This window comes from Curtobacterium sp. PhB78, assembly GCF_003751685.1.
GTDB lineage: Bacteria > Actinomycetota > Actinomycetes > Actinomycetales > Microbacteriaceae > Curtobacterium.
Map to the genome: position 1 here is coordinate 173,015 of NZ_RKIA01000006.1, position 164,751 is coordinate 337,765.

At 69.9% G+C, this 164,751-nt stretch carries 150 protein-coding genes, 2 tRNA genes and 1 pseudogene (1 of these 153 running past the window's edge); 104 read left to right on the plus strand and 49 right to left on the minus strand.

Going from position 1 to position 164,751, the window contains the following annotated elements; genetic code table 11:
* The 5 genes from lgt to EDF53_RS15145 all read left to right on the plus strand — a co-directional run.
* A protein-coding gene (gene lgt, locus EDF53_RS15125) for a prolipoprotein diacylglyceryl transferase (protein WP_123294331.1) crosses the window boundary here: on the plus strand, positions 1 to 172 show its 3' end. Its footprint begins 827 nt before the window's first position; only the last 172 of its 999 coding nucleotides appear in the window; its start codon lies beyond the left edge, outside the window; its stop codon occupies positions 170 to 172.
* Positions 173 to 374: 202 nt separating this feature from the next.
* Positions 375 to 4,892, plus strand: a complete 4,518-nt coding sequence (gltB, locus tag EDF53_RS15130; RefSeq protein WP_123294447.1) for a glutamate synthase large subunit — start codon at positions 375 to 377, stop codon at positions 4,890 to 4,892.
* Positions 4,893 to 4,945: 53 nt separating this feature from the next.
* On the plus strand, positions 4,946 to 6,403 hold the full coding sequence (locus EDF53_RS15135; protein WP_123294332.1) for a glutamate synthase subunit beta: 1,458 nt from the start codon (positions 4,946 to 4,948) through the stop codon (positions 6,401 to 6,403).
* Positions 6,404 to 6,560: 157 nt separating this feature from the next.
* Positions 6,561 to 8,006: a pyruvate kinase gene (gene pyk, locus EDF53_RS15140; protein ID WP_123294333.1), complete on the plus strand. Its 1,446-nt coding sequence runs from the start codon at positions 6,561 to 6,563 to the stop codon at positions 8,004 to 8,006.
* Between the two features lie 468 nt (positions 8,007 to 8,474).
* On the plus strand, positions 8,475 to 9,569 hold the full coding sequence (locus tag EDF53_RS15145; protein WP_123294334.1) for a VIT1/CCC1 transporter family protein: 1,095 nt from the start codon (positions 8,475 to 8,477) through the stop codon (positions 9,567 to 9,569).
* Positions 9,570 to 9,587: 18 nt separating this feature from the next.
* On the opposite strand, the gene EDF53_RS15150 is transcribed toward EDF53_RS15145, so the two are convergent.
* Positions 9,588 to 10,127 carry an HdeD family acid-resistance protein gene (locus EDF53_RS15150; RefSeq protein WP_185021071.1) on the minus strand — a complete coding sequence of 180 codons (540 nt, stop codon included), beginning with the start codon at positions 10,125 to 10,127 and terminating at the stop codon, positions 9,588 to 9,590.
* A 182-nt stretch (positions 10,128 to 10,309) separates the two neighbouring features.
* Between EDF53_RS15150 and EDF53_RS15155 the strand changes: the two genes are divergently transcribed.
* Complete coding sequence (locus EDF53_RS15155) at positions 10,310 to 11,851, plus strand: aldehyde dehydrogenase family protein (RefSeq protein WP_123294335.1); 1,542 nt, start codon at positions 10,310 to 10,312, stop codon at positions 11,849 to 11,851.
* The gene (locus tag EDF53_RS15160; RefSeq protein ID WP_123294336.1) at positions 11,851 to 12,243 is read left to right on the plus strand and encodes a DUF779 domain-containing protein; all 393 of its coding nucleotides are present in this window, start codon (positions 11,851 to 11,853) and stop codon (positions 12,241 to 12,243) included. The genes EDF53_RS15155 and EDF53_RS15160 overlap by 1 nt, the downstream gene beginning before the upstream one ends.
* Here the strand turns inward: EDF53_RS15160 and EDF53_RS15165 are convergent.
* The gene (locus EDF53_RS15165) at positions 12,224 to 13,315 is read right to left on the minus strand and encodes a site-specific integrase (protein WP_185021072.1); all 1,092 of its coding nucleotides are present in this window, start codon (positions 13,313 to 13,315) and stop codon (positions 12,224 to 12,226) included. The genes EDF53_RS15160 and EDF53_RS15165 overlap by 20 nt on opposite strands.
* Complete coding sequence (locus EDF53_RS15170; protein WP_123294338.1) at positions 13,302 to 13,889, minus strand: helix-turn-helix transcriptional regulator; 588 nt, start codon at positions 13,887 to 13,889, stop codon at positions 13,302 to 13,304. Before EDF53_RS15170 ends, EDF53_RS15165 begins: the two co-directional genes overlap by 14 nt.
* A gap of 90 nt (positions 13,890 to 13,979) precedes the next feature.
* Here EDF53_RS15170 and EDF53_RS15175 point away from each other — a divergent pair, with 90 nt between their 5' ends.
* The 17 genes from EDF53_RS15175 to EDF53_RS15245 all read left to right on the plus strand — a co-directional run bounded on the left by EDF53_RS15175 (position 13,980) and on the right by EDF53_RS15245 (position 28,013).
* Positions 13,980 to 14,171: an AlpA family transcriptional regulator gene (locus EDF53_RS15175; RefSeq protein ID WP_123294339.1), complete on the plus strand. Its 192-nt coding sequence runs from the start codon at positions 13,980 to 13,982 to the stop codon at positions 14,169 to 14,171.
* 408 nt (positions 14,172 to 14,579) lie between these two features.
* Positions 14,580 to 14,942, plus strand: coding sequence for a hypothetical protein (locus tag EDF53_RS15180; protein WP_123294340.1), 363 nt, complete (start codon positions 14,580 to 14,582; stop codon positions 14,940 to 14,942).
* Positions 14,942 to 15,166: a hypothetical protein gene (locus tag EDF53_RS15185; RefSeq protein WP_123294341.1), complete on the plus strand. Its 225-nt coding sequence runs from the start codon at positions 14,942 to 14,944 to the stop codon at positions 15,164 to 15,166. Before EDF53_RS15180 ends, EDF53_RS15185 begins: the two co-directional genes overlap by 1 nt.
* Before the next feature lie 280 nt (positions 15,167 to 15,446).
* Positions 15,447 to 15,749 (plus strand): hypothetical protein, encoded by a 303-nt coding sequence (locus EDF53_RS15195; protein WP_148058362.1) that lies wholly within the window; start codon positions 15,447 to 15,449, stop codon positions 15,747 to 15,749.
* Positions 15,746 to 16,801 (plus strand): AAA family ATPase, encoded by a 1,056-nt coding sequence (locus EDF53_RS15200; protein WP_123294344.1) that lies wholly within the window; start codon positions 15,746 to 15,748, stop codon positions 16,799 to 16,801. The genes EDF53_RS15195 and EDF53_RS15200 overlap by 4 nt, the downstream gene beginning before the upstream one ends.
* On the plus strand, positions 16,798 to 16,947 hold the full coding sequence (locus EDF53_RS19440; protein WP_166673230.1) for a hypothetical protein: 150 nt from the start codon (positions 16,798 to 16,800) through the stop codon (positions 16,945 to 16,947). The genes EDF53_RS15200 and EDF53_RS19440 overlap by 4 nt, the downstream gene beginning before the upstream one ends.
* Positions 16,948 to 16,954: 7 nt before the next feature.
* Positions 16,955 to 17,374, plus strand: a complete 420-nt coding sequence (locus tag EDF53_RS15205) for a hypothetical protein (protein WP_123294345.1) — start codon at positions 16,955 to 16,957, stop codon at positions 17,372 to 17,374.
* The gene (locus EDF53_RS19445) at positions 17,371 to 17,508 is read left to right on the plus strand and encodes a hypothetical protein (protein WP_185021073.1); all 138 of its coding nucleotides are present in this window, start codon (positions 17,371 to 17,373) and stop codon (positions 17,506 to 17,508) included. Before EDF53_RS15205 ends, EDF53_RS19445 begins: the two co-directional genes overlap by 4 nt.
* Before the next feature lie 16 nt (positions 17,509 to 17,524).
* On the plus strand, positions 17,525 to 18,349 hold the full coding sequence (locus EDF53_RS15210) for a hypothetical protein (RefSeq protein ID WP_123294346.1): 825 nt from the start codon (positions 17,525 to 17,527) through the stop codon (positions 18,347 to 18,349).
* A 165-nt stretch (positions 18,350 to 18,514) separates the two neighbouring features.
* Positions 18,515 to 19,012 (plus strand): hypothetical protein, encoded by a 498-nt coding sequence (locus EDF53_RS19025; RefSeq protein WP_148058363.1) that lies wholly within the window; start codon positions 18,515 to 18,517, stop codon positions 19,010 to 19,012.
* A gap of 45 nt (positions 19,013 to 19,057) precedes the next feature.
* Complete coding sequence (locus EDF53_RS19030) at positions 19,058 to 19,507, plus strand: hypothetical protein (RefSeq protein WP_148058364.1); 450 nt, start codon at positions 19,058 to 19,060, stop codon at positions 19,505 to 19,507.
* Between the two features lie 439 nt (positions 19,508 to 19,946).
* On the plus strand, positions 19,947 to 23,819 hold the full coding sequence (locus tag EDF53_RS15215) for a phage tail tape measure protein (protein ID WP_185021074.1): 3,873 nt from the start codon (positions 19,947 to 19,949) through the stop codon (positions 23,817 to 23,819).
* 121 nt (positions 23,820 to 23,940) lie between these two features.
* Complete coding sequence (locus EDF53_RS15220) at positions 23,941 to 25,386, plus strand: right-handed parallel beta-helix repeat-containing protein (protein WP_123294348.1); 1,446 nt, start codon at positions 23,941 to 23,943, stop codon at positions 25,384 to 25,386.
* 96 nt (positions 25,387 to 25,482) lie between these two features.
* Positions 25,483 to 25,665, plus strand: coding sequence for a hypothetical protein (locus EDF53_RS15225; RefSeq protein WP_123294349.1), 183 nt, complete (start codon positions 25,483 to 25,485; stop codon positions 25,663 to 25,665).
* A 100-nt stretch (positions 25,666 to 25,765) separates the two neighbouring features.
* On the plus strand, positions 25,766 to 26,176 hold the full coding sequence (locus EDF53_RS15230) for a hypothetical protein (protein ID WP_123294350.1): 411 nt from the start codon (positions 25,766 to 25,768) through the stop codon (positions 26,174 to 26,176).
* A gap of 356 nt (positions 26,177 to 26,532) precedes the next feature.
* Complete coding sequence (locus tag EDF53_RS19035) at positions 26,533 to 26,970, plus strand: DUF6941 family protein (RefSeq protein WP_148058365.1); 438 nt, start codon at positions 26,533 to 26,535, stop codon at positions 26,968 to 26,970.
* Positions 26,971 to 27,596: 626 nt separating this feature from the next.
* Positions 27,597 to 28,013, plus strand: coding sequence for a hypothetical protein (locus EDF53_RS15245; RefSeq protein WP_123294353.1), 417 nt, complete (start codon positions 27,597 to 27,599; stop codon positions 28,011 to 28,013).
* A 21-nt stretch (positions 28,014 to 28,034) separates the two neighbouring features.
* Here EDF53_RS15245 and EDF53_RS19040 read toward each other — a convergent pair whose 3' ends face one another.
* Positions 28,035 to 28,268: a hypothetical protein gene (locus EDF53_RS19040; protein ID WP_148058366.1), complete on the minus strand. Its 234-nt coding sequence runs from the start codon at positions 28,266 to 28,268 to the stop codon at positions 28,035 to 28,037.
* A gap of 164 nt (positions 28,269 to 28,432) precedes the next feature.
* On the opposite strand from EDF53_RS19040, the gene EDF53_RS19045 reads away from it, so the two are divergent.
* The 3 genes and pseudogenes from EDF53_RS19045 (at position 28,433) to EDF53_RS15255 (ending at position 30,212) form a co-directional block, all read left to right on the plus strand.
* Complete coding sequence (locus EDF53_RS19045; protein ID WP_148058367.1) at positions 28,433 to 28,696, plus strand: AlpA family transcriptional regulator; 264 nt, start codon at positions 28,433 to 28,435, stop codon at positions 28,694 to 28,696.
* A gap of 120 nt (positions 28,697 to 28,816) precedes the next feature.
* A pseudogene (locus EDF53_RS15250) lies at positions 28,817 to 28,981 on the plus strand (DUF779 domain-containing protein); the annotation flags it as partial.
* Between the two features lie 52 nt (positions 28,982 to 29,033).
* The gene (locus EDF53_RS15255) at positions 29,034 to 30,212 is read left to right on the plus strand and encodes a GAF domain-containing protein (RefSeq protein WP_123294354.1); all 1,179 of its coding nucleotides are present in this window, start codon (positions 29,034 to 29,036) and stop codon (positions 30,210 to 30,212) included.
* A 79-nt stretch (positions 30,213 to 30,291) separates the two neighbouring features.
* Here EDF53_RS15255 and EDF53_RS15260 read toward each other — a convergent pair whose 3' ends face one another.
* On the minus strand, positions 30,292 to 30,774 hold the full coding sequence (locus EDF53_RS15260; RefSeq protein ID WP_123294355.1) for a hypothetical protein: 483 nt from the start codon (positions 30,772 to 30,774) through the stop codon (positions 30,292 to 30,294).
* 147 nt (positions 30,775 to 30,921) lie between these two features.
* Between EDF53_RS15260 and EDF53_RS15265 the strand changes: the two genes are divergently transcribed.
* The 5 genes from EDF53_RS15265 to EDF53_RS15285 all read left to right on the plus strand — a co-directional run bounded on the left by EDF53_RS15265 (position 30,922) and on the right by EDF53_RS15285 (position 34,592).
* Positions 30,922 to 31,605: a response regulator gene (locus EDF53_RS15265; protein WP_243692451.1), complete on the plus strand. Its 684-nt coding sequence runs from the start codon at positions 30,922 to 30,924 to the stop codon at positions 31,603 to 31,605.
* Positions 31,602 to 33,110, plus strand: a complete 1,509-nt coding sequence (locus EDF53_RS15270) for a HAMP domain-containing sensor histidine kinase (RefSeq protein ID WP_123294357.1) — start codon at positions 31,602 to 31,604, stop codon at positions 33,108 to 33,110. Before EDF53_RS15265 ends, EDF53_RS15270 begins: the two co-directional genes overlap by 4 nt.
* Positions 33,111 to 33,122: 12 nt before the next feature.
* Positions 33,123 to 33,204: transfer RNA gene (locus tag EDF53_RS15275), tRNA-Leu, on the plus strand.
* A 35-nt stretch (positions 33,205 to 33,239) separates the two neighbouring features.
* Positions 33,240 to 33,845: an ANTAR domain-containing response regulator gene (locus EDF53_RS15280; RefSeq protein ID WP_071291723.1), complete on the plus strand. Its 606-nt coding sequence runs from the start codon at positions 33,240 to 33,242 to the stop codon at positions 33,843 to 33,845.
* Between the two features lie 276 nt (positions 33,846 to 34,121).
* Positions 34,122 to 34,592 carry a GNAT family N-acetyltransferase gene (locus EDF53_RS15285; RefSeq protein ID WP_185021075.1) on the plus strand — a complete coding sequence of 157 codons (471 nt, stop codon included), beginning with the start codon at positions 34,122 to 34,124 and terminating at the stop codon, positions 34,590 to 34,592.
* A 12-nt stretch (positions 34,593 to 34,604) separates the two neighbouring features.
* Here the strand turns inward: EDF53_RS15285 and EDF53_RS15290 are convergent, their stop codons facing one another.
* Positions 34,605 to 34,979 (minus strand): VOC family protein, encoded by a 375-nt coding sequence (locus EDF53_RS15290; protein ID WP_123294359.1) that lies wholly within the window; start codon positions 34,977 to 34,979, stop codon positions 34,605 to 34,607.
* A 46-nt stretch (positions 34,980 to 35,025) separates the two neighbouring features.
* Positions 35,026 to 35,394, minus strand: a complete 369-nt coding sequence (locus tag EDF53_RS15295) for a PaaI family thioesterase (protein ID WP_123294450.1) — start codon at positions 35,392 to 35,394, stop codon at positions 35,026 to 35,028.
* 100 nt (positions 35,395 to 35,494) lie between these two features.
* On the opposite strand from EDF53_RS15295, the gene polA reads away from it, so the two are divergent.
* Positions 35,495 to 38,164 (plus strand): DNA polymerase I, encoded by a 2,670-nt coding sequence (polA, locus tag EDF53_RS15300; RefSeq protein ID WP_123294360.1) that lies wholly within the window; start codon positions 35,495 to 35,497, stop codon positions 38,162 to 38,164.
* A gap of 85 nt (positions 38,165 to 38,249) precedes the next feature.
* Here the strand turns inward: polA and EDF53_RS15305 are convergent, their stop codons facing one another.
* Positions 38,250 to 39,035: a VOC family protein gene (locus tag EDF53_RS15305; RefSeq protein ID WP_123294361.1), complete on the minus strand. Its 786-nt coding sequence runs from the start codon at positions 39,033 to 39,035 to the stop codon at positions 38,250 to 38,252.
* An 89-nt stretch (positions 39,036 to 39,124) separates the two neighbouring features.
* Here EDF53_RS15305 and EDF53_RS15310 point away from each other — a divergent pair, with 89 nt between their 5' ends.
* The 6 genes from EDF53_RS15310 to EDF53_RS15335 all read left to right on the plus strand — a co-directional run bounded on the left by EDF53_RS15310 (position 39,125) and on the right by EDF53_RS15335 (position 46,932).
* Entirely contained in the window at positions 39,125 to 40,804 is a 1,680-nt protein-coding gene (locus EDF53_RS15310; protein WP_123294362.1) for a DUF885 domain-containing protein, read from the plus strand.
* Between the two features lie 161 nt (positions 40,805 to 40,965).
* Positions 40,966 to 42,444, plus strand: a complete 1,479-nt coding sequence (gene rpsA / locus EDF53_RS15315; RefSeq protein ID WP_111083948.1) for a 30S ribosomal protein S1 — start codon at positions 40,966 to 40,968, stop codon at positions 42,442 to 42,444.
* A gap of 91 nt (positions 42,445 to 42,535) precedes the next feature.
* Positions 42,536 to 43,138, plus strand: coding sequence for a dephospho-CoA kinase (gene coaE / locus EDF53_RS15320; protein ID WP_123294363.1), 603 nt, complete (start codon positions 42,536 to 42,538; stop codon positions 43,136 to 43,138).
* A complete protein-coding gene (locus tag EDF53_RS15325) occupies positions 43,135 to 44,178 on the plus strand; it encodes a BPSS1187 family protein (RefSeq protein ID WP_148058368.1) in 1,044 nt (347 codons plus the stop codon). The genes coaE and EDF53_RS15325 overlap by 4 nt, the downstream gene beginning before the upstream one ends.
* Before the next feature lie 22 nt (positions 44,179 to 44,200).
* Entirely contained in the window at positions 44,201 to 45,712 is a 1,512-nt protein-coding gene (locus tag EDF53_RS15330) for a class I adenylate-forming enzyme family protein (protein WP_123294365.1), read from the plus strand.
* The gene (locus EDF53_RS15335; protein WP_123294366.1) at positions 45,709 to 46,932 is read left to right on the plus strand and encodes an acyltransferase; all 1,224 of its coding nucleotides are present in this window, start codon (positions 45,709 to 45,711) and stop codon (positions 46,930 to 46,932) included. Before EDF53_RS15330 ends, EDF53_RS15335 begins: the two co-directional genes overlap by 4 nt.
* Before the next feature lie 289 nt (positions 46,933 to 47,221).
* Here the strand turns inward: EDF53_RS15335 and EDF53_RS15340 are convergent, their stop codons facing one another.
* On the minus strand, positions 47,222 to 48,550 hold the full coding sequence (locus EDF53_RS15340; protein WP_123294367.1) for an MFS transporter: 1,329 nt from the start codon (positions 48,548 to 48,550) through the stop codon (positions 47,222 to 47,224).
* A gap of 193 nt (positions 48,551 to 48,743) precedes the next feature.
* On the opposite strand from EDF53_RS15340, the gene uvrB reads away from it, so the two are divergent.
* From uvrB to EDF53_RS15395, 11 genes are all read left to right on the plus strand, one after another.
* Complete coding sequence (gene uvrB / locus EDF53_RS15345; protein ID WP_111084166.1) at positions 48,744 to 50,816, plus strand: excinuclease ABC subunit UvrB; 2,073 nt, start codon at positions 48,744 to 48,746, stop codon at positions 50,814 to 50,816.
* Entirely contained in the window at positions 50,806 to 51,723 is a 918-nt protein-coding gene (locus EDF53_RS15350; RefSeq protein WP_123294368.1) for an SDR family NAD(P)-dependent oxidoreductase, read from the plus strand. The genes uvrB and EDF53_RS15350 overlap by 11 nt, the downstream gene beginning before the upstream one ends.
* A 49-nt stretch (positions 51,724 to 51,772) precedes the next feature.
* Positions 51,773 to 54,799, plus strand: a complete 3,027-nt coding sequence (uvrA, locus tag EDF53_RS15355; protein WP_243698094.1) for an excinuclease ABC subunit UvrA — start codon at positions 51,773 to 51,775, stop codon at positions 54,797 to 54,799.
* Positions 54,800 to 56,893 carry an excinuclease ABC subunit UvrC gene (gene uvrC, locus EDF53_RS15360; protein WP_123294369.1) on the plus strand — a complete coding sequence of 698 codons (2,094 nt, stop codon included), beginning with the start codon at positions 54,800 to 54,802 and terminating at the stop codon, positions 56,891 to 56,893.
* A 103-nt stretch (positions 56,894 to 56,996) separates the two neighbouring features.
* Positions 56,997 to 57,896, plus strand: a complete 900-nt coding sequence (gene rapZ, locus EDF53_RS15365; protein ID WP_123294370.1) for an RNase adapter RapZ — start codon at positions 56,997 to 56,999, stop codon at positions 57,894 to 57,896.
* 75 nt (positions 57,897 to 57,971) lie between these two features.
* On the plus strand, positions 57,972 to 58,952 hold the full coding sequence (gene whiA, locus EDF53_RS15370; protein WP_111083957.1) for a DNA-binding protein WhiA: 981 nt from the start codon (positions 57,972 to 57,974) through the stop codon (positions 58,950 to 58,952).
* A gap of 280 nt (positions 58,953 to 59,232) precedes the next feature.
* Positions 59,233 to 60,237, plus strand: coding sequence for a type I glyceraldehyde-3-phosphate dehydrogenase (gap, locus tag EDF53_RS15375; RefSeq protein ID WP_111083958.1), 1,005 nt, complete (start codon positions 59,233 to 59,235; stop codon positions 60,235 to 60,237).
* 3 nt (positions 60,238 to 60,240) lie between these two features.
* Positions 60,241 to 61,458 carry a phosphoglycerate kinase gene (locus EDF53_RS15380; protein ID WP_123294371.1) on the plus strand — a complete coding sequence of 406 codons (1,218 nt, stop codon included), beginning with the start codon at positions 60,241 to 60,243 and terminating at the stop codon, positions 61,456 to 61,458.
* Complete coding sequence (tpiA, locus tag EDF53_RS15385; RefSeq protein WP_123294452.1) at positions 61,455 to 62,234, plus strand: triose-phosphate isomerase; 780 nt, start codon at positions 61,455 to 61,457, stop codon at positions 62,232 to 62,234. Before EDF53_RS15380 ends, tpiA begins: the two co-directional genes overlap by 4 nt.
* Positions 62,235 to 62,342: 108 nt before the next feature.
* Entirely contained in the window at positions 62,343 to 62,594 is a 252-nt protein-coding gene (gene secG, locus EDF53_RS15390; protein WP_017887256.1) for a preprotein translocase subunit SecG, read from the plus strand.
* Positions 62,595 to 62,597: 3 nt separating this feature from the next.
* The gene (locus tag EDF53_RS15395) at positions 62,598 to 62,966 is read left to right on the plus strand and encodes an RNA polymerase-binding protein RbpA (RefSeq protein ID WP_027465686.1); all 369 of its coding nucleotides are present in this window, start codon (positions 62,598 to 62,600) and stop codon (positions 62,964 to 62,966) included.
* A gap of 453 nt (positions 62,967 to 63,419) precedes the next feature.
* On the opposite strand, the gene pgl is transcribed toward EDF53_RS15395, so the two are convergent.
* The 6 genes from pgl to tkt all read right to left on the minus strand — a co-directional run bounded on the left by pgl (position 63,420) and on the right by tkt (position 71,722).
* Positions 63,420 to 64,190 (minus strand): 6-phosphogluconolactonase, encoded by a 771-nt coding sequence (gene pgl / locus EDF53_RS15400; protein ID WP_123294372.1) that lies wholly within the window; start codon positions 64,188 to 64,190, stop codon positions 63,420 to 63,422.
* Positions 64,191 to 64,288: 98 nt separating this feature from the next.
* Positions 64,289 to 65,233, minus strand: coding sequence for a glucose-6-phosphate dehydrogenase assembly protein OpcA (locus EDF53_RS15405; protein WP_111083961.1), 945 nt, complete (start codon positions 65,231 to 65,233; stop codon positions 64,289 to 64,291).
* On the minus strand, positions 65,230 to 66,768 hold the full coding sequence (gene zwf, locus EDF53_RS15410) for a glucose-6-phosphate dehydrogenase (RefSeq protein WP_111083962.1): 1,539 nt from the start codon (positions 66,766 to 66,768) through the stop codon (positions 65,230 to 65,232). The genes EDF53_RS15405 and zwf overlap by 4 nt, the downstream gene beginning before the upstream one ends.
* A 22-nt stretch (positions 66,769 to 66,790) precedes the next feature.
* On the minus strand, positions 66,791 to 68,389 hold the full coding sequence (locus EDF53_RS15415) for a glucose-6-phosphate isomerase (protein ID WP_123294373.1): 1,599 nt from the start codon (positions 68,387 to 68,389) through the stop codon (positions 66,791 to 66,793).
* A complete protein-coding gene (gene tal / locus EDF53_RS15420) occupies positions 68,389 to 69,501 on the minus strand; it encodes a transaldolase (protein ID WP_123294374.1) in 1,113 nt (370 codons plus the stop codon). Before tal ends, EDF53_RS15415 begins: the two co-directional genes overlap by 1 nt.
* Positions 69,502 to 69,628: 127 nt before the next feature.
* The gene (gene tkt / locus EDF53_RS15425) at positions 69,629 to 71,722 is read right to left on the minus strand and encodes a transketolase (RefSeq protein WP_123294375.1); all 2,094 of its coding nucleotides are present in this window, start codon (positions 71,720 to 71,722) and stop codon (positions 69,629 to 69,631) included.
* A 445-nt stretch (positions 71,723 to 72,167) separates the two neighbouring features.
* Between tkt and EDF53_RS15430 the strand changes: the two genes are divergently transcribed.
* Positions 72,168 to 73,094, plus strand: a complete 927-nt coding sequence (locus tag EDF53_RS15430; protein ID WP_111083966.1) for a heme o synthase — start codon at positions 72,168 to 72,170, stop codon at positions 73,092 to 73,094.
* A gap of 359 nt (positions 73,095 to 73,453) precedes the next feature.
* On the opposite strand, the gene EDF53_RS15435 is transcribed toward EDF53_RS15430, so the two are convergent.
* Positions 73,454 to 74,431: a heme A synthase gene (locus EDF53_RS15435; protein ID WP_111083967.1), complete on the minus strand. Its 978-nt coding sequence runs from the start codon at positions 74,429 to 74,431 to the stop codon at positions 73,454 to 73,456.
* Positions 74,432 to 74,683: 252 nt separating this feature from the next.
* Here EDF53_RS15435 and sufB point away from each other — a divergent pair, with 252 nt between their 5' ends.
* The 5 genes from sufB (at position 74,684) to EDF53_RS15460 (ending at position 78,876) form a co-directional block, all read left to right on the plus strand.
* Positions 74,684 to 76,102, plus strand: a complete 1,419-nt coding sequence (gene sufB, locus EDF53_RS15440) for a Fe-S cluster assembly protein SufB (protein WP_111083968.1) — start codon at positions 74,684 to 74,686, stop codon at positions 76,100 to 76,102.
* Positions 76,103 to 77,368 carry a Fe-S cluster assembly protein SufD gene (sufD, locus tag EDF53_RS15445; protein WP_221181222.1) on the plus strand — a complete coding sequence of 422 codons (1,266 nt, stop codon included), beginning with the start codon at positions 76,103 to 76,105 and terminating at the stop codon, positions 77,366 to 77,368.
* Positions 77,368 to 77,694, plus strand: a complete 327-nt coding sequence (locus EDF53_RS15450) for a non-heme iron oxygenase ferredoxin subunit (protein WP_111083970.1) — start codon at positions 77,368 to 77,370, stop codon at positions 77,692 to 77,694. Before sufD ends, EDF53_RS15450 begins: the two co-directional genes overlap by 1 nt.
* A 70-nt stretch (positions 77,695 to 77,764) precedes the next feature.
* Entirely contained in the window at positions 77,765 to 78,547 is a 783-nt protein-coding gene (gene sufC / locus EDF53_RS15455) for a Fe-S cluster assembly ATPase SufC (protein ID WP_123294376.1), read from the plus strand.
* The gene (locus tag EDF53_RS15460; protein WP_111083972.1) at positions 78,547 to 78,876 is read left to right on the plus strand and encodes a metal-sulfur cluster assembly factor; all 330 of its coding nucleotides are present in this window, start codon (positions 78,547 to 78,549) and stop codon (positions 78,874 to 78,876) included. The genes sufC and EDF53_RS15460 overlap by 1 nt, the downstream gene beginning before the upstream one ends.
* Positions 78,877 to 79,139: 263 nt before the next feature.
* On the opposite strand, the gene EDF53_RS15465 is transcribed toward EDF53_RS15460, so the two are convergent.
* Positions 79,140 to 79,739 carry a biotin transporter BioY gene (locus EDF53_RS15465; protein WP_123294377.1) on the minus strand — a complete coding sequence of 200 codons (600 nt, stop codon included), beginning with the start codon at positions 79,737 to 79,739 and terminating at the stop codon, positions 79,140 to 79,142.
* A 115-nt stretch (positions 79,740 to 79,854) separates the two neighbouring features.
* On the opposite strand from EDF53_RS15465, the gene EDF53_RS15470 reads away from it, so the two are divergent.
* On the plus strand, positions 79,855 to 81,453 hold the full coding sequence (locus tag EDF53_RS15470; protein WP_123294378.1) for an ABC-F family ATP-binding cassette domain-containing protein: 1,599 nt from the start codon (positions 79,855 to 79,857) through the stop codon (positions 81,451 to 81,453).
* A gap of 329 nt (positions 81,454 to 81,782) precedes the next feature.
* Here the strand turns inward: EDF53_RS15470 and EDF53_RS15475 are convergent, their stop codons facing one another.
* Genes EDF53_RS15475 through EDF53_RS15485 form a run of 3 tightly spaced genes read right to left on the minus strand, consistent with a single transcriptional unit; the run spans position 81,783 to position 83,490 of the window.
* The gene (locus EDF53_RS15475; protein WP_123294379.1) at positions 81,783 to 82,763 is read right to left on the minus strand and encodes an SURF1 family protein; all 981 of its coding nucleotides are present in this window, start codon (positions 82,761 to 82,763) and stop codon (positions 81,783 to 81,785) included.
* The gene (locus EDF53_RS15480; protein WP_374114431.1) at positions 82,760 to 83,068 is read right to left on the minus strand and encodes a hypothetical protein; all 309 of its coding nucleotides are present in this window, start codon (positions 83,066 to 83,068) and stop codon (positions 82,760 to 82,762) included. The genes EDF53_RS15475 and EDF53_RS15480 overlap by 4 nt, the downstream gene beginning before the upstream one ends.
* Complete coding sequence (locus EDF53_RS15485) at positions 83,068 to 83,490, minus strand: DUF3099 domain-containing protein (RefSeq protein WP_123294380.1); 423 nt, start codon at positions 83,488 to 83,490, stop codon at positions 83,068 to 83,070. Before EDF53_RS15485 ends, EDF53_RS15480 begins: the two co-directional genes overlap by 1 nt.
* A gap of 165 nt (positions 83,491 to 83,655) precedes the next feature.
* Here EDF53_RS15485 and fabG point away from each other — a divergent pair, with 165 nt between their 5' ends.
* On the plus strand, positions 83,656 to 84,369 hold the full coding sequence (fabG, locus tag EDF53_RS15490) for a 3-oxoacyl-ACP reductase FabG (RefSeq protein ID WP_027465673.1): 714 nt from the start codon (positions 83,656 to 83,658) through the stop codon (positions 84,367 to 84,369).
* Between the two features lie 92 nt (positions 84,370 to 84,461).
* Here the strand turns inward: fabG and serB are convergent, their stop codons facing one another.
* Together serB and glgC are read right to left on the minus strand one after the other, a co-directional pair.
* Positions 84,462 to 85,100 carry a phosphoserine phosphatase SerB gene (gene serB / locus EDF53_RS15495; protein WP_395873742.1) on the minus strand — a complete coding sequence of 213 codons (639 nt, stop codon included), beginning with the start codon at positions 85,098 to 85,100 and terminating at the stop codon, positions 84,462 to 84,464.
* A gap of 99 nt (positions 85,101 to 85,199) precedes the next feature.
* Positions 85,200 to 86,441, minus strand: coding sequence for a glucose-1-phosphate adenylyltransferase (glgC, locus tag EDF53_RS15500; RefSeq protein ID WP_123294454.1), 1,242 nt, complete (start codon positions 86,439 to 86,441; stop codon positions 85,200 to 85,202).
* A 47-nt stretch (positions 86,442 to 86,488) separates the two neighbouring features.
* On the opposite strand from glgC, the gene glgA reads away from it, so the two are divergent.
* The 3 genes from glgA to EDF53_RS15515 all read left to right on the plus strand — a co-directional run bounded on the left by glgA (position 86,489) and on the right by EDF53_RS15515 (position 88,837).
* Entirely contained in the window at positions 86,489 to 87,688 is a 1,200-nt protein-coding gene (gene glgA / locus EDF53_RS15505) for a glycogen synthase (RefSeq protein ID WP_123294382.1), read from the plus strand.
* Positions 87,689 to 87,697: 9 nt separating this feature from the next.
* On the plus strand, positions 87,698 to 88,480 hold the full coding sequence (locus tag EDF53_RS15510; protein ID WP_111083979.1) for an ABC transporter ATP-binding protein: 783 nt from the start codon (positions 87,698 to 87,700) through the stop codon (positions 88,478 to 88,480).
* A gap of 108 nt (positions 88,481 to 88,588) precedes the next feature.
* Positions 88,589 to 88,837 (plus strand): type B 50S ribosomal protein L31, encoded by a 249-nt coding sequence (locus EDF53_RS15515; RefSeq protein ID WP_017887280.1) that lies wholly within the window; start codon positions 88,589 to 88,591, stop codon positions 88,835 to 88,837.
* Positions 88,838 to 88,916: 79 nt separating this feature from the next.
* On the opposite strand, the gene EDF53_RS15520 is transcribed toward EDF53_RS15515, so the two are convergent.
* Together EDF53_RS15520 and treS are read right to left on the minus strand one after the other, a co-directional pair.
* Positions 88,917 to 89,660, minus strand: coding sequence for a 3'-5' exonuclease (locus EDF53_RS15520; RefSeq protein WP_123294455.1), 744 nt, complete (start codon positions 89,658 to 89,660; stop codon positions 88,917 to 88,919).
* Positions 89,661 to 89,718: 58 nt separating this feature from the next.
* Positions 89,719 to 91,428, minus strand: coding sequence for a maltose alpha-D-glucosyltransferase (gene treS, locus EDF53_RS15525; RefSeq protein WP_111084171.1), 1,710 nt, complete (start codon positions 91,426 to 91,428; stop codon positions 89,719 to 89,721).
* A 113-nt stretch (positions 91,429 to 91,541) separates the two neighbouring features.
* Here treS and EDF53_RS15530 point away from each other — a divergent pair, with 113 nt between their 5' ends.
* Both EDF53_RS15530 and EDF53_RS15535 read left to right on the plus strand, forming a co-directional pair.
* Positions 91,542 to 92,549, plus strand: a complete 1,008-nt coding sequence (locus tag EDF53_RS15530; RefSeq protein ID WP_260215872.1) for an alpha/beta fold hydrolase — start codon at positions 91,542 to 91,544, stop codon at positions 92,547 to 92,549.
* A gap of 5 nt (positions 92,550 to 92,554) precedes the next feature.
* Entirely contained in the window at positions 92,555 to 93,628 is a 1,074-nt protein-coding gene (locus tag EDF53_RS15535) for a glycosyltransferase (RefSeq protein ID WP_123294456.1), read from the plus strand.
* Between the two features lie 91 nt (positions 93,629 to 93,719).
* Here the strand turns inward: EDF53_RS15535 and EDF53_RS15540 are convergent, their stop codons facing one another.
* The 3 genes from EDF53_RS15540 to EDF53_RS15550 form a co-directional block, all read right to left on the minus strand.
* Positions 93,720 to 94,460, minus strand: coding sequence for a hypothetical protein (locus EDF53_RS15540; protein WP_123294383.1), 741 nt, complete (start codon positions 94,458 to 94,460; stop codon positions 93,720 to 93,722).
* Positions 94,461 to 94,529: 69 nt separating this feature from the next.
* Complete coding sequence (locus EDF53_RS15545) at positions 94,530 to 95,168, minus strand: histidine phosphatase family protein (protein ID WP_123294384.1); 639 nt, start codon at positions 95,166 to 95,168, stop codon at positions 94,530 to 94,532.
* Entirely contained in the window at positions 95,165 to 96,112 is a 948-nt protein-coding gene (locus EDF53_RS15550) for a Sir2 family NAD-dependent protein deacetylase (RefSeq protein ID WP_123294385.1), read from the minus strand. The genes EDF53_RS15545 and EDF53_RS15550 overlap by 4 nt, the downstream gene beginning before the upstream one ends.
* A gap of 154 nt (positions 96,113 to 96,266) precedes the next feature.
* Between EDF53_RS15550 and EDF53_RS15555 the strand changes: the two genes are divergently transcribed.
* Positions 96,267 to 97,085 carry an RNA methyltransferase gene (locus EDF53_RS15555; RefSeq protein WP_123294386.1) on the plus strand — a complete coding sequence of 273 codons (819 nt, stop codon included), beginning with the start codon at positions 96,267 to 96,269 and terminating at the stop codon, positions 97,083 to 97,085.
* Positions 97,086 to 97,120: 35 nt separating this feature from the next.
* On the opposite strand, the gene EDF53_RS15560 is transcribed toward EDF53_RS15555, so the two are convergent.
* From EDF53_RS15560 to EDF53_RS15570, 3 genes are read right to left on the minus strand one after another with little or no spacing between them, the layout of a single operon-like run.
* Positions 97,121 to 98,719, minus strand: coding sequence for an AtzH-like domain-containing protein (locus EDF53_RS15560; RefSeq protein ID WP_123294387.1), 1,599 nt, complete (start codon positions 98,717 to 98,719; stop codon positions 97,121 to 97,123).
* On the minus strand, positions 98,716 to 99,816 hold the full coding sequence (locus tag EDF53_RS15565; protein ID WP_123294388.1) for an acetamidase/formamidase family protein: 1,101 nt from the start codon (positions 99,814 to 99,816) through the stop codon (positions 98,716 to 98,718). Before EDF53_RS15565 ends, EDF53_RS15560 begins: the two co-directional genes overlap by 4 nt.
* Positions 99,816 to 100,508, minus strand: a complete 693-nt coding sequence (locus tag EDF53_RS15570; protein WP_123294389.1) for a FadR/GntR family transcriptional regulator — start codon at positions 100,506 to 100,508, stop codon at positions 99,816 to 99,818. The genes EDF53_RS15565 and EDF53_RS15570 overlap by 1 nt, the downstream gene beginning before the upstream one ends.
* A 146-nt stretch (positions 100,509 to 100,654) precedes the next feature.
* On the opposite strand from EDF53_RS15570, the gene EDF53_RS15575 reads away from it, so the two are divergent.
* The 4 genes from EDF53_RS15575 to EDF53_RS15590 are packed head-to-tail and all read left to right on the plus strand — an operon-like array spanning position 100,655 to position 105,209.
* Entirely contained in the window at positions 100,655 to 101,986 is a 1,332-nt protein-coding gene (locus EDF53_RS15575) for an amidohydrolase family protein (RefSeq protein WP_123294390.1), read from the plus strand.
* Positions 101,979 to 102,557, plus strand: a complete 579-nt coding sequence (locus EDF53_RS15580; protein WP_243648776.1) for a DUF1097 domain-containing protein — start codon at positions 101,979 to 101,981, stop codon at positions 102,555 to 102,557. The genes EDF53_RS15575 and EDF53_RS15580 overlap by 8 nt, the downstream gene beginning before the upstream one ends.
* Positions 102,558 to 102,582: 25 nt before the next feature.
* Positions 102,583 to 103,812, plus strand: a complete 1,230-nt coding sequence (locus tag EDF53_RS15585) for a D-alanyl-D-alanine carboxypeptidase family protein (protein ID WP_123294391.1) — start codon at positions 102,583 to 102,585, stop codon at positions 103,810 to 103,812.
* Positions 103,813 to 103,862: 50 nt separating this feature from the next.
* Positions 103,863 to 105,209, plus strand: a complete 1,347-nt coding sequence (locus EDF53_RS15590) for a serine hydrolase (protein ID WP_123294392.1) — start codon at positions 103,863 to 103,865, stop codon at positions 105,207 to 105,209.
* A gap of 3 nt (positions 105,210 to 105,212) precedes the next feature.
* Here EDF53_RS15590 and EDF53_RS15595 read toward each other — a convergent pair whose 3' ends face one another.
* Entirely contained in the window at positions 105,213 to 106,007 is a 795-nt protein-coding gene (locus tag EDF53_RS15595; RefSeq protein WP_123294457.1) for an SGNH/GDSL hydrolase family protein, read from the minus strand.
* Between the two features lie 23 nt (positions 106,008 to 106,030).
* On the opposite strand from EDF53_RS15595, the gene EDF53_RS15600 reads away from it, so the two are divergent.
* The 6 genes from EDF53_RS15600 (at position 106,031) to EDF53_RS15625 (ending at position 114,769) form a co-directional block, all read left to right on the plus strand.
* Positions 106,031 to 107,224 carry an acyl-CoA dehydrogenase family protein gene (locus tag EDF53_RS15600; RefSeq protein ID WP_260215878.1) on the plus strand — a complete coding sequence of 398 codons (1,194 nt, stop codon included), beginning with the start codon at positions 106,031 to 106,033 and terminating at the stop codon, positions 107,222 to 107,224.
* 354 nt (positions 107,225 to 107,578) lie between these two features.
* Positions 107,579 to 109,906: an FUSC family protein gene (locus EDF53_RS15605; protein ID WP_123294393.1), complete on the plus strand. Its 2,328-nt coding sequence runs from the start codon at positions 107,579 to 107,581 to the stop codon at positions 109,904 to 109,906.
* Between the two features lie 37 nt (positions 109,907 to 109,943).
* Positions 109,944 to 111,188, plus strand: a complete 1,245-nt coding sequence (gene dinB, locus EDF53_RS15610) for a DNA polymerase IV (protein ID WP_111083991.1) — start codon at positions 109,944 to 109,946, stop codon at positions 111,186 to 111,188.
* A gap of 176 nt (positions 111,189 to 111,364) precedes the next feature.
* Complete coding sequence (locus tag EDF53_RS15615; RefSeq protein ID WP_123294459.1) at positions 111,365 to 113,158, plus strand: DEAD/DEAH box helicase; 1,794 nt, start codon at positions 111,365 to 111,367, stop codon at positions 113,156 to 113,158.
* Between the two features lie 25 nt (positions 113,159 to 113,183).
* Positions 113,184 to 113,381: a hypothetical protein gene (locus tag EDF53_RS15620; protein ID WP_123294394.1), complete on the plus strand. Its 198-nt coding sequence runs from the start codon at positions 113,184 to 113,186 to the stop codon at positions 113,379 to 113,381.
* Positions 113,382 to 113,440: 59 nt separating this feature from the next.
* Positions 113,441 to 114,769 (plus strand): NAD(P)/FAD-dependent oxidoreductase, encoded by a 1,329-nt coding sequence (locus EDF53_RS15625; protein WP_111083993.1) that lies wholly within the window; start codon positions 113,441 to 113,443, stop codon positions 114,767 to 114,769.
* A 421-nt stretch (positions 114,770 to 115,190) separates the two neighbouring features.
* On the opposite strand, the gene EDF53_RS15630 is transcribed toward EDF53_RS15625, so the two are convergent.
* A tRNA-Leu gene (locus EDF53_RS15630) sits at positions 115,191 to 115,276 on the minus strand.
* A 183-nt stretch (positions 115,277 to 115,459) separates the two neighbouring features.
* Here EDF53_RS15630 and EDF53_RS15635 point away from each other — a divergent pair.
* Genes EDF53_RS15635 through mshC form a run of 3 tightly spaced genes read left to right on the plus strand, consistent with a single transcriptional unit; the run spans position 115,460 to position 118,908 of the window.
* Positions 115,460 to 116,776: a M20/M25/M40 family metallo-hydrolase gene (locus EDF53_RS15635; RefSeq protein ID WP_123294395.1), complete on the plus strand. Its 1,317-nt coding sequence runs from the start codon at positions 115,460 to 115,462 to the stop codon at positions 116,774 to 116,776.
* A 60-nt stretch (positions 116,777 to 116,836) separates the two neighbouring features.
* Positions 116,837 to 117,667: an undecaprenyl-diphosphate phosphatase gene (locus EDF53_RS15640; protein ID WP_111083996.1), complete on the plus strand. Its 831-nt coding sequence runs from the start codon at positions 116,837 to 116,839 to the stop codon at positions 117,665 to 117,667.
* On the plus strand, positions 117,664 to 118,908 hold the full coding sequence (gene mshC, locus EDF53_RS15645) for a cysteine--1-D-myo-inosityl 2-amino-2-deoxy-alpha-D-glucopyranoside ligase (RefSeq protein WP_123294396.1): 1,245 nt from the start codon (positions 117,664 to 117,666) through the stop codon (positions 118,906 to 118,908). The genes EDF53_RS15640 and mshC overlap by 4 nt, the downstream gene beginning before the upstream one ends.
* Before the next feature lie 320 nt (positions 118,909 to 119,228).
* Here mshC and EDF53_RS15650 read toward each other — a convergent pair whose 3' ends face one another.
* On the minus strand, positions 119,229 to 120,155 hold the full coding sequence (locus tag EDF53_RS15650; RefSeq protein ID WP_123294397.1) for a proteasome assembly chaperone family protein: 927 nt from the start codon (positions 120,153 to 120,155) through the stop codon (positions 119,229 to 119,231).
* Positions 120,156 to 120,305: 150 nt separating this feature from the next.
* Between EDF53_RS15650 and EDF53_RS15655 the strand changes: the two genes are divergently transcribed.
* The 9 genes from EDF53_RS15655 (at position 120,306) to EDF53_RS15695 (ending at position 130,651) form a co-directional block, all read left to right on the plus strand.
* On the plus strand, positions 120,306 to 121,064 hold the full coding sequence (locus tag EDF53_RS15655) for an HAD family phosphatase (protein WP_235035824.1): 759 nt from the start codon (positions 120,306 to 120,308) through the stop codon (positions 121,062 to 121,064).
* Positions 121,061 to 122,164, plus strand: a complete 1,104-nt coding sequence (locus EDF53_RS15660) for a tRNA (adenine-N1)-methyltransferase (RefSeq protein ID WP_260215883.1) — start codon at positions 121,061 to 121,063, stop codon at positions 122,162 to 122,164. Before EDF53_RS15655 ends, EDF53_RS15660 begins: the two co-directional genes overlap by 4 nt.
* Before the next feature lie 43 nt (positions 122,165 to 122,207).
* Positions 122,208 to 123,134 (plus strand): hypothetical protein, encoded by a 927-nt coding sequence (locus tag EDF53_RS15665; RefSeq protein WP_123294399.1) that lies wholly within the window; start codon positions 122,208 to 122,210, stop codon positions 123,132 to 123,134.
* Between the two features lie 71 nt (positions 123,135 to 123,205).
* Positions 123,206 to 124,237 (plus strand): YafY family protein, encoded by a 1,032-nt coding sequence (locus EDF53_RS15670; protein WP_123294400.1) that lies wholly within the window; start codon positions 123,206 to 123,208, stop codon positions 124,235 to 124,237.
* Positions 124,230 to 125,201 carry a YafY family protein gene (locus EDF53_RS15675; protein WP_111084002.1) on the plus strand — a complete coding sequence of 324 codons (972 nt, stop codon included), beginning with the start codon at positions 124,230 to 124,232 and terminating at the stop codon, positions 125,199 to 125,201. The genes EDF53_RS15670 and EDF53_RS15675 overlap by 8 nt, the downstream gene beginning before the upstream one ends.
* Positions 125,202 to 125,357: 156 nt before the next feature.
* A complete protein-coding gene (gene tatC / locus EDF53_RS15680; protein ID WP_111084003.1) occupies positions 125,358 to 126,110 on the plus strand; it encodes a twin-arginine translocase subunit TatC in 753 nt (250 codons plus the stop codon).
* The gene (locus EDF53_RS15685) at positions 126,107 to 128,551 is read left to right on the plus strand and encodes an RNA helicase (protein ID WP_123294401.1); all 2,445 of its coding nucleotides are present in this window, start codon (positions 126,107 to 126,109) and stop codon (positions 128,549 to 128,551) included. The genes tatC and EDF53_RS15685 overlap by 4 nt, the downstream gene beginning before the upstream one ends.
* Positions 128,552 to 128,562: 11 nt before the next feature.
* Positions 128,563 to 130,155, plus strand: coding sequence for an apolipoprotein N-acyltransferase (gene lnt / locus EDF53_RS15690; protein ID WP_260215887.1), 1,593 nt, complete (start codon positions 128,563 to 128,565; stop codon positions 130,153 to 130,155).
* A gap of 145 nt (positions 130,156 to 130,300) precedes the next feature.
* A complete protein-coding gene (locus EDF53_RS15695) occupies positions 130,301 to 130,651 on the plus strand; it encodes an RNA polymerase-binding protein RbpA (RefSeq protein ID WP_111084006.1) in 351 nt (116 codons plus the stop codon).
* Between the two features lie 73 nt (positions 130,652 to 130,724).
* Here the strand turns inward: EDF53_RS15695 and EDF53_RS15700 are convergent, their stop codons facing one another.
* On the minus strand, positions 130,725 to 131,951 hold the full coding sequence (locus tag EDF53_RS15700; RefSeq protein WP_123294403.1) for an SPFH domain-containing protein: 1,227 nt from the start codon (positions 131,949 to 131,951) through the stop codon (positions 130,725 to 130,727).
* A complete protein-coding gene (locus tag EDF53_RS15705; protein ID WP_235035827.1) occupies positions 131,948 to 132,421 on the minus strand; it encodes an NfeD family protein in 474 nt (157 codons plus the stop codon). Before EDF53_RS15705 ends, EDF53_RS15700 begins: the two co-directional genes overlap by 4 nt.
* A 154-nt stretch (positions 132,422 to 132,575) precedes the next feature.
* On the opposite strand from EDF53_RS15705, the gene EDF53_RS15710 reads away from it, so the two are divergent.
* From EDF53_RS15710 to EDF53_RS15725, 4 genes are all read left to right on the plus strand, one after another.
* Positions 132,576 to 133,337, plus strand: coding sequence for an SDR family oxidoreductase (locus EDF53_RS15710; protein WP_111084008.1), 762 nt, complete (start codon positions 132,576 to 132,578; stop codon positions 133,335 to 133,337).
* A gap of 10 nt (positions 133,338 to 133,347) precedes the next feature.
* Positions 133,348 to 133,803 (plus strand): NUDIX hydrolase, encoded by a 456-nt coding sequence (locus EDF53_RS15715; RefSeq protein WP_123294404.1) that lies wholly within the window; start codon positions 133,348 to 133,350, stop codon positions 133,801 to 133,803.
* A gap of 424 nt (positions 133,804 to 134,227) precedes the next feature.
* Positions 134,228 to 136,621: an excinuclease ABC subunit UvrA gene (locus EDF53_RS15720; protein ID WP_123294461.1), complete on the plus strand. Its 2,394-nt coding sequence runs from the start codon at positions 134,228 to 134,230 to the stop codon at positions 136,619 to 136,621.
* A gap of 119 nt (positions 136,622 to 136,740) precedes the next feature.
* Positions 136,741 to 137,007: a hypothetical protein gene (locus tag EDF53_RS15725; protein WP_123294405.1), complete on the plus strand. Its 267-nt coding sequence runs from the start codon at positions 136,741 to 136,743 to the stop codon at positions 137,005 to 137,007.
* Positions 137,008 to 137,100: 93 nt separating this feature from the next.
* On the opposite strand, the gene EDF53_RS15730 is transcribed toward EDF53_RS15725, so the two are convergent.
* Positions 137,101 to 138,000, minus strand: a complete 900-nt coding sequence (locus tag EDF53_RS15730) for a shikimate dehydrogenase (RefSeq protein ID WP_123294406.1) — start codon at positions 137,998 to 138,000, stop codon at positions 137,101 to 137,103.
* A 94-nt stretch (positions 138,001 to 138,094) separates the two neighbouring features.
* Here EDF53_RS15730 and EDF53_RS19450 point away from each other — a divergent pair, with 94 nt between their 5' ends.
* Together EDF53_RS19450 and EDF53_RS15735 are read left to right on the plus strand one after the other, a co-directional pair.
* The gene (locus EDF53_RS19450; RefSeq protein ID WP_159571359.1) at positions 138,095 to 138,250 is read left to right on the plus strand and encodes a hypothetical protein; all 156 of its coding nucleotides are present in this window, start codon (positions 138,095 to 138,097) and stop codon (positions 138,248 to 138,250) included.
* Positions 138,251 to 138,402: 152 nt separating this feature from the next.
* The gene (locus tag EDF53_RS15735) at positions 138,403 to 138,996 is read left to right on the plus strand and encodes a dihydrofolate reductase family protein (RefSeq protein WP_123294407.1); all 594 of its coding nucleotides are present in this window, start codon (positions 138,403 to 138,405) and stop codon (positions 138,994 to 138,996) included.
* A gap of 49 nt (positions 138,997 to 139,045) precedes the next feature.
* Here the strand turns inward: EDF53_RS15735 and EDF53_RS15740 are convergent, their stop codons facing one another.
* A complete protein-coding gene (locus EDF53_RS15740; protein ID WP_123294408.1) occupies positions 139,046 to 140,077 on the minus strand; it encodes an alcohol dehydrogenase catalytic domain-containing protein in 1,032 nt (343 codons plus the stop codon).
* A 91-nt stretch (positions 140,078 to 140,168) separates the two neighbouring features.
* On the opposite strand from EDF53_RS15740, the gene EDF53_RS15745 reads away from it, so the two are divergent.
* A complete protein-coding gene (locus EDF53_RS15745) occupies positions 140,169 to 140,618 on the plus strand; it encodes a GNAT family N-acetyltransferase (protein ID WP_123294409.1) in 450 nt (149 codons plus the stop codon).
* A 16-nt stretch (positions 140,619 to 140,634) separates the two neighbouring features.
* On the opposite strand, the gene EDF53_RS15750 is transcribed toward EDF53_RS15745, so the two are convergent.
* The gene (locus tag EDF53_RS15750; protein WP_123294410.1) at positions 140,635 to 141,315 is read right to left on the minus strand and encodes an SDR family NAD(P)-dependent oxidoreductase; all 681 of its coding nucleotides are present in this window, start codon (positions 141,313 to 141,315) and stop codon (positions 140,635 to 140,637) included.
* A 102-nt stretch (positions 141,316 to 141,417) separates the two neighbouring features.
* Here EDF53_RS15750 and EDF53_RS15755 point away from each other — a divergent pair, with 102 nt between their 5' ends.
* Entirely contained in the window at positions 141,418 to 142,254 is an 837-nt protein-coding gene (locus EDF53_RS15755) for a helix-turn-helix domain-containing protein (RefSeq protein WP_123294411.1), read from the plus strand.
* A 9-nt stretch (positions 142,255 to 142,263) separates the two neighbouring features.
* Here the strand turns inward: EDF53_RS15755 and EDF53_RS15760 are convergent, their stop codons facing one another.
* Positions 142,264 to 144,165: an ABC transporter ATP-binding protein gene (locus EDF53_RS15760; RefSeq protein ID WP_123294412.1), complete on the minus strand. Its 1,902-nt coding sequence runs from the start codon at positions 144,163 to 144,165 to the stop codon at positions 142,264 to 142,266.
* Positions 144,166 to 144,196: 31 nt separating this feature from the next.
* On the minus strand, positions 144,197 to 145,417 hold the full coding sequence (locus tag EDF53_RS15765; protein WP_123294413.1) for a beta-ketoacyl synthase: 1,221 nt from the start codon (positions 145,415 to 145,417) through the stop codon (positions 144,197 to 144,199).
* Between the two features lie 55 nt (positions 145,418 to 145,472).
* Between EDF53_RS15765 and EDF53_RS15770 the strand changes: the two genes are divergently transcribed.
* Complete coding sequence (locus EDF53_RS15770; protein ID WP_123294414.1) at positions 145,473 to 146,114, plus strand: TetR/AcrR family transcriptional regulator C-terminal domain-containing protein; 642 nt, start codon at positions 145,473 to 145,475, stop codon at positions 146,112 to 146,114.
* Positions 146,115 to 146,138: 24 nt separating this feature from the next.
* Here EDF53_RS15770 and dhaM read toward each other — a convergent pair whose 3' ends face one another.
* The 3 genes from dhaM to dhaK form a co-directional block, all read right to left on the minus strand.
* On the minus strand, positions 146,139 to 146,861 hold the full coding sequence (gene dhaM, locus EDF53_RS15775) for a dihydroxyacetone kinase phosphoryl donor subunit DhaM (protein WP_123294415.1): 723 nt from the start codon (positions 146,859 to 146,861) through the stop codon (positions 146,139 to 146,141).
* Positions 146,858 to 147,499: a dihydroxyacetone kinase subunit DhaL gene (dhaL, locus tag EDF53_RS15780; protein ID WP_123294416.1), complete on the minus strand. Its 642-nt coding sequence runs from the start codon at positions 147,497 to 147,499 to the stop codon at positions 146,858 to 146,860. The genes dhaM and dhaL overlap by 4 nt, the downstream gene beginning before the upstream one ends.
* A gap of 74 nt (positions 147,500 to 147,573) precedes the next feature.
* Positions 147,574 to 148,575 (minus strand): dihydroxyacetone kinase subunit DhaK, encoded by a 1,002-nt coding sequence (gene dhaK, locus EDF53_RS15785; RefSeq protein ID WP_123294417.1) that lies wholly within the window; start codon positions 148,573 to 148,575, stop codon positions 147,574 to 147,576.
* 318 nt (positions 148,576 to 148,893) lie between these two features.
* Here dhaK and EDF53_RS15790 point away from each other — a divergent pair, with 318 nt between their 5' ends.
* Both EDF53_RS15790 and glpK read left to right on the plus strand, forming a co-directional pair.
* Positions 148,894 to 149,619 carry an MIP/aquaporin family protein gene (locus EDF53_RS15790; RefSeq protein ID WP_123294418.1) on the plus strand — a complete coding sequence of 242 codons (726 nt, stop codon included), beginning with the start codon at positions 148,894 to 148,896 and terminating at the stop codon, positions 149,617 to 149,619.
* A 74-nt stretch (positions 149,620 to 149,693) separates the two neighbouring features.
* Positions 149,694 to 151,205, plus strand: a complete 1,512-nt coding sequence (gene glpK / locus EDF53_RS15795; protein WP_111084025.1) for a glycerol kinase GlpK — start codon at positions 149,694 to 149,696, stop codon at positions 151,203 to 151,205.
* Between the two features lie 96 nt (positions 151,206 to 151,301).
* Here the strand turns inward: glpK and trpD are convergent, their stop codons facing one another.
* Positions 151,302 to 152,366 (minus strand): anthranilate phosphoribosyltransferase, encoded by a 1,065-nt coding sequence (trpD, locus tag EDF53_RS15800; protein ID WP_123294419.1) that lies wholly within the window; start codon positions 152,364 to 152,366, stop codon positions 151,302 to 151,304.
* 70 nt (positions 152,367 to 152,436) lie between these two features.
* Here trpD and EDF53_RS15805 point away from each other — a divergent pair, with 70 nt between their 5' ends.
* From EDF53_RS15805 to EDF53_RS15825, 5 genes are all read left to right on the plus strand, one after another.
* The gene (locus tag EDF53_RS15805; RefSeq protein WP_111084027.1) at positions 152,437 to 153,075 is read left to right on the plus strand and encodes a heme-copper oxidase subunit III; all 639 of its coding nucleotides are present in this window, start codon (positions 152,437 to 152,439) and stop codon (positions 153,073 to 153,075) included.
* 21 nt (positions 153,076 to 153,096) lie between these two features.
* Positions 153,097 to 153,906, plus strand: coding sequence for a cytochrome c (locus EDF53_RS15810; protein ID WP_123294420.1), 810 nt, complete (start codon positions 153,097 to 153,099; stop codon positions 153,904 to 153,906).
* 33 nt (positions 153,907 to 153,939) lie between these two features.
* Positions 153,940 to 155,004, plus strand: a complete 1,065-nt coding sequence (locus EDF53_RS15815; RefSeq protein WP_111084029.1) for a ubiquinol-cytochrome c reductase iron-sulfur subunit — start codon at positions 153,940 to 153,942, stop codon at positions 155,002 to 155,004.
* Positions 155,004 to 156,692: a ubiquinol-cytochrome c reductase cytochrome b subunit gene (locus EDF53_RS15820; RefSeq protein ID WP_123294421.1), complete on the plus strand. Its 1,689-nt coding sequence runs from the start codon at positions 155,004 to 155,006 to the stop codon at positions 156,690 to 156,692. The genes EDF53_RS15815 and EDF53_RS15820 overlap by 1 nt, the downstream gene beginning before the upstream one ends.
* A gap of 163 nt (positions 156,693 to 156,855) precedes the next feature.
* Complete coding sequence (locus EDF53_RS15825) at positions 156,856 to 157,815, plus strand: phosphodiesterase (protein WP_123294422.1); 960 nt, start codon at positions 156,856 to 156,858, stop codon at positions 157,813 to 157,815.
* A gap of 438 nt (positions 157,816 to 158,253) precedes the next feature.
* On the opposite strand, the gene EDF53_RS15830 is transcribed toward EDF53_RS15825, so the two are convergent.
* The 4 genes from EDF53_RS15830 to EDF53_RS15845 form a co-directional block, all read right to left on the minus strand.
* Positions 158,254 to 159,807: a stealth conserved region 3 domain-containing protein gene (locus EDF53_RS15830; RefSeq protein ID WP_123294423.1), complete on the minus strand. Its 1,554-nt coding sequence runs from the start codon at positions 159,805 to 159,807 to the stop codon at positions 158,254 to 158,256.
* Positions 159,808 to 159,904: 97 nt separating this feature from the next.
* Positions 159,905 to 160,339: a DUF6804 family protein gene (locus EDF53_RS15835; RefSeq protein WP_173168577.1), complete on the minus strand. Its 435-nt coding sequence runs from the start codon at positions 160,337 to 160,339 to the stop codon at positions 159,905 to 159,907.
* The gene (locus EDF53_RS15840; protein WP_123294424.1) at positions 160,339 to 160,923 is read right to left on the minus strand and encodes a GDSL-type esterase/lipase family protein; all 585 of its coding nucleotides are present in this window, start codon (positions 160,921 to 160,923) and stop codon (positions 160,339 to 160,341) included. The genes EDF53_RS15835 and EDF53_RS15840 overlap by 1 nt, the downstream gene beginning before the upstream one ends.
* Positions 160,920 to 162,452 (minus strand): SDR family oxidoreductase, encoded by a 1,533-nt coding sequence (locus tag EDF53_RS15845; protein WP_123294425.1) that lies wholly within the window; start codon positions 162,450 to 162,452, stop codon positions 160,920 to 160,922. Before EDF53_RS15845 ends, EDF53_RS15840 begins: the two co-directional genes overlap by 4 nt.
* 43 nt (positions 162,453 to 162,495) lie before the next feature.
* On the opposite strand from EDF53_RS15845, the gene deoC reads away from it, so the two are divergent.
* Together deoC and EDF53_RS15855 are read left to right on the plus strand one after the other, a co-directional pair.
* Entirely contained in the window at positions 162,496 to 163,227 is a 732-nt protein-coding gene (gene deoC / locus EDF53_RS15850; RefSeq protein ID WP_123294426.1) for a deoxyribose-phosphate aldolase, read from the plus strand.
* Between the two features lie 137 nt (positions 163,228 to 163,364).
* Entirely contained in the window at positions 163,365 to 164,318 is a 954-nt protein-coding gene (locus EDF53_RS15855; RefSeq protein ID WP_123294427.1) for an ROK family protein, read from the plus strand.
* Positions 164,319 to 164,409: 91 nt separating this feature from the next.
* Here the strand turns inward: EDF53_RS15855 and EDF53_RS15860 are convergent.
* On the minus strand, positions 164,410 to 164,751 hold a 342-nt coding region (locus EDF53_RS15860), incomplete at its 5' end, for an IS3 family transposase (RefSeq protein WP_148058369.1).

The window sequence follows — 164,751 nt, forward strand, 5'->3', positions numbered from 1 at the left end:
GCAGACCCGTCGGCACACCGGCAAGGAGCCGAGCCCGTACCTGCCCGGTCGCGAGCCGCGTCCGAAGTCCGATGTAGACTCCGACGACACCTTCTCGGAGCACGAGGACGACGACGAACGCCTCGTCGCCCAGGGCTCCGGAGCGGTCACGACTCCCACTGATCGCGCCTAGGAGCACTCCTCCCCGCCACAAGCGGGGCACGGGCACCAGTCCCGCCCGTCTGGGCGGAACGCACCACCGGGCCACCGCTGTCCCTGTTCCACTTCCTCGTGAGGACGGTTCCCCCATGGCGCTCCAGCCACTCCAGCCCTCGGCACCGAAGTCCCTCGTGCCGCCGCACCGTCGGTTCTCGGCGGTCCCCGACGCCACCGGCATGTACGACCCGGCGAACGAGAAGGACGCCTGCGGTCTCGCGATGGTCGCGACGCTGCGCGGGACGCCCGGCCACGACATCGTCGACGCTGCACTCGGCGCCCTCCGCAACCTCGAGCACCGCGGTGCCGTCGGTTCGGACGCCGGTACGGGCGACGGCGCGGGCATCCTGTGCCAGGTGCCGGACGAGTTCCTGCGCGCCGTGGTGCCGTTCGACCTGCCGGCGGCGGGGGAGTTCGCGGTCGGCACGGCCTACCTGCCGACCGACGAGGGCGACCGGCACGCCGTCAAGGGCGCCGTCGAACGACTGGCGCGCGAAGAGGGCCTCAAGGTCCTCGGCTGGCGCGAGGTCCCGGTGCGCCCCGAGGTGCTCGGCACCCTGGCACGTGCGGCCATGCCGGCGTTCGAGCAGCTGTTCGTCGCCTCGGTGCGCCACGACGTGCACGGCGCCTCGTGGAGCGGCATCGCGCTGGACCGCCAGACCTACCGGCTGCGCAAGCGCGCCGAGCACGCGAACGACCTGTACTTCATGTCGCTGTCGAGTCGCACCATGGTCTACAAGGGCATGGTCACGACGCTGCAGCTCGAGCCGTTCTACCCGGACCTCAGCGACGAGCGCTTCGCGTCGAAGCTCGCGATCGTGCACTCGCGCTACTCGACCAACACGTTCCCGTCGTGGCCGCTCGCGCAGCCCTTCCGGACGATCGCGCACAACGGTGAGATCAACACGGTGCGCGGCAACCGCAACTGGATGCGCGCACGCCAGTCGCAGCTCGAGAGCGAACTGCTTGGCGACGTCGCGCCGCTGCTGCCGATCGTCAGCCCCGGTGCGAGCGACTCGGCGTCGTTCGACGAGGTCCTCGAGCTCCTGACCCTGACCGGCCGGACGCTGCCGCACGCGGTGTCGATGATGGTGCCGGAGGCCTGGGAGAACCAGGTCGGGATGGACCCGGAGCTGCGGGCGTTCTACGAGTACCACTCGATGCTCATGGAGCCGTGGGACGGTCCAGCCGCCATCACCTTCACCGACGGCTCGCTCGTCGGCGCGACCCTCGACCGCAACGGGCTGCGTCCCGGGCGCTTCCTCGTCACCGACGACGGGCTCATCGTCATGGGGTCGGAGACCGGTGTCATCGACGTGCCCGCCGCGAAGGTCGTCCGCAAGGGCCGTCTGCGCCCCGGCCGGATGTTCCTGGTCGACACCGAGGCCGGCCGCATCATCGAGGACGACGAGGTCAAGCGGGGCCTGGCGTCCTCCGGTCCCTGGGGCGAATGGCTCGACGAGGGCCGCATCAACCTGAACGACCTGCCCGACCGCGAGCACATCGTGCACACCCCGGCATCGGTCACCCGTCGGCAGCGTGCGTTCGGGTACACCGAAGAAGAGGTCCGCATCCTGCTCCGCCCGATGGCGCAGGTGGGCGCGGAGCCGCTCGGTGCGATGGGGTCGGACACCCCGATCGCGGTGCTCTCGCAGCGCCCCCGGCTGCTGTTCGACTACTTCACCCAGCAGTTCGCCCAGGTGACGAACCCGCCGCTCGACTCGATCCGCGAGCAGGTCATCACCTCGATGGGCATGGGCCTCGGTCCGGAGCGCAACCTGCTGTCGGCCGGTCCCGAGCACGCGAAGCAGATCACGCTCGACTTCCCGGTGATCGACAACGACCAGCTCGCCAAGGTGCAGCACTTCGAGACGGAGTCGGGTCGGCACCTGACGGTCACGATCAAGGGCCTGTACCGCGTCGACGCCGGCAAGAAGGCGATGCAGAAGCGCATCGCCGCCGTGTGCGACGAGGTCGACGCCGCGATCGAGTCGGGCAAGCAGTTCATCGTGCTGTCGGACCGCGACGGCAACGCCGAGCAGGCGCCCGTGCCGAGCCTGTTGCTGCTCGCCGCCGTGCACCACCACCTGATCCGCACCGAGCAGCGCATGAAGGTCGGCCTGATCGTCGAGGCCGGCGACGTGCGCGAGGTCCACCACGTGGCGTCCCTCATCGGGTACGGCGCGTCGGCGATCAACCCGTACCTCGCGATGGAGACCTGCGAGAACCTGGTCCGTGCCGGCATGATCACCGGGATCACCCCGGAGCAGGCCGTCAAGAACGTGATCAAGGCGCTCGGCAAGGGCGTCCTGAAGATCATGTCGAAGATGGGCATCTCGACGGTCTCGAGCTACGCCGGTGCCCAGGCGTTCGAAGCCGTGGGGCTCAGCCAGGAGTTCGTCGACAAGTACTTCACCGGCACGTCGTCGATCCTCGGCGGGGTCGACATCGACGTCATCGCGAAGGAGAACGCCGAGCGGCACGCCCAGGCGTACCCGCAGGACGGCGCGGTCCTGTCCCACGAGCGACTGCAGACCGGCGGCGAGTACCAGTGGCGTCGCGAAGGCCCCCCGCACCTGTTCAACCCGGACACCGTCTTCCGGCTGCAGCACGCCACCCGTGCCCGCCGGTACGACATCTTCCGTGAGTACTCGAGCGCCGTGGACGACCAGTCCGAGGAGCTCATGACATTGCGCGGGCTGTTCCGTTTCAAGCACGGGGCGCGGAAGCCCGTCGCGCTCGACGAGGTCGAGTCGATCGAGTCGATCGTCAAGCGCTTCAACACCGGCGCGATGTCGTACGGCTCCATCTCGAAGGAAGCCCACGAGACGCTCGCGATCGCGATGAACCGCCTCGGTGGCCGCTCGAACACGGGTGAGGGCGGCGAGGACGTCGACCGGTTGCTCGACCCCGAGCGCCGCAGTGCGATCAAGCAGGTCGCCTCCGGGCGGTTCGGCGTGACGAGCATGTACCTCACCCACGCCACCGACATCCAGCTGAAGATGGCGCAGGGTGCGAAGCCCGGCGAGGGCGGCCAGCTGCCCCCGCAGAAGGTGTACCCGTGGGTCGCCCGCACCCGGCACGCCACCGCCGGCGTCGGCCTCATCTCGCCGCCGCCGCACCACGACATCTACTCGATCGAGGACCTCAAGCAGCTGATCTTCGACGTGAAGCGCGCCAACCCGGCCGCACGCGTCCACGTGAAGCTCGTGAGCCAGTCCGGTATCGGCGCGGTCGCGGCCGGTGTGACGAAGGCCCTGGCCGACGTCGTGCTCGTGTCCGGACACGACGGTGGCACGGGTGCGTCCCCGCTCAACTCGCTCAAGCACGCCGGCACCCCGTGGGAGATCGGCCTCGCCGAGACGCAGCAGACGCTCATGCTGAACGGCATGCGCGACCGCGTCGTCGTCCAGGTCGACGGTCAGATGAAGACCGGGCGCGACGTCGTCGTGGCAGCCCTGCTCGGCGCCGAGGAGTACGGCTTCGCCACCGCTCCGCTCGTCGTCGAGGGCTGCATCCTGATGCGCGTGTGCCACCTGGACACGTGTCCGGTGGGGGTCGCGACGCAGAACCCCGAGCTCCGCAAGCGCTTCTCCGGCAAGCCCGAGTTCGTCGTGAACTTCTTCGAGTTCATCGCGCAGGAAGTGCGCGAGCTCCTCGCCGAGCTCGGCTTCCGCACCCTCGACGAGGCGATCGGCCGGTCCGACGCCCTCGACGTCGACCGTGCCCTCGAGCACTGGAAGGCGTCAGGGCTCGACCTCGCACCGGTCCTCGCGGGTCCGCACTTCGAGGACGCCGAGCCCCGTCGCCACCAGCGCGAGCAGGACCACGAGCTCGAGCAGCACTTCGACGTGGGGCTGATCCAGCAGACCGCCGACGTGCTCGACCACGGTGGCTCGATCGCGCTCGACCTGCCCATCCGCAACACCGAACGCGCGGTCGGCACGATGCTCGGCCACGAGGTCACCAAGCGGCACGGCGAGCACGGGTTGCCGAGCGGCTCGATCGACGTCACGCTGCGCGGTTCCGCCGGACAGTCGCTCGGCGCGTTCATGCCCGCCGGCATCACCCTGCGCCTCATCGGCGACAGCAACGACTACGTCGGCAAGGGCCTGTCCGGTGGCGAGATCATCGTGCGGCCGGACGCCGGCTCGGGCTTCGACCCGGCGGAGAACGTCATCGCCGGCAACGTGATCGGCTACGGCGCGACCCAGGGCAGCATGTTCATCCGCGGCATCGTGGGCGAGCGCTTCCTGGTGCGCAACTCGGGGGCGACCGCGGTGGTCGAGGGCGTGGGGGACCACGCGCTCGAGTACATGACGGGCGGGCTCGCGCTCATCCTGGGCGAGACCGGTCGGAACCTCGGCGCCGGCATGTCCGGCGGCACCGCGTACGTCCGTGGTCTGCGCGAGGAGCACGTCAACACCGACGCCCTCGCGACCGGTGAACTCCGACTCGAGGCGCTCGACAGCGCCGACGTCGAGATCGTCACCGACCTGCTCATCCGGCACGCCGAGGAGACCGGTTCGACGCTCGCGTCCGACCTGCTCGAGTCCGGCGACCTGAGCGACTTCGTCAAGGTGCTGCCGCGTGACTACGCGGCGGTGCTCGAGACCCGTCAGCGCGCCGTCGACGAGGGGCTCGACCCCGACGGCGACGTCGTCTGGAACAGAATCATGGAGGTGACCGGTGGCTGAGCGTCACGCACGTCTGGAACCGGCAGCGCCCGACACGACCACGGAGGTGACCGGTGGCTGACCCCAAGGGATTCCTCAAGGTCCAGGAACGCGAACTGCCGGCACGGCGCCCCGTGCCCGTCCGGCTCATGGACTGGAAAGAGGTCTACGAGCAGCAGGAGTCCGGTGCCCTCAAGCGCCAGGCCGGCCGCTGCATGGACTGCGGCGTGCCGTTCTGCCACCAGGGCTGCCCTCTCGGCAACCTGATCCCGGAGTGGAACGACCTGACCTGGCGCGGTGAGGGCCGTCAGGCGATCGAGCGGCTGCACGCGACGAACAACTTCCCGGAGTTCACGGGCCGGCTGTGCCCCGCTCCGTGCGAGTCCTCGTGCGTGCTCGGCATCAACCAGCCGCCCGTGACGATCAAGCAGGTCGAGGTCTCGATCATCGACGAGGCGTTCCAGAACGGCTGGGTCACCCCGCACCCGCCGGAGCGCCTGACGGGCAAGACCGTCGCCGTCGTGGGTTCCGGCCCCGCCGGGCTGGCCGCCGCGCAGCAGCTCACGCGTGCCGGGCACACCGTCGCCGTCTACGAGCGCGACGACCGCATCGGCGGGCTGCTCCGCTACGGGATCCCGGACTTCAAGATGGAGAAGCGCCAGATCGACGCGCGCCTGTCCCAGATGCAGGCCGAGGGCACCCGCTTCCGTGCGGGCGTCGAGATCGGCCGCGACATCACCTGGGACGACCTGAAGTCGCGCTACGACGCGGTCGTCGTCGCCACCGGCGCCACGGTGCCGCGCGACCTGCCGATCCCGGGGCGCGACCTCGAGGGCGTGCACTTCGCGATGGACTACCTGGTCCAGCAGAACAAGGCGAACGCCGGCACCCGGGTCGACAACCAGCTGACCGCCGAGGGCAAGCACGTCGTCGTGATCGGCGGCGGTGACACCGGTGCGGACTGCATCGGTACCGCGCACCGGCAGGGCGCCCTAAGCGTGACGAACCTGGCGATCGGCAAGCAGCCGCCGCTGGAGCGTCCGTCCGAGCAGCCGTGGCCGATGTTCCCGACCGTCTTCGAGGTCACGAGCGCCCACGAAGAGGGCGGCGAGCGGCACTTCCTCGCCTCGACCGTCGAGTTCCTGGCGAACGAGGCCGGCGAGGTCCGTGCGCTCCGGGTCGCCGAGACCGAGTACCTCGACGGCCGTCGCGTGCCGAAGGCCGGCTCCGAGCGTGAGATCCCCGCAGACCTCGTCCTCGTCGCGATGGGCTTCACGGGTCCGGAATCCGACACGATCGAGCCGCAGCTCGGTCTGCCGACGACGGTGTCCGGTGCGCTCGACCGCCGCGCCGACTACACGACGAACGAGGCGGGCGTGTTCGTCGCCGGTGACGCCGGCCGCGGGCAGTCCCTGATCGTCTGGGCGATCGCCGAGGGCCGCGCTGCGGCGGCGAAGGTCGACGAGTACCTCGAGGGCTCGACGATCCTGCCGGTGCCGGTGAAGGCGACCGACCGCGCGATGTCGGTCTGAGATGACGGATCGCCGCATGACCAACCACCACCAGATGCTCACCACCCGGTGAGCGAGGGGCCACCAGCACTCGATAAGGTGCTGGTGGCCTCGCTTCGTTCCGCGCGGCCCCACAGCGCGGAAACCAGAGCATCACCCACCACCACGAAGGAATCCATTGAGACGCGCAAAGATCGTTTCGACGCTCGGACCGGCAACGTCGGACTACGAGACCGTCAAGGAGATCATCGAAGCGGGCGTCGACGTCGCCCGACTCAACCTCAGCCACGGTGACTACAGCGTCCACGAGGCCAACTACGTGAACGTCCGTCGCGCTGCCGAGGAGCTCGGCAAGCCGGTCGCGATCCTCGTCGACCTGCAGGGTCCGAAGATCCGTCTGGCCAAGTTCGCCGACGGCCCGCACGACCTGGCGGTCGGCGACGTGTTCACGATCACGACCGAGGACGTCCCCGGCTCCAAGGAGATCTGCGGCACGACGTTCAAGGGCCTGCCCCAGGACGTCAAGCCCGGCGACCCGCTGCTCATCGACGACGGTCGGGTCCGCCTGCGCGTGCTCGACACCGACGGCGTCCGTGTCCGCACCGAGGTCGTCGTCGGCGGCACGGTGTCGAACAACAAGGGCATCAACCTGCCCGGCGTCGCCGTCAACGTCCCGGCGCTGAGCGAGAAGGACGAGGCCGACCTCCGCTGGGGCATCCGCCAGGGCGCCGACCTCATCGCGCTCTCGTTCGTCCGCAACGCCTCGGACGTCGTCCGCGCGCACGAGATCATGGACGAAGAGGGCAAGCGGCTCCCCGTCATCGCGAAGATCGAGAAGCCGCAGGCCGTCGACGCGCTCGAGGAGATCATCGACGCCTTCGACAGCATCATGGTCGCCCGCGGTGACCTCGGCGTCGAGCTCCCGCTCGAGGCCGTCCCGATCGTGCAGAAGCGGGCCGTCGAGCTCGCGCGCCGCATGGCGAAGCCGGTCATCGTCGCGACCCAGATGCTCGAGTCGATGATCTCGTCGCCGATCCCGACCCGCGCCGAGACCTCCGACGTCGCGAACGCCGTCCTCGACGGTGCGGACGCGGTCATGCTCTCGGGCGAGACCAGCGTCGGCGAGTACCCGGTGCAGACCGTCCGCACGATGGCCCGCATCGTCGAGTCGACCGAGGACCACGGCCTCGAGCGCATCGCGCCGCTCGGCACGAAGCCGCGCACCCTCGGTGGTGCGATCACGCTCGCCGCGGTCGAGATCGCGGAGTTCACCGAGGCGTCGTACCTCTGCGTGTTCACCGAGTCCGGCGACTCGGCGCGCCGCATGTCGCGTCTGCGCCACGGCCTGCCGATCATCGCCTTCACCCCGAACGAGGCCACGCGTCGCCGCATGGCGCTCACCTGGGGCGTCCGGTCCTTCCTGGTCGAGCGCAAGACCCACACCGACGAGCTCTTCTCGCAGGTGGACGACGTCCTCCTCGAGAACGGCCTGGCCGCCCCCGGCGACCGCGTCATCGTGACGGCCGGTTCGCCTCCCGGGATCGAGGGCTCGACGAACGACCTGCGCGTGCACCGGGTGGGCGACGCCCACGCCGAGGCCGCTCCGGCCTACGTGCGGGACTGATCCGCAGGATCCCGACGCCGACAGGGCGCGGACAGGAGGCCCGGCGCACGAACACGCGTCGCCTCCGGTCCGCGCCCTGCCGCGTCTCGCCCGGACGCCGGACGCTGGACGCGCCGCGGCTGCGCCCCGCCGTGGTCGTCGCGCCCCCGCACACCGGGGCGCGACGGCGTCTGCGGGGCGCGACAGCCCGGCCCGACACCGACGCCCGTCGCGTCCCATCCGGGCGCGGACGGAAGGCACGGGGCACGTGGTGCGCGCAGCCTCCGGTCCGCGCCCTGTCGCGTCCCGCCGCCAACGTACCCGTGGTGCGCCCCGCCGTGGTCGTCGCGCCCCCACACACCGGGGCGCGACGGCGTCCGCGGGGCGCGGACAGGAGGAACGGCGCACGAACACGCGTCGCCTCCGGTCCGCGCCCTGCCGCGTCTCCACGGCCCTGGTGGTGACCACCGATCGGCCGCAGGCGGCAGGATGGCTGCTGTGAGCCTCCAGACCGAACACCCGACGCCGCGCGCCGACGCCCGCCGCTGGCGCCGCTACCTGGCCGACGAACGCGCCGAGGGCGCGGTCTACCGGAACCTGGCCGCGCGGCGGTCCGGCGAGGAACGCGAGATCCTCGCCGCGCTGGCCGAGGCCGAGGGACGGCACGAGCAGCACTGGCTCGACCTGCTCGGTGACGACGTCGGACGTCCGCAGCGGGGCAGTCTGCGCACCCGGGTCCTCGCGACACTTGCGAAGCGCTTCGGGTCGGTGTTCGTCCTCGCGTTGATGCAGCGCGCCGAGGACCGCTCGCCGTACGCCGACGACGACGACGCGACCGCGAGCATGGCTGCCGACGAGCGCATCCACGGCGAAGTGGTGCGCGGGCTCGCGAACCGCGGACGGATGCGGTTGTCGGGCACCTTCCGTGCGGCGGTCTTCGGCGCCAACGACGGACTCGTGTCGAACCTGGCCCTCATCATCGGCATCAGCGCGTCGGGCGCCGACCGGCACTTCGTGCTGCTGAGCGGCATCGCGGGCCTGCTCGCCGGCGCCCTCTCGATGGGGGCGGGGGAGTACGTCTCGGTCCGGTCGCAGCGCGAGCTGCTCGAGGCGTCCGCACCGCACCCCGAGGCCGGGCGCGCCGTGGCGGACCTCGACGTCGACGCGAACGAGCTGGCCTTGGTGTACCGCGCCCGCGGGATGTCCGAGGCCGAGGCGACCGAGCACGCGGCGCAGGTGCTGTCCGGCATCGATGAGCGACACCCGTCGACCGGTCCGGTCGCCGTCACCGACGACCACGAGGCGGTGGGCAACGGCCTGAGTGCCGCGGTGTCGAGCTTCCTGTTCTTCGCGTCGGGCGCGATCATCCCGGTGCTGCCGTTCCTGTTCGGCATGCAGGGGTGGGCGGCCATCGCGGTCGCCGGCACGCTCGTCGGACTCGCCCTGCTCGGCACCGGTGCGGTCGTCGGCGTGCTGAGCGGTGCGTCGCCGGGAAAGCGGGCGTTCCGGCAGCTGGCGATCGGGTTCGGCGCCGCGGTCGTGACCTACGCGCTCGGGCTGCTGTTCGGGACGGGCACCGCGTAGCGGCGGACGGGGCACCGCCTACCGGCGGACGGCGGCTCGCGGCGGGAGCAGCAGCAGGGCCGCGGCACCGACGACGATGAGGGCGATGCCCGCGAAGACCATGAACACCGTGAGCGCGAGGCCGGGCGCGACGAGCACGACGACACCGCCGAGGATCGACAGCACGCCGCTCACCAGCGTCGGCACCCGGGACGACCCGGGGTGGCCGACGAAGCCGCCCACGATCGACACGATGCCCTCGACCACGAAGCCGACCCCGGCGAGCACGGCGTAGACGACCAGGGGGATCGCGGGGTCGAGCAGCGCGACGAGTCCGGCGACCGCGACGAGCGCACCGACGATCCCGGAGGTCCACCGCCACACCGTCGGCGTCCCGTGCCCGCGCGCCGCAGCCACGACCCGCAGGGCGCCGGCGACGACGAGGTACACGCCGAACAGCAGCGCCACGAGGACGAGCGACGGCCGGGGCCACACGATGGCGACGATCCCCAGGGCGATCGCGACGACCGCCGTGACGACGACGAACACCCGGAACGTGCGGACGGCACGAGAATCCACGGACACTCCTCCTGATCGGACCGCTGGAGTCCCGAACGCTACCCGGCCGACGGCGAGCCGGTGCGGTCCTCGGACTCGAGCGGGCGTGAGCCCGTGCAACCGGATGCAACCCCCGCGGTCGTACGGTGCGAGCAGCACGCGAACCGTGCGTGCCCCGACAGCGTCGTCGAAAGGCCACCACCATGACCATCGCACCATCGCCCACCAGCTACGCCGCACCCGGCGAACCGGGCTCCCTCGTGCAGTACCGATCGCGGTACGACCACTTCATCGGCGGCGAGTACGTCCCGTCGGCGAGCGGGCAGTACTTCGAGAACCCCACCCCCGTCACCGGCAAGGTCTTCACCGAGGTCGCGCGCGGTGACTCCACCGACGTCGACCGTGCGGTGGCGGCGGGCTGGAAGGCGTTCCCGACCTGGGGGCGGACGAGCGCCGCCGAGCGCGCGGTCATCCTCAACAAGATCGCCGACCGGATGGAGGAGCACCTCGAGATGCTCGCCGTCGCCGAGACGTGGGAGAACGGCAAGCCGATCCGCGAGACCCTCGGCGCCGACATCCCGCTCGCGATCGACCACTTCCGGTACTTCGCCGGAGCGATCCGCGCGCAGGAGGGCTCGGCCGGCGAGATCGACCACGACACCGTGGCGTACCACTTCCACGAACCGCTCGGCGTCGTCGGACAGATCATCCCGTGGAACTTCCCGATCCTGATGGCGGTGTGGAAGCTCGCACCGGCCCTGGCCGCGGGCAACTGCGTCGTGCTGAAGCCCGCCGAGCAGACCCCGGCGTCGATCCACGTGCTCGTCGAGCTCATCCGCGACCTCCTGCCCGCCGGCGTGCTCAACGTCGTCAACGGCTTCGGCATCGAGGTCGGCGCACCACTCGCCCAGCACCCGGACATCCGGAAGATCGCGTTCACCGGCGAGACCACCACCGGTCGGCTGATCATGCAGTACGCCTCGCAGAGCCTCATCCCGGTGACGCTCGAGCTCGGCGGCAAGAGCCCGAACGTGTTCTTCCCCGACGTCGCCGCCGAGAAGGACTCGTTCTACGACAAGGCACTCGAGGGCTTCACCTTCTTCAACCTCAACCAGGGCGAGGTCTGCACGTGTCCGTCCCGGGCGCTCGTGGCGAAGGAGATCTACGACGGGTTCGTCGCCGACGGCCTCGACCGGGTGCGCGCCGTCAAGCAGGGCCACCCGCTCGACCTGTCCACGATGATCGGCGCCCAGGCGTCGAACGACCAGCTCGAGAAGATCCTGAGCTACATCGACATCGGCAAGCAGGAGGGCGCGAAGCTGCTCACGGGCGGGGAGCGTGCGGATCTCGGCGGGGAGCTCTCCGGCGGGTACTACGTCACGCCGACGGTGTTCGAGGGCGTCAACTCGATGCGGATCTTCCAGGAGGAGATCTTCGGTCCGGTCCTCGCGCTGACGTCCTTCAGCGGCTACGACGACGCGATCGCCACGGCCAACGACACCCTCTACGGACTCGGTGCCGGGGTGTGGAGTCGCGAGGCCACCACGCTGTACCGCGCCGGCCGTGACATCCAGGCCGGACGGGTGTGGTCGAACACGTACCACCAGTACCCGGCCGGTGCGGCGTTCGGTGGGTACAAGCAGTCCGGCATCGGGCGCGAGAACCACAAGATGATGCTCGACCACTACCAGCAGACGAAGAACCTGCTCGTGTCCTACGCCGATGGTCCGATGGGCTTCTTCTGATGCCCGACACCGCACGCGTGGCGGTCACGCCGGCGGCGGGGGAGCTCCTGCGCACCCTCGCCGCCCGGCACGGCCCGCTGATGTTCCACCAGTCGGGCGGCTGCTGCGACGGATCGAGCCCGATGTGCTACCCCGTCGGCATGTTCCGGACCGGTTCCGGCGACGTGCTGCTCGGGGCGCTCGAGGTCGACGGCATCGACCCCGTCGAGGTGTACATGTCGGTGTCGCAGTTCGAGTACTGGAAGTACACGCACCTCACGATCGACGTCGTCGACGGTCGCGGCGGCGGGTTCTCGGTGGAAAGTCCTGATGGGAAACGCTTTTTGACACGTTCCCGGATGCTTGATGAGACCGAACTGGAGGCCCTTGGTCTCACCCCGCAGCATCGATAGTCCGCGAATCGTCCGCAGAAACCTCAGTTGAGCCGATCAAGTCCGCAGCCGCGGACCTAGTTCGGTCCGCGGCGTCCGGGAAGAGGTGCGCGTAGATGCTGAGGGTGATCGTCGGGGACGCGTGCCCCATCGCCCTCGCAACGGAGACGGGATCAAGCCCGCTACGGATCAAGCCGGACGCGTAGAAGTGCCGGTAATCGTGCGGGGTCAGCCCGCTGACCCCTGCTGACGCGCACGCTTTGTTGAACCATGCGCGAAGTGCTGCGGGGGATGGCGGGCTGCCCGGTAGTAGCCAGCCGCCCTCGTACGCCCCAACTTCGCTCAGGTGGCCGCTGAGGCGTGAAACGAGCGCCGATGGGACTGGCACCGTCCGTTCGCTCCCATGCTTCGGAGCGCAGACCTCACGCCGTCCAGTACGGTTCTGGATCTGCCGCGCGACGTGCACGTTTCGGCGCAGAAAGTCCACATCGCTGACCTGCACTGCAGACGCTTCCCCGATGCGCATCCCAGCGAAGGCCATCAGGTCAAGGAGCGGGCGCAGAAACGGCTCAGCGTGCTCTCGAATGCTCGAAACCTCGGCCGGCGTCGGAATCCGCATCGTGTGCTCGAGTTTGCGAACGGCCGGGAGCCGCAGTCCGAGCGTCGGATCTTTGCCGATATATCCGTCGAGTACGGCACCACGAAGAGCGCCACGGACGTACTTCACTCGTGTGCGGATCGTGGACGCAGCGAGATCCTGTTCGAGCGCCTTGATCCAAGACTCAGCATGGGAGCGCTTCAGCTTGCCGAACGGCACCTCTCGGAACGTGCACGAATCGATAGCGCGATCAGCGGCCCTGATAGTCCCCTCCGACCACACTTGGCGCGGTGCCCACTCCGCGTAGAACGAGGCGAGGGTTGATCGTGACGCCCTGGGATCGACGTAGGACCCGGTTCGAACTGCTGTTGTGACCTCATCGAGCCAGCTTTGGGCGTCCCGCTTGCGGGCGAAGTGCTTGGAGTGCTCCTTGCCCTCATCGTCGCGGTAGCGTGCGCGCCACGCGCCATCAGGGCGCTGCTTAATGCTGGCCATCGTCAACCTCGTCGAGTGCGTCGACCACACCATCGGTGACTGCCCGCAGCACGTCGCGAAGGTGGCCAGCTCCAAGTTTCGTGGTTACAACGAATTCGGGCCCCGACACCTCGGTGTTCGCCCGCCAACGATCCGCGATCCACTTGAGGTAGGAGCCCGCGTCAGTCGGATCATCGAAACGCCCGTCGTGGGCCGCGGTCAGCACGCTCGGGTTGTCGTCGATGAGCGTGCAGGCGTCCACTAGAGCTCGCACTGCGCCGAGGCCGGCTTCCTCCACTCGCTGGAGGTTGTAGTCGACGTAGCGCCGCTGCCGCGCGAAGGCCTTGACGGGCGTCTGAGTCTCTTGAACAAGGTCGCCCAGGTCGAGGTCGAGCACGTCCGCGATGGTCAACGCCTCCGTCAGACGTACGGATCGTGTGCCCTTCTCGATCCGAGACACCGCCGAAGCATCCACGGCCATGCCGGCCTCGGTCAGAAGCTCCGCGAAAGCGCGCTGCGAGATCTCCCTGGCCTGCCGGGCGTCCAGCACGGCGCGCCCGAAAAGCTGGTCGGCGGTGAGTTCTTCGTTGTTCATGTCGACAACGCTATTGCATCGAGGACAACATGCGCTAGTGTTGTTCACACAGCGACAACGTTGCACAGCCGCAACCGAAAGGATGTTCGAATGACCGCCCCAGCAGTGCTTCTCACCATCGACGAAGCAGCCAAGCGCATCCGCCGCTCACCAGCCGCGCTGCGATACATGGTCCACAAGGGAACCGCGCCTCGCTCAGCCCTCCTAGCCGGACGCCGGGTGTTCAAAGAGGCCGACATCGATGCCTGGGTTGAACAGGCGTTCGCTCAGGAGGCGTCCTGAACCTGCCAGACCGCGCGATCGACGAAAGTCTCGCGCCTCCCGCCTACGGCGACCCGACCGGCGAACAGGCCGTCAGGAACATCCTGACTGGTGCCGACTGGTCACCCCGCGCCGACTGGAAACTAGTCGGACCGTGGCGCGACGAGCAGCCCATCACAGTGCTACTCGACTCGCGCCTCGCCCTGGAGATCATGCAACTCATCGGTCGCCAAGCCGAGGTGAAGCAGAGCCGAAGCGGCAAGAGTACGCGCGCTCGTCTCAAGAAGAAGGCCCCAGGTGCGCCAACACCCGGGGCCACGTCCAACCAGTAACTAACACGAAACCGAAGGACAGAAGACATTGTCTCTCAACAACACGATCATCTCACGTCCCACTGACATCCACGCAAGCGCCCCTTCGGGGGACGCCGTGGCAGCTCGAGTCGGGACACCGACGCTCGAGCTGAAGGGCTGGCACCACAAGCAGTGGAAGCGGCCCGACCCCAACAACCTCTACAGGATCATCACCACCCACCGCATGTACGACGGTGGTCGCGAAGAGATCAGTGCGATGCCAGACGCCACGACCTGGGGTCACCTCACGCCTGTCGAGTACCAGCTGCACACAACCCCCGGATACCAGTGGGGAGATGACCCCGAAGACGAGCCGATCAGCCGCCCACGGGAGTTCGTCATGACGTACGTCGGGTTGTACAAGCTCGTCGGCTATTCCTTCGACTCGCAAGAAGGGGTCATGACCGGGCAGTTCAAGCGAGTCGAGGTGGGGTTCTGATGGACGACGTGATCAAGCTCGTCGAAGTCGAGACGACCGCCACTGGTCGCGCGGAAGTGATCATCGATGCTCAGCCGAGCCAGTTCAGCGATGGCTACTCGATCATCCTGACCCCTTCAGAAGCGCTGCGATTGGCTCACGCCATCGTCGCCCGCGTCTCCGATGTGCGGACACAGCCGCTCGCAGTGCCCATGCTGGTCCCAACCCTGCAGGTGGCTGCCTGATGCCCGCGGGCAAGACGACAGTCGACGGGTTCGCGGTGCTCGCCATCAACGGTGTCGTCGGATTCCGTGCGGAACGGCCCCTGACGGAGCTAGCGGGGGACCAGGCACGACGCCTGGCCATCTGCCTCCTTGAAGCTGCGCAAGACGCTGAACGCCCGGAGCCGCCTGAGTGGCCGTAGGCCAGTCCGGCACCAGGAAGCCCCCAGATCCTCACTACGAGGACGAGGGGGCTTTCTCGTACCCGGACGCCATCGCCCTTTCGCCGGCCGCAGAGCGATACATGCACCAGCTCGCGATCGACCTCACGGCCGGCGTCGTCGAGCTCAGGCAACTACCGCCCTCACTTCGGCAGTTCTACGTCTTCGCGTTCGAGCAAGGGAGCGCGTCACGGCAAGCCGAGATTGACCAGGCCAACGACGACGCAGACCGGCTCTACGCCGAAGTCTGCCGACGCCAGCCCTCACGAGAACACGAGACCACCAACGCCTTCCTCGAGGCGCAGAAGCACCGCGGCGCAGAAGCCGCAGCCAAACGAGCGGCCGACATCCGCGCCCAGATCTACTCCGGACAGGAGACTCCATGACCCGACCCCCAACCACCTTCGATGCCCGCTGGCTGATGGAGCAGAACTTCCCGCCCACCCAGTACGTCGTTCCCGGCATCATCCCCGAAGGGATGACTCTGCTCGTCGCTGCCCCGAAGATCGGAAAGAGCTGGCTGGTTCTGGGGCTGGCCCTCGACCTGCACATCGGCGTGAAGGCGCTCGGGGGCATCCCGACAGGTGCCCCTCGCCCAGTGCTGTACCTCGCGCTCGAAGACGGCCCCCGACGCCTGCAGCAGCGGATCCGGACACTCAACCCAGAGATGACGACACCCCGCCTCGAGTTCGAAACGACCCTCGAGAGCGGACAAGTCGTGCCGCGCATCGAAGAGTTCATGGCGCGCAACGTCAACCAGAACCCAGTCGTCATCCTCGACACCCTCGGGAAGGTGCTCCCCAGCACCGCCACCACTAAGTCGCAGTATGCCGCCGACTACGACTTCCTAGGCGCGCTCAAAGCGACCACGGACGCCGAACCGGGCTCATCCCTCATCATCGTCCACCACACCAGGAAGAGCGGCGGAGACGACTTTCTGGACGCCGTGAGCGGCACCCAGGGCATCGCGGGCGCAGCAGACACAGTGCTCGTGCTCAGACGAGACCGGCAAGAGCAGAACGCCACTCTGCACGTCACCTCCCGTGACGCGAAGGAAGGCGAGTACGCGATGCTGCTCTCCGACAACGGGGCCTGGACGCTCAACGGCGGAGGGCTTGAAGCGGCACGGGCAGCAGCAGAAGCGATCAAGGTGTCCGACGGCGTGGGTGACCGCATGGCCGACATCATCGCCGCGGTGTACCAGGCAAGTGAGTCCGTCTCTCGACAGGAGCTGCAGCATCTGCTCCCGGCGATCCCGGTCCAGCAGCTTGACGTGTACCTCAAGCGCGCGGTGGACAGCAACCGGCTGGCGAAGGTTGCAAGAGGCCTCTATGGCCCTGTTAGTTCCGTTAGATCTGTTAGTTCCGAAGAGGGTTCTAACACTTCTAACGCTTCTAACACCCCCTACGAGAGCGACGTGTTCGAGGGCGTGGCATGAATCCGATCACCGTCGCCTGCCCCGACTGCTCTGCCGCAGCAGTCATCGACATCTCAGGCACCGGCATCACCCACGCCGTCCTCGAGCACGACGAGACGTGCCCACGACTCAACCACCCAGCCTTCGGGCTGCACCACGATCGTTAGGACCCCGATGACCGACGCAAGCCGCGAATGGCTGAAGACCTACCTCGCCGAGCTCGAGACAGCCGGCAACAAGCTGCTCACCCAGATCTACGAAGACAAGAACGGCATCCCGAGCACGGTCGTGGGCGGCGGATCCATCGGGCTTGCCGGCTACGCCCTCGCCACCCAAATCTCTGTCACGACCGCCGACCCCCAAGAGCTCGTCAATCTCGTCGTCGAGCATCGCGCCCACGCCGAGAAGAAGCTCGGCCCGGACGCATGGCCCGACGTTGCCTTCGGCGCACTTCTCCACCTCGCATGCCTGTACCTCGAGCCGGCATACCGCGTCACCGACACCACAGACGTCGACCTGCGAGGTGCCGCACAGCAGTGGTGGCAGACCTTCGCAGATGCCATCGACGCCAACCCAGAAGAGAGCAACGCATGACCGACCATGACGACCTCATCAAGCGCGTCCTCGACGACATCAAGCACGACGAAGAGCAGCGACGAGACGGCTCCAAGCCTGACCCCACCGCAGACCTCGACGACTTCGCCCGCCGAGCATTCGGCACCCACTGATCCCGCTAGGAGAACCATGAGCATCGAACTGAACACTGAAGCCGCACAGCGAGCAGCTGAGCTGAAGGCCCGTCTGCAGGAACTTACCGACCGCAAGGAAGAGTACGAAGCCCTCGCACTCGACGGACACATGACCCCTGCGGCCGTCACCGAGCTCGAAGGGGAACGCCGCTTTGCTCAGATGCGAGCGGAAGCAGCCGAACGAGCTGCGCGGCAGGAGCGCGACGCCCTCGGGAGCAACGAGAAGCTGACGACGGCGCTCAACGACTTCCTGGCCGACAACCAGATCTCAGTGGAAGCACTGCACGAAGGGCTCGCCGCAATCACCGCTGCCGTCGACCACTTCATGGCGCGAGTGTCAGCACGCGACGAAGCAGTGAAGACGTGGACACGCACTCTGCGCAGCCTCGGGGTGCCGGACACGGGCCTCACAGTCGACGGTCTCGACGTCGCGATCACCCGCAACGGACAGGTGAGCATCGGCGACCGCACCGTCAACCTGACCGGAGGAGTAGACGCACTGATCCTCGGCGCGCTGCCTGCACGCATCGGTTCGACGCGGGTTGCCGCCGACTCTCTCGACGCTTTCGACCGACGACAGAGCAGCAACCACCTCGAGGTGAAGGTCACCAAGGCCATCGGAGGCAAGTCAGCCGGCGATGTGCTGAGCACTCGGAAGGGCTACGCGGCCAGCCAGCTCGCCCGCATGGTGCACAGCGGGCACGCTGATGTGACGAGTGGCGAGTTGCCTAAGCCCGACCTGACGGAGCAGCAGCTGATCGCCAGCCGCGACGCCGAGCAGGGGCGACAGGCGGAGATCGCAGCAACGCGCATCCCCTAAGTCACCTATCGGCAGTGCACGGCACTCGACCACCGCGTGCAGCCGGAGTACGGGAGGCACCAAGGGAAGTGCTCGATGGTGGACCGCAAGGCTTGGGTACGTGACCCCCGTTTGGGGGTCACGTACCCGAGTGATGTTCGGATCAAAGGTAGATAGTCTCAGGAAGTGGACACCGTGATGAAAGCTCCGAAGCGTGCCGCTTCGCGCTCGCACCGTGCGGACGGTCCCTCCGGCGCTCGCACCTCACGAACGTGGGAGCTCGTCCCTTCGTCCGAGGATGAGAGCCAATCTATCATTCGAATGCTCTCGGAATACAGCGCAAGTCGCCACTATCTAATGCGTCGCAAGAGCTACATTGAAGCGCAATATCGGAGAGCGGTAGTCAGCTTTATTGTCGCTGTAACGGTTTCTGGTGCGCTACTCATAACCGGCGCGGTCTTCACTCTGCTTACCGGGCTATCTTCTGCTTCAAGCTATACCGCCGTTGGGGTTGCTGCCTTTGCGCTTTGCGCGATTGTGCCGACCTATGTTCTCTTTCGACAAGTTACTCGTAGGCGCGAACTCATGCTCCGAAACGAATTGCTGCAGGCTCAAGTAGCGGTTGAACAGTACCGGCGGCTTCGCGCTAACCTGACCAATGTCGAAGACCGAAAGTCCGCTTAGCTTTTGACAGCTCCGAACCCCGCACCCGCAAGCAGCGCTGCTCCGGTGCCCGCATTAAATGATCAGCAACAGCGCCTCGTCGATGCATCGCTCATGGTCGATGCCTACACGAAGCGTCGTCGCAAGAAGGCCGTCACGATTCATAGTGCCGAAGCTGAATATCTTGCGGAATTGCCACACGATCTCACAATCGAAATCGGAAACTTGGCAGTGCTACGTGCTCAGATGCGTGGCGAAACCTATATGCAACGCACGGATATCGACTGGGCTGCCGAGCAAATGCTGAGTGGCCGTAAAGCCAACCCTTGGCCGAACTTCGCAACGGGTTTTGGCGGAGCGGTAGCGGGATTCGGAGCGCCCTACATTATCGATGCTTTGACGTCGAAGGTCACGGACATAAATACCTTCAGTTTGACCGTAGGCATCATCGCGTTCGTTGTCGGAGCAGCAGCAGCCTCTACCGGTGCAACGGCAATCATTCAGCGCCGAGCCTGAGCGTTCCTCGCGGGGGTGGGGGGCACTCCGATATGTAATATATCTTCACCGCCGGATAGCAATCCCCATCCAGCGACCGGTGATATCTGGTTTTTTCGGCCCATCATGCCCTGAGTGGGCGCATTTAGGCCTCTGGTAGCCAACGATTCCACCCCTGGGGGGCGTTGTGTGGTGGCTGCCAATCCCTGCGTTTGTGCGGTTCGTTCGTAGCGACCGCCTACGCGTAGTGGGTTCCCGATCGGAATCGCCCCGCCATGTCTTCTACTGATGTGGCGGGGCGATTTGGCGTTCAAAACGCCCGTTCTGGCCCCTTTTCGCGATAGAATTGACCTAGAAATACGCCCGCCGGAACACCCGGGCATGAACGAGATTCGAGATCTCGGCATGCCAGTTCCGGCGGGCTTTTGCGTGCCGATTTCTCCTGGCCGAAGGAGAGATGATGGCCGAGAGGGTTGTGCAAGTCACGATCCGTGCCGCGATTGACAACTACGTCAAAGGCATGGAGAAGGTCCGCAAGGCGACTGCTGACACGGCGAAGGAATCCGACAAGCTCGAGAAGGTCGGGCAGGCAGCGGAACGCGTTGGCGGCTCCCTGCTGACGATGGGCGCGGCGGCGACGGGCTCTGTTCTGATCGTCACGAAGATGGCTGCCGATTTCGACGCGCAGATGTCCAAGGTCCAGGCGGCAACGAACGCCTCGGCGTCTGAGATGGACAAGTTCCGCAACCAGGCCCTAACTGCTGGTGCTGCGTTCGGGTATACGGCGACGCAGGTCACTGAGGCGCAGGTGGAGCTTGGTAAGGCTGGTCTCGCGACGAAGGACATCCTCGGGGGTGGCCTGACTGGTGTTCTGGCTCTGGCGGCGTCGGACAATGTGGATCTCGGTAAGGCGACGCAGATCGCTGCGGTCGCGATGAAGCAGTTCAACCTTGCCGGTTCTGACGTTCCGCACATCGCTGACCTGCTTGCTGCTGGTGCCGGTAAGGCGCTGGGTGGCGTGCAGGAGCTTGGTGATGCGCTGAACCAGTCGGGTCTGGTGGCGTCGAACTTCGGCTTCTCGATCGAGGAAACGACGGGTGTGCTGTCGTCGTTCGCGGATGCTGGTCTGCTGGGTTCTGACGCTGGTACGTCGCTGAAGAGCATGTTGCAGATGCTGGCGAATCCGTCGAAGGAGTCGGCGCAGCTGATGAAGTCTCTCGGCATCAACGTTGAGGACGCAAACGGGTCGTTCCTGGGTGCTGCTGACATCGCTCAGGTGCTGCACGATCGCCTGTCGACCCTCAGTGATGCTCAGCGCCAGCAGGCCCTGTCGCAGATTTTCGGCGCGGACGCGGTGCGAGCGGCGACGGTGCTGTACAAGGAGGGTGCTGATGGCATCCAGCAGTACATCGACCAGAACAACGACGCCGGCTACGCGGTTGACCAGGCGGCGAAGAAGTCGAACAACCTCAACGGAGATCTGAGCAAGCTGAAGTCGGCGTTCCAGGCCGGCCTGATCGAGTCGGGGACCTCCGCGAGCAGCGCCCTGCGTCCTCTCGTGCAGGACATGACCTCGTTCATCCAGAAGGTGCGGGAGCTTCCGGAGCCGCTGAAGGCGACAGCCCTCGGCGCGACAGGCGTCGTCGGCGCAGCTGGGCTTCTTGGCGGCGGTCTGCTCCTGGCCGTCCCGAAGATCGTCGAGTTCCGGTCCGCGATGGCGACGCTCCGGGCGAGTGGCATCACGGGACGTGCGGCGCTGAGTTCCATGTCCGGCTTCCTCGGCGGTCCGTGGGTCGGAGGTGTTGCCCTCGGTGTCACCGCAGTCGCGCTGCTGAACACGGAGCTCGAGAAGCTGAAGGCTGACAGCTCCGAGATCACGCACACGCTCAAGTCGGCTTCATCTGCTGCTGAGATTTACAAGACGCTCGGCAAGGGTCAGCTCTCTGCCGGCATCGATGGCAGCGTGAAGGACCAGCTGAAGGACATGGACGCTGCTCTGCAGTCGTTCGCATCCCACAACAGCTCAAACGGCTTCCAAGCCATCCTGACGCGATTCACCAACACCGACTTCAACCAGGGCGTCAACGCGCTGCGTGACATCAACGCGGAGATGGGCCAGCTCGCACAGACTGACCCGTCGAAGGCGGTCCGGGCGTTCGAGCTGCTGGCTGAGCAGACGGACGGGTCGCAGAAGTCGCTGCACCGCCTGGTTGACGCGATCGGTGGCGACTACCGATCCGCACTCGTGCAGCAGGCGGACGCTCTTGGCATCACGGCGAACGACACGAACCTCGTGAAGCTCGCGATGGGTCAGTACGCGGATGCGGCGAAGGGCGCGAAGCAGCCGACCGAGGACAACGCGGATGCTCTGAACGCGCTGCAGGGTGCTGCTAGCGAGGCGGCTCCGACCATCGATGAGGTGGCAAACGCGCTGCGGGCGCTGACGTCGCCGACCCTCGATGCTCGTGAGGCTAAGCGTCAGTTCCAGGCGGCGGTGGATGGCGTTACGGACTCTCTCAAGGAGAACGGCACGTCGCTGGACATCTCGACGGAGAAGGGGCGCAACAACCAGTCGGCGCTCGACGGGATCGCGCAGGCGGCTCAGAACGCTGCTGGCTCCATCTACGAGCAGACTGGCAACCAGCAGTCCGCCACCGCCGCGATGGAGCAGGGGCGAAGCGCACTCGTTGCAGCGCTCGGGCAGTACGGCATCACCGGGCAGGCCGCTCAGGACTACGCGGACAAGATCATCGGCACGCCTACGGACTGGGCAACTACGTTCCAGAACAACGCGCCTGCTGCTGGCGCGGCTGCGGACACGTACAAGGACAAGCTCAACGCTTTGCCGGCGGAGAAGCGCACGCAGATCAACGCGGCGACTGCCGCAGCCCAGAGCGCCATCCAAAGTGTCCTGAACTCGCTCGGCCTGATCCCGTCGCAGAAGACGATCACCATTACGACGAACCGGGTGACTGTCGGCACGGCGGAGAATACGAAGGGCATCTTCAAGAACAACCTCCGCGGATCCATCACCGACTACTACGCCAACGGTGGTGTGCGTGAGAACCATGTGGCGCAGATTGCTCCGGCTGGTGCGATGCGGTTGTGGGCCGAGCCGGAGACTGGTGGCGAGGCGTACATCCCGCTCGCACCGTCGAAGCGGAAGCGGTCCATCGCTATCTGGCAGGAGACAGGTCGTCGCCTGGATATGTACGCAGACGGCGGTATCGCTGCTCAGAAGGCCGCACAGAAGGCCGCAGATGCTCGCGCGAAGCTGGCCAAGGAACGTGCTGATGCGCGTGAGAAGGCTGAGGCTGCACGGCTTGCACGGCAGACGGATATTTATCAGTTCCGGACGTCGATGCGTACTGGGTCGTTGACGGGTATGTCGGCGGTGCAGGGTGCGTTTGGTATTGCGACGGATTCGAAGTATCCGGAGCGGTATCGGAATAGTGTGGCGCGGATTTCCGATCGGTCTGAGAAGGCGATGATCAAGTTGGAGAAGCGGTCTGATGCTGCTTCGAAGGCGGTTGAGAAGGCGTCGGATAAGCTCGACGGACTCAAGTCGTCGGCGTCATCGATGTCGTCTTCGATTTCCGGGAAGCTGTCTGATTTCTCGTACGGCGATTACCGGTCGTCGACTTCTCTGCTGCGTGGGTTGACGTCTCGTGCGTCGAAGTTGAAGCAGTTCCAGACGCTGCTGGTGACGTTGCGGAAGAACGGTCTCGCGCCGGCTCTTCTGAACGAGGTTGCGTCGCTTGGTGTTGATGAGGGTCTGCCGTTGGCGAAGTCGTTGGCGGCGTCGTCGAAGTCGCAGATTGCTGCTATCAACAGTCAGTACGGGTCGATTGGTAAGACGTCGGCTCAGATCGGTAATCAGGTTGCGGATGCGAACTTCGGGAAGCTGATTACGGCTGCTGAGAAGCAGTTGCGTGCGGCGAACAAGAACGCGTCGTCGATTACGCGTGCGATTAGTACGGAGTCGCGTCGTCTGCAGCGTCTGATTGGTAAGGCGCTTGGTGTTCCGGGGTATCAGGTTGGCGGGTACACGGGCGACGGGGCAACAGGTCAGGTTGCTGGTCTGGTGCACGGTCGCGAGTTCGTGATGAACGCGTATGCGACTGCTGCGAACCGTCCGCTGTTGGAGGCGATGAACCAGGGCGGCAACGTCCGGTACATGGATCCGACACGGATCGTGCAGGCGGCTCCGGCAGCGGGTGCTTCCTACACGCAGCACATCGATGTCAAGCCGATCGAGGGTGCATCTCCGCAGACCGTAGTTAGGGTGCTGGGCCGCGAACTCAGCCGTCAATTCGCAGGGATGGTCCAGTAGGTCGCGTCGCTCTCAACAACAGAAAAAGCACCGCCCCCTTTCACCAAGGGGGGGCGGTGCTTTATGTCAGGCCACTCATTGCTCGACAATCTCATTGTATCTTGACGAAGGAAGAACCACTATGGGCAACCCGCTACTCGTTTCCGTTGACTCCGACACTAAGCTCCCCCCTGCAGCCGTGATGGTGGCGCTACAGTCGGGTATCGCCTCGACACTCGCCGTCACCACTTCAACCACGGATGCGCAGGTCGCGTCGTGGCTCAACAGCGCCCTCCCCGGCACCGTCTGTCGACTGGTCGGGTCCATGACCACGACAGCCGGATTCGACATCCCAAACAACGTCACGCTCGACGGGTACGGTGCCACGATCACCGCAGCTGCCGCCAGCAATGCCCACACCATCCGTCTCGGCAACGGCAGCGGACTCATCGGGCTCAAGATCATCTCGTCGGCCGTGACCGCCGCGACTTACAACGCCGTGGAGATCAGTTCAAAGACCGACGCGCTGGTGCGAGATGTTGCGATCACCGGTTCCAAGCGCTGCGGCATCGAGGTCGCCAACTCCACGCGCTACAACCTGGTCAACAACAAGATCCGCAACAGTGCTGCTCAGGCGATCAACATCGTCAATTCCGACGCGGGCGTGGTCACCGGCAACTACATTGACACTGCCCTCCACGGGATCCAGTTCTGGGGTGGCGACTCATCGACGTCGAGCACGATCGGCATCCGAAACGTCCTCATCGCCAACAACAACGTCTCCAACGTCACCGGAGGAATCTGGGGGTCGCTCGGTCAGGGAATCGCCATCACCGGCAACCATGTCGAGAACTGCGCAGACGTCGGAATCGACTTCGAGGGATGCCAGGACAGCACCGCCACCGGCAACACTGTCCGAAACGCCACCACCGCCGGCCTCTCAGTGTTTTACGGATCAGTCAGCTGCACCTTCACCGGCAACACTGTCATCAACGACACTGCTGCCGGATTCGGGTTCAAGGCCGCAACGAGCAAGACAAACAGCGGCATCCGAGTCGTCGGCAACACGTTCCGATGCACCAATAACGGGGTCATCACCGCCGACACGGGAGCAATCACCGACTCCGCGTTCGCGAACAACACGATGGTGACCACGAAGTCCGGACAGTCAGGGTTCGTCACCTTCAACTGCTCGAACCTGCAGGTCCGCGGCAACCGCATCACCGTCTACCAGGCGTCCGGCATCGTCAACGTGGGCGGACCCCTGTGGAACGTGGACGACAACGACATCAACACGACCTCCGACACGTCCGCTGCGGCAGACACGGTGGCGGGCGTACGGATGCTCTGGCAGGACGGCACAAACAACGCGCAGAACTCGCACATCCACGGCAACCGGATCTGGGGCTTCAACAAGGGCATCGTCGACGACTGTGGCGGGGACAACACCTCGCACGCGTGGATCAAGGACAACCAGGTCAACACGATCCGGTACCGCGGAACCTACGGCAACGGTTACTACGGGATCATCGAATCGAACCGGCAGTACACCGACCCCAACACGGTCACCACGTCAAGCGCACTCTGAAGCAACGCCCCGCCCCTCACTTCGAGGGGCGGGGCGTTTCGTCGTGCACCTGTTTGGGGTGCTGCGCATGTCCGTGGAGAGCGAGAAGATGCCCGTATGGAGCTTCTCGCGATCGTTCTCTTCATCACCGGCATCTTCATCGCCTACTGGGTGGTGCACGCGGCCGTCCTCGCCGCGCTCAACGACCACTACAAGACGCGCGCGCACTTCGAAGCAACGGGGGAGTGGAAGCCGGGTCACTGGAACAGCAAGACAGTGCCGAAGCGTGTTAGCCACTAGCCCCCAGGGATCTGGCCGCACGCGGCCCACAGTGGCGCAACTGCCGGCAGGAGGGGCCACGGATACCTGAGAGAACGTCCGTACCGGCTACAGTCGTCTGGTGGCGACTGCGCAGGACGGTTCGGAGGTAGTGCTCCGTTTCTCACCGTTCCTCCCCGATCGCTTGTTGGAGAACGCGGAGGACACGTTCGCGGACGAGACGGAGCGCAAGCTGCCTTCGCCGAGGTATGGCGTCTCCGTCCTCGCGATGGCCCCAGAAGACGGGGAAGCCCTTCTGGACACGGTGCGTAGGATCGTCGCAACGACGTCGCTCGGTGGCAAGAAGGTCGCCGTCCTGACCGGGAATGAGCTTCGCGCGCACGGGTTTGATCTGGTGGCTGACGCCACCAAGATCGAACCTCAACATCACCTTGTCGGGGGTAGACCGTTCACGGCACCCCCAAAGGTAGACGAGCTAGCATCACTGATGCAGGATCGGATCACGAATCCTGCTTGGAAGGACGCGAAATGAACCGGGTACGAGTCGAAGTTGACCTGAACTCTGTACGCGAAGACGGGACGACTCGAGTTCGCCTTGCACGCGCTGATGGGGAGCTCCACCAGGGGCAGCTCGTCACCGCCTTCGAGAGTGAAGACGGTGTAGCGGGACTCGCGTACGTCGATCGGGTCGATCCTGCTACGGGATATGCCTTCCTCTTGATCAACCGGGCTTCCCTCCGCGACGACGACCCCTCAGTTGGAGCCGTGGACCTCGCTCGTAACATGAACAGGGCGGTTGCATCCGTGGCGAACCAGCAAGCTGCGGGCGCGTCGACGGGCGCGAAGGTCCGCCGAGCAGCGTTGCGACGGACCCACTAGCCTGTAAGCGTGATTCATCTAGGGGCCGCACTTCTCTGCGATGCAGTAACGGTTCGAGAGAACCTGCTCCACGTGCTTGGCGGCGGGGTGACCCGCTTGCCTCGCCCCGGTTTCCCCGCTCCGCTGGCGGCCGAAGTTGCACTCCTTCTGTACGTCGACGGTGAACCCGGTGTCGAGGTCACGCACAGGGTGACAGGCGAGTGCCGTCTACGCGGTACTGACGATGCTCCGATCTTCGCGTTCGAATACACGCTGAGGACAGTGCTCGGGTCCGAAGAAGGAGCGCAATCCGTCTCTGCGGTGCTTCCCCTGGGCAACGTAGGTGTTCCGGCCGCCGGAGCCTACGAGATCACGATCTCCGTCGACGAGATGCCGGTCGGTAGGATCCCCTTCACGGCCATCCTGGATGAGACGCTTCTTCCGTCCTGGGACGATCCAGCGAACTAAGCGGCCCGAATCGCGTCTCGCCAAATCCAAGCGCACTGAGCCGCTTGCGAGAACCCCCACTCCACCAGCACTGCCCTTTCCGTGTAGGCGATGGCCCGTGCTTCGACCTCGAGGATGCGGTCAGGGAACTGCACCCACGCCAGTACCGGGTCGGGCGGTGTGACGTCGTAGTCCGGGCCACCACGCGCGATCTCGGGGAGGGAGTACGCTGCCCCCAACGCCCACCTGTCGCGACGCCTACGGGCCATCAGCGTGCCCGTGGGGCGAGAGCGCGGCGCGTGACCTGCTCTCGAGCAACAAGCACCTGCTGCAGCCGCCCCTGCCACGCGGTCTGTACGAGCACAGCAGACTCCGACTCAGCTGCTGCGAAGCACTTGAGGTGCAGCAGCCCAACGCTCACGAACTCGATGTCAGCCCACACTGGGGCGACAGGATCGAGTGTCCGGAGCTCGCCCGCGGTTGCAGCGTCCAGCGTTACGGGTTGATGCAGGGTGACATCGGGATGCTCCGGGGGAGCCCACTTGTGCTCGGGCATGTGTCAATGATGCGAAGAGCCACCGACACCTCCCGCTGGCCGCCCGAACTGGGGCATGCTGGTCAAAGTTGAGAAACCCTATGCTTCGACTATGAAGCGCGCCCTCACCACCCTGGCCATCGCAAGCATCGCCATCGTCGGCGTAGCGGGGTGTGCGAAGCAGGAACCGCCCACACCGCGCTTCAAGACCGCGGTATCGAAGTGCGAACTCAAGGGCAAAGACGGTGTGGAGTACGCCGACAAGGGCGTCTCCCTCATCCTCTCCACTGCGGCCGACGACGATGTGGACGTCGAGTCGGACGAGGCCAACATCCTCAACGTCATGTGTGTCCTGAAGCGCGTCAAGGCGAGCGCAGCACTGCAGGACCGGATGCTCAGCACCCGCGCCCTCGACGGGATGCAAGAGGCAACCTTCCGAGGCATCCATGCATCGTGGACGTACCACCCCGACAACGGCTTCAACCTGAGCCTCGAGGACGAGCGGCTCGCGAAGATCCTCGACGAGTAGCCCGTGCAACGGCCCTGACCTCTAGGTCCCTACTGATTCCCGATCCTTCAGCGGCAGGAACCATTCGATCGGGCGACCAGTCAGGTACGCGACAAGGACTACTTCATTCACGGTCCATCGCTGTCCGGTTCTGATCTTCCGGTCCAGCCCGCCCCGAGACAGGCCCATCTGGTCGGCGGCTGCCCGAAGGCTGATGCGCTTGTGTCCGAGTGCCACGCGAATGCGCCGGCTGACGTGCAGGTTGAGATCACTCATGAGCCCAGCTTCACCAGGGGCTTGCACCGTACGGATGCAGCCGTACGGCTGACGCTCAGGAAGGACTGGGGCAGCCCCGATCTGACGATCGCAGCGGTGTCGAAGACATGCCAAGGGTCTGCGACATACCAGGTCGTGTCGCGTTCCGGACTTACTGTGCCGACATGGACGACGAAGCGATGGACATTCATGACCTTGCACGGTGGCTCAAGATCTCTGAAGCCAAGGCGTATGAGCTCGCAACCGACCCGATGTTCCCTTCTTTCCGTGTGGGGAACCGCCACCGCTTCTGGCCCTCCGAGGTCAAAGCGCACCTTCAGCGTGAGCGTGAGCAGCGGGATCCATGGAAGCAGTCACCGCAGTCTCTAGGCCGTCGCCGTAAGAGGGATGGCGCAGCACCGTCACAGCTCAGGCAGATGCGCTCCTAGTCCGCAAGAAGTCCGCAGAAGCGGCTCGAACGTGCTCCGACGAACAACCCCCGACAACCAATAGATGCGCACCAGACCGGGGCTCGCAACCACTGCCCCCTTCAGGCAATTGCCACGACTGAGTACTGGAAGTACACGCACCTGACGATCGACGTCGTCGACGGTCGCGGCGGCGGGTTCTCGGTCGAGAGCCCCGAGGGCAAGCGGTTCCTGACCCGGTCGCGGATGTTCGACGACGCCGAGCTGGCGGATCTCGGCCTGGTCCCGGTCGCGCACCGGACGTAGGCTGGCCGTACTCGTCGCGACGGTGCGGCGGGTGGGGTCGATCGGAGGACGCATGCGCGCACCCGACCGGCTCCGCCCGCTCGTCGCCGCGTCCTGGCGACGGTCCGCGGCGGTCGACCCGGACGGCGTGCCATCGCTTGCACTCGGTGACGATGAGCTCGACGCCGCCCGCCGGGACGGCCCCCTCGCCACCCTGCTGCCCGTGGTCCGGCACCTGCTGCTCGACGACACCCGGTCCGCCGGCTGCGTCCTGGCCGTCGGCGACGCCTCCGGTCGGCTCGTGTGGGTCGACGGCGCGCGGACGGCCCGACGTGCGGCCGAGGACATGGGCTTCGTCCCCGGGGCCGACTGGGCCGAGGACCGCGTCGGCACGAGCGCGCCCGGTACCGCCCTGCGGCTCGACCGGCCGGTGCAGATCCGCTCCGACGAGCACTACGCCAACGCCGTCAAGCCGTGGTCGTGCACCGCAGTGCCCGTGCACGACGCTCACGGTGCCACCGTCGGCGTGCTCGACCTGACGGGCGACGACCGGGCCGTCGAACGGCACACCCTCTCGCTCCTCACCGCCACGGTCGCCGCCGCCGAGGCGCAGCTCGCCCTGGCCGCGAGCCGGTTCCCGAGGCCCGACGCGTCGACGCCGCGCGCACCCGGCGCGGAACTGTCGGTCCTCGGCACCGACACCGCCGTCCTGCGCGTCCACGACCGCCGGGTCCACCTGTCCGCGCGGCACTCCGAGCTCCTGGTCGTCCTCGCCGCCCACCCCGACGGGTTGGCGGCCGCCGACCTCGCGCACGCCGTGTACGGCGACGCCGGCGCCGTCGTGACGCTGCGCGCCGAGGTGGTGCGGCTCCGACGGGTCCTCGCGGAGCACGCGTCGGGCGTGACCGTGACGTCGCGACCGTACCGGGTGACCGGGATGGCGACCGACGTCGACACCGTGCTGTCCGCGCTCGACCGCGGGGCGCGCCTCCAGGCCGTCGACCGCTACACCGGGCCCGTCCTGCCGGGGTCGGCTGCGCCGGGGGTGGACGCCGTGCGCGACCTGGTGCGCGGTCGGTTCCGCGAGTCGGTCGTCGCGGACGGCAGCGTCGAAGCGCTGCTCGCGTGGGCGCGGACGCCGGACGGGGCGGCAGACGCGCGCGTGCTCCGCGCGCTGCTCGCGGTCCTGCCGCGGCGGTCGCCGCGACGAGCCGGTCTCGTGGCGGCGATCGAGGCGCTCGAGGGTCCCTGAACCGGTCGGGACGACCCGGCCTGGAGGCACGCCCCGCGCGGTCGGGACCGCCGACGGTGCGCGCCTCCCGGCCTGGTGATCAGGAGCCGGAGGTCGGCGTCGGCGTGGTGGTCGCGTCGGGCGTCGGCGGGGTGGGTGCCGTGGGCTTCGCACCGTCCTTCGGTGGGGCGGGTGCCGTGGGCTTCGCACCGTCCTTCGGCGGGGTGGGTGCCTTTCCCTCGTCGCCCTTCGGCGGCACGGGCACCGTCGCGGTGTCGCCGGCCTTCGGCAGCGACGTGCAGCCGGGGGCCGTCACGGGCCCGCCCTCGGGTGGTGCGGGCACCGTCGCGCTGTCGCCGTCCGACGGAACCGGGGCCGGTGTGGTCGCGCTGTCCGGTGCACCGCTCGGTGCACCGGTCGGGGCGCTCGGCGCCGGGGTGGTCGTCGCGGCGTTCGCCGTGGCGATGCCGAACCCGCCGAGCACCAGCACCGCGGCTGCGGCCGTGCCGATCCCGACCCGTCGCAGGAGTGCGCCGCGTCGCGGGGTGGCGGTGGTGGTCGAGTCGTCTCGTTCGTCGAGCATGGTGGTTCCGTTCCGTGACCGGGCGGATCCGGGTGATCCGCCGCTGGAGACGACGCTCGAGTCCGAATCTGAAGCATGCCTGAAGCACAGGGGTTCTCCAGCGTCCTCCATGCTCGGTGGCCGCCGGAGCGTCCTACGGTGTCCGCCGTGCCTGTTCCCGCTCGAATCCTGGTCGTCGACGACGACGACTCCATCCGGACCTCCGTCGCGACGACCTTGCGTGCGGAGGGCTTCTCGGTCGCCGAGGCATCCGACGGACGCGACCTCGTCGAGGACCTCCGACGCGCCGCACCCGACCTCGTCCTGTTGGACTGGATGCTGCCCGGGCCGAGCGGCATCGTGCTCGCCGGCCGGGTGCGCTCCACCTCGGACGCCGCCGTCGTCATGATGACCGCGCGGGACGAGCTCGACGAGCGCTTGCGCGGCTTCGCCGAGGGTGCCGACGACTACGTGGTGAAGCCGTTCGCGATGGCCGAGCTGGTGGCGCGGGTGACGGCGGTGCTCCGGCGGCGCGGGCGGATCCCGTCGGTCGTCGAGGTCGGCGACCTCGTCCTCGACCCGGACGCCGCCACCGCTCGGCGTGCCGGGGTCCTGCTCGACCTCACCGCGACGGAGTTCCGCCTGCTGCGGTTCCTCGCCGAGAGCCGGGGCCGCACCGTGTCGAAGGGGCAGATCACGACGCAGGTGTGGGGCTACGACGACGTCGCGGCGAACGTCGTCGAGGTCCACCTCAGCGCCCTCCGACGCAAGATGGAGGCGCACGGGCCGCGGCTCGTGCACACCGTCCGCGGCCTCGGGTACCGGCTGAGCGACGAGCGGACGGCGGCGTGAGGGTCCACGACGGTGCGCTCCGCACGACCTCGTTGCGGCTGCGCACGGTCGTCGCGATCGTGGTCCTGCTCGCGGTGCTGCTCGCCGGGCTGGCGGTCGCTGTCGAGGTGCTGCTCGGCATCCGACTGCGCGCCCAGGCCGAGGACCGGCTCCGTGACCGGGCGTCGGCCGCCGCGGCGCTCGTCGGGACCGTCGACGCCGAGGACCTCGCCGACCGGCTCTCCGCGCAGGGGCTGTCGGTGCGCATCGTCCGGCCGGACGGCGGGGCCGTCGAGGCCGGTCCGACGCCGGACCAGCTGCGGACGGGCCCGCCGGACCCCGGCAGCCTGCCGGCAACGGTTCCGCGCGGCAGCGCACTCGTCGGCGGGACCACACCCACGGCCGCGGCGACGCCGACGACCACCGAGGACGGCGCCACGGTCACGTCGTCGTCCGTGCGCGAGGACGACGGGGTGCTCACCCTCGTGAGCCGACTCGACGACGGCACCCGCATCACGCTGACCGTCGGCACCCGCGACGTGCAGGACACCCTGGTGCAGCTCGGCTGGGTCATGGGCGGTGCCTCCGCGGCGTTCCTCGGGGTCGCCGTGCTCGGTGTGGTGCTCGTCGTCCGCCGGTCCCTGCGGCCGCTCGACGAGATGGCGACCACCGCGCGGTCGATCGCGGGCGGCGACCGCGGACGGCGACTCCGGCCCTCGCGGCAGGACACCGAGATCGGTCGCGTCGCCGTCGCCCTGGACGAGATGCTCGACGCCGTCGAGGGCGCGGAGCGTGAGGCCGTCGCCGCGGAGGCACGGGTCCGCTCGTTCCTCTCCGACGCCGCGCACGAGCTGCGGACGCCGGTCGCCGGGGTCCGGGCAGCGGCTGACACACTCGTGCGCGACGGTGGCGGCGACGTCGCCACGCGCGAGGTGCTCGCCGTGCACGTCGTCCGCCAGGCCGACCGAGCCGCACGGCTCATCGAGGACATGCTCACGATGGCCCGGCTCGACCGGGGGATCGAACTCGACCGACGACCGGTGGACCTCGGCGCCTTCCTGGTGGCGGAGGGCGACCGGCTGCGGGTGCGGCTGCCGTCCGTCGCGCTCGAGGTCGTGGTTCCCGAGCGGCCCGTGTGCGCCGACGTCGACCCCGAGCGGCTCGCCCAGGTCGTCGGGAACCTCGTCGACAACGCCGCCCGCGCTGCCGGACCCGCCGGCCGGATCGTCGTCTCCCTCGACGACCGGGGAGCGGGCCCCGTGCTCCGGGTGGCGGACGACGGTCCGGGCATCCCGGCCCAGGACCGCGTGCGGGTGTTCGACCGACTCGTCCGCCTCGAAGCCGCTCGCGACACCCGTTCCGGCGGGGCCGGACTGGGCCTGCCGATCGCACGGGGCATCGCCGAGGCGCACGGCGGGTCCCTGCAGCACGGCGACGACCGCGAAGGCGGCGAGGGCGACGTGCTCGGCGGTGCGGTGTTCGAGCTGCGGCTACCGGCGGCGGTCGAGGGGCGGGGGCCCTGCTAGCCTGGAGGCCTCGCGAGTGTGGTGGAATCGGCAGACACGGGGCACTCAAAATGCTCTGCCTCACGGCGTGCGGGTTCAAGTCCCGCCACTCGTACAACGCAACATCCGGCGTCTAGTAGGCTTGCGGCTGTGAGTGACACAGAAGCAACTGCAACAGCACCGCGCCGCGTCGTCGTCGCCGAGGACGAGTCGCTCATCCGCCTCGACATCGTCGAGATCCTCCGCGACAACGGGTTCGACGTGGTGGGCGAGGCCGGCGACGGCGAGACCGCCGTGCAGCTCGCCACCGACCTCCGTCCCGACCTCGTCGTGATGGACGTCAAGATGCCCCAGCTCGACGGTATCTCCGCAGCCGAGAAGCTGTCCAAGAACCACATCGCTCCGGTGGTCCTCCTCACGGCGTTCAGCCAGAAGGACCTCGTCGAGCGTGCCACCGAGGCCGGCGCGCTGGCCTACGTGGTCAAGCCGTTCACCCCGAACGACCTGCTCCCCGCGATCGAGATCGCCCTCTCGCGGTACCAGCAGATCATCACGCTCGAGGCCGAGGTCGCCGACCTGGTCGAGCGCTTCGAGACCCGCAAGCTCGTCGACCGCGCCAAGGGCCTGCTCAACGAGAAGATGGGCCTCACCGAGCCCGAGGCGTTCCGCTGGATCCAGAAGGCCTCGATGGACCGCCGCCTGACGATGCACGACGTCGCCAAGGCGATCATCGAGCAGCTCAGCGCCAAGAAGTAGCACCACCCGTCGCTCACACCAGCGCCGTCGGACCCCGGTCCGGCGGCGCTGCTGCGTTCCCGGGCGCGTGGGGCGCTCGGTGCGTGTGCATGTTGCGACACGACACCGGTCGATCGACGCGCGTTCTGTCGCAGTGTGCGAACGCATCTTGTGCGTGTGCATGTTGCGACACGACACCGGTCGATCGACGCGTGTTCTGTCGGAGTGTGCGGACGCATGCACTCGCGGCCACGGGCGCGTGGGGCGGTGGAGGTGACCACCTGGCAGGCTGGAGCCATGGACGACGTGGTGATCCGGGCCTCCCGGCCTGACGACATGCCAGCGGTGGCCGACCTGCGGTGGCGGTGGAGTGTCGGCGAGGGCGGCGCCGAGCCGGCCGCGACGCCGGACGACTACCGCGCGGCCATGACAGCCTTCGCACTCGAAATCCCGGACACGCACCGGTGCGTGGTCGCGGAGCGCGACGGTGCGGTGCTCGGCATGGCGTGGCTCGGACTCGTCGCCCGGCCGCCGACCCCGGACCGGCCGGGGCGACGCCTGACCGCCGACGTGCAGACCGTCTACGTGCACCCCGACCTGCGCGGGCTCGGCGTCGCCGGACGACTCGTCACCGCGCTGCTCGACATCGCGGACGACCTCGGTGTCGAGCGGACCTCGGTGCACTCGAGCGTCGACGGGGAGCGGCTCTACCGGCGGCTCGGCTTCGGCGACGCACGGCTGCTGCTGCAGCGTCCGCCCGAGGACTGAGCGCTCGGCGCCTCAGCCGCGCGCGGGCAACTGCTGGAGTGTCCAAGCGTTGCCGTCCGGGTCGGTGAAGAAGACGAAGCGACCCCAGGCCAGTTCGTCGACACCGATCGCGTTCACGCCGAGCCCCTGCAGGTGGGCGAGGGCCTCGTCGGCGTCGGGGACCACCACCTGGACGGACTTCAGCGACCCGGGCTGGACGTCGGGGGACATGATGCCCTCGCCGAACGCGATCGAGCACGCCGACCCGGGCGGGGTGGCCTGCACGAACCGTACGTCGTCGGACACACGCTGGTCGTGGTCGATCGTGAAGCCGATGCGTTCGTAGAACTCGCGGGCCCGGTCGACGTCGCTGACGGGGACCATGACGAGTTCGATCTTCCAGTCCATGGCGGACTCCCTGCGTGCGTGCGAGGGGTTCAGCGCTGTTCGCAGTTCAGCGTGCCTCGCGGATGAGGTTGGTGATGCGGACGGTGGAGCAGCGGCGCCCCTGGTCGTCGGTGAGCACGATCTCGTGCGTGGTGAGCGTGTTGCCGAGGTGGATCGCGGTGCAGACACCGGTGACGGTGCCGGACGTGGCGCTCTGGGTGTGCGAGGCGTTCAGCTCGATGCCGACGGCGTAGCGGCCCTCGCCGGCGTGCACGTTGGCGGCCATCGAACCGAGGCTCTCGGCGAGGACGACGTAGGCGCCCCCGTGCAGCAGGCCGACCGGTTGACGGTTGCCCTCGACCGGGATGCTGCCGACAGCGCGGTCGGCCGACATCTCGGTGATGACCATGCCCATCTTGTCGGCGAGCTCGCCCATCCCGCGGGCAGCGAGCCGCTCGTCGACGTTCCCGGTGATGGTGGCTTCGTCGGTCACGCGCTCGAACTCCCGTGTCGGATGGCGTCGGTAGGCTGTCCGGGTGTCGGACTCCGCAAAGCCTACCCTCATGGTCATCGACGGCCACTCGCTCGCCTTCCGGGCCTTCTACGCCCTGCCGGTCGACAGTTTCGTGAACCGCGACGGGCAGCACACGAACGCCATCCACGGCTTCATCTCGATGCTGCTCATGCTCCTGCAGCGCGAGAAGCCGACGCACTTGGCGGTGGCGTTCGACATCTCCCGGTTCTCGTTCCGCACCCGTGAGTACGAGGCGTACAAGGGCACCCGCTCCGAGACCCCGGCCGAGTTCAAGGGGCAGATCCCGCTGCTGCAACAGGCGCTCGAGGCGATGGGCATCACGACGGTGACGAAGGAGGACTACGAGGCTGACGACATCCTCGCGACCCTGTCGTCCCAGGGTGCTGCGCAGGGTTACCAGGTGTACGTCGTCTCCGGCGACCGCGACGCCATCCAGCTCGTCAACGACGACGTGACACTCCTGTACCCGTCGGTCCGTGGCGTCTCCGAGCTCACCCGGTACGACCGCGACAAGGTGTACGAGCGCTACGGCATCGAGCCGCACCAGTACCCGGACATCGCCGCGCTCGTCGGCGAGACCAGCGACAACCTGATCGGCATCGACAAGGTCGGCGAGAAGACCGCGGTCAAGTGGGTCACGCAGTACGGCTCGCTCGAGGGGGTCCTCGAACACGCCGACGAGATCAAGGGCGTCGTCGGCAACAACCTGCGCGAGCAGCAGGACCGTGCCGTCCGCAACCGCCGACTGAACCGCCTGGTCACCGACGTCGAACTGCCCGTCGGTCCGGCCGACGTCGCGCTGCGGCCCCTCGACGAGACCGCCGTGCGCGAGCTGTTCGCCAAGCTGCAGTTCCGCACGCTGCTCGACCGCGTCTTCAAGGTCGCCGGCTCCGGCGAACCGTCCGAGCAGCCGGCCGAGGGCGGGGTGACCGACGGCGCCGCGACCCCGCCGTCGGTGAAGACCCTGATCGACGAGGAACTCGGGTACTGGCTCGAGCGCCGCAACGCGTCCGAGGCGGCGAACGGCTACGGCGTCGCGGTCGAGGTCATCGACGGCCGACTCAGCACCATCGGCATCGCCACCCACGACGACGCCGTCCAGGTGCCCGGTGGCAGCGGTGCGAAGGACTACGAGCAGCTGTCGGCCTGGTTCGCCTCCGACGCCCCGAAGCACTTCCACGACGCCAAGACCGCGATCAAGGTGCTCGCGACCGCGGGCTTCGTCGTGAACGGCATCGCCGGCGACGCCCGCATCACGGGGTGGCTCGCCCAGCCCGGCAAGCAGGGGCAGCCCCTGGCCGACCTCGTCTACCAGGAGCTCGGCGAAGAGCTCCCCACGGCCGACCCGAACCAGCTCGTGCCGGAGACCGACCCGGTGAACGTCGGCGTGCACGCCTGGTTCGTCCTGCGGGTCACCACGGCGCTCCGTGCCCGGATCGACGAGTCGTCGCTCAAGGTCCTCGACGACATCGAGCTCCCGCTGGTGTCGGTGCTCGCGAGCATGGAGACGATCGGTGTCGGCATCGACCGCCCGGTGCTCACGGGGCTGTCGAAGGAACTGGGGGAGCGTGCCGCCGACCTGGCGCAGCAGGCGTTCGCCGAGATCGGGCACGAGGTGAACCTCGGTTCCCCGAAGCAGCTGCAGGAAGTCCTGTTCACCGAGCTCGCGATGCCCAAGACCCGCAAGACGAAGACCGGGTTCTCGACCGACGCCGCGAGCCTGGCCGACCTGCAGGAGCAGCACCCGCACCCGTTCCTCGGCCTGCTGCTGCAGCACCGCGACGCCACGAAGCTCCGCCAGATCGTCGACACGCTCGACGCGGCGATCGTCGACGGGCGCATCCACACCCGGTACGAGCAGACCGGCAGCAGCACCGGCCGCATCTCGTCGACCGACCCGAACCTGCAGAACATCCCGGTGAAGACCGCGGTCGGACGCCGGGTCCGGTCGGCGTTCGCCGTCGCGGAGCCGTACACGACGCTCATCACGGCCGACTACTCGCAGATCGAGATGCGCATCATGGCGCACCTGTCCGGCGACCCCGGTCTCATCCAGGCCTTCAACGAGGGCGAGGACCTGCACCGCTTCGTCGGCGCCCGCGTGTTCGGCGTCGAGCCGGCCGAGGTCTCCGCCGAGATGCGCACCAAGGTCAAGGCGATGTCGTACGGCCTGGCCTACGGGCTGAGCGCGTTCGGGCTGTCGAAGCAGCTCCGCATCGAGCAGTCCGAGGCCCGGACGCTCATGACCGAGTACTTCGCCCGCTTCGGCGCCGTGCGCGACTACCTGCGCAACGTCGTCGAGCAGGCGCGCGAGGACGGCTACACCGAGACGATCTTCGGTCGTCGCCGGCCGTTCCCGGACCTGAAGAGCCCGAACCGCGTCCTGCGCGAGAACGCCGAGCGCGCCGCGTTGAACGCGCCGATCCAGGGCTCGGCGGCCGACATCATGAAGATCGCGATGCTCGGCGTCGACCAGGACCTGCGCGACGGCGGACTCGAGTCGCACCTGCTGCTCCAGGTGCACGACGAGCTCATCCTCGAGGTCGCGCCCGGCGAACAGGACCGCGTCGAGGAGATCCTCCGCACCCGGATGGGCAACGCCGCCGAACTCACCGTGCCGCTCGACGTCTCGGTCGGTCTCGGCGCGAACTGGGAGAGCGCGGCGCACTGACCGCGGGTCGCGACGCGACCACAGAACGGACGGGAGGCCCGGTGCCAGCTGGCACCGGGCCTCCCGTCCGTTCGTGGCCGGGACCTCAGGCCGGCATCGCGACGACGCCGAACACCTCGCCCTGGGGGCCGAGCACGATCGCCGAGCGCCCGAACGGGCTGTCGAACGGTTCCATCAGGGCGGTCCCGCCCCGCTGGACGGCCAAGTCGACGGTCCCGTCGGTGTCGTCCGAGCCGAACCACGTCAACCAGTACGCCGGGACGCCCTCCGGCAGGCCGCCTGGTGGCGCGAAGACGCCGGCGACCGGGTCGGCCTCGGCGGGCGCTCCGGGCAGCTTCGCCGAGGCGTAGGGCTCCGACGGATCGCCGAACACGTCGTACGACCAGCCGAACAGGGCCGTGTAGAAGGCCTTCGCCGCCTCGGCGTCGCGCGTGTGCACCTCGGCCCAGCACGGAGCACCGGGCTCGTTGACCCGACCGGAGCCGTCGTGCGCCCCTGCCTGCCAAAGTCCCACGACCGCACCCGTCGGGTCGGCGGCGATCGCCATCCGACCGGCATCGAGCACGTCGAACGCGGGTGTCAGGACGCTGCCGCCTGCGGTGATGACGCGAGCGGTGATGGCATAGACGTCGTCGGTGGCGAGGTACGCCGTCCAGCTCGGTGGCTGTCCCTCGCCCGTGAGCGGACCGATCCCGGCGACCGGGCGGCCACCGAGGAGCGCCGTGACGTACCCACCGGCCTCGGCGGGGCCGTCCTCGACGTGCCACCCGAACACGTCCGTGTAGAAGGTGCGGGCCGCGTCCACGTCGGGCACACCCAGGTCGGACCAGCAGGGCGTGCCCTCGGTCCAGCGACCATCGTGTTCGGACATGCAACATCCTTTCCTCTGACCGGACGGTCCCGGTGGCCACGATCCTAGGACCGCTGTCCGTCGTCCGAGCCGGTCGATAGGGTCGGAGCATGAGCGAAGAGCGTCCCGTCCGCCAGCAGACCGCCGTCGACCACGTGGCCGAGGGATGGGTCGCCACCCTCGTCGACCTCGACCCGACGACGGCCACGTACATCGGTGTGCCGGGTCGCACGGGGGAGTACGGCGACACCTCGCCCGCCGGCGCGGCCGCCCTGGCCGACGCGGCACGGGCCGCGAAGCGCACGCTCGACGCTGCGGTCGCGGTGGACCCCGTCGACGAGGTCACGAAGGCGGACCTCGGCGCCGAACTCGACCTGGTGCAGGAGTCGTACGCGCGGAAGCTGCACCTCCGCGACCTCAACGTGATCGCGAGCCCGGCCCAGTCGGTCCGCGAGATCATCGACCTGATGCCGACGGCGACCGAGTCGGACTGGCACGACGTCGCCAGCCGACTGCACGCGCTGCCGGACGCGCTCGAGGGCATCCGCGAGACCCTGCTCGAGGGCACGCGCGAGGACGTGACCCCGGCGAAGCGGCAGGTCGCCCTGGTCGCGGAACAGGCCGCCCGCAACGGTGCCGAGGACGGCTTCTTCCGCCGGCTCGCCGAGGGTGCGGCGTTCGACGACGGCTCTCCCGTGCCGGACTCGCTCCGTGCCGAGCTGACCCGTGGGGCCGAGGTCGCCTCGGCCGCGTACCGGAGCCTCGGGCAGTTCCTCGAGCACGAGCTGCTGCCGCTCGCCACCCCGGTCGACGCCGTCGGGCGCGAGGCCTACGAGCTGCACTCCCGCCGGTTCCTCGGTGCCGTCGTCGACCTCGACGAGACGTACGAGTGGGGCCTTGAGGAACTCGCCCGCATGCGCGACGAGCAGGAGCGGATCGCGGACCGGATCGAGCCGGGTGCGAGCGTGGCCCGGGCGATCGAGGTGCTGGACACCGACCCGTCGCGGATCCTGCACGGCACGGACGCCCTGCAGCGCTGGATGCAGGAGACGAGCGACGCCTCCGTCGCGGCGATGGCCGGCACGTACTTCGACATCCCGGACCCGATCCGCCGGCTGGAGTGCCGCATCGCCCCGACGCAGGAGGGCGGCATCTACTACAGCGGGCCGTCCGACGACTTCTCGCGCGCTGGCCGGATGTGGTGGTCGGTGCCCGAGGGCGTCACCGAGTTCGGCACCTGGCGCGAGAAGACGACCGTCTACCACGAGGGCGTCCCCGGCCACCACCTGCAGATCAGCCAGGGCGTCTACAACCGCGGTGAGCTGAACACGTGGCGTCGCCAGCTGTCCGGCTCGTCCGGGCACGTCGAGGGCTGGGCGCTCTACGCCGAGCGCCTGATGGAGCAGCTCGGGTTCCTCGACGACGACGGCGACCGGCTTGGCATGCTCGACGGCCAGCGCATGCGTGCCGCGCGCGTGGTGCTCGACATCGGCGTGCACCTGCAGAAGACCAACCCGGACGGCGGCGGCTGGACGTGGGAGTACGCCCTCGACTTCATGCGCGAGAACGTGAACATGGACGACGCGTTCGTGCAGTTCGAGGTCGCGCGGTACTTCGGGTGGCCAGGACAGGCGCCGTCGTACAAGGTGGGCCAGCGCGTGTGGGAGTCGATCCGCGACGAGGTTGCCGCCCGCGAAGGCGCCGACTTCGACCTGAAGTCGTTCCACCGTCGCGCGCTCGCCCTCGGCAGCATCGGTCTCGACACGCTGCGGAGCGCGCTGCTCGGCTGACGCGCGGGTGACACGCCCGGTTGTGGGGGCTCCGCCGGTGCGGTTAGACTTGTGCGGCGCAATCCGCGCCACTCAATCAATCGCCACGGCGGAGCACCACGGGGGTCTTCGACTCCCCGCACGCCACGGCCCGACTCATGTCCGTTCGGAGCAATCTCTACATGACAACCACTACGACCAAGGCTCCTAAGCAGGTCGCCATCAACGACATCGGTTCGGCTGATGACTTCCTGGCCGAGGTCGAGAAGACCCTGAAGTTCTTCAACGACGGTGATCTCATCTCCGGCACCGTCGTGAAGATCGACCGCGACGAGGTCCTCCTCGACGTCGGTTACAAGACCGAGGGCGTCATCCCCTCGCGCGAGCTCTCGATCAAGCACGACGTCGACCCCAACGAGGTCGTCAAGGTCGGCGACGAGGTCGAGGCCCTGGTCCTCCAGAAGGAGGACAAGGAAGGCCGCCTCATCCTGTCCAAGAAGCGTGCGCAGTACGAGCGCGCATGGGGCGACGTCGAGAAGATCAAGGAGTCCGACGGCGTCGTGACCGGCACGGTCATCGAGGTCGTCAAGGGTGGCCTGATCGTCGACATCGGTCTCCGCGGCTTCCTCCCCGCCTCGCTCATCGAGCTCCGTCGCGTCCGCGACCTCACGCCGTACCTCGGCCAGGAGATCGAGGCGAAGATCCTCGAGCTCGACAAGAACCGCAACAACGTGGTCCTGTCGCGCCGTGCGCTCCTCGAGCAGACGCAGTCCGAGTCCCGGACCACGTTCCTCAACAACCTGCACAAGGGCCAGGTCCGCAAGGGCATCGTGTCCTCGATCGTCAACTTCGGTGCGTTCGTGGACCTCGGCGGAGTCGACGGTCTCGTCCACGTCTCCGAGCTCAGCTGGAAGCACATCGAGCACGCCAGCGAGGTCGTCGAGGTCGGTCAGGAAGTCACCGTCGAGATCCTCGAGGTCGACCTGGACCGTGAGCGCGTGTCGCTCTCGCTCAAGGCGACGCAGGAGGACCCGTGGCAGGTCTTCGCCCGCACCCACGCGATCGGTCAGATCGCACCGGGCAAGGTCACGAAGCTCGTCCCGTTCGGTGCCTTCGTCCGCGTTGCCGACGGCATCGAGGGCCTGGTGCACATCTCCGAGCTCTCGAACAAGCACGTCGAGCTCGCCGAGCAGGTCGTCTCGGTCAACGACGAGGTCTTCGTCAAGATCATCGACATCGACCTCGACCGTCGCCGCATCTCGCTCAGCCTCAAGCAGGCGAACGAGGGCGTGGACCCCGAGGGCACCGAGTTCGACCCGGCGCTCTACGGCATGCCGACCGAGTACGACGACAAGGGTGACTACAAGTACCCGGACGGCTTCGACCCGGAGACGAACGAGTGGCTCGAGGGCTACGACACCCAGCGCACCGAGTGGGAGGGCCAGTACGCGGCCGCCCAGGGTCGTTGGGAAGCCCACAAGGCGCAGGTCGCGAAGACCATCGCCGACGAGGAAAAGGGTGGCTTCGACCTCCCGGCCGGCGCATCGACGTCGTCCGCTTCCTCTTCGTCGTCGTTCTCGAGCGAGACCGGTGGTGCAAGCCCCCTCGCCGACGACGCTTCGCTGGCGGCGCTCCGCGAGAAGCTCAGCTCGACCAACTGATCGAGCGAGTCGCACTGACCGGAAGCCCGGCATCCCCCAGGGGGTGCCGGGCTTCCGGCGTTTCCACGCTGCGGGTCGTTAGCCTGTCGCAGTGCGCATCATCGGTCTCACGGGCGGCATCGCCGCGGGCAAGTCGACGGTCTCCAAGCGGTGGGCGGAGCACGGCGGCATCGTCGTCGATGCCGACCGGCTGGCACGGGACGCCGTCGCACCCGGCAGCCCCGGGCTCGCGCAGGTCGCCGAGCGCTTCGGTCATTCGGTGATCGCGGCCGACGGCTCGCTCGACCGTCCCGCGCTCGGAGCGATCGTGTTCTCCGACCCGGCGGCACGCAAGGACCTCGAGGCGATCACCCACCCCGAGGTCTGGCGGCTCGCCCAGCGTGCCTTCGACGCGGCCGAGGCCGCCGACCCGGACGCGGTCGTCGTGTACGACGTACCCCTGCTCGCCGAGGCCCGCGGATCCCGCCCGCTCCGGTTCGATGCGGTCGTGGTCGTCGACGCCCCCGCTGCGCAGCGCATCGAGCGGCTGGTGGAGCACCGTGCCATGGAACGCGACGAGGCCGAGCGCCGGGTGGCCGCACAGGCGAGCGACGCCGACCGACTCGCCCTCGCCGACCACGTCGTCGACGCGACGGGCACCCTCGACCAGACGATCCGATCGGCCGACGAGGTGTGGTCGCGGATCACCTCGTGAAGCACCGTCTGCTGCTCGTCCTCGCCGCGATCGTGCTCGTCGCGATCGGCGGCGGTGCGCTGGTGGCAGCGAACCTGCTCGGTGCGCAGCGCATCGAGGACGAGGGCCGCGTCCCCACGATCGACCGCTCGCACGCCGACGAGCCACCGTCGGGCGATGAGCGCGGACCCGAGGGGGAGTTCCACCGCTTCCGGCTCGGCACCGTGGGCGGCGAGCGGCTCACCCCGAACCGCGACGACTTCGCCGCCCGCACCTCGGCCGACGGCCCTCTACTGCTGTTCCTGCCCGCGACGAGGTCCCGCCCGGCGGAGTACCAGCGGTTCCTCGGGCAGGCCCTGGCGGACGGGTACCACGTGCTCGGGCTGGACTACTGGAACCTCGGTCGCACCCTGTCCGGCACGTGCGAGGCCGACGCCCGCTGCTACGGCATGGTGCAGCGCAACCGGTTCGACGGCACCCGTCAGTCCGAGTTCAGTTCGGTGACGCCCGCCGGGTCGATCGTGTCGCGCTTCCGTGACGCGGTGGCCTACCTCGACGACCACGACCCCGACGGCGGGTGGGGCCGCTTCGTGCAGGGCGACGACGACATCGCCTGGCAGGACATCGTCGTGGCCGGGCACTCCCAGGGCGGCGGCGAGGCGGCGTACATCGCCCACATCCGGTCCGTCCGCGGGGCACTGATGTTCTCGTCGCCCGTCGAGTCACGGGGTCCGTCGCACGCGGCGTGGATGAACCGCCCCGGCAAGACCCCCGTCGCCCGGATGTACGCCGTCGACGACGTCCGCGACACCTTCGGCCCGCGGATCACCGGGTCGTGGCGGGTGCTCGGGATCGACGGCGTCGACGGCCCCTTCCGGACGGACACCGATCCTCCGCTCGCCGGCGCGGACCCGCACGCGATCCTGACCGACGTCCGGGGCCGGGGGAAGGCGCACTCGTTCATCATCAAGGACTCCACGCCGCTCGGACCGGACGGGGAACCCCGGATGACCGCGCTCTGGCAGTGGATGCTGCACCGGTTCCCCTCTGACGGCTCATAGGCTCGCGCAATAGCCTCTGCTGGTGCAGCCCGTCGACGGAGAACCCGACCTGCGCTCGCTCATCCGCGACCGCGCGGCGGAGAGCCCCGAGCGCCCCTACCTGGAGGACGCCCGTTCTGCGCGCGTCCTGACCTACCGAGCGCTCGAGGACGCCGTGACCACCTGGTCCGCGACGTTCGACGCCATCGGCGTGCCCGCCTCCGGAGCCGTCCTCGTCGACGTCGGCGACCCCCTCGCGTTCGCCGTGGTGCACCTGACCGCCGTGGCGACCGGGCGCCGCGCCGTCCCGGTGGACACCGGACAGCCGGCGACCGAGCCGGGCCGTCTCGCAGACCTGATCGGCGGGGCCTCGATCGTGGTGTCGGACCGCGCCGTGGACGGGACCGTCCCCGGAGTGCCCGCCAGCGGGATCGACGCGGCCACGTTCCTCCCGGCCGCCGTCCGTGACGGTGACGTGCCCACGCAGAGTCCGGACGCACCGGGCGAGGGGTCCGTGGTGCTCTTCACCTCCGGGTCGACCGGCGCTCCGAAGGGCGTCGAGCTGCCGGAGTCGCAGCTGCTGTTCGTCGCGCGGGCGGTCGCGCGGCACAACGGGTTGACCGGCCGCGACCGCGGGTTCAACTCGCTGCCGCTGTTCCACGTCAACGCCGAGGTCGTCGGCCTGTTGGCGACGCTCGTCGCCGGGGCAACGCTCGTGCTCGACGTGCGCTTCCGGCGGACCGGGTTCTGGGAACTGCTCGCCGAGCGGCGCATCACCTGGCTGAACGCGGTGCCGGCGATCCTCGCCGTGCTCGCGAAGACCGGGCCGTTGGACTTCCCGGAGGGCCTCCGGTTCGTCCGGAGTGCTTCGGCACCGCTGCCCGACCCGGTGCGCACGGCACTCGGGGACGTCCCGCTCGTCGTGAGCTGGGGGATGACCGAAGGTGCGTCGCAGATCACCGCGACACCGCTGGACGCGCCCGCTCGCCCCGGGACCGTCGGCGTGACCGTCGGGTCCGAGGTGCAGGCACGCGGCGAGGACGGCGCCGCCCTGCCCGCCGACGAGGTCGGTGCACTGTGGGTGCGCGGCCCGGGGATCGTCGGGCGCTACCTGTTCGGACGCGCGGCGGACCGCTTCGACTCCGACGGCTGGCTGAGCACGGGAGATGTGGGGTCCGTCGCTGCGGACGGCTGGGTCTCGCTCGCCGGACGCTCCGACGACGTCATCAACCGTGGCGGCGAGAAGGTCTACCCCTCCGAGGTCGAGGACGTCCTGCTCGGCGATCCCCGGGTGCTCGAAGCCGTGGTGGTCGGGCGGCCGGACGACGTGCTCGGGGCCGTCCCGGTGGCGTACGTGATCCTGCAGCAGGACGCAGCGGACGCAGCCGACGCAGCGGACGCCGCTGCGCTCGTCGCCGACCTGACCGCGCGCGCCGAGGCCCACCTGACCCGCTTCCGCCGCCCCGTCGAGATCATCGTGGTCCCCGACCTGCCGCGCGCGCCCACCGGCAAGGTGCAGCGGGCGAAGGTGCGGACGATGGCGCAGCCGTCGTGACCGGCGCTCAGCCGCAGCCACGGGCCCAGCCGCAGCCGCAGCCGCAGGCCCAGCCACAGCCACAGCCGCAGGTCCAGACCCCGACCCGCACCGCGGCGGGCAAGCCACGCCACCTGTACGAGGTCGACGTCCTCCGGATCCTGACCTTCGCCTGCGTCATCGGCGTGCACACCACCAGCCACACCGCCGCCTCCGACGACGTCGGCCTGAACGCGCTGCTCGCCCTGCTGCACTTCACCCGGCTCGTCTTCTTCTCGCTGACGGCGTTCGTGCTCGTCTACAGCTACACGCTGCGACCGCGGCCGATGGCGCAGTTCTGGCCGAAGCGGTTCCTGCTCGTCGGGGTGCCGTACCTGGCGTGGTCGTTCGTGTACGTCGGCTCGAGCTGGCTCCTCAGCAGCACCCGTCGGGGCGACGTGCCCGACCTGGTGCGCACCCTCGCCGAGGGCATCGTCACCGGCTCGTCCTGGTACCACCTGTACTTCCTGCTCGTGACCATGCAGGTGTACCTGCTGTTACCGGTCATCGTGTGGCTGGTCCGGAAGACCCGTGGGCACCACGTCACGACGCTCGTCGTGGCGCTGGTGGTGCAGCTCGTCGTGTTCGCCGGCTACAAGTACTTCCCGGCGAGCGACGCCTGGCTGCACGGCTACCAGAAGCAGTTCTTCTTCTCGTACGTGTTCTTCATCGTCTCCGGGGCGATCGCCGCCGACCACGCCGACGCGTTCCTCCGGTTCATCCGGGTGCACCGCCGGGCCGTGCTCTGGGCGTTCGCCGGCGTCGGCGCGCTGACGCTCGGCGTCTGGGCGCTCCAGGTCGCCGTCGGCCAGTCGCTCTACGCCGCCGGCACGCCACTGCAACCGATCGAGGCCGTGTGGAGCACCGCGGTGTTCGTGGGCTTCCTGGCGATCGGTGCGCGCTGGGCGGATCGTCGGCGCCCCGGCAGCTCGGTCGCGCGCTTCGTCGACTACGCCTCGGACCGGTCGTTCGGGATCTTCCTGAGCCACCCGTTCCTGATCTGGATCCTGCTCTACGGCGACAGCTGGCTCGAGGCCGTGGTGCCGCGGCCGTGGCTGACGCTCGTCACGTACCTGCTCGTGGTGGTGCTGTCCGTGGCGGTCACCGAGGCGTTCCGGTGGACCCCGCTGAGCGTGCCGCTCACCGGCCGGCCGTCGCTCGCGTCCCGCGCCCAGCGTCAGGCGCGCGCCACCCGGCGCTGACCTGTCCGTTCCGGGCGTCCCTGGTCGGTTCTTCCGATCAGGTACGCCCGTTCCTGCTCGCTGTGCGCGGTGTCGGATCCGCCTCGGGGCGGTGGACGCGCTGCGCGGCGGACGGGAGGCGCGGGTCGGCCTGGACCCGGGCCTCCCGTCCGCCTCGTGGGACCACCAGGGCCCCGCGCACGCCCGGTGCGTCCCGTTGCGGGCAGTGGAATCGGGCGTACCTGGTCGTTCCTCGCGACCAGGTACGCCCGATTCGGCACGGCGTGCCGCTGACAGCGCGCGTCGCGGGTCAGACGGTGCGCTGCTCGGCGGCGGGGGTGCCGATCTCGAGGACACCGTTCGTCGACGTGAGCCGCTGCGGCTTCATGAACCACGCGACGACCGCCGCGGCGCCGAGCAGCACGCACGACAGGGCGAACGGCAGCTGCCAGCCGGACGCGTCGATGAGCAGCCCGAAGACGATCGGGGAGACCACGCCGGCGATGCCGAAGCCGGTGTTCATGAAGCCGGACGCGGTGCCGGACCACTGCGGGGCGACGTCCATCGGGATCGCCCAGAGGTTCGCGTTGCAGAGCTCCAGGAAGAAGAACGACAGCGCGAGCGAGATCGTCGCGACGAGCAGGCCCTGCCCGATGACGAGCGGGATGAGGCAGACGAGCGACCCGCCGAGTCCGATCACCAGGACGGTCCGGCGGGCGTTCCGGGTGTTGCCGCCGCGGTGGATGATCCGGTCGCTGAGCATGCCGCCGACCGTGTCCCCGACGACGCCGGCGAGCAGGATGAGCGTGGTGAACAGCGCGAAGTCGCCGATCTCGAGCCCGTAGGTCGAGCTGAGGAACGTCGGCAGCCACGTGAGGAACACCCAGAGGGTCCAGCCGTAGCCGAAGTCGACGAAGGTCACCGGCAGGATCTGCCGCGCCATCTGCCGCCACGGCACCGGCGGACGGGTCGCACGCGTCTCGACGGGCGGGAGCTCGTCGATCTCGACCTGCGTGATGCCCTTCGTGGACTCGGGCTTGTCGCGGAACCAGACGAACCAGACGATGCCCCAGGCGAAAGACAGGACGGCCGTGGCGAAGAACGCCCACCGCCAGCTGCCCGTCGAACCGATCACCCAGGCGACGAGCAGCGGGGCCAGCGCGTTGCCGAGCCGGGCCGCGGAGTGCACGACGCCCTGCGCGAAGCCGTTGCGGTCGCGGGGGATCCAGCGGGTCATGGCCTGGGTCGCGGTCGGGAACGCCGCGGCCTCGCTGAGCCCGAGGAGCGCCCGGGCCGCGAACAGGGTCCAGAAGCCGACCGCGAAGCCGGTCCACAGTGTCGCGACGCCCCACACCACGGTGATGACGAAGAGGGCCTTGCGCGGTCCGAACTTCTCGCTGATCGTGCCGCCGAAGACCTGCAGCAGCGCGTAGGGCAGTGAGAACGCGGACACGATCAGGCCCGCGGTGGCCTCGTTGAAGCCGAACTCCTCGGTGATGTGCGGCAGCGCCGTCGAGATGTTCGTCCGGTCGATGTACGAGATCGCGTACATGAAGCAGAGCAGGAGGAGCACTCGTCCGCGGATGCGTCCGCGGAACGGGGTGCCCTTCGTCGGTGCGGCGGGGGTCGCCGTCGTCATGGGGCCTCTTCGGGTGTGGCTCGTGCTGGCTCGTCGGGGACGTGCGGAGCGATCGGGTTGCTGAACGGACCGGACGCTATGCCCGCTGGTTATCAGCGGACTTGGAGGCTGCTTGGCGAGGACGATACGCCCAGGGCGAGCAGGGGCGCCGGTGTCAGGGGTGCCGACTACCGTTGAGGCCATGGGTGTTGCGATCGAACCGACCCGAGCGGTACGTCCGTTCGAGGTCATCAGCGAGTACACGCCGAGTGGCGACCAGCCAGCGGCAATCGCCGAGCTCGCCGGGCGCATCAACGCCGGTGAGACCGACGTCGTGCTGCTCGGTGCGACCGGTACGGGCAAGTCGGCGACGACCGCCTGGCTCATCGAGCAGGTGCAGCGGCCGACGCTCGTGCTCGCGCACAACAAGACCCTCGCCGCGCAGTTGGCGAACGAGTTCCGCAGTCTGATGCCGAACAACGCGGTCGAGTACTTCGTGTCGTACTACGACTACTACCAGCCCGAGGCGTACGTCCCGCAGACGGACACCTTCATCGAGAAGGACTCCTCGGTCAACGCCGAGGTCGAGCGGCTCCGGCACTCGACGACCAACTCGCTGCTCAGCCGGCGCGACGTCGTCGTGGTGTCGACGGTGTCCTGCATCTACGGCCTCGGCACACCCGAGCAGTACATGAACGCCTCGGTGGCACTGCACGTCGGGCAGACGATCTCGCGCGACCAGCTCGTGCGCAAGTTCGTCTCGATGCAGTACCAGCGCAACGACGTCGACTTCGCCCGTGGCACCTTCCGCGTGCGCGGCGACACCATCGAGATCATCCCGATGTACGAAGAGCACGCCATCCGGATCGAGATGTTCGGCGACGAGGTCGAAGCGCTCTCGTCGCTGCACCCGCTGACGGGCAACGTGATCAACGACCTGCCCGCCGTGTCGATCTTCCCGGCGTCGCACTACGTCGCCGACACCGACGTCATGCACCGCGCCATCGTCGACATCAAGGCGGAGCTCGCCGAGCGCCTGGCCGAGCTCGAGGGACAGGGCAAGCTGCTCGAGGCCCAGCGGCTCCGCATGCGCACCACGTTCGACATCGAGATGATGGAGCAGATCGGCTTCTGCTCGGGCATCGAGAACTACTCGCGGCACATGGACGGCCGCGTCGCGGGCGAGGCACCGCACTGCCTCATCGACTACTTCCCCGACGACTTCCTCATCGTCATCGACGAGTCGCACGTCACCGTGCCGCAGATCGGCGCGATGTACGAAGGCGACGCCTCGCGCAAGCGCACCCTGGTCGACCACGGGTTCCGGCTGCCGAGCGCCCTCGACAACCGTCCGCTGCGGTTCGAGGAGTTCCTCGACCGCGTCGGGCAGAAGGTCTTCCTGTCGGCGACGCCCGGTCGGTACGAGCTCGGCATCACTGACAGCGTCGTCGAGCAGATCATCCGTCCGACCGGCCTGGTCGACCCCGAGATCGTGGTGAAGCCGAGCGACGGCCAGATCGACGACCTGCTCGAGGAGATCAAGCAGCGCGTCGACAAGGACGAGCGCGTGCTCGTCACGACCCTGACGAAGCGCATGGCGGAAGAGTTGACCGACTTCCTCGGCAACGCCGGTGTGCGGGTGCGGTACCTGCACTCCGACGTCGACACGCTCAAGCGCGTCGAGCTCCTGACCGAACTGCGACAGGGCGTCTACGACGTGCTCGTCGGCATCAACCTGCTGCGAGAAGGCCTCGACCTACCCGAGGTGTCCCTGGTGGCCATCCTCGACGCCGACAAGGAAGGCTTCCTGCGGTCGTCCACGTCGCTCATCCAGACGATCGGTCGCGCGGCCCGCAACGTGTCGGGCCAGGTGCTCATGTACGCCGACAAGATGACCGACTCGATGAAGACCGCGATCGAGGAGACCGATCGTCGTCGCGAGAAGCAGGTCGCGTACAACCTGGAGCGCGGCATCGACCCGCAGCCGCTCCGCAAGAAGATCGCCGACATCACCGAGGTGCTGCAGCGCGAGAACGACGACACCAAGGCGCTGCTGCAGGGTCGTCCCGGTGCCGACGGTCGCCGCTCGCCCACGCCCAACCTGAAGCGCGGCGGCATCGCGGGCGAGGGCGCGACCCAGCTCGAGGCGACGATCGGCGACCTCAACGACCAGATGCTGCAGGCCGCGGCCGAGCTGAAGTTCGAGCTCGCCGCGCGACTCCGCGACGAGGTGCAGGACCTGAAGAAGGCGCTGCGGCAGATGGAGTCGGCCGGGCATGTCAGCTGACGGTCGTCGCACGGTCGTCGTAACCGGGGCGAGCGCGGGCCTCGGGTACCACGCGGCAGAGCAGCTGGCCGCGTCGGGGCACCGGGTCGTGCTCGCCACCCGCGACCGGGGTCGGGCCGCAGCGGCGGAGCAGAGCATCCGGCGGCACGTGGACGGGGCGTCGTTGGCGCACGTCCACCTCGATCTCGCCGACCTCGACTCCGTCCGTGTCGCCGCCGACGAGCTCGCGGCCCTCGAACCGGACGGCGTCGACGCGATCGTGAACAACGCCGGCGTCGTCGGGGCCTCGACCCCGAGCGCCACCGCACAGGACACCGAGCTGCAGATCGGCACGAACCACCTGGGGCACTTCGCCTGGACGGCGCTGACGATGCCGCTGCTCGAACAGCGTGGCGGTCGCGTCGTGCACCTCGGGTCGATCGCACACCGGTGGGCCAGCCTCGACACGGGCGACCCGTTCCGCGTCGGCCACTACTCCAGCTACCGGCAGTACGGCCGCAGCAAGCTCGCGGTGATGCTGTTCGGCTTCGAACTCGCCCAGCGGTTGGCGGATGCGGGTTCGTCCGTCGCCAGCGTGGTCGCGCACCCCGGGCTGTCGCTCGACGCGCTCTCGCCGGAGCGCCCGGACGTCGCACCGTCGCGCCCGGAACCCGCGTGGACTCGTCCGGCGCAGCGGCTGTACGCCCAGGGCAAGGACGCCGGTGCCGAGCCCCTCGTGCACGCTGCGGTCGCCGCGGACGTGCGCTCGGGGGAGTACTGGGGACCGGCCGGGTGGATGCAGCTGCGCGGACCCGCAGCCGTGGTCCGTGCCGAGCCGCGCGCCCACGACCGGACCGCCGCTGCGCGTCTCTGGACGGCCAGCGAGCGTCGTTCCGGGGCCGCGTTCGCTCTCGACGCACTCGTCTGACCACCGACTCGCGGGCGGATGTCGGACCCCTTTCGTAGAATCGACGGCGATGACAATCACCTCTGACCGCGGCACCGCGACCTCGGGCCGGAACGCCTTCGGCGAGCCGACCGACCCCCACCTCCCCGGCGTGACCGTCCCGACCGGCTCCTCGACGCTCAGCGTCCGCGGGGCCCGGGTGCACAACCTCCGGAACGTCGACCTCGAGATCCCCCGTGACTCCCTCGTGGTGTTCACCGGCCTGTCCGGATCCGGCAAGTCGTCGCTGGCCTTCGACACGATCTTCGCCGAGGGCCAGCGACGCTACGTCGAGTCCCTGTCCGCGTACGCCAGGCAGTTCCTCGGCCAGGTCGACCGGCCCGACGTCGACTTCATCGAAGGGCTGTCGCCCGCGGTGTCGATCGACCAGAAGTCGACGAACCGCAACCCGCGGTCGACGGTGGGCACGATCACCGAGGTCTACGACTACATGCGTCTGCTCTGGGCGCGCATCGGGGTGCCGCACTGCCCGACGTGCGGCGAGGTCATCAGCAAGCAGACCGTGCAGCAGATCGCCGACCAGCTCATGGAGTTCGAGTCCGGCACGCGCTTCCAGGTGCTCGCCCCGGTCATCTCCAAGAAGAAGGGCGAGTTCGTCGACCTCTTCCAGGAACTCGCGGCGTCCGGCTACGCCCGCGCGATCGTCGACGGTGAGCGCATCCAGCTCAGCGAACCGCCGAAGCTCAAGAAGCAGGTCAAGCACGACATCTCGGTGATCGTCGACCGTCTGGTGTCGAACGAGGACATCCTCGGTCGGCTCACCGACTCGCTCGAGACGGCACTGCGCCTGACCGGTGGCACCGTCGGCATCGACCTGGTCGACCACGACGGACCCGGCGCCGTGCGCACCTACTCCGAGAACCTGTCCTGCCCGAACAACCACCCGCTCGCGCTGACCGAGATCGAGCCCCGCACGTTCTCGTTCAACGCGCCGTTCGGCGCCTGCCCGGAGTGCTCCGGGCTCGGCACGCGCATGTCGGTGGACCCGGACCTGGTGCTCGGCGACCCCGATGCCTCGCTGCGCGACGGCGTCCTGCTGCCCTGGACCGGAGCGAGCGGGCTGTACTCGTACTTCGAGAAGCTCCTCGCCGGCCTCGGCAAGGACCTCGGGTTCACGCTCGACACCCCGTGGAGCCAGCTCGACGCCTCGGTGCAGGCCGCGATCCTGACGGGCAAGGACTTCCAGGTGTCGGTCTCCTGGCGCAACCGCTTCGGCCGCGAGATGCGCTACACCAGCGGGTTCGAGGGCGTCATGCCCTACATCGAGCGCAAGTTCGCCGAGGCCGAGTCGGACTCGCAGCGCCAGCGCTTCCAGGGCTACCTGCGCGAGGTCCCGTGCCCGGTGTGCGAGGGCACACGCCTCAAGCCCGAGGTCCTGGCGGTCACGGTCGACGGCCGCAGCATCGCCGACGTCACCGACATGTCCCTCGACAACGCGTACGCGTTCATGGACACCCTGACGCTCACCGACCGCGAAGCGCACATCGCCGCGGCGGTCCTGCGCGAGATCCGGGCGCGCCTCGAGTTCCTGCTCGAGGTCGGCCTGAACTACCTGACCCTGGCGCGCGGCGCCGGCGGGCTCTCCGGTGGCGAAGCACAGCGCATCCGTCTCGCGACGCAGATCGGGTCCGGCCTGACCGGCGTGCTGTACGTGCTCGACGAGCCGAGCATCGGGCTGCACCAGCGGGACAACCGCCGCCTCATCGACACCCTGGTCAAGCTCAAGGACCTCGGCAACACGTTGATCGTCGTCGAGCACGACGAGGACACCATCCGCACGGCCGACTGGGTCGTCGACATCGGCCCCGGGGCCGGTGTCAACGGCGGCAACGTCGTGCACTCGGGCTCGTACGAGGGCATCATCGCGAACCGCGAGTCGGTGACGGGGGACTACCTCGCCGGCCGTCGTGCGATCGAGGTCCCCGCCGAGCGTCGCAAGGTCAACCTGAAGCGCACCATCAGCGTGCAGGGCGCACGGGCGAACAACCTCAAGACGATCGACGCCGACTTCCCGCTCGGGGTGTTCACCGCGGTGACCGGCGTGAGCGGGTCGGGCAAGTCCACCCTGGTCAACGACATCCTGTACAAGGTGCTCGCGAACCAGCTCAACGGCGCCCGGCACATCGCCGGCAAGCACACCCGCGTCAAGGGCCTCGACCAGCTGGACAAGGTCGTGCACGTCGACCAGGCCCCGATCGGCCGCACACCGCGGTCGAACCCGGCGACCTACACGGGCGTGTTCGACCGGATCCGTCAGCTGTTCGCCGAGACACCCGAGGCGAAGACCCGTGGCTACCAGCCCGGTCGGTTCAGCTTCAACGTCAAGGGCGGCCGGTGCGAGAACTGCTCCGGCGACGGCACGATCAAGATCGAGATGAACTTCCTGCCCGACGTCTACGTCGCGTGCGAGGTCTGCGGCGGCGCGCGCTACAACCGCGAGACGCTCCAGGTCCACTACAAGGGCAAGAGCATCTCCGAGGTCCTGGACATGCCGATCAGCGAGGCGGCCGAGTTCTTCGAACCGATCTCCGCGATCCACCGGTACATGGCGACGCTCGTCGACGTGGGCCTCGGGTACGTCCGTCTGGGTCAGAGCGCGACCACGCTCTCCGGCGGCGAGGCGCAGCGCGTCAAGCTCGCCACCGAGCTGCAGCGCCGCTCGAACGGCCGCACCGTGTACGTGCTCGACGAGCCGACGACGGGTCTGCACTTCGAGGACGTCCGCAAGCTGCTCATCGTGCTGCAGAGCCTGGTCGACAAGGGCAACACCGTCATCACGATCGAGCACAACCTCGACGTGATCAAGTCGGCCGACTGGGTCATCGACATGGGCCCAGAGGGTGGCGCCGGCGGCGGTACGGTGCTCGCGACCGGCACCCCGGAGCACGTGGCGGACGTGCCGGAGAGCTTCACGGGCGTCTTCCTGCGGGAGATCTTCGACGCACAGGACGCCCGGGTCGGCAAGCAGCAGGCGGTGGAGGCCCGCACGGCGAGCCGACCGGGCAAGTCGACCAAGCAGAAGGCGGGTGCACGGTAGGTGGCGGACACCGTTCCGTGGCGCCCGAAGGCGGGGGAGATCCCGACCGACCCGGGCGTCTACCGATGGCGTGACGAGGCAGGCCGGGTGCTCTACGTCGGCAAGGCGAAGAACCTCCGCGCCCGGCTGAGCAACTACTTCGCACCGCTGCCGACGCTGCACGAACGCACCCGGCGGATGGTGCTGACGGCCCGCAGCGTCGAGTGGACGACGGTCGGCTCCGAGATCGAGGCACTGCAGCTCGAGTACACCTGGATCAAGGAGTTCGACCCGCCGTTCAACGTCAAGTTCCGTGACGACAAGTCGTACCCGTACATGGCGATCACCATGGCGGACGAGGCCCCACGGGTGATGGTCACGCGGAACCGGAAGATCAAGGGCGCGAAGTACTTCGGGCCGTACCCGAAGATCTGGGCGGTGCACGACACCATCGACCTGATGATCAAGGTGTTCCCGATCCGCACCTGCTCGGACTCCTCGTACAAGCGCGCGATGCAGACGGGCAAGCCCTGCTTCCCCGGGCAGATCGGCAAGTGCGGCGGTCCGTGCTCGCAGCGCGTCACCATCGAGGAGCACCGTGCGCTCGTCGAGGAGTTCGTGCGGTTCATGAACAGCTACGACCGCCGGGTGATCACCGAGCTGCGCCAGCGTATGGGCGCATCGGCCGACGCCATGCAGTACGAACAGGCCGCGAAGTTCCGCGACCAGGTCGAGGCGCTCGAGGCCGTGCTCGAGAAGTCCGCCGTGGTGCTCCGCGACTCGGTGGACCTCGACCTGTTCGGCATCGCCGAGGACGAACTCGCCGCTGCCGTCCAGCTGTTCTCGGTCCGTGGCGGGCGCATCCGCGGTGTCCGCGGGTGGGTCGTCGACAAGGAGCTCGACATCTCGACCGGTGACCTGGTCGAGCAGATCGTGCAGGGCGTCTACGCCGACAACGAGCTCACGCCGGCCGCCGTCGCCGAGGAACCCCCGCGCGAGGTCGTGGTGCCGACCCTGCCCGAGGACGCCGACGCACTGCAGCAGTGGCTCAGCGAACGACGGGGCGGCCGCGGCACGAAGCTCAGCACGGCGCAACGCGGTGACCGTGCCGGCCTGGCCCGCACTGCCGCGCAGAACGCCGCCCAGGCGCTGATGCTCTACAAGACGAAGCGGTCCGCCGACTACACGACGCGCTCCGCGGCCCTCGCCGACATCCAGGACGCCCTCGGCATGACCGAGGCCCCGCTCCGCATGGAGTGCTACGACATCTCGCACCTGCAGGGCACGAACGTCGTGGCGTCGATGGTGGTGTTCGAGGACGGCCTGCCCCGCAAGGACCAGTACCGCCGCTACACGATCGCCGAGACCACCGACGACACCGACAGCATGTACCAGGTGCTCACGCGGCGTCTGGCGCGCCTCGACGAGGACGCGGACCTGCCGGACGTCCCCGACGTGACGAGCGCCGAGGTGGTCGAGGGCTCCAAGCCCTCGAAGCGGTTCGCCTACCGCCCGCAACTGCTCATCGTCGACGGCGGACAACCCCAGGTGCAGGCCGCCAAGCGCGCGCTGGACGAAGCCGGGGTGCAGGACATCGCGCTGGTCGGCATCGCGAAGCGTCTCGAGGAGCTCTGGCTGCCCGACGACGACTTCCCGGTGATCATGCCGCGCAACTCCGAGGCGCTCTTCCTCATCCAGCGCATCCGCGACGAGGCGCACCGGTTCGCGATCACGCACCAGCGCACCCGCCGCAAGCGCGACGTGCGGTCCCGGCTGTCGGAGATCCCCGGGCTCGGGCCGTCGCGGGTGAACGCGCTGCTCAAGCACTTCGGGTCCGTGGCACGGCTGCGCGAGGCCACGGCCGACGAGATCAGCGAGGTCAACGGTGTCGGTCCGGCGACCGCCGCGGCGGTCGTCACGAAGCTGCAGCAGACCCCGACGAGCGCGCCGGCCACCAGCACGGCGAGCCCGACGAGCGCGCCGGACGCCGAGACGGTCCCGACAGAAACCGCGGACCCGGCGGACCCAGCGGACCCCGCGGACGCTGCGCCGCTCCCAGGAGGCCCGGTGCGGGTCCCCGACGTGACCCACGACGGTCCGCAGCTGCCCACGTGACGCATCCCGTGCCTCCCGACACCTGTCGGGCGATACCCTGGTCCCGCAGCCGAGACCTCCCCGGGCGACGCGCCCGGGCCGCCACGACGGAGCCCACTCCCAGATGACCGACAGCGCCACAGCGACCGCGCACGCGTCGCAGCACGACATCCTCATCGTCACCGGCATGTCCGGGGCCGGGCGTTCGACGGTCGGCAAGGCCCTCGAAGACCTCGGCTGGTACGTCGTCGACAACCTGCCGACGCAGATGCTGGCACCGCTCACCGAACTGGCCGACCGCGCCGGCGAGAAGATCCCGAAGATCGCGACGGTCGTCGACGTCCGCGGCGGACGGTTATTCACGGACCCGGAGCACGCGGTCGAACAGGTGCGGTCGACCACGTCCGCACGGGTCCGGGTGCTGTTCCTGGAAGCCACCGAAGCCGTCCTGGTGCGGCGCTTCGAGCAGGTCCGACGACCCCACCCGCTCCAGGGCGAGGACACCCTGCTCGACGGCATCGCGCGCGAGCGGACCCGGTTGGCCGGACTGCGCGAGGCGTCCGACATGGTGATCGACACCTCGGACCTCAACATCCACCAGCTCGCGAACACCGTCACCGAGCAGTTCGCCGACGATCACTTCGTGGGTGTTCAGGTGACGCTCATGAGCTTCGGGTTCAAGTACGGACTGCCCGCCGACGCCGACATGGTGGCCGACGTCCGGTTCCTGCCGAACCCCTACTGGGTCCCGGAACTCCGGGCCCACACGGGCCTCGACCAGCCCGTCTCGGACTACGTCCTGGCCCAGGCCGGAGCCCGTCCGTTCGTCGATCGGTACGTCTCCGTGCTCGAGCCGGTGCTCGAGGGGTACCAGCGCGAGAACAAAAGACACGCTACGATCGCCATCGGCTGTACCGGCGGGAAGCACCGCTCGGTCGCCATCGTCGCCGAGTTGGCGAACCTCCTCCGCGGGATGCCTGGCGTCGCCGTGCGTGTGAAGAACCGAGATCTCGGCCGGGAGTGACCGTCCCTCCGGCCGCTCCCCACGCACGTGCCGCCGGAATCGCGGGACCACCAGATGAACGTTAGGAATGATGCTGTGCCGTTGACTGCCGAGGTCAAGGACGAACTGGCCAGGGTCGCCGTGAACCGCAACACGGTCCGCGCCGCCGAACTGGCCACGATCCTCCGGTTCGCGGGTGGCCTGCACGTCATCTCGGGCCGCATCGCGGTCGAGGTGGAGCTCGACACCCGGATCATCGTGCACCGGGTCCGCAAGGACCTCGCCGAGCTGTACGGCGTCCGCAGCGAGGCGTCGGTGGGTTCGTCCGCGTCGTCCCGTCGTGGCACCCGCTACCTGGTCCGCGTGCTCGAGGCGGGGGAGACCCTCGCACGCCAGACCGGTCTGATGGACGCCCGTCGTCGCCCCGTCCGCGGGCTGCCGAACCGGCTCACCACTGGCAACCGCGAGGACCTCGCCGCGATCTGGCGCGGTGCGTTCCTCGCCTCCGGCACCCTGACCGACCCGGGCCGGGCTGCAGCGCTCGAGGTCACGTGCCCCGGCAACGAGGCCGCCATGGCCCTCGTCGGTGCCGCGTCGCGTCTCGGTGTCGCCGCGAAGGGCCGCGAGGTCCGTGGCGTCCACCGCGTCGTCATCCGCGACGGCGAGGCCATCGGCCAGATGCTCACGGTGATGGGTGCGGCCCGCACCACCGCCGACTGGGAGGAGATGCGGCAGCGTCGCGAGGTCCGTGCGACCGCGAACCGCCTCGTCAACTTCGACGACGCCAACCTCCGCCGCTCGGCGCAGGCCGCCGTCGCCGCCTGCGCGCGCGTCGAGCGCGCGCTCGAGATCCTCGGCGACGAGGTCCCCGACCACCTGCAGTACGCCGGCGCGCTGCGCCTGCAGCACCGCGACGCGTCGCTCGACGAGCTCGGCCAGCACGCCGATCCGCCCATGACGAAGGACGCCATCGCCGGTCGCATCCGCCGACTCCTCGCCATGGCCGACAAGCGCGCGTCCGACCTCGGCATCCCCGGGACGGAAGCGAGCGTCCCCGAGGAGCTCGAGGGCGTCTGAGACGGGTCGTCCGACCTGCGTGACGGGAGGCGCGGTGCCAGCTGGCACCGCGCCTCCCGTCCGTTCTGTGGGGGCGCCCACGGGCCGCACCGACGTCGTTCCGGACGTTGCGGACGACCGTCCGGACGGACCGTCACACCGCACTGCCTGGCAGGGTCCGACTGCTAGGGTCGTTACGGCGACGTTACGGGGCGTATCGTCCACCACACGCGGGCCCGACAGGGCCAGCGCCCTCCGAAAGCAGCGCCCCTCGGGCGCTCCACACCCACCAGGAGATCCATTGACCGTCAAGATCGGTATCAACGGCTTCGGCCGTATCGGCCGCAACTTCTTCCGGGCCGCCCTCGCGAAGGGCTCCGACCTCGAGATCGTGGCGGTGAACGACCTCACCGACAACGCCGCGCTGGCGAACCTGCTGAAGTTCGACTCCATCACGGGTCGTCTCGGCGTCTCCGTCGAGCTCGACGGCGACAACATCGTCGTCGACGGCAAGGCCATCAAGGTCCTCGCGGAGCGCGACCCCGCCAACCTCCCCTGGGGCGAGCTGGGCGTCGACATCGTCATCGAGTCGACCGGCTTCTTCACCAAGGCCGCCGATGCGCAGAAGCACATCGACGCGGGCGCCAAGAAGGTCATCATCTCCGCCCCGGCCACCGGTGACGACGTCACCATCGTCCTCGGCGTGAACGAGGACCAGTACGACCCGGCGAACCACAACATCATCTCGAACGCGTCCTGCACCACGAACAGCCTCGCGCCGCTCGCCAAGGTGTTCAACGACAAGTTCGGGATCGAGCGTGGCCTCATGACCACGATCCACGCCTACACCGCCGACCAGAACCTGCAGGACGGCCCGCACAAGGACCCCCGTCGTGCCCGTGCGGCCGCGCTGAACATCGTCCCGACCTCGACCGGTGCCGCCAAGGCCATCGGCCAGGTCATGCCGGAGCTCGCCGGCAAGCTCGACGGCTTCGCGCTCCGCGTCCCGGTGCCGACCGGCTCGATCACCGACCTCACCCTCGAGACCAAGTCCGAGGTCACCGTCGACGAGATCAACGCCGCGTACAAGGAGGCCGCAGAGGGCCCGCTCAAGGGCATCCTGCTCTACAGCGAGGACCCGCTGGTGTCGACCGACATCACGACGGACCCGCACTCGTCGATCTACGACTCCGGCCTGACCAAGGTCATCGGCGGTCTCGTGAAGATCACCTCGTGGTACGACAACGAGTGGGGCTACTCGAACCGTCTCGTCGACCTGACCGAGTACGTCGGCGAGCGTCTGTAACACATGGCCCTCCGCACCCTCGAGGACCTCGGCGACCTCGCCGGCAAGCGCGTCGTCGTCCGTTGTGACCTGAACGTCCCGCTCAAGGACGGCACGATCACGGACGACGGCCGCGTGCGGGCGTCCCTGACGACCCTCAACACCCTCATCACCGCCGGCGCGCGCGTCATCGTGATCTCCCACCTGGGCCGCCCCGACGGGGAACCCAAGCCGGAGTTCTCGCTCGCGCCGGTCGGCCAGCGGCTCTCCGAGCTGCTCGGCAAAGAGGTCACGTTCGTCGGCGAGACCGTCGGCGACGAGGCGACCGCAGCCGCCGAGGCCCTCGAGGACGGTGACGTCCTGCTGCTCGAGAACCTCCGGTTCAACCCGGAGGAGACCTCGAAGGACGCTGCCGCGCGGTCCGCCTTCGCGGACCGCATCGCGGCTCTCGGTGACGCCTTCGTCTCCGACGGCTTCGGTGTCGTGCACCGCAAGCAGGCCTCGGTCTACGAACTCGCGTCCGCGCTGCCCAGCGCAGCCGGTTCGCTCATCGAGACCGAACTGCGGGTGCTCGAGCGCCTGACCTCCTCGCCGGAACGGCCGTACACGGTCGTGCTCGGTGGCTCGAAGGTCAGCGACAAGCTCGGCGTCATCGACCACATCCTGCCCAAGGTCGACACGCTGTGCATCGGCGGCGGCATGCTCTTCACCTTCCTCGCGGCCCAGGGCCACGGGGTGGCGAAGTCGCTGCTCGAAGCCGACCAGCTCGACGTCGTCCGCGAGTACCTCTCGCGGGCGAAGGAGCTCGGCGTGACGATCGACCTGCCGACCGACGTCGTGGTGGCCTCCGGGTTCTCCGCCGACGCGGCGCACGAGACGGTGGCGGCCGACGCGATCGAGTCGTCGTCGTTCGGCACCGACGGCATCGGCCTCGACATCGGTCCGGAGACGGCGGCGCGGTTCGCGTCGGCGGTGTCCGGTTCGAAGACGGTGTTCTGGAACGGTCCGATGGGCGTGTTCGAGTTCCCGGCCTTCGCCGCCGGCACGAAGACCGTCGCCAAGGCCCTGACCGAGGTCGACGGCCTCGGTGTGGTCGGTGGTGGCGACTCCGCTGCTGCGGTCCGCTCGCTCGGCTTCTCGGACGACCAGTTCGGGCACATCTCGACCGGTGGCGGTGCGAGCCTCGAGTTCCTCGAGGGCAAGTCGCTTCCCGGACTTGAAGCATTGGGGTGGTCCGCATGACCCGCACGCCGCTCATTGCGGGTAACTGGAAGATGAACCTGGACCACCTCCAGGCCATCGCCACGGTCCAGAAGCTCGCCTGGACCCTGAAGGACGCCCGCCACGACTTCGAGGACGTCGAGGTCGCGGTGTTCCCGCCCTTCACCGACCTGCGGAGCGTGCAGACGCTCATCTCGGCCGACAAGCTGCCGATCCACTTCGGTGCGCAGGACCTGTCGCAGTACGACTCCGGTGCCTACACCGGCGACGTCTCCGGCGCGTTCCTGTCGGCGCTCGACGCGCAGTACGTCATCGTCGGACACTCCGAGCGGCGCACGCTGCACGGTGAGACCGACGAGGTCGTCGCGGCCAAGACCGCCGCGGCCGTCAAGCACGGCCTCGTGCCGGTCGTCTGCGTCGGCGAGACCGGTGAGCAGCGCGAACAGCGCGGCGCCGGCGTCGTGCCGGTCGAGCAGCTCCGCGTCGTGCTCGACGCCGTGCAGCCGTCCGACATCGTCGTCGCCTACGAGCCCGTCTGGGCGATCGGTTCCGGCCAGGCGGCCACCGCCGAGCAGGCGCAGGACGAGTGCGCCGCGATCCGTCGCGGCATCGCTGCTGCCTGGGGCGACCAGGCCGCTGCCGACACGCGCGTCCTGTACGGCGGTTCGGTCAAGTCCGGCAACATCGCCGGGTTCCTCCGTGAGCCCGACATCGACGGCGCCCTCGTCGGCGGCGCATCCCTCGACGTGCAGGAGTTCGCGGCGATCGCCCGGTTCCGCCAGCACGTCGGGCTGTAGCCACACCGGCTGGCGTCGGGCTGTAGTCCGCACCACTCCCGTCCGTGTACCGGCCGTGCCCCGCGCGGCCGGTACACTGGTACGGCTGACTGACACGAAAGGTACGTCGTGGCGATACTCTCCGTCGTGCTGCAGGTCCTGCTCGCAATCACGAGCCTCCTGCTCACGCTCCTCATCCTCCTGCACAAGGGCCGCGGTGGCGGCCTCTCCGACATGTTCGGTGGCGGCGTGACGAGCAACCTCGGGGCGTCCGGCGTCGCCGAGCGCAACCTCAACCGCATCACGGTGATCCTCGGTCTGGTCTGGATCGTCTCCATCATCGTGCTCGGTCTCATCAACAAGTTCACGGCGGGGGTCTGATCCATGGCTAGCGGAGGCAGTGCAATCCGAGGGTCCCGCGTCGGCGCCGGACCGATGGGCGAACAGGACCGTGGTGTCCAGGCCGAGCGTGTGGCGATCTCCTACTGGGACGCCCTCGGCAACGAGGTCGTGCGGTACTTCGCCGCGAACCTCCCGGACGAAGAGATCCCCGAGACGGTCGATTCGCCGTCGAGCGGGCTCCCCGCCGGGCGCGACAAGGAGAACCCTCCCGTGGTCTCCAAGACGGAGCCCTACAAGACGCACCTCGCGTACGTGAAGGAGCGTCGGACTGAGGAAGAGGCAGCGCAGCTCCTCGAGGACGCGCTCCAGCAGCTCCGCGAGCGTCGCGGTACCGCCGCCAAGAAGGCGTAGCGCCCACACACTGACGAAGGCCCCCGCACCGCGATGGTGTGGGGGCCTTCGTGCGCCGTGGGCGCGGTTGGCAGTGCTCACCGCGCGGGGGCTTACTCGCCGAGTGGTCACGACGCGCCGTGTGCGGCTCGCGGTGGTGGCACGTTCTGTCGCCTGCGACGCCCGCAGCCGACAGCTCTTGACCGCTCGGCGTCGTGTCGGCGGGGTGTCGCAATCGTTCAGTTGCCGGGTGCCGCGCGGAGAGCCGGCTCGCCGAGTGGTCACGACATGCCGCGTGCGGTTCGCTGCGGCGGCGGGTTCTGTCGCCCGGGCCCGCGTTCAGGCGACACTTCTTGACCGCTCGGCGCCGGCGAGCGGGTGTGGGGCGGCGGTGGGAGCGGTGGGAGCGACCACAGACGGACGGGAGGCCCGGTGCCAGCTGGCACCGGGCCTCCCGTCAGGCAGGACGCGCGTCTAGTACGTCGACGCGATGAGGTTCTCGGGGACGTCGCGCGCGGCGTCCTCGTCCACGAAGAACACGGTGCGCTTGCGACCCTGGACGCCGCCGACGGGGACGTCCTCGACGGAGGCGCCCGCCAGGGCGAGCCCGAGGACCGACGCCTTCTCGGCACCGGACAGGATGACCCACACGCGCTGCGAGGCGTTGATCACCGGGTAGGTGACCGTCAGGCGCTGCGGCGGCGGCTTGGGGGAGTCGTCGACCGACACGACGGCGCGGTCGGTGACCGTGAGCTGCGGGAACTCGGGGAAGAGCGACGCGGTGTGCCCGTCGGGGCCGACACCGAGCAGCGTGATGTCGAAGCGCGGAGCGACGGCACCCTCGTACGCGGCGTCCTGCAGCTCACGCTCGTACTGCAGCGCGGCCGCTTCGATGTCGATGCCGGCGTCGGACGCGGGCATCGGGTGGATGTTCGACTCCGGGATGTCGACGTGGTCGAAGAAGTCGGTCTGCGTCCCCGTGGTGTTGCGGTCGGCGTCACCGGCCGGCACCCAGCGCTCGTCGACCCACCAGACGTGGACCTTCGACCAGTCGACGCTCTCGCGCGCCGGCGACTGGCCGATGGCGGCGAGGACGAGGGACGACACCGAGCCACCGCTGATCGCGATGTCGGCGCGCTCCTGCTCGTCGAGCACGTCGATGATCTTGGTGATGAAGCGTGCGGCGACCGAAGCGCCGAGGGCCTGCTTGTCCGGGTGCACGAGCACCCGCCGTTCGTTGGTCACGTGACTCCCGTGTTCGTGGCGGCCGACCGGTCGTACGACCGCCTTCGGTCCGGTCGGGCCGCCTGCACCAGACAGACGACCCGACCGTTGTGGGGTGCTCAGCGGGCGATGGTCTCGCGCAGCTGGGGAACCCCGTGCTTGACGACGTCTCCGAAGAGGACGTCCGGGTCGAGTCTACGGAGTTCCTCGGCCAGGCAGTCACGCAGGTTGCGGCGTGGCAGCGACAGGTCGTGCGTGGGCTGACCGGGCATCGAGAGCGTCGCGACGTCCACCAGGGAACGCTCGAGGTCGATGGTGCCCGACTCGCGCACGAGCTTGACGCCGTGGATGCCGCTCGAGCCGGTCGCACGCGGCGACGTGGTGACCGTCACCGGCACCTCGAGCTGGAGCTGCAGCCACGCGGCGAGCAGGATCGTCGACGGGCTGTCCGACGCGCCCGTCACCTCGACGCCCGTGATGGGCTCGTACGGCGGCTGGTCGAGCGCCGCGGCGAGCTGGTTCCGCCACAGGGTCAGTCGGGTCCACGCGAAGTCGGTGTCGCCCGGAACGTACGAGGCACCGAGGGCCTCGATCGCGCCGTTCGGGTCCTTCTGCGCGGCGGCGTCGGTGATCCGGCGCTGGGCGATGCGGCCCAGTGCCGAGGCCGACGGCTGCGACGGCGCGGTCTGCGGCCACCAGGCCACGACCGGGGCGTCCGGCAGGAGCAGGCCCGTGACCAGGCTCTCCTCGTCGGTCGCGGTCTCGCCGTAGGCGCGGAGGACGATGACCTCGCTGGCACCCGCGTCGCTGCCCACGCGGATCTGCGCGTCGAGACGGCCGGGCGACTTCGTGTCGCCGTCGTTCTTCGACACGATGATCACGCGCATCGGGTGCTCGCGGGACGCCTCGTTCGCGGCCTCGATCGCTTCTTCCTCGTGGCCGAGGGCCGTCGAGATGATCAGCGTGAGGACACGACCGAGGGCGACTGCGCCGCCCTCTTCGCGGATGTGGACGAGCTTCTTCTGGATCTTCGAGACCGTGGTGTTCGGCAGGTCGATCTTCATGGACGCCTCCAGGTCCGGCCGTCGCGGGCGAGCAGGGCATCGGCGGACGCCGGACCCCACGTGCCGGGACGGTACTGCTCGGGCTGGCCCTGCGTGGCCCAGAACTCCTCGATCGGGTCGAGGATCTTCCAGGACAGCTCGACCTCCTGGTGCCGCGGGAACAGCGGCGGGTCACCGAGCAGCACGTCGAGGATGAGTCGCTCGTACGCCTCGGGGGATGCCTCGGTGAAGGCGTGGCCGTAGCCGAAGTCCATCGTCACGTCGCGCACCTGGGTGCCGACGCCGGGGACCTTCGAGCCGAACCGGAGCGTGACGCCCTCGTCCGGCTGGACGCGGATCACGAGCGCGTTCTGACCAAGGGGGGACTGCGAGTTGCCGTAGACGTCCTCGGGGACGCGCTTGAAGACGATCGCGATCTCGGTCACACGGCGCCCCAGCCGCTTGCCGGCGCGCAGGTAGAACGGGACGCCCTGCCAGCGACGGGTCGCGATGTCGAGCTTGATCGCGGCGTACGTCTCGGTGCCGGACTCGGGGTTCATCCCGGCCTCGTCGAGGAAGCCGAGCACCTTCTCGCCGCCCTGCCAGCCGCCCGCGTACTGTCCACGCGCCGTGGCGGTCGACAGGTCCTCGGGCAGCCGCACGGCGGACAGCACCTTCTCCTTCTCGGCGCGCAGGTCGGCGGCCTTGAACGAGACGGGCTCCTCCATCGCGGTGAGCGCGAGGAGCTGCAGCAGGTGGTTCTGGATGACGTCGCGCGCCGCGCCGATGCCGTCGTAGTACGCGGCACGTCCGGCGACGCCGATGTCCTCGGCCATCGTGATCTGCACGTGGTCGACGTAGTTCGAGTTCCAGATGGGTTCGTACATCTGGTTCGCGAACCGGAGCGTCAGCAGGTTCTGGACGGTCTCCTTGCCGAGGTAGTGGTCGATGCGGAACACGTCGTCGGGCGCGAAGACGCTCTCGACGATCGCGTTCAGCTCGCGCGCGGTGCGGAGGTCGGAGCCGAACGGCTTCTCGACGACCACGCGGCTCCACGAGCCCTCGCGCTTCGCGGTGAGGCCGGACAGCTTCAGCTGCTCGGTCACCACCGGGAACATCTTCGGCGGGATGGACAGGTAGAACGCGTGGTTGCCCAGCGTCCCGCGCTCGGCGTCCAGGTCGTCGACGGTCTGCTTGAGCTGCAGGAACGCCTCGGGGTCGTCGAACGAGCCCTGGACGAAGCGGATGCCCTGTTCGAGCTGACGCCAGACGTCCTCGTCGAACGGGGTGCGGGAGTGCTCCTTGACGGCGTCGTGCACGAGCTGGGAGAAGTCTTGGTCCTCCCAGTCGCGACGGGCGAAGCCGACGAGCGCGAACCCCGGGGGCAGCAGCCCCCGGTTGGCCAGGTCGTAGACCGCCGGCATCAGCTTCTTGCGTGACAGGTCGCCCGTCACGCCGAAGATGATGAGCGTGCTCGGTCCCGCGATCCGGTTCAGTCGACGATCCGTCGGCAGCCGGAGCGGGTTGTGCTCCGGGGTGATTGCCACCGGTGACATGAGTCGGTGAACTCCTTACGAGTCAGTGGGAGACGGCGGAGGCGATGGCCGCGGTGGCGGCGCGCACGTCCGACGTCGTGAGGGTGAGGACCGGGCGGCCGTGCTGCGCGAGGACACTCGCGTCACCCGCTGCCTGGGCCTGGAGGAGCTGGCCGAACGTGAACGGCCGGCCCGGGATCGCCAGGTCGTCCGGTTCGTCCGCCACGATCTGCAGGAACACTCCCGTGGCGGGTCCGCCCTTGTGGTACTGCCCGGTCGAGTGCAGGAACCGCGGGCCGTACCCGAAGGTGACCGGCCGACGCGTGCGCGCCGCCAGGGCGTCGCGGAGCGTCTCGAGGTCACGGTTCGTGGTGCGGTCGACGTACGCCTGCACCGCCACGTAGCCGGTGGCGTCCAGTTCGGACAGGAGGCCCGTCACGGCTTCTGCGAGCGTCGTCCCGACCGGCAGTCCCGGCGTCGCGGAGACGGCGATGCCGTCCTCGGTGAACGCGGGTTCCGCAGGCGCGGGACGGTCGTCGAGCAGCGCACGGGTCGCGACCTTGGCGGCCTCGACGTCGGGCTGGTCGAACGGGTCGATGCCGAGCAGCCGCCCGGCGACCGCGACGGCGTACTCCCAGACGAGGATCTGACCACCGAGCGTCCCGGTGATCTCGACCTCGCCCTCGGCGATGTGGCGCTCGTCCTCGCGCGAACCGACCAGGCGGATGACCTGGACGTCCGGCAGGGCTGCGGAGACCTCGGGGGAGTCGGCGTGCAGGACGACGGGCAGCAGACCACGTCCGCTCTTGCCGGTCGACTCCGCGATCAGCTGCTCCACCCAGTCGCCGAACCCGACGATGTGGGTGCCGTCCGGCACGATGGCGATCTTGTCGCGTAGCGGGTCGGTACCGGCGAGGACCGCACCGAGCACGAGCCCGGGGTTCTCGTCGAGGTCGACCGACAGCAGCGCGGAGATGGCGTCGGCCTCGTCCAGCAGCTCGGCGATGTCCGCTCCGGCGAGACCGGAGGGCACCAGACCGAACGCGGTGAGGGCCGAGTAGCGGCCGCCGACGGTCGGGTCGGCGGTGAAGACCCGGTAGCCGGCGTCGATGGCCGCGGCCTCGAGCGCGGAGCCCGGGTCGGTGACGACGACGATGCGGCCGGTGGGGTCGATGCCCGCGTCACGGAACGCCTGCTCGTAGACGCGGCGCTGCGAGTCGGTCTCGAGCGTGGAGCCGGACTTCGACGAGACGACGAGCACGGTGCGCTCGAGGTCCGTCGTGACGGCTGCGCGGACCTGCGCGGGATCGGTCGAGTCGAGCACCGTCAGCGGGACGCCGGCGGTGCGCGTGATGACCTCCGGCGCGAGCGACGAGCCGCCCATGCCGGCGAGGACGACGTGGTCGACCCCTTCGGCACGGAGCGACTCGCGCAGCGCAGTGATCTGAGCGACGAGCGGGCGGGAGACCGAGACGGCCTCCACCCAGCCGAGGCGCTTGGACGCCTCGGCCTCGGCGTCCGGTCCCCACAGCTCGGGGTCCTGGGCGGTGATGCCCGAGGCCACCAGGTCAGCGACGAGCCGCGGGACCACCGAGTCGATGGCCCGCGCGGCATCGCCGCTGGCAGCGATGGAAACCGTCACTACTTGGCGCCCTCGAGCGCGGTCTTCACGGTGTCGACGAGCTCGCCCCACGAGACGTTGAACTTGTCCACGCCCTCCTTCTCGAGCAGCGCCACGACGTCGTCGTAGTCGATGCCCTGCGCGGCGAGCTGGTCGAGGACCTGCTGCGCGGCGTCGAAGGTGCCGGCGATGGCGTCGCCGTGGATCTCACCGTGGTCGAACGTGGCGTCGAGCGTCTTGCCCGGCATCGTGTTCACGGTGTTCGGGGCGGCGAGCTCGGTCACGTAGAGCGTGTCGGGCAGCGACGGGTCCTTGACGCCGGTCGAGGCCCAGAGCGGACGCTGCGTGTTCGCACCGGCCTCGAGCAGGCCGAGGGCGCGCTCGGAGGCGAACGCCTCGGTCCAGACCTGGTAGGCGAGCTGCGCGTTGGCGATGCCGGCCTTCGACTTCAGGGCCTTGGCCTCGTCGGTGCCGACGGCGTCCAGGCGCTTGTCGATCTCGGAGTCGACGCGCGACACGAAGAACGAGGCGACCGAGTGGATCTTCGACAGGTCGTGACCGGCGGCCTTGGCCTTCTCGAGCCCACCGAGGTAGGCGTCGATGACGGCGCGGTAACGCTCGAGCGAGAAGATCAGGGTGACGTTGACGGAGATGCCGGCGCCGATGACCTCGGTGATGGCCTCGAGACCCTCGACCGTTGCGGGGATCTTGATGAGGACGTTCTCGCGGCCGACCTTCTCGAACAGGAACTTGGCCTGCTCGATGGTCTTGGCGGTCTCGTGGGCGAGGCCCGGCTCGACCTCGATCGAGACGCGGCCGTCGAAGCCCTTGGTCTCGTCGTAGATCGGCTTGAAGACGTCGGACGCGTTGGCGACGTCCTGCGTGGTGATCTCGAAGATCGCCTCGGTCACGTCGGTGCCGGCGGCGGCCAGCTCCTTGACCTGGGCGTCGTAGCGCTCGCCCTTGGCGAGGGCCGACGCGAAGATCGTCGGGTTGGTGGTCACGCCGACGACGTTCTTCTGCGCGATGAGGTCGGTGAGCTTGCCGGTCTCGAGGAGCTCGCGGGACAGGTCGTCGAGCCAGATGCTCACGCCGACCGCGGAGAGGGCGGCAGTGGGGGTGTTCTCAGCCATGTGTTTCTCTTCTTTCCTTCATCGGCCTGATGGCCGGGGTCTGGGGGACCGGGGGCGCGTGGCGGAGCCGAACCGCGCCTCCCGGCAGAAGGGCCGGATCCGGCGAACCGGACCCGGCCCCTGCGGGTCAGGAAGCCGCGATGGATTCCTTCGCGGCGGCCACGACGTGTTCCGTCGTGAAGCCGAACTCCTTGAAGAGCGTCTGGTAGTCGGCCGAGGCACCGAAGTGCTCGATCGAGACGCTGCGGCCCTTGTCGCCGACGATGTCGCGCCAGCTCATGGCGATGCCGGCCTCGACCGACACGCGAGCGGTGACGTCCTTCGGGAGCACCTGGTCCTGGTAGTTCTCGGACTGGGCATGGAACCACTCGATGGACGGTGCGCTCACGACGCGGGCGTTGATGCCCTCGCCCTTGAGCTGCTCACGGGCCTCGACGGCGATCTGGACCTCGGAACCGGTCGCGATGAGGATCACGTCCGGGGTGCCGTTCGGCGCCTCGGCCAGGATGTACGCACCCTTGGCGACGTTCTTCGCCGAAGCGAAGACCTCACCGGAGGCGTCGCCTTCGCCACGCTCGAACACCGGCAGGTTCTGACGGCTCAGCGCGATGCCGGCCGGGCGGTCGGTGTGCTTGAGCATCTCGAGCCAGGCGTACGCGACCTCGTTGGCGTCGGCGGGGCGGACCACGTCGAGACCCGGGATCGCACGGAGCGACGAGACCTGCTCGATCGGCTGGTGCGTCGGGCCGTCCTCGCCGAGGGCGACGGAGTCGTGGGTCCAGACGTAGATCGCCGGGGCGCCCATGAGCGCGGCGAGACGGACCGCCGGACGCATGTAGTCGCTGAAGATCAGGAACGTGCCGCCGAAGGGGCGGGTGTTCCCGTGCAGGACGATGCCGTTGAGGATCGAGCCCATGGCGTGCTCGCGGATGCCGAAGTGCAGCACGCGGCCGTACGGGTCGGTGCTCCACGTCGACGTCGAGGCCTCGGCTGGACCGAAGGACTTGGCGCCCTCGATCGTGGTGAGGTTCGACTCGGCGAGGTCGGCCGAGCCACCCCAGAACTCGGGCATCAGCGGCGCGATGGCGTTGATGACCTTGCCGGAGGCGGCACGGGTCGAGACGGCCTTGTCGGTCGGGAAGGCCGGCAGTGCTGCCTCGAGGTCCGCGGGGAGCTCCTTGGCGTTGACGCGGTCGAACAGCGCCTTCTTGTCGGCGTTGGCAGCAGCCCACGCGTCGAAGGTCTTCTGCCACTCGGCGTGCTGCGCCTGGCCCTTGGCGACGGCGCCGCGGGTGTACTCGAGGACCTCGGGGGCGACCTCGAAGGTCTTCGCGGTGTCGAAGCCGAGGACCTCCTTGAGGCCCTTGATCTCGTCGGCACCGAGCGCCGAACCGTGGATCTTGCCGGAGTTCTGCTTGGTCGGCGACGGCCAGCCGATGATCGTCTTGAGGACGATGAGCGACGGCTTGTCGGTGACCTGCTGGGCGGCCTCGATCGCGGCGTGGAGCTCCACGGCGTCCTCGGAGTACTCGCCGGTCTTCTTCCAGTCGACGATCTGGACGTGCCAGCCGAGCGCCTCGTAGCGCTCGGGGACGCTCTCCGAGAACGCGATGTCGGTGTTGTCCTCGATCGAGATCTGGTTCGAGTCGTAGAACGCGATCAGGTTGCCGAGCTGCTGACGGCCGGCGAGCGAACCCGCCTCGTTCGTCACGCCCTCCTGCATGTCGCCGTCACCGGCGATCACGTAGGTGAAGTGGTCGAACGGCGACTGGCCGGCCGGGGTCTCCGGGTCGAACAGGCCGCGCTCGAAGCGCTGGGCGTAGGCGAAGCCGACCGAGGACGCGAGGCCCTGGCCGAGCGGGCCGGTGGTGATCTCGACACCGTCGGTGTGGCCGTACTCCGGGTGACCCGGGGTCTTCGAGCCCCACTTGCGCAGGTGCTGCAGGTCGTCGAGCTCGAGGCCGTAGCCGTGCAGGTAGAACTGCACGTACTGCAGGATCGAGGCGTGACCGGCGGAGAGGATGAAGCGGTCGCGGCCGATCCAGGTGGAGTCGCTCGGGTCGCGACGCATCACCTTCTGGAAGAGCAGGTGTGCGAGCGGCGCGAGGCTCATCGCGGTGCCGGGGTGACCGTTGCCGGCGGCCTCGACCGAGTCGGCGGCGAGAACGCGGGCCGTGTCGACGGCCTTCCGGTCGATGGCGTCCCAGGTGAATTCAGCCACTTGGATGTTGACCCTTCTTGATGCGACATGTGCGAGGGCTCGTGCCATCGCACGGACATGTGGCCATCCCGGGGCCGAGTCGTGTCGCCGTCTAGCGGCGGCCGACCGGCTCATCGCGGCCGACGTCATCGGGGCGCGCACTGCGGGAGGGCAGGTCCAGCATAGTGACCAGCCACTCAGAAGGGGTTCAGGTGACGCCCGATGTTCACGAGTCGGGTCACCCGGGCCCTCGTCCGCCGGGCGTGTCGTGCTCCGCGATCCGTCGTTCTGCACGGGATGTCTGCACGGGATGGGGGAGCGGGGCATCATCGCGGCGCTTCCATCACGTAAACTGTCGACGACCCGTGGACATTCCGGGTCAGCGCATGCCCGGACGCCGCCGCAGTCGTCCACCGAGTGTGCGAGCTGATGCGAACAGACTGAGGTTCCCTTGCCGACTGCCACCGTGACCAGGCCCGACACCGATCGACCCCGATCGACGCTGTCCCGCAAGGTCCGTGCGTACGTCTCGTTGACCAAGCCGCGGGTCATGGAGCTGCTGCTCGTGACCACCGCGCCGACCATGTTCCTGGCCGAGCGTGGCGTGCCGGACCTCTGGCTCGTGTTCTGGACGATGCTCGGCGGGGCGATGTCCGCCGGCTCGGCGTCGGCCTTCAACTGCTACATCGACCGTGACATCGACCGCCTGATGAAGCGGACGAGCACCCGGCCGCTGGTGACCGGTGAGCTCTCGGACCGCGAAGCCCTCGTGTTCTCGTGGATCCTCGGCGTCCTGTCGACCGCGGTGCTCGGGTTCCTGGTGAACTGGCTCGCCGCGGCCCTGAGCGTCATCGCGATCCTCATCTACGTGTTCGTCTACACGCTGTGGCTCAAGCGCCGCACCCCGCAGAACATCGTGTGGGGCGGCTCGGCCGGCTGCATGCCCGTGCTCATCGGCTGGGCGGGTGTCACCGGCTCGCTCACCTGGGCCCCGGTCATCCTCTTCATGGTGATCTTCCTCTGGACGCCGCCGCACTACTGGCCGCTGTCGATGAAGTACCGCGACGACTACGACGCCGCCGACGTCCCGATGCTCGCCGTGGTCCGCGGTCGCACCGTCGTCGGCCTGCAGGTCGTGCTGTACGCCTGGGCGACGCTCGTCTGCTCGCTCCTGCTCATCCCCGTTGCGCACATGGGCCCGCTGTACACCGTGGTCGCGCTGGCCGGCGGCATCTGGTTCGTCGTCGAGTCGCACCGGCTGTACTCGCGGGCGATCCAGCACGTCGAGCACGTTCAGCCGATGCGCGTGTTCCACAGCTCGATCACGTACCTGACGCTGCTCTTCATCGCAGTGGGCATCGACCCGCTGCTGCCGCAGGTCTTCACCTTCTAGGCACTGCGCGTCGCCGCTGGCGACGTCGTACGACGAACTCGATGTCGTGCGACGTCGCCTTCGTCGTCGGTGCGCGTGCGCGACGGTTGCGGGCGCGGGGTTGCGACGTCCTCGACGTCGCACGACGTCGAGGACGTCGTTGCGGGTCAGTGCGCGATCTGGCGCGGCTGTGGACGTGCCCACCAGGCGGCCGGGAGGCGCGGGGCGGGGCCGCCACGGGCCTCCCGGCCGCCCTGTGCGTCCGTGGGCGCGGGGCGCACGCGTGGCCCGGGATGCGTGTGCAACGAACGACACCCCACGAGTCGATCGACTCGTGGGGTGTCGCAGAACGGGTGTGGCGCGTGCGACGCGCCCGGGCGTCAGGCGGCGTCGAGTGGTTCGCGCACGGCTTCGCGACCGGCGCTGGCGCGCGTGGCGAGGACGACCGCCGTGGTGGCCCCGACGAGCAGCCCGGCGAGCACCATGTGCGTGCCCACCAGCCCGACGGGCAGGCCGGTGCGGGCCTGGGTCAGGCCGACGGCGATCTGCAGGAACTCGACGACGAGCAGCAACAGCGCCCACTTGCTCGAGATCCGGAGCCGGACGGCGCCGACGACGAGCACGAGGGTCAGCGCGAACAGGGCGTACGCGGGCCAGGCGTGCACGTGTTCCATCACCGCGGGGTCGAAGCCCGTGCGGTGCAGCATCCCGCCGTCGACGGCCTCGTCGGCACCGGCGTGCGGGCCGCTGCCGGTCGTCAGGATGCCGACGAGCACGGTGACCACGACGGCGGCGACGGTGCCGCGGACGACGCCGGTGTACCAGCCGGGCACGAGGCGGTGGCTGGTGCGCGGGCCGTGCATCGTCCGGTAGACCAGGGCCGCGGTGACCGAGGTCAGGGCGGCGGACACGACGAAGTGCAGCCCGACGACGAACGGGTTGAGGTTCGTGAGCACGCTGAGCCCACCGATGACGGCCTGGACCGGGATCGCGACGCCCTGAGCGAACGCGAGCCAGAACAGTTCGGGGCGCGTGCGGAGCATCCGGACGACGGCCAGGAACATCGCGATCGCCACGATGACGAGCACGAAGGTGAGCAGTCGGTTGCCGAACTCGATGATCCCGTGGATGCCCATCTCGGGCGTGGAGACGAGCGAATCGGCCGTGCACTTGGGCCAGGTGGGGCATCCGAGGCCCGACGCGGTCAGGCGGACGAGGCCGCCGGTGCCGATCAACACGACCTCGACCACGAACGAGGCCCACGCCAGCGCGATGACCCGGCGGTCGACGACCCGGGGGAGCGACCACCACCGTGCGGTCCGGAGATCCTGGTCGACGGGGGGTCCGACGCGAGTCACGAGGGTGGTGCCTTCCTGTTGTTCCGTGCAGTGAACCTGTAGGATTCGAGGGTTCAGCAGCAGTCAAGTCTAGGCAGGCGCCGGCTCCGAATGGGCCGTGATCGCCGATCGATCCAGGGACTGCGTGGAACCATTGTCGTTGCGAGGGAGCAGCACCGTGTCCGCCTGTCGGCGGTCTGCGGTGGAATGGCGTCCAGACGCCACGGGTTCACACCTGAAGACGCTGCCCCGCGAGAAGGAAACGAGGAGACCATGTCCGACGTGCTCATCGACCGTCCCGAGCTCGAAGGGCTCGGGCAATACGAGTTCGGCTGGTCCGACTCCGACTCGGCCGGGGCCTCGGCCCGCCGTGGGGTCTCGGACGAGGTCGTCACCGACATCTCGAACCTCAAGCACGAGCCCGAGTGGATGCTCAAGAACCGGCTCAAGGGCCTGCAGCTCTTCGGCCGCAAGCCGATGCCGACGTGGGGTGCCGACCTGACGGGCATCGACTTCGACAACATCAAGTACTTCGTGCGCTCGACCGAGAAGCAGGCGCAGTCGTGGGAGGACCTCCCCGAGGACATCCGCGCGACCTACGAGAAGCTCGGCATCCCCGAGGCCGAGCGCCAGCGCCTCGTCGCCGGTGTCGCCGCGCAGTACGAGTCCGAGGTCGTGTACCACCAGATCCGCGAGGACCTGGAGCAGCAGGGTGTCATCTTCATGGACACCGACACCGCGCTCCGCGAGCACCCCGAGCTCTTCCAGGAGTACTTCGGCACCGTGATCCCGGCCGGCGACAACAAGTTCGCCGCCCTGAACACGGCCGTGTGGTCCGGCGGCTCGTTCGTCTACGTCCCCAAGGGCGTCCACGTCGAGATCCCGCTCCAGGCCTACTTCCGGATCAACACCGAGAACATGGGCCAGTTCGAGCGGACGCTGATCATCGCGGACGAGGATTCCTACGTCCACTACATCGAGGGCTGCACCGCCCCGATCTACAAGTCGGACTCGCTGCACTCGGCCGTCGTCGAGATCATCGTGAAGAAGAACGCCCGCGTTCGGTACACGACGATCCAGAACTGGTCGAACAACGTCTACAACCTCGTGACCAAGCGTGCGATCGCGCACGAGGGCGCCACGATGGAGTGGATCGACGGCAACATCGGCTCCAAGGTGACGATGAAGTACCCGTCGATCTACCTCGCCGGTGAGCACGCCAAGGGCGAGACCCTGTCCGTCGCGTTCGCTGGCCCCGGCCAGCACCAGGACGCCGGCGCGAAGATGATCCACATGGCGCCGTACACGACGTCGTCGATCGTCTCGAAGTCGATCGCCCGTGGCGGCGGTCGCGCGGGGTACCGCGGCGAGGTCCGGGTGGACCCGGCGGCGCACCACGCGGCGAACACCGTGCGGTGCGACGCGCTGCTCGTCGACACGATCAGCCGGAGCGACACGTACCCGGCGATCGACATCCGCGTCGACGACGTCCAGCTCGGGCACGAGGCCACGGTCTCGCGCGTGAGCGAGGAGCAGCTCTTCTACCTGATGTCCCGCGGCATGGCCGAGGACGAAGCGATGGCGATGATCGTCCGTGGCTTCATCGAGCCGATCGCCCGCGAGCTCCCGATGGAGTACGCGCTCGAACTCAACAAGCTCATCGAGATGAGCATGGAAGGATCCGTCGGCTAGATGTCCAGCACCACCCCTCCCCACATCGACCAGCCGATCGAGCCCGCGGCACCCGCCCAGGGTGCCGAACAGCACGGCGCCGGAGCCCCCTCCGACGGCGGCTGGGACGCCCCGGACAAGAAGATCCCGGTCCAGACCCGCTCCGAGCGGTTCCAGTCCGGCGACCTCGAGGCGTTCCCGACCGTCACCGGCCGCGAGGTGAACTGGAAGTTCGCGCCCCTGGCGAAGCTCCAGCCGCTCCTCGACGGTGGTCTCGACGGATCCGCCTACCGGTTCCTCGCCCGCCAGTCCGACGGTGCCGACGTCGAGTGGGGTCGCAGCGACGACCCCCGCGTCGGGACCGCCGGTCTGCCCGAGGACCGTGCAGCGGCCGCTGCGTGGACCGCGCGCGACGCCGTCCTCGCCGTCACCGTCAAGGCAACCGAGGCGCACGAGTTCATCACCATCACGCGTTCCGACTTCGGCACGCAGCCCCGAGCGGCGCACACGGTCATCACGGCCGAGCCGCACGCCCAGGGCATCGTCGTGCTCGACAACCGCGGCAGCGCACTGCTCAGCGAGAACATCGAGATCGTCGTGCAGGACGGCGCACGCCTGACCGTCGTCAGCCTGCAGGACTGGGACGACGACGCGGTGCACGTCTCGACGCACTTCGCCGAGGTCGGCCGAGACGCCTTCCTGAAGCACGTCGTGGTCTCGCTCGGCGGCGACGTCATCCGGGTCAACCCCTCGACGCACCTCGGTGCGCAGGGCGCCGACACCGAGATGTACGGCGTGTACTTCGCCGACGCCGGTCAGTACATCGAGCAGCAGGTCTACGTGAACCACGACGCGCCGAACACGCGCGGTCGGGTCAACTACAAGGGCGCGCTGCAGGGCAAGGGCGCGCACACCGTGTGGATCGGTGACGTGCTCATCGGTCGCGCCGGTGACGGCACCGACTCGTACGAGCAGAACCGCAACCTCGTGCTGACCGACGGCACCCGTGCCGACAGCATCCCGAACCTCGAGATCGAGACGGGCAACATCGAAGGTGCCGGCCACGCGAGTGCGACCGGTCGCTTCGACGACGAGCAGCTGTTCTACCTGCAGGCCCGCGGCATCCCCGAGGAAGAAGCGCGTCGTCTCGTCGTGCTCGGCTTCCTGGTCGAGGTCATCCAGAAGATCGGTGCGCCCGAGCTCGAGGAACGACTCATCGCCGCGGTCGAGCAGGAGCTCGCCGAGGGCCGCTCGGTGATCGTCGCGCCGGCGGAGGCCGACGCCTGATGCCCACGAAGGTCTGCGCGGAGTCCGAGATCGCGGTGGACAGCCCCATGCGCGCCGTCGTCGACGGCACCGCGGTGGCCATCGTGAAGGACTCGTCCGGCACCGTGCACGCCATCGGCGACACCTGCACCCACGGGGACATCTCGCTGGCCGAGGGGTTCATCGAGGGCGACACGCTCGAGTGCTGGGCCCACGGCTCCCGCTTCTCGCTCGCCACGGGGAAGCCGCAGAACTTCCCGGCGTACGAGCCCGTCCCGGTGTTCCGGGTCGAGGTGCGCGAGGGCGACGTCTACGTCGACGTGCACGATCCCGTGCCCGTCGACTGACACCGCCTCCCGGCCCCACACTTTCCGCGGCCCGTCCGCGACACGACAGAAAACCGAAGGAACCCACGCAATGTCCACTCTGGAAATCCGCGACCTCCAGGTCTCGATCGACACCGATCAGGGCACCAAGGAGATCCTCAAGGGTGTCGACCTCACGATCAACGAGGGCGAGATCCACGCGATCATGGGGCCGAACGGCTCCGGCAAGTCCACGCTGGCGTACACGATCGCCGGGCACCCCCGGTACAACGTCGTCGGTGGCTCGATCACCCTCGACGGCGAGGACGTCCTCGCGATGAGCGTCGACGAGCGCGCCCGTGCCGGCATGTTCCTGGCGATGCAGTACCCGGTCGAGATCCCCGGCGTGACGGTGTCGAACTTCCTCCGCACCGCCAAGACGGCGATCGACGGCGAGGCCCCGGCCCTGCGCGGCTGGATCAAGGAGCTCCGCCAGTCGATGGCCGACCTCAAGATGGACTCGTCGTTCGCCGAGCGCAACGTCAACGAGGGCTTCTCCGGTGGCGAGAAGAAGCGTCACGAGATCATGCAGCTCGAGCTCCTCAAGCCCCGCTTCGCCGTGCTCGACGAGACCGACTCCGGCCTCGACGTCGACGCGCTGAAGATCGTGTCCGAGGGCGTGAACCGCGCCAAGACCGCGACCGGCCTGGGCGTGCTGCTCATCACGCACTACACGCGCATCCTCCGCTACATCAAGCCGGACTTCGTGCACGTGTTCGTCGCGGGCAAGGTCGCCGAGCAGGGTGGCCCGGAGCTCGCCGACCGCCTCGAGAACGAGGGCTACGACCGCTACGTGCAGGCCGCGGCGGCGTCCGCCGCAGAGGCGCAGGCCTGATGATCGCGGCACTCGCCCCGGAGAAGTTCGACGAGGTCGTCGAGGGCCTGAAGGAGGTCCAGGACCCGGAGCTCGGCGTCAACATCGTCGACCTCGGCCTGATCTACGACCTGGCCTGGGACGACGAGGCCTCGGCGCTCGTGATCAGCATGACGCTGACGAGTGCCGGCTGCCCGCTCACCGACGTCATCGAGGGCGACACCGCGAACGCCCTCGACGGCATCGTGGACGCCTTCCGCATCAACTGGGTCTGGATGCCGCCGTGGGGTCCGGAACGGATCACCGACGACGGGCGCGAGATGATGCGCGCGCTCGGGTTCGCGATCTAGTCGCGACCACACCGCAGACGGGAGGCCCGGTGCCAGCTGGCACCGGGCCTCCCGTCTGTCCGTGGTCGCGCCACGCGCGGGGCGCGACACGCCGCTCACGTTCGTCGAGTGGTCACGTTCTGTCGGCCGACCGCGCTCCGGGCGACGGAAGGTGACCACTCGACGTCCGGCTGGCGGGGAGTCGTGACCGACCCACGACCGGCCGCCTGCGGACGCAGAACGGCCCCGCACCGATCGGTGCGGGGCCGTTGTCGTGCGCAGCGTCAGCGGCGGCCGAGCGCCTTCCACGCGAGCGGCACGATGCCCGCGGCGATGAGCGCCTTCGCGATCCCACCGACGATGAACGGGTACAGGCCGGCGGCGAGCACCGACTGCAGGTCGTTCGGTGCGCCGAGCTGCCCGAGCACGACCGCCAGGTACGGCAGGCCGGTCACGAACGGGATGGCACTCGCGAGCAGCATCGCGACGGCTGCGCGCCCGAAGTGCCGGTCCCAGTTGCGGCGCGCCAGCCAACCGACGACGCCTGCGGCAGGGATGAACCCGATGACGTAGCCGAAGCTCGGCACGGCCAGGGCCTGCAGGCCGCCGGTCATGTCGGCGAAGAACGGTGCGCCCGCGAGGCCGGCGACGGCGTAGACGAGCAGCGAGAGCATGCCGCGTCGGGCACCCAGGGTCGCGCCGACGAGCACGACGGCGAGCGTCTGCCCGGTGATCGGGACCGGCCACATCGGGACCTCGAGCTGTGCCATCGCAGCGGTGAACAGGGCTCCGCCGGCGACGAGGGCGGCGTTCGTGGCCAGCCCGTGCGTCCGCAGACGGTCGGCGAGGACTGCGCGGGGAGCGAACCCGGTGGCGTTCGTCATGGATTCTCCTAGAATGGACTGCTGGTCCCGTTCGGAACCATCGGTCCCGTCAGCGTAGCGGTGCACCTCACGCACACGTCGTTGTGCAAACCCACCAACTGATTGGACGTCCACTGTGCTTGCCGTGCACGAACTCGAGATCCGCGTCGGAGCTCGTCTCCTCATGGAAGACGTGTCCTTCCGTGTCGAGAAGGGCGAGAAGATCGGACTCGTCGGCCGCAACGGCGCGGGGAAGACGACGATGACCAAGGCCCTCGCGGGCGAGACGCAGCCGAACGGCGGCACGATCGACCGCGGTGGTGAGATCGGCTACCTGCCGCAGGACCCGCGCTCCGGCGACCCGGAGGAGACCGCGCGCAAGCGCATCCTCGACGCCCGCGGGCTCGGTGAGCTCGTGGAGGGCATCCGCCTCGCCACGCTCGACATGGCGAGCGAGGACACCGCCGTCGCCGAGAAGGCGATGCGCCGGTACAGCCGGCTCGACGACCAGTTCAACGCGCTCGGCGGCTACGCGGCCGAGGCCGAGGCGGCGTCGATCGCGTCGAACCTCAAGCTGCCGGACCGCATCCTCGACCAGCAGCTCAAGACCCTGTCCGGTGGTCAGCGTCGTCGCATCGAGCTCGCGCGGATCCTGTTCTCGGACGCCGAGACGATGATCCTCGACGAGCCCACGAACCACCTCGACGCCGACTCGGTCGTGTGGCTGCGCGAGCACCTGAAGACCTACCCCGGCGGCGTCATCATCATCTCCCACGACGTCGAACTCGTGGAAGAGGTCGTCAACCGCGTGTTCTACCTCGACGCCAACCGCCAGACGATCGACATCTACAACATGGGCTGGAAGCTCTACCAGCGGCAGCGCGTCGCCGACGAGGAGCGTCGTCGCAAGGAGCGCGCCGGCGCCGAGAAGAAGGCCGCGACCCTGAAGGACCAGGCCGCTCGGTTCGGTGCGAAGGCCTCGAAGGCCGCCGCTGCGCACCAGATGGTCGCGCGTGCCGACAAGCTGCTCGCTGGTCTCGAGGACGAGCGCGTCGCCGACCGGGTCGCCAAGATCCGCTTCCCCACGCCGGCCCCGTGCGGCCGCACGCCGCTCATGGCCGAGGGGCTGTCGAAGTCCTACGGGTCGCTCGAGATCTTCGCGGGCGTCGACCTGGCGATCGACCGCGGTTCGCGCGTCGTCATCCTCGGGTTCAACGGTGCCGGCAAGACGACGCTGCTCCGGATCCTCGCGGGTGCCGACCTGCCCGACACCGGTGAGATCCAGCCCGGCCACGGTCTGCGCATCGGGTACTACGCGCAGGAGCACGAGAACATCGACATCAACCGCACCGTGATCGAGAACATGGTGTCGGCGTCGACCGACCTCAACGAGACCGAGGCCCGTCGCGTGCTCGGTTCGTTCCTGTTCACCGGGGACGACGGCTACAAGAAGGCCGGGGTCCTGTCCGGTGGTGAGAAGACGCGTCTGTCGCTCGCGATGATCGTCGTCTCGGGCGCGAACGTGCTGCTGCTCGACGAACCGACGAACAACCTCGATCCAGCGTCGCGCGAGGAGATCCTCAACGCCCTCGCCGGGTTCGAGGGCGCCGTCGTCCTGGTGTCGCACGACGCCGGTGCCGTCGAGGCGCTCAACCCCGAGCGCGTGCTGCTCCTGCCGGACGGCACCGAGGACCACTGGAACAAGGACTACGCGGAGCTCATCGAGCTCGCCTAGCGGGCGGTCACGACACCCCGCTCAGGTTCGCCGAGTGGTCACCATGTGTCGTCGCCGTCGCCGGCGAGCGACGGTTCGTGACCGCTCGGCGGCACGCGTGCGAGCGCGTCGTGACCAGCGGCCGGGCGGCGTGCGGTGGTCGACGTGACCGTAGGACGGACGGGAGGCCCGTGGCGACGCCGCCACGGGCCTCCCGTCCGCTGTCCCGTCGGTCAGGGCAAGCCGCTCACGTCCGCCGAATGGTCACCACGTGGCGTCACCGGCGTCGACGGGCGACGGTTCGTGACCGCTCGGCGGCGCGCCCGCGGCGAGCGGCCCGGCGCAGTGCGTCAGCGGCGGGACGCGATCAGGTCGTCCTCGATCTCGGCGTCGGTCTTCGGCTTGGCGTCCTTGCGGCGCTGCCGCTCCTGGGCGCGCTCGCGTTCTTCCGGGTCGTCCTGGTTGAGGTTCCGGTACTCCTGCACCATCACGTACGCCAGGAACCCGAAGCCGCCGGCCGCGAACAGGAACCACTGGATGAAGTAGCTCAGGTGCAGCCCGGTGTCGGCGGTGGGACGCTCCCAGCCGAGCGGCCGCGCCTCGGCCGGGGCGGGGGACTCGGCGGCGAGCTCGCCGTACGCACCCGTCCAGATCGGGGTGTCGACCTTCTTCGCGACGTCGGCCAGGGTCACCGACTGCACCTGGTCCGTGTGCGCGGGGTCGGTACGGCCGGGGATCCGGGGCTCGGTCTGCTGCAGCCGGACGATCGCCGTGACGTCGCCCGACGGGGGAGCGGGTACGTGGTCGGGGGCGTCCTGCGCGTTGCCGGTGGGGACCCAGCCGCGGTCGACGATGAACGCCCGGCCGTCGTCGGTGACCAGGGGGGTGAGGACCTCGAAGCCGGGCTGGCCGTTGTGCACGCGGTTGCGGACGAGCAGCTGCGCGTCGATGTCGTAGCGGCCGGTCACGGAGACGCGGAGCCACTCCTGCTCGTCCTGCCAGCTCGACGCCGTCGGCAGCGCCTGGTCGAGGGGGACCGGGGTGTGGTCGTAGTTCTGGGCGACCTGCTCGTTCTGGCGCACCGCTTCGTTGCGGCGGTCCCACTGCCACATGCCGAACAGCGCGCACACGATCGCGAAGGCCACGGCGATCGCGAAGTACCCGAGCCAGCGGCGACTGCGGACGAAGTGCCAGCCGACGAAGGGCTCGTCCGGGTCCTGGGTGGGGCGTTCGTCGTCCGGCACGGAGCGACGGGCGTGGTCGGCGGCGCGCTGCAGCTTGGCAGCGTGCTTCCGGCCGTACCGGGAGTGCGGGTCGAAGTCGTCGGTCATCGACCGGTGCCGGTGGAGCGCACCCCGACGTCGTTCTTCGGCGACGAGGCGGGGTCGCGTTCGTCGTCGAGCCGGTCGACGTCCTCGTGCATGCCGGTGACGCGCACCGGGAAGGTGCGGGACCTCAGGTAGTCGGCGAGGAAGTCGCGGTGCTCCTCGCACGCGGCCCAGATCTTCACGCGGTCGGCGGAGTGGATCCGGGGGTTGCGCCAGTTCACCCGCCACGCTGCCGTGTTGGAGCAGCCGGCTCGGGAGCAGACGGGGGTCGAGCCCGGTTCGGTGTGCAGGTCGAAGGTCGCGCCCATCAGCGGGGTCCCCACATCTTCGAGCGGTCGCCGTTGCGCTGCCACTCGTCCTGCGCGTGCTGGGCCTGCTGCCGGAGGCGGTCCTGCTCGTCGCGGTAGGCCTGGGCCCGGTCCTCTTCCTGCTGCTCGCGGAGGCCCGGGTCGACCGCGTCGTAGAGCTGCATCGCACCGGCGGGCGAGATCATGTCGCTCTCGGTCCGGCTGCCGGCGTTCGCGACGATCACGGCGACCCAGGGGATCACGGCGGCGAGGACGATCGGCACGACGGCGATCCAGGAGTGCCAGATGGAGTAGACGAGCACGGCCACGACGAAGAGGACGACGCGGATGGCCATCTGCCACACGTAGCGGGACAGGCGGTGCGCCCGGTCCAGCTCCGGCGAATCCGGGAGCGTGGTGATGCTGGTGTGCGTGCTCTTCATACAGATGGTCTCCGTCTACCCGTGGTCCAGCCTAAGCCTCCGGGGCCGATCGTGGGTGCGCCGCGCGCGAACGGGCTGCGGTGCTGGCTCCGCTACGCTCGTCCGGGCGTGTCCGCCGACCCGTCGGCGCGACACGACCGCACACCACCACCGAACGGAGCGACCATGAGCACCCCCCGTACCGTCCTGATCACCGGCGGCAACCGCGGCATCGGCCACGCCCTCGCCGAGCGTTTCGTCGCCGCCGGGCACCGCGTCGCGGTCACGTCGCGCAGCGGACAGGGCGGACCCGAAGGGGCCCTCACCGTGCAGGCCGACATCACCGACACGGCCTCGGTGGACGCCGCCTTCACGCAGGTCGAAGCCGAACTGGGACCGATCGAGGTGCTCGTGGCCAACGCCGGTATCACGAACGACCAGCTGCTGCTCCGCATGTCCGAGGACGACTTCACGAGCGTCGTCGACACCAACCTGACCGGCACGTTCCGGGTCGTGAAGCGCGCCACCAAGGGCATGATGAAGGCCAAGTTCGGCCGCATCGTGCTCATGTCGAGCGTCGTCGGCGCCTACGGCCAGATCGGCCAGGTCAACTACGCGTCGTCGAAGGCCGCCCTGGTCGGCATGGCCCGGTCGATCACCCGTGAGCTCGGCTCGCGGGGCATCACCGCCAACGTCGTCGCGCCCGGGTTCATCCAGACCGACATGACGGCCGCGCTGTCCGACGAGCTGCAGGCCGAGTTCAAGAAGGCGATCCCGGCGGCCCGGTACGGCACGGTCGACGACGTCGCCGACGCCACGCTGTTCCTGGCGAGCGACGGGGCCGGCTACGTCTCCGGCGCGATCATCCCGGTCGACGGCGGCCTCGGCATGGGCCACTAGCCAGCGCCTGCGCGTCGTTTCGTGCTCAGCGACAGTTCACGGGTGCTCGCGCGCGCGACGTGTCGCTGAGCGCGAAGAACCGGACGGTCCGCTCAGCCGCGCAGGCCGAGCGTCGCGAGCACGGCGGACAGGTCGCGGTCCACGACGGCGACGTCAGCCTGCTCCCGCACGCGCGGCTTCGCGTCGAACGCCACCGACAGGGCGGCGACGCGCATCATCTCGAGGTCGTTCGCCCCGTCGCCGATCGCGACGGTGCGGACTGCGTCCACGCCGTCGGCCTCGGCCCACTCGCGCAGGGCGATGGCCTTCGCGTGAGCGTCCACGACGTCGCCGAGCACACGCCCCGTCAGCACGCCGTCGGACACCTCGAGTCGATTCGCCCGGCAGTGGTCGAGACCGAGCTGCTCGGCGAACGGGTCGAGGACCTCGTGGAACCCGCCGGACACGACGCCGACGGTCCCACCGGCGGCGTGCACGCCGCGGACGAGTTGGTCGGCACCCCGCGTCACGCGGACCGCCTGCTGTGCGCGTCGGAAGACGTCGACCGGGAGGCCCGCCAGGGTCGCGACACGCTCCCGGAGGCTCTCGGCGAAGTCGATCTCCCCGCGCATGGCGCGCTCCGTGATCGCCGCGACCTGTGGCCGGGTCCCGGCGGTGTCCGCGAGGAGTTCGATCACCTCGTCCTCGAGGAGGGTGGAATCGGCATCGAGGACGACGAGGAAGCGGGGCACGGACCAACGGTACCGACAGACGGAGGCACGGCCCGCGTCCATGACGCGAGCCGTGCCTCCTGTCCGTCCGTTCGTCGGTGTCGACGTGACCGGCCGACGCTACGCGTCGACGCGGACGCCCTTGCCGACCACGGTGATGCCCGACTCGGTCACGGTGAAGCCGCGGGCCTCGTCGGCCTCACGGTCGATGCCGACCTGCGCACCCGGCGCGATGACGACGTCCTTGTCCAGGATCGCCCGGTTCACGACCGAACCGGCGCCGATCGTCGCCCGCTCGAACACGATCGAGTCGAGGACCTTCGCGCCGGAGTCGATCCCGCACCACGGGCCGATCATGCTGCGTTCGACCTGTGCGCCCGACACCAGGCAGCCGAGCGACACGAGCGAGTCGACCGTCGAGCCGGTGTTGCCGTTGGCGTCCCGCACGAACTTCGCCGGCGGCAGGTTCGTCTGCTGGTTGAAGATCGGCCAGTCCTGGTTGTACAGGTTGAACACCGGCACCGGGGCGATGAGGTCCATGTGCGCGTCGAAGAACGAGTCGATCGTCCCCACGTCGCGCCAGTAGTACTTGTCACGGTCGGTGGACCCGGGGACCTCGTTGCGCTGCAGGTCGTAGACACCGGCGTCGCCGCGGTCCACGAAGTCGGGGACGATGTCGCCGCCCATGTCGTGCGCGGACGACTCGACCTGGCCGTCGCGGAGCACCGCGTCGACGAGGGCGTCCGCGTTGAACACGTAGTTGCCCATCGAGGCGAGGACCTCGCCGGGGGAGTCGGCGAGTCCGACCGGGTTCTTCGGCTTCTCGAGGAAGGCGTCGATCTTCGTCGGGTCGTCGGCGTCCACCTGGATGACGCCGAACTGGTCGGCGAGCTCGATGGGCTGACGGATCGCCGCGACGGTGGCGCTGCGACCCGAGGCGATGTGCGCCTCGACCATCTGGTGGAAGTCCATCCGGTACACGTGGTCGGCGCCGACCACGACGACGATGTCGGGACGCTCGTCGCGGAGCAGGTTGAGCGACTGCAGGATCGCGTCGGCCGAGCCGGCGAACCAGCGCTTGCCGAGTCGCTGCTGCGCGGGGACCGACGCCACGTAGGACCCGAGCAGGCCCTCCATGCGCCAGGTCTCGGCGACGTGCCGGTCGAGACTGTGCGACTTGTACTGGGTGAGGACGACGATCTTCTGCAGACCGGAGTTCACCAGGTTCGACAGTGCGAAGTCGATGAGACGGAAGTTCCCGCCGAACGGGACTGCGGGCTTCGCCCGGTCGGCCGTGAGCGGCATGAGCCGTTTCCCCTCGCCGCCAGCGAGCACGATGCCGAAGACCTTCTTTGGTGCCATGCCGCTCACAGTAGGCGTCAGCACTGGGAACCGGTTACCTTGAACCCGTGCGAGTCGATCTACTGACCAGGGAGTATCCGCCGGAGGTCTACGGCGGTGCGGGTGTCCACGTGTCCGAACTCACCGCTGCGCTGCGGTCGGGGACGGACACCGACGTCCGTGTCCGGGCGTTCGGGGCCTTCCGCGACGAAGCCGACGTCTGGGGGTACCGCACGCCGGCCGGCCTCGAGCAGGCGAACGGTGCACTGCAGGCGCTCGGCACCGACGTGGCCATCGCCGCCGACGTCGAGGGCGCCGATCTCGTGCACTCGCACACCTGGTACGCGAACTCGGCGGGCCGGATCGCGCAGTTGACCTACGGGATCCCCCACGTCGTCACGGCGCACAGCCTCGAGCCGCTCCGCCCGTGGAAGGCCGAGCAGCTCGGCGGCGGCTACCGCCTGTCGAGCTGGATGGAACGCGAGGCGTTCGAGAACGCCGACGGCGTCATCGCGGTGTCGAAGGCCATGCGCGCCGACATCCTGCGCTCGTACCCGTCGATCGACCCGTCGAAGGTGCACGTCGTCTACAACGGCATCGACATCGACGCCTGGAAGCCGCAGGTCGACGAGGACGCCGTCCGCGCCCTCGGCATCGACCCGTCGCGCCCCAGCGTCGTCTTCGTCGGTCGCATCACCCGGCAGAAGGGCCTGCCCTACCTGCTCCGCGCCGTGGCGTCGCTCCCCGAGGACGTCCAGATCGTGCTGTGCGCCGGTGCCCCGGACACCCCGGAGATCCTCGCCGAGGTCACCGGGCTGGTCGAGGGCCTGCGTGAGCAGCGCGAGGGCGTCGTCTGGATCGACCGGATGCTCGCGCACGAGGAGATCGTGAACGTGCTGTCCTCGGGCACGGTGTTCGTGTGCCCGTCGATCTACGAACCGCTCGGCATCGTGAACCTCGAGGCCATGGCGTGCGGCATCCCCGTCGTCGGCACCGGCACCGGGGGCATCCCCGAGGTCGTCGCGGACGGCTTCACCGGTCGCATCGTGCCGATCGACCAGGCGCAAGACGGCACGGGCACCCCGACCGACCCCGACAAGTACGTGGCGGACCTGGCCGCGACCCTCAACGAGGTGCTCGCCGACGAGGGGCTCGCGAAGCTCATGGGCCGCGCCGGACGCCTGCGCGTCGAGTCCGAGTTCACGTGGGACGCGATCGCCACGAGGACACGGCAGGTCTACGACGAGGTGCTCGGCCGGAACCCGTAGGCTGGTCGCATGCCCTCGGTCGTGCGCTTGTCAGACGTCTCCGTGGTCCGCAACGGGGCCACCATCCTCGACTCGATCTCGTGGGGGGTGCAGGACGACGAACGGTGGGTCGTGCTCGGCGCGAACGGCGCCGGCAAGACCACGCTGCTGCAGGTCGCCGGTGCCCAGACGTTCCCGACCTCGGGTGACGTCGAGGTGCTCGGTACCGAGCTGGGCGGCGCCGACCTGTTCGAGCTCCGCCCGCGCATCGGCTTCGCGTCGACCGCCCTGGCCCGGCGCATCCCGGTGACCGAGAAGGTCATCGACGTCGTGCTGACGGCCGCGTACTCGGTCACGGGTCGCTGGAACGAGGAGTACGAGGAGCTCGACGTCCGCCGTGCCCAGCGTGTGCTCGAGGAGTGGGGCCTGGGGTCGTTCACCGACCGCACCTTCGGCGAGCTGAGCGACGGCGAGCAGAAGCGCGTCCAGATCGCCCGTGCCGTCATGACCGACCCGGAGATCCTGTTCCTGGACGAACCGGCCGCCTCGCTCGACCTCGGCGCCCGTGAGAGCCTCGTCCGTACCCTCGGCGGCTACGCCCAGAGCGCCGACTCGCCGGCCATCGTGATCGTCACCCACCACGTCGAGGAGATCCCCGCCGGGTTCACCCACGCGCTGGTGCTCGCCGACGGCCACGTGCAGGCCGCCGGGCCCATCGACGAGGTCCTGACCGACCAGACCCTGACCGAGGCGTTCGGCATCGCGCTGTCCGTCACGAAGGACGCCGGCCGGTACACGGCGCGCGCGTCCTAGCGCTGCGATCGCGCCGTCCGTCTGGTAACGTTGACGGCTGGCGCAAGCCGATGACTTCCCGCGCATCTCGCGCAATCCCACCACCGCTACCGCTATCGAGGAAACTCCATGAAGACCGACACCCACCCCGAGTACCGCGCCATCGTCTTCCGTGACCTGGCCTCCGGTGAGACCTTCCTGACGCGTTCGACCGCGAACAGCGACAAGACGATCGAGCTCGACGGTGCCACCTACCCGGTGATCGACGTCGAGATCTCGTCCGCTTCGCACCCGTTCTACACGGGCAAGCAGCGCATCCTCGACTCGGCCGGTCGCGTCGAGAAGTTCAACCAGCGCTTCAAGGGCTTCTCCAAGTAAGCAGCCCCACAGCACGTCGGAACGGGCGGTCCTCCTTCGGGAGGACCGCCCGTTCTGCGTCGTGCGGCCGGTGCGCGGGTCAGGCGCCGTTGCGGTGCGGCCAGCGACCGTCGGCGGTGAAGGACGGGTCGCGCTTCTTGCGCATGTACTCCTGGAACGAGGTCGCCTGCTCGGCGCACCACCCGACCTGCTTGCGGTGGAGCTCTTCTGCCGAGATGCCGAGCTCGTCCTGGTACTTGCCGGCGATGGCCTGGGCGACGCGACCGGCCGCGATGGCGTCGGCACCGGCGTCGTGCGCGTCGTCGAGGGTGACGCCGTACAGCTCGGACGCCGCCTCGAGCGTCCGCTTGCCCTTGCGGAAGGTGTCGAGTGCCTTGTCGATCACGAGCGGGTCGACGACGTTGCCGATGACGGGGGAGGCGAACCCGTGCCGCTTTGCCTCGCGGTCGAGGACCGTCAGGTCGTACGGGGCGTTGTAGATCACCAGCGGGATGCCGCGGGCGAACACCGCCTCGATCGCGGCGATGATCTCGGCGACGACCTCGGCCGCGGGACGCCCCTCGGCCTGGGCGCGCTCGGTGGTGTAGCCGTGCACGGCCGCGGCGCCCTCGGGGATCGCGATGCCCGGGTCGGCGATCCACGCGCCCTCGGCGATGGAGGCACCCGTCATGTCGATGAGGCCGACGTGCGCCGTGACGATCCGCGCCGTCTCGATGTCGACACCGGTGGTCTCGAGGTCGAAGACGCCGAGGGCGTGCCACCAGGGGCGTCCGGAGAGGTCCTGCGCCGGGGCGGGCGTGTCGAGCTGTGCTGTCGGATCCAGCTGTGCTGTGGGGAACGTCACGCGGTCAGGCTAACGGGACGCACCGACACGACCGGTGCTACCCGACCGGCGCGCCGACGTGCAGCCAGTAGAACGACTGCGTCCCGAGGGTCAGCGTGACGGTGCCGTCCTCGTCGAACGCGGGGAACGAACCGCCGCCGAACAGGTCGTAGAGCGGCCGACCGGCGAACTCGGGAGCCGAGACCGTGACCGACGTTGGGTTCGTGGCGAACGAGAACACGCACAGCACGTCCTCCGCCGACGGCCCGAACTGCTGCCCGGAGCCCTCCCACGAGCGCACGAACGCGAGCACCGACTCGTTCGACGTCTCCTGCACGTGCAGGGTCCCGAGCCCGAACACCGGGTGGGCCTTCCGCACGTGGATGACGTTGCGCACCCAGTGCAGCAGGGAGCGGGACTGGGCGAGCTGCGCCTCGACGTTGACCTGCGCGTAGTTGTACACGAGCGACTGCACCACGGGCAGGTAGAGCTTGCCCGGGTCTGCCGTGGAGAACCCGGCGTTGCGGTCGGGGGTCCACTGCATCGGCGTGCGGGACGAGTCGCGGTCGGGCAGCCAAATGTTGTCGCCCATCCCGATCTCGTCGCCGTAGTACAGGAACGGCGAGCCCGGCAGCGAGAACAGCAGCGCGTGGATGAGCTCGAGTTCGGCCCGCGAGTTGTCGAGCAGGGGAGCGAGCCGGCGCCGGATGCCGATGTTCGAGCGCATCCGGGGGTCGTAGCCGTACCAGCCGTACATGGCCTGCCGGTACTCCTCGCTGACCATCTCGAGCGTGAGCTCGTCGTGGTTGCGGAGGAACACGCCCCAGGCTGCCGCGGACGGCACGTCGAGCGTCTCCGACAGGATCGCCGACAGCTCCTTGGCGTGCTGGGCACGGAGCGAGTAGAAGATGCGGGGCATCACCGGGAAGTCGAATGCCATGTGGCACTCGGGCTCCTCGTCGGTGCCGAAGAAGGCGGCGGTCTCGCGCGGCCACTGGTTCGCCTCGGCGAGCAGGACACGGCCGGGGTACTCGTCGTCCACCATCGCGCGCATCTTCTTGATGAACTCGTGGGTCTCCGGTTCGCCCTCGCCGTTGCCCTCTTCGGACTCGAACAGGTACGGGATCGCGTCGAGCCGCAGACCGTCGACACCGAGGTCGAGCCAGTGCCGCACGACGTCGTACACGGCCTCGACCACCGCGGGGTTCTCGAAGTTCAGGTCGGGCTGGTGCGAGAAGAACCGGTGGAAGAAGAACTGCCGCCGGACCGGGTCGAACGTCCAGTTCGACTCCTCGGTGTCGACGAAGATCACCCGGATGTTCGGGTACTCCTCGTCGGTGTCCCGCCAGACGTAGAAGTCACCGAAGGGGCCGTCGGGGTCCTCGCGGGACTGCTGGAACCACTCGTGCTGGTCGCTGGTGTGGTTGATCACCATGTCGATGACGATGCGCATGTTGCGCTCGTGCGACTTCGTGACGAGCTCGCGGAAGTCGTCGAGCGTGCCGAACTCCGGCAGGATCGCCTTGTAGTCGGCGATGTCGTACCCGCCGTCGCGCATCGGCGACTGGAAGAACGGCGGCAGCCACAGGGCGTCGACGCCGAGCCACTGCAGGTAGTCGAGCTTGCCGATCACGCCCTGCAGGTCACCGATCCCGTCGCCGTTCGAATCGACGAACGAGCGGATCATGCACTCGTAGAAGACCGAGCGCTTGTACCACTGCGGGTCGAGCGTCAGGCCGGGCAGCTGGATCGGGGCTGTGAAGGTCACCGTGCTCCTCGTCGTCATCGACGGGCCCGTCGACGGCCCGCCCCGGACACGATAGGCGCGCGATGCTGCGGGTGTCCGGGGTTTCGTGCGGTTGTCTTCGTAGACTGGCGCCGATGCAACCGCCCGTGCTCTCCCCGTACCAGTCGCTCATGGCCGCCACCCCGGTGGTCCACCGGTCCGTGCAGGTCGACGGCCGCACCACGCACTACTGGGAGTACGGGCCGTCCGACGCGACGCAGACCGTCCTGGCGGTGCACGGGTTCCGCGGCGACCACCACGGCCTCGAGACGATCGCCGCGCACCTGCAGGACGTCCGCGTGATCGTGCCCGACCTGCCCGGCTTCGGCGTGTCCGACCCGTTGCCGGTGTCGGACATCGAGTCGTACGTCGGCTGGCTGCGCGCGTTCCACGAGGCCCTCGGGCTCGGCCGCGACGCCGTCGTCCTCGGCCACTCGTTCGGGTCGATCGTGGTGTCCGCCACCGTGGCTGCCGGGCTCGACACCCGCCTGCTCGTCCTCGTCAACCCGATCGCGGCCCCGGCGTTGCAAGGACCGCGGGCGGTGGGCACCGGGATCGCGATCGGCTACTACAAGGCCGGCGCGGTGCTGCCGAAGCCGATCGGTCTCGGGATCCTGCGGAACGCCGCCATCGTGCGGGTGATGAGCATCGCGATGCTCAAGTCGCACGACCGCGGGGTGCGCCGCTGGGTGCACGACCAGCACGACCGGTACTTCTCGGCCTTCGCGAACCGCACGAGTGTGCTCGAGGCGTTCCGCACCTCGGTCACCCACGACGTGTCCGAGTACGCGGACCGCATCGACGTGCCGGTGCTGATGATCGCCGCGGAGCACGACGACATCACGGCCGTCCCCGAGCAGCGCGCCCTGGCCGCCCGCCTCCGCGATGCCGAACTCGTGGTCATCCCCGGGGTCGGGCACCTGGTGCACTACGAGACACCGGCACCGGCCGCTGCGGCGGTGCTGCGCCGGATGGCGGACACGGCCGCGCGCCCTGGACGGGGCCGCGGCACCAAGGCGGGCCGATCGTCGGGCGCGGGCCGGGCCTCCCGGACGACCGCGACGAAGACGACGGCGAGCGACGCGAAGGAGTCCGACGCGTGACGCGCCTGCGGATCGGCATCGACTGCCGCTACGTCCGGATCGGCCGGCACGACGGCATCAGCCGCTTCACCGCCGGAGTGGTCGCGAACCTGCCCGACCGGCACGACGCCGTGCTGCTCGTCCACGACGAGCGCCAGCTCGAGTCGCTGCCGCGCGACCTGCCGTGGGAGCTGCTGCCGGCACCCACCGACGCGGGGGAGCCGCTCGTCGCACGGCGGGTGAACCGGCTCGGCCTCGACGCGGTGTTCTCGCCGATGCAGACGATGGGCTCGCGGGGGCGCGACTACGCACTCGTGCTCACACTGCACGACCTGATCTACTACCGGAACCGGACGCCTCCGCGCGAGTTCTCGTGGCCGCTCCGGCTCGGGTGGCGCGCGTTCCACCTGTCGTGGGTGCCGCAGCGCGTCCTGCTGAACGGCGCCGACGGGGTGGTCACGGTGTCCGAGACCACCGCGGGGCTCATCGCCGAGCACCGGCTGACGAAGCGTCCCGTGACGGTGGCGTACAACGCTGCCGACCCGGCGGCTCCGCGTGCGGCGGGTGCGCCGCGGGAGCGCTCGCTCGTCTACATGGGGTCGTTCATGCCGTACAAGAACGTCGAGACGCTGGCGGCCGCGCTGCCGCTGCTCGGAGCGGACTGGACCCTGCACTGCATGTCGCGGGTGTCCGACGCCGACCGCGCACGGATCGAGGGGCTCGCGCCGACCGGCTCGATCGTGTTCCACGACGGTGCGACCGACGAGGAGTACCTGTCGGTGCTCCGATCCGCCACGGCCCTGGCGACGGCGTCGTACGACGAGGGCTTCGGCATCCCGCTGGTCGAGGCGATGGGCGTCGGGACCCCGGTCGTCGTGAGCGACATCCCGATCTTCCGCGAGATCGGGGGCGATGCGGCCGAGTACTTCGACCCGGCGTCGCCGTCGGCGGTGGCGGCTGCGGTGCGGCGGGTCGAGGAGCGGTGGGACGAGGCCTCGGCGCAGTCGGTCGAGCGGGCCGCGCGGTTCCGGTGGCAGGACTCGGCGGAGCAGGTCGTGCGGGCGGTCGAGCGGGCCGTGGCCGACCGGCGCGCGCGGTAGCGGGGCGCGGGGGCGGGGCGCGCGCACGCGGTTTGCGACAGACCACGCGTCGATCGACTTGTGGATTGACGCAAAACACGCGCGGGTCGTGCTACTTCGCCGCGACCACCTCGACGCTCGCCCCGGGGAACACCTTGTGCGTCTCCTCTGTCACCCGCGCCACGATCGGCGGGACGGCGGCCCCTCGCCCCGGGGTCTCGACGACGATCGACTGGTCGGCGGCGCGGTCCGACGGCGTGCCACCGCGTTCCCACGAGCAGCGGACGGCCGTGACCCCGCCGATGTGGTCGAGCGTGTCCGCCAGCACCAGGCGCTTCGCGGTCACCGTGCGCGAGTCGGAGACGCCCACCTCGAGGGCACCGAGGTCGGCGATCGCGACGACCCGGACGCCGTTGCCACCGGCCGAGTCGGTCGCGCGGCTCAGCGTCTCGACCAGGTCGGTGCGCGCGGCAGCGTCGAGCGACGGGTCGGCCGTGATCGTCGCGGTGGCGTCGTAGCTCGCGAAGCCGGTCTTCTCGGCGGGGTGGTGGCGGACCTCGGTCACGCCCGGCACGTCGGCGAGCCGGTCGTCGAGGCGGTCGAGTGCCAGGTCCGGCCGGGGGAACACGCCGCCGATGCCGGTCTGCACGCTGCCGATGATGGTGCCGAGCACGAGGGCGATCACCCCGGCGACCACGACGGTGCTGCCGCCGATGACGAGCCAGGTGCGTGCCCGTTGCCCCATCGTGCGGGTCTGCACGCTGGCGGTCTCGGGGCCGAAGGCACGGTCGAGGTCGTCGTCCTGCTGGTCAGTGGCTTGCCAGCCACCCGGGTCGGTTCCGTCGGTCACCATGTCGCCCCCTGGTTCGGGTGCGTCGGAGCCTAGTCGCAGGACGGCCGCCCCGTCCGCGCAGGGCGCTCCTCAGCCCCGGCGTTCCAGCGGGTTCTGGTAGTCGAACGCGTACCGCCCGGGCCCGTCCGAGACGTCGTCGATCGGGTCGTCGAACCGGACGAGCTCCGCGTGGAAGCGTTCGGGGTCCCAGCGGAACGAGTGGATCGAGCCGTTGCGGATCGGGGTGGCGTGCCGGTCGGCGGTGCCGGGCGCCGCCTCGTTCACCACGCTCCGGATCACCGCGCCGTGGGTGGCGACGACCACGACCCCGCCGTCGAAGCGCACCGCGATCTCACCGAGCGTCTCGGTGATGCGGGCGAGCAGCGCAGACCGGGACTCGCGGCCCGGGATGTCGTCGTGCGGGTACTCCGCCGTGACCTCGGTGTCAGTGAGCCCCTCGGCTTCGCCGTAGGCGCGTTCGGCCAGCCCGGCGTACGTCACGGGCGCCGCGAGGCCGAGCCGGTCGGCGATGATCGTCCCGGTCTCGGCGGCGCGGGACAGCGGCGAGGCGACGACGGCGTCGAACTGCCGGCGGGTGAGGAGTTCGGCGGCCTCGGCGGCCTGTCGCCGCCCGGTGTCGTTGAGCGGGATGTCGGTGGAACCCTGGATGCGGCGCTGCGCGTTCCAGTCGGTCTCACCGTGCCGGACCAGGTACAGGAGCGTCGTCACCCGTCGATCATCCCAGACGCCGCGGGACCGGCTGCCGCGGGACCGGGTGCCGGGGGACCCGACCCCAGCCGCTCGGCCAGGTGCACCAGTGTCTCGGTCGTCCCGCCGTCGAGCTTCACGGCGGCACGGCGGTCGCTGCGGGTCGCACCGCGGTTCACGATGACCACCGGGTTCTTGCGGCGGGCAGCGTGGTCGACGAGCCGCACGCCGGAGTTCACCGTGAGCGACGACCCCACCACGAGCAGCGCCTCGGCGTCGGCGACGATCGACACCGCCTCGTGGAACTTCTCGGTGGGCACGAACTCGCCGAAGAAGACGACGTCGGGCTTGAGCATCCCGCCGCACACCGAGCAGTCCGGCACCACGAAGCGCTCGACGTCGGTGATCTCGACGTCGCCGTCGGGCTGCAGCTGCACCGAGCCGGGCTCGTCGATCCACGGGTTGGCGCGGTCGATGGTCGTGGCGAGGTCGGCGCGGGAGAACACCTGCCCGCACGTCAGGCAGAGGGCGCGGTCCATCGACCCGTGGATCTCGACCACGCGGCGGGACCCGGCGCGCAGGTGCAGGCCGTCGACGTTCTGCGTGATGACGCCCGTGACGACACCGGCGTCCTCGAGGGCGGCGAGCGCCCGGTGCCCCTCGTTCGGTCGGGCCGCGGCGAAGCTCCGCCAGCCGAGGTGCGAGCCGGCCCAGTACCGCTGCCGTTTGGCGGCGTCGGCGCGGAACTCCTGGAAGGTCATCGGCTTGCGCACGATGCGCCCGGCGCCGCGGTAGTCGGGGATGCCGGAGTCGGTGCTCAGGCCGGCCCCGGAGAGCACGGCGACGCGCTTGCCGGCGAGCACCTCGAGCACGCGGTCGAGGTCCGCCGCGGTCGGCAGACCGGTCGGCTGACCGGTCGTCGCCCCGGTGGGCGGTCCGGTCGTCGACCCAGCATCATCCAGCACCCTGTTCACGGTACCCTCAACAGCCGACCGTCCCGGTCGCTTCCCGCTTCGGCGAGACGCGGCGAGACACTGGCCGGTACGCCAGCCGCGACACCGGCCAGCACGCCAGCCGCGACACCGACCGGCGCCCACGAACGACCCCGAAACGAGCCCCGTGCACCCCGTCCGCATCGACTCCCTCGACGACCCCCGCCTCGACGACTTCGCCCGTCTGACCGACGTGGCGCTCCGCCGGGTGAGCGAACCGGAGGGTGGCCTGTACATCGCCGAGTCGAACACGGTCATCGAGCGCGCGGTCCGTGCCGGGCACACCCCGCGGAGCATCCTGGTGCAGGAGAAGTGGCTGGACAGCGTGCTGCCCCTGGTCGCCGACCACGACGGTCCGGTCTTCGTCGGCCCCGACGCCCTGCTCGAGGAGCTCACCGGCTTCCGCATGCACCGTGGCGCGATCGCCGCCGTGCAGCGCCCCGAGCTGCCGACGGTCGCCGACGTGGTGCGGGACGCGAAGCTCGTCGTCGTGCTCGAGGACATCGTCGACCACACGAACGTCGGTGCCGTCTTCCGCAGCGTCGCCGGCCTGGGCGCGGACGCGGTCCTCGTCAGCCCGCGCTGCGCCGACCCGCTGTACCGCCGGAGCGTCCGGGTGAGCATGGGCACGGTCCTGCAGATCCCGTGGACCCGGATCGGTGACTGGCCGGCAGCGGGCGAGGAGCTCCGTGCGCAGGGCTTCCACCTCGCCGCGATGGCGCTGACCGACGAGTCGGTCGACCTCGCCGAGTTCGTCCGCGACGTCCCCGGCAAGGTCGCGCTCGTGATGGGCACCGAGGGGCAGGGACTGACGCCCGCCGCGATCGCGTCGGCCGACACCACGGTGCGGATCCCGATGGCGCACGGCGTCGACTCGCTCAACATCGCTGCGGCGAGCGCCGTGGGTCTGTGGGCGGTCACCCAGGCCCAGCGGCTCGCCTCCTAGCCACGCCACGGGCGGACCAGGAGGCGCGGCTCGCCTCAGCGCTGCAGCATCCGTCCGGCGCGGATCACCAGGGCACGGTCGGTGCCCGGTTCGCCGACCAGGCACACGCCGACGGGGGCTCCGTCGACGGTGAGCGCCGGTGCGCTGACTGCCGGGACGCCGCCGACGCTCGCGAGGCTCGTCATCGCCGTCGTCGCGGTCCGGGTGCGTTCGAGCGCCGCGGTGTCGGCGGCGATGAGCGGTGCGGGCCCGGAGACGGTCGGGAACAGCAGGGTCCGGCCGGCGAGGGCCGTGCGGATCGTGGCCCGGACGTCGTCGAGTCGTGCGGCGGCGTCGGCGGTGGCTGCGGGGTCGTTCGCCCGGGCGGCGGCGAACCGGTCGCCGACGACGGTGCTCAGGGCGCCGGGGTGGGCGTCGATCCAGGCACCGTGGGCGGCGACGGCCTCGGCGGCCTGCACGAGGCGCAGCAGTTCGCGCAGGTCGTCGAGGGGCGGGATCCCGAGGTCGGCGAGCTGCACGGTGCCGATCGGGTGGCCCTGTCCGGCGACGAACGCGGTGAAGGCCTCGGCGACGGCCGGCTCGACGAGGTCCAGGAGCTCGGCGGGCACGAGGAGCTCCGGCTCCGCAGGAGCGTCCGGATCCGCCGGCACCGTGGCGTCGAGCGCCGCGAGCAGGACGTCGGCGCTCCGGGTGAGCCACCCCACCGTGTCGAACGACGGTGCGAGGGGGAGCAGTCCCTGCCGGGAGACCACGCCGTGGGTCGTCCGGAGGCCCCAGAGCCCCTGGTACGAGGCGGGGACCCGCACCGATCCCGCGGTGTCCGTGCCGATCCCGATCTCGGCCGTGCCGAGACGGACGGCCGATGCGGATCCGCTGGACGAGCCTCCTGGCAGTCGGGTCGGGACCGCCCCGTTGGGCGGGGTGCCGTGGTGTTCGTTGCGTCCCGTCAGGTTGTAGGCGAACTCGTCGGTGCGCGCGATGCCGCGGATCGCGGCGCCGGCGTCGAGGAGCGCCGCGACGGCCGCTGCCGGCGTCGTCTGGACGGGGGACTCACGCAGGTAGGTCGGGTTGCCGGCGCCGACGGGCTGGCCGGGGACGGCGTAGAGGTCCTTCACCGCGACGGTGAGCCCGTCGAGCGGTCCGGACGCGGTGGGGGCGACGAGCGGGTCGCCGACGGCGCGCCAGACGGTGGTGTCGAAGGCCTTCGGGCGGCCGGTGACGTGGGCTGCCTCGATGCGCCAGCGCGGACCGGCGTCGTCGTAGTTGCTGTCGCTGTCGCTGTCGCTGTCGCTGTCGCGTCGCCACAGCTGCGTCTGGAGGCCCTGCCCGCCCGCCGCGAACTCGGACACCGACACGACGAGGGCGAGTCCCTCGGCCAGGGGGCGGACCTCGACGCGCGCCAGCGACCGGGCCTGGACCCCACCCCGTGCCCCGCGGAACGCGCTGATCGCGTCGTGCCCGACGAGCAGGCCGCGGTCGTCACCGCGCATCGTGCCGACTGCGTCGACGAATGCGGCGTCGAGCGCATCGAGGTCGTTCGCGGCGAGGGCGGCCTCGTACGCGTCGAGCGCGTCGAGCAAGCCCTCCGGTGCCGCGGTGCTCGTCTCGTGCGTGCTCGTCTCGTGCGGGCTCATCGTGCGGGCTCCTCGAAGTCGGCCTTGCGGATGCGGGCGTGCGCGCCGGTGACCAGGTCGACCACCTGCGAGATGTTGAAGTCCGTCGCCGCCGACAGGTAGGCGTACGCCAGGTGCGGCTCCATGCCCCAGCGGGCACCGAGGATCGCGACCGCGTGCCGGACACAGGCGCGGACGGCCTCGTCGAGGTCCGGGTCCATGCCCGTCGGCACGAGGAACTCGTGGGTCTCGACGAGCGGCCAGACCAGGTCGCCGAACTGCTGCGCGGCCTCGGCGGCGGGTGTCACGTCGAACCGGACGGTCGCGCGGAGCGACGCCTCCATCGCGGTGAGCGCGACCTCGCCGTCCCCCTGCGCGAAGTGCGGGTCACCGACGTACGCGAGCGCCCCGGGGACCAGGACCGGCAGGTGCAGCTGCGCGCCGACCTGCAGCAGGTTCACGTCGACGTTGCCGCCGTGCCGGCCCGGCGGCACCGAGTGCAGCCGCTCGCCGGGGGTGGCGACGCCCATGATCCCGAGGAAGGGGGCGAGCGGGAAGTGCGCGAAGCGGTCGCGGGCGCCGGTCAGGGGGATGCGACCCCGCCTGCCGTCGGCCGTCTCGACCACGTCGGCGAAGACGCTGACCGTGGTGCCGTCGACCGGGTACTCGCCGTGCAGGGCGCCGCGGCCGTGCCGGTTCGACACGACGCCGTAGTGCACCCGTGGCAGTGTCTCGAGCACCGTCATGGTCAGGACGTCGCCCGGCTCGGCGCCCGCGATCGCGATCGGACCGGAGACGACGTGCGGGCCGTCGGTGGCGGGGTCCCGGTGGCCGCTCCTGGCGATCGCGACGGCGTCGTCGAGGACGTGCTCGGCGGCGATGCCGTGCGACGCGAAGTACGCGCGGGGGTCACTGCCCTGGTCGGGCAGGATCCCCTCGTGGCTGACGGTGTCGATCGTGACGTCCTCGCCGGACGCGATCGTGATGACCGGGCGGTCGTCGGCGTTCGGCAGCCGACCCCACAGGACCGTGTCCGGGTCGACGGGCAGGTAGCGGCCGGACCGGATCGGGCCGGCGCCGGGCTGCAGGGTCGGGATCGCGGGGGTGTGTGTGGTCATCATCGGTCAGCCTTCCGTTCGACGAGGTGGGCGACGTCGGCGAGGTGGGCGGTCATCGCGTCACGGGCGCCGTCCTCGTCGTGCCGTCGGATGCAGTCGAGGATCCGTTCGTGCCAGACGAACGACGAGCGGCGACCTTCGCTGGTGCTGTGCGACCGGGCACGGACGTCCTGCACCCACCCGCTGCTGAGCTCGCACAGGGACACCAGCAGCGGGTTGCCGGAGGTGCGCGCGACCTGCACGTGGAAGGCGACGTCCTGTGCCAGCGACTCCTCGGGACTGAGTCCCGCGTGCGTGGCGGCGAGGATGCGTTCGAGGGCGAGCAGGTCCGCTTCGCCGGCACGGACGGCGGCGAGACCGGCGACCCGGGGTTCGACCACCGTGCGGAACTCGGCGACGTGCTCGGCCCGCCGTGCCAGGTCGTCGCCGTGCGCTGCGCCCGTCTGCTGCTCGAGCAGGGCGGTCGCCTCCTCGGAGCGCGGCAGCACGACGGTGCCACGGCCGGGTGTCCGGGAGACGAGTCTGCGGCGCTCGAGCTCCTGCATGGCCTCACGCACCGTGGTGCGGGACACGGCGAGGTCCTCGGCCAGGGTCCGTTCCGGCGGGAGCTTGTCGCCGGGTGCCAGGTCCTCGAGCACCAGGCGGGCCAGGTGCGCGGCGGTCGCGGCGCTCAGGGTGCGGCCTCTCTGCATGGACAGGAGCCTAGGGTCCGTTGGTCCGCTTGGTTCATTGGTACGACCAACTTTTACACGCTCGTCACACGTGGCGTCCGAGTCGGAAACACGGCGGGCGAAGGGTGGGTCACGTCCGATCCATCCGATCCGAGGAAGACCCCACCATGGACCTGATCCTGCGCACGGCCCGCCTGACCGACGGCCGCCTGGTCGACGTCCACGTCGCCGACGGCACGATCGTCCGGGTCGCCGAAGCGGGCACAGAGGTCGCCGAAGCGGGCACGGAGGTCGCCGAAGCGGGCACGGAGGTCGAGCCGACCGAGGCGGCGCGCGTCGTGGACTGTGCCGGTCGCGTCGTGATCCCGGGGCTCATCGAGTCCCACCTGCACGTCGACAAGGCACTGCTCGACCGCGAACGACCGAACCCCGACGGCACCCTCGCCGGCGCGATCGCGGTGACGGGGGAGCTCAAACGCGGCTTCACCCACGACTCCGTCCGCGACCGCGCCCGGACCCTGCTCGACCAGGCGATCGCCAACGGCACGACACTCGTCCGGGCGCACCCCGACGTCGACCCCGTCGTCGGACTGACCGGCGTCGAGGTGCTCCTCGCCCTGCGCGACGAGTACCGCGACGCCCTGGACCTGCAGATCGTCGCGTTCCCACAGGAGGGGATCGCGAAGGCGCCGGGCACGCTCGCCCTGCTCCGCCAGGCGCTCGCCGCCGGGGCCGACGTGATCGGTGGCTGCACCTACAACGAGGCGACCCTGGCTGCATGCCACGAGCACATCGAGACCGTCCTCGACCTCGCCGAGGAGTTCGACGTGCCGGCCGACCTGCACGCCGACTTCGCCGACGACACGTCCGACCCGCGGTTCGCCCTCGCCGGGCACATCGCCGACCGTGTCGCCGCTCGCGGGCTGCGGGACCGGGTCGCCCTCGGACACGTGACCTCGCTCGCCAGTCTGCCCCCGGTCTCGCGCAGCGCCGTGCTCGCGAAACTCGCAGCAGCGGGTGTCGCGGTGGTGCCGCTGCCCGCCACGGACCTGCACCTCGGCGGTCGCTCGGACGACCGAGACGTCCGCCGAGGGGTCGTCCCGGTGCGCGAGCTCTGGGACGCCGGCGTCACGAGCGCCTACTCGTCGAACAACGTCCGCAACGCGTTCACGCCGTTCGGCAACGCGGACCTGCTCGACATCGGGTTGCTGCTCGCGCAGGTGGGGCACCTGTCCGGCCCGGCCGACCTCGGGCGCGTGCTCGAGATGGCCACGTCGTCCGCGGCCCGCGTCGTCGGGGTCTCCGAGACCCACGGCATCCGGCCCGGAGCCGCCGCCGACCTCGTCGTCCTGTCGACAACCGACCCCGCGGGCGTCCTGCTCGACCGCCCCGACCGGAACCTCGTGGTCAAGCGCGGCCGCGTCGTCGCGGAGACCACCAGGACCACCCGACTCACCACCGGACCCGCAACTCGATCGAAGGAGCTCACCCATGCGTGAACGGATCCCGCACGAGATCGTCGCCTCGGTCCTCGCCGGCACGACGGCGTTCATCGGCGGCAACGCGCTGCACCTGCCCACCTGGGCGATCTTCATCAGCTGGGCGGGGATGTTCCTGCTCGGGGCGAAGCCCACGCTCCGGAACGCCACCCGGCTCTGGGCGGCGATGCCGATCGGGTCCGCCTTCGGCCTCGTGATCGTGCTGCTCGACCAGCGGTTCGGCACGGTGCTCGGCGAGGGGCAGGCCGCGCAGAACACCGTGCTCGCGCTGCTGATCCTGGTCGTCAACTGCGCGCTGATGTACACGGGTCGGACGCGGCTGTTCGGGCTCGTGCCCGGCATGTTCCTCGGGTTCGCGTCCTTCTTCGCCACGTGCTTCGGCGGCTTCGGGTTCGATCCGGGCAACGCGTGGGCGGCATGGGCGTCGGTCGTCGTGATGAACGCGCTCGGTCCGGCGTTCGCGTACCTGTCCCGGCGGCTGACGTTCGCGCGGCCGACCCAGCCCGGCGCGACGACGGACACGCCCACGACGACCCCCGCCGTCGAGCAGCCGGTCGCAGCCAGGGTCTAGGCACCGACCGGTACGCTCGGTTCCCGTGTCACGAGTCGTCCGTCGCCCCCGCTCCGCCGTCCGGAGGCCCGTGACGATCTCCGTCGTCGCGGTCCTGGTGCTCGTCGCCGGGTACCTCGTGGCCGCCGCCGTCGTGCCGTTCGGTCCGGCGAGCGCCGCGACCACCACGTACTCGGCCCCGACGTCGAGCGTGCCGGCGCTGAGCTTCCCCGGCTACGGCGCCACCGCGGTCGAGGCCACCGACTTCCCGGAGAGCCTGCGCACCAGCGGTGACACGAAGCCCCGGTCGATCGCGAGCATCACCAAGATCGTCACGGCGCTCGTGGTCCTCGACGAGAAGCCGATGGCGGCGGGGGAGTCCGGCCCGGCGATCACCTTCACGCCGAAGATGGAGTCGCTCTACGCCAAGTACGCGGCGATGAACGGCGAGGTCGCGCCGATGCCCGCCGGCCTGAAGCTCACCGAGCACCAGGCGTTCCAGGTGATGCTCATGAAGTCGGCGAACAACTACGCCGGCGCCCTCGCCATCTGGGCGTTCGGGTCGATCGCCGAGTACGAGCAGGCGGCGACGAAGTGGCTCGAGGAGCACGACCTCGACGACACCACGATCCACGAGCCGACCGGTCTCGACCCGCAGAACACCTCGACCGCGACCGACCTGGTCGACCTCGGGCAGCTCGCGCTCGCGAACCCGGTGGTCAAGGAGATCGTCGGCACCAAGGACGTCACGATCCCGACGGTCGGCGAGATCGAGAACTCGAACAAGCTGCTCGGCCTGGACGGCATCGAGGGCATCAAGACCGGCACCCTCGACGAGGCCGGCGCCTGCCTGCTGTTCGCGGCGACGTACGAGCGCGGCGGCCGTGACGTGACAGTCATCGGCGTGATGCTCGGCGGTGTCGACCACGACTCGCTCGACGTCGACGTGCAACGGCTGCTCCGGTCGGTCGCGGACAACTTCCAGGTCGTGCCCCTGACCCACGCCGGCCAGACCTTCGGCACGTTCTCCACCCCCTGGCAGGACGAGGCCGACGCGGTCACCGCGAAGGCGGCCGAGGTCCTGGTCTGGGGCAAGACGAAGGTCCGGGCGAAGGCGCACCTCGACGAGGTCACCCTCGGGACGAAGGGCGAGCGGGTCGGGAAGGTCCGCTTCACGGTCACGAACCACGACCCGGTGTCGGTGCCGCTCGTGCTCGAGCGGACGATCGACGACCCCGGCGTCTGGTGGCGCTGGACGAACCCGTTCCAGGGCTGACGGCGCTCGCGCGCTGACGCGCACCACCCGGAGTCCGTACTGTCGGACGGGTGACGACGACGAAGACGTTCCCCCGGACCACCCCCTCCGCCCTCGACATCGACGCCCGCGGTGTGCTCGCGTTCGTCGACGCCCTCGAGTCGACCCCCGGTGTCGAGCCGCACAGCCTGATGCTGCTCCGGCACGGCCAGGTCGTCGCCGAGGGGTGGTGGCAGCCGTACGCGGCCGACCGGGTGCACCTGCTCTACTCGCTCAGCAAGAGCTTCACCGCAGCGGCGGTCGGCATCGCGGTGCGCGAGGGACTGATCGACCTCGACGCGACCGCGCTGTCGTACTTCCCCGAACTCGACGACGAGATCACGGACGAACGCAGCCGCCGCATCCGGGTCCGGCACCTGCTCGCGATGGCGAGCGGGCACCGCGAGGACGCCATCGACCGGGCCCGTGAGGCCGACCGCATGGACGTCGTGCGTGGCTTCCTGCTCCTGCCGCCGGACGAGGAACCCGGCTCGCTCTTCACCTACAACCAGCCGTGCACGTACACGCTCGCCGCGATCGTCCGGCGGGTCAGCGGCGGTTCGCTGGTCGACTACCTGCGTCCCCGTCTGCTCGACCCGCTCGGCATCGACGACCTCGCCTGGCGCCGCGACGAGTCCGGCGGCGAGCTCGGCTTCAGTGGCTGCTACACCACGACGTCGGCGGTCGCCGCGCTCGGGCAGCTGTACCTGCAGCGCGGCGTCTGGGAGGGCGAGCGGATCCTCGACGAGGACTGGGTCGCGGCCGCCACGCGCAAGCAGATCGACAACCTCGACGAGGAGAACCCGGACTGGTCGCAGGGCTACGGCTTCCAGTTCTGGATGGCCCGCCACGGCTTCCGCGGCGACGGCGCCTACGGTCAGTTCTGCGTCGTCCTGCCGGAGCAGGACGTCGTCCTCGCGATCACCGGACAGAGCCTCGACATGCAGGCGGTCCTCGACGCGGCCTGGCAGCACCTGCTGCCCGCCGTCGACCGTCCGTCCGACACGGGTGCGGACGCCGCCCTGGAGGCCCGGCTCGCCTCCCTGGGACTGCCCGCGGTGAGTGGCGGCCCGCTTCAGGGCATCGCCGACGTCGGCCCGTTGGCCCACGACGACGCCGGGTGGCGCCTGACGCTCGACGTCGACGGCGGATCGCTGTCGGTGCCGGTCGGACAGGGGGAGTGGTCGGTCGAGGGACCGCTGGCGGCGAGCGGCGCCGTCGATGCCGACGGCCAGACGGTGCTCGTCGACGTGCGGTTCGTCGAGACCCCGCACCTGGCCCACGTCCGGATCGACCGGCAGTCCGGCGCCGTCACCACCGCGTGGGAGACCGAGCCGCTGCACGACCGCGCGCTCACGCTGCGGCGCCCGGCGGACTGACCGCTACGGGGTGTCGGACCTGTGCTCGACGACGTCCTGCAGCTCGGGGCGCTTGGCGGAGACACCGTCGCCCGACGAGGTGTGCTTGATGCGCCGGACGACCCACGGCACCAAGTACTCCTTCGCCCAGCCGAGGTCCTCGGCGCGGGCCTCACGCCACGGCCGCGCCTCGAGCGGTTCTGGGTTGAACGGCTCCAGGCCGTGCGGCACGCCGAGGGCGTCGAGCACCGCGGCGGCGATCGTGGCGTGCCCCGTGGGGGAGTGGTGCAGCCGGTCCGGTGCCCACATGCGCGGGTCGCGGAGCACCCGGAGGGCCCACATGTCCGCCACCAGGGCGCCGTGCTTCAGGGCGATCGCGTGCAGGTTCTCGTTGTAGATCGCCGTCTTGCCGCGCACCATGCCGAGCACCGGCGTCATGCCGACGTCGGGCCCGGTGAACAGCACCACGGTGGCGCCGTCGCTCCGCAGCCTGGACACCATGGCGTCCACCCGCTCGGCGAGTTCGTCGGGATCGGAGCCCGGCCGGATGATGTCGTTGCCCCCGGCGGACACCGTGACCAGGTCCGGACGGAGCGCGAGCGCCGGTTCCACTTGCTCGTCGATGATCTGCTGCAGCAGCCGCCCGCGGATCGCCAGGTTGGCGTACGCGAAGTCGTCGGACCCGTGGGCGAGCACCTCGGCCACTCGGTCCGCCCAACCCCGGTTTCCCCCGGGGACGGTGGGGTCGGGGTCGCCGATCCCCTCGGTGAACGAGTCACCGATCGCGACGTACCTGGACCACGGATGACGATCTGACACGCTCCGGACCATAGTCTCGTGCCATGACGAAGGCCAACACGGGCGCAGCCGCCGGCGCGGACGCCGGCACGGACGCAGCCGCCTGGACCGTGCCGGACGGCCTGCTCGACCGCATCGCCGAACGCGCCCCCGGGTACGACGCCGCGAACGCGTTCTGCGCCGAGGACCTCGAGGAACTCCGCGCCGCGGGCTACCTGCGCATCGGGGTGCCGGTGGCGCAGGGTGGCTCCGGTCTCGGCCTCCGCGCCACGGTCGGTGTCCAGCGGACCCTCGCCCAGGCCGCGCCGGCGACGGCACTCGGCCTCGGGATGCACCAGGTGTGGGTGCAGGCGGCGCGCGCCGTGACTGCGCGAGGTGCGTCGTTCCTCCAGGCCGTCACCGACCATGCGTCGGACGACCACCTGCTGGCGTTCGGGGTGAGCGAACCCGGCAACGACGCCGTCCTGTTCGACTCGTCGACGACGGCGGAGCCGGACGGCGACGGCGGGTACCGCTTCACCGGCACCAAGGTCTTCACCTCGCTCGCACCGGCGTGGGACGTCCTGAGCGTGTTCGGCAAGGACACCTCCGGCCCGGAACCGCGGCTGGTGCACGGCTTCGTGCTCCGGTCCGACGGCGACGTCGAGCACCTGGACGACTGGGACACCCTCGGCATGCGTGCCACGCAGAGCCGCACGACGAAGCTGCACGGCGTGCACGTCCCCGCCGACCGCATCGTCCGGTCGCTGCCGGTCGGGCCGAACCAGGACCCGCTCGTGTTCGGGGTCTTCGCGGCGTTCGAGCTGCTCATCGCCTCGGTGTACGTCGGGATCGCCGAACGTGCGATCACGCTGGCGGTGTCCGCCGTCGGACGTCGCGTCGCGGCCGACGGCTCGCTCCGGTCGCAGGACCCGGACGTCCGGCGTGCGATCGCGGACCTGCGCGGCGCCGTCGACGCGATCACCCTGCAGGTCGACGCGCTCGCCCGCTCGGTGGACGAACAGGACGACCTCGGTGCCCGGTGGTTCCCGCTGCTCGTCGGCACGAAGGCGCGGGCGGTGGACACCGCCCAGCACGTGGTAGACGAGGCCATGCGGGTGGTCGGGGGCTCGGCGTTCCGGTCCTCGAGCGAACTCGCCCGCCTGGCGCGCGACGTCCGGGCCGGCCAGTACCACCCGTCGTCGCGGGACTCGGCGGCGCGCACGCTCGCGGCGTCGGTGCTCGGCCCGCCCGCCTGACGCGGTCGCGCGCCCGGCCCGGTGCGGTGCGGTGCGACGGTCGCACGGTGCAGAGCGCGTGAGTCCATGCGAGGTTGCCCGCCTCGTGCAGCCCTGTAGCGCCGCACGGAGCGATCAACCCGGCACGGATCGGCGACGGTAGCACGGTGCTCCGGGGCCAGGGCGACGGTCGCACGGTGCGGGACTTGTGAGCCCGTGCGAGGTTGCTCGCCTCGTGCGGCCCTGTAGCGCCGCACCGAGCGATCAACCTCGCACCGAGCGCCGAAGGCCGCACCGTGCGGCCGCCGCCCGCACAGCCGGATAGTTAGCATCCGGTACGATTGGCCTCCCGAGCGCAGAGGAGGCGGCCGACTCGTGCCGAGGACCGACACCACGAACCGGACCGCTCCCCGTCGACGGACACGCTCCCGGCGGCTCGCCGACGCGGTCCTCGCGCTCGACCCCGGGCTCGTGAAGACCGACGGTGCCCTCCGCACCCTGGTCGCGGTGCCCGCCGGCATGGCCGTGGGGTACGCCGTCGCGACCGCGTTCGGCCTGCCCGCGATCCTGGGCGTGATGATCGGCGCGATGCCCGCGTTCATCACCTGCCTGGTCATCGTCGACCCGAGCACCGGCCGGACGGCTGCCCGCACCGGAGCCGTCCTCGTGCCGTTCGTCGTCGCCCTCGCCGGCAGCATCGCCCTGCAGCCGTTCCGGCTCCTCGAGCTCGTGCTCATCGTCGTGCTGCTGTTCCTGCAGTTCGCCGCGGCCGCGTGGGGCGCGTGGGCCGCCGACGCCGCGATCGTCGGGTTCGCCGGGTACCTGTGCGGGCTGCTCCTCCCGCTGCCCGAGACGAGTGTCGTGCCCCTCGGCCTCGTGGTGGCCGCCTCGCTCGCCGCGACGGTCCTGGTCCGCCTGGTGCTCCGACCGGACGCGCACCGTGCCCTGTTGCGTACCCGCCGTGGCTTCGTCGCCCGTGGTTCGGCCGTGCTCGAGGCCGCTGCCGCCGTCCTCGCCGCGGCGGACGACCCGGCCGCACGACGCCGCACCCTGCGCCGCCTCCGTCGCAGCCGCGACCGGTACCACGAGATCGCGTTGACGGTCGACGGGATGCTCGCCGCGAGCGGGGTGGACGCCGACACCACGGCCGAGGAACTCCACCGGCTCGTGTTCGACACGCACTTCGCCGTCGACGAGCTCGGGCGCGGTGCCGGTGCCCTCGTCGAGCACGGCGCGCCGTCGGACGTCCGGCACGCCGCGCTCCGTGCCGTCACGATCGTCCTGCGCCACGGCGGCGGGCACGGCGAGGACGCCGCGCAGACACTGCTCGCCCGCTACGGCATCACGGCGTCCGCCGGCGACCCCGACTCGCGCACGACGGCCGTCGTCCGTCGGATGGCCGCCGAGTTCACCGACCTCCAGGGCGCCGGGCTGCGGTGGCGCGAGCTCCGCGACGAACTGCCGCACCGCGGCGACGGCGTCGCGTTGGCGGCACCCTTCGTCACGCCCGTCGTCCTCGCCGGCGGCCGCCCGGCCGGAGCCGTGCCGGTGCTGGCCGACACCGTCGCCGACGGCCCCTGGCGCCGCTGGCGACTCTCCGTCTCGCTGCGCACCGCGGTGCACGCCGCGATCGCCGTCGCGATCGTCGAGCCCCTCGCGCTGCTGCTCGACGGCCCGCGGTTCTACTGGGGCGTGATCGGCGTGATGATCGTCCTCGCCGGCACGAACACCACGCACGAGCGGGTCCGCAAGGGCCTGCACCGTGCCGTCGGCACGGTCGGCGGCGGCGCCGTCGGCATCGTCCTCGTGCACGTCGTCGGCACGGCGCACCCCTGGTTCACGCTCGTGCTCGTCTGCGTCCTGCTCGCGGTCGGCACCTACGGCTTCGGCGGCGTCTACTCGGTCTGGGTCGCGTGCCTGGTCGTCGTCCTGTGCCAGGTGTACGCGTTCTCCGGCAGCTTCACCGACTCGCTCATCCCGATCCGCCTCGCCGAGAACCTGCTCGGCGCCGCGGTCGCCGTGCTCGTGAGCGCCGTCGTCTTCCCGATCGCCACCCGGGCCGTCATCCGACGGGCCGTGCGCCGGCAGCTGACCGCGGTCCGGGCGTTCGTGCTCGCGCTGGTCGGGGTCGACGCGGACGCCGAGGCGGACGCGACCGACGGTGCGGGCGCGATCCGCGCCTCCCGGTCGGCCGACACGGCCACCGACGCCGCCGCACCCGACCTGCGCGCACGATCGCGCGCCGTCGACGCGGCCACCTACCAACTGGACGCCGTCCTGCGCCCGATGGTGCGGTTCCCGACGGGCGGACCCGCCCGCGCGGACGCCAGGACCCGGACGTCCCTGCAGGCGGCGGCGACGTTCGCGCGCGAGGCGGCCGGGAGGCTCGGCTCGCCCCCGCAGGACCCGCCCGCCGCCCTGGTCGGTGCCGCCCACCGCCTCGCCGCGTCGATCGCGGACCTGGCCGACGGCATCGTGGCCGGGCCCCGGTCCGCCGCGCCGGCGCCGGTCTGGGCGCGGGTCGGCGACCAACTCGACACGGCGGTGGGCGCCGCGGCGGGTGGTCCGGACCAGCAGACCGTCGAGGTCGCCGCGCACGCGCTGGGCCGCATCGACGAGGCGCTCGCGCTGCTGGCCGACCGGCACCGGGCGACCGTGCTCGGCGAGACCGCGACGCGTTCGGCGGCCACCGGCGCACGCTGAGCCCGGCGATGTCGGTGGTCCCTGGCATCATCTCGGTGTGAGCAAGCAGGACGGAAGCAACCGGCTCGTCTCCGACGCACCGGTGGACGACGTCTCGGCGACCGTGCTGCACGTCGACATGGACGCCTTCTTCGCGTCCGTCGAACTGCTCGACCGACCCGACCTGGTGGGGTTGCCGGTCATCGTCGGCCACGACTCCGACCGCTCCGTGGTCACCGCTGCCACCTACGAAGCCCGTCGGTACGGCGTGAACTCCGCCATGCCGATGGCCATCGCGAAGCGCCGCTGCCCGAACGCGATCATCGTCGAGCCGCACTTCGAGAAGTACCGCGACCAGTCCGCCGCGGTGATGGCGGTCTTCGACCGGTTCACGCCGCGGGTCGAACGGCTCGGCATCGACGAAGCGTTCCTCGACGTCGCCGGCGCGCTCCGGCTGTACGGCACGCCGTGGGAGATCGGCCGGGCCATCCGGCGCACGGTCCACGCCGAGACGGGCCTGCACTGCTCGGTCGGTGCCGCGTCGACCAAGTTCGTGGCGAAGCTCGCATCGAGCCGGTCCAAGCCGGACGGGCTGCTCGTCGTGCCCGCGGCCGACACCATCGCGTTCCTGCACCCGCAGCCGGTCTCGGCGCTGTGGGGCGTCGGCGGCAAGACGCAGGAGACCCTCGAGCGCCGCGGCATCCGCACCGTCGGCGACCTGGCGAACACGCCCCTCGGGTCACTCGTGTCCGCGCTCGGGCCGGCCGGTGGCCAGCGCCTGCACGACCTGTCCTGGGGGCGCGACCCACGCGTCGTCGACACCGGTGTGGGCGAGAAGTCCATCGGGCACGAGGTCACCTTCGGTCACGACCTGACCGAGCGGGACGACGTCGCGCGCGAGCTCCTGCGCCTCGCCGACAAGGTCGCCGTCCGCCTGCGCCACGCCGACGTGCAGGCCCGCACCGTCGCGCTCAAGGTCCGCTACACCGACTTCACCACGCTCACCCGGTCGCGCACCCTCGCCGAGCCCACCGACGTCGCCAAGCGGCTGCACCGCGAAGCCGTCGAGCTGTACGACGTGCTGCACCGACCGGGCAACCGGATCCGGCTCATCGGGGTCCGCGGCGAGAACCTCGTGCCGGCCGCCGCGAGCAACGCGCTCTGGGACGACGACGCGCCGTGGCGCGAGACCGAGACCACGGTCGACGCGGTCGCCGCGCGCTTCGGCGCAGGCGTGCTGCGACCGGCATCCCTGGTCCGCCGGACCCCCGACGGCCACGTCCCGCACGCCAGGCAGGACTGACGGTGGCGGTAGAATCAGGTCCAGTGAGCGCAGCGGAGTACGAACAGCAGCAGCCCGCCACGCTGTGGGCCGAGTCGGGGGACGACCACACGTCGTCGACGTCTTCGTCGTCGGTGTCCGCGCAGTCATCGGCGCACGCCGACGCCGTCGCACGGGACGAAGCCGACGCAGCCGCACTGGCCGAGGCAGCCGGCAACTCGGCCGTCCAGCACCTGTCGCCGGCGTTCCCGGACCGAGCCGCGTGGGGCACCGCGTCGAAGCTCCGCGCGTGGCAGGTCGAAGCCCTCACGAAGTACTTCGAGTCCGAGCCGCGTGACTTCCTGACGGCCGCGACACCCGGCGCCGGCAAGACGACGTTCGCGCTCCGACTGGCCACCGAGCTGCTGGCGCGCGGGACCGTCGACCGCATCGTGGTCGTCGCCCCCACCGAGCACCTGAAGCGGCAGTGGGCGGACTCCGCCGACCGCGTGGGCATCCGCATCGACCCGATGTTCAAGAACGGCGACGGCATGTTCGGCCGGCACTACCAGGGCGTCGCGATCACGTACGCCCAGGTCGGCATGAACCCCGAGGTGCACAAGAAGATCACCGAGGGCGGGCGCACCCTGGTCGTCCTCGACGAGGTCCACCACGGCGGCGACGCACTCACCTGGGGCGACGGCATCAGGGAAGCCTTCTCCGGTGCCACCCGACGGCTCTCGCTGTCCGGTACGCCGTTCCGGTCCGACACCGCGCCGATCCCGTTCGTCCAGTACGCCCCCGACGAGCAGGGCATCCGCACCTCGATCTCCGACTACAACTACGGTTACGGCCGCGCGCTCAAGGACGGCGTCGTCCGGCCGGTGCTGTTCATGGCGTACGCCGGCCAGATGCGCTGGAAGACCCGGATGGGCGACGAGATGTCGGCCTCCCTCGGCGAACAGGTCACGAAGGACATCACCGCGCAGGCCTGGCGCACCGCGCTGTCGCCCGAGGGCGAGTGGATGCCGGCCGTGCTGTCCGCCGCCGACAAGCGCCTGACCGAGGTGCGCCGTGGCGTGCCCGACGCCGGCGGTCTGGTCATCGCGACGGACACCACCACGGCCCGCGCCTACGCCCGGATCCTGCAGCAGATCACGGGGGAGCGGCCGACGGTCGTCCTGTCCGACGAAGCCGCCGGGTCCAGCCGGATCAGCGCGTTCGCCGACGACACCTCGCGGTGGATGGTCGCCGTGCGCATGGTGTCCGAGGGCGTCGACGTCCCACGGCTCTGCGTCGGCGTGTACGCCACGAGCGCGAGCACCCCGCTGTTCTTCGCCCAGGTGATCGGCCGCTTCGTGCGTGCTCGGCGCCGTGGCGAGACCGCCTCGGTGTTCCTGCCGAGCGTGCCCGGACTGATGGCACTGGCGGCGACGCTCGAGCTCGAACGCGACCACGCCCTCGACCGTCCGAAGGACGCCGACGACGGCATGTACAACCCCGAAGACGCAATGGTGGCCGAGGCCAACAAGGAAGACCGCGCGTCCGAGAGCCTGCTCGAGGTCCAGCCGTTCGAGGCGCTCGACTCGCAGGCGTCGTTCGACCGCGTCCTCTACGACGGCGGCGAGTTCGGCACCGGCGGCGAGGTCGGGTCGCTCGAGGAACTCGACTTCATCGGCATCCCGGGGCTCCTCGAACCCGACCAGGTGCGCGACCTGCTCCGGGCGCGCCAGGCGACCCAGGCGAAGCGCTCCAAGGGCCGGGCGGTCAAGGACGGCCAGCCGAAGGCCGCCGAGCCCGAGAACCGCCCGATGTACATGACCATCAAGGAGCAGCGGACCGAGCTCGCGCGACTCGTGTCGATCTGGTCCCGGCACTCCAACGAGCCGCACGGCTCCATCCACGCCGAACTCCGGCGCATCAGCGGTGGGCCGGCCGTGGCACAGGCGAGCATCGAGCAGATCCAGAAGCGAATCGACGTCCTGCGCTCCCGCATCGGCGGGCGCCGGTGACGGGTCCGGTCCGGGCGGTCTGCCCGTGATCGAGTCCGTCGACGACCGCACCTGGTACGTCAAGCGTGACGCGGAGTCCTCCCCAGAGGCGATCATCGACCGGTTCGGCGGTGGGTACCGGTTGCGACGGTTCTCGCTGACCGAGTCCCGACGCACCGCGCACGGGGTCTACATGGGTCTCGACCTCGCTGAGACGGCCTGGTGGCGACTCCGAGAGCGCTGATTCGCTCAGGAAGTGCGGCGTTCATGACGTTGACGGCCCGTATCCGGTAGACCGGAGGAATGGCAGACTCGATCCCTCACGTCCTCGTCCTCGGCGGCGGCTCCGCTGGCTACAGCACCGTCAAGCAGCTGCAGAAGCACGCCGCGACCGTGCCCATGCGCATCACGCTCGTGGACCAGAACACCTACTACACGTACCTGCCGTTCCTGCCCGAGGTCGCCGGCGGCCACATCGCCCCGAAGGACGTGACCGTCGAGCTGCGCCGTGCGCTCCGCAAGACGCGCGTCATCCAGGGCAAGGTCACCGGCATCTCGTCGAAGGACAAGACCGTCTCGATCGCGACCGCCGGTGGCGACGACCGCACGCTCGGCTACGACCAGCTCGTCGTCGCGCTCGGCTCGGTCACCCGCACCTTCCCGACCCCCGGGCTCGAGGAGTACGGCGTCGGCTTCAAGAGCGTGGAAGAGGCCGCCTACGTGCGCGCCAAGCTCCTCGACAACATCGCCAAGGCCGCTGCCACCCGTGACGAGGACGAGCGTCGTCGTCTGCTGACCAGCGTCTTCGTCGGCGGTGGCTACACCGGCGTCGAGGCGATCGGCGAACTGTTCGACGTCTCGCAGGCCGCCATCAAGACCTACCCGTCGCTCGCGGGGGAGCAGCCCCGCTGGATCCTCATCGACGCGCTCGACCGTGTCGCGCCCGAGGTCGGCCCGGAGCTGTCCAAGTGGACGCTCGAGTCGCTCCGCGCCCGCGGCATCGACGTGCGCCTGAAGACCACCATGCCGAGCGCCGAGGGCGGCATCGTCAAGCTCTCCGACGGCGACGAGATCCCCACCGGGCTGCTCGTCTGGACCGCCGGCGTGAAGCCGAACCCGCTGCTCGACGCCTCCGACCTGCCCCGCGGACCGAAGGGGCACCTCGCCGCCAACGCGAAGCTCCAGGTCGAGGCCGAGGACACGCACGAGGTCGTCCCCGGTGTCTGGGGTCTCGGCGACGTCGCACAGGTGCCCGACCTGACCGCCGACAAGCAGCCGGCGTTCTACCCGCCGAACGCGCAGAACGCCGTCCGCCAGGCCGTCGTCGCTGCGGACAACGTCGTCGCGACGATCACCGGCAAGCCCCTCGAGGAGTACCGCCACCCCTCCATCGGCACGGTCGCCTCGTACGGCGTCGCCAAGGGTGCCGCGAACATCAAGGGCATCAAGATGACGAACCTGCTCGCCTGGCTCGCCCACCGCGCGTACCACGTGTACGCGATGCCGACGCTGAACCGCAAGGCGCGCATCGTCATCGGTTGGGTCACCGGTGCCGTCTCGGGCCGCGACGCGACCTCGCTCATCAAGGAGACGGACCCGCGCCGCAACTTCGTCGAGGCGTCGAAGAGCTAGACGCGACCACCTGACGGACGGGAGGCGCGGTGTCAGCTGGCACCGCGCCTCCCGTCCGTCCGTGCGTGCGCTGTCTTGCTCGCTGCCGGATGCGTGCGCATCTTCCGACGCTCCACTTGTCGATCGACGCGTGCTCCGTCGGAAGATGCGCACTCATCCAGTGCGTGTGCATGTTCCGACAGCACACGCGTCGTTCCCCTGGTGGTCTGTCGGAACTTGCTCACGCATCGGCCGTGAGCGCAGCGAGCTGGCGCGCGGTGGCCGTGAGCGCAGCGAACTGGCCGTGCCCCCACCCCTGGCCGTGAGCGCAGCGAACTGGTCGAGGCGGTGACGCCCTGAGCGCAGCGATGGCGGCACTCGCCGGGAGACGCAACAGAAAATGCCCCCGGACCGAAAGGTCAGGGGGCACTGCATCTTTCTGTGTCCGAAGGGGGACTTGAACCCCCACGCCCTAATACGGGCACTAGCACCTCAAGCTAGCGCGTCTACCAATTCCGCCATCCGGACTGGATGTGTGGCGATTTCCCCGGGTTTCCCCGGCGTCCCTGCCGAGAGAAAACACTAGCACGGGTCTGAACGCCCGATGAACACGGCCGCGCATCCCGGGCGCGTCCAGAGGGCTGGGTTCCCGGCGCGTCCCGCGGCGTCACCGGGCCGGGTCACGTCGGTGGGGACCGATACCGTGGTGGCATGACGAACCCGGAGCCGACCGCGACCGAGCTCGAGGCCACCGCGGCGATCGCGCGCGACCTCATCCGCATCGACACCACCAACTGGGGCGAGGGGAAGTCGCGCGGCGAGACCGAGGCGGCGCACTACGTCGAGGACAAGTTGCGCGGGCTGGGGCTCGAGCCGCAGTTGTTCGAGTCCGAGCCGGATCGCGTCAGTGTCGTCGCGCGGGTGCCCGGCCGCGATCGTGACAAGCCGGCCCTGGTGGTGCACGGGCACCTCGACGTCGTGCCGGCCGATCCGGCGAACTGGTCAGTCGACCCCTTCGGCGGTGTCGTCAAGGACGGCTCGCTGTGGGGGCGGGGCGCCGTCGACATGAAGAACATGGACGCGATGATGCTCACGTCGCTGTCGGACGTCATCGCGGCGCAGGGGGCTCCCGAGCGCGACTTGGTGATCGCGTACTTCGCCGACGAGGAAGCCGGGGGAGTCCTCGGCTCGCACCACGTCGTCGAGCACCACCCCGAGGTCTTCGCCGGGGCCAGCGCCGCCATCAGCGAGGTGGGCGGGTACTCGATCACCCTCGGCGACCGTCGTGCCTACCTGCTGCAGACGGGCGAGAAGGCGCTGATGTGGATCAAGCTCGTCGCCCGCGGTACGGCTGCGCACGGTTCGCACGTCATCCGCGACAACGCCGTGACGAAGCTCGCCGCGGCGGTCGCCCGGATCGGCAGCGAGGAGTGGCCGGTGCGTCTGTCGGCGACGACGGACGCGATGGTCGCCGAGGTCGCTCGGTTCCTGGGCGTCGACCCGACCGTGACGGGCCCGGACGAGGTCGCGCTCGCCACCGGTTCGGCCTCGCGGTTCATCCACGCCGCACTGCACACCACGACGAACCCGACGGTCCTGACCGCGGGCTACAAGCACAACGTGATCCCGGACACGGCCGAGGCGCTCGTCGACATCCGCTGCCTGCCGGGGGAGGAGGAGTCGGTGCTGGCGCGTGTGCGGGAGCTCGCCGGTGACGAGGTCGAGGTCGTGATGTCCTTCCGCGACATCGGTCTCGAGCAGGACTTCGGCGGACCGCTCGTCGACGCCGTCCGCGACGTCCTCGGCCGCCACGACCCGGGAGCCCCGGTGCTGCCGTACCTGCTGTCCGGCGGCACGGACAACAAGGCGCTGTCGACGCTCGGGATCGCCGGGTACGGCTTCGTGCCGCTGCAGCTGCCCGCCGGCGTGGACTTCCCGGCGATGTTCCACGGTGTCGACGAGCGGGTTCCGCTCGACTCGCTGGCCTTCGGTCGGCGTGTTCTCGGGGACCTCCTGGCCACGTACTGATATTGTTCATGGTCGCCTGCGTGGCGGTGTCCTGACCGACCTCCCCCGAAAGGCCCGTGCGTGCACATCCTCGAGGCGATCTTCCTCGGCTTCGTCCAGGGGCTCACCGAGTTCCTGCCGGTGTCCTCCAGCGCGCACCTGCGCATCGTCGGGCTGTTCCTGCCCGACGCGAAGGACCCGGGCGCGGCCTTCACCGCGGTGACGCAGCTCGGCACCGAGACCGCGGTGCTCATCTACTTCTGGAAGGACATCACCCGGATCATCGGGCGGTGGTTCCGCTCCGTGTTCCGGCGCGACGTCCCGAAGGGCGACCCCGACGTGCGCCTCGGGTGGCTCGTGATCCTCGGCACCATCCCGATCGGCATCGCGGGGCTCCTGCTGAAGGACTCCATCGAGACCACGTTCCGCTCGCTCTGGATCGTCGCGATCGTGCTCATCGTCTTCGGCATCGTGCTCGGGGTGCTCGACGTCGTCGGCCGCAAGGAGCGTCGGATCGAGCACATGACCTTCGGTGGCGGCATCCTGATCGGGCTCGCGCAGGTGCTCGCACTCGTCCCCGGGGTCTCCCGCTCCGGCGCGACCGTGTCGATGGGGCTCGCGCTCGGTTACACGCGGCCGGCCGCGGCGCGGTTCGCGTTCCTGCTGGCCGTCCCCGCGGTGTTCCTGTCCGGCCTGTACGAGGCCGCGACGAGCCTCGGCGACCACGGAGCGCCGTTCGGACTCGCCGACACGCTCATCGCGACGGTGGTGGCCTTCGTCGTCGGGTTCGTGGTGATCGCGGCGTTCATGAACTACATCAGCAAGCGCAGCTTCATGCCGTTCGTCGTGTACCGCATCGCACTCGGTATCGTTCTCATCGTGTTGTTGTCGCTCGGAGTGATCCAGCCGTGAGGGCCTGGCAGGCCCCGTCCGTCCCCGACGTCCCCGGCGCAGCGCCGCGGCCCGTCGTGCACGACACCGCCACCGGCAAGCCGGTCGACCCGACGCAGGGCGAGGAGCGCGCTGCGCTGTACGTCTGCGGGATCACCCCGTACGACGCCACCCACCTCGGGCACGCGGCGACCTACCTGGCGTTCGACACGCTCGGCCGCGCGTGGCGCGACGCCGGCCTCGACGTCGAGTACGCGCAGAACGTCACCGACGTCGACGACCCGCTGCTCGAGCGCGCCACCCGCGACGGCGTCGACTGGCGCGAGCTCGCCGCGTCGCAGATCGACCTGTTCCGTCGCGACATGGAGTCGCTGCGGATCCTGCCGCCCGACGACTTCGTGGCCGTCACCGACGAGGTCGACCGCGTCGCCGAGGCCGTTGCGTTCCTGCAGGAGACCGGCTCCGCCTACGAGGTCCCCACCCCGGACGCCGAGGGCGATGACCTGTACTTCGACGTGAACCACCCCACCGACGCGTGGTCGCTCGGCGACGAGAGCGGCCTGGACCGCGAGACCATGCTCACGCTCGCTGCCGAGCGCGGCGGCGACCCGGAGCGACCCGGCAAGCGCGACCCGCTCGACCCGCTGCTCTGGCGTGCGGCCCGCGACGGTGAGCCGAGCTGGGACTCCGAGATCGGCCCCGGCCGGCCCGGCTGGCACATCGAGTGCAGCGTCATCGCCGGCGACCGCCTCGGCCTGCCGATCAGCGTGCAGGGCGGCGGCAGTGACCTCGTCTTCCCGCACCACGAGATGAGCGCGGGACACGCAGCGGCCCTGGCGCACCAGCCCCTGGCACACGCGTTCGTGCACACCGGGATGATCGCCTACCAGGGCACGAAGATCTCGAAGTCGCTCGGCAACCTCGTCACCGTGCGGGGGCTGCTCGACGACGGTGCGGACCCCCGCGCGATCCGGCTCGCGCTGCTGTCGCACAAGTACTCCGACGACTGGGAGTGGTTCGACGCCGAGCTCACGAGTGCCACGACGCGCCTCGCGACCTGGGACGCCTGGGCATCGGGTGCGTCTGCGGGGCACGCCGACGACGCGGCCGACGTGGCGTCCCGGATCCGGGCGCGGGTCTCCGACGACCTCGACACGCCGGGTGCGGTCGCCGCGGTCGACACTGCGATCGCCGGGGGCACTGCGTGCACGCCGGAGCTCGCCGACCTGATCGACGCGCTGCTCGGCATCCGTCTGGCCTGACCCCGGGAGGGGCTGGCGAGCCGGCTGTCGGCCCGCCTCGACAGGTCACGACACGTCGTGTGCGGGCCGCCGGTCGGTCAGGAACTGTCGCCGTGGCGGGCGGCAACCGACAGTTCGCGACCACCCTGCGGAGGTGAGCGGGGTGCCGTGGCCGTTCGCGACCCCCGGACTGGAGGCCCGTGGCGGACCCCCTCGTGCCTCCCGTTCGCCGTGCGGTCGCAACGCGTCACGTGCGTGCCGGCGACAGGTCACGAACTGTCGCCGAGGCTGGCGGCAGCCGACAGTCCGCGACCTCTCGGCGGAAGTGAGCGGGGTGTCGGCTATTGCTGCGGGGGCCGCCAGGGCCCCTCGCCACCAGCGGTACCGCCGTCCTTGCCGTCCTTGTGCTCGCGGCGCCGCAGGTACTGCTCGAACTCCTGCGCGATCGCGTCGCCCGAGGCCTCGGGAGAGTCGACGGTGTCGCGGGCCTGCTCGAGCTGCCCGATGTACGAGGCCATGTCCTCGTCGTCGGCGGCGAGGGCGTCGATGCCGTCCTCCCACTCGGTGGCGTCGTCGAGCAGGGTGCCACGGGGCACGGTGACGTCGGTGAGCTCCTCGATCTTGTCGAGCAGAGAGAGGGTGGCCTTGGGTGACGGCGAGTTGTGCACGTAGTGCGGGACCGAGGCCCAGAGCGACAGCGTGGTCAGCCCGGCCTTGTCCATCGCGTCGGCCAGGACGCCGAGGATGCCGGTCGGACCCTCGTACGAGGACTTGTCGACGTCGAACGCGGTGCGGACGCCGGCGTTCTCGCTCGAGACGAAGACCGAGATCGGTCGGGTGTGCGGCACGTCGGCCAGCATCGCGCCGACGAAGACGACGGCGTCGATCGAGTACACGTCGGCGAGGTCGATGATCTCGGCGCAGAAGCCGCGCCAGGTGCGCGAGGGCTCCGGACCGACGAGCACGAACACGTCGCGGTCGGTCGGGGAGCCGGTGGCGCCGATGACCGGACGGCCCTCGGCCCCGGGGCCGTGCAGCACGATGCGGGGCCACTGCACCCCTCGGGCTCCGGTCTCGTCGGACCCCATGGTCGGACGGTTGAACTGGTAGTCGACGTACCGCTCCCCGTCGAGCTCGCGCAGCTCGTCGAGCCCGAGGGACTCGACGATGCGTCGGGCGAGTCCGCTCGCGGCTTCGCCGGCGTCGTTCCAGCCCTCGAAGGCGACGACGAGCAACCGGCCGTCGCTGAAGGGGGAGTGCTGTGGCACGGAGCGGACCTCCTGGTGGTGGAGCGGAGCGGGGCGGGCACGACGAGGCACCCGGCCGGACACGATGCAGGCATCCACTGTAGGCCCCGGCGACGCCCGCGGGCATGCCCGTCCGCGCCCAGCGGAACGGCCCCGGTAGACTCGTCGCCCGTGACCGCGCATCCTCCTGCCCTCGTCCCGCCCGCAGCCGTGCTGTGGGACATGGACGGCACGATCATCGACACCGAGCCGATCTGGCAGCGCTCCCAGGTCGACCTGACGAACCGCTACGGCGCCGAGTGGACCCACGAGGACGGCCTGTCCCTGGTCGGCTCCGGCCTCGAGCGCTCCGGCGAGCTCCTGCGCGCCAAGGGCGTCGACATGGAGGTCGAGGAGATCATCCAGTGGATGACCGACTACGTGATGGAGCACCTGCGCGCGGGTGAGCTGCCGTGGCGCCCGGGTGCCCGCGAACTCGTCGAGGAGCTCCACGCCCGCGGCATCCCCACCGCGCTGGTGACGATGTCCCGCCGCAAGATGGCACTCGTCGCCGCCGAGGCACTGGGCGAGCGCGGGTTCCGCGTCGTCGTGGCCGGTGACGACGTCGACCGTCCGAAGCCGTACCCGGACGCCTACCTCTCCGCCGCCGCCCAGCTCGGCGTCGAGCCCACCGCGTGCGTCGCGATCGAGGACTCCGCCACCGGCGTCGCCTCGGCGGTCGCCTCCGGCGCCGTCACGGTCGCCGTGGAGCACATCGTCCCGCTCTCCGAGATCGCCGGCGGTGACGTGCACCTGACCACCCTGTCGGGTGTCGACGTCGACCGCCTGGTCGAGTTGACGGGGCCGGCGCTGGCCGCGCGCGCTGCCGTGACGGGAGGCCCGGCTCCTGACCCGGCGCACGCTGCGGACACCGAGGGAGTCACCCGATGAGCCACACCGACGACCCGACAGCGGCCCTGCCGCACACCGCCGGTGGCGCACCCCACACGCCGCCGCGTGGCCCGTTCCGGGCCGGCGACCGCGTGCAGCTCACCGGCCCGAAGGGCAAGCTCACGACGCTGTCCCTCGAGACCGCCGGCGAGTACCACACGCACCGCGGGGTCCTCCGGCACGACGACGTCATCGGCCAGCCCGACGGCTCGGTGATCCGGGCCAGCACGGGCGACGAGTACCTCGCGCTCCGTCCGCTGCTCAACGACTACGTGATGTCGATGCCGCGTGGTGCCGCCATCGTCTACCCGAAGGACGCCGCCCAGATCGTGGCGTTCGCGGACGTCTTCCCGGGCGCCCGGGTGGTCGAGGCGGGCGTCGGTTCCGGTGCCCTCTCCCTGTTCCTGCTGCGGGCGATCGGTCCGACGGGGCAGCTGCAGTCCTTCGAGCGTCGCGAGGAGTTCGCCGCGATCGCACAGGGCAACGTCGGCACGTTCCTCGGCGCCGTCCCGGACAACTGGTCGGTGACCGTCGGCGACCTGGTCGAGGAGCTGCCCGGCGCCGTCGACGAGCAGAGTGTCGACCGGGTGGTGCTCGACATGCTCGCGCCGTGGGAGTGCGTCGACGCCGCAGCCGACGCCCTCGTGCCCGGCGGACTCATCGTCTGCTACGTCGCGACCGTCACCCAGCTGTCCCGCACGGCCGAGGCCCTGCGCGACACCGGCCGCTTCACCGACCCGATGCCGAGCGAGACCCTGGTGCGCACCTGGCACGTCGAGGGGCTCGCCGTCCGACCGGACCACCGCATGGTCGGGCACACCGGGTTCCTCATCACGGCCCGTCGTCTCGCCGACGGCACCGTCCTGCCGAACCTGAAGCGCCGCGCGGGCAAGGTCGAGTTCTCCGACGAGGACATCGAGGCCTGGACCCCCGGCGCCGTGGGCGAGCGCGCGACGAGCGACAAGAAGCTCCGTAAGGTCGCACGGCAGTCGGCGGCGCAGGCCCGCAAGGTCGCCGCTGCCGAGGCCGGGTCCGCAGCCGCCGCCGAGGGGTCCGAACCCGTCAGCGACGCGTCCGAGCCGACCGACGGCGAACGGTAGGCTGACGGTCGTGCCCGTCCTGCATCGAACGGAAAGAGGGTCCGTGCGCACCATCCCCGCACTCCTGGTCACCATCGGTCTCGTGGCGTCGCTCACGGCGTGCGCCTCGAACGGCGCCGGCACCACCCCCTCGAGCTGCGCCGCACCCGGTGCGGCGTCCGAAGCGGTGACCGCCACTGGCGCGTTCGGCAAGGAGCCGAAGGTGTCGATCCCGAGCGGACTCACCACGAAGGGCACGCAGGTCTCCGTCCTGGAGCAGGGCGACGGCCGCACGATCGACGACGGCACCCCCGTCCTGATCGAGTACACGCTCGTCGACGGCGCCACCGGCGAGGTCGCGCAGACCAGCGGGTACTCCGGGCAGACGGCTCCGATCACCGCCGGTGCGAGCAACTACGGCGCCCTCGGTGAATCGCTCGAGTGTGCGCAGGTCGGCGACCGCCTGGCCGTCGCGCTGCCGAAGAGCGCGCTCAGCAGCTCGGACACCAGCGCGACCACCGACAGCGGCTCGTCGGGGAAGACCGAGGACGCCGTCATCGCCGTCATCGACGTCAAGCGCGCCTTCGACGCCCGCGCGACCGGCACCCCGCAGCTCGCCGGCGACAAGATGCCCGCCGTCGTGCTCGCACCGTCCGGTGCCCCCGGCATCACGATCCCGTCGTGGAACGCGCCGAAGTCGAACGAGACGCACCTGCTCCGCAAGGGGTCCGGTCGCGTGCTCACCGCGAAGGACACCGCGGTCATCAAGTACACGGCCGTGACGTGGGGCGCTGACCCGTCCGTGGCCGGCTCCAGCTGGACCGACGGCTCGGGTGCGCAGACCGTGCCGCTCGCCAAGGGCCAGGTCGACGAGGGCGTGCGGAACGCCATCGTCGGGCACCACGTCGGCGACCAGGTCCTGGCCGTCGTGAACCAGCAGGGCACCGCCTACGCGTACGTCATCGACGTGCTCGGAGCGATGTCGAGCTGACGCTCCCACACCGTCCACCGACCGCGGCGCGGGTGCACTCCGGTGCACCCGCGCTGCCGTAGGATCGCCTCGTGCCAGCGACCCGTGTGCCCCGTGTGCCCGCAGAGGAGCGGCTGTTCAGCCTCGTGCTCGCGCTGCTCTCGACGGAGTCCGGGCTGACCAAGGCGGAGATCCTGACCAACGTGCAGGGCTACCGCCAGCGGTTCACACCGGGCGGGGACAACGCCTCGCTCGAGCGGCAGTTCGAGCGCGACAAGGACGACGTCCGCGAGCTCGGCATCCCGCTCGAGACCATCGAGACACCGGGCGCCGCCGGCAACAACCAGACGCTGCGCTACCGGATCCCGAAGGGCGAGTACGACCTGCCCGTCGATGTCCGCTTCACCCCGGACGAGTCGGCCCTGCTGTCGCTGGCCGCCATGGCCTGGCGTGAAGGCGCGCTGTCCGCTGACTCGCGTCGCGGGCTGCTGAAGGTCCGGTCCGCGGGTTCCGAGGACGACGACGGCGCACTCCAGCTCGGCGTCGACGCGTACGCCCCGCGGCTCCGAGCCCGCGACGCGGCGTTCGAGCCGCTCCGCTCCGCCCTCGACCGCGGTGCCGCCGTCCGGTTCGACTACATCACGCCGGGCCAGCACGAGGCCCGTCGTCGCGAGCTCGCCCCGCTCGCCCTGGTGCAGCACGGCGGCCGCTGGATGCTCGCCGCCCACGAGTTCGCCACGGACTCGGACAAGAACTACCTGCTCTCACGCATCGTCGGACCCGTCACGCAGTACGACGTCGGGCAGCACACCGCCCCGGTGGGCGCGGGGGAGCGCACGCTCGCCGAGCTCGAACGGATCTGGTCAGCCCGCACGGCGCGCATCGCGGTGACCCCCGGCTCCGACGCCGAGCGGCGGCTCGCCCGCCGTCGTGACACCGAGACCGACGCCGACGGCGCACTCGTGCTGCACCACGTCGACCCGCAGATCCTGGCCGAGGAACTCGCCGCCTTCGGACCCGAGGTCCGGGTGCTCGAGCCGGAGGACCTGCGGCTGCGCGTCGTCGAGCGGCTCCGTGCGCTCGTGCGCGACCACAGCGACGGAGAGGAGTCCGCCCGTGGCTGACGCCCAACCCCTGCAGGCGCAGGACAAGCTCGCCTTCCTGCTCGCCCTGGTGCCGTACCTGATCGACCGCGAGCGCGTCTCGGTGGCCGAGGCCGCGCGCCACTTCGGCGTCCCCGAGGCCCGCATTCGCCGCGCCGTGGAGCTCATCGCGGTGTCGGGGGTCCCCGGCGAGACGATGCAGTACCAGCACGGCGACCTGTTCGACATCGCGTGGGACGACTTCGACCAGAACGAGATGATCGTCCTGACGAACCTCGTCGCCATCGACGACTCGCCCCGACTGTCCGCGCGAGAAGCTTCTGCGCTCATCGCCGGGCTGCAGTACCTCTCCGCGCTGCCCGAGGCCGCTGACCGCGATGCCATCCGAGCACTCATGGCGAAGCTGTCGCGCGGTGCCGGCGGTGCCGCCTCGACGGTCGCGGTCGGGCAGGACCTGCACGACGTCGCCCTGGCAACGATCCGTCGTGCGATGGCCGACGGCCGTGGGTTGTCCTTCGAGTACGCCGGTCCGCGCACCCAGGGCGGCACACGCCGGGTCGACCCGCTCCGCGTCGAGTCGATCGACACCGACTGGTACCTCCGCGCCTGGGACCTCGACCGGCAGGCGCTCCGGACCTTCCGCCTCGACCGGATGTCCGGTGCACGCGTCGACGACCGTGCGGTGGAGAAGTCGGCGGACCAGGTGGTGATCCCGGACACGCTGTTCCAGCAGTCGGCAGAGGACGTCATCGTCACCGTCGAGCTCGACTCGTCGTCGCTGCCGCTCGTGGCCGACTTCCTCGCCGACACCGCGGACGCCCCCGACGCCGAGGCGCGCGTGCGCATCCGGCTCGCGGCGTCGAACGGCTTCGACGGGGTGGTCCGGCTCGTCGCTGGGCTGCCCGGCCGTGCCGTGGTGCTCGACCCGCCCGCAGCGCGGGACGCGGTGCGGGACTTCGCCGCCGCCGCCCTCGCCGCCGGCTGACGTCGCAGCCCCGCCGCCGACCGCTCCTGCATGTGCGTTCGCACGGAGCGCGCCGAACTGTCGGTCCCCACCCCGTAGGATCGACCCATGGCTTCGACGACCGCGCGCGGGCGAGCGAGGCGGCAAGGGCGCCGTGACAACGACGCCGAAGGCCGCATGTCGCTCGGGCAGCACCTCATCGAGCTGCGCAACCGCCTGTTCCGCGCAGTGATCGCCGTGGTCATCGCCGCGGTCGGTGGATGGTTCCTGACCCCGTTCGTGCTGGACTCGCTCCGGGCACCGGTGGCCGAGCTCGCCAAGGTCGGCGGGCACACGGCCGAGCTGAACTTCCCGATGATCACGGGTGCCTTCGACCTCAAGCTGCAGATCGCGATCACGATCGGCATCGTCATCGCCAGCCCGGTGTGGCTCTACCAGATCTGGGCGTTCATCGTGCCCGCCCTGGTCCGGCGCGAGAAGCAGTACGTGTGGGGCTTCCTCGGCACCGCGATCCCGCTGTTCTTCGCCGGGTGCTACTTCGGGTGGTACATCCTGCCCCACGTGGTCGGCATCCTCGGCAGCTTCGTGTCGAGCCAGGACACCTCGATCGTCGACGCGAAGGCGTACTACGACTTCGTCATCAAGCTCATCGTCGCAGTCGGGATCGCGTTCGTGCTGCCGGTCTTCATCGTGCTGCTGAACTTCGTCGGCGTCCTGTCGGCGGCGGCGATCATCAAGTCCTGGCGCATCGCGATCCTGTGCATCCTGGTCTTCTGCGCGATCGTCACGCCGAGCGCCGACGTCATCTCGATGTTCCTGCTGGCCGTCCCGATGGTGGTGCTCTACATCGCCGCGTGCGTCGTGGCGTGGTTCCACGACCGCAGGGTGGCGAAGAAGCAGGCCAAGCTCGACGAAGAGTACGGCCTGTGACGGGCGCGGACCTCAGCGCTGCCGAGCGCTTCGCCGCCGCCAAGGTCCGGAACCGCTCCCGCAACCTGGAGCTGTTCCGCGCCGACCTGCGCTTCGACCTCGACCCGTTCCAGTTCGCGGCGTGCGACGCGCTCGACCAGGGCCGCAGCGTCCTCGTGGCCGCGCCGACCGGTGCCGGCAAGACGATCGTGGCCGAGTTCGCGATCTGGCTGGCGATGCGGCAGCCGACGGCGAAGGTGTTCTACACGACGCCGATGAAGGCACTGAGCAACCAGAAGTACGCCGAGCTGGTCGAGGTCTACGGCGAGTCCGAGGTGGGCCTGCTCACCGGTGACACGAACGTGAACCCGCGGGCGCGGGTCGTCGTGATGACGACCGAGGTCCTGCGGAACATGATCTACGCCGATTCCGACCTGCTCGACGACCTGGCCTGGGTCGTCCTCGACGAGGTCCACTACCTGGCCGACCGGTTCCGCGGTGCGGTGTGGGAAGAAGTGATCCTGCACCTGCCGACCGAGGTCCGGCTGGTCTCGCTCAGCGCGACGGTGTCCAACGCGGAGGAGTTCGGCGACTGGCTGCAGACGGTCCGCGGCGACACCGACGTCATCGTGTCGGAAGACCGCCCGGTCCCGCTCGAGCAGCACGTCCTGGTCGGCTCGAAGATGGTCGACCTCTTCGACTCCAGCGGTGCGGCGGCGACGAACCGCGTCAACCCGGAACTGCTCCGCATGGTCGGCGGTGCCTCGCGCAGCGAACGGCACGGCGGCGGCCACCGTGGCGGACGAGGGCGTGGGGGATACCACGACCGCCGTGGGCCGCGTACCGAGAAACTGCACCGCGAACGCATCGCGCACATGCTCGACGAGCGGATGCTGCTGCCCGCGATCTTCTTCGTGTTCAGCCGCGCCGGGTGCGACCAGGGCGTCCGGAACGTCCTGCGCTCCGGCCTGTCGCTCACCACGGTCCCGGAGCGCAACGAGATCCGCGAGACCGCGGAGTACCACTGCCGCACCCTGCCGGACGAGGACCTCGCCGTCCTCGGCTACTGGGAGTTCCTCGAGGGCTTGGAGCGCGGTGTCGCCGCGCACCACGCCGGCATGCTCCCCGCGTTCAAGGAGGTGGTCGAGAACCTCTTCCAGCGCAAGCTGCTCAAGGTGGTGTTCGCCACCGAGACCCTCGCGCTCGGTGTGAACATGCCCGCACGCACGGTGGTGCTCGAGAAGCTCGAGAAGTTCAACGGCGAGGCCCGTGTCCCGATCACCCCGGGGGAGTACACCCAGCTCACCGGGCGTGCCGGGCGCCGTGGCATCGACGTCGAGGGGCACTCGGTCATCCAGTGGACCGACGGCCTCGACCCCCAGGCCGTCGCCTCGCTCGCCAGCCGGCGCACCTACCCGCTGAACTCGTCGTTCAAGCCGACCTACAACATGGCCGTCAACCTGATCGACCAGTTCGGGCGGCAGCGCACGCGCGAGGTCCTCGAGACCTCGTTCGCGCAGTTCCAGGCCGACCGGTCCGTGGTCGACCTGGCCCGTAAGGTCCGCTCGCAGCAGGAGTCCCTCGAGGGCTACCGCGAGGCCATGCAGTGCCACCTCGGTGACTTCACCGAGTACTCGACGCTCCGCCGCGAGCTCTCCGACCTCGAGCGCACGAACGTGCCCGGTGGGCGCGAGGCCTCGCACGGCGCACGGCAGGAACGGCAGGCCGCGATCACGGCGGTCCGTCGCCAGATGCAGCGGCACCCCTGCCACGCCTGCCCCGACCGCGAGGCGCACGCCCGTTGGGCGGAGCGCTGGTGGAAGCTCAAGCGCGTCAACGACAAGCTGCTCCAGCAGATCCGGTCCCGCACCGGTGCCGTGGCCACCACCTTCGACCGGGTCACCGACGTGCTCCTGCAGCTCGGCTACCTCGTCGACGCCGGCAACGGCGAGGCCACCGTGGCCGCTGGCGGCCGCCGACTGCAGCGCATCTACGGTGACCGCGACCTGCTCGTCGCCGAGTGCCTCGAGGCGGGTGTCTGGAAGGACCTCACGCCGGCGCAGCTCGCAGCGATGGCCGCCACGATCATCTACCAGCCCCGCCGCGACGACGCCCCCGGCACCGAGCACGCACTGCCGCGCGGCGCGTTCCGTCCGGCGCTCGACGAGACCCTGACGATCTGGTCGCGCCTCGACGACATCGAGCGCGACGCCCGTCTGGCCGGGTCGGTGCCGCCCACCCCGGCGATGGCGGTCGGCATGTTCCGCTGGGCCTCCGGCTCGGCCCTCGACGACGTCCTCCGCACCCTCGACCTGCCCGCCGGCGACTTCGTCCGCTGGTCGAAGCAGGTCATCGACCTGCTCGACCAGATCCGGAACGCCGGTGACGACGACCTCGCCCAGACCGCCCGACGTGCGACCGACGCGGTGCGCCGCGGCATCGTCGCCTACGCCGCGGTCTGAGAGGAGGCACGGTGCGGGTTCCGGAGACCGGTGTGCGCGGGGTGGCCGCGCGCGTGGGCCGCGGTGCGGTCGCGGACGGCCCGTTCTCGGCGCTCCCGCTGGGCAGCGCGCTGCCCCTGGCCGTCATCGGCGGGCTGCTCTTCGCGCTCGCGTTCCCGTCGCCCGGTTGGTGGTTCCTGGCCTTCCCGGCGCTCGCGTGCATGCTGCTCGCCGCGATGGGACAGCGTGCCCGCAGGGCCGCGTGGCTCGGCTACGTGGCCGGTGCCGCGTTCTGGATCCCGGCCATCTCGTGGGCCGGCCGCTACCTGGGGCCCGTCCCGTGGTTCGCCTTGGCGTTGTTGGAGGCGGCGTTCTTCGCCCTCGGCAGCGTCGCGATCGCCCTCGCGTACCGCTGGGTCGCGCGCGTGGTGCCATCGACCGCCGGACGCGTGTGGGGCCTCCCGGCCGTGGTCGCCGCACTGTGGACCGGACGCGAGTGGTTCTCGGGGAGCTGGCCGTACGGCGGCTTCGCCTGGGGGCGCGTCGGCCTGTCGCAGTCGCAGGGGCCGTTCACCCACCTCGCCGCGTACGTCGGCGTCCTCGGGGTGACGTTCGTGGTCGTCTACTGCGTCGCGGTGGTCGTGTCGCTCGCCCTCGTGTCCCCGCGGGCGCCGGGCGCGACCCTACGGCTGCCGGTCCGGGTCGGGACCGCCGGGTTGCTCGTCGCCGCCGTGCTGGCGGTGCCGGCCTGGCCGACCGCGACCTCCGGCACCATCCGGATCGAGTCGGTACAGGGCAACGGGCCGGCCGGGTACTTCGACCGTGCTGCGCCGGGCGAGGTCCTGGCGGCGCAGGTCGCGGCGACCGACGTCGAGGCGAAGGGCGTCGACCTCGTCGTCTGGCCCGAGGCCTCCGCCGAGTTCGACCCGCGCCAGCAGCCCGTGATCGCGTCGTCGCTCGACGCCGTCGTCGACTCGGTCGGTGCGCCGCTGGTCGCCGGAGCCATCACACAGACGCCGTCCGGGGTGCTGCACAACACGTCGTTCGTGTGGACCGCCGACGGCTGGCAGTCGTCCTACGACAAGAAGCGCCCGGTGCCCTTCGGCGAGTACGTGCCGGACCGGTGGTTCTTCTCGAAGCTCGCGCCGTCCCTGATCGGCCTGCTGCAGCGTGACTACACGCCGGGCACGAAGCCGAACGTCCTGCCGGTGGCGGGGATCAAGGCGGGGATCGCGATCTGCTTCGACATCGTCGACGACGGGCTGACCCGCGACATGGTGCGCGGGGGAGCGCAGGTGATCCTCGCGCAGACGAACAACGCGGACTTCTCCGGCACCGACGAGAACCTCCAGCAACTCGAGATCGCACGGATGCGGGCGATCGAGACCGGTCGGTCCCTCGTCAACATCTCGACCGTCGGCGCCTCGCAGGTCATCGACCCGTCCGGACGCACCATCGACCGGGTCCCCGAGTACACCGCGACCTCGATGGTGACCGACGTGCCACTCGGCACCTCGACGACCCCGGCGTCGCTCGCTTCGGGGTCGATCGCGTTGTTCCTGTCGCTCGGCGGGCTCCTCGTGCTGCTCGCCTGTGCACCGTGGGGACGCCGCAAGCGCGCCTGATCCGCCGCCGCGTCCCTGTACGTCCGAGGCCGTGAGCCCGTGCATCGGGGCCACGCACTGGGAACGGACTGTGAATGCACCCAGTCGGGAACGACGGGGCGTGGGACAGTGTTGTGGAGGGCAGACGAGCGAGAGGAGCACACACATGGCTGATCGGAGTCTCCGCGGCATGCGGCTCGGGAGTCAGAGCCTCCAGAGCGAAGAGGGCGTCGAGCTCTCGGACCGCAAGCGCGCGGTCTACCAGACCGATTCGGGGGAGACCTTCGACATCGTCTTCTCCGCTGACGCAGACGTGCCCCAGACCTGGTCGGAGCCACGCTCCGGCCGCGAAGGACGCCTGCTCGGTGACGACGGCATCCCCGTCGAGGTCGCAGCAGAGGACGTCAAGGCGCCCCGCACCCACTGGGACATGCTGCTCGAGCGTCGCTCGCGCGAGGAACTCGAGGAGCTCCTCGAGGAGCGCCTGCAGGTCCTCCGCGCACGACGCGGTGCCTGACACCACCACCTGACGAACGACGATGCCCGCCCCGGTTCCCCGGGGCGGGCATCGTCGTTCGTGGTGGTGCGGGTCAGCGTCGGCCGGAGCCGTCGCTGGTGCGGTGCCCCGACGCTTCGTCGTTCGGGTGCTGCGCGGCGTCGGCCTGCGGAGCCGGTGCGTCGTCGACCTTCTCGGCGGTCGCGTCGTCGGCGGCTGCGAGGTGCGCGTCGACGCTCGGGTTCGACTCGGCCAGTCGTGCGTCGAGGTCGGACTCGGGGACGATGTCCGCGGCGGTGGCATCCGCACGCGGCATGGTCGTGCCGGCGGACCCGGCAGCGGCGGTGTTCGCCAGGCTCTCGTTCGCGAGCTTGGAGATGCGGGAGAGGAAGTCCCCGCCCGAACCGGCGCCGGCGACCGGGCCGCTGCCGCTCCGTCCGCCGGAGAAGCCCTTCGCGATGCCGGACAACGCCTCGGTGAACTCGCTCGGGATCATCCAGAGCTTGTTCGCGGTGCCCTCGGCGATCTTCGGGAGCATCTGCAGGTACTGGTACGAGAGCAGCTTGTCGTCGGGGTCACCGGTGTGGATGGCCTCGAAGACCGTGGCGATGGCCGAGGCTTCACCCTCGGCGCGGAGCACCTGGGCCTTGGCGTCACCCTCGGCCGCGAGGATGGCGGCCTGCCGCTGCCCCTCGGCCTCGAGGATCTGGGACTGCTTGGTGCCCTCGGCCTGCAGGATCGCGGCACGACGGCTCCGCTCGGCACGCAGCTGCTGCTCCATGGCGTCCTGGATGGACACGGGCGGCTCGATCGCCTTGAGCTCGACACGGCCGACGCGGATGCCCCACTTGCCGGTCGCTTCGTCGAGCACGACGCGGAGCTGACCGTTGATGTTGTCGCGGCTCGTCAGGGCCTCTTCGAGGTTGAGGCCACCGACGACGTTGCGGAGGGTGGTGGTGGTGAGCTGCTCGACGGCGCCGAGGTAGTTCGCGATCTCGTACGTCGCCGCGCGGGCGTCGGTGACCTGGAAGTAGACCACGGTGTCGATGGAGACCACGAGGTTGTCCTCGGTGATCACCGGCTGCGGCGGGAACGACACGACCTGCTCGCGCATGTCGAGCAGGGGCCGCAGGCGGTCGATGAACGGCACGAGCAGGTTCAGGCCCGGCGAGAGCGTCTTGTGGTACTTGCCGAGGCGTTCCACGATGCCCGCGGTGGCCTGCGGGACGATGCGGATCGCCTTGGCCAGGACGACGATCACGAAGATGACGACGACGAGGATCAGGACGAGCAGTGCGATCGTCCCGGGTGTGATGGTCACGAGGTGGCCCTTTCTGCGAGGCGCACGACCGCGGTCGACCCCTCGATCGACTCGACGACCACGGGGGTGCCGAGTGGCGGTGTGCGGTCGATGGCGCCCACGGCGAACCGTGCGCTCCAGGTCTCGCCGTTGGCCAGGCGGACCTGACCGGGAGCAGATGATGTGAACGCGACGGCGACGGTGCCGGGGAGCCCGATGAGCCCCTCGATGTTCGTGCGGTGCGGGTCGGCGCCTCGGCCGAGCATGAGCAGCAGGCGCGGTCGCACGAGCGACAGCAGCACGAGCGCGAGCACGGCGGAGATGATGGCGGACAGCCACCACGGGGCGCCGAGCAGGGCAGCGATCAACCCACCGGCGGCTCCGGCCGCGAGCATGATGAAGATGAAGTCGAGGGTGAAGATCTCGACCACTCCCAGCAGCAACACGAGTCCGATCCAGACGATGGTCTGGATCCAATCGATTCCGTTCACGCGATCTCCCTCCCTCGGTCGCGCGCCGTGGCTCGCAGCGTCGCGACGTCCGGTACAACTCCGTTCAACATATCAGGAGGGTCGGTCGGCCGTGCAGGCGATTGGTAGGCTCGGTGCGGCCGACCGGCCGGAACACGACCTGGAGAACACGACTGTGAGCAACCCCCTCGCCCCCGGATCCCTCACCGACACGCGCGCCGTCGTCACCGGCTCGTCGCGCGGCATCGGCGCCGACACCGTCGGGTACCTGGCCGAGGCCGGCGCCAAGGTCGTCGTGAACTACCGCAACAAGGCCAAGCGCGCCGAGCAGATCGCCGAGAAGGTCGTCGCGGCCGGTGGCTCCGCCCTGGCGATCGGCGCGGACCTGACCGACCACGAGTCGGTGCAGGCGCTCGTCGACACCGTCGTGCAGGAGTGGGGCGGCATCGACCTGCTCGTCCTGAACGCCTCGGGCGGCATGGAGTCCGGCCTCGGCGAGGACTACGCGCTCCGCCTGAACCGCGACGCGCAGGTCGACATGCTCCAGACCGCCGTGCCGCACATGCCCGCCGGGTCGCGCGTCGTCTTCGTCACGAGCCACCAGGCCCACTTCGTCGAGACCGCCGAGACGATGGACGAGTACGTCCCCGTGGCCAAGAGCAAGCGCGCCGGCGAACTCGCCCTGCGCGAGCTCATCCCGCAGCTCGAGGCCGCCGGCATCGAGTTCGTCGTCGTCTCCGGCGACATGATCGAGGGCACGATCACCGCGACCCTGCTGAACCGCCTGAACCCCGGCGCGATCGAGGGCCGCCGGCAAGAGGTCGGCAAGCTCTACAGCGTGTCGGAGTTCGCTGCCGAGATCGCCCTCGCCGCGATCGAGCCGATCCCCGCCGACCACACCAAGCTCGTCGGCGACGTCAGCGGCTTCGTCGGCTAGCGTCGGGCGGGTGACTGCCAAGCCCGGCCTGCGCCGAACCTCCCGCATCATCCTGCTCGACCCCGAGGGTCGCGTGTTCCTGATGGACACGAACTCGCCGTCGTCCGACGGCGCGCACAGGTGGATCACGCCGGGTGGCGGGGTCGACCCCGGCGAGGACCACCGCGACGCGGCGATCCGCGAGCTTCGCGAGGAGACCGGCATCGTCATCGACGATCCGGGTGAGTCCGTGTGGTCATGGGACTTCACCGTCGAGTGGGACCTCGCCGACCACGACCGCGGCCACAGCGAGTTCTACGTCGTGCGCACCCCGGGCTTCGAGTTGTCGGACGCCGAGTGGACGGACGACGAGCGGGTCGACATCCTCGCGTCGCGCTGGTGGACCGCCGACGAACTCGACGCCACCGACGAGCCGTTCGAACCGGCGGAGCTGCCGGAGCTGGTGCGTCGGTTCGCTGCCGCCTGACTCGGCCGTCGTCTGACCCGGCCGTCGTCTGCACGGTGCCGGGTCCGTCGGCCGGTGCGCGGTTGGTGGCGTGGTGCGCGCTCGTGGCGCTGCACGGTGCGCGGAAGCGCGCACGGGGTGAGAAGGTGCGCACGGTGCTGACGGGAGGCGCGGTGCGGGCCTGACCTGTGCCTCCTGTCCGGTGGTGGGTCGCGTCCAACGCACGGTGCCGGGTCCGTCGGCCGGTGCGGGGTTGGTGGCGTGGTGCGCGCTCGTGGCGCTGCACGGTGCGCGGAAGCGCGCACGGGGTGAGGAGGTGCGCACAGTGCTGACGGGAGGCGCGGTGCGGGCCTGACCCCTGCCTCCTGGCCGGTGGTGGGTTGCGTCCAACGCACGGTGCCGGGTTGTCTTGTCGGTGTCGGTACCCGTCGGTACGCTGATCGACATGCATACCAGTTCCGGCGACGACGGCGTTCCGAGCCGGAGCGTGCACGCCGCTGACGGCCACGACCGGATCCGCGTGCGCGGTGCTCGCGCCAACAACCTGCAGGGGATCGACGTCGACCTGCCGAAGCGTCGACTCACGGTGTTCACCGGTGTGTCCGGGTCCGGCAAGAGCTCCCTCGTGTTCGGCACCGTCGCCGCCGAGTCGCAGCGGATGATCAACGAGACGTACAGCGCCTTCGTGCAGGGCTTCATGCCGTCGCTCGCACGACCCGACGTCGACCTGCTCGACGGCCTGACCACCGCGATCGTCGTCGACCAGGAGCGCATCGGCGCCGACCCGCGGTCGACCGTCGGCACCGCCACCGATGCGAACGCGATGCTGCGCGTGCTCTTCAGCCGTCTGGGCGACCCGCACGTCGGTGGTCCGAACGCGTTCTCGTTCAACCTGGCGACGGTCACCGCCGGGGGAGCGATCACCGTGCAGAAGGGCAAGGACGCCAAGGCCGAGAAGGTCTCGTTCACCCGGCTCGGTGGCATGTGCGCCGACTGCGAGGGGCGCGGACTCGTCAACGACATCGACCTGACGCAGCTGTTCGACGACTCGAAGGCGCTCGGCGACGGGGCGATCACGATCCCCGGCTACGGCACCGACGGGTGGAACGTCCGGATGTACGCGGAGTCCGGGTACTTCGACAAGGACACCCCGATCCGCGACTTCACCGACCAGGAACGCGCCGACTTCCTGTACCGCGAGCCCACGAAGCAGAAGATCGCCGGCATCAACATGACGTACGAGGGGCTCGTCCCCCGAGTGCGCCGCTCGATGCTGCAGAAGGACCGCGAGGCGATGCAGCCGCACATCCGCGCCTTCGTCGACCGTGCGGTGACCTTCACGACGTGCCCGGCGTGCGGTGGTACCCGGCTGAACGACATCGCCCGCTCGTCGAAGATCGGCGGGAAGAGCATCGCCGACGTCTGCTCGATGCAGATCACCGACGTCGTGCCGTGGCTGCGGGCCATCGACGACCCCGGCGTCGCGCCGCTGCTCGACGGCCTCCGCGACCTGCTCGAGTCGTTCGTCGAGATCGGTCTCGGCTACCTCTCGCTCGACCGCCCGACCGGCACGCTGTCCGGGGGAGAGGGGCAGCGGGTCAAGATGGTGAAGCACCTCGGGTCGTCCCTCAGCGACGTCACGTACGTCTTCGACGAGCCGAGCACCGGGTTGCACCCGCACGACATCGAGCGGATGAACGGCCTGCTGCTGCGGCTGCGCGACAAGGGCAACACCGTCCTCGTGGTCGAGCACAAGCCCGAGGTGATCGCGATCGCCGACCACGTCGTCGACCTCGGCCCGGGCGCCGGCTCCGGCGGCGGGACGCTCTGCTACCAGGGTCCGGTGCAGGGGCTGCGGGGGAGCGGGACCATCACCGGTCAGCACCTCGACGACCGCGTCTCGGTGAAGACCGCCGTCCGCCGGTGCGACGGGGCGATCGCGATCCGCGGTGCGTCGGCACACAACCTGCACGACGTCGACGTGGACGTCCCCACCGGGGTGCTCACCGTCGTGACGGGCGTCGCCGGTTCCGGCAAGAGCACGCTGATCCACGGTTCGCTCGCGCATCGCGAGGGTGTCGTGGCCATCGACCAGAGCGGGATCCGCGGCTCCCGACGCAGCAACCCGGCGACCTACACCGGGCTGCTCGAACCCATCCGCAAGGCGTTCGCGAAGGCCAACGGCGTGAAGCCCGCGCTGTTCAGCGCGAACTCCGAGGGCGCGTGCCCCGCGTGCAACGGTGCCGGTGTCGTCTACACCGACCTCGGGATGATGGCGGGCATCGCCACCCCGTGCGTGGAGTGCGACGGCAAACGGTTCGACCAGTCGGTGCTCGGCTACCAGCTCGGCGGCAAGGACATCAGCCAGGTCCTGGGCATGTCCGTCGCCGAGGCCGTGGCGTTCTTCGCCGACGGTCCTGCCGCGCTGCCTGCTGCGCACACGATCCTGGCGCGCCTGGCCGACGTCGGACTCGGTTACCTGACCATCGGGCAGCCGCTCACGACGCTGTCGGGCGGAGAACGGCAGCGCCTCAAGCTCGCGACGCACCTCGGCGAGCCGGGCGGCATCGTCGTGCTCGACGAACCGACCACCGGACTGCACCTGGCGGACGTCGCCCAGCTGCTCGGGCTGCTCGACCGCTTGGTGGACTCGGGCAAGACCGTCGTGGTGATCGAGCACCACCAGGCCGTCATGGCGCACGCTGACTGGATCATCGACCTCGGGCCCGGCGCGGGGCACGACGGCGGCCGGATCGTGTTCGAGGGCACGCCCGCCGACCTCGTCGCCGCTCGCTCGACACTGACCGGCCAGCACCTGGCGACGTACGTCGGCGTCTGAAGCAGGGGACAGGTTCGTGCACGGAACCTGAACGTTGCCGGTGCGATTCGGATAGCGTTTGATCGACGCTCACGATCGGCTACCCGGCCTGGATCGGCGTCCTGATCGAAGGAGCTCCCATGTCCAACCCCGGCAACGCGCCCGCTCAGTCCAACACCTTCGGTGTCGTCTCCCTGGTGCTCGGCATCGTCGGCGTCGTCGGCGGCATCTTCATCGCCCTGATCGGCATCATCGCCGGCATCATCGGGCTCGTGCTCGGCATCCTGGCGCGCAAGCGTGGGGGCAGCCGCGGCACCGTCCTCGCCGGCATCATCCTGTCGGCCGTCGCGATCGTCATCGGCATCGTCGGCTACATCCTGACGGCGGTCATCCTCACCCAGTCGTGATGGAGCGCGTTCGCGGGCGCACTCGGTGCGTCCGCGGGCGTGCATCGCGAGCAGAAGAGGTCGAGTCCGCCATCCGGACTCGACCTCTTCTGCTCACCCGATGGCTTCGCGCCCGGTCCGGTCACCGGCGGTTCGCCCTTCGGCGAGGAACCCGGTGAAGGCGGCGCGCACACGGTCGAGGTCCGGCTCGAGCCCGGTGATGTGTCGGAGGCTCGCGACCGCTTGCCCGACGGCCATCCAGCCACCGTCGACCACCCGGTATCCGGCCGCACGTGCCGCCCGGACGAGCGGCGTCTCGAGCGGGAAGTAGACGGCGTCGGAGACCCAGGCGCCTCGGGGGAGCAGCGCGGGGTCGAAGGCCTGCCGCGGGTCGTCGTTCATGCCGAGCGGTGTAGCGTTGACGGCTCCGTCCGCCGTCGCGAGCACCTCGTCGGCATCGGTCATCGCCAGGACGCGGGCGTCGACGGGGGAGTCGGGCGGTGGCTCGAGCGTCGCGACGAGGGCCTCCGCGCGGCCGACGTCCGCATCGACGACGTCGAGCCGCCGGACACCGAGTCCGACGAGCGCGTGGGCGATCGCCGAGCCGGCACCACCGGCACCGAACTGCACGACGTGCTGCCCGGCGACCGATCCGAGACCGCGCTCCACGGCGATCCGGAAGCCGGTCTCGTCGGTGTTGTACCCGATGCGGCGGCCGTCGCGGAACAGCACGAGGTTGACCGCACCGATCCGGACAGCCCGCGGGTCGAGCGCGTCGAGCAACGGGACGACGGCCTGCTTGCAGGGGTGCGTGACGTTGACCGCGCGGTACCCCTCGGCCTCGGCGGTGGCGAGCAGTTCCGGCAGATCGGCAGCAGTTCGGCCCAGCACGTCGAGGTCGAGCAGGCGGTACTCGTAGTCGAGTCCGAGCACCCGGCCCTCTGCTTCGTGCATCAGGGGAGTCAGCGACCGCTGCAGTCCGGCGCCGATCAGCCCGACGAGCGTGTGCGGCATCGTTCCTCCTGTGGCGTCGACCGGCCGTCCGACACTAACGCGCCGTGCAGGAGACCCGATACGTCATCAGCGCGTTCGGCGTACCGTCCGGCGCATGAGCTACAGCCAGCCAGACCCAGCCGAAGAGACCACCCAGAGCGAGACGCCGGAGCAGCCGGACACCGACCAGGAGAACCTGGAAGAACAGGGCGGTGAACCGGCGGCGCTCGAGATCGACGCCGACGACGTCCCGACGAAGCCCGTCGACTGACACTGTCGCCCGACGATGTGCTTCGTGAGCAGAAAAGGTCGGGTCCGCGCGTGGGACTCGACCATTTCTGCTCACGAAGCCCTCTGGTGCCGCTCATAGGCGTGCGCCGATAATGCATATTATGTCAACTCAGATCCGGACAGGGGCTCCCCGTGCGTGAACTCGTCCTGAAGATGTCGATGTCGTTGGACGGTTTTGTGGCCGCTCCCCGATCCGAGTCGGACTGGATGTTCCGCGGCGGGAGTCCGGACTCGATGGCCTGGGTGCTCGACGTCGTCGGTGGTGCGGGCGTGCACGCCTTCGGCCGCAAGACCTTCGAGACCATCTCAGGTTTCTGGCCGACGGCGCCCGGGCCGATCGCCGAACCGATGAACCGGATCCCCAAGGTCGTCTTCACCAAACAGCACGACTTCGATCCACGCTCGGTGCCGGTCCCCGACCCCGACTCCCCTGCGGCGGCGACCTGGACGGGTGCACGCGTCGCAGCCGGACCGCTCGAAGCCGAGGTGACAGCGCTGAAGCAGGAGTCGGGCGGGTACGTCCTCGCGCAGGGAGGGACGGAGTTCGGTCGCAGCCTGGTCCGGGCTCGTCTGGTCGACGAGTACCGGCTGGCGGTCCTGCCCGTCGTGCTCGGGTCAGGCGATGGCGTGTTCACCGACCTGACGGACGAGCTCGATCTCGAACTGATCAGTTCTCAGGCCTTCGCAGGCGGCGCGCTCGGACTGGTGTACCGACCGAAGCGCTGAGCAGTTCCCGAGACGGCGCCGAGCAGTTCAGGAGACGGCGCCGAGCAGTTCAGAAGACGGCGACGGTCATCCCGGTCGACGTGGCGGGACGGTCCATGGCGACGATCGCGCCGGGCAGGTCGTCGAAACCGATCGTCCGACCGATCGAGTCGTCCGGACGCAGTCGCCCGGTGACGACGTCGGCGAGCATCGCCGTGTACTCCCCCACGGAGATCCCGTGGCTGCCGAGCAGTTCGAGCTCATCAGCGATGACGCGGCCCATCGGGATCACCGGGTCGGCCTCGTCGTCGAGCAGCAGGCCGACCTGCACGTGACGTCCCCGAGGGCGCAGGGAGGCGACCGCTGCGACGGAGGTCGCTCGGCTGCCGAAGGCGTCGATCGAGACGTGCGCGCCGCCGTCGGTGCGAGCGCGGACTGCGGCGACGGCGCCGTCGTCCATCGGCACGGTGACGGCACCGAGTGCCGCCGCACGTTCGAGCGCCGCCGGCGAGACGTCCACCGCGACCACCTGGGCGCCCGCCGCGACCGCGACGATGATCGTCGACAGACCGACGCCGCCGCAGCCGAACACGACCACCCACTCCCCTGCTGCGACCCGACCTCGGGCGTGCAGGGCGTGGTACGCCGTCCCGAACCGGCACCCGAGTGCTGCGGCCTCGGCGAAGCCCACGGCGTCCGGGAGCGCGACCACGTTGACGTCGGCGTGCGGGATGACGACCGACTCGGCGTGGGAACCGGGCAGCGTGAACCCGGGTTGCTGCTGGCGCGTGCACACCTGGGTGGCGCCGTCGACGCACTCCGGGCACGTCCCGCAGGCGAACACGAAGGGTGCGGTCACCCGGTCACCGACCGACACCCGGGTCACCGAGGTCCCGACGGCCGTGACGACACCGGCGAACTCGTGCCCGGGGACGTGCGGCAGCGAGACGGAGTCGTCGTGCCCCTTCCAGGCGTGCCAGTCACTGCGGCACACCCCGGTGGCCGCGACCCGGACGACGACACCGTGGTCCGGTGCCACCGGATCGGGCAGGTCGACGATCGACGGGGCGGATCCGAACTGGTCGTACTGGACTGCGCGCATCCCGCCATCGTCCCAGACGGTGGTGCCGCGTTGTCCACAGGCGACGGATTGGCTGTTGCCCGCCGACGGCGACCGCCGCTTCACTGGTCCCATGGACGAACCGACCGCACTGCACTTCTCCGCCGACCCCGCCGACCTCGACGTCGACCGCGTGCACCGCTGGCTCAGCGAGCAGTCGTACTGGGCACGGGGTCGCAGCCGTGCTACCCAGGGCGCGATCATCGCCGGGTCCCGCAACTTCGGCGTCTACGACACGGCGACGGGTGCGCAGCTCGGGTACGCCCGGGTGATCACCGACGGGGTGACGTTCGGCTGGCTGGCCGACGTGTTCGTCGATCCGGACGCTCGTGGCCGTGGTGTCGGCGTCGCCCTCGTGCAGGGCGTGACCGAGGCGATCGAGCCACTCGGGTTGAAGCGGTTCGCCCTGTTCACCGCGGATGCGCAGGCACTGTACGAGCGGTTCGGGTTCCGTCCGCTCCCCGACCCGGAAGGCTGGATGATGCGCCCCGGGCCGGGGTTCGGCGCCGACGTGCACGACTGAGCCGGACGCCGTGATCTCAGTACTCGATGCGGCCGTCCCGGTTGTGGAACTCGCCGGTGGGCCCGTCCGGCCCGACGGTGGCGAGTGCGACGGTCGCGTCCGTGCCCTCGGTGATCGTCTGGTGGCCACCGAACCCGTTGAACTCGGTGGCGGTGTACCCGGGGTCGCTGACGTTGACGCGGAACCCCGGCAGGTTCTTCGCGTACTGCACGGTCAACGCGATCACCGCGGCCTTCGACGCGGCGTAGGGCACCGCCGGCACCGCGTACTCGTCGTGGCCCGGGGTCGTCAACCAGCGGGCGAACCCGACGCCCGAGGCGACGTTCACGATCACGGGGTGGTCGGATGCCCGCAGGAGCGGGAGCGCTGCCTGCGTGACCCGGACGATGCCGGTGACGTTGGTGTCGAGCACGGTGGCCATCGCGGCGGAGTCGAGGTCGTCGACGCCGAACGACGTCCCGAGGATGCCGGCGTTGTTCACGAGCACGTCGAGGACGGGGATGGTCGCGATCGCGGCGTCGATGCTGTCCTGGTCGGTCACGTCGAGCTGGACCACCTGGGCACCGGGGGCGCGTGCTTCGTCGCCGGTGGACGGATCGCGCATGCCGGCGTACACGGTGTGGCCCGCGTCGACCAGGCGGCGGACGGTCTCGAGCCCCAGGCTGCGGTTGGCTCCGGTGATGAGTGTCGTTGTCATGCCCCCACTCTCCGCCCGAGCGGCTGACTCCCCCAGGCACCGTGCGACGGTGGGACCAGCAGTACCAGGACGGACGGGAGGCGCGGGGCCAGGATGGTGGACATGAGCGAGTTCGCGAGTGTGTTGCGTTCCTGGCGCGACCGCGTCCGTCCCGAAGAGGTCGGCCTGCCGGCCGGGCCCGGCCGACGGACCCCGGGTCTCCGTCGCGAGGAGCTCGCCGCGCTCGCCGGGGTGAGCGTCGACTACGTCGTCCGGCTCGAGCAGGGCCGCGCGCTGAACCCCTCACCGCAGCTCCTCGGCGCGCTCGCCACGGCGCTCCGGCTCACCGCGGCCGAGCGCGACCACCTGTGCCGGGTCGCGGGCGTCGCTCCCCCGTCGCTCCAGGTCGTCCCGCGGCACATCACACCCGGGGTGCAGCGGCTCGTCGACCGGCTCGGCGACGTCCCGATCGCGGTGTTCACGGCGACGCACGACATCGTGCTGTGGAACGACCTGTGGGCTGCGCTGAACGGTGACCCCTCGCGGGCCGTCGGGATCGAGCGCAACCTGGTGTGGCGGCACTTCATGCACGCACACGACGGCGTCGAGTGGGACGACGAGCACCAGGAGGAGTTCTCGAGCGACCTCGCAGCGGACCTCCGGCAGGCATCCGGCCGCTACCCCGCCGACCGCGACCTGGCCGAACTCGTGGCGCGGCTCCGCCGGGAGTCACCCGAGTTCGAACGTCGCTGGGACACCGGGCGCATCGCCGAGCACCGGGCGAGCCGCAAGCAGGTGCACACGCCCGTCGGCCCCATCGAGATCGACTGCGACGTGCTGACGGTCCCGGGCGGCGACCTGCGGATCGTCGTCTACACCGCGGTCCCCGGCACCGAGGACGCCGCGAAGCTCGACCTGCTTCGGGTCACCGGCCTCCAGCAGTTCACGACGGCGCCGTGACCTGAGGACCTAGCTCGGGCGTAGCGCTTCCTCATCGGCCGCGACGTCCTTCTGCACGGCGAACTGGGTCCGGTGCAACTCCTCGTACCGTCCGCCCACGGCCAGCAGTTCCTCGTGGGTCCCACGCTCGACGATCGAACCGTCCTCGACCACCAGGATCAGGTCCGCGCTGCGGATGGTCGACAACCGGTGGGCGATCACCATCGCAGTCCGCCCCTCGAGTGCCTCGCTGAGCGCAGCCTGCACGGCCGCCTCGGACGTCGAGTCCAGCGCCGCGGTGGCCTCGTCGAGGATGACGACGCGCGGCTGGGCGAGCAGGAGCCTGGCGATGGTCATCCGCTGGCGCTCGCCGCCGGACAGCCGGTAGCCGCGCTCGCCGACCATCGTGTCCAGCTGGTCCGGCAGGGAGCGGATGAGCGGTTCGAGCCGTGCGCGCCGGACGGCGTCCCACACCTCGTCCTCGGTCGCCTCGGGCCGTGCAAGGCGCAGGTTGGAGCGGATGGTCTCGTGGAACAGGTGGCCGTCCTGCGTCACCATCCCCATGGTGTGTCGCATGGAGGCGAACGTGACGTCGCGGACGTCCGACCCGGCGAGTCGTACGGCGCCGCTGTCGACGTCGTACAGGCGGGAGAGCAGCTGCGCGATCGTGGACTTGCCGGCCCCGGAGGTGCCGACGAGGGCGACGGTCTGCCCCGGCTCGATCCGGAACGAGACACCGTGCAACACCTCGTCACCGCCGCGGGTGTCCAGCGTGGAGACCTCCTCGAGCGAGGCGAGGGAGACCTTGTCCGCCGATGGGTAGGCGAAGCGGACGTCGTCGAACTCGACCGCCACCGGGCCGTCCGGGACGGTGCCGGCGTCGGGCTTCTCCTGGATGAGCGGTTCGAGGTCGAGGACCTCGAAGACGCGCTCGAAGCTGACCACCGCGCTCATGATCTCCACCCGGGCGTTCGCGAGGCTGGTCAGCGGCGCGTACAGGCGGGTGAGCAGGAGGGCCAGCGTCACCACGTCGCCCGTGTTCAGCTGGCCACCGAGTGCGAGGGCGCCGCCGACCCCGTAGACGAGCGCGAGCGCGAGCGCGGAGACCAGGGTGAGGGCGGTGACGAAGACGAACTGCAGCAGGGCACTCCGCACCCCGATGTCGCGGACCCGGGCGGCGCGCACCCGGAACTCCTCTGCTTCCTCGTCGGGCCGGCCGAACAGCTTCACGAGAGTGGCGCCGGGCGCGGAGAAGCGCTCGGTCATCTGCGTGCTCATGGCGGCGTTGTGGTCGGCTGCCTCGCGACGCAGCGCGGCGAGGCGGCTGCCCATGCGCCGCGCGGGGATGAGGAAGATCGGGAGCATGACGATCGCCAGGACCGTCACGAGCCAGGACGTGCTGAGCATGACGGTCAGGGTGAGGATCAGTGCCACGAGGTTCGTGACCACGCCGGACAGCGTGCCGCTGAAGGCCTGCTGCGCGCCGATCACGTCGTTGTTGAGGCGGCTGACGAGGGCACCCGTGCGTGTGCGGGTGAAGAACGCGATCGGCATCTTCTGGACGTGGTTGAAGACGGCGGTCCGGAGGTCCAGGATCACGCCTTCGCCGATGCGTGCCGAGAACCAGCGCGTGGCGAGCGACACGCCTGCGTCGCCCACGGCGACCAGGGCGATGACGACCGCGAGCCAGGTGATCGTGCTGAGCGCGCCCCGGGCGACGATGACGTCGACCACCCGGCCGGCGAGCACCGGTGTCGCGACCGCGAGGACCGCGCCCACGACGGAGAGGACGATGAAGACCACCAGCTTGGCCCGGTAGGGCACTGCGAACGTCATGATCCGCCGCACCGACTCACGCGAGATGCCGTGCTTGCCGTCCTTGGCGGTGGAGATCTTGTACAGCGAGCTCCAGGCCACGCCTTCCATGCTCATGGCAGTCAGGATACGTCGGTCCCCGTGCCCCTCAGACCGCGGTGAACACCAACGAGGCGTTCTGCCCACCGAACCCGAACGAGTTGTTCAGCGCCGCACGCATGGTCGCGGTCCGAGCCGCCCCCGCCACCACGTCCAGGTCGATCGCAGGGTCCTGGTGCTGCAGGTTCAGCGTCGGCGGCACGACCCCGGTCTCGAGTGCTCGGACCGTCAGGATCGCCTCGACCGCTCCCGCCGCACCGAACATGTGCCCGATGGCGCTCTTCGGCGCGGTGACGAGCGCACCGGTCCCGACAGCACGACCGATCGCCGCTGCCTCACCGACGTCCCCGACCGGGGTCCCGGTCGCGTGCGCGTTGACGTGGTCGATGTCCGCACCGGTGAGCCCGGCCATCCGGATCGCCGCAGTCATCGCACGCCCCTGCTCGCTGGCGTCCCCGAGCGGGGCGGTGATGTGGAACGCGTCCGACGTGATCCCCCACCCGGCGAGCGTCCCGTGCGACCGCTGTGCGCGGGCGGCGGCGTGCGAGGCCCGTTCCAGGACGACGAACCCGGCGCCCTCGCCGAGCACGAACCCGCGGCGGTCGGCGTCGAACGGCCGTGACAGCGTGGTGGGGTCGTCACCGCCGGGCTTCGCGAGGGCCTGGGACTGCGCGAACGAGGCCATGGTGACCGGGGTGACCGCTGCTTCGGTGCCGCCCGCGATGACGACGTCGGCCTCCCCGGTGGCGATGAGCCGCGCGGCCGTCGCGATCGCCTCGGCACCGGACGCGCACGCCGAGACGGTCGTGTACGCACCGGCGCGGGCGCCGTACTCGATGCTGATCTGCGCCGCGGCCCCGTTGGCCATGAGCATCGGGACGGTCCGGGGCGACACCCGACGCGCGCCCGAGGTCCCGAGCACGTCGTGCGCGTCGAGCAACGTCTCCACTCCCCCGATGCCGGTCCCGACGACGACGGCCAGGCGGTCGCCGTCCACCGCGGGCGCGCCGGCGTCGGCCCAGGCCTCGCCGGCGGCGACGAGCGCGAGCTGCTGGCTGCGGTCGAGTCGGTTCGCCCGGACGCGACCGAGTGCGGAATCGGCGTCGAGTGCTGCGTCGGCGCCGACCATGATCGGAACCCGTTCCCAGAGCTGCCCGTCGCGGTGCAGCTCGTGCACGCCGGAGCGTCCGGCGACCAGGGCGTCCCACAGCGGCCCAACGCCGTGGCCGAACGGTGAGACGGCGCCGTAGCCGGTGATGGAGATGTCCACGAGTGCTCCTTCTTGTACGTTGAACAAGTGGAGTTGTACCACGTACAATTCAGAGATGGCAACCACCGACGGCACCGGGACGACCCGTGGCGCAGCGACCCGGGCGAGGATCCTCGCCGCGACCGCCGGACTCCTCAGCGCAGGTGCAGCCGGTGGCGCGGGCGGAGCGAGCACCGCACGCGCCAGTGACGCGGGCGGAGCGAGCACCCCACGCCACGCCGTCACCGTCAGCGAGATCGCCCGTGCGGCCGGGGTCTACCCGAACCAGATCACGCACCACTACGGCTCGAAGGACCGCCTCGTCCTCGACGCCGCCTTCGCGCTCTTCCTCCGCGACACCACGCGCCTGCAGGTCGCCGGCCGGCGAGCCGGGTCCGCCGACGCGTTCCGTCAGGTGCTCGCACGCACCGCGCTCGCCATGCCGTCGACACTGCTCGTCGTGCGCGCGCTGGCCGCCGCCGGTGACGACGACGCCCAGCGGGAGCGCGTGAGACTCCTGCTCGCGGTCCTGTTCCGGCAGTCGGAGCGCTACCTCGAGCGCGTCGTCGCCGAGCACGGCTGGACGAGTCCGAGTGGTGTCGGCCGTGATGCCCGGACGTTCTGGAGCGCGGTGTTCGGCGCGACGCTCCTGGCCGACGCGGGTGTCACCGGCGGGCCGTCGGACCTCGATCTGGCCGGCACGGTGTCCATCCGCTGAGCGCGGGACGACGACCGGCGATGGCTACTCGCCGAAGCCGCTCCGCACCAGCTCCACCAGTGCGTCAACCGCGACCTGCGCATCGGTCCCGCTCGCCTCGATCGACACGGTGGCACCCTTCGGCAGTGCCAACGCCATGATCGCCAGCAGGCTCTTCGCGTCCACGCCGTTCACGCGCACCGCTGCGTCGTACTTGGCTGCCGTCTTCACGAACTCCGCCGCGGGGCGGGCGTGCAGGCCGGTCTCGTTCACCAGTTCGACGCTCTCGGACGCGGCCACGTCGTCGACGCTGGCGGCCCCGTCACCCGGCCCCGTGCCTCCCGGCTGGTCACCGGACGGACGGGAGGCGCTGCTCGCGTCGTCCGCGGACCCTGCGGCGGACGCCGCAGCAGCGAGCACTGCCTCGGCGTCACCACCCGTCTGGGCCGCGACGGCCGCGGCGACCGCGCCCTCGACCAGGGGCGCCGGCGAGACGTGCACGCGTGCGCGGACGTCATCGTCGAGGAAGTCGAGCGCCGTGTCGGTGGTCAGGTAGGCCGAACCGAGGTCGCACAGGACGACGACGGCGTCGGCGTCGGCGAGCTGCTCGATGCCGGCGGTGATCGCCTCGAACGACGTGCCGATGCCGCCGTCGTCGGTCCCGCCGGCCGCGACGAGCGGTACGTCGGCCGCCATCTGTCGGGCGAGCTCGACGGTGCCGGAGGCGATCGCGGCGCTGTGCGAGACGATCAGGATGCCGACGGTCACGCGGCGGAGCCCGTCGTCGCGTCCACCGCGGCACGCAGGATGTACGCCGTCGACTGCGCACCCGGGTCGCGGTGCCCGACGGCACGTTCGCCGAGGTAGCTCGCACGACCCTTGTGGGCGACGAGCGGTTCGGTGGCCTCGGCGCCCGAGACGGCGGCGTCGGCCGCGGCGGCGAGCACTGCTGCCGGGTCGTCACCGGCGGCGGCAGCAGCGGTGGCGGCGTCGACCGCGGGGGTCCAGGCGTCCACCATCGTCTTGTCGCCGACGGCGGCCTTGCCGCGCGAGACCACGCCGTCGCGGGCTGCGGCGAGCACGGCGACGAGCGTGTCGGCGTCGAGCTCGGTCGCGTCGCCAGCAGCCTGGGCTGCCTTCAGGTACGCGGTGCCGAACAGCGGGCCGGCGGCGCCGCCGACGGTCGAGATGAGCTTCGTCGCGACCGTCTTGAGCACGGCGCCGGGCGTGTCGAAGGACCCGCCGTCGACGGCCTCGAGCACGGCGCGGAAACCGCGGTCGAGGTTCTCGCCGTGGTCCCCGTCACCGATCTCGCGGTCGAGTGTGACGAGTTCGGCCCGGTGTTCGTCGATCGTCGCAGCGGTGCGACGGACCCAGTCGATGGCCCATTCGGTGTCGAGCGCCAATGCGGTTCCCTTCGTGTTCCCGGCCCGGTGGGCTCGGTGTCGTGGTCGGTGGTCGAGCGGTCGATGTCGGCTGCTCAGCGACCCCAGCGCAGTGCTGGGGTCTCCACCGGTGCGTCCCAGAGTGCCGTGAGTTCCTCGTCGAGCACCGTGACGGTGATCGAGAACCCCTGCATCTCGAGGGACGTGACGTAGTCGCCGACCAAACTACGCGTGACGTCGTACCCGCGGTCCGTCAGCACCTCGGCGGCGCGGCGGTAGGCGATGTACAGCTCGGACAGCGGCGTGCCGCCCATGCCGTTGACGAGCAGGAGCAGCTTCGAGCCGGCCGGGGCGTCGAGGTCGGTCAGGATCGGTTCGAGCACACGGTCGACGAGCTGGTCGGCCGGTGCCATCGGGATGCGCTCGCGCCCGGGCTCGCCATGGATGCCGATGCCGAGTTCGACCTCGTCGTCGGCGAGCGTGAAGGACGGCTCCCCCGCGTGCGGCACGGTGCCGGACGCCAGGGCGAGGCCCATCGACCGCGTGACGTCGTTGACGTGGCGGGCGATCGCGGCGACGGCGTCGAGGTCGTCACCGCGCTCGGCCGCGGCACCGGCGCACTTCTCGACGACCACGGTGCCGGCCACGCCGCGGCGACCGGCGGTGTAGAGCGAGTCCTGCACGGCGACGTCGTCGTCGACCACGACGGCCTCGACGCGGATGTCGTCCATCTCGGTGAGCTCGGCGGCGGTCTCGAAGTTCAGGACGTCGCCGGTGTAGTTCTTCACGATGTGCAGGACGCCCGCGCCGCCGTCGACGGCCTTGGTGGCCGCGACGATCGGGTCGGGCGTCGGGCTCGTGAACACCGGGCCGGGAACGGCGGCGTCGAGCATGCCGTACCCGACGAAGCCCGCGTGCAGCGGCTCGTGTCCGCTGCCGCCTCCGCTGACGATGCCGACCTTGCCGGCGACGGGGGCGTCGGCGCGGTGCAGGTGGATCGGGTCCTCGACCAGGACGACGTGTCCGGCGTGTGCCCGGGCGAATCCCCGGACGGTCTCGTCGACCACGGCCTGCGGGTCGTTGATGAGCTTCTTCATGCGCGTGCCTCCACGGGTACGGGGCCGAGCCGAGGCGAACTGCACACCGCCGTCGTCGACCGGAGTGCGCCCAATCTACATCTGATGCCCGGGCGCTCGTTCGTCCGGTCTGCACGTTCGTGCAGCGCGACGGGGACGCGCCACCGGCTCGCGATCCCCCGCAGCGCACGCCGCTTGCACGTTCGTGCACGATCCCGGACTTCCCTCAGGAATTCATCGCCGCGTCGTTCGCCGCGTCACTAGGCTCGGCCTCAATCACTCAACGGGGAGTGCGGCGCAGCACCACCGGACCCCCACCTCACGCACTGGAGGTCACCGATGGACGACATCGGCGTCAAGTTCCTGTCCGAGCTCGTCGGCACGGCGATGCTCATCATCCTGGGTGGCGGTGTCGTCGCCGCCGTCTCCCTCACGAAGTCGAAGGGCTTCGGGGCCGGCTTCCTCATGGTCACGATCGGTTGGGGCTTCGCGGTCTTCGCCGGCGTCCTCGTGTCCTACAAGTCGGGCGGCCAGCTCAACCCGGCCGTCAGCCTCGCCCAGGCCATCCTCGGCAACATCAGTGTCGGCACGATGCTCATCTACTGGCTCGCGCAGATGATCGGCGCGGTCATCGGGGCCGTCATCGTCTGGCTCGCCTACAAGCAGCACTTCGACGAGGAACCCGACGCCGCTGCGAAGCTCGGCGTCTTCTCCACCGGCCCCGCGATCCGGTCGTACGGCTGGAACGTCGTGACCGAGATCATCGGCACCTTCGTGCTCGTCTTCGTCATCCTCGCGATGACGAACGGCAAGGCACCTGCCGAACTCGGCGCCGTCCCCGTCGCCTTCCTCGTGATCGCGATCGGTGTCAGCCTCGGTGGCCCGACCGGCTACGCCATCAACCCGGCCCGTGACCTCGGCCCGCGCATCGCGCACGCCTTCCTGCCCATCAAGGGCAAGGGGTCGAGCGACTGGTCGTACGCCTGGGTGCCGGTCGTCGGACCGCTCGTCGGCGGTGCACTCGCCGCCGTGCTGTCGCTCGCGCTGCTGCCCGTCGTCAGCTGAACCAACCCAACCCCGGGGTGAGCGGCCCGCGATCGCGGGCCGCTCACCGCACCGAACACCCGTAAGGAGCACCAATGGCCGACTACATCGTCGCCATCGACCAGGGCACGACCTCCACCCGAGCGATCGTCTTCGATCACTCCGGCTCGATCATCTCGACCGGGCAGAAGGAGCACGAGCAGATCTTCCCGCGCGCCGGGTGGGTCGAGCACGACCCCGCCGAGATCTGGGACAACACCCGCGAGGTGATCGGTCAGGCACTGTCGCGTGCCGACATCACGCGTCACGACGTCGCCGCCGTGGGCATCACCAACCAGCGCGAGACCGCCGTCGTCTGGGACAAGACCACCGGCAAGCCGATCTACAACGCGATCGTCTGGCAGGACACCCGCACGCAGTCGATCGTCGACAAGCTCGCCGACGGTGACACCGACCGCTACAAGGCCATCGTCGGTCTCCCGCTCGCGACGTACTTCGCCGGCACCAAGATCATGTGGATCCTCGAGAACGTCGAGGGTGCGCGTGAGAAGGCCGAGGCCGGGGACCTGCTCTTCGGCACCACCGACACCTGGGTCCTCTGGAACCTGACCGGTGGCGTCGACGGCGGCGTCCACAAGACCGACGTCACGAACGCGTCCCGCACGCTGTTCATGGACCTCGAGACGCTCCAGTGGCGCGACGACATCCTCGCCGACTTCGGTGTGCCGAAGTCGATGCTCCCCGAGATCGTCAGCTCCTCCGAGGTCTACGGCCACGTCGAGTCGTCCAACCTGCTCCGTGAGGTCCCGATCGCGGGCATCCTCGGCGACCAGCAGGCCGCGACCTTCGGCCAGGCGGCGTTCGACCAGGGCGAGTCGAAGAACACCTACGGCACCGGCAACTTCCTCATCTTCAACACCGGTACCGAGATCGTCCGCTCCGAGAACGGCCTGCTCACCACCGTCGGCTACAAGCTCGGCGACCAGGAGACGCACTACGCACTCGAGGGCTCGATCGCCGTCACGGGCTCGCTCATCCAGTGGCTCCGCGACAACCTCGGTCTCATCGGCAGTGCCCCGGAGGTCGAGGCGCTGGCCAAGACCGTCGAGGACAACGGCGGCGTGTACTTCGTGCCGGCGTTCTCCGGGCTCTTCGCGCCGTACTGGCGTCCGGACGCTCGCGGCGCCATCGTCGGCCTGACCCGTTACGTCAACAAGGGGCACATCGCGCGTGCGGCCCTCGAGGCGACGGCGCTGCAGACCCGCGAGGTCCTCGACGCGGTGAACGCCGACTCGGGCGTGGACCTGACCGAGCTCAAGGTCGACGGCGGCATGACCGCCAACAACGAGCTCATGCAGTTCCAGGCCGACATCCTCAACGTGCCGGTGGTGCGTCCGGTCGTCGCCGAGACGACGGCGCTCGGCGCGGCCTACGCGGCCGGTCTCGCGGTGGGCTTCTGGGCCAACCTCGACGAGCTCCGTGCCAACTGGCAGGAGGACAAGCGCTGGGAGCCGCAGCTCGACGCCGCGGAGCGCGAGCGCACGCTCCGCCTCTGGAAGAAGGCCGTCACGAAGACCTTCGACTGGGTCGACGAGGACGTCCAGTAGCGACGCAGGCGCACGCTGACCGCGTGCACTGAACGCACCGACGGGAGGCCCGGTGCCGGTTCCTGGAACCGGCACCGGGCCTCCCGTCGGTTGCGTCTACTGCGCGTCGGTCGCGGTCGGGACCGCGATCCAGTCCGCCAGCTTGCGGGTGCCGGCGCCGGAGTCGATCGCCTCGGCGGCCACCGCGAGCTGCTCGCGGAAGCGCTGCAGGATCGGTCGGTCGGACTCGGTCGGGTCCTGCGCCAGACGGAAGGAGACCAGTCCCGCTGCGGCGTTGAGCAACACGATGTCGCGCACCGGGCCCGTCTCCCCCGACAGCACGCGGTGCACGACGGCTGCGTTGTGCTCGGGGTCGCCACCGAGGAGGTCTTCGGTGCGTGCACGTGCGATGCCGAGATCGCGCGGGTCGAGGTCGTGCTCGATGATGCGCCCGCCGGTGACCTCCCAGATGTGGCTGTGGCCGGTGGTGGTGAGCTCGTCGAGGCCGTCGTCGCCGCGGAAGACCAGGGCGGTCGCGCCGCGGGTCTGGAACACGCCCGTGATGATCGGCACGAGGTCGAGCTGCGCGACGCCGACGGCGTTCGCTTCGCACCGTGCGGGGTTGACGAGCGGCCCGAGGAAGTTGAACACCGTGGGCACGCCGATCTCGCGGCGGACCGGCCCGGCGTGCGCGAAGCCCGGGTGGAACGCGTTCGCGAACGCGAAGGTCAGTCCGACACGCCGGAAGGTGTCCGCGACACGCGCGGCGTCCATCGTGAGATCGAGCCCGAGTGCGGCGAGCACGTCGCTCGAACCGGACTTCGACGAGCTCGCCTTGTTGCCGTGCTTCACGACGGGCACCCCGGCGGCGGCGATGACGATCGCCGCCATCGTCGAGACGTTCACGGTGCCGACGACGTCCCCACCCGTGCCGACGATGTCCAACGCCATCGGGTCGACGTCCAGCGGAACGGCGGCGTCGAGGATCGCGTCGCGGAACCCGACCACCTCGTCGACGGTCTCGCCCTTCGCGCGGAGCGTCACGGCGAACGCGGCGATCTGTGCCTGGGTGGCGCGCCCGTGCACGATCTCCTCCATGGCCCATGTGGATTGCCTGATCGTCAGGTCCTCGCGCGCCATGAGCGCGCTGATCACTGCAGGCCAAGAGAGTGCGTCAGGCATGGCTCGATCGTAGTGAATTCGAGAGACCCGCCAGTCTCCTGCGAAAACACTGTCTGGGGTTTCGGCCATAATGGAGGACGTGACTAGCACCCCTCTCTCCAGATCCGCCAGCGGTCCGGCCCTGAACAGGCCGAACGCCGTTGCCGTGGGGACGATCGTGTGGCTGGGCAGCGAGGTCATGTTCTTCGCCGGCCTGTTCGCGATCTACTTCACGCTGCGCAGCACGTCCCCCGAGCTGTGGGCGGCCGAAACCTCCAAGCTCGAGGTGCCCTTCGCCTCGGTGAACACGATCATCCTGGTGCTGTCCAGCTTCGCGTGCCAGTTCGCCGTGTTCGCTGCAGAGCGCTTCCAGGTGCACCGCACGAGCTGGAACCCGCGCCACTGGGGCATGACGGAGTGGTTCTTCGTCACCTACGCGATGGGCGCGATCTTCGTCTGCGGCCAGATCTTCGAGTACGCCAACCTCTGGCACGAGGGCGTCACGCTCTCCTCCAGCGCCTACGGCTCGGCCTTCTACATGACGACCGGGTTCCACGGCCTCCACGTCACGGGTGGCCTCATCGCCTTCCTGCTGACGCTCGGCCGCGGCTTCGCCGCGAAGAACTTCGGTCACAAGGAAGCGACCACCGCCATCGTCGTGTCGTACTACTGGCACTTCGTCGACGTCGTGTGGATCTTCCTCTTCGCCGTCATCTACCTTCTCAAGTAGGAACTGGACACCCCCGAGCACATGTTCAACAGAACCAAGACCAAGAAGGGCCGCCGTTCACCGATGGCGACCGTCTCGCTCATCGTCGTCGGCCTCATGACCACCGGCGGTGCGTACGCGCTCTTCAGCTCCACGGCCAACGCCGACGACAGCACGAGCACCGTCGCGGCGACCAGCCAGTCGAAGGTGAACGAGGGCCAGAAGCTCTTCGCCTCGAACTGCGCGACCTGCCACGGCCTCTCCGCCCAGGGCACGAGCGAGGGTCCGTCCCTCATCGGTGTCGGCGCCGCCTCGGTCGACTTCCAGGTCGGCACCGGCCGCATGCCGATGGCCGCCCAGGGTCCGCAGGCCGAAGAGAAGCCCGCGCAGTTCACGGACGAGCAGGTCGACGCCCTCGCCGAGTACGTCGCCTCGCTGGGCCCCGGCCCGGCCGTCCCGTCCACCGAGCTCACCAACGGTGAGGACGGCGACGCGGCCGAGGGGGCCGAGCTCTTCCGCATCAACTGCGCCATGTGTCACAACGTGGCCGGCGCCGGCGGTGCCCTGACCGAGGGCAAGTACGCACCGAACCTGTCGACGGTCTCCGGCAAGCACATCTACGAGGCGATGCAGACCGGCCCGCAGAACATGCCGGTCTTCAACGACCTGAACCTCACGCCGGAGCAGAAGGCCGACATCATCACGTACCTCAAGTACGTGCAGGACAACAAGTCGCCCGGCGGGTTCGCACTCGGCTCCCTGGGTCCGGTGGCCGAGGGTCTGTTCATCTGGATCTTCGGACTCGGCGCGGTCGTCGCGATGACCGTCTGGCTGACCGCGAAGTCCAACTGATCGTCCGTGTCGAACGACACTGAAGGGAACACCATGGCAGAGCACGACGACGAGACGCTGAACTCGTCCTCGGCTGTCGAGAAGCACGGCACGACCACCTCCCCCGGGATCGCGGTGCTGCCCACCGACCCGTTCGAGAACCCGGGTGAGCCGCCGCACCGCGCGCGCCGCACCGACGTCGACCCGAAGAAGCAGCGCCTGGCCGAGCGTCAGGTCGCGACCTTCTTCTACCTCTCGATCGTCGGCAGCGTCCTCTCGATCGCGGCCTACGTCGCGTTCCCGATCGACTCGAACGACTTCGGGACGGTCCGCACCGCGAACCTCTTCCTCGGCCTCTCGATCGCCCTCGCGCTCATCGCGCTGGGCCTCGGCGCGGTCTACTGGTCGAAGTCGCTCGTCGTCGACCGCGAGATCACCGAGCTCCGCCACGGCACCCGCGGCACGGACGCGACGCGCGCCAAGGCCGTCGAGGCCTTCCAGCTGGCCGACAAGGAGTCCGGCTTCAGCCGTCGCAAGCTGATCCGCAACTCGATGATCGGTGCGCTGGCCGCGTTCCCGCTGCCGGGCATCGTCCTTGTCCGCGACCTCGCTCCGGCCGAAGACCCGAACGAGCTCCTGCGCCACACCTTCTGGAAGCAGGGCCTGCGCCTGACGAAGGACCCGACGGGTCTGCCGATCAAGGCCTCGGACGTGACCATCGGTTCGGTGTTCCACGTCATCCCGGACGGCATGCTCGACTCCGAGCACATGCTCGAGGAGAAGGCCAAGGCCTCCGTCCTCCTCATGCGTCTCGACCCGAAGGACCTCAACCCGTCCAAGGGCCACGAGAACTGGGGCTACGACGGCATCGTCGCGTACTCCAAGATCTGCACCCACGTCGGATGCCCGGTCGCGCTCTACGAGCAGCAGACGCACCACCTGCTGTGCCCGTGCCACCAGTCCACCTTCGATGTCTCGAACAACTGCGAGGTCATCTTCGGTCCGGCCGCACGCCCCCTCCCCCAACTTCCGATCGCGATCGACGACGACGGCTACCTGGTTGCCCAGAGCGACTTCCACGAGCCGGTCGGACCGTCCTTCTGGGAGCGTGAACGCTGATGACCAGCACCCCCACCACCACGGCACCGAGCAGCACGGCCAACAAGCCGGCTCCGGAGCGCGGATCCCGCATCATCGGCGGGGTCTCGAACTACATCGACGAGCGCACCAGCATCTCAGGGCTCGTCAAGGAAGTCGGCCGGAAGATCTTCCCGGACCACTGGAGCTTCATGCTCGGCGAGGTGGCGCTGTACAGCTTCGTCGTCGTCCTGCTCTCCGGTACGTTCCTGACGTTCTTCTTCCAGGCCTCCATGGCCGAGGTCGTCTACAACGGCACGTACGTCCCGCTCAAGGGCGTCGAGATGTCGACGGCACTCCAGTCCACGCTGGACATCTCGTTCGACATCCGCGGTGGGCTCTTCGTCCGCCAGGTCCACCACTGGGCGGCCCTGCTGTTCGTGGCGTCGATCATGCTGCACATGGCCCGCGTGTTCTTCACCGGTGCCTTCCGCAAGCCGCGTGAGCTCAACTGGGTCTTCGGCTTCCTGCTCTGGGTCCTCGCCATGGGTGAGGGCTTCACCGGCTACTCGCTCCCCGACGACCTGCTCTCCGGAAACGGTCTGCGGATCATCGTCGGCATGATCGAGGGTGTCCCGGTGATCGGCGTCTGGATCGCCTACCTGCTCTTCGGTGGCGAGTTCCCGGGCACCGACATCGTCGGCCGCCTGTACACGCTGCACATCCTGCTGCTGCCGGCGATCCTCGTCGCGGTGCTCGGTGTCCACCTCGTGCTCGTCGTGATCAACAAGCACACCCAGTTCGCCGGCCCGGGCAAGACCAACGACAACGTCGTCGGTGTCCCGATCCTCCCGGCGTTCGCCGCCAAGGCCGGTGGGTTCTTCTTCATCGTCGCGGGCATCATCGCCCTCATCGCGTCGATGTTCACGATCAACCCGATCTGGAACTACGGCCCGTACGACCCCTCGCCGGTCTCCGCCGGTACCCAGCCCGACTGGTACATCGGCTTCGCCGACGGCGCACTGCGTCTGGTGCCGCCGCACTGGGAGGTCGTGTGGTTCGGCTACACGGTGTCGTTCAACATCCTGGCGCCCATCGCGGTCCTGGTGCTGCTCATCCTCGCGATCCTGCTGTACCCGTTCCTCGAGTCGTGGATCACCGGCGACAAGCGCGAGCACCACATCCTGGACCGTCCGCGCAACGCCCCGACCCGCACGGCGATCGGTGCCGCCGGCATCACGCTCTACGCCAGCCTCTGGGCTGCGGCGTCGTCGGACATCATCGCGACCCACTTCCTGGTGTCGATCGAACACGTGATCCACGTGATCCAGGCAACGACGGTCCTCGGCCCGTTCGTCGCCTTCTGGATCACGAAGCGCGTGTGCCTCGCACTCCAGAAGAAGGACCGCGAGATCGTCCTGCACGGCTACGAGTCCGGTCGCATCGTCCGACTCCCCCACGGTGAGTACATCGAGGTGCACGAGCAGCTCGACGAATACGAGCGCTGGAAGCTGCTGCAGTTCAACGAGTACAAGCCGCTCATGATCCGCCCGAACGCCAAGGGGCAGATCACCGTGGTCCAGAAGGCCCGTGCGAGCGTCTCCCGCTTCTTCTTCGAAGACCGCATCGAGCCGGTCTCGAAGGCCGAGCTCGAGGCAGCGCACGCCGCCCACCACGGCCCGGACCTCGAGGGCAGCCACCAGGCCCCGCAGGTCGAGGAAGAGCACTAAGCACGACGACAGGAGCCCCCGCCACCACGTGGCGGGGGTTTCTTCGTGCGATGGGCGAAACGCCGCCCCCAGTTCACGGCTGGTTCACCGACACGTGCTGGACTCATCCAGGACGGTGTGGCAACGTGTTGCACCACGCATCCGCCAACGGAATGAGACCCCGATGGACAGCCGGACGGCCGAACACCCCAGGCCGAACCACTTCCTCCTCCACCTCAGCGACACCCACCTCGTCTCCGGCGACGGTGATCTGTACGGCGGGGTCGACTCCGCCGCCCGGCTCACCGAGATCGTCGCGGACATCGAAGCATCAGGCACCCGGCCCGAAGCGATCGTCGTCACCGGCGACGTGGCCGACAAAGGCGAACCAGGTGCCTACGCCCGCGTCCGCGAGATCGTCGAGCCGGCTGCCCGCCGGATCGGTGCCCAGGTCATCTGGGCGATGGGCAACCACGACGAGCGCGGCGCGTTCCGTCAGGAGCTCTTCGGATTGCACCCCACCGACCGTCCGGTCGACTTCGTCTACGACGTCAACGGTCTGCGGGTGATCACCCTCGACACGAGCGTCCCGGGCCACCACCACGGCGAGGTCTCCCCCGAGCAGCTCGACTGGCTGGCCGAGGTCCTGTCCGAGGCTGCGCCGCACGGCACCATCCTGGCGATGCACCACCCGCCCGTGCCGAGCGTGCAGGACCTGACCGTCCTCGTCGAGCTCCGCGACCAGCAGGCCCTGGCCGAGGTCGTCGAGGGCAGTGACGTCCTGTCGATCATTGCCGGCCACCTGCACTACTCGACCAGCGCGGTCTTCGCGGGCATCCCCGTGTCGGTCGCCAGCGCCACGTGCTACACGCAGGACCTCACCGAGTTCCAGGGCGGTACGCGCGGGCGGGACGGCGCGCAGTCGTTCAACCTGGTGCACGTCTACGGCCACAACGTCGTGCACTCGGTCGTCCCGATCGGGCACTACTCCACGGTCGGCGAACCCGTGTCGGCCGTCGAGACCGAGGCCCGACTCGCAGCGCACGGGGTCACGATCCCGCCCGCGGTCGAGCCGGCTCCGGTGACCTCGAGCATCCCGGTCTTCACGCTCGACTCGGTGCCGGTCTCTCCCGTCCACCGGTAGGTCGCCGCACTTCGTGAGCAGCAATGGTCGGGTCCGCAGTGCGGACCCGACCATTTGTGCTCACCATGTGCGGTGGGCGTGCGCGCGGGGCGGACGGGAGGCGCGTGGCGGGGCCGCCACGGGCCTCCCGTCCGGCCGGTGGTCACGACCCACCGCGAGACGTGTGTCGAGCGGTCAGCTTGCGTCGTCTGACGGGGCGGGCGCCGACAGGCCGCGACCGGTCGGCGGTCGGCGACGGGGCGGGGCGGTGGGGAGGCGCGTGGCGAGTCCGGTACAGCCCTCCTGTCCGGCCGGTGGTCACGACCCACCGCGAGACGTGTGTCGAGCGGTCAGCTCGCGTCGTCTTACGGCGCGCGTGCCGACAGGCCGTGACCGGTCGGCGGTCGGCGACGGGCTCGCGGGCTCGCCCGGAGCGCCCCGGCAGGACGCTGGCGCGTCCTAAGCGCCGGGGCGCTCCCACGGCGCGGGGAAGGGGAAGTAGCGCTCGAGGAAGTCGGTCACGCGCTGCGTCCGCTCCTCGTCGCTGACCTCCGGGAAACTGCCGTCGTTCAGGCAGAAGAAGTCCGCGTTCCGCTTCTTGAGCAGCTCGTCGAGCGACCGCAGCCCGGACTGCATCGTGGTGTCGATGTAGCGGACGTCGGCGTTCTCCTGCGTGATCGCCCGACCCGTGAGCAACGAGTAGTAGTGGTAGAGCGAGTTGGTCACCGAGATGTTCTCGGCAGCACGGAAGCGCGACGCCGCCGTGGCACGGAACTCGTCGGCGAACTCGTGCTCCATCTCCGTCATGATCGACGACCGGAGCGGGGTGGGCGCATGCTCGAGGTGCCGGGTGGTGACCGCACCGAACCGCTGCTGCAACAGGCGACGGTTGACCCGCGCGGAGTTCTCGAACCCGCTGCGCGCGGCGTTGTTCACACCGAGTCCGATGCGGGTGGTGGCGAGGATGAACTTCGACACCGACCCCGGGCTGAAGAACACCGAGGGGTCGACGGTGCGGCCGAAGAACATGTCGTCGTTCGAGTAGATGAAGTGCTCGCTGATGCCCGGGATGTGGTGCAGCTGCGACTCGACGGCCTGCGAGTTGTGCGTCGGCAGCACGGACGGGTCGGCGAAGAACTCTTCGCTGCGCACGATGCGGACCTTGGGGTGGTCGGCGAGCCAGTGCGGAGCGGGTGAATCGGTGGCGATGTAGATCTGGCGGATCCACGGTGCGAACGTGTGCACCGAGCGGAGTGCGTACTTGAGCTCGTCGATCTGGCGGAACCGTGCGGGGGCGTCGTCGCCCTCGCCCAGGACGGCCGTCGCCTGCGCTGCCTGGCGGGCGCGCTGGTACTCGATGGCGTTGCCGTCGACCCACGAGAAGACGATGTCGATCGGGAACCGGATGTCGGAGACGTGGTCGTCGAACATGTGCTCGACGGTGCGCCAGGTGCGGCCGTAGCGCTCGATGTCGACGAGCACGAACTCGTCGACCGGCAGGCTGCGGCGCATCAGCGCGTTCTCGACGGGCGCGAGCACCTCGGTGTCGGTGAGTCGCCAGAACTCGAGCTGCACGCTCGTCTCGGCGCCGTAGCGCAGACGACCGAGGGGCTCCAGGCGCGGGCGGAACACACGCAGTACCGGCTCGTCGACCGGCCCGAGGCCGTCGTCCTGCACGAGCACGGCCGGTTCGCCCGGCGGCTTCGCGTAGAACGGTTCGTTGACGGCGGCGGCCATGACGGCGCTCTCGGCACGCTGCCGGTCGCGCTCGTCGATCGCGATGACCGGACGCTCGTCGTTGCCGCGGATGAGCAGGTGGTCGACGTCGGCCTCGGTCAGCGCGTCGTCCAGGAACAGAAGGTCCTCGATCATCGACTGCTGCGGCGTCAGGTGACCGTTGAGCAGCGTCAGGCGCCCCTTGCGGACGACGACGTCGGGCCGGTCGAGACCGCCGGAGGACGGTCGAGGGGTCAGCAGAGGACTCTCGGTCACCGGCTCGGTCTCGTCGTTCATCCATGCCCTTCGGGTCGTGCTGCCGGGTCCTGTACCCGACCCTGCGATCCTACCGTCCGCCCGCCCGGTCGGTTCCGCAGGCGGTCAGCGGAGCCGGTCAGGAGGCCCGGGGTGCGTCCGCCTCGCGCGGCACCTTGACGGCGATGCCCACCACGATGAACAGGGCGGCAGCCAGGATCTGCAACGCGGCCCACACCTGGCCGGGGATCGGCACCGTGACCAGGGGGTTCCAGCAGACGGCGACGGCGGCCATCAGCACGGCGGCCCACCACGTCTTCCCCCGCACCGCGAAGACGAGCACGATGAGGGACAGCACCGTGATGCCCCAGCGGGCGAAGACGAAGCCGGACGAGTCGATGATCGCCACGCAGGCGAGCAGGACGATCGCGGCGATGAGCGACGGCGCGAGTGCCGGCCGGGTGAACCCCGGGGTGGCACGGGTGTTCGTCGTCCCCGCGGTCGGTCGGACCGGTGCGGCGGGCACGCCGTTCTGCGACGACCCCACCGGGGGTCGTCCCTTGCGGGTAGCCATCAGGCGGGGGCCTCGTCGAGGTCGATGGCCGTGAAGGACCGGGACATCGGCGGGAGACCCCGCACACGCTCGAGCGCGGGGACCAGCTCGCCGAGGTAGGCCCGGTAGCCCTCGTCGGTGAGGTGCAGGCCGTCGTCGGTGAAGCGGTCGTCGAGGTGGTCGCCGTCGGCCAGCGCGGGCCAGGCGTCGAGGTACTGCGCGTGGCAGGTCGCGACGAACTGCCGCAGGTGCCGGTTCGCCTCCTCGATCTTCGCCGTGTACTCGGCCTGGCGGGGCAGGACGGAGACGAGCAGCAGGCGGACACCGGGCAGCTCGCGCCGCAGGGTGACGAGGATCGTCTCGACGTTGCGGACGACGTGTTCGGCGCTCGCCCGGTGGTTGCCGAAGTCGTTCGTGCCGATCAGCAGCACGATCACCTCGGGCTGTTCGGCGACGACCGCGTCGAGCCGTGCGAGCACGCCGTCCGTCGTGTCACCGCTGATGCCCTGGTTCAGGGTCTGCTCGTCGGGGAGCCAGCTGTCCCACGACCCCTGGGCCGTGATGCTGTCCCCCAGGAACAGGACGGGACTGCGTTCCTCGGTCATGCTGCCTCCTCGTTCGCCGGTTCCGGACTCCCATTGTGCTGGGTCCGGTTGCGCTGCGTCGACTCGGTGTTGTCCGACTCGCGCTCGGCGGCCGCGGTGATGCGCTCGACCATGCCGGGGAAGATGATCCCGTGGAAGGGCAGGATCCCGTACCAGTACAGCCGGCCGGGCAGGCCCTGCGGGAAGTAGATCGCCCGCTGGTGGTAGTCGCTGCCGCCCTCGGGGTTCGGGGTCACGGTCATCTCGAGCCAGGCGCGCCCGGGTGACTTGAACTCGGCGCGGAGCCGCAGGTAGTGCCCGCGCTCGAGGCGTTCCACGCGCCACCAGTCGAGGGCGTCGCCCTGCTCGAGTCGGTCCTGGTCACGACGACCACGGCTGAGCCCGACGCCGCCGGCGACCTTGTCCATCCAGCCGCGGGCGACCCAGGCCAGCGGGAACGAGTACCAGCCGTTCTCGCCGCCGATCGACTCGACGACGCGCCAGACGTCCTCCGCCGAGGCGGTCGAGTGCCGCTTCCGGTCGTCGACGTAGACGGTGTGGCCGGCCCAGTCCGGGTCGGTCGGCATCGGGTCGGCCGAGGCGCTCGACAGGGTGGCGCTCCGCCAGCTCGTCTGCACCTCGCCGGAGCGCATCTTGTTCAGTGCGAGTCGGACCGCTCGGCGGTACGACGTGAGCCCGCCCTCGGGCTGCGGGACGACGTCGTCGATGTCGTGCTCGCGCTGGACGCACTCGAACTGCAGCGACTCGATGATCGGCGTCGCGAGCTTGCGCGGGATCGGCGTGACGGCGTTGAACCAGTGTGCGGCGAGGCGCGGGGTGAGCACCGGCAGGACCGTGATCGGGCGCTGCCGCAGCTTCGCCTCGACCGCGTAGCCGTTGAGCATCTGCCCGTAGCGCAGGACGTCCGGTCCGCCGATGTCGAAGGTGCGGTTGACGTCGGCGGGGACGTCGAGCGCCGCGACCAGGTAGTACAGGACGTCGCGCACGGCGATCGGCTGGATGCGGTTGCGCACCCAGCGCGGAGCCGGCATCCACGGCAGGACGTCGGTCACGTGCCGGATCATCTCGAACGAGGTGCTGCCGGAACCGATGACGACGCCGGCCTGGTAGGCGATGGTCGGCACGCCGGAGTGGAGGAGGATCTCCCCCACCTCCTTCCGGCTGCGCAGGTGCTTCGACAGGTCGCCGTCGGGGTGCAGGCCGCCCAGGTAGACGAACCGGCTGACACCGGCACGCTTCGCCTCGTGCGCCATCGTCTCGGCCGCCTGCCGTTCCGCGGACTCGAAGTCGCCGTCGGCACCCATCGCGTGGGCGAGGTAGTACACGGCCTCGACGCCGTCGACCGCGGCGCGGACCGCGTCGGCGTCCTGCAGGTCTCCTTCGGCGACGTCGACGTCGCTGCTCCACGGGACGTCCTGGAGCTTCCGGGGGTTGCGCACGAACACGCGCACGGAGTGTCCGGCTTCGAGGAGACGGGGGACGAGACGACCGCCGATGTACCCGGTGGCGCCGGTGACGAGGACCTGCATGCCCGGAACGCTACGCGGCACGCCTGACGGGTAGGCTTGCCGGGTGGACAACGCAGCCTTCCCCGTCACCGCCGATGCCGTCCGCGGCCTCATCGACCACGCGATCCTGAAGCCCGAGCTCACCCGCTCGGACGTCGACGCCCAGCTCGACGAAGCCGCCGCGTACCGGGTCTTCAGCGTGTGCGTCCGGCCCAGCGACGTCGCCTACGCCGTCGGGCGTCTCCAGGGCACCGGCGTCGGCGTCGGGACGGTCATCGGCTTCCCGCACGGCACCACGTCCACCGCGGCCAAGGTCGCCGAGTCGCTGCAGGCCCTGGCCGACGGTGCCTTCGAGCTCGACATGGTGCAGAACATCGGCGCCGCGAAGTCCGGCGACTGGGAGCGCGTCGAGCAGGACGTCCGCGCCGTCGTCGACGCCGCCGGGTCCACCGTCGTCAAGGTGATCCTCGAGACCGCGTTCCTGACCGATGACGAGATCGTCGCAGCCTCGCGTGCCGCGCAGTCCGCCGGTGCCGCGTTCGTGAAGACCTCCACCGGGTTCGCCGGCGGCGGGGCGACGACCGAGCACATCGCGCTGATGCGCCGCACGGTCGGTGCCGACACGGGCGTGAAGGCCTCGGGCGGTGTCCGCGGGCTCGACACCCTGCTCGAGATGGTGGACGCCGGGGCGAACCGCATCGGCACGAGTGCGTCCGCGCGCATCCTCGACGAGGTCGCGCACCGCGTCGAGACCGGGGCTGCGTCGTCGCAGGGCGACGACACCAGCTCCTACTGACCCACCGCGACACGACCTGATCCACCGCACGACGACCTGACCCGACCGACCCACCACCTGCCAGGCCGGGGCGCACCGGACGCGACGCCGCGTCCGGGAGTCGCCCCGGGCCTCCAGACCGCCGCATCGGAGCGCGCATGTCCAGCACCGCACCCCAGTCCCCCGCCCTCGCACTCGCCGTCGACCTCGGCGGCACCAAGGTCGAGGCCGCCCTCGTCACCGACCAGGGCGTCGTCCTGCCGGGCACGCGCTTCCGCAGCCCCACCGGGCCGCAGCGCACGTCCGACGAGCTGCAGGCCGCCGTCGACGAGGTCGTGACGAGCGCGCTGGCCACGGTCCCCACCGACGCGACCCTGGTCGGCGTCGGGGTCGGCTCGGCCGGCCCCGTCGACGAGGAGCACGGCCTGGTCTCCCCGCTCAACATGCCGGTGTGGCGCGGCCACCCGCTGCGCGATCGCATCGCCGCGCTCGTGCCCGAGGGCGTGCCGGTCACGCTGCGCATGGACGGCCTGGCGATCACGCTGGCCGAGCACTGGGTCGGTGCGGCCCAGGGGTACGACCACGTCATGGGCATGATCGTGTCGACGGGCGTCGGCGGTGGGCTCATCCTGCACGGCCGCACCGTCAGCGGCCCGACGGGCAACGCCGGGCACATCGGGCACGTGGAGTGCGGCGGCTACGACGATCCGTGCGCCTGCGGCGGCACCGGCTGCCTCGAGGCGATCGCCAGCGGCCCGAAGACCGTCGCCTGGGCGCAGCGCCAGGGGTTCGACGGGTCCACCGGCGAAGAACTGTCGGCGGCGTACGCGGCCGGCGACGAGATCGCGGTCGCCGCGGTCAAGCGCAGCGGCCGGGCGCTCGGGCAGGCGATCGCGGCGGCGACGAGCCTCGTCGACCTCGAGGTCGTGGCGATCGGCGGCGGGTTCTCCCACGTCACGCCGGACCTGTTCGAGTACGCACGCGAAGCGGTGGCGGAGCGCGTCGAGTTCGGGTTCGTGACGAAGGTGCGCATCGTGCCGACGGCGCTGTCGCAGGACGGCCCGCTCATCGGCGCCGCAGCACTCGTGCACCGCGCCGACGTCCTGCGCTGACGTCCTGCGCTGAGCGGACCGCGCCGACGCCGACCTGGAGGCTCGGTGCGGGCCCTGAACTGGTCCCGGTTTGTTGGACCGTGAAGTCAGATTAGGCCGCGAGGGCGTGAGCTCGGTATTGAACCGGGCTCATGCCCTCGAGTCGTGCCTGGGAGCGGTCGGTGTTCCACCAGGTGATGTAGTCGTGGATCGCGGTGTCGAGCGTGGTGATGCTGTCGAAACGGGTTGGGTGGAACATCTCGGCTTTCAGATGGCCGAAGAAGTTCTCGATGATCGCGTTGTCGTGGCAGTTGCCCTTTCGCGACATCGACTGGGACGCGCCGGCAGCTGCCAGCAGCGACCGCCAGGACCGGTGCTGGTAGTGGATGCCCTGGTCCGAGTGCACCAGCGGTGCCGCCCCGAGTGCGGTGTGGAGTGCGTCGCGGAGCGAGCC

What these genes read in the sequence shown, in the direction of transcription:
- gltB (WP_123294447.1), top strand. Translation starts at nt 375, where the DNA reads ATGTACGACCCGGCGAACGAGAAGGACGCCTGCGGTCTCGCGATGGTC.
- EDF53_RS15145 (WP_123294334.1), top strand. Translation starts at nt 8,475, where the DNA reads ATGGCTGCTGTGAGCCTCCAGACCGAACACCCGACGCCGCGCGCCGAC.
- EDF53_RS15155 (WP_123294335.1), top strand. Translation starts at nt 10,310, where the DNA reads ATGACCATCGCACCATCGCCCACCAGCTACGCCGCACCCGGCGAACCG.
- EDF53_RS15160 (WP_123294336.1), top strand. Translation starts at nt 11,851, where the DNA reads ATGCCCGACACCGCACGCGTGGCGGTCACGCCGGCGGCGGGGGAGCTC.
- EDF53_RS15165 (WP_185021072.1), bottom strand. Translation starts at nt 13,315, where the DNA reads ATGGCCAGCATTAAGCAGCGCCCTGATGGCGCGTGGCGCGCACGCTAC.
- EDF53_RS15170 (WP_123294338.1), bottom strand. Translation starts at nt 13,889, where the DNA reads ATGAACAACGAAGAACTCACCGCCGACCAGCTTTTCGGGCGCGCCGTG.
- EDF53_RS15175 (WP_123294339.1), top strand. Translation starts at nt 13,980, where the DNA reads ATGACCGCCCCAGCAGTGCTTCTCACCATCGACGAAGCAGCCAAGCGC.
- EDF53_RS15185 (WP_123294341.1), top strand. Translation starts at nt 14,942, where the DNA reads ATGGACGACGTGATCAAGCTCGTCGAAGTCGAGACGACCGCCACTGGT.
- EDF53_RS15195 (WP_148058362.1), top strand. Translation starts at nt 15,447, where the DNA reads ATGCACCAGCTCGCGATCGACCTCACGGCCGGCGTCGTCGAGCTCAGG.
- EDF53_RS15200 (WP_123294344.1), top strand. Translation starts at nt 15,746, where the DNA reads ATGACCCGACCCCCAACCACCTTCGATGCCCGCTGGCTGATGGAGCAG.
- EDF53_RS19440 (WP_166673230.1), top strand. Translation starts at nt 16,798, where the DNA reads ATGAATCCGATCACCGTCGCCTGCCCCGACTGCTCTGCCGCAGCAGTC.
- EDF53_RS15205 (WP_123294345.1), top strand. Translation starts at nt 16,955, where the DNA reads ATGACCGACGCAAGCCGCGAATGGCTGAAGACCTACCTCGCCGAGCTC.
- EDF53_RS19445 (WP_185021073.1), top strand. Translation starts at nt 17,371, where the DNA reads ATGACCGACCATGACGACCTCATCAAGCGCGTCCTCGACGACATCAAG.
- EDF53_RS15210 (WP_123294346.1), top strand. Translation starts at nt 17,525, where the DNA reads ATGAGCATCGAACTGAACACTGAAGCCGCACAGCGAGCAGCTGAGCTG.
- EDF53_RS15215 (WP_185021074.1), top strand. Translation starts at nt 19,947, where the DNA reads ATGGCCGAGAGGGTTGTGCAAGTCACGATCCGTGCCGCGATTGACAAC.
- EDF53_RS15220 (WP_123294348.1), top strand. Translation starts at nt 23,941, where the DNA reads ATGGGCAACCCGCTACTCGTTTCCGTTGACTCCGACACTAAGCTCCCC.
- EDF53_RS15225 (WP_123294349.1), top strand. Translation starts at nt 25,483, where the DNA reads ATGGAGCTTCTCGCGATCGTTCTCTTCATCACCGGCATCTTCATCGCC.
- EDF53_RS15245 (WP_123294353.1), top strand. Translation starts at nt 27,597, where the DNA reads ATGAAGCGCGCCCTCACCACCCTGGCCATCGCAAGCATCGCCATCGTC.
- EDF53_RS19040 (WP_148058366.1), bottom strand. Translation starts at nt 28,268, where the DNA reads ATGAGTGATCTCAACCTGCACGTCAGCCGGCGCATTCGCGTGGCACTC.
- EDF53_RS19045 (WP_148058367.1), top strand. Translation starts at nt 28,433, where the DNA reads ATGGACGACGAAGCGATGGACATTCATGACCTTGCACGGTGGCTCAAG.
- EDF53_RS15255 (WP_123294354.1), top strand. Translation starts at nt 29,034, where the DNA reads ATGCGCGCACCCGACCGGCTCCGCCCGCTCGTCGCCGCGTCCTGGCGA.
- EDF53_RS15260 (WP_123294355.1), bottom strand. Translation starts at nt 30,774, where the DNA reads ATGCTCGACGAACGAGACGACTCGACCACCACCGCCACCCCGCGACGC.
- EDF53_RS15285 (WP_185021075.1), top strand. Translation starts at nt 34,122, where the DNA reads ATGGACGACGTGGTGATCCGGGCCTCCCGGCCTGACGACATGCCAGCG.
- EDF53_RS15290 (WP_123294359.1), bottom strand. Translation starts at nt 34,979, where the DNA reads ATGGACTGGAAGATCGAACTCGTCATGGTCCCCGTCAGCGACGTCGAC.
- EDF53_RS15295 (WP_123294450.1), bottom strand. Translation starts at nt 35,394, where the DNA reads ATGGGCGAGCTCGCCGACAAGATGGGCATGGTCATCACCGAGATGTCG.
- EDF53_RS15305 (WP_123294361.1), bottom strand. Translation starts at nt 39,035, where the DNA reads ATGTCCGAACACGATGGTCGCTGGACCGAGGGCACGCCCTGCTGGTCC.
- EDF53_RS15310 (WP_123294362.1), top strand. Translation starts at nt 39,125, where the DNA reads ATGAGCGAAGAGCGTCCCGTCCGCCAGCAGACCGCCGTCGACCACGTG.
- rpsA (WP_111083948.1), top strand. Translation starts at nt 40,966, where the DNA reads ATGACAACCACTACGACCAAGGCTCCTAAGCAGGTCGCCATCAACGAC.
- EDF53_RS15340 (WP_123294367.1), bottom strand. Translation starts at nt 48,550, where the DNA reads ATGACGACGGCGACCCCCGCCGCACCGACGAAGGGCACCCCGTTCCGC.
- EDF53_RS15350 (WP_123294368.1), top strand. Translation starts at nt 50,806, where the DNA reads ATGTCAGCTGACGGTCGTCGCACGGTCGTCGTAACCGGGGCGAGCGCG.
- uvrA (WP_243698094.1), top strand. Translation starts at nt 51,773, where the DNA reads ATGACAATCACCTCTGACCGCGGCACCGCGACCTCGGGCCGGAACGCC.
- rapZ (WP_123294370.1), top strand. Translation starts at nt 56,997, where the DNA reads ATGACCGACAGCGCCACAGCGACCGCGCACGCGTCGCAGCACGACATC.
- EDF53_RS15380 (WP_123294371.1), top strand. Translation starts at nt 60,241, where the DNA reads ATGGCCCTCCGCACCCTCGAGGACCTCGGCGACCTCGCCGGCAAGCGC.
- tpiA (WP_123294452.1), top strand. Translation starts at nt 61,455, where the DNA reads ATGACCCGCACGCCGCTCATTGCGGGTAACTGGAAGATGAACCTGGAC.
- EDF53_RS15395 (WP_027465686.1), top strand. Translation starts at nt 62,598, where the DNA reads ATGGCTAGCGGAGGCAGTGCAATCCGAGGGTCCCGCGTCGGCGCCGGA.
- EDF53_RS15405 (WP_111083961.1), bottom strand. Translation starts at nt 65,233, where the DNA reads ATGAAGATCGACCTGCCGAACACCACGGTCTCGAAGATCCAGAAGAAG.
- zwf (WP_111083962.1), bottom strand. Translation starts at nt 66,768, where the DNA reads ATGTCACCGGTGGCAATCACCCCGGAGCACAACCCGCTCCGGCTGCCG.
- tal (WP_123294374.1), bottom strand. Translation starts at nt 69,501, where the DNA reads ATGGCTGAGAACACCCCCACTGCCGCCCTCTCCGCGGTCGGCGTGAGC.
- sufB (WP_111083968.1), top strand. Translation starts at nt 74,684, where the DNA reads ATGTCCGACGTGCTCATCGACCGTCCCGAGCTCGAAGGGCTCGGGCAA.
- sufD (WP_221181222.1), top strand. Translation starts at nt 76,103, where the DNA reads ATGTCCAGCACCACCCCTCCCCACATCGACCAGCCGATCGAGCCCGCG.
- EDF53_RS15450 (WP_111083970.1), top strand. Translation starts at nt 77,368, where the DNA reads ATGCCCACGAAGGTCTGCGCGGAGTCCGAGATCGCGGTGGACAGCCCC.
- sufC (WP_123294376.1), top strand. Translation starts at nt 77,765, where the DNA reads ATGTCCACTCTGGAAATCCGCGACCTCCAGGTCTCGATCGACACCGAT.
- EDF53_RS15460 (WP_111083972.1), top strand. Translation starts at nt 78,547, where the DNA reads ATGATCGCGGCACTCGCCCCGGAGAAGTTCGACGAGGTCGTCGAGGGC.
- EDF53_RS15465 (WP_123294377.1), bottom strand. Translation starts at nt 79,739, where the DNA reads ATGACGAACGCCACCGGGTTCGCTCCCCGCGCAGTCCTCGCCGACCGT.
- EDF53_RS15475 (WP_123294379.1), bottom strand. Translation starts at nt 82,763, where the DNA reads ATGACCGACGACTTCGACCCGCACTCCCGGTACGGCCGGAAGCACGCT.
- EDF53_RS15480 (WP_374114431.1), bottom strand. Translation starts at nt 83,068, where the DNA reads ATGGGCGCGACCTTCGACCTGCACACCGAACCGGGCTCGACCCCCGTC.
- EDF53_RS15485 (WP_123294380.1), bottom strand. Translation starts at nt 83,490, where the DNA reads ATGAAGAGCACGCACACCAGCATCACCACGCTCCCGGATTCGCCGGAG.
- fabG (WP_027465673.1), top strand. Translation starts at nt 83,656, where the DNA reads ATGAGCACCCCCCGTACCGTCCTGATCACCGGCGGCAACCGCGGCATC.
- glgC (WP_123294454.1), bottom strand. Translation starts at nt 86,441, where the DNA reads ATGGCACCAAAGAAGGTCTTCGGCATCGTGCTCGCTGGCGGCGAGGGG.
- EDF53_RS15510 (WP_111083979.1), top strand. Translation starts at nt 87,698, where the DNA reads ATGCCCTCGGTCGTGCGCTTGTCAGACGTCTCCGTGGTCCGCAACGGG.
- EDF53_RS15515 (WP_017887280.1), top strand. Translation starts at nt 88,589, where the DNA reads ATGAAGACCGACACCCACCCCGAGTACCGCGCCATCGTCTTCCGTGAC.
- EDF53_RS15530 (WP_260215872.1), top strand. Translation starts at nt 91,542, where the DNA reads ATGCAACCGCCCGTGCTCTCCCCGTACCAGTCGCTCATGGCCGCCACC.
- EDF53_RS15540 (WP_123294383.1), bottom strand. Translation starts at nt 94,460, where the DNA reads ATGGTGACCGACGGAACCGACCCGGGTGGCTGGCAAGCCACTGACCAG.
- EDF53_RS15560 (WP_123294387.1), bottom strand. Translation starts at nt 98,719, where the DNA reads ATGAGCCCGCACGAGACGAGCACGCACGAGACGAGCACCGCGGCACCG.
- EDF53_RS15565 (WP_123294388.1), bottom strand. Translation starts at nt 99,816, where the DNA reads ATGACCACACACACCCCCGCGATCCCGACCCTGCAGCCCGGCGCCGGC.
- EDF53_RS15570 (WP_123294389.1), bottom strand. Translation starts at nt 100,508, where the DNA reads ATGCAGAGAGGCCGCACCCTGAGCGCCGCGACCGCCGCGCACCTGGCC.
- EDF53_RS15575 (WP_123294390.1), top strand. Translation starts at nt 100,655, where the DNA reads ATGGACCTGATCCTGCGCACGGCCCGCCTGACCGACGGCCGCCTGGTC.
- EDF53_RS15580 (WP_243648776.1), top strand. Translation starts at nt 101,979, where the DNA reads ATGCGTGAACGGATCCCGCACGAGATCGTCGCCTCGGTCCTCGCCGGC.
- EDF53_RS15600 (WP_260215878.1), top strand. Translation starts at nt 106,031, where the DNA reads ATGACGAAGGCCAACACGGGCGCAGCCGCCGGCGCGGACGCCGGCACG.
- EDF53_RS15625 (WP_111083993.1), top strand. Translation starts at nt 113,441, where the DNA reads ATGGCAGACTCGATCCCTCACGTCCTCGTCCTCGGCGGCGGCTCCGCT.
- EDF53_RS15635 (WP_123294395.1), top strand. Translation starts at nt 115,460, where the DNA reads ATGACGAACCCGGAGCCGACCGCGACCGAGCTCGAGGCCACCGCGGCG.
- EDF53_RS15660 (WP_260215883.1), top strand. Translation starts at nt 121,061, where the DNA reads ATGAGCCACACCGACGACCCGACAGCGGCCCTGCCGCACACCGCCGGT.
- tatC (WP_111084003.1), top strand. Translation starts at nt 125,358, where the DNA reads ATGTCGCTCGGGCAGCACCTCATCGAGCTGCGCAACCGCCTGTTCCGC.
- EDF53_RS15695 (WP_111084006.1), top strand. Translation starts at nt 130,301, where the DNA reads ATGGCTGATCGGAGTCTCCGCGGCATGCGGCTCGGGAGTCAGAGCCTC.
- EDF53_RS15720 (WP_123294461.1), top strand. Translation starts at nt 134,228, where the DNA reads ATGCATACCAGTTCCGGCGACGACGGCGTTCCGAGCCGGAGCGTGCAC.
- EDF53_RS15725 (WP_123294405.1), top strand. Translation starts at nt 136,741, where the DNA reads ATGTCCAACCCCGGCAACGCGCCCGCTCAGTCCAACACCTTCGGTGTC.
- EDF53_RS15730 (WP_123294406.1), bottom strand. Translation starts at nt 138,000, where the DNA reads ATGCCGCACACGCTCGTCGGGCTGATCGGCGCCGGACTGCAGCGGTCG.
- EDF53_RS19450 (WP_159571359.1), top strand. Translation starts at nt 138,095, where the DNA reads ATGAGCTACAGCCAGCCAGACCCAGCCGAAGAGACCACCCAGAGCGAG.
- EDF53_RS15740 (WP_123294408.1), bottom strand. Translation starts at nt 140,077, where the DNA reads ATGCGCGCAGTCCAGTACGACCAGTTCGGATCCGCCCCGTCGATCGTC.
- EDF53_RS15745 (WP_123294409.1), top strand. Translation starts at nt 140,169, where the DNA reads ATGGACGAACCGACCGCACTGCACTTCTCCGCCGACCCCGCCGACCTC.
- EDF53_RS15750 (WP_123294410.1), bottom strand. Translation starts at nt 141,315, where the DNA reads ATGACAACGACACTCATCACCGGAGCCAACCGCAGCCTGGGGCTCGAG.
- EDF53_RS15755 (WP_123294411.1), top strand. Translation starts at nt 141,418, where the DNA reads ATGAGCGAGTTCGCGAGTGTGTTGCGTTCCTGGCGCGACCGCGTCCGT.
- EDF53_RS15760 (WP_123294412.1), bottom strand. Translation starts at nt 144,165, where the DNA reads ATGAGCATGGAAGGCGTGGCCTGGAGCTCGCTGTACAAGATCTCCACC.
- EDF53_RS15770 (WP_123294414.1), top strand. Translation starts at nt 145,473, where the DNA reads ATGGCAACCACCGACGGCACCGGGACGACCCGTGGCGCAGCGACCCGG.
- dhaK (WP_123294417.1), bottom strand. Translation starts at nt 148,575, where the DNA reads ATGAAGAAGCTCATCAACGACCCGCAGGCCGTGGTCGACGAGACCGTC.
- EDF53_RS15790 (WP_123294418.1), top strand. Translation starts at nt 148,894, where the DNA reads ATGGACGACATCGGCGTCAAGTTCCTGTCCGAGCTCGTCGGCACGGCG.
- glpK (WP_111084025.1), top strand. Translation starts at nt 149,694, where the DNA reads ATGGCCGACTACATCGTCGCCATCGACCAGGGCACGACCTCCACCCGA.
- trpD (WP_123294419.1), bottom strand. Translation starts at nt 152,366, where the DNA reads ATGCCTGACGCACTCTCTTGGCCTGCAGTGATCAGCGCGCTCATGGCG.
- EDF53_RS15805 (WP_111084027.1), top strand. Translation starts at nt 152,437, where the DNA reads ATGGAGGACGTGACTAGCACCCCTCTCTCCAGATCCGCCAGCGGTCCG.
- EDF53_RS15810 (WP_123294420.1), top strand. Translation starts at nt 153,097, where the DNA reads ATGTTCAACAGAACCAAGACCAAGAAGGGCCGCCGTTCACCGATGGCG.
- EDF53_RS15815 (WP_111084029.1), top strand. Translation starts at nt 153,940, where the DNA reads ATGGCAGAGCACGACGACGAGACGCTGAACTCGTCCTCGGCTGTCGAG.
- EDF53_RS15820 (WP_123294421.1), top strand. Translation starts at nt 155,004, where the DNA reads ATGACCAGCACCCCCACCACCACGGCACCGAGCAGCACGGCCAACAAG.
- EDF53_RS15825 (WP_123294422.1), top strand. Translation starts at nt 156,856, where the DNA reads ATGGACAGCCGGACGGCCGAACACCCCAGGCCGAACCACTTCCTCCTC.
- EDF53_RS15830 (WP_123294423.1), bottom strand. Translation starts at nt 159,807, where the DNA reads ATGAACGACGAGACCGAGCCGGTGACCGAGAGTCCTCTGCTGACCCCT.
- EDF53_RS15835 (WP_173168577.1), bottom strand. Translation starts at nt 160,339, where the DNA reads ATGGCTACCCGCAAGGGACGACCCCCGGTGGGGTCGTCGCAGAACGGC.
- EDF53_RS15840 (WP_123294424.1), bottom strand. Translation starts at nt 160,923, where the DNA reads ATGACCGAGGAACGCAGTCCCGTCCTGTTCCTGGGGGACAGCATCACG.
- EDF53_RS15845 (WP_123294425.1), bottom strand. Translation starts at nt 162,452, where the DNA reads ATGCAGGTCCTCGTCACCGGCGCCACCGGGTACATCGGCGGTCGTCTC.
- EDF53_RS15855 (WP_123294427.1), top strand. Translation starts at nt 163,365, where the DNA reads ATGTCCAGCACCGCACCCCAGTCCCCCGCCCTCGCACTCGCCGTCGAC.